At 27.3% G+C, this 230,686-nt stretch carries 194 protein-coding genes, 6 pseudogenes, 4 riboswitches and 3 other annotated features (2 of these 207 only partly in view); of the genes and pseudogenes, 116 read left to right on the top strand and 84 right to left on the bottom strand.

What is annotated here, in order from left to right; all coding sequences use genetic code 11:
- A protein-coding gene (locus GPX08_RS01315) for a hypothetical protein (RefSeq protein ID WP_156624620.1) crosses the window boundary here: on the bottom strand, positions 1-168 show its 5' portion. 12 nt of this gene lie to the left of the window's left edge; the window shows 168 of its 180 coding nt (coding positions 1-168); its start codon is at positions 166-168; the stop codon falls past the left edge of the window.
- 291 nt (positions 169-459) lie between these two features.
- Between GPX08_RS01315 and GPX08_RS01310 the strand changes: the two are divergent.
- The 10 genes and pseudogenes from GPX08_RS01310 to GPX08_RS01265 form a co-directional block, all read left to right on the top strand.
- Positions 460-948: pseudogene (locus GPX08_RS01310) on the top strand (hypothetical protein); the annotation flags it as partial.
- A 436-nt stretch (positions 949-1,384) separates the two neighbouring features.
- Entirely contained in the window at positions 1,385-2,164 is a 780-nt protein-coding gene (locus GPX08_RS01305; RefSeq protein ID WP_156624618.1) for a ZIP family metal transporter, read from the top strand.
- A gap of 325 nt (positions 2,165-2,489) precedes the next feature.
- Complete coding sequence (locus GPX08_RS01300; RefSeq protein ID WP_156624616.1) at positions 2,490-3,083, top strand: FtsX-like permease family protein; 594 nt, start codon at positions 2,490-2,492, stop codon at positions 3,081-3,083.
- 287 nt (positions 3,084-3,370) lie between these two features.
- Positions 3,371-3,850 (top strand): helix-turn-helix domain-containing protein, encoded by a 480-nt coding sequence (locus GPX08_RS01295; protein ID WP_156624614.1) that lies wholly within the window; start codon positions 3,371-3,373, stop codon positions 3,848-3,850.
- Entirely contained in the window at positions 3,851-4,225 is a 375-nt protein-coding gene (locus GPX08_RS01290; RefSeq protein ID WP_156624612.1) for a DUF4180 domain-containing protein, read from the top strand.
- Between the two features lie 285 nt (positions 4,226-4,510).
- Positions 4,511-5,257 carry a flavodoxin gene (locus tag GPX08_RS01285; RefSeq protein WP_156624610.1) on the top strand — a complete coding sequence of 249 codons (747 nt, stop codon included), beginning with the start codon at positions 4,511-4,513 and terminating at the stop codon, positions 5,255-5,257.
- A 100-nt stretch (positions 5,258-5,357) separates the two neighbouring features.
- Positions 5,358-6,101, top strand: coding sequence for a hypothetical protein (locus tag GPX08_RS01280; protein WP_156624608.1), 744 nt, complete (start codon positions 5,358-5,360; stop codon positions 6,099-6,101).
- Between the two features lie 128 nt (positions 6,102-6,229).
- Positions 6,230-7,681: a 6-phospho-beta-glucosidase gene (locus GPX08_RS01275; RefSeq protein WP_156624606.1), complete on the top strand. Its 1,452-nt coding sequence runs from the start codon at positions 6,230-6,232 to the stop codon at positions 7,679-7,681.
- 67 nt (positions 7,682-7,748) lie between these two features.
- Positions 7,749-8,321: a hypothetical protein gene (locus GPX08_RS01270; RefSeq protein WP_156624604.1), complete on the top strand. Its 573-nt coding sequence runs from the start codon at positions 7,749-7,751 to the stop codon at positions 8,319-8,321.
- 24 nt (positions 8,322-8,345) lie between these two features.
- Positions 8,346-9,191, top strand: a complete 846-nt coding sequence (locus tag GPX08_RS01265; RefSeq protein WP_156624602.1) for a Cof-type HAD-IIB family hydrolase — start codon at positions 8,346-8,348, stop codon at positions 9,189-9,191.
- 228 nt (positions 9,192-9,419) lie between these two features.
- Here the strand turns inward: GPX08_RS01265 and GPX08_RS01260 are convergent.
- Positions 9,420-10,271, bottom strand: a pseudogene (locus GPX08_RS01260) (Cof-type HAD-IIB family hydrolase).
- A 212-nt stretch (positions 10,272-10,483) separates the two neighbouring features.
- Between GPX08_RS01260 and GPX08_RS01255 the strand changes: the two are divergent.
- The 31 genes from GPX08_RS01255 to GPX08_RS01105 all read left to right on the top strand — a co-directional run bounded on the left by GPX08_RS01255 (position 10,484) and on the right by GPX08_RS01105 (position 40,960).
- On the top strand, positions 10,484-10,933 hold the full coding sequence (locus GPX08_RS01255) for an Hsp20 family protein (protein WP_156624600.1): 450 nt from the start codon (positions 10,484-10,486) through the stop codon (positions 10,931-10,933).
- Positions 10,934-11,150: 217 nt separating this feature from the next.
- The gene (locus tag GPX08_RS01250) at positions 11,151-11,969 is read left to right on the top strand and encodes an aldo/keto reductase (protein ID WP_156624598.1); all 819 of its coding nucleotides are present in this window, start codon (positions 11,151-11,153) and stop codon (positions 11,967-11,969) included.
- 126 nt (positions 11,970-12,095) lie between these two features.
- A riboswitch (purine riboswitch) is annotated at positions 12,096-12,195 on the top strand.
- A gap of 94 nt (positions 12,196-12,289) precedes the next feature.
- Complete coding sequence (locus GPX08_RS01245) at positions 12,290-13,285, top strand: adenosine deaminase (protein ID WP_156624596.1); 996 nt, start codon at positions 12,290-12,292, stop codon at positions 13,283-13,285.
- Positions 13,286-13,358: 73 nt separating this feature from the next.
- A complete protein-coding gene (locus GPX08_RS01240) occupies positions 13,359-13,916 on the top strand; it encodes a hypothetical protein (RefSeq protein ID WP_156624594.1) in 558 nt (185 codons plus the stop codon).
- 94 nt (positions 13,917-14,010) lie between these two features.
- A complete protein-coding gene (uvsE, locus tag GPX08_RS01235; RefSeq protein ID WP_156624592.1) occupies positions 14,011-14,985 on the top strand; it encodes a UV DNA damage repair endonuclease UvsE in 975 nt (324 codons plus the stop codon).
- Between the two features lie 132 nt (positions 14,986-15,117).
- The gene (locus GPX08_RS01230; protein WP_156624590.1) at positions 15,118-15,828 is read left to right on the top strand and encodes a UTRA domain-containing protein; all 711 of its coding nucleotides are present in this window, start codon (positions 15,118-15,120) and stop codon (positions 15,826-15,828) included.
- Positions 15,829-16,002: 174 nt separating this feature from the next.
- On the top strand, positions 16,003-17,325 hold the full coding sequence (gene celB, locus GPX08_RS01225) for a PTS cellobiose transporter subunit IIC (protein WP_156624588.1): 1,323 nt from the start codon (positions 16,003-16,005) through the stop codon (positions 17,323-17,325).
- Positions 17,326-17,341: 16 nt separating this feature from the next.
- Positions 17,342-18,730, top strand: coding sequence for a family 1 glycosylhydrolase (locus GPX08_RS01220; protein ID WP_156624586.1), 1,389 nt, complete (start codon positions 17,342-17,344; stop codon positions 18,728-18,730).
- Between the two features lie 47 nt (positions 18,731-18,777).
- Positions 18,778-19,458, top strand: a complete 681-nt coding sequence (locus GPX08_RS01215) for a lipolytic protein G-D-S-L family (RefSeq protein ID WP_156624584.1) — start codon at positions 18,778-18,780, stop codon at positions 19,456-19,458.
- Positions 19,459-19,460: 2 nt separating this feature from the next.
- Entirely contained in the window at positions 19,461-20,366 is a 906-nt protein-coding gene (locus GPX08_RS01210) for an ROK family protein (protein WP_156624583.1), read from the top strand.
- Positions 20,367-20,370: 4 nt separating this feature from the next.
- Positions 20,371-21,306, top strand: coding sequence for a mannose-6-phosphate isomerase (locus GPX08_RS01205; protein WP_156624581.1), 936 nt, complete (start codon positions 20,371-20,373; stop codon positions 21,304-21,306).
- Positions 21,307-21,319: 13 nt separating this feature from the next.
- Positions 21,320-22,216 carry an ROK family protein gene (locus GPX08_RS01200; RefSeq protein WP_156624579.1) on the top strand — a complete coding sequence of 299 codons (897 nt, stop codon included), beginning with the start codon at positions 21,320-21,322 and terminating at the stop codon, positions 22,214-22,216.
- 218 nt (positions 22,217-22,434) lie between these two features.
- Positions 22,435-23,973, top strand: coding sequence for a GHKL domain-containing protein (locus GPX08_RS01195; RefSeq protein WP_156624577.1), 1,539 nt, complete (start codon positions 22,435-22,437; stop codon positions 23,971-23,973).
- A gap of 2 nt (positions 23,974-23,975) precedes the next feature.
- On the top strand, positions 23,976-24,674 hold the full coding sequence (locus GPX08_RS01190) for a response regulator (protein ID WP_156624576.1): 699 nt from the start codon (positions 23,976-23,978) through the stop codon (positions 24,672-24,674).
- Positions 24,675-24,807: 133 nt separating this feature from the next.
- Positions 24,808-26,202: a flavocytochrome c gene (locus GPX08_RS01185; protein ID WP_156625003.1), complete on the top strand. Its 1,395-nt coding sequence runs from the start codon at positions 24,808-24,810 to the stop codon at positions 26,200-26,202.
- Between the two features lie 25 nt (positions 26,203-26,227).
- Positions 26,228-26,572, top strand: coding sequence for an FMN-binding protein (locus GPX08_RS01180; RefSeq protein ID WP_156624574.1), 345 nt, complete (start codon positions 26,228-26,230; stop codon positions 26,570-26,572).
- A 362-nt stretch (positions 26,573-26,934) separates the two neighbouring features.
- Entirely contained in the window at positions 26,935-28,482 is a 1,548-nt protein-coding gene (locus GPX08_RS01175; protein ID WP_156624572.1) for a chitinase, read from the top strand.
- A gap of 290 nt (positions 28,483-28,772) precedes the next feature.
- Positions 28,773-30,410 carry an STAS domain-containing protein gene (locus GPX08_RS01170; RefSeq protein ID WP_156624570.1) on the top strand — a complete coding sequence of 546 codons (1,638 nt, stop codon included), beginning with the start codon at positions 28,773-28,775 and terminating at the stop codon, positions 30,408-30,410.
- A 239-nt stretch (positions 30,411-30,649) separates the two neighbouring features.
- Positions 30,650-30,907 carry a hypothetical protein gene (locus tag GPX08_RS01165; RefSeq protein WP_156624568.1) on the top strand — a complete coding sequence of 86 codons (258 nt, stop codon included), beginning with the start codon at positions 30,650-30,652 and terminating at the stop codon, positions 30,905-30,907.
- 32 nt (positions 30,908-30,939) lie between these two features.
- Complete coding sequence (locus GPX08_RS01160) at positions 30,940-32,187, top strand: DNA polymerase IV (protein ID WP_156624566.1); 1,248 nt, start codon at positions 30,940-30,942, stop codon at positions 32,185-32,187.
- A gap of 359 nt (positions 32,188-32,546) precedes the next feature.
- Positions 32,547-32,903: a metalloregulator ArsR/SmtB family transcription factor gene (locus GPX08_RS01155; RefSeq protein ID WP_156624564.1), complete on the top strand. Its 357-nt coding sequence runs from the start codon at positions 32,547-32,549 to the stop codon at positions 32,901-32,903.
- Positions 32,904-32,916: 13 nt separating this feature from the next.
- Entirely contained in the window at positions 32,917-33,774 is an 858-nt protein-coding gene (locus GPX08_RS01150) for a cation diffusion facilitator family transporter (protein WP_156624562.1), read from the top strand.
- Positions 33,775-33,961: 187 nt separating this feature from the next.
- The gene (locus GPX08_RS01145; RefSeq protein WP_156624560.1) at positions 33,962-34,885 is read left to right on the top strand and encodes an EamA family transporter; all 924 of its coding nucleotides are present in this window, start codon (positions 33,962-33,964) and stop codon (positions 34,883-34,885) included.
- A 15-nt stretch (positions 34,886-34,900) separates the two neighbouring features.
- The gene (locus GPX08_RS01140) at positions 34,901-36,052 is read left to right on the top strand and encodes a sensor histidine kinase (RefSeq protein WP_156624558.1); all 1,152 of its coding nucleotides are present in this window, start codon (positions 34,901-34,903) and stop codon (positions 36,050-36,052) included.
- The gene (locus tag GPX08_RS01135; protein ID WP_156624556.1) at positions 36,053-36,697 is read left to right on the top strand and encodes a response regulator; all 645 of its coding nucleotides are present in this window, start codon (positions 36,053-36,055) and stop codon (positions 36,695-36,697) included.
- Between the two features lie 89 nt (positions 36,698-36,786).
- Complete coding sequence (locus tag GPX08_RS01130) at positions 36,787-37,722, top strand: ATP-binding cassette domain-containing protein (protein ID WP_156624554.1); 936 nt, start codon at positions 36,787-36,789, stop codon at positions 37,720-37,722.
- 11 nt (positions 37,723-37,733) lie between these two features.
- Positions 37,734-38,846, top strand: coding sequence for an ABC transporter permease (locus GPX08_RS01125; RefSeq protein ID WP_156624553.1), 1,113 nt, complete (start codon positions 37,734-37,736; stop codon positions 38,844-38,846).
- Positions 38,837-39,907, top strand: coding sequence for an ABC transporter permease (locus GPX08_RS01120; protein ID WP_156624551.1), 1,071 nt, complete (start codon positions 38,837-38,839; stop codon positions 39,905-39,907). Before GPX08_RS01125 ends, GPX08_RS01120 begins: the two co-directional genes overlap by 10 nt.
- A gap of 234 nt (positions 39,908-40,141) precedes the next feature.
- On the top strand, positions 40,142-40,336 hold the full coding sequence (locus GPX08_RS01115; protein WP_156624549.1) for a DUF4177 domain-containing protein: 195 nt from the start codon (positions 40,142-40,144) through the stop codon (positions 40,334-40,336).
- On the top strand, positions 40,336-40,647 hold the full coding sequence (locus GPX08_RS01110; protein WP_156624547.1) for a hypothetical protein: 312 nt from the start codon (positions 40,336-40,338) through the stop codon (positions 40,645-40,647). The genes GPX08_RS01115 and GPX08_RS01110 overlap by 1 nt, the downstream gene beginning before the upstream one ends.
- A gap of 118 nt (positions 40,648-40,765) precedes the next feature.
- On the top strand, positions 40,766-40,960 hold the full coding sequence (locus GPX08_RS01105) for a hypothetical protein (RefSeq protein ID WP_156624545.1): 195 nt from the start codon (positions 40,766-40,768) through the stop codon (positions 40,958-40,960).
- Positions 40,961-41,042: 82 nt separating this feature from the next.
- On the opposite strand, the gene GPX08_RS01100 is transcribed toward GPX08_RS01105, so the two are convergent.
- Together GPX08_RS01100 and GPX08_RS01095 are read right to left on the bottom strand one after the other, a co-directional pair.
- Positions 41,043-41,396, bottom strand: a complete 354-nt coding sequence (locus GPX08_RS01100; RefSeq protein ID WP_156624543.1) for a DUF2085 domain-containing protein — start codon at positions 41,394-41,396, stop codon at positions 41,043-41,045.
- Positions 41,389-41,634 (bottom strand): hypothetical protein, encoded by a 246-nt coding sequence (locus GPX08_RS01095; RefSeq protein ID WP_156624541.1) that lies wholly within the window; start codon positions 41,632-41,634, stop codon positions 41,389-41,391. The genes GPX08_RS01100 and GPX08_RS01095 overlap by 8 nt, the downstream gene beginning before the upstream one ends.
- Before the next feature lie 274 nt (positions 41,635-41,908).
- On the opposite strand from GPX08_RS01095, the gene GPX08_RS01090 reads away from it, so the two are divergent.
- The 10 genes from GPX08_RS01090 to GPX08_RS01045 all read left to right on the top strand — a co-directional run bounded on the left by GPX08_RS01090 (position 41,909) and on the right by GPX08_RS01045 (position 50,867).
- On the top strand, positions 41,909-42,502 hold the full coding sequence (locus tag GPX08_RS01090) for a hypothetical protein (RefSeq protein WP_156624539.1): 594 nt from the start codon (positions 41,909-41,911) through the stop codon (positions 42,500-42,502).
- 249 nt (positions 42,503-42,751) lie between these two features.
- Positions 42,752-43,246 (top strand): CarD family transcriptional regulator, encoded by a 495-nt coding sequence (locus tag GPX08_RS01085; protein WP_156624537.1) that lies wholly within the window; start codon positions 42,752-42,754, stop codon positions 43,244-43,246.
- 54 nt (positions 43,247-43,300) lie between these two features.
- On the top strand, positions 43,301-43,426 hold the full coding sequence (locus GPX08_RS01080; RefSeq protein WP_156625000.1) for a hypothetical protein: 126 nt from the start codon (positions 43,301-43,303) through the stop codon (positions 43,424-43,426).
- Positions 43,427-43,430: 4 nt separating this feature from the next.
- Complete coding sequence (locus GPX08_RS01075) at positions 43,431-43,646, top strand: hypothetical protein (RefSeq protein ID WP_156625002.1); 216 nt, start codon at positions 43,431-43,433, stop codon at positions 43,644-43,646.
- A 308-nt stretch (positions 43,647-43,954) separates the two neighbouring features.
- On the top strand, positions 43,955-44,626 hold the full coding sequence (locus tag GPX08_RS01070; RefSeq protein ID WP_156624535.1) for a hypothetical protein: 672 nt from the start codon (positions 43,955-43,957) through the stop codon (positions 44,624-44,626).
- Between the two features lie 448 nt (positions 44,627-45,074).
- The gene (locus GPX08_RS01065) at positions 45,075-46,712 is read left to right on the top strand and encodes a peptide ABC transporter substrate-binding protein (protein WP_156624533.1); all 1,638 of its coding nucleotides are present in this window, start codon (positions 45,075-45,077) and stop codon (positions 46,710-46,712) included.
- Positions 46,713-46,862: 150 nt separating this feature from the next.
- Positions 46,863-47,804, top strand: coding sequence for an ABC transporter permease subunit (locus tag GPX08_RS01060; RefSeq protein WP_156624532.1), 942 nt, complete (start codon positions 46,863-46,865; stop codon positions 47,802-47,804).
- On the top strand, positions 47,797-48,861 hold the full coding sequence (locus tag GPX08_RS01055; protein ID WP_156624530.1) for an ABC transporter permease subunit: 1,065 nt from the start codon (positions 47,797-47,799) through the stop codon (positions 48,859-48,861). Before GPX08_RS01060 ends, GPX08_RS01055 begins: the two co-directional genes overlap by 8 nt.
- A gap of 13 nt (positions 48,862-48,874) precedes the next feature.
- A complete protein-coding gene (locus GPX08_RS01050) occupies positions 48,875-49,954 on the top strand; it encodes an ATP-binding cassette domain-containing protein (RefSeq protein ID WP_156624528.1) in 1,080 nt (359 codons plus the stop codon).
- Positions 49,944-50,867, top strand: coding sequence for an ATP-binding cassette domain-containing protein (locus GPX08_RS01045; RefSeq protein WP_156624526.1), 924 nt, complete (start codon positions 49,944-49,946; stop codon positions 50,865-50,867). Before GPX08_RS01050 ends, GPX08_RS01045 begins: the two co-directional genes overlap by 11 nt.
- A gap of 242 nt (positions 50,868-51,109) precedes the next feature.
- Here the strand turns inward: GPX08_RS01045 and GPX08_RS01040 are convergent, their stop codons facing one another.
- Both GPX08_RS01040 and GPX08_RS01035 read right to left on the bottom strand, forming a co-directional pair.
- Complete coding sequence (locus GPX08_RS01040) at positions 51,110-51,691, bottom strand: 4Fe-4S binding protein (RefSeq protein ID WP_156624524.1); 582 nt, start codon at positions 51,689-51,691, stop codon at positions 51,110-51,112.
- Positions 51,691-51,903 carry a 4Fe-4S ferredoxin gene (locus tag GPX08_RS01035; protein ID WP_156624523.1) on the bottom strand — a complete coding sequence of 71 codons (213 nt, stop codon included), beginning with the start codon at positions 51,901-51,903 and terminating at the stop codon, positions 51,691-51,693. The genes GPX08_RS01040 and GPX08_RS01035 overlap by 1 nt, the downstream gene beginning before the upstream one ends.
- 190 nt (positions 51,904-52,093) lie before the next feature.
- Between GPX08_RS01035 and GPX08_RS01030 the strand changes: the two genes are divergently transcribed.
- From GPX08_RS01030 to GPX08_RS00960, 15 genes are all read left to right on the top strand, one after another.
- Positions 52,094-53,224 carry a DEAD/DEAH box helicase gene (locus tag GPX08_RS01030; RefSeq protein WP_156624998.1) on the top strand — a complete coding sequence of 377 codons (1,131 nt, stop codon included), beginning with the start codon at positions 52,094-52,096 and terminating at the stop codon, positions 53,222-53,224.
- 125 nt (positions 53,225-53,349) lie between these two features.
- A complete protein-coding gene (locus tag GPX08_RS01025) occupies positions 53,350-53,502 on the top strand; it encodes a hypothetical protein (protein ID WP_156624521.1) in 153 nt (50 codons plus the stop codon).
- 66 nt (positions 53,503-53,568) lie between these two features.
- Complete coding sequence (locus tag GPX08_RS01020; protein WP_156624519.1) at positions 53,569-53,826, top strand: hypothetical protein; 258 nt, start codon at positions 53,569-53,571, stop codon at positions 53,824-53,826.
- A gap of 185 nt (positions 53,827-54,011) precedes the next feature.
- Positions 54,012-54,362, top strand: a complete 351-nt coding sequence (locus GPX08_RS01015) for a hypothetical protein (protein ID WP_156624517.1) — start codon at positions 54,012-54,014, stop codon at positions 54,360-54,362.
- Between the two features lie 96 nt (positions 54,363-54,458).
- Positions 54,459-56,810 (top strand): AAA domain-containing protein, encoded by a 2,352-nt coding sequence (locus tag GPX08_RS01010; RefSeq protein ID WP_156624516.1) that lies wholly within the window; start codon positions 54,459-54,461, stop codon positions 56,808-56,810.
- Positions 56,810-58,189 carry a hypothetical protein gene (locus tag GPX08_RS01005; RefSeq protein ID WP_156624514.1) on the top strand — a complete coding sequence of 460 codons (1,380 nt, stop codon included), beginning with the start codon at positions 56,810-56,812 and terminating at the stop codon, positions 58,187-58,189. The genes GPX08_RS01010 and GPX08_RS01005 overlap by 1 nt, the downstream gene beginning before the upstream one ends.
- A 204-nt stretch (positions 58,190-58,393) precedes the next feature.
- On the top strand, positions 58,394-61,096 hold the full coding sequence (locus GPX08_RS01000) for an AAA family ATPase (protein ID WP_156624512.1): 2,703 nt from the start codon (positions 58,394-58,396) through the stop codon (positions 61,094-61,096).
- A 244-nt stretch (positions 61,097-61,340) separates the two neighbouring features.
- The gene (locus tag GPX08_RS00995; RefSeq protein ID WP_156624510.1) at positions 61,341-61,772 is read left to right on the top strand and encodes a hypothetical protein; all 432 of its coding nucleotides are present in this window, start codon (positions 61,341-61,343) and stop codon (positions 61,770-61,772) included.
- 215 nt (positions 61,773-61,987) lie between these two features.
- Positions 61,988-62,770 carry a branched-chain amino acid ABC transporter permease gene (locus tag GPX08_RS00990; protein ID WP_156624508.1) on the top strand — a complete coding sequence of 261 codons (783 nt, stop codon included), beginning with the start codon at positions 61,988-61,990 and terminating at the stop codon, positions 62,768-62,770.
- Complete coding sequence (locus GPX08_RS00985; protein ID WP_156624507.1) at positions 62,760-63,065, top strand: AzlD domain-containing protein; 306 nt, start codon at positions 62,760-62,762, stop codon at positions 63,063-63,065. The genes GPX08_RS00990 and GPX08_RS00985 overlap by 11 nt, the downstream gene beginning before the upstream one ends.
- A gap of 272 nt (positions 63,066-63,337) precedes the next feature.
- Positions 63,338-64,057: a DUF434 domain-containing protein gene (locus GPX08_RS00980; RefSeq protein WP_156624505.1), complete on the top strand. Its 720-nt coding sequence runs from the start codon at positions 63,338-63,340 to the stop codon at positions 64,055-64,057.
- 84 nt (positions 64,058-64,141) lie between these two features.
- Positions 64,142-64,651 carry a ferritin gene (locus tag GPX08_RS00975; protein WP_156624503.1) on the top strand — a complete coding sequence of 170 codons (510 nt, stop codon included), beginning with the start codon at positions 64,142-64,144 and terminating at the stop codon, positions 64,649-64,651.
- Positions 64,652-64,938: 287 nt separating this feature from the next.
- On the top strand, positions 64,939-66,096 hold the full coding sequence (locus GPX08_RS00970; protein WP_156624501.1) for a flagellar protein FliB: 1,158 nt from the start codon (positions 64,939-64,941) through the stop codon (positions 66,094-66,096).
- A gap of 622 nt (positions 66,097-66,718) precedes the next feature.
- The gene (nhaA, locus tag GPX08_RS00965; protein ID WP_156624499.1) at positions 66,719-67,915 is read left to right on the top strand and encodes a Na+/H+ antiporter NhaA; all 1,197 of its coding nucleotides are present in this window, start codon (positions 66,719-66,721) and stop codon (positions 67,913-67,915) included.
- A gap of 229 nt (positions 67,916-68,144) precedes the next feature.
- Positions 68,145-68,519 carry a hypothetical protein gene (locus GPX08_RS00960; protein ID WP_156624497.1) on the top strand — a complete coding sequence of 125 codons (375 nt, stop codon included), beginning with the start codon at positions 68,145-68,147 and terminating at the stop codon, positions 68,517-68,519.
- A gap of 152 nt (positions 68,520-68,671) precedes the next feature.
- On the opposite strand, the gene spoVAE is transcribed toward GPX08_RS00960, so the two are convergent.
- The 5 genes from spoVAE to GPX08_RS00935 are packed head-to-tail and all read right to left on the bottom strand — an operon-like array spanning position 68,672 to position 71,614.
- Complete coding sequence (spoVAE, locus tag GPX08_RS00955; RefSeq protein ID WP_156624495.1) at positions 68,672-69,136, bottom strand: stage V sporulation protein AE; 465 nt, start codon at positions 69,134-69,136, stop codon at positions 68,672-68,674.
- Entirely contained in the window at positions 69,040-70,041 is a 1,002-nt protein-coding gene (gene spoVAD / locus GPX08_RS00950; RefSeq protein ID WP_156624493.1) for a stage V sporulation protein AD, read from the bottom strand. The genes spoVAE and spoVAD overlap by 97 nt, the downstream gene beginning before the upstream one ends.
- A complete protein-coding gene (spoVAC, locus tag GPX08_RS00945; protein WP_156624491.1) occupies positions 70,042-70,521 on the bottom strand; it encodes a stage V sporulation protein AC in 480 nt (159 codons plus the stop codon). It abuts the gene before it with no gap.
- Between the two features lie 13 nt (positions 70,522-70,534).
- Positions 70,535-71,395, bottom strand: a complete 861-nt coding sequence (locus GPX08_RS00940; protein ID WP_156624490.1) for a DUF421 domain-containing protein — start codon at positions 71,393-71,395, stop codon at positions 70,535-70,537.
- A gap of 12 nt (positions 71,396-71,407) precedes the next feature.
- A complete protein-coding gene (locus GPX08_RS00935; protein ID WP_156624488.1) occupies positions 71,408-71,614 on the bottom strand; it encodes a DUF1657 domain-containing protein in 207 nt (68 codons plus the stop codon).
- Positions 71,615-71,849: 235 nt separating this feature from the next.
- Here GPX08_RS00935 and GPX08_RS00930 point away from each other — a divergent pair, with 235 nt between their 5' ends.
- Entirely contained in the window at positions 71,850-72,053 is a 204-nt protein-coding gene (locus GPX08_RS00930) for a DUF1657 domain-containing protein (protein WP_136005109.1), read from the top strand.
- Positions 72,054-72,139: 86 nt separating this feature from the next.
- On the opposite strand, the gene GPX08_RS00925 is transcribed toward GPX08_RS00930, so the two are convergent.
- Entirely contained in the window at positions 72,140-72,727 is a 588-nt protein-coding gene (locus tag GPX08_RS00925) for a hypothetical protein (RefSeq protein WP_156624486.1), read from the bottom strand.
- Positions 72,728-72,867: 140 nt separating this feature from the next.
- Positions 72,868-74,172 carry a histidine--tRNA ligase gene (locus tag GPX08_RS00920; protein WP_156624484.1) on the bottom strand — a complete coding sequence of 435 codons (1,305 nt, stop codon included), beginning with the start codon at positions 74,170-74,172 and terminating at the stop codon, positions 72,868-72,870.
- A 377-nt stretch (positions 74,173-74,549) separates the two neighbouring features.
- Between GPX08_RS00920 and GPX08_RS00915 the strand changes: the two genes are divergently transcribed.
- The 4 genes from GPX08_RS00915 to GPX08_RS00900 all read left to right on the top strand — a co-directional run bounded on the left by GPX08_RS00915 (position 74,550) and on the right by GPX08_RS00900 (position 78,042).
- Entirely contained in the window at positions 74,550-75,170 is a 621-nt protein-coding gene (locus tag GPX08_RS00915) for a hypothetical protein (protein WP_156624482.1), read from the top strand.
- A 159-nt stretch (positions 75,171-75,329) separates the two neighbouring features.
- Entirely contained in the window at positions 75,330-76,835 is a 1,506-nt protein-coding gene (locus GPX08_RS00910; RefSeq protein ID WP_156624480.1) for a carboxypeptidase M32, read from the top strand.
- A 62-nt stretch (positions 76,836-76,897) separates the two neighbouring features.
- On the top strand, positions 76,898-77,245 hold the full coding sequence (locus tag GPX08_RS00905) for a hypothetical protein (protein WP_156624478.1): 348 nt from the start codon (positions 76,898-76,900) through the stop codon (positions 77,243-77,245).
- A gap of 17 nt (positions 77,246-77,262) precedes the next feature.
- Entirely contained in the window at positions 77,263-78,042 is a 780-nt protein-coding gene (locus GPX08_RS00900; RefSeq protein ID WP_156624476.1) for a nitroreductase, read from the top strand.
- A gap of 89 nt (positions 78,043-78,131) precedes the next feature.
- Here the strand turns inward: GPX08_RS00900 and GPX08_RS00895 are convergent, their stop codons facing one another.
- The gene (locus GPX08_RS00895) at positions 78,132-78,515 is read right to left on the bottom strand and encodes a PTS beta-glucoside transporter subunit IIB (RefSeq protein ID WP_156624475.1); all 384 of its coding nucleotides are present in this window, start codon (positions 78,513-78,515) and stop codon (positions 78,132-78,134) included.
- Positions 78,516-78,732: 217 nt separating this feature from the next.
- On the opposite strand from GPX08_RS00895, the gene GPX08_RS00890 reads away from it, so the two are divergent.
- Complete coding sequence (locus GPX08_RS00890; protein WP_156624473.1) at positions 78,733-79,461, top strand: hypothetical protein; 729 nt, start codon at positions 78,733-78,735, stop codon at positions 79,459-79,461.
- Positions 79,462-79,644: 183 nt separating this feature from the next.
- Here GPX08_RS00890 and GPX08_RS00885 read toward each other — a convergent pair whose 3' ends face one another.
- Entirely contained in the window at positions 79,645-81,465 is a 1,821-nt protein-coding gene (locus GPX08_RS00885; RefSeq protein WP_156624471.1) for a sulfatase-like hydrolase/transferase, read from the bottom strand.
- Positions 81,466-81,715: 250 nt separating this feature from the next.
- Positions 81,716-81,822: riboswitch (SAM riboswitch) on the top strand.
- A gap of 86 nt (positions 81,823-81,908) precedes the next feature.
- Between GPX08_RS00885 and GPX08_RS00880 the strand changes: the two genes are divergently transcribed.
- The 19 genes and pseudogenes from GPX08_RS00880 (at position 81,909) to pyrE (ending at position 105,942) form a co-directional block, all read left to right on the top strand.
- Positions 81,909-83,060: an aminotransferase class I/II-fold pyridoxal phosphate-dependent enzyme gene (locus GPX08_RS00880; protein ID WP_156624469.1), complete on the top strand. Its 1,152-nt coding sequence runs from the start codon at positions 81,909-81,911 to the stop codon at positions 83,058-83,060.
- Position 83,061: 1 nt separating this feature from the next.
- Positions 83,062-84,210 (top strand): aminotransferase class I/II-fold pyridoxal phosphate-dependent enzyme, encoded by a 1,149-nt coding sequence (locus GPX08_RS00875; RefSeq protein WP_156624467.1) that lies wholly within the window; start codon positions 83,062-83,064, stop codon positions 84,208-84,210.
- A gap of 423 nt (positions 84,211-84,633) precedes the next feature.
- On the top strand, positions 84,634-85,065 hold the full coding sequence (locus GPX08_RS00870) for a MarR family transcriptional regulator (protein WP_156624465.1): 432 nt from the start codon (positions 84,634-84,636) through the stop codon (positions 85,063-85,065).
- A 182-nt stretch (positions 85,066-85,247) separates the two neighbouring features.
- On the top strand, positions 85,248-85,970 hold the full coding sequence (locus GPX08_RS00865) for a pseudouridine synthase (protein WP_156624463.1): 723 nt from the start codon (positions 85,248-85,250) through the stop codon (positions 85,968-85,970).
- Between the two features lie 17 nt (positions 85,971-85,987).
- Positions 85,988-86,530, top strand: a complete 543-nt coding sequence (locus GPX08_RS00860) for an rRNA methylase (protein WP_156624995.1) — start codon at positions 85,988-85,990, stop codon at positions 86,528-86,530.
- Between the two features lie 136 nt (positions 86,531-86,666).
- Complete coding sequence (locus tag GPX08_RS00855; protein ID WP_156624461.1) at positions 86,667-87,563, top strand: SIS domain-containing protein; 897 nt, start codon at positions 86,667-86,669, stop codon at positions 87,561-87,563.
- A 358-nt stretch (positions 87,564-87,921) separates the two neighbouring features.
- Positions 87,922-89,145: an aminoacetone oxidase family FAD-binding enzyme gene (locus GPX08_RS00850; RefSeq protein WP_156624459.1), complete on the top strand. Its 1,224-nt coding sequence runs from the start codon at positions 87,922-87,924 to the stop codon at positions 89,143-89,145.
- A gap of 77 nt (positions 89,146-89,222) precedes the next feature.
- The gene (locus GPX08_RS00845; protein ID WP_156624457.1) at positions 89,223-89,885 is read left to right on the top strand and encodes a (d)CMP kinase; all 663 of its coding nucleotides are present in this window, start codon (positions 89,223-89,225) and stop codon (positions 89,883-89,885) included.
- Between the two features lie 66 nt (positions 89,886-89,951).
- Positions 89,952-91,860: pseudogene (locus tag GPX08_RS00840) on the top strand (bifunctional 4-hydroxy-3-methylbut-2-enyl diphosphate reductase/30S ribosomal protein S1).
- A 118-nt stretch (positions 91,861-91,978) separates the two neighbouring features.
- Entirely contained in the window at positions 91,979-92,872 is an 894-nt protein-coding gene (locus tag GPX08_RS00835) for a GNAT family N-acetyltransferase (protein ID WP_156624455.1), read from the top strand.
- A gap of 103 nt (positions 92,873-92,975) precedes the next feature.
- Positions 92,976-94,310, top strand: coding sequence for a tRNA (N6-isopentenyl adenosine(37)-C2)-methylthiotransferase MiaB (miaB, locus tag GPX08_RS00830; RefSeq protein ID WP_156624454.1), 1,335 nt, complete (start codon positions 92,976-92,978; stop codon positions 94,308-94,310).
- A 246-nt stretch (positions 94,311-94,556) separates the two neighbouring features.
- Positions 94,557-94,804, top strand: a binding site (T-box leader).
- Positions 94,805-94,847: 43 nt separating this feature from the next.
- Positions 94,848-95,330: an Lrp/AsnC family transcriptional regulator gene (locus GPX08_RS00825; protein WP_156624452.1), complete on the top strand. Its 483-nt coding sequence runs from the start codon at positions 94,848-94,850 to the stop codon at positions 95,328-95,330.
- Positions 95,327-96,496: an aminotransferase class I/II-fold pyridoxal phosphate-dependent enzyme gene (locus GPX08_RS00820; protein ID WP_156624450.1), complete on the top strand. Its 1,170-nt coding sequence runs from the start codon at positions 95,327-95,329 to the stop codon at positions 96,494-96,496. The genes GPX08_RS00825 and GPX08_RS00820 overlap by 4 nt, the downstream gene beginning before the upstream one ends.
- A 158-nt stretch (positions 96,497-96,654) precedes the next feature.
- Entirely contained in the window at positions 96,655-97,986 is a 1,332-nt protein-coding gene (gene glnA / locus GPX08_RS00815) for a type I glutamate--ammonia ligase (protein ID WP_156624448.1), read from the top strand.
- A 24-nt stretch (positions 97,987-98,010) separates the two neighbouring features.
- Positions 98,011-98,568 carry an ANTAR domain-containing protein gene (locus GPX08_RS00810; RefSeq protein WP_156624446.1) on the top strand — a complete coding sequence of 186 codons (558 nt, stop codon included), beginning with the start codon at positions 98,011-98,013 and terminating at the stop codon, positions 98,566-98,568.
- On the top strand, positions 98,565-103,118 hold the full coding sequence (gene gltB, locus GPX08_RS00805; RefSeq protein WP_156624444.1) for a glutamate synthase large subunit: 4,554 nt from the start codon (positions 98,565-98,567) through the stop codon (positions 103,116-103,118). Before GPX08_RS00810 ends, gltB begins: the two co-directional genes overlap by 4 nt.
- A complete protein-coding gene (gene gltD, locus GPX08_RS00800; protein WP_156624442.1) occupies positions 103,118-104,590 on the top strand; it encodes a glutamate synthase small subunit in 1,473 nt (490 codons plus the stop codon). The genes gltB and gltD overlap by 1 nt, the downstream gene beginning before the upstream one ends.
- An 80-nt stretch (positions 104,591-104,670) precedes the next feature.
- Complete coding sequence (locus GPX08_RS00795) at positions 104,671-105,096, top strand: hypothetical protein (protein WP_156624441.1); 426 nt, start codon at positions 104,671-104,673, stop codon at positions 105,094-105,096.
- Positions 105,097-105,270: 174 nt separating this feature from the next.
- Complete coding sequence (gene pyrE / locus GPX08_RS00790) at positions 105,271-105,942, top strand: orotate phosphoribosyltransferase (protein WP_156624439.1); 672 nt, start codon at positions 105,271-105,273, stop codon at positions 105,940-105,942.
- Positions 105,943-106,131: 189 nt separating this feature from the next.
- Here the strand turns inward: pyrE and GPX08_RS00785 are convergent, their stop codons facing one another.
- Positions 106,132-107,112: a prolyl oligopeptidase family serine peptidase gene (locus GPX08_RS00785; RefSeq protein ID WP_156624437.1), complete on the bottom strand. Its 981-nt coding sequence runs from the start codon at positions 107,110-107,112 to the stop codon at positions 106,132-106,134.
- A gap of 149 nt (positions 107,113-107,261) precedes the next feature.
- Here GPX08_RS00785 and GPX08_RS00780 point away from each other — a divergent pair, with 149 nt between their 5' ends.
- The 9 genes from GPX08_RS00780 to GPX08_RS00740 all read left to right on the top strand — a co-directional run bounded on the left by GPX08_RS00780 (position 107,262) and on the right by GPX08_RS00740 (position 119,216).
- Positions 107,262-109,253 carry a hypothetical protein gene (locus GPX08_RS00780; RefSeq protein WP_156624435.1) on the top strand — a complete coding sequence of 664 codons (1,992 nt, stop codon included), beginning with the start codon at positions 107,262-107,264 and terminating at the stop codon, positions 109,251-109,253.
- 264 nt (positions 109,254-109,517) lie between these two features.
- Positions 109,518-110,018: a QueT transporter family protein gene (locus tag GPX08_RS00775; protein ID WP_156624433.1), complete on the top strand. Its 501-nt coding sequence runs from the start codon at positions 109,518-109,520 to the stop codon at positions 110,016-110,018.
- 105 nt (positions 110,019-110,123) lie between these two features.
- On the top strand, positions 110,124-112,043 hold the full coding sequence (locus tag GPX08_RS00770; protein ID WP_156624431.1) for an ATP-binding cassette domain-containing protein: 1,920 nt from the start codon (positions 110,124-110,126) through the stop codon (positions 112,041-112,043).
- 79 nt (positions 112,044-112,122) lie between these two features.
- Positions 112,123-112,596: a DUF4358 domain-containing protein gene (locus GPX08_RS00765; protein WP_156624429.1), complete on the top strand. Its 474-nt coding sequence runs from the start codon at positions 112,123-112,125 to the stop codon at positions 112,594-112,596.
- Positions 112,597-112,813: 217 nt separating this feature from the next.
- Positions 112,814-114,184, top strand: coding sequence for an MBOAT family protein (locus tag GPX08_RS00760; RefSeq protein WP_156624427.1), 1,371 nt, complete (start codon positions 112,814-112,816; stop codon positions 114,182-114,184).
- 14 nt (positions 114,185-114,198) lie between these two features.
- A complete protein-coding gene (locus GPX08_RS00755; protein ID WP_156624425.1) occupies positions 114,199-115,311 on the top strand; it encodes a hypothetical protein in 1,113 nt (370 codons plus the stop codon).
- Positions 115,312-115,392: 81 nt separating this feature from the next.
- Complete coding sequence (locus GPX08_RS00750; protein WP_156624423.1) at positions 115,393-116,010, top strand: hypothetical protein; 618 nt, start codon at positions 115,393-115,395, stop codon at positions 116,008-116,010.
- 357 nt (positions 116,011-116,367) lie between these two features.
- Entirely contained in the window at positions 116,368-117,660 is a 1,293-nt protein-coding gene (locus GPX08_RS00745; protein WP_156624421.1) for a DUF2828 family protein, read from the top strand.
- Between the two features lie 182 nt (positions 117,661-117,842).
- Entirely contained in the window at positions 117,843-119,216 is a 1,374-nt protein-coding gene (locus GPX08_RS00740) for a tyrosine-type recombinase/integrase (RefSeq protein ID WP_156624419.1), read from the top strand.
- A gap of 48 nt (positions 119,217-119,264) precedes the next feature.
- On the opposite strand, the gene GPX08_RS00735 is transcribed toward GPX08_RS00740, so the two are convergent.
- On the bottom strand, positions 119,265-119,642 hold the full coding sequence (locus tag GPX08_RS00735; protein ID WP_156624992.1) for a hypothetical protein: 378 nt from the start codon (positions 119,640-119,642) through the stop codon (positions 119,265-119,267).
- Between the two features lie 152 nt (positions 119,643-119,794).
- Between GPX08_RS00735 and lexA the strand changes: the two genes are divergently transcribed.
- On the top strand, positions 119,795-120,400 hold the full coding sequence (gene lexA, locus GPX08_RS00730; protein WP_156624417.1) for a transcriptional repressor LexA: 606 nt from the start codon (positions 119,795-119,797) through the stop codon (positions 120,398-120,400).
- 65 nt (positions 120,401-120,465) lie between these two features.
- Positions 120,466-121,062, top strand: a complete 597-nt coding sequence (locus GPX08_RS00725) for a hypothetical protein (RefSeq protein WP_156624416.1) — start codon at positions 120,466-120,468, stop codon at positions 121,060-121,062.
- A gap of 29 nt (positions 121,063-121,091) precedes the next feature.
- On the opposite strand, the gene GPX08_RS00720 is transcribed toward GPX08_RS00725, so the two are convergent.
- From GPX08_RS00720 to GPX08_RS00650, 15 genes are all read right to left on the bottom strand, one after another.
- Positions 121,092-122,375: a hypothetical protein gene (locus GPX08_RS00720; RefSeq protein ID WP_156624414.1), complete on the bottom strand. Its 1,284-nt coding sequence runs from the start codon at positions 122,373-122,375 to the stop codon at positions 121,092-121,094.
- 132 nt (positions 122,376-122,507) lie between these two features.
- The gene (gene hfq / locus GPX08_RS00715) at positions 122,508-122,741 is read right to left on the bottom strand and encodes an RNA chaperone Hfq (protein ID WP_156624412.1); all 234 of its coding nucleotides are present in this window, start codon (positions 122,739-122,741) and stop codon (positions 122,508-122,510) included.
- Positions 122,742-122,765: 24 nt separating this feature from the next.
- On the bottom strand, positions 122,766-123,692 hold the full coding sequence (gene miaA / locus GPX08_RS00710) for a tRNA (adenosine(37)-N6)-dimethylallyltransferase MiaA (RefSeq protein ID WP_156624410.1): 927 nt from the start codon (positions 123,690-123,692) through the stop codon (positions 122,766-122,768).
- A gap of 10 nt (positions 123,693-123,702) precedes the next feature.
- Positions 123,703-125,583: a DNA mismatch repair endonuclease MutL gene (gene mutL / locus GPX08_RS00705; protein WP_156624408.1), complete on the bottom strand. Its 1,881-nt coding sequence runs from the start codon at positions 125,581-125,583 to the stop codon at positions 123,703-123,705.
- Positions 125,584-125,599: 16 nt separating this feature from the next.
- Positions 125,600-128,284, bottom strand: a complete 2,685-nt coding sequence (gene mutS / locus GPX08_RS00700) for a DNA mismatch repair protein MutS (RefSeq protein WP_156624406.1) — start codon at positions 128,282-128,284, stop codon at positions 125,600-125,602.
- 134 nt (positions 128,285-128,418) lie between these two features.
- On the bottom strand, positions 128,419-131,691 hold the full coding sequence (locus GPX08_RS00695; protein ID WP_156624404.1) for an ATP-dependent helicase: 3,273 nt from the start codon (positions 131,689-131,691) through the stop codon (positions 128,419-128,421).
- Between the two features lie 83 nt (positions 131,692-131,774).
- Entirely contained in the window at positions 131,775-132,551 is a 777-nt protein-coding gene (locus GPX08_RS00690) for a methyltransferase domain-containing protein (RefSeq protein WP_156624402.1), read from the bottom strand.
- Positions 132,552-132,716: 165 nt separating this feature from the next.
- Positions 132,717-135,950, bottom strand: a complete 3,234-nt coding sequence (locus GPX08_RS00685; protein WP_156624401.1) for an FtsX-like permease family protein — start codon at positions 135,948-135,950, stop codon at positions 132,717-132,719.
- Positions 135,944-136,648, bottom strand: a complete 705-nt coding sequence (locus GPX08_RS00680) for an ATP-binding cassette domain-containing protein (RefSeq protein ID WP_156624399.1) — start codon at positions 136,646-136,648, stop codon at positions 135,944-135,946. The genes GPX08_RS00685 and GPX08_RS00680 overlap by 7 nt, the downstream gene beginning before the upstream one ends.
- Positions 136,649-136,667: 19 nt before the next feature.
- Complete coding sequence (locus GPX08_RS00675) at positions 136,668-137,591, bottom strand: YegS/Rv2252/BmrU family lipid kinase (RefSeq protein ID WP_156624397.1); 924 nt, start codon at positions 137,589-137,591, stop codon at positions 136,668-136,670.
- 144 nt (positions 137,592-137,735) lie between these two features.
- Positions 137,736-138,977 (bottom strand): 2-hydroxyglutaryl-CoA dehydratase, encoded by a 1,242-nt coding sequence (locus GPX08_RS00670; protein WP_156624395.1) that lies wholly within the window; start codon positions 138,975-138,977, stop codon positions 137,736-137,738.
- Between the two features lies 1 nt (position 138,978).
- Positions 138,979-141,894 carry a 2-hydroxyglutaryl-CoA dehydratase gene (locus GPX08_RS00665; protein ID WP_156624393.1) on the bottom strand — a complete coding sequence of 972 codons (2,916 nt, stop codon included), beginning with the start codon at positions 141,892-141,894 and terminating at the stop codon, positions 138,979-138,981.
- Positions 141,895-142,077: 183 nt separating this feature from the next.
- Positions 142,078-143,064: a UDP-glucose 4-epimerase GalE gene (gene galE / locus GPX08_RS00660; protein ID WP_156624391.1), complete on the bottom strand. Its 987-nt coding sequence runs from the start codon at positions 143,062-143,064 to the stop codon at positions 142,078-142,080.
- 161 nt (positions 143,065-143,225) lie between these two features.
- On the bottom strand, positions 143,226-145,082 hold the full coding sequence (locus GPX08_RS00655) for an ATP-binding cassette domain-containing protein (RefSeq protein ID WP_156624389.1): 1,857 nt from the start codon (positions 145,080-145,082) through the stop codon (positions 143,226-143,228).
- Entirely contained in the window at positions 145,079-147,331 is a 2,253-nt protein-coding gene (locus tag GPX08_RS00650) for an ATP-binding cassette domain-containing protein (protein ID WP_156624387.1), read from the bottom strand. The genes GPX08_RS00655 and GPX08_RS00650 overlap by 4 nt, the downstream gene beginning before the upstream one ends.
- A 148-nt stretch (positions 147,332-147,479) precedes the next feature.
- Between GPX08_RS00650 and GPX08_RS00645 the strand changes: the two genes are divergently transcribed.
- On the top strand, positions 147,480-147,923 hold the full coding sequence (locus GPX08_RS00645) for a MarR family transcriptional regulator (RefSeq protein WP_156624385.1): 444 nt from the start codon (positions 147,480-147,482) through the stop codon (positions 147,921-147,923).
- Positions 147,924-147,959: 36 nt separating this feature from the next.
- Here the strand turns inward: GPX08_RS00645 and GPX08_RS00640 are convergent, their stop codons facing one another.
- Together GPX08_RS00640 and GPX08_RS00635 are read right to left on the bottom strand one after the other, a co-directional pair.
- Positions 147,960-148,163, bottom strand: a complete 204-nt coding sequence (locus GPX08_RS00640; RefSeq protein ID WP_156624383.1) for a heavy metal transport/detoxification protein — start codon at positions 148,161-148,163, stop codon at positions 147,960-147,962.
- A gap of 16 nt (positions 148,164-148,179) precedes the next feature.
- Positions 148,180-148,446: a metal-sensing transcriptional repressor gene (locus tag GPX08_RS00635; protein ID WP_156624382.1), complete on the bottom strand. Its 267-nt coding sequence runs from the start codon at positions 148,444-148,446 to the stop codon at positions 148,180-148,182.
- A gap of 203 nt (positions 148,447-148,649) precedes the next feature.
- On the opposite strand from GPX08_RS00635, the gene GPX08_RS00630 reads away from it, so the two are divergent.
- A complete protein-coding gene (locus GPX08_RS00630) occupies positions 148,650-149,936 on the top strand; it encodes an NCS2 family permease (protein ID WP_156624380.1) in 1,287 nt (428 codons plus the stop codon).
- A 182-nt stretch (positions 149,937-150,118) separates the two neighbouring features.
- Here GPX08_RS00630 and GPX08_RS00625 read toward each other — a convergent pair whose 3' ends face one another.
- From GPX08_RS00625 to GPX08_RS00590, 8 genes are all read right to left on the bottom strand, one after another.
- Entirely contained in the window at positions 150,119-150,763 is a 645-nt protein-coding gene (locus tag GPX08_RS00625) for an NUDIX domain-containing protein (protein WP_156624378.1), read from the bottom strand.
- Between the two features lie 184 nt (positions 150,764-150,947).
- Positions 150,948-151,172 carry a TIGR04540 family protein gene (locus tag GPX08_RS00620; RefSeq protein WP_156624376.1) on the bottom strand — a complete coding sequence of 75 codons (225 nt, stop codon included), beginning with the start codon at positions 151,170-151,172 and terminating at the stop codon, positions 150,948-150,950.
- Between the two features lie 72 nt (positions 151,173-151,244).
- Entirely contained in the window at positions 151,245-153,020 is a 1,776-nt protein-coding gene (locus GPX08_RS00615; protein WP_156624374.1) for an ATP-binding cassette domain-containing protein, read from the bottom strand.
- A 2-nt stretch (positions 153,021-153,022) separates the two neighbouring features.
- Positions 153,023-154,750 carry an ATP-binding cassette domain-containing protein gene (locus GPX08_RS00610; RefSeq protein WP_156624372.1) on the bottom strand — a complete coding sequence of 576 codons (1,728 nt, stop codon included), beginning with the start codon at positions 154,748-154,750 and terminating at the stop codon, positions 153,023-153,025.
- A 161-nt stretch (positions 154,751-154,911) separates the two neighbouring features.
- On the bottom strand, positions 154,912-155,604 hold the full coding sequence (locus GPX08_RS00605; protein WP_156624370.1) for a DUF45 domain-containing protein: 693 nt from the start codon (positions 155,602-155,604) through the stop codon (positions 154,912-154,914).
- 3 nt (positions 155,605-155,607) lie between these two features.
- Complete coding sequence (locus tag GPX08_RS00600) at positions 155,608-156,759, bottom strand: MFS transporter (protein WP_156624368.1); 1,152 nt, start codon at positions 156,757-156,759, stop codon at positions 155,608-155,610.
- A 91-nt stretch (positions 156,760-156,850) separates the two neighbouring features.
- On the bottom strand, positions 156,851-157,231 hold the full coding sequence (locus GPX08_RS00595; protein WP_156624366.1) for a desulfoferrodoxin: 381 nt from the start codon (positions 157,229-157,231) through the stop codon (positions 156,851-156,853).
- 76 nt (positions 157,232-157,307) lie between these two features.
- Complete coding sequence (locus GPX08_RS00590; protein ID WP_156624364.1) at positions 157,308-157,715, bottom strand: hypothetical protein; 408 nt, start codon at positions 157,713-157,715, stop codon at positions 157,308-157,310.
- Between the two features lie 141 nt (positions 157,716-157,856).
- Here GPX08_RS00590 and GPX08_RS00585 point away from each other — a divergent pair, with 141 nt between their 5' ends.
- Positions 157,857-158,723: an LD-carboxypeptidase gene (locus GPX08_RS00585; RefSeq protein ID WP_156624362.1), complete on the top strand. Its 867-nt coding sequence runs from the start codon at positions 157,857-157,859 to the stop codon at positions 158,721-158,723.
- Positions 158,724-158,818: 95 nt separating this feature from the next.
- Positions 158,819-159,253: a hypothetical protein gene (locus GPX08_RS00580; protein ID WP_156624360.1), complete on the top strand. Its 435-nt coding sequence runs from the start codon at positions 158,819-158,821 to the stop codon at positions 159,251-159,253.
- Positions 159,254-159,260: 7 nt separating this feature from the next.
- Here GPX08_RS00580 and GPX08_RS00575 read toward each other — a convergent pair whose 3' ends face one another.
- The 6 genes from GPX08_RS00575 to metH form a co-directional block, all read right to left on the bottom strand.
- Positions 159,261-160,154 (bottom strand): EamA family transporter, encoded by an 894-nt coding sequence (locus GPX08_RS00575; RefSeq protein ID WP_156624358.1) that lies wholly within the window; start codon positions 160,152-160,154, stop codon positions 159,261-159,263.
- Positions 160,155-160,431: 277 nt separating this feature from the next.
- Positions 160,432-160,623, bottom strand: a complete 192-nt coding sequence (locus GPX08_RS00570) for a DUF1450 domain-containing protein (RefSeq protein ID WP_136005220.1) — start codon at positions 160,621-160,623, stop codon at positions 160,432-160,434.
- A 147-nt stretch (positions 160,624-160,770) separates the two neighbouring features.
- Positions 160,771-162,249 (bottom strand): PH domain-containing protein, encoded by a 1,479-nt coding sequence (locus GPX08_RS00565; RefSeq protein ID WP_156624356.1) that lies wholly within the window; start codon positions 162,247-162,249, stop codon positions 160,771-160,773.
- The gene (locus tag GPX08_RS00560; RefSeq protein WP_156624354.1) at positions 162,230-162,763 is read right to left on the bottom strand and encodes a PH domain-containing protein; all 534 of its coding nucleotides are present in this window, start codon (positions 162,761-162,763) and stop codon (positions 162,230-162,232) included. The genes GPX08_RS00565 and GPX08_RS00560 overlap by 20 nt, the downstream gene beginning before the upstream one ends.
- Before the next feature lie 217 nt (positions 162,764-162,980).
- The gene (locus tag GPX08_RS00555) at positions 162,981-164,180 is read right to left on the bottom strand and encodes an acetate/propionate family kinase (protein WP_156624352.1); all 1,200 of its coding nucleotides are present in this window, start codon (positions 164,178-164,180) and stop codon (positions 162,981-162,983) included.
- Between the two features lie 303 nt (positions 164,181-164,483).
- On the bottom strand, positions 164,484-168,134 hold the full coding sequence (metH, locus tag GPX08_RS00550; protein WP_156624350.1) for a methionine synthase: 3,651 nt from the start codon (positions 168,132-168,134) through the stop codon (positions 164,484-164,486).
- Positions 168,135-168,213: 79 nt separating this feature from the next.
- Positions 168,214-168,323, bottom strand: a riboswitch (SAM riboswitch).
- Between the two features lie 162 nt (positions 168,324-168,485).
- Here metH and GPX08_RS00545 point away from each other — a divergent pair.
- From GPX08_RS00545 to GPX08_RS00530, 4 genes are all read left to right on the top strand, one after another.
- Positions 168,486-169,376 (top strand): DNRLRE domain-containing protein, encoded by an 891-nt coding sequence (locus GPX08_RS00545; protein ID WP_156624349.1) that lies wholly within the window; start codon positions 168,486-168,488, stop codon positions 169,374-169,376.
- Between the two features lie 26 nt (positions 169,377-169,402).
- The gene (locus tag GPX08_RS00540) at positions 169,403-170,116 is read left to right on the top strand and encodes a hypothetical protein (protein WP_156624347.1); all 714 of its coding nucleotides are present in this window, start codon (positions 169,403-169,405) and stop codon (positions 170,114-170,116) included.
- Between the two features lie 88 nt (positions 170,117-170,204).
- Positions 170,205-172,019, top strand: coding sequence for a glycosyltransferase (locus GPX08_RS00535; RefSeq protein ID WP_156624345.1), 1,815 nt, complete (start codon positions 170,205-170,207; stop codon positions 172,017-172,019).
- 254 nt (positions 172,020-172,273) lie between these two features.
- Positions 172,274-173,881, top strand: a complete 1,608-nt coding sequence (locus tag GPX08_RS00530; RefSeq protein WP_156624343.1) for a DUF2207 domain-containing protein — start codon at positions 172,274-172,276, stop codon at positions 173,879-173,881.
- A 204-nt stretch (positions 173,882-174,085) separates the two neighbouring features.
- On the opposite strand, the gene ybaK is transcribed toward GPX08_RS00530, so the two are convergent.
- Positions 174,086-174,571, bottom strand: a complete 486-nt coding sequence (gene ybaK, locus GPX08_RS00525) for a Cys-tRNA(Pro) deacylase (RefSeq protein ID WP_156624341.1) — start codon at positions 174,569-174,571, stop codon at positions 174,086-174,088.
- A gap of 1,084 nt (positions 174,572-175,655) precedes the next feature.
- Between ybaK and GPX08_RS00520 the strand changes: the two genes are divergently transcribed.
- On the top strand, positions 175,656-176,174 hold the full coding sequence (locus GPX08_RS00520) for a hypothetical protein (RefSeq protein WP_156624339.1): 519 nt from the start codon (positions 175,656-175,658) through the stop codon (positions 176,172-176,174).
- A gap of 145 nt (positions 176,175-176,319) precedes the next feature.
- Here GPX08_RS00520 and GPX08_RS00515 read toward each other — a convergent pair whose 3' ends face one another.
- Positions 176,320-178,485 carry a YhgE/Pip domain-containing protein gene (locus tag GPX08_RS00515; protein ID WP_156624337.1) on the bottom strand — a complete coding sequence of 722 codons (2,166 nt, stop codon included), beginning with the start codon at positions 178,483-178,485 and terminating at the stop codon, positions 176,320-176,322.
- Positions 178,486-179,017: 532 nt separating this feature from the next.
- Positions 179,018-179,512, bottom strand: coding sequence for a hypothetical protein (locus GPX08_RS00510; protein ID WP_156624336.1), 495 nt, complete (start codon positions 179,510-179,512; stop codon positions 179,018-179,020).
- Between the two features lie 385 nt (positions 179,513-179,897).
- Between GPX08_RS00510 and GPX08_RS00505 the strand changes: the two genes are divergently transcribed.
- The gene (locus GPX08_RS00505) at positions 179,898-181,097 is read left to right on the top strand and encodes a threonine ammonia-lyase (protein ID WP_156624334.1); all 1,200 of its coding nucleotides are present in this window, start codon (positions 179,898-179,900) and stop codon (positions 181,095-181,097) included.
- Positions 181,098-181,368: 271 nt separating this feature from the next.
- Here the strand turns inward: GPX08_RS00505 and GPX08_RS00500 are convergent, their stop codons facing one another.
- The 7 genes from GPX08_RS00500 to GPX08_RS00470 form a co-directional block, all read right to left on the bottom strand.
- Positions 181,369-181,878: a hypothetical protein gene (locus tag GPX08_RS00500; protein WP_156624332.1), complete on the bottom strand. Its 510-nt coding sequence runs from the start codon at positions 181,876-181,878 to the stop codon at positions 181,369-181,371.
- 65 nt (positions 181,879-181,943) lie between these two features.
- Positions 181,944-182,672, bottom strand: coding sequence for an HAD-IB family hydrolase (locus GPX08_RS00495; protein ID WP_156624330.1), 729 nt, complete (start codon positions 182,670-182,672; stop codon positions 181,944-181,946).
- Between the two features lie 127 nt (positions 182,673-182,799).
- Positions 182,800-184,461 carry an RNase J family beta-CASP ribonuclease gene (locus GPX08_RS00490; protein ID WP_156624328.1) on the bottom strand — a complete coding sequence of 554 codons (1,662 nt, stop codon included), beginning with the start codon at positions 184,459-184,461 and terminating at the stop codon, positions 182,800-182,802.
- Positions 184,462-184,725: 264 nt separating this feature from the next.
- The gene (locus GPX08_RS00485) at positions 184,726-186,231 is read right to left on the bottom strand and encodes a DUF1846 family protein (protein WP_156624326.1); all 1,506 of its coding nucleotides are present in this window, start codon (positions 186,229-186,231) and stop codon (positions 184,726-184,728) included.
- Between the two features lie 115 nt (positions 186,232-186,346).
- Positions 186,347-187,279, bottom strand: a complete 933-nt coding sequence (locus tag GPX08_RS00480) for a hypothetical protein (protein ID WP_156624324.1) — start codon at positions 187,277-187,279, stop codon at positions 186,347-186,349.
- Between the two features lie 63 nt (positions 187,280-187,342).
- Positions 187,343-187,681 carry a hypothetical protein gene (locus tag GPX08_RS00475; RefSeq protein WP_156624322.1) on the bottom strand — a complete coding sequence of 113 codons (339 nt, stop codon included), beginning with the start codon at positions 187,679-187,681 and terminating at the stop codon, positions 187,343-187,345.
- A 250-nt stretch (positions 187,682-187,931) separates the two neighbouring features.
- Entirely contained in the window at positions 187,932-188,126 is a 195-nt protein-coding gene (locus tag GPX08_RS00470) for a hypothetical protein (RefSeq protein WP_156624320.1), read from the bottom strand.
- Between the two features lie 147 nt (positions 188,127-188,273).
- Between GPX08_RS00470 and GPX08_RS00465 the strand changes: the two genes are divergently transcribed.
- Positions 188,274-188,663 (top strand): PadR family transcriptional regulator, encoded by a 390-nt coding sequence (locus tag GPX08_RS00465; protein WP_156624318.1) that lies wholly within the window; start codon positions 188,274-188,276, stop codon positions 188,661-188,663.
- Between the two features lie 78 nt (positions 188,664-188,741).
- Positions 188,742-189,194, top strand: coding sequence for a hypothetical protein (locus GPX08_RS00460; RefSeq protein WP_156624316.1), 453 nt, complete (start codon positions 188,742-188,744; stop codon positions 189,192-189,194).
- Positions 189,195-189,225: 31 nt separating this feature from the next.
- Here GPX08_RS00460 and GPX08_RS00455 read toward each other — a convergent pair whose 3' ends face one another.
- From GPX08_RS00455 to GPX08_RS00390, 14 genes and pseudogenes are all read right to left on the bottom strand, one after another.
- Positions 189,226-189,738, bottom strand: a complete 513-nt coding sequence (locus GPX08_RS00455; RefSeq protein WP_156624314.1) for a hypothetical protein — start codon at positions 189,736-189,738, stop codon at positions 189,226-189,228.
- On the bottom strand, positions 189,735-190,310 hold the full coding sequence (locus GPX08_RS00450) for a hypothetical protein (RefSeq protein WP_156624312.1): 576 nt from the start codon (positions 190,308-190,310) through the stop codon (positions 189,735-189,737). The genes GPX08_RS00455 and GPX08_RS00450 overlap by 4 nt, the downstream gene beginning before the upstream one ends.
- 261 nt (positions 190,311-190,571) lie before the next feature.
- Complete coding sequence (locus GPX08_RS00445; protein WP_156624311.1) at positions 190,572-191,852, bottom strand: FAD-dependent oxidoreductase; 1,281 nt, start codon at positions 191,850-191,852, stop codon at positions 190,572-190,574.
- A pseudogene (locus GPX08_RS00440) lies at positions 191,849-191,953 on the bottom strand (sulfide/dihydroorotate dehydrogenase-like FAD/NAD-binding protein); the annotation flags it as partial. The pseudogene GPX08_RS00440 and the gene GPX08_RS00445, both read right to left, overlap by 4 nt.
- Before the next feature lie 263 nt (positions 191,954-192,216).
- On the bottom strand, positions 192,217-193,299 hold the full coding sequence (locus GPX08_RS00435) for a DUF2185 domain-containing protein (protein WP_156624309.1): 1,083 nt from the start codon (positions 193,297-193,299) through the stop codon (positions 192,217-192,219).
- 196 nt (positions 193,300-193,495) lie between these two features.
- Positions 193,496-194,851 carry an MATE family efflux transporter gene (locus GPX08_RS00430; RefSeq protein ID WP_156624307.1) on the bottom strand — a complete coding sequence of 452 codons (1,356 nt, stop codon included), beginning with the start codon at positions 194,849-194,851 and terminating at the stop codon, positions 193,496-193,498.
- A 218-nt stretch (positions 194,852-195,069) separates the two neighbouring features.
- Positions 195,070-197,274, bottom strand: a pseudogene (locus tag GPX08_RS00425) (ATP-binding cassette domain-containing protein).
- Between the two features lie 243 nt (positions 197,275-197,517).
- Entirely contained in the window at positions 197,518-198,417 is a 900-nt protein-coding gene (locus GPX08_RS00420) for an NUDIX domain-containing protein (protein WP_156624305.1), read from the bottom strand.
- Between the two features lie 40 nt (positions 198,418-198,457).
- The gene (gene nadE / locus GPX08_RS00415; protein ID WP_156624303.1) at positions 198,458-199,222 is read right to left on the bottom strand and encodes an NAD(+) synthase; all 765 of its coding nucleotides are present in this window, start codon (positions 199,220-199,222) and stop codon (positions 198,458-198,460) included.
- Positions 199,223-199,235: 13 nt separating this feature from the next.
- Positions 199,236-200,705, bottom strand: coding sequence for a nicotinate phosphoribosyltransferase (locus tag GPX08_RS00410; RefSeq protein WP_156624302.1), 1,470 nt, complete (start codon positions 200,703-200,705; stop codon positions 199,236-199,238).
- A 2-nt stretch (positions 200,706-200,707) separates the two neighbouring features.
- Positions 200,708-201,256 carry an isochorismatase family protein gene (locus GPX08_RS00405; RefSeq protein ID WP_156624300.1) on the bottom strand — a complete coding sequence of 183 codons (549 nt, stop codon included), beginning with the start codon at positions 201,254-201,256 and terminating at the stop codon, positions 200,708-200,710.
- A gap of 12 nt (positions 201,257-201,268) precedes the next feature.
- Positions 201,269-202,060, bottom strand: coding sequence for a ribose-phosphate pyrophosphokinase (locus GPX08_RS00400; RefSeq protein ID WP_156624298.1), 792 nt, complete (start codon positions 202,058-202,060; stop codon positions 201,269-201,271).
- A gap of 409 nt (positions 202,061-202,469) precedes the next feature.
- On the bottom strand, positions 202,470-203,879 hold the full coding sequence (locus GPX08_RS00395) for an amino acid permease (RefSeq protein WP_156624296.1): 1,410 nt from the start codon (positions 203,877-203,879) through the stop codon (positions 202,470-202,472).
- 342 nt (positions 203,880-204,221) lie between these two features.
- Positions 204,222-205,115 (bottom strand): annotated as a pseudogene (locus GPX08_RS00390) (LysR family transcriptional regulator).
- Between the two features lie 137 nt (positions 205,116-205,252).
- Between GPX08_RS00390 and GPX08_RS00385 the strand changes: the two are divergent.
- Entirely contained in the window at positions 205,253-205,840 is a 588-nt protein-coding gene (locus GPX08_RS00385) for a DJ-1 family protein (RefSeq protein ID WP_156624294.1), read from the top strand.
- Positions 205,841-206,261: 421 nt separating this feature from the next.
- On the opposite strand, the gene GPX08_RS00380 is transcribed toward GPX08_RS00385, so the two are convergent.
- The 9 genes from GPX08_RS00380 to GPX08_RS00340 all read right to left on the bottom strand — a co-directional run bounded on the left by GPX08_RS00380 (position 206,262) and on the right by GPX08_RS00340 (position 227,319).
- Entirely contained in the window at positions 206,262-214,265 is an 8,004-nt protein-coding gene (locus GPX08_RS00380) for a DUF5011 domain-containing protein (protein WP_156624292.1), read from the bottom strand.
- A 157-nt stretch (positions 214,266-214,422) separates the two neighbouring features.
- A riboswitch (cyclic di-GMP riboswitch) is annotated at positions 214,423-214,509 on the bottom strand.
- 147 nt (positions 214,510-214,656) lie between these two features.
- A complete protein-coding gene (locus GPX08_RS00375; RefSeq protein ID WP_156624290.1) occupies positions 214,657-216,624 on the bottom strand; it encodes a class I tRNA ligase family protein in 1,968 nt (655 codons plus the stop codon).
- Positions 216,625-216,681: 57 nt separating this feature from the next.
- Positions 216,682-216,953 (bottom strand) — a binding site (T-box leader).
- Positions 216,954-217,078: 125 nt separating this feature from the next.
- The gene (locus GPX08_RS00370; protein ID WP_156624288.1) at positions 217,079-218,215 is read right to left on the bottom strand and encodes a hypothetical protein; all 1,137 of its coding nucleotides are present in this window, start codon (positions 218,213-218,215) and stop codon (positions 217,079-217,081) included.
- Between the two features lie 531 nt (positions 218,216-218,746).
- Positions 218,747-219,583, bottom strand: a complete 837-nt coding sequence (locus GPX08_RS00365) for a peptide transporter (RefSeq protein WP_156624286.1) — start codon at positions 219,581-219,583, stop codon at positions 218,747-218,749.
- 372 nt (positions 219,584-219,955) lie between these two features.
- On the bottom strand, positions 219,956-220,291 hold the full coding sequence (locus GPX08_RS00360) for a rubredoxin (protein ID WP_136005287.1): 336 nt from the start codon (positions 220,289-220,291) through the stop codon (positions 219,956-219,958).
- 371 nt (positions 220,292-220,662) lie between these two features.
- Positions 220,663-222,570: a threonine--tRNA ligase gene (gene thrS / locus GPX08_RS00355; protein WP_156624284.1), complete on the bottom strand. Its 1,908-nt coding sequence runs from the start codon at positions 222,568-222,570 to the stop codon at positions 220,663-220,665.
- Positions 222,571-222,627: 57 nt separating this feature from the next.
- Positions 222,628-222,854: a binding site (T-box leader), on the bottom strand.
- 103 nt (positions 222,855-222,957) lie between these two features.
- Positions 222,958-223,386, bottom strand: a complete 429-nt coding sequence (locus GPX08_RS00350) for an N-acetyltransferase (RefSeq protein WP_156624282.1) — start codon at positions 223,384-223,386, stop codon at positions 222,958-222,960.
- Between the two features lie 364 nt (positions 223,387-223,750).
- Positions 223,751-225,586: an ATP-binding cassette domain-containing protein gene (locus GPX08_RS00345; RefSeq protein WP_156624281.1), complete on the bottom strand. Its 1,836-nt coding sequence runs from the start codon at positions 225,584-225,586 to the stop codon at positions 223,751-223,753.
- A 5-nt stretch (positions 225,587-225,591) separates the two neighbouring features.
- Entirely contained in the window at positions 225,592-227,319 is a 1,728-nt protein-coding gene (locus tag GPX08_RS00340) for an ATP-binding cassette domain-containing protein (RefSeq protein ID WP_156624279.1), read from the bottom strand.
- A gap of 110 nt (positions 227,320-227,429) precedes the next feature.
- Between GPX08_RS00340 and GPX08_RS00335 the strand changes: the two genes are divergently transcribed.
- A complete protein-coding gene (locus tag GPX08_RS00335) occupies positions 227,430-228,242 on the top strand; it encodes a MerR family transcriptional regulator (RefSeq protein ID WP_156624276.1) in 813 nt (270 codons plus the stop codon).
- A gap of 47 nt (positions 228,243-228,289) precedes the next feature.
- On the opposite strand, the gene GPX08_RS00330 is transcribed toward GPX08_RS00335, so the two are convergent.
- The 3 genes from GPX08_RS00330 to GPX08_RS00320 all read right to left on the bottom strand — a co-directional run.
- Positions 228,290-229,102: an alpha/beta fold hydrolase gene (locus tag GPX08_RS00330; RefSeq protein WP_156624275.1), complete on the bottom strand. Its 813-nt coding sequence runs from the start codon at positions 229,100-229,102 to the stop codon at positions 228,290-228,292.
- Between the two features lie 243 nt (positions 229,103-229,345).
- A complete protein-coding gene (locus tag GPX08_RS00325; RefSeq protein WP_156624273.1) occupies positions 229,346-229,720 on the bottom strand; it encodes a hypothetical protein in 375 nt (124 codons plus the stop codon).
- Between the two features lie 322 nt (positions 229,721-230,042).
- Positions 230,043-230,686: the 3' portion of an AraC family transcriptional regulator gene (locus GPX08_RS00320; protein WP_156624271.1), read on the bottom strand. It continues 214 nt past the right edge of the window; only the last 644 of its 858 coding nucleotides appear in the window; the start codon falls outside the window, past its right edge; its stop codon occupies positions 230,043-230,045.

Below are 230,686 nucleotides of genomic sequence, written 5' to 3'. Positions count from 1 at the left end.
CTTTTTATCTTTGCCTTGAAATTTCTTTAGATCTCTATAAGAAGAAAATAAACTTAATATACATTTTGGTCTATCTTTAAAGTACTTTATAAGCTTATATTGTAAGATACTTATTAAATTTAAAATTGCAGTTAATTGTAGTAATAATATAATTAAGTTAACTAACATATAATCACCTCATTAGATTAATGCCCAGTTTTTCCTATATTAAATATATTAATCCAAGAGAATATCTATTAGTTTTAATAATTTTTTTATATAGTAATCACTTCAACTTAATTTTAACATAGAGATGTAACTTCATATAAACCATTTATTTTTATCGTCAAAAATCCGTCAAAAATTAATAGCATATATTGAAAATTCATTAGTCAATGCAAGTGATAAAAATATCTTTGAAAGGGCCTATATAATTGTTTTTTCAAGATATATGAATAAAAATAAATTTATATAAGAGATATAAAAGATATAACAAAAGAAGAGGTATATTACTTAAATGGATCTGTAAATGATTATTATGATCCATACTTAAACAAAATAATATCAGTTACTGAAAATGAAAATAAAAAGCATATAATAGTTCCATTCCTTTTTACACAAAGTGGTATAAAACCTCTAACTTCTGTTAAGATGTCTAAAAGATATGTAGATATGTTTAATAAATTTAAAGAATCAGATATTATATGTGCATGCGGATTCGGATTTAATAGCGATGATGGACATATTAATGGATTATTTAGAGAATTAATTGAAGATTACGGTAAAACTATATGCATACTTCATTATGTAGATGGATGTAACTTTCATTTAAAGAGTGTATTAAATGAATATAAAGAAAAATTAAGATTAGACAGTACATCAAACTTAAGAATTATATTAGTAGACAGAAATAGAAATGAAGTTGAAAGTCAGAGAAAATGGTTTGAAGTATTGCTTAGTGAAAAGTGATTTTAGAATAATAAATTAGAAAACTATTTACCGTAATGTAAAAAGTTATATAAAAACTAAATAAAAGATTGAAGAATGGATCATGTAGGACTATCCTACATGACTTTTTATTGGAAATATTTTAATTTTAAATTCTATATTAGTATATCTGAAGATATATTAAAAAAATCTAAATTAACTGATGATGAACATGAGATAATAAAATATTATAATACAAATACAATTTGAATATGAGGGTAATCTAAGCAAAGTAGAAATTTGTAAATACTTGATAAATAAAGCAAATAGATGTAACATAATAATTAATAGGTGTAGTCCAATAATGGATTATAAACAACTTAAATATTATAGGTTAAAAGATGAAATAAAAATATAGAACTAACTATTAATTATACAAAGTATAGATAGTAGTTATTATATAAAAGGGGGAATGATAATGAATATTGCAATTGGAGTATTAATACCATTTTTGGGTACATCATTAGGCGCAGCTTGCGTTTATGCGATGAAAAAAGAAATGAATAAAAAAGTAAATAAAATGCTTCTTGGATTTGCATCTGGCGTCATGATAGCTGCATCGGTATGGTCTTTGATTATTCCATCTATAGAGATGTCTAATAATATGGGGAAATTTTCTTTTGTGCCAGCGGCAATTGGTATATTAGCAGGTGTTGCATTTTTATTTTCTCTAGATAAAATAGTGCCACATCTTCATATTGACAGCAATAAGCCAGAAGGACCAGAAAAATATAGCTTAAAGAAAACTACAAAGCTTGTGTTTTCAGTAGTTCTTCATAATATTCCAGAAGGAATGGCTGTAGGAATAGCTTTTGCAGCGGTTATGAACGATGGTAATGCAGTAACTTTTGCTTCAGCACTTGCTCTTTCTATAGGAATAGCGATTCAAAACTTTCCAGAAGGAGCAATAATATCAATGCCACTTAAAAGTGAAGGACTAAGCAAAAATAAAGCTTTTATTTATGGCATGTTATCCGGAATAGTAGAACCTATAGGAGCTGGAATTACAATAATTTTTTCTGGTTTTATTACTCCTATAATGCCGTATCTTCTATCTTTTGCTGCAGGAGCAATGATTTTTGTTGTAGTAGAGGAGTTAATTCCTGAAGCAGCAGGTGATAATAGTTCAGATATTAGTGCTATAGCATTTGCTATAGGATTTATAATTATGATGATTCTAGATGTGGCATTATCTTAGTTTAATTTATCTTAATGTAATAATTTGTAATTAACAATAAGAAGTTAATAAAGCATAAATCAAAATTAAGTTTACGACAAGCATATAGTATGGATTAAAAGTCTTAGGGATAAGTTATTTACCTAAGACTTTTTTTAGACAAAATTAAGAAAAAGTAATTTATACTATTGATTATAGCCTTCATGAAAGTGTGTTTTAAAGATATAGATAAGTGAACAAGTAATAAACCAGTGATATTACTTATCTTAATAAGAACTATACTTGATATGTAATTAACGGAATGTTAGAGTAGATTATAGAAGTTATTGTAAGGAGAAAAGTTATTATGAGGGTTAGTACATTAAAAGATTTTTTTATAGATTCAATAAAAAGCCTAAAGCGAAAATTTCCGATAACAATTTACTCTATAATTAGTATAGCTGCTACAATTTTTATTGTAGGTATGTTTTACTTGTATATTAGTTTGATTAATAATAATTCTAATATTATTTTTAAGAATAATATAGAAATGGTTAAGCCTTTTAAGTGGTTTGGGGGTATAGTTCTTATTATAATACAGCCTCTTTCATTATTTTTGATTTTAAATTCATTTAAGATAAGTATATTTACTAGAAGAAGTCAAATAAGGATAATGCAATTGATTGGAGCCTCAGATTGGTTTATTCGATGGCCATTAATTATTGAAGGTATAATTATAGGAATTGTGGGAGCAATTATAGGAAGTATAGCACTATTTTATGCATATAGTTTTATTTATAGAAAAGTACTAGCTTTCGAATCTCGAATAATTCTGGTACAACCTATATTGATAATAAAAATTATGTTATGGAGATTTGGAGTGATTGGAGCATTTATTGGTCCATTAGGAAATATTATTGTATTAAGAAAATTTCTTAATAGAGAGAATTTGGAATGCTAATGCTTGAAAATATCTATTTTAAATAGAAATATATATAATTAGAAGTTGTCGGAAGGCAACTTCTTTTTATAAAAAGTATATAATGAATTTAAATAAGTAGCCTTAACCAATAAAAAGATTTGGTTAAGGCTACTTTTATATAAATAAAAATTGTGATTAATAAATAAAACGAAAATACAATTTGCAACAAAAAGCAACAAAGAGCAATAAAGTTCATTAAAGTGATTGACATTTTAAATTTACTAATATAATATAAAGATGTTATTTAGAAAAAGGGGTTAGTTAGAATGAAAGAAAAGTTTTATACTATAGATCAAGTTGCTGAAATTTTAGATATACATCACAAAACAGTTAGAAAGTTTATAAAAGAAGGAAATCTTAATGCTAATAAGCTTGGTAAACAATGGAGAATATCTAAAAGTGATTTAGATATATTTACTAATAATAAAGATACAGCTGTAGATATAGAAACATCTAATAATGATGAAGAAATAGAGTTTGAAAATAACTATTACAAAAGTGAAGAAGATAATGTAATAAAAGTATCAAGTGTTGTTAATATAGAGCATATTAATGAAGAAGAGTATATAAGAACTTCAAATATGCTTTTATCAGTAATGAATTGTAATGATGAAAAGTTAATAGGAAATAGAATTAATATGAAATACAGCAAAAATGAAAAAAGGTTAAGAATTATGATATGGGGAAGTATTGATGTTGTAAAAGATTTATTAGATGTAATATCAGTATTTAATAAAGTAAAATAAATGGAGATGATGGTAATGAAGTATGATGTTATTAATAAAAATGATGAAAAATATATTATTTTAAATGACAGTGGAACTCAAATATCCTCAGAACAGGATATGCTAGATATAATAGGGTTTTGCTTTGAAAGTGGAGTAAATTCAGTAGCTATTGATGGAAATATTCTTTCAGAAGAATTTTATGATTTAAAAACAAAGTTATTAGGAATGTCTTTGCAAAAGTTTATAAATTATAATATTAGATTAGCTATCATTATTAATGAAGAAAAATTACTTAGTGATAGATTTAAAGAACTAAAATTAGAGCTTAATAAAGGTGGGAACCTTAGAATTTGCCATAGCATTGGAGAAGCTGAAAAGTGGTTGATTAAGTAATAAATTTTTATAAAAGGAGAAGAAACTGTAGCATACAGTTTCTTCTCCTTTATTTTTATTTTTCATCCTTATATAGGTGTATTGGTTATAGTAACATTTTAATGGTCTTGATTTTCTTTACCAATGAAATTTTATAAAAATCATATGATATAATAGTTTAGTATTTTAAACCATTGCATTAAGGAATTACAAATATAATTTATGATATTTCAGATTGTGAATATGATGAGTTTAATAAAGAATATTATTTTAAATACATATTATTAAAATATAGGGGGATATTGTATGATTTTATATTTTAGTGGAACAGGAAATAGCAGTTATACAGCAAAGACAATTCAATCAGTTATTGGAGATGAGATTGTATCTATAAATGAACTTATGAAAAAAGAAAGCAAGGAAATTCTCAAATCAAACAAACCATTTGTTTTTGTTTGTCCAACTTATGCATGGAGAATACCAAGAGTAGTAGAGGAATTTATAAAAGAAACTAAATTTCTAGGGGAGAAGAATGTTTATTTTATAATGACCTGTGGTGGGGATACTGGTAATGCTATTAATTATATAAAAGATCTCTGCATGAAAAAAGGATTTAATTTAAAAGGTTTTGCATCATTAAAAATGCCAGATAATTATATTACTATGTACAAAACTCCTAAAAGAGAAGAGGCAAATGAAATGATTGAAACTTCTACTAAGGTAGTAACTTCCTTATCAGAAGATATTAAGGGAGGAAAGAGATTTGAAGAAAAAGAAATAAGCTTGGGAGATAAATTTAAAAGTAGTATTGTAAATTCTTTATTTTACACTGCTTTTGTAAGTGCTAAAGGATTTTATTCTACTGAAGAGTGTATTAGCTGCGGCAAATGTGTTAAATTATGTCCGCTTAATAATATTGAATTAGTTGATGGTAAACCTAAGTGGGGAGAAAAATGTACTCATTGTATGGCATGTATTTGTAGATGCCCTAAAGAAGCAATAGAGTACAAAACTAAAACAAAGGGAAGAAATAGATATTATCTAGAAAGTTAAGTCTATAATTGCCTTAGATTACAAATAACCTTGGTTTTATGTTATAATTTTATAAGATAAAACTAAGAATTTATAGTATAAAATAGGAGAATTATAGAGAGTGTTACTTATAGATAAGTTAAATAATTATATAAATAATCATAATGTTGAAGACATAAATTATAATATAGCTTCTTTTATAGTAAATAATATATCAACTATTCCTAATTATAATATAACTGAACTTTCAAAGCAGTGTTTTGTATCTCAAGCAACTGTTAGTAGATTTATAAAGAAACTTGGGTATAGAGATTACAATAGCTTTAAAGAGGAATGTCTTCTTTATGTTGAAAGTGTAAGGAATAGTAAAGAGAATAATTACACTGATATAAATTTATTAAGTGAAGATCTAAAATTACTATATAAAAAAATTAATCAAAAAGATATTAAGAGAGTCGCTACACTTATTAATAGCTATAATACTGTTTATATTTCTGGACTTAATTATTGCTACTTAATGGCGCAATATTTTCAAATGGAATGTCATCCCTTTGGAAAGTTAATTAAAGCTATAGAGGATAATGAAGAAATTAAGAATATAGAAAATGATAGTTTATTATTAATATTAACTACATCAGGAACTTTCTTTAATGCAAATAGAATTATTAAAGAACATTTAAAAGAATGTAGTTGTAAAAAAATACTTATATCTATACAAGATTTAGATTTAAAAGTAAAAAAACTATTTGATAGTAGCCTTATTTTAGGCGCCAATATTGGAATTAAAAACAGTCGCTATGTTATGATGGCTTTATTAGATAAAATAATAGAAGAGATAAATGAAGAGATAAATAAAACAAGATAATTTAATTAAGTTATCTTGTTTTATTTTATATAAAAAGAATCTATTCATAATTTGAATAAAAAAATTTTTATAAGAATTTTTTTATATAATTAAGTCATAAATAAATTCTTTTTAGAGGAGGAACAATTATGAGTTTACCAAAGGATTTTTTATGGGGAGGAGCAACAGCTGCTAACCAATTTGAAGGTGGATATAGAGAAGGTGGAAAAGGTCTAAGTACTGCAGATGTTATGACTGGAGGAACATATACTACCCCAAGAAGAATAACTCCTAAGTTAGAACAGGGAACATATTATCCAAGCCATGAGGCTATTGATTTTTATCATAATTATAAAGAGGATATTAAGTTATTTGCAGAAATGGGTTTTAATGTTTTCAGGATGTCAATTAACTGGACTAGAATATTTCCAAATGGTGATGAATTAGTACCTAATGAAGAAGGATTAAAATTCTATGATAATGTCTTTGCAGAGTTAAAGAAGTATAATATTGAACCATTAGTTACAATTTCTCATTATGAAATGCCATTTGGATTAACTGAGAAATATAATGGATGGGCTAGTAGAGAAGTAATTGATTGTTATGTTAGATACTGTGATACTATATTTAATAGATATAAAAATGTAGTAAAGTATTGGCTAACATTTAACGAAATAAATTGTTTAACTAATAAATTTGGAGCCTTTATGGCTGGAGGAATATTATTAGAAGATGCTGGAGAACTTTCACTTAATGATAGTGATGAGAATGATTCAAGTAAACAAATTAGATTCCAAGCACTTCATCATCAATTTATAGCAAGTGCAAAGGCTGTTAAGCTAGGACATGAAATTAATAGTGATTTTAAAATAGGATGTATGATTGCATATATGTGTACTTATCCTTATACATGTAATCCAGAAGATGTTATCTTAGCACAGCAAAGGGATAATATAAATAATTTCTTATGCTCAGATGTACAAGTAAGAGGTGCTTATCCAGGATTTGCAAAGAGATATTTTAGTGATAATAATATAGAAATAAAGATGGAAGAAAATGATGAAGAAATTTTAAAAGAGGGTTGTGTTGATTTCTATACATTCAGCTACTATATGTCCAACTGTACAACTGCAGATAAAGAAGTAGAAAAGACAGCTGGAAATATAATGGGCGGAACAAAGAACCCTTATCTTAAAGCGAGTGATTGGGGATGGCAAATTGACCCTAAGGGATTAAGATGGACATTAAATAACATATATAATAGATATCAAATTCCAATGATGGTTGTAGAAAATGGACTAGGTGCCATAGATAAAGTTGAAGAAGATGGTTCAATTAAAGATGATTACAGAATCAGCTATTTAAGAGATCATATTATTGAAATGAAGGAAGCTGTTGAAGATGGAGTAGAATTAATAGGATATACTCCTTGGGGATGCATAGATTTAGTAAGTGCTTCAACTGGTGAAATGAAAAAGAGATATGGATTTATTTATGTAAATAAAGATAATGATGGTAATGGAGATTTAAGTAGAAGTAAAAAGGATAGTTTTTATTGGTATAAAAAAGTTATAGAAAGTAATGGGGAAAATTTAGAATAATTAATAATTTAAGATTAATTTAAGCTTCAAATTATATTATAAAAGAAATAGAATTTGGAGGTTAAATATGAGTACAATAAGCGTAAATAATAATTATAGTGGAGGCTCTACATATATTGTTAAGAAAAATAATGAAGCAAAGATAAATAGTTTGATGAAAGAAAGAGAATCATTGCAAGAAGAACTTCAAAGCTTGCAGAAGGAAATAGCTTCTACTAATAGCGATGAAAGTGAAACAGTAGAAGCGGAAATAGAGTCTTTACAATCACAAATCACTAATATCGATAGTCAAATAGCTAGATTACAAGCAGCAGAAGAAGAAGAAGAAGAGAAAAAGGTGATTAGTAATGCTTCAAATAATGATGGTAAAGTAGAGTATCCATCTCAAAAATTAGATAATCATGAAGCTTTAAATATAACTCTAAATAAATTAGGCGAGAATACTAAATTATTAGAAAATGAGATTATCTTAGATAAAGCTAGAGGATTCAATACTGAAGATAAGGATAGGATTCTATCGAATATAAAAAATAATATAGAAAATATTAACTCTAAGCTTCAAGATGTTAATGGAGATGAAAGTAAAAAAACAAGTGAAGACATTGAATTAGTAGGAAATTTTGTCGACTCTGAAGCTTAGACTTAATAAGTAATAGGAGTATATATGGATAAAAAGTTGATTTTTATGGATGTTGATGGAACATTATGTGATATGAGTGGACAAGTTCCAAAATCAGCTAAAGAAGCTATTAAGTTAGCTAGAAATAATGGACATCTAGTGTTTATTTGTACAGGTAGATCAAAGCCAGAAATTACTGAGGATATAGAATCAATAGGCTTTGATGGAATGATTTGTGCAGGTGGTGGTTATATTGAAATTAATAGTGAAATATTAATGCACAAGAAAATGCCTAAAGAATATGTTTTAAAATTAATAGAGTACTTTGAAAGTCATAACATTGCTTACTATATAGAATCAAACGATGGATTGTTTGGTAGCAAAAATTGTAAAGATACTATTTTAAGACAGGTTACTAAGGGGCTTGTAAGAAATAGCAAGGAATATGAAGAAGCAAAAGAAGAAATTAAATGGTTTAATGAAGTTATAGATGAGTATAAGGATAAAGAAATTAATTATAGTAATGTAAATAAGATTTCATTTATTTCTAATGGATATCCTTACGAAAAGGTTTATGAAAGATTTAGTAATGAACTAGAAATATACCATAATACAGTTCCTCAATTTGGACAAGATAGTGGTGAAGTTGGAATTAAGGGTATAAATAAATGTACAGCTATTGAATTTGTTATAAATCATTTAGCTAGAAATAAGGAAAATACACTAGCATATGGTGATGGTGAAAATGATTTAGAGATGTTTAGAGCGGTTAATTATGGAGTAGCAATGGAAAATGCAAAACCTGCATTAATTAAAATTGCAGATGAAGTTACTTATGATGCTAGCAATGATGGTATATACTTTAGTTTTAAAAAGAATAATTTAATATAATAAAAAAGTTACATCAGATTGATTTATAAGTAATTGATCTTGATGTAGCTTTTTTTACTTTTATATGGACTATAATATAAATTAGTCCTATATAGCCTTCTAACTTTTCAATAACGTTTATAATAACAGGAATATTATAATTCTAATGAACTTTCAATTAATAAAAAATGTTCATGAATATAACTTCATGAACATTTAAAATACTTTATTATATTTTAAGTTTATAATTTAAATATCTATACCTTTTATATATTTGCTTAGAGTATAAGCTATACCATCTTCTTCATTAGATAAAGTAACTTCATTAGCTATAGCCTTTAAGTCATCCACTGCATTCTCCATAGCAACTCCAATACCTGCATATTTGATCATAGAAGCATCATTATGACCATCCCCAAAAGCAATCATTTCTTCATTTTTATAGCCCATAGGAATTAATACGCTATCTAAAGCCTTAGCCTTATCTATTCCCTTAGCGGTAAATTCAAAGTAGAATGGAGCTGTAAACATACAGCTTAATTTATCTTTAAATGGTTCCATCATTTCTTTATAATGTTCTTCAAGATATTCTGGATCGCCAGCAGTTAAAATTTTATTTAATGGATAATTAGCAAAGGCAGCTAAATCTTATTGCTCACATAACTTAAACTTTCCACCACGAGATTCATATTTAATTATATTAAAAGGCTCACCATTGTACATTACTTCATTATCAAATACATCATTAACGTACATATAGTCGCCTTTGTCAATCATAGGCTTAACTTTAAAGTTTTTCATATGTTCAAGAACAGCTTGTCCTTCTTCCACAGACATAGTTTCATTAAATAAAACCTTATTAGTTTCACAGTCAATAACTTTAGATCCGTTAAAAGAAACTAATAATCCATTATGTTCATTCATTTTAAGTTCTTTAGCTAAATCAAGTAATCCAGATGTAGGTCTTCCAGATGCTAAAACTAGTATTGATCCAAGTTCTTGTGCCTTTATTAAAGCTTTTTTTGTTTTCTCTGTTACTACCTTTTTATTATTGGTTAATGTACCATCTACGTCCATAATTATTACTTTTATATCACTCATATTTATTCCTCCTATAGTTATTTTATTTAATTATACTAATATTAGGATACTAAGTTAAGAGACTATTCAAAATATGAATGATAAATATTCAAGGAATATAGAGATTAAATTTTTATTTTCTTACTTTTAAACCTTGACTTTCTTTGACCTTAGATTTATAATTAAATTGTAAAAGGAAATACCAAATAAAATAATTAAAGGAGGTTTTTAGTATGTTTGATATTATACCTTGGAGAAAAAATAATTCAGTACAAAGAAAGGGAGATGAATTTGATAACATGTTAAATAGTTTCTTTAATGATGATTTCTTTAGCTTATCTCCATTTGGACTAGTTAAAAGTAATTTTTCAGTGGATTTAAAAGAAACTGATAATAATTATATTGTAGAAGCAGATTTACCAGGTGTTGATAAAAAAGACATAGATATAAGTTATAGTAATGGATATTTAGATATTTCAGCAAAAAGAGATAATGTTATAGAAGAAAATAAAGACAATTACGTTAGAAAAGAAAGAAGCTATGGAGAATTTAAGAGAAGCTTCTATATTGATAATGTAGAGGAAGATAAGATTCAAGCTGATTTTGAGAATGGAGTACTTAAAATCAATTTACCTAAGTTAAACAAAGAAATTTCTCCAGTTAAAAAAATTGAAATAAAATAATTGGTATAAATAAATAGAAAGAGGTTGCTATATGGCAACCTCTTTCTATTTTGTAATAATTTGAATAAATTTTTCATTTTTAAATTATAGTATTTTAGAGTTAATTGTATTCAGTTATGAAATTAAAACAATAAGTATAATAATGCTTATCTAATTTTCAAAAATTAGAAAATTTAGGTTATAATATTTATATAATAAATTTTTAGGAGGTAGTAAAATGAATATAGATAGTAAAATCAAAATGAATACTGGTAATGAAATTTACCAATTTGGATTAGGGGTTTGGAGAAGTGGAGAAGCTACTAAGGATGCAGTTCTTACTGCATTAAAGATTGGTTATAGACATATAGATGCTGCAGCAATTTATGGGAATGAAGAAGCTGTTGGTGAAGCAATAAGAGAAAGTGGAATTCCTAGAGAAGAGCTATTTATAACTACAAAGTTATGGAATCAAGATATGAGAGACGAAAGAGTAATGGAGGCTTTTGAGACTAGCTTAAAAAAGCTTGGATTAGATTATGTTGATTTATACTTAATTCACTGGCCAGTTAAAGATAAATATATTAAGTCTTATAAGGTTATGGAAGAAATTTACAAGAGTGGTAGAGCGAAAGCTATTGGAGTGTCAAACTTTAAAATCCATCATTTAGAGGACTTGTTGGCTAATACAGAAATAGTTCCAGCTGTTAATCAAATGGAGTTTAATCCTCAAATTCAAGATAATGCTCTTTTAGAAATGTGTAAGGAAAAAGGTATAGTTTTTGAAGCTTGGTCACCTCTTGGATCAGGAGCTTGCTTAGAGAATGAGGATATAAAGAAAATAGGTGAAAAGTATAATAAATCTGTTGCACAAGTAATCATTAGATGGATATTACAAAGAGGAATAGTAGTGTTCCCTAAATCTGTTCATGAAGAAAGAATTAAAGAAAATGCTGATGTATTTGATTTTGAATTAACTAATGAAGAAATTGAGTTGATCAATGGAATGAATAAGAATATAAGAACTGGAGCAGACCCAGATACTTTTACTTTCTAAGAATCATTAATTATTTTAATAATTAATATATTGACTATTTTAATTATTGTGCTAGAATAATTATTAATTTAAATATAGAGAAATAAAAAAGGAAATATAATTATAAATTTTTATATATTATTGTAATTATCAATAATTACAAAGCTTCGTATAACCCTAATAATATGGTTTAGGGGTCTCTACCAAGGACCGATAATTCTTGATTACGAAGAAGTCACTTTGCGTGATTTCTTCGTAATCAAGTTTTTTTTATACAAAATTACAATTTTTCTGGTTCCCTAGGTATAAATTAATAATTATATTTAGTAAGGAGTAATGTTATGGATATAAAAAAATTACCAAAGATAGAATTACATTGTCATTTAGACGGTAGCCTAAGAATAGAAACAGCTGTAGAACTGGCAAAGAAAGAAAAAATAGAAATTGAGAGTTATAGATATGAGTATGTTAAAGATCTTTTATCCATTGGAGAAGAATGCACTTCATTAGATGATTATTTAACTAAATTCTATTTACCTAATTCTCTTATGCAAAGCTCTGAAAATTTAAAGAGAATTGCCTATGAATTACTAGAAGATGCATCAAAAGAAAATGTTAAATATATGGAGGTCAGATTTGCTCCAATATTACATACACAAAAGGGACTTACATTAAAGGAAGTAATAAAAGCTGTAGTAGATGGAATTAAGAAGGCTGAACTAGACTTTGATATTAAGGGTAATGCTATAATTTCATGTATGAGAAGTATGAGTTTGGATCACGTATATGACTCTATAGAAGCTGGCAAAGAATTTATAGGACAAGGTGTTAGTGCTATTGATTTAGCAGCTGTTGAAAATAAAGGCTTTGCAGTAGATTATGTTGATGCGATTAATTTAGCTAAAGGATATGGATATAAAGTTACTATTCATGCTGGTGAAACAGGATTTGCAGAAAATGTTATTGATGCTATAAATTTATTAGGAGCGGAAAGAATAGGACATGGATTTTATATTTATAAAAGTAAAGAAGCATATGATTTAGTAAAAGAAAAGGGCGTTACTTTAGAGGTTTGCCCTAAAAGTAATATTGATACTAAAGCTGTAGATTCATATAAGAATCATCCATTTTATAAATATTACAAAGATGGTATAAATATTTCTATAAGTACGGATAATAGAACAGTTTCTAATATAACATTATCTGAAGAATTAGAAAGTATATTTAATACTTTTGACTTAACTTTAGATGAGTATAATGATATTTATTACAGAAGTATAAAATCAGCTTTTTGTGATGAAGAAACTAAGAAGTGGTTATTATCATTTGTTAATTAGAATATTTATTTTGCATAGTTTGTAGTTAATCTAACATAAAATACAATGTAAATATTATATTGGAGGAATTAAATTGAACTGCAAAAAACTGTTGAAATACGAGATAGCTGGTATATTTATAATATTTTTCTTAGGAGTGCTTTGGCATCAATTATATGATATCTTAGGTCAAAATTTTATAGTTGGATTAATAGCACCTGTAAATGAAAGCATGTGGGAGCATTGGAAAATAGGATTTTTTCCAATAATAATTTATTCAATTATAGAGTACTTTTTTGTTAAAGATGAAACAAGAAACTTTTTATTTAGTAAGTTTATTTCAATTATTATATTTGAAATAGTTTATTTTTCATTAACTGCACTTTGGCATTATTTCTTCAAGGAAGCACCTGAAACTTTAAACTTAATAGTTGATATAGGTTCATATTTTATAGGCATAGTATTTGGACAAATAGCAGGGTATTATAAAGCTTGCAAAACTAATTATAAAAAAACACTTTTTTATGTTGCAATCCTTGGAATACTTATTCATATAATAGTATTTATTATATTCACTATTAATCCACCAAAATATGATTATTTTAAAGATAGTACTACAGGCAAATATGGAATTTTTAATACTACATCTTAATGGTGTATATTATATTTTAACGTTATAAATTATTGTTTATATTTGAAATAGTAGGATAAACTAATTTTAATGAATTTTAGAATGGAGAAGATTTATGAGAATTAGACTTGGGTATGTTGCTATTTCAAATGTACTGGGAAGGAAGGTTACTAGTTCTAGTACTGTAACTTTTTCAAATTATTTAAAAATTAATACTGAAGAAAAGAGATTAGAAAAGTTAAAAACTGTGGCCTTATCTAATCTTATAGCTCTTGAAGAATTATTAAAATATAATATAAAGAATAATATTCACTTTTATAGAATAACTTCAGCTTTAGTTCCTTTAGTAACGCATCCTGATGTTGGATACTGGGGACATAGAGAAATTTATAAAAAAGATTTTCAGTACATAGGAAAACTTATAAAGGATTCTAATATGAGGGTAGATACTCACCCGGATGAATTCAATGTAGTAAACAGTAATAATCCTAAAGTAGTTGAAAATACAATAATTAATTTAAGTAGACAAGTCGAATGGTTTGAAGATATGGACTATAAGGATGGGAAAATGGTTATTCATGTTGGTGGAGCTACAGGTGGAAAAGAGAAGGCGATAACAAGATTTATTGATAGTTTCTCAAAAATGCCAAGCTCAATAAAGGAAAGAATTATGATAGAGAATGATGATAAGACTTATACTGCTAATGAAACTTTAAATTTATGCAAAAGCATAAATATTCCTATGGTTTTAGATATTCATCATCATAATTGTAATAATAACGGTGATGAAATAACAAATATATTAGAAGACATATTTAATACTTGGAATAATGAGAACTTACCACCTAAGATGCATTTTTCATCTCCTAAAGATATAACCTTAGTAGATAAAGTAGATAAAAAACACTCCGACTTTATAAATCCTGTAGATTTTATAGAATTTATAGAAAAGCTAAGATCTTTTAATCGTGATGTTGATATAATGCTAGAGTGTAAAGAAAAAGATGTAGCTTTATTTAAGTTAGTTAGTGATCTTAAAGAAATAAATCCAAGTCTAAAATGGGAAGATGAAACAACAATAATATTATGAAGTATTAGAATTTGCTATAGATTATTATTTCTTTCTATAGCTTTTTATATTATAAATTTAAAAAGATATGACAAATTAGTATAAATTGATATAATATAAGTATAATTATAAAAAAAAGTGGGGTGCACTCATATGTTGAAATATGAAGAAATAGCGGAAGATATAAAAAGCAAAATAGAAGTAGGAGAGTATCTCCCAAATGATCAATTACCTTTAGAAAAGGAAATGTGTGAAAAATATGGTGTTAGTAGAATAACTATAAAAAAAGCAATGGATCAATTGGTAATGAAGGGTTTAGTAGTTAAGAGAAGGGGATCTGGAACTTTCGTTAAAGATATTGATAACAAAGAAGTTTATGATATTAGCACATCTAACCAATTTGAAGGCTTTACAAAAACATTTAGTGATAAAAAGATTATATCTAAAATTGTAGAGTTTAAAATAATTAATGCAAAGGATGAGATTGCAGACAAACTTAAAATTTCTGAGGATGAATTTGTATATTATATAGTAAGAGCTAGATACGCAGATGGCGTTCCATATGTTATGGAATATACATATATGCCAATAGACATAATACCTGGAATAAAGATAGATACTTTAAAAGGATCTATATACGAATATATTGAAGAAATACTAAATTTGAAAATTAAGAGTGCACATAGAACAATAAGAGCATCCTTACCAACTAAAATGGAGCAAGAGTATTTAGAAATAAGTGAGAACTTTCCTATTTTAGAAGTAGAGCAATCCGCATATTTAGATACTGGGCAAGCCTTTGAATATTCCAAATCTAGACATAGAAGTGATAAATTTGAGTTTAAAAGCATAAGTGTAAAGTAGAAAAAGAAGAGATTCAGAGATGAATCTCTTCTTTTTTATCGAACAAAGTAATTACTTTTAAAATAAAAAGATATATCTTTTGCTTGACTCATGATATGATTTATAGTATATTAATTGTAATGGATTCCATAAAGCGTGATATCACTAACTGAATATAATTAGGAGATGAGAATTATGAACAAGTTTAACTCTTTAATTGAAGAAAAATTTCTACCTATAGCAGGAAATCTAGCTTCTAGCAGGATATTATCTTGCTTACGTGATGCTTTTATGTTAAGTTTTCCGCTTACTATTGTTGGATCTCTTGCAGTTGTAATTATGAATTTACCTTATTTAGACAAGCTTATAGGACCTGATGGTGTTTCAGCAATTTATAATATTTTTAGTATATTACCTTCAGCTACTATGAGTATTGCTACATTATTTGTAGTAATAGGTATAGGATATTATTTTGCAAAGAGCTATGATGTTGATGCAATATTTTCAGCAGCTATAGCAGTTTCAGCATTTTTAGTACTAACTCCTCTTACTGCTACAGCTGAGAATGGTACAGTAATCAATGACGTAATTCCAATTGCTAGATTAGGAGCAAAAGGAATGTTTGTAGGTATTATAGGTTCCTTTGTATCAACAAGAATTTATGTTTGGGCAATTAAAAGAAATTGGACAATTAAAATGCCAGATGGTGTTCCACCAACTGTTGCAAAATCTTTCGCAGCATTAATTCCTGGATGTCTTGTAATAGGTATATTCCTTATTATAAGAATAGTTTTTAATTACACACCATGGGGAAATATACATGACTGCATCTATGAAATAATTCAGATGCCATTAATATCTTTAGGTAGTGGACTTTTAGCAACTTTAGTAGCTATCTTTGCTATTCAAATATTATGGTTCTTTGGATTACATGGACAAATAATCGTAAACTCAGTATTAGATCCGATTTGGAATACCTTATCATTAGAAAACTATGAGGCTTTTGTAGCAGGAAGTAACCTTCCTCATGTAATAACTAAGCAATTTATAGAAACATTTACTGTTGGAATGGGTGGGACAGGTATGACCTTAGCAGTAATAGCAGCAATATTTATTTTCTGTAAGAGTAAACAAATGAGAGAAGTAGCAAAATTAGCTGCTCCATCAGGAGTATTTAATGTTAATGAACCTATAATATTTGGGTTACCTATAGTAATGAATCCGACTATAATACTTCCTTGGATTATTGCTCCAATACTAGTAGTAACAGTATCTTATTTTGCAATGAGCACAGGTATAGTACCTAAGACAACTGGTGTTGCAGTACCTTGGACAGTGCCAATAGTCTTTAGTGGAGCTTTAGCTACAAATTCAATTAGAGGTGGATTATTACAACTTGTTAACTTTGGTATAGTATTTGTAACATGGATGCCATTTATAAAATCCTTAGATAAATTTACATTGAAAAATGAAAAGATACTTGAAGTACAAGAGGAAAATAACGTAACTAACGCATAAAGAAAGAGAGCTAGATATGAATAAAAAATATATATTTCCAGAAAAGTTTTGGTGGGGTTCAGCAACATCTGGGCCTCAATCAGAAGGTAGATTTAATAAAAAGCATAGAAGTGTATTTGATTATTGGTATGACATAGAGCCAGATGCATTTTTTGATAGGGTTGGACCTAATGTGGCATCTAACTTTTATAATAGTTATAAAGAAGATTTAGCTATGTTAAAAGAAATAGGTTTGAATTCTTTTAGAACCTCAATTCAATGGACAAGGCTTATAAAGGATTTTGAAACAGGAGAGCCAGAAGAAGATGGAATTAGATTCTATAATAATGTAATAGATGAGTGTATAAAAAATGGGATGATTCCAGTAATTAATTTACATCATTTTGATATACCTGTAGATTTATATAATAAATATGGTGGATGGGAATCAAAACATGTAGTAGATTTATTTGTGAAATTTGCAGAGACAGCTTTTAAGTTGTTTGGAGATAGAGTTAAATATTGGACAACATTTAATGAACCGATAGTTGTAGTTGAAGGAGAATATTTATATCAATTCCATTATCCGAAGTTAGTTGATGGGAAAAAGGCTATACAAGTATTGTTTAATCTAAATCTTGCATCTGCGAAAGTTATAGAAGCATATAAGAAACAATGGGATAATGGGAAGATTGGAATAATTCTTAATTTAACACCATCATATCCAAGAAGTAATGATATTAAGGACGTAGAAGCTGCAAAATTTGCTGATGATTTCTTTAATAATTCATTCTTAGATCCAGCTATTAAAGGGGATTTCCCTAAAGCATTAGTTTCAGTGTTAGAAAAAGATCATGTTTTATGGGAAGCCACTGAAGAAGAAATTAGTATTATAAAAAACAATACAATAGATTTCTTAGGAGTTAATTATTATCAACCAAGAAGAGTTAAATCTAAGGAAGTTGAGTTTGATAATAGTAATGGTTGGATGCCAGATAAATACTTTGATAATTATGAGATGCCAGGAAGAAGAATGAATCCATATAGAGGATGGGAGATATATCCTAAGTGTATGTATGATATTGCTATTAATATAAGAGATAATTATGGTAATATACCTTGGTTTATATCTGAAAACGGAATGGGAGTTGAAGGTGAAGAAAGATATATAAATGAAGATGGAACCATAGAAGATGATTATAGAATTGAATTTTTCGAAGAGCACCTTCAATACTTATATAAAGGTATAGAAGAAGGATCAAATTGTTTTGGATTCCACTCATGGACTCCAATTGATTGTTGGTCCTGGTCAAATGCATATAAAAATAGGTATGGATTTATTTCTGTAGACTTAGCAACTCAAATTAAGACTATTAAAAAGTCAGGTTATTGGATAAAAGATGTAGCAAAAAACAATGGATTTTAATAATTTGGGTGGCATATTTGCCACCCTATTATTGAAGGGAGAATGATATGAAAGAAGATATGGTTTTTAATGATGACCAGTACCAATTAAGAGAATATCAAATTGATATCATGAAAAGAATTATATCAAATAATAAGTATTCCATTAGTGATGGTATAGTTTTTTTGGGTGACTCTATTGTAGAGGCATATGATATTAATAAATATATACCTGAAATAAGTAATAAATACAACTGTGGAATACCTGGATTTACATCTGAGACTTTACTATGGATTTGTGATGAGGCTGTTATAAAGTATAAGCCATTATTAGTGTATATTTCTATAGGGACAAATGACTTAGGCAATACAAATATGAGAAGTCCTAGAAAAATAGCCTTAAATATTGATAAGCTCATAAGATTAATTAAAGGTAATATTGAAAATGTAAAAATATTAATAGTTTCAACTACACCTTGTGATGAAAATAGACAAGGACCTAAGGTTGGAAAAAATTTAAGAACTAATTTTAATATCAGTATAGTCAATAAGGAAATAAAAAAGATTAGTGATAGATACGAGAATGTAAATTTTATAGATATATTTAATGAGTTTATAGATAATGAAAGCGGGAATATTAAAGAAATATATACTACAGACGGGTTACACTTAACTTCAAAAGGATATGAAAAATTGACGGATATTATAAAACCTGTATTGATAAATTTATATAAGAATTTGGAGGAGTAAACATGAGTAATTATATTGTTTTTGATATTGGCGGTTCATCAGTTAAATGGTCAATAATGAATGAAGTTGGAGAAATAATAAAAAAAGATAAGATAAAAGTAGCTGATACAGTAGAGAGGTTTTTTAGTGGACTAATTAATACTGTAATAATCAATAAGAATAAATATGATTTAAAAGGAATAGCTATAAGTTCTCCAGGAGCAGTTGATAGAAAAACTGGAATTGTTGGAGGAGCTAGTGCAATACCATATATTCATGGTCCAAATTTTAAAGAAATTTTAAAAGAAAGTACACAGCTTGATGTTTCTATAGAAAATGATGCCAATTGTGCAGCATTAGGAGAGTGTTGGCTAGGGGCAGCAAAAGAGGTTAATGATTGTGCTTTCGTTGTTTGTGGCTCTGGAATTGGCGGAGCAATAGTAAAAGATAAAAGAATTCACGCAGGAGTACATAAGCATGGTGGTGAGTTTGGTTATTGTATTGTTGATTACAATGAAGATAATGATGAAAAATACTTAACTTGGAGTAGAGTAGGATCTACAACAGCCTTGGCAAGAAGTATTGCTATTAGGAAGGGAATCCAAGAAGATGAGATAGATGGTCTTAAAGCTTTTAAACTTTCTGATGAAGGTGATGAAGTAGCGAGAGAAGAAGTTGATAAGTACTTTAGATATATGGCAATCGGTATATATAACATTCAATATACATTTGATCCAGAAATTATAGTACTAGGCGGAGCGATTAGTGAAAGAGAAAATTATATAGAAAAAGTCAATGAGAAATTACATGACATTTTTAGTGGAAATACAGATGGAAAAGTAAAGCCCATAATAAAAAAGTGCGTGTATGGGAATGACGCCAATATGATAGGAGCATTATATAATTTTTTAAATGAAAGGAAGGCGTAGAATTATGTATCCAATAAAATTCGAAAATCTATATTATGATAAAGTATGGGGTGGTAGAGATTTAGAGGAGCTTAGAGGTAATCTTCCTTCAGGCAATATAGGAGAAAGTTGGGATGTAGCTTGTCATCCAAATGGAATGAGTATAGTAGCTAATGGAGAATTAAAAGGAAAGACCTTTAATGAGTTAATTATAGAATATGGAGCAGATATAGTAGGTGAAGAATTTAAAAATACAAATTTTCCCTTGTTGGTAAAGTTAATAAATTCAAAAGAAAAACTATCTGTGCAGGTTCATCCGAATGACGGATATGCTAAGAAGTATGAGAATTCTTTAGGCAAAACAGAAGCATGGTATGTTATTGATGCAAAACCAGGTGCATCTTTAATTGTTGGTACAAAGAATTGTGATAAAGATCTTTTTGAGAAGGCTATAAAAGAAGGAAGAACTGAGGAATATTTAAATAAAATAGAAGTTAAGAAAGGTGATTGTTTCCTTATAAAGAGTGGATTAGTACATGCTATATGTGAGGGAGTTATAATAGCTGAAATACAGCAAAGTAGTGATATAACTTATAGAATTTATGATTATGATAGACCAAGAGAATTACATGTAAAAAAATCATTAGATGTTATCGATTTTGATTTAAAAGCTATTAATTTAAGTAACAAAAGGTTAGAGAATTTTAAAGGATATGAAAGAGGAGTTCTATGTTCTAGTGAATATTTTACTATAGAAAAGTATGTTATTAGTGAGAGTTTAGTAGAAAGTAGTGACATAAATAGATTCTTTGTATTTACTTGTGTTGATGGATCAGGTGAGATTATTTGTAATGATGGAAAAGTAGTTGATATTTTAAAGGGAGATAGTGTATTAATACCAGCTATATTAGGAGAATACAGAATAAAAGGGCAAGTAACCTTATTAAAAAGCTATGTGTAGAGGTAATGATGATATGAAATATTATATTGGAATAGATATAGGTGGAACAAATCTAAGAGCAGCAATACTTAATGAGAATTATATAATAATAGATAAACTTATAATTGAAAATGAAGTTGAGAGTGGACCTAAATATAACTTAGGTAAACTAGTATCTATAATAAAAGAAAAATGGTTAGATAAAGAGATTATTGGAGTAGGAGTAGGATGCCCAGGACCTTTAGATATTAAGAATGGAAAAATTCTAGTAGCACCAAACTTGAAAACATGGGAGTACTTTAACGTAAAAGAGTTTTTAAGTAAAGAATTGAATTTGCAGGTTAAAGTTAATAATGATGCTAATGTAGCCGCACTTAGTGAGGCAATAATGGGATCAGGTAAAGGCTGTGAAAGTGTATATTATATAACATTATCAACTGGAATTGGTGGAGGATTTATTTATAAGGGAGAGATTGTTTCAGGGTTTAATAGTATAGCAGCCGAAGTTGGAAATATGATCATTAATGAAGATTGCTATAAACATAAAAATATGAATTATGGTGGATTTGAAGGGCAGTGTAGTGGAACTAATATTTCTAGGATTGCAAGCAAAGTAATGGGTAGAAAAATAACTACTAAGGAAGTCTTCGATAGTGCTAGAAGTGGGAATAATGATTTAGTTAATGTAATAAATAATTGGATTATTAACATTTCAAAGGCTATTGCTAATATTGTTATTACAGTTGATCCTGAAGTTATAGTCTTAGGAGGATCAGTTATTCTTAATAATAAAGAATATATTGAATTTATTAAAGAGGAAGTAGAAAAGAGGATTTTTGATGGCATAAAAGTGAATATTAAGCTAGCCAGTATGGGAGGTGATACAGGTTTAATTGGAGCAGGTATTTTATTAGCAAGTCCAAAATTTTAATATATATTAGTTCCCCCTAATATATATAGAGCTATAAAGGTTTATTAGAAAATAAGTCTTTATAGCTTATTTTATTTAAAAAATTTATGGATTATTACAAAAAACTTCTTTGTTTTCTAATACTTTTTAGTTTTATTGGTTTCTTATTTGTTACATTTCATATATTAATGTATAATTACTGTACTGAAAAAGAATACATACAGTGTAGAGGTGTAAATATGACTTTGGAAAAGAAAATCACAAGACTTACAATTGGTATTTTTATTACAATAATATTGATTATAAGTATTTTTTCTATAGCTATTATAAATAGCAAGGTATCTGAAGCAATAGGAAAAAGTCTTACAGATACAGCTTTTGTAGTGGCTGCAAATCCTATGATTCAAAAGGAATTAGCAGATAAAGGAGATCCAACACATTTAAAAGTCCAAAACTTTGCTGAAAGAGTAAGGTTAAAAACAGGATTATTATTTATAACAGTAATGGATCAAGAAGGAATAAGATACTCTCATCCAATGCCCGAAAACCTTGGGAGAAGATTTTTAGGTGGAGATGAAAAATTAGTTTTAACTGAGGGTGAGACATATGTATCAGAAGGTGAAGGGCATTTAGGAAGATCTGTAAGAGCCTTTGTTCCAGTACATAAAGATGGTGTACAAGTTGGGGCTGTAGCTGTAGGAATATTAAAAAGAGATTTAAGAGGTGAGGTTAAGGAATATATAATAGGATTAATACCAGTATTTATAGGAGTTTTAATAGTTATAATTTTTTTAGCAAAGAAATTAGCTACTAATATAAAAGGAGATATTTATGGACTAGAGCCAGAAGAAATAGCTGTTCAACTAAGAGAGAAAGAATCTATTATTAATAATATAGAAGAAGGATTAATAGCAATAAATAGCTCAGGATATATTACAGTGATAAATGATAAAGCTCTTGAAATACTTAACATCGATTCAAATGATAAAATAGATGGTAAAATAACTAATTTACTATTTGAAGTTATGTATAGAAGGAGCAGGATATTCAATAAAGAAATAAGATTAGATAACAATATAATAATTATGGGGAATTTCTATAGTATAATTGGTGAGTATGGTAAGGTAGTTGGGGCAATTGCTAGCTTTCAAGACTTTACAACGGTTCATAATATGGCTGAGGAATTAACAGGAGTGAAGGAATTAACTTGGAATTTAAGAGCTCAAAATCATGAGTTTATGAATAAATTACATACAATAGCAGGATTATTACAATTAAATGAAACAGAAGAAGCTTTAGAGTATATATTTCATACTACAGAAAGTAGAGGTATAATTACTGATAATTTAAGTAAAATAAAAGAACTTTCAATACAGGGACTAATATTTTCTAAATATAATAGAGCTGATGAGATGAAAATAAAATTTGAGATTGATGAAAATTCATATTTAAAATCTCTTCCTGATCATATAAGAGTACAAGATATATTAACTATTATAGGAAATCTACTAGAAAATTCAATTGAAGAACTTAGGATAAAAGAAAATGGATATATATATATTGGAATATTCCAAGAAGAAAATATAAAAATAATAGTTAAAAATAATGGGAGTATAATTGATGATATTACTAAAGAAGAAATGTTTAATAGAGGATTTAGTACAAAAGGAAATTTCAGAGGGCTTGGCTTATATAATGTAAAAAATATTATAGAATCATTAAATGGAAATTTAAAATTAACATCAGATAAAATTACGACATGGGAGGTAGAAATATAACAATGAATAATATTAAGGTTTTTATTGTTGAAGATGACCCGATGGTAAAGGAAATAAATACAAGATTTTTAGAAAAGATTGAGGGATTTAAGGTTGTAGGAGATGCAAGTAACATAGAAGAAGCAAAAGATAAAATTATTAAAGCTAAGGTTGATTTAATTTTATTAGATGTATTTTTGCCAGATGGAAAAGGGATAGATTTATTAAAATGGGTTAGAATCAATGAAGTTCAGATAGATACTATTTTAATTACTGCAGATAAATGTAAGTCTTCAGTTGATGAGGCTTTTAAATATGGTGCGATTGACTACTTAATAAAGCCATTTAAATTCGAGAGATTTAAAGAAGCTTTATATAATTATAGAAGCAGATTTATAGAATTAAGAAAAGTAGATAATATGAATCAAGATTATATAGATCAATACATATTAAAGATTAATACAAATTCTATAGAGGAAGAAGTAGAGGAAAAAGAACTATGCAAGGGCTTAAGTTTAAAAACATATAATAAAATAATAGATTATATGAAAGAAAAATATAGAGAATATTTGACGGCAGAGGAAATAGCAAAAGGTAGTGGACTTGCTAGAGTAACAGCACGAAGATATTTAGAAAAGATGGTTGAAGAAGGCAGAGTAGAAATAAATCAGGAATATGGGAAAATTGGTAGACCAACAAATTATTATATACTTAAAAAATAAAGACCAAAAAGACCAAAATAAACAATAAGACCACAATATTGCTTGTTTATTAATTAACAAATATACTAAGGCTGTAAATAACTTAAGATTAAGGGGAGATAGTTAAATGAAAAAGAGAGCTTTAGCATTAGTAATGTCAGCTTTAATTTTAATTCCAACAGCTTTAGTTGGTTGTAGTGGAAAGAAAGAAACTGCTGATATAGTTGTAATAGGAGCAGGTGGTGCAGGACTATCTGCAGCTGTACAAGCTAAACAAGATGGAATAGAAAATGTTGTTGTTTTAGAAAAAATGCCAATGGTTGGTGGAAACACAAACAGAGCTACTGGTGGTTTAAATGCAGCTGAAACAGAGCAACAAAAAGCAAAAGGAATAGAAGACTCTATTCAAACTATGTATGATGATACTATGAAGGGTGGATATGATAAAAACAACCCAGAATTAGTAGAAAAGCTATCTAACGAAGCAAAGGATTCAGTTGCATGGTTAACTGATTTAGGAGCAGATTTATCAGATGTTGGTAGAATGGCAGGAGCTACAAATTATAGAACTCACAGACCAACAGGGGGAGCAGCTGTAGGAGCTCATTTAGTTGATACGCTAAAGACAGCAGCTGAAAAAGAAGAAGTTGATTTAAGATTATGGAATGAAGCAAAGGAAATAGTTTTAGATAAAGATGGTAATGTTTCAGGGGTGAAAGTTACAGATAAAGAAGGAAAAGAATATACAATAAATACTAAAGCAGTAGTTATTGCTGCAGGTGGATTCTCAGCAAATCAAGAAATGGTAGTTAGTTATAAAGAAGACTTAAAAGGTTTTGCAACAACTAATCATAATGGAGCTACTGGTGATGGTATAGTTCTTGGAGAAAATGCTGGTGCTGATTTAGTAGATATGAAAGAAATCCAAACACATCCAACAGTTGTTCCAGAAAAAGCTGTAATGGTAACAGAAGCTGTAAGAGGAAATGGTGCAATTCTTATTAATAAAGATGGTAAGAGATTTACAAATGAATTATTTACTAGAGATGTAGTTTCTAAGGCTATATTAGAACAAAAAGATGGCGTAGCTTATCTTTTCTTTGATGAAGGATTAAGAAAAAGCTTAAAAGCAACTGAAGAGTACTTCAATATGGGATTAGTTACAGAAGCTGATTCAGTAGAAGAACTAGCAGAAAAATTATCAATAGATAAAGATACAATGGTTGAAACAATTAATAAATATAATGAAGCAGTAGTTGCAAAAACAGATGCAGAATTTAATAGAGAAGACCTTCCAAGACAATTAAATGAAGGAAAAGTATATGCAATACCTGTAACTCCAGCAGTTCACCATACAATGGGTGGATTAAAGATTAATACGAACGCTGAAGTTTTAAATAAAGATGGTAATGTAATTCCAGGATTATTTGCAGCAGGAGAAGTAACTGGAGGAGTTCATGGTGGAAATAGATTAGGTGGAAACGCATTAGCTGATATAGTTACTTTTGGTAGAACAGCAGGAAAGAATGCAGCGAGCTTTATTAAATAGGATTTAATTGTAGGAGGAATAAGAAATGAAGAAAATAACTGCGATATTAAGTACAATAGTATTATCTGCCACTGTTTTAGTTGGCTGTGGTGGTGGAAAATACACTGATGGAACATATACTGGTGAAGGACAAGGAGCTTCAGGTATAATAAAAGTAGAAGTTAAAGTTGAAAAAGGAAATATATCAGAAGTTAATTTAGTTGAACATAATGAAACTAAGACTTTAGTTGATGGAGTTAAGGATAATTTAGTACCAGAAATAATTGAAAAACAAAGTACTGAAGGTGTTGAAGCTATATCAGGAGCAACTAATTCATCAAATGGTGTAATAGAAGCGGTTAATAAAGCTTTAGAATCAGCATCTAAATAGAAGTTATCTCTCAAACTTTCAAAATATAATATATATTAAATTTTTTTGATAAACCCCCTATTTTTAATAGGGGGTTTTACATATTTAAAAATATATAATTTAAATTTGAAAATTTATATATTTGCAGATTAAGTTTTTGAGAAATAATTCTAAAATACCAAAAATATACATTATGTATATGTACAATATAATAAATATATGTCATTATGAAGTTAGAAAAGGATTACAAACAAATCGGTACAATTATATAAATTTAAGTGTAAAGGAGGTATGAGTTAGAAAAGTTATTTATAAAGCAAAGCATTAAAATTGTGATAAACATAAGAATAGAAATTTTATAAGTTTATAAAGGATGGGATAGTATGTATAAAAGGCTAAAAAAAGTTTTATCATTCTTTGCTGCAAGTATGATGCTTATTTCAGTTACACCTACTATAAAAGCTAAAGCTGATACTAATATCGCTGGTAATGGAAGATTACTAGTAGGTTATTGGCATAACTTCGATAATGGTGCAGGTATAGTTAAAATTAAAGATGTAGATCCAGCTTGGGATGTAATAAACGTTTCTTTTGGAGAAACCTACACTGATAGAGCTGTTGTTGAATTACATCCTGTATATAATGAAAAGGAATTTATAGATGATATCGCTTATGTTCAAGGTAAAGGGAAGAAAGTAGTTTTATCTTTAGGTGGTGCAGAAGGTACAATTCAAATTCCTACTGATGCGGCTAGAGAAAAGTTTATGACATCTCTTACAGGGTTGATAGACAAGTATGGATTTGACGGAATAGATATAGATCTAGAAGGAGGAAGTGGAATGATACTTCAACCTGGAGATACTGACCTTAAAAATCCTACCACTCCTCAAATAGTAAATTTCATTAAGGTAGTAAAAGATTTAGTTAAAAAGTATGGTGATGGCTTTATTATAAGTATGGCTCCTGAATTATCATATGTTCAAGGTGGAAATACTGGTTATGCAACTAATTGGGGTGCTTATCTTCCACTTATAGATGCAGTTAGAAATGAACTAGATTACTTACAAGTTCAGCATTATAATGCTGGTGGAAATATGGCTCTTGATGGAGTTACTTACAATCAAGGAACTGCAGATTTCCAAGTTGCTATGGTAGATATGCTATTACAAGGATTCCAAACTAGGGCATCTAAGAATTCTTTCTTTGCTCCATTAAAGCAAGAACAAGTCGTTATTGGTGTTCCAGCTTCACAAAAAGGAACATTAAATCCTAATTCAGGATATATTCCACCAACAGAAATGCTTAAAGCTTTAAATTACTTAGTAAAAGGACAATCCTATGGTGGAGCTTATAAGATGGTTGGAGAAAAATATCCTAACTTAAGAGGAATGATGGCTTGGTCAATTAACTGGGATAATGTAAATAATAAAGAATTCGTTAAGAGTTATAGACCTTTCTTTGATTCATTATCTCCAATAGTTCCTGAAAAACCAGTATTAAAAGCTGCATCAGTTAAGGCTTCAGCGGTTTCTAATAAGGGCTATTCCTTAACTATTGATGTACCAGCATATAATACTGCAACATCATATGAATTATTTGAAAATGGTAAATCTATAGCTACAGGAGTATTAACTTCAGGATTAACAATTTCTCAATCAATTAAGAAAGATTTTTCAAACAAGGATTACGGAACTTACACTTACTCAGTAGTACTTAAAGATGTAGCTGGAGTATCAGCTATATCAAGTAATACAACAGTAGAAGTTAAAGAAGTTGAAATACCTTCAGTACAAGAATGGCAATCTGGTGTTAGCTATAAATTAGGTGATAAAGTAACTTATCAAGGAAAAACTTATGAATGTATTTATGTTCATACATCTAATATAGCTTGGACACCAAATGTAGTACCTACACTATGGAAGCAAATCTAATTAATATATAAATAAACTAACTAAAAAATATAATAGCTTACAATAATGAAAATAATTCCATTTGGAATCACAAGGTTCAGTAGGGTTATGTTATTGTAAGCTTTATTTTATATATCTAATTAAATTTAAAAATTTCTAACTTTCTAATTTATTATAGATTTCTTATGAACTATATAGATTTTATAAATATTATCATTGGAAATTAAACATAATTTGCATTAATTTGTAACAGGCGTTAAAATATCTATGGGGAAATCTACGAAAGAATTATGAAAAGGGGAGTGCATATAGTGCTGAAAAGCTATATTAGGGACATAAAAAATGAATTTAAAGATTATAATTTGTTAAGTTTTAAACAAGACTTAATGGCAGGTATAACTGTTACAGCAGTAGCCCTACCACTTGCATTAGCTTTTGGAGTTAGTTCAGGAGCAACTGCAGCTGCAGGATTAATAACTGCAATATTAGCTGGATTAGTAATAGGAGCATTATCAGGAGGATCCTTTCAAATATCTGGACCAACAGGAGCTATGAGTGCTATTTTAGTAGCATTGTTTCAGAAGTATGGTTTAGATGGTGTATGGATAGCAGGAGCAGTGGCTGGCTTAATACTTATACTAGCAGGAGTATTTAAGCTTGGAAAAGTAGTTTCTTATATACCAACGCCAGTAATAACAGGATTTACATCAGGTATTGCTTTAATAATTGCAATAGGTCAATTAGATAATTTTTTTGGGGTATCAACTAAATCATCAGATTCAGCAGCTATAAAAGTGTTTAACTTTTTGAGTGGCCCATTAAATCCAAATTGGTATGCTCTTTTAATTGGAATTTTAGTTATTATTATTATGATATTATGGCCTAAAAAGTTTAATAAAGTAATACCATCATCTTTAATAGGATTAATAGTTGCTTTGATAATAAATATGATTTTCAAATTACCTTTAGATGTAATTGGTGATATACCACAAAAGTTAATTCTAGATGATAGACTTAGTATAACTTCAATAAACCTTGATATTATAAAAAATGTATTAGTACCAGCAATTAGTATAGCAGCATTAGCAATGATAGAAAGCTTGCTATGTGGAGAAGTGGGAAAGAAAATGAAAGGCGATCCTTTTGATACTAATAAAGAGCTAATTGCACAAGGTATAGGTAACTTCATAATACCTTTCTTTGGAGGAGTGCCAGCAACTGCAGCTATTGCTAGAACTAGTGTTGCTATTAAATCTGGAGGTAAAACTAGATTAGTAAGTATTCTTCATTCAGTATTCTTAATGTTATCTATGTTTTTACTTGCGCCTATAATGTCTAATATCCCATTATCAGCTCTTGCAGGTGTATTAATGGTTACAGCCTGGAGGATGAATGAATGGGAAAATATAAAATACATATTTTCTAAAAGATTTAAAGGGGCAATATCTAAGTTTTTAATAACAATGATTGCAACAGTTGTCTTTGATTTAACTCAAGCTATATTAATTGGTGTAATTTTTTCTAGTCTTTTATTTATAGTTAAGATTTCAAATATGGATATATCAATAAGTGAAGTAGATGAGAAAAGATTAGACAATGTTGAACTTAAAGGAAAGAATTTAAATAATATTAAAGTTATATACTTTACAGGCCCTTTATTCTTTGCAACAGCAGAAAAGTTTAAAAATGAAATACTTTCAATTAATGATGCAAAAATTATAATACTATCTATGAGGGGTGTTCCATTAATTGATACCTCAGCCCTTCAAGCTTTAGCAGATATAGTTGAAGAAGGAAGAAATAAAGATTGTACATTTATGTTATGTGGGCTACAACAGCAAGTTAAGGATATTATTGATAAAGCTGGATTTGAAGAAAAGCTTGGAAATAATATGATTTTCTGGAGTGCAGATGAAGCTATAAAAAAGGCAGAAGATTTAATAGCGTAGGTATATAAGCTATAGTAAATGTTAAAAATATAGTATAACTAATAATATATAAAGATTAATTAATAAGCTGTATCAACAATGCTGATACAGCTATTTTATTTTTTTATTTCACTATGATAATTCTTTAGTCATATTTTAGATACATAAGGAGTATTTTTTATATTAATAGGCAAACTATATTTACAAAAGAACATATGTTTGCTATACTTGAAATAAGAATTTCCATGGGAGGGATATCCTTGAAAGTTGTAGCTAAACCAATTAAAATGATAGCTTGGTTTAATGAAGATGGATCCATTAATCCAATTAAATTTAAAATAGAAGAAGATGAAGCTAAGGTAATAAAAATTAACAAAATACTAAAGAGAGAGAAGGAAAAGCTTGCAGGGAACATTATGGAGAAGTTTGTTTGTAGTTCCTCTATAAATGGAGTAGAGAGAATATTTGAAATTAAATATGATGCTAAAAGCTATAAATGGATACTATTTAAGATTTAGAAATATAGAGTAAAGGGATATATTTAAATAAGATGAGTGATAGAATAATTTTTCATATAGATGTAAATTCAGCTTATCTATCTTGGAGTGCTATAAGAATGCTTCAACTTGGAGAAACAGAGGAAGATATTAGAGAAATTCCATCAATAGTTGGAGGTAGTACTGATGACAGGCATGGAATAGTGCTTGCTAAGTCTATTCCAGCTAAGAAATTTAATATTAAAACTGGAGAGCCAATAGTAGATGCTTTAAGGAAATGTCCTAGTTTAAAGATTTTTAGACCTAATTACAGACTTTATATGGATTGCAGTAATGCAATGTATAACTTACTTTATGAGTATTCTCCTAAAATACAAAGATATTCTGTAGATGAAGTATTTATGGATATGAGTCATTTTAAAGAGAATTATATGGAAAAATCTGAAGAAATAAAGCTTAGAATAAAAAAAGAACTAGGTTTTAATGTTAATATTGGTATAAGTACAAATAAGCTATTAGCTAAAATGGCCAGTGATTTTGAACCAAAAAACTCTATACAAACATTATTTAAAGATGAAATAGAAGATAAGATGTGGCCTCTTCCAGTAGATAATCTTTTTATGGTAGGTAGGGCAACTAAAAAGAAATTAGATAAGCTCAATATAAATACTATAGGGGAACTGGCAAGGTTTGACTTGAAATTATTATGTAGCGTATTTAAAAGTCATGGTACTACTATATATAATTATGCTAATGGAAATGAAGAATCCTCTGTAAGAAAGTATAATTATATAGAAGTAAAGGGAATAGGTAATTCTACAACTATAGCCTGGGATGTAACAAGTAGAGAAGAAGCCTTAAAAATTATACTGTCTCTAACAGAATCAGTTTGTAATAGATTAAGGAATAATAATAGTTTATGTAAATTAGTTTCTATTTCTATAAAGGGTTTCAATTTTGAAAGATATACTCATCAAAGATCTTTAGAAAGTTATACAGATTTAACAGAAGAAATATTTAAAGAGCTGACTATAGCCTTTGATGAATCATGGAGAGAAGAACCTATAAGACAATTAGGTGTAAGAGTAAGTAAACTATGTAGCAATGAATTTTTTCAATGCTCTCTATTTGATAGTAAAAGGGTAGAAAAGCAAAGAGCTCTAGATAAAGCCATAGATTCCATAAGAGATAGATATGGAAACAACTCAATAATTAGATCTACCTTCCTTCATTCAGGAATAAAATCAATAAATGGAGGAAATGGTGAAGATGATTATCCTATGATGGGAAGTTTATTATAAGTTTAATTATAGATAATTTTTTAAAGATTATAAGAAATATATCATAGTAGTTATGTATTAAATATATGTATAAAACTATTATATAAATAATTAGAACAGAAAATAAGAGATGATTACTATCTCTTATTTTTTGTTCTTTTAATATAATACGATAGTTTATTTGAAATATAGGAAAAATATCAAATTAAAATCAATGTATATGTAATCTTAATATAAGAAATTATAATAAGAGAAATAATAAAAAGAGGTTGACAGTTGAGCGACTATTCAACTATAATACAATTAACAGTTGAGTGATCGTTCAACTATTTAATATATTTTTAATAGCTAAATACTGATAATATAAAATGGAGGATACTATGAAGCAAGATAATATATCTGATTGTATGCCAATTGAAAAAGATAAGGTGGAAAGAGTTAAAGCAAATGCAATAATAGATGATGAGATAAGAAAATTATCAGAATTATTTAAAGTATTGGGTGATAACACTAGGATTAGAATACTAACTTCACTAGCACAGGAAGAGTTGTGTGTTTGTGATTTATCAGTAGCTCTTAACATGACTAAATCAGCTGTTAGTCATCAATTAAAAAAATTAAAGGATGAAAGACAAGTTAAAAGTAGAAAAGTAGGAAGAAATATTTATTATTCATTAGACGATGAACACGTAGTAGATATTGTAAATAAAGCATTAGATCATATAAGACATAATTAAAGGAGAGGATAATATGAAACACAACCACAACCATAGTCATTTGCATAATCATAATGATAGTGTAAGTAATGTAACATTAGCATTTTTATTAAACCTTGGATTTTCTATTATAGAATTATTTGGAGGTATTATTACAGGTAGTACAGCGATATTATCTGATGCTGTACATGATTTTGGAGATAGCCTATCATTAGCCTTATCTTTTATATTTGAAAAGGTTGGTAATAAAGAATCTAACGAGAAGTACACATATGGATATAAGAGAATTTCACTTATTGGTGCATTAATAAATATTGTAGTGTTATCCGTAGGTACAGTATTTGTTTTTACAGAAGCAGTACGAGCTTTGTTAAACCCAACATATGTAAAAGCTGAAGGAATGTTATTATTAGCTATAATCGGTATTGTTATTAATGGAGTATCTGTATTTAGAATGAAAGGTTCTAAAAAAATATTAGACAAGACTGTAATGATGCATTTAATGGAAGATTTACTTGGATGGATAGCAGTATTAGTTGTTAGTATAGTTATATATTTTACAAGTTGGTATATTTTAGATCCAATTCTTTCACTTGCTATCTCCGTTATTATAGGAAGAAATATCTATAATAATTTAAGAGATGCTATTATGATAATAATGCAAAGAGTTCCAGATGAAGAGCTTTATAATAATATAAAAAATAATTTGATATCAATGGAAGAAATAGATAGTATTGAAAAGATTAATATGTGGACTATTGATGGTGAAGTTCATATATTAACAGCATCTATAAAGGCAGTGAATGATGCAAATAAAAGTAATTTATTAGAAAAAATTAAGGACATGCTTTTAAGCAAAGATATAAAAGAATCTACTATTGAGATATATTAAAGATTAATAAAAATACATTGATTATTTTAATATAATGGAAGTTTATTATAAAAGTGCTTTCTTAAAATTATAGTTGTAATTTTAAGATATAGCACTTTTTTTACTAAATTTCAGTGTATAATTAATTTTGTGAAAAAAATTAAAATAAGCTTTATATAAATAATATTAACTGAAAGGATGAAGAAATTTGGATAAAACAAAATTTTTTACTAATAGAATAAATATAATAGTAATTGCAATTATATGTACATTTTTATGGGGAAGTGCCTTCCCAGCAATTAAGGTTGGATATGAATTATTTGATATAGCAAGTAATGATGTTGGTACAAAGCTTATTTTTGCAGGATATAGGTTTTTCCTAGCTGGAGTTTTTATATTAATTATAAAATTAGCTATGAAGGAAAGTATTTTCAATTTAAATTTAAAAGATATAAAGGAAATAACAATATTAGGTATTGGACAAACTACCTTGCAATATATATTCTTTTATTTAGGAATGACTTACACTACTGGAGTAAGAGGATCTATTATAAATGGAACAGGAACATTTTTTAGTATTATTTTAGCTCACTTTATTTATAAAAATGATAGGCTTAATTTTAATAAGGTTATAGGGTGTATAGTAGGATTTTTAGGAGTTATAATTGTTAACCTTGGAACATCTTCAGTTTTAGAAGGTGGAATAAGCTTTAGAGGAGAAGGATTTATAATGCTTGCTGCCTTTATGCTTTCCATTTCATCAATTTACAGTAAGAAAATTAGTCAAAATAAAGATGCTTATCTTTTAACAGCATATCAACTATCAATTGGTGGACTAGTTCTAACAATAATAGGATATGCATTAGGAGGAAGCCTTAGAAATTTCACTTTTATATCTACTTCCTTATTAATTTATATGGCTTTATTATCATCAGTGGCCTTTGCTTTATGGTCACAATTACTTAAGTATAATAAGGTTGGAGTAATTTCAGTATTTAATTTTTTAATTCCTGTTTTTGGGACGATACTATCTGCAATAGTACTAAAGGAGAATATTTTCGATATAAAAATACTAATTGCTTTATTATTAGTTTGTCTTGGTATATATTTAGTATATAAAAAGAAGAATTAGAGTCTGGAGAAAATTATGAGAAAAAGTAATGAACTTTTATTAATAAGGTATTTATCAATTTTAATACTAATTGCTGATGTTTTAATTGAACGTAAAAGCACAAATATATTTAGCATTTTATTTCTATTAGCCTTCATAATAAATAATAACCTTAGGATATTTTTCTTTAAAAAAGAAAAGTCTATTGTTTTATCAATAGTAATAGAATTAGTTTCAATAGTCTTTGCTTATTTAAATTTTGGTGGAAATATTCTTTTCTATTTGATAGGCGTTACTATAGATGTATTTTCAATAAAGGATATAAAGATAAAGAGCATATTAGCTGCAGTTATACTAATTATTTCAACTTCATCATATTTAAATGGGAGTATAGAAAGTGGAATTATAAATTTAATAGTAATTATAATTTTTTCAATTCTTTTAAGTTATATTTCAAGACTTTATGATACTAAAAAAGAAGCTCAAAGATTATACGATAAGCTTAGAATATCAGAAGAAAACCTAAGAGAGGCTAATAATAATTTAGAGGAATGTTTATCTTCTATAGAAGAATTAACAGTTTTAAAAGAAAGAAATAGGATATCAAGGGAAATACATGATAGTGTTGGACATGCTTTATCTACAGCTATGATTCAGCTATCTGCAATGGAAGCTTTAGCAGATAAAGAAGGAAGTATTCTAAAGGATATGTTAAAGAATTTAAGAGATTTTATAAATGAAAGTTTCCAAGATGTTAAGCAGGCAGTAAAAGAGCTTAAATCAGAAGAATACAATACGTATAGAGGAGTTATTAGAATTCAAGAAGTATGTAAGAATTTTAAAAAAATGACTGGAATAGATGTAGATGTAATTATATCTAAGGGGACCTGGGCTTTATCTCCAAAGCAAGATACTCATCTACATAGAATAACTCAAGAAATTTTATCTAATTCATTAAAACACGGAAAAGCTACTAAGGTAAAAGTAATTATGAACTTTACAGAGGAAGATTTTGTGATATCTTTTAAGGATAATGGTATAGGAACTGATTCATTGCTAGAAAGTGGTTTTGGACTTAAGAATATTAAAGAAAGAGCCTATGAAATAGGTGGTACAGTTGATATAAAATCAGCTTTAGGGGAAGGCTTTTTTATTAAATTAGTAATTCCTAGAGAAAGGGAGATATAAGTGGAGAAAATTAAAATATTAATTGTAGATGATGAAAGCTTAATAAGAGAAGGGTTAAAACTTATGTTATCAACCTTTGATGATATTGAAGTTGTAGCAACTGCAGAAAATGGATATAAGGCCCTTGAGATATGTAAAAGTCAGGATATAGATATAGTTCTTATGGATATAAGAATGAAGGATTGCGATGGTGTAATGGGGACAAGGCTTATAAAAGAGCAATTCACTAAAATTAAGGTAATAATTCTAACTACATTTAATGATAAAGAATATATAAAGTCAGCCTTAAATTATGGGGCTTTTGGATATATGTTAAAAGACAGCTCTCATCATGTAATATACGAAGGAGTAAAAGCTGCTTATATGGGAAATATGGTAGTGCATCCAGAAGTTGCAGATAAGATGCTAAGTGGTGAAAAAGAAGGATTAAATACTAAGGAATTAGAAAAATATAATTTTTCAGAAAAGGAACTTAAAATTATTAAACTTATAGCTGAAGGCTTAACTAATAAAGAAATCTCTGAAAAAATATACTTATCAGAAGGAACTATAAAGAATAATATAACTAATATATTAGCAAAATCAAACTTACGAGATAGAACACAAATTGCAATTTTTGCTTTTAAAAATGGAATAGTGACTTAAGTCATTTATGAAGTGACTTCAAGTAGTGGTATCCCCCTAGGGCTTATCTTATTATAGAATTAAGATATATGCTTAGGGGGAATTTTATTATGAGTATAATAGAAATTAAAAATGTAACAAAAAGATTTAATGATAAGTTAGTACTAGACAATGTTAGTTACGAAGTTGAAAAAGGAGAAATATTTGGCTTTATAGGACCTAATGGTGCAGGGAAATCAACTTTAATAAATATAATGACAAGTTTATTAGAGCCAGATAGTGGGACAGTAAAAATCTGTGGCTATGATATTTTAAAAGAATCAATTAAAGCAAAAGAATGTATAGGATATGTTCCACAAGATATTTCATTATTAGAAGAGCTTACAGCTTATGATAACTTAGAATTCTTTGGAGCTTTTTATGGATTAAAAGGAAAAGAGTTAAAAGAAAGAATTAAGGAAGCATTAGAAGTTACAGGTCTTTTAGATAAGAAGAAGGAAAAAGTTAAAAAGTTTTCAGGTGGTATGAAAAGAAGATTAAATATAGCTGCAGCAATTATGCATCATCCAAAAGTATTAATAATGGATGAACCAACAGTTGGAGTAGATCCTCAATCAAGAAATCATATATTTAACTTCACTAAAAATATTTGCAAAGAATGGGGAACAACAGTTATTTATACATCTCACTATATGGAAGAGGTTGAAGAGCTATGTAAAAGAGTATTTATAATGGACCTTGGAAGAGAAATAGCTTATGGAAGCAAAGAAGAAATTAAGTCGTCTGTTTTCCCAAATAACAAGGTTATTATAGAAGCTAGTGGAATAACTGCTGAACTAATTTTAAATATAAGTAAAATTAAAGGAATACTAAATGTTAAGGAAAATCAAGATAGTATTATATTAACTATAGATTCCAATTTTAAGCTAAATAATGTTTTATTAACTTTAGAAGAAAATAAGATAAATATTAAAAAGATAAGCTATGAAGAAGCAAAGCTTGAGGATGTATTCTTGGCATTAACAGGAAAGACATTAAGGGATTAGGGGGGATTTTTATGAAGCTATTGTATTATACAAAGACTACTTTAAAAGGGATGGTTTCAACTGGAGTAGTAACAATATTATATTTTGTATTATTTCCAATATTATTAGCTGGATTTATGGGTTTTCTTCAAAATAGCCTACATGAGAATCCTTTAAAATTAAATGATGTAAAAGTAAAAATTATTGATAATGATAATAGTAATATGTCTAAAGCTTTAGTTGAGCTATTAAAAAGTGAAGATATGAAGGAATTAGTAGAGATAGATGATGAAAAGCCTGTATTAGAAATTAATATTCCTAAAGGCTATGAGGAAAGTTTAATATCTTTACAAAAAAACGAAATAAAAATCAATAAATTAGAAGATGGATTTAACAATTCAACAAATACTTTAAAGATAATATTAGATAAATATCATAAAAATCTTTATGTAAGTATAGCAGGAGGATCTAATGAATCTTTAGAAGAAATATCAAAGAATGCTATAGTTGAAACTACAAATATAAATACAAGTAAAACATCAAACAGTTATGAAGTAATGGCAGCATCAATGATTGGCTTTGTAATTAGTATGCTTATATTTTCTCAAATACAAGCTAGTTATACAGATATTAGTATGAAAGTAGATAGGAGAATTATTTCAACACCAATTAGTAAGCTTGAGTTTTTCTATTATGATACATTTGTATCTTTTATTTACTCATTTATAATTATAGGAGCGTATATATTCTTCTTTAGAATTGCAGGAATTAGTTTTACAGGACCTCTAATACCATTAATAGTATTATTACTAGCATCAGCACTAATGATAGTAGGTATTAGTAAGTCTGTTTTGACCTTCTTTGGAGCTAAATATGGAAAGTTAATAGGAGCATTAATATTCAGCTTACCTATAATAGGAATGGAAGCTTTCACAGGTGAAGGCAATGCATTAAAGGTACTAGCACCAACTCACTATATATCAAAGCTTCTTAATATATATAATTTAGAAGGAAGTATAAGTAGCAATATTAGTGATTTATCTTTAGTTATATTAATTCCAATAGTATTATTAGTACTTGCAACTATAAAAATAGTTATATCAAGAAAAATAGCTTTATCAAAGGGGGGTAAAAAATGCGCTTAATAACACTTACAATGATAAATATAAAAAGGACAATAAAAAATCCAGCAATGCTATTAATGACATTTCTTTTCCCTATGGTTGTGTTATTTGGAGTTGTTGGAACTGGATCAGGAGGCTCATCCTTAGGAAAAATAGGAATAATAGATAATACATCTGGCAAATATTCTAAAGAGCTAATACAAGAATTGGAAGAAAAGTATGATATAAAAAATCTAGAAGGAACTGTAGAAGATAGCTATAACGATTTAAGGGATAAAAAATTAGCTATGGTATATGTGTTAAATGAAGATTTTGATAAAAATATAGATTTAGGTAAAACACCTAAAATTGAGAACTATGTAGTAGAAACAGGAATGGGTTCAATAATAGCTGAAGATATAATAAATAATTATGTTAATAACCTATTAGAAGAAAGTATAAACTCAGGTTTAAGTACAAATTCTATAGACTCAGTAATAGTAGAAAATTATGAAAAAGATAGTAATGACTACTATATGGCAGTAATAATGATATGCTATTTTATGATGATAGGTGCTACTATAATAACAGAAGATATACTAAAGCTTAAAGCACAAAAAGTATTAAAAAGGGTAATATCAACAGGAAATAAAGATAGGCAAATACTAGGTTCATTATATATATCAAGCTTTATAATACAAGCTATAATAAGCTCAATAAGTTTAATTGTAGCTATTATGATATTTAAAATAGAGAGATTTAATTTAGGTTTGGGTATTCTTGCTATAACTTTATGTAGTTTAATAACTACGGCTATTATAATGACGGTAACAAGATGGGTTAAGAACCAAACTCTAGCAAGCTTAGCAGTTGTAATATTTGGTTTATTAGCCTTTGCAGTTGGAATTCTTGGAACTAATTTAGATGAGTTCTCTAATGTACCAAAGGCAATAGGATATTTAAGCGTAATATCACCATTTTCATGGCTTGGCAAAATAATAAATGGTGAATCTATAGTAGCTTCGATAATAGTAATTGTATTAATGTCCTTAGCCTTCTTTACCTTAGGAAGCTTTAAGTTAAGAGATTATGTAAAAGAATAAAGATAGGTTTATCTTAATACATCCCTTAATTAATAATAAAAAATTAGAAGTAAATAATTCCTTATAAATTATAAAAATTGAACTGATAATGCTAATTAAAAGGCCTTATCAGTTTTTTATTTTAGCATTATTATATTTTAGGAATATACTAATTTTTTATGAAAAAAGTCATAATTCCAAAATCAACTAATATAATTTATAGATTAATTATTCAAGTATAGATGGAGGGATAAAATGAAAAAGTATAAGGTTCTTAGTCAAAAAGATAAATGGTTTTCAGGAAAGTTTGATCCTCAAAAATTAGAAGACGCACTAAATGCATATGCAGATCAAGGATGGGAGTTAAAAGCTGCGGCTACTGCAGATATTGCTTCATTTGCTGGAAGTAGACAGGAGTTTATTGCAATTATGGAAAGGGAAGAAGATTAATGGCTTATACTACTGTATATAATGACATAGTATTTATTGAAGGAACTAATACTAATGCCAATATTGTTGGGGAAGTTAATTCAGATTTAAGCTTTAAAATAGGAGCACAATTAAAAAACTTAAACGACGTAAAAAGTGATATGGCAAATAAGGCAAAATTATTAGGTGCAAATTGTGTTTTAAATTTCAAATATGGACAAAAAAGCAGGTGGCTTGCTATAGACGATGTTGCGTTTTACGGGAATGGTAAAGCAGCAATATTACCACCTAGTATATACGAAGAATTAGTTAATAAAGTTAAGAGTAGATAGGCATTATGCCTATCTATTTTTAATTCTAAGAAATTATTTATAAAGGAAGAATGGATAAATAGACATAATCTAAAGTTTTTGCTAAAATATATTGAATAGACTTAAGGAGGAGAATTAGATGATTTCTAAGAAGCAACTTAAAGAAGATATAATAACTTATGATATAATAACGTATAAAGATGAAGATGGAAAGCAAATTGAGTATGTTGAAGTTACTCTTGTAGATAGGATTATAGATGTATATATGGATATAAGAGAAGTAAATATAGGACTGATTGCAAACAAAATAATTGAAGATAACTTATATAAATAAAAAGTGGTGAAATACTAAATTAAATACAGTATTTCACCACTTCTATGCTTAAGTCGTTTTATAAGATATAAAAATAATTAAACTAAAATAAGCTGAAGATTTTAGTAGTAACATTAGCTAAGATACTTATAATTCCAAAAGCACAGATAAATCCAGTTAAAAATCTCCTTGTATTAGTAGAAGAGTAGAAATTTATATACTGAGTAAACCAATCTAGAAACATAATAATCATAAAGAGTAAGCTTAAAACAATAGAAATTCTATAATTGAAAAATAAAGATATGATTCCTACAATATAACCTATTAAGAGGCCTGTACATCTAGCGCATATTGGAAATTGATAATTGTAAAAGAAAAAACTTCTATCAGATTTCTGATGACAGCTCTTAGAGAAGATTTTCATAGAATAAAGCCAAATCTTATCCCTATTACTCATTTATAAATCTCTTTCCACAATCATTACATATACAAGTAGTTTTTTCTTTTTCACCATCAGCACAACATAGTCCGCATAATAAGCCAACGGGGCCAAGACATATTGTACCAATAATACCACTAGGCAAATTAAATTCTTCCCTTTCTTTTTCAACAATAATTTTTATACTTTTGCTTCTGCAGAAAGGGCATATAGTATTTTCATATAAATCATTATACTTATTCTCTAAATCACTCATAACACACCTCTATTACCATATATAGTAAATTATATCATTGAAAGGTTCATTCTTGTATATTTATATATGAATTTCAATAAATAAAATTAACATGCTACGAATTTATATTTATGATTACTAATACCTAATAGATACTAATATAAGAATTTTTAGAGATTTTTAAATTATTCTAAAGTGTTTTCAATAAATAGAATTTGAGGAATTTATAATATTGAAGAATTTATAATAATGGTATATTATTGTAAATGTAATATTGAAATATGGGGGATTTTTTATGTGTGATATCAAAAGAGAAGAGTGTATTAATGAGATAAAGAAAAGTATTGAAGAGAAAATGGAAAAGCTTTTTGAAAAAGCCCATAAATATACAGAGAACTTAAGTCATGATGATATAGTAAGATTACATGAAAATCATATTAAAGATGTATTCTATCCTTATATCAATAATATTCCTTTCCTAGGTAAGATGATAGAAGACGAGGGGGAGGGAAAGGTATTAGAAGAGCTTAAGGTTAAGTTTATGGAGAATTTTCATTTTCATGAGAAGATGCTAAAGTGCGAAGAGTTTAGGGGAGATAGAAAAACTAAATATACAGAAGAAGAGATTTTAGAAAATGATAAGAAAATATCTAAATATATTCGTGAAGTTGTAACATCAATTATTCAAGAATGTAGGGATTTAAATAGTGATGAGATAAAAGAAATACATATGTTTATATTTAATCTTATATTCAATTCTGATATAAAACATATACCATGTTTTAAGAATGCAGCTGAAACTATGAATATGGATGTTATAAATAGAATACACGATAGAAAAGTAACAGATACCATAAGTAAATATATGTTAATGTATAAAGAAAATTAGAATAATAAAAATAGAATTCTTTAATATAGTTGATATAAGTAAAATAAATAAAGATTTACTTACATATATTAATTTTTTTGTGGTACAATAGAAGTATAGATAAAAAATATTGTTTATTTGCATGAGATTTTTTTATAAGTGCCTAAGTAAACGTTTACTTAGGCGATTTTATGTATAATAAAATGTATTAGATATTATCTAGGATAATTAATATAGAATATTATTAGGATTAAAAAGGAGGTAAATTAAATGTTTAAAAAAGGGGATTTAATTTTATATTCATCACATGGAATATGTAAAATAGATGATATATGTGAAAAGACTTTTTCATATAAAAAGAGAAACTACTATATATTGCATCCTATGGGTGATAAAAAACTAAGTATAAGTGTTCCAGTAGATAATGAAAATGCATCAATGCTTGAACTTTTAACACAAGAAGAAGCCAAGGAGATACTAGAATCATTTAAGTATGATGGATGTGATTGGATAGCTTTAGATAAAGAAAGAGGAGAAGTATATAGTGAGGTAGTAAAACGAGGAAATAGAAAAGAAATAGCTAAAATAGCTAATACTCTTATTAAAGAAAAAGATAAGCTAGAAGCAAATGGTAAAAAATTTCATGAAAAAGATAAAAAACTATTATCAAATATAGAAAACTCATTATTTTCTGAACTTGCTTTTTTATTAAATGTTTCTTTAGAAGATATTGAAGCTAAAATAAACACATACCTAAAAAATTAGAGGTGATAATTTTTGAATATTCACAAGGAGAAACTTATTACACTAGATTCAGTAATGAAACAGATAGAAAAGCAATATGGAAAAGGATCAGTTATGAAGCTTGAATCAAATATAATAATGGATATTGAAGCTATATCTACGAGATGTTTATCACTAGATATAGCTTTAGGTTTGGGCTGAGTTTCTGAGGCTTAATAGTAGAAATATATGTACCAAAAGCTCAAGTAATATAGCAATAGCCTTACATATAATAGCAGAAGCTTTAGAAAGCTTACAGCAACTATCAATAGATTTAAAAAGTGTTTTAACACTTGTAAATCAATTAAGAGAAAAAATAGGCAGAATGTTTGGTAAATTAGAGACAATAACAAGTGGACGAGCTCTAGGATTATATTCATAAATAAGATTAGATACAAGAAAAATTGATATTATAAAAGTAGATCATGGTTTTTATACAAATATATAAGACTAGGTCAAGGGAAAGAAAGTCTATGTAGAATTAGTTTATAAGAAGTCTATATGGGCTTTTTGTTTATAATAGACAGTGATTCTTTAGAAAAATATATAAATATTATTAAATTATAGGATGTATTATTTAATACATCCTTTTCTTATACAAAGGAAATGGAGTATTCTCGACATTATATGGTAAAATATAATAAATTTGGTATAATATATTTAGTTTTATATAGGAATAGGGGGAATATAATGTCGAAGAAAGATGACTACATTTACAGCTATATTGATAAAGAAATGATAGATACTAAAGAAGGGCCTAAATTTGATAGTGAAAGATACAAAAAGAAAAAAAGTGAAAAGTCTGTTATCATGGCAATTATAGTAGGATCTTTATTGGGGGTACTTCTTTTAGCGATTATGATCATGAAGGATATAGTGAAGGATAATTTAAGTTCAGATGTATTTAAAAATATAAGAAATACATTACCTTATACAAGAAACGAATTAATAGAAGAAGTGGATGAGCTTTTAAATACATCAAAAAATATAGTAGAAGATACTAATAAAATTATTAATGATATAGCAACTGCTTATTCAAATAAGGACTTTTCAGAAGCTACTAAAAATAAGATGGAAAACACATTAGCTGAAGTCAAAAAACATAATTTAGATAGCTATACAGATGGAGAATACCAAAATATAAAAACAAAGATTACAAGTCATATTAATCTTGCAGAAAATTGTTTTGACTATTATAAAGGATTAAATTCTCAAAGTAATGAAGCATCGAATTACTTAAATAATATAATAAATGAGAAAATGAAGTATATTAAGTCTTATGATGAAGATGTAAAGTCTACAATAACTAATGCTGGATTAGAATATGAGATCTTAGAAAATGGAAGTATAAAGTTTTATTAGTAACCAGAGAAATTATAAAATATACATTCAATAAACTTGATATGGGAGATTTGTAAATAACGATTATTTAATCAGTTTTACATATCTCCTATTATTTTTATAGAATTAACCTTATTTATTAAATCAAACTATATAAATCTGTTAACAATTTAGACATAATTCTACATGTGGATTTAAAAAATAAATATGTATTCAATTACAAATTTATTAATGTTAATAGATTTTTAATAAAAAATTATTAAATTAAATAAACGATAAAAAATATAAATTATCAATAAAACTATAATATTTATATCAAATTATAATATAAATATTTATTCTGTTAATATATTTATATATTGACAAGTATAAAATTGACAATATATAATGTATTAAGGGGATGAACGAAATTAACATTTTGTAAATAATAATTTTGTTTGTTTGATAAATAAATAAAAGGGGGATAAACATGAAAAATGTTAAGAAACTATTAACACTAGTGATGTCGCTTGCTTTATCCGTTAGCTTAGTAGCTTGTGGTGGATCAAAAGGTTCAGGTAATGCATCATCTGGTGGAGGACAAACTGTAAAAGTACAATTTGATGTTGAAGTTGCATCAATGGATCCTCAAATAGCAGTAGATGGTACTTCTTTTGAAGCTATAGCAGCTGTTACAGAAGGACTATATTCTATTGATGAGGCAGGATCACCAATATTAGCTGCAGCAGAATCTGCAGAAAAAAGTGAAGATGGATTAACTTATACTTTTAAAATAAGAGATAATAAGTGGTCTAATGGGGAAAAAGTTACAGCAAAAGATTTCGTATTTGCTTGGAGACGTCTAGCAGATCCTAAGACAGCAAGTGAATATGGATTCATGATGAGTATTGCTGGAGTTAAAAATGCTGATGACATATTAGCAGGTAAGAAGGGAATAGAAGAACTAGGAGTAACTGCAAAGGATGATCAAACTTTAGTAGTTGAGTTATCTCACCCAGTTACATTCTTTGAATCATTATTAGCATTCCCATCATTCTTCCCAGTAAATGAAGAATTCTATAAAGAAGCTGGAGATAGCTTTGCTACATCACCAGAAACTATATTAGCTAATGGACCATACAAGATGTCATCATATGAGCCAGCAGCTACAACTATAGACTTAGTTAAGAATGAAGATTATTGGGATGCTGAGTCAGTTAAAGTTGACGGAATACAATTCCAAGTAATTAAGGATGCTCAACAAACTATGCTTGCATATCAAAATGGTGATTTAGATGTAGCTACACTTGCAGGAGACCAAGTAGAGCAATTTAAAGAAGATCCTGAATTTACTAATGTTGCAGCAGGATACTTATGGTATGTTTCAGTTAACTTAAAGGTGCCAGGACTAGAAAATGAAAACTTACGTAAGGCTATTGCATTATCTTACGACAAAGAAGCAATAGTTAATAACATATTAAAAGATGGTTCTATAGTAGCAGATTTTGCAGTACCTGAATTACTAGCTACAGGACCAGATGGAAAAGACTTCCGTGAAACTACTGGAACTTATCTTGCAACAGATAAGGCTAAAGCTTTAGAATACTTTAATAAAGCAAAACAAGAATTAGGAAAAGAAACTTTCACATATAAGATGATGGTTGAAGATACTGAATCAGCTCAAAACGTAGCTCAATTCCTTCAATCAGAAATTCAAACAACTCTTCCAGGAGTTAAAGTTGAATTAGAAGTACTTCCTAAGAAAAACAGAGTTGAAAGAATGCAATCTGGAGACTTTGAAACAGTATTAACTCGTTGGGGTCCTGACTATGCAGATCCAATGACTTACTTAGACATGTGGACAACTGATAGTCCTAACAACTACGGTTTCTGGTCTAATGCAGAATACGATAAAACAATCCAATCTGCAAAGGATGGAGAACTTGCTTTAAATCCTGAAGAAAGATGGGAAGCATTAAAAGGCTTAGAAAAGACAGTAATGGATGAGGCTGTAATTCTTCCAGTATATCAAAAAGGTAATGCTGTAATGATTAAGTCTAACGTTACAGGAGTAGAACACCACTCAGTTGGAGTTCCAAGAATCTTTAAGAACTTAGCTAAGAATTAGTAGTTTTGAATAAGTAATTTATGGGCTGTCGAAAGACAGCCCTAATTAATAATTAAAAATGAAATTACCTTTTGCCAATTTCATTTTTAATTACTAAAAAACATTGCATATTGTGTAGTAACACATTTTTTAACAAGGAGGAATTGCAATATGAAAAAATATTTGCTTAAAAGAATAGCAATTTCCATAGTGACATTATTAGTGATATTATTAGTACTATTTTTAATGCTAGAATATATGCCAGGATCTCCATTTAATGATGAAAAATTAACTGCAGATCAACTTGCACTATTAAATCAAAAGTATGGATTAGATCAGCCATTATTAGTTAGATTTTTTAATTATGTAAAAAATATGCTTACTGGTGACTTTGGTGTTTCTTATACAATTTCAAAGAACACACCAATTTCTTCATTATTACAAACACGTTTACCAATATCATTAAGAGTTGGAGGACAAGCTGTCTTATTAGGAACAGTAATAGGATTAATTTTAGGTGTAATAGCTGCTATAAAGCACAATACAATTTGGGATACACTTACAACTATAATTTCCGTATTAGGAGTTAGTTTACCTTCATATGTATTTGCACTTGGACTATCATACTATTTAGGATTTAAGGTAACTTGGTTTCCACTTTTATATTCAGCAGAGCAGCCCTTTAAATCATCGGTACTACCAACAATAGCTCTATGTATGTTTACTATTGCTACAATAGCTCGTTTTACAAGAACAGAGATGTTAGAAGTCTTAGGTTCGGATTATATGCAACTTGCAGAAAGTAAAGGTATAAGTGGACTAACGCTTTTAACTAGACATGCTTTAAGAAATGCTCTAATTCCAATTATTACAGTTTTAGCACCATTAGTAGTTGGACTTATGACAGGAAGTTTAGTAGTAGAAAAAATATTCTCCATTCCTGGAATAGGAAGTCTTTTAGTTACTGCTATACAATCAAATGATTATAACGTAATAGTTGCGCTAGCATTTATTTATAGTGCTATGTTTATTGGATTAATGCTTATAGTTGATATTTTATATGGAATAATTGACCCAAGAATAAGATTAGCAAAGGGGGATAATCATGAGTAAAGAAATAAATTATGAAGAACTAGAATTTTTAGAAAATGACTTTGAATTAGTTGGAAAAGAAAATTTATCTCCTGACGATACACTTTATGCTAATCAATCTTATTGGAAAGATGTTTTAGGAAGACTTAAGAAAAACAAAGGAGCAATAGTTGGACTTGTTTGTATTGTTTTTATAACATTTATGGCTATAGCAGGAATTCACATGAATGGACATACATATGATTCACAAATTATTGAACATCAAAATTTAGCACCAAGAGTTCCAGGAATCGAAAAGCTTGGAATATTAGATGGTGGAGAAACTCTAAATACTTCACAAGGGTCTGTAGAAGTTAACAAGTATGTTTCAAATAATGGAAGTAAAACTGGACTTGAAGACACTTATTATTGGTTTGGTACAGATGTTTTAGGAAGAGATATGTTTACTAGAACATGGATGGGTACTAGAATTTCTCTATATATTGCACTTGTTGCCGTTATAATAGATATTATATTTGGTTTAAGCTATGGATTAATTTCAGGATATTTTGGAGGAGCAGTAGATAATGCTATGCAACGTTTTGCAGAAATACTAAATGGTATTCCAAGTCTTGTAATAGTAACCTTACTTATAATAGTACTAAAGCCAGGATTAATGACAATTACCTTCTCACTTATGATCACGGGGTGGATAGGTATGAATAGAATTGCAAGAGCCCAGGTACTTAAGCTTAAAGAGCAAGAATTTGTATTAGCTTCAAGAACCTTAGGAGCAAAAAGTTTCTTTATTATATTTAAAGAAATTCTTCCTAATATATTAGGGCCTATAATAACAAATACAATGTTCTCAATTCCAAATGCAATATTTACAGAGGCTTTCTTAGCATTTATAGGACTTGGAGTTCCAGCTCCAATGGCATCTTTAGGATCATTAATTAGTGATGCCTTTAAGCAATTTACAACTCATCCTTATATGATAGCTGCACCTGTAATAGTACTTGCAATACTAATGTTAAGCTTCAATATGCTCGCAGATGGTATTCGTGACGCGTTTGACCCTAAGATGAAAGAAATGTAGGAGGTAAGGATAAATGAATAGAGAAAAAGTATTAACAATAAGAGATTTATCCATATCTTTTAAAACATCAGCAGGTATGGTAAATGCAATTCGTGGAGTTAACATAGATTTGTATAGAGGAGAAACTCTTGCTATAGTAGGTGAAAGTGGTAGTGGTAAATCAGTTACTATGAAGGCTGCAATGGGAATATTAAGTAGTAATGGTGTAGTTAATTCAGGAAGTATAGATTTTACTTATTATAGAGAAAATGAAAAAGTTGATGTAGATATATTAAAATTATCAAAGAAGGAAATGAGAAAAAGAATAAATGGTAAGAGAATTGCTATGATATTCCAAGATCCAATGACTTCTTTAAATCCTACTATGACTATTGGTGCACAAATTATGGAAGGTATGATTTGGCATTATAAAACGCCTAAAAAGGAAGCTTATAAAAAAGCAGTTGATTTATTAGAACTTGTTGGAATAACTAATGCAGAAAAGCATATGAAAAGTTATCCTCACCAATTATCAGGAGGTATGAGACAAAGAGTAGTTATAGCTATAGCACTTGCTTGTGATCCAGATTTATTAATATGTGATGAGCCAACAACTGCACTTGATGTAACTATACAAGCAAAGATATTAGAACTTATAAAAGATATTCAAAAGAAGTTGAATATCTCTGTAATATACATCACTCATGATCTTGGAGTTGTAGCAAAGGTAGCTGATTATGTATCTGTTATGTATGCAGGAAAGATAGTTGAAAAAGGAAGGGTAGATGAAATATTCTACGATCCAAGACACCCATATACTTGGGGATTATTATCAGCTATGCCTGATATAGATACTAACGATGACAAACTTTATACAATACCAGGTACACCACCAAATCTATTAAAAGAAGTAGAAGGAGATGCTTTCTCACCAAGAAATATTTATGCCTTAAATATTGATAATCGTGTTGAACCTCCTATGTTTAAGATTACAGATACTCACTATGCATCAACTTGGTTATTACATGAAAAGGCACCTAAGATTGAAATGCCAGAAGAGTTGCGTAATAGAATAGACAGAATGTTAAAGGAGGCATACGTTAATGGAAAATAAGCAACCTTTATTAGAAGTAAAAGACTTAAAACAACATTTTAAAATAAGTAGAAAGTTTACAGTGAAAGCTGTAAATGGAGTTTCTTTTGAAATATATCCAGGAGAGACTTATGGACTAGTTGGGGAGTCTGGTAGCGGAAAATCTACAATTGGACGTTCAATAATTAGATTATATGATCCAACAGCAGGAGAAATAAAATTTGATGGAGAAGATATCTCAGGGAAATTATCAGAAAAGGAAAATAAACATTTAAGAACTAATATGCAAATGATTTTCCAAGATCCTATGGCATGTTTAAATCCACGTAAGAAGGTATTAGATATAATTGCTCAAGGGCTAGATATTCATCATTTATATAATAGTAAAGAAGAGCGTAATGAAAAAGTATATAAAATCTTAGAAAAGGTAGGTTTATCAAAGGAGCATGCTAATAGATATCCTCACCAATTTTCAGGTGGACAAAGACAACGTATCGGTATAGCAAGAGCTCTTATAATGAACCCTAAATTAATAATAGCAGATGAAGCTATAAGTGCTCTAGATGTTTCGATTCAAGCACAAGTAGTAAACTTAATGAAAGAAATTCAAAAGGAAACTAATACTGCACTTTTATTTATAGCTCATGACTTATCAATGGTAAAATATATTTCAAATAGAATAGGAGTATTACACTTAGGATATTTACTTGAAACAGGAACTACAGAAGAAATATTCTCAAATCCAATTCATCCATATACTAAGTCATTGATATCTGCAATTCCTCATCCAAATCCAAATGTAGAAAAAACAAGGATAGCGGAATCTTATGATTACAAGACTAGTGGGATAGATTACGCTAAGGGTGTAAATCACCACATAGATGGAACTCATTATGTACTTGCAACTGATGAAGAATTAAATAGTTGGACATAAAGATGCTCCGCATAATGTAAAATTAAGAATTAATAATGAAGAATTAATGAAAAAACTCCTAAGGAGTTTTAAATATCAATTATTGATGTATTTCTTGAAGAACTACATCAATAATTATTAATTCACAATTTGAACGTTTGTTGGATAGCTCTTTACATTGACAAGAATATTTATCATAAAGTTAAACCATTAAAGTACAGGATTTAAATTAATCTAACTTTAATGGTTTTAATTATCTATACCTAATTAAGCTTATTTTTTATAATACATATTCCTTGAGTCATAGTCCCCATAGGACAATAAACACACCAAGATTTAGGCTTATATAAGAACATAGTAATAAAACCTAATATAGTAGAAGTAAGCATCATACTATAAAAACCAAAGGCAAATTGAGCAACCCATGGAGCAACATTAGTTAAGTCAGCAAAGTGCCAAGGTAATTTAAAGGTCCACATAAGAGTTATAACTTCCTTTAAACCAGTAGTACCATTAAAAACTAAGGTAGTAACATATAACATATTAACAAACATAGCTAAGAAGAATATTAAAAATACATATCTAAACCAGTTTGTTTTTAAAAATTTAGGAATAGGTTTATTTCGTGAAAATTTAGCTCCGATAATTTCTAAAAGTTGTCCTCGTCCACAGTATATATTACAATAAGCTTTATCTTTTTTAGTTAGACTTATTATTAAAGGAATAGAAAAACATAATAAACCGAGCCAAGCAAATAATATATTAAATAATCCTAATGTAAAATATAAAATAGTTAAAATCCAAAGATAATCATACCAATTCTTTTTCTGCTTCTTTTTGTTCATTATTGAGATACCCCCTCTTTTATTTCAATAACTGATGCAGGACATGCTTTTACACATTTAGAGCAACCAACACATTTATCAAGTGTAACTTCTGCATAGATTCCCTTATATACAGTAATTGCTCCAAAAGGACAAGTTTTTTGACATACTCCACATGCAACACAATATTTTGTGTCAACGTATGCCTTTCTTCTAATTATTTGTTTAGCCATTATAATCCTCCTATATTATAGATTTCATGGACTATTCTATGATAATGGAAAGGATTTAACTGTGACAAAATCACTGGAATATAATAAAAGCTTATTAAAGGCTTTACTTTACGAGTGTTATAAATATTTTGACAAAGTTTAATACTACTGATAAAGTTTAATAATCACTAGTTGAATGAAAGAGGTAGATATAAGAATGAATTTTGAAAATCTTAAAATAAACGAAAAAATTATAAGTGGATTGAATACTATGGGGATTAAAGAACCTACTGAAATACAGAAGGAAATTATTCCTTTAGCTCTTAATGGAGATAATTTAATTGGACAATCTGAAACAGGTACTGGTAAAACATTAGCTTATCTTTTACCAATAATAGAAAAAATAGATATAAATAGAAAAGAAATGCAATGCATAATATTAGCTCCAACACACGAGTTAGCTATTCAAATAAATAATACAATCAATGAATTGAAAAAGGGAGCCACTTTAGATATTACATCTACATCTTTAATAGGTAGTGCTAATATCAAAAGGCAAATAGATAGCTTAAAGTCAAAACCTCATATTATAGTTGGTTCTGCTGGAAGAATATTAGAATTAATACGCAAAAAGAAGGTAACAGCACATACTATAAAAACTATTATAATTGACGAAGTAGATAAGCTTTTAGATAAAAACAATCTACCTGCTGTAAAGGACATAATTAAATGTACTCAAAAGCAAACTCAAGTTATGATGTTTTCAGCTACATTAACAGGGAAAACTTTAGATATTGCTAAGACATTAAAAGAAGATATAAATGTTATATCAGTTAAAAACAATAAAGTTAATGAAAATATAAGCCATAATTATATAAAAATTGATGGTAGAAAGAAAATAGAAACTTTAAGAAAGATTATAAATGCAACAAAGGCAGAAAAAATATTAGTATTTAATAATGATAGTTATACTACAAATACGGCAATTGAAAACTTATCAGCAAGTAAGATAAAGATAGCCACTATTGCTGGTAATAATAAAATGGAAGAGAGAAAAAAGGCTCTAGAAGACTTTAGAAAAGGTAAAATACAAGTATTAATTGCTTCAGATGTTGCTGCTAGAGGATTAGATATAAAGGGAGTAACTCATGTTATTAACCTAGATATACCTGAAGATCCTAAGGATTATTTACATAGAGCAGGAAGAGTAGGAAGAGCAGGGGAAAAGGGAGATGTATTTTCAATAGTTTCGGATAGAGAAGAAAGCATAATAAAGATGCATGAAAAGAACTTTAAGATTAATATTGAAGAAAAACATCTTTATAAAGGTAAGATAGAATAGTATAAAATAAAGCTTATGTCATTAATTTAGTAATGATGTAAGTTTTTTTCTTATACAGACAGAATCTATACATAATATGGTAAAAATGATATCATATATATTATAAATTATATTGGAGGTGTAGCATGTATAAAGAGAATGATAATATTAAAATTAGTTATACATTAAGCTCAAGGAAAAAGGAGTTTAAGTGGTACATCGATGATAGTAAACTAATTATAGAAAAGATATTTAAAAATGATAGTAAAACAAAGCAATTTGAATTTACTAAAAAATAGGTTATTGACATAATAAACTTTATTTCAAATAAAGGATAGATAACACTAAATAATAATGTTGAAAAGATGAATTCTATAGATAAAAAGAGTAGCGAGGAATTAGTAATAGATAATTACTTTTCAACTGGAGTAGGTCCTTTTATTTATATAAGTAATAAAGATCATAAGAACAAACTAATAAAGGCTCAGACTAGTAGTCAGCTAGTCTCAGTATTAGTTGAAAATAAAATTATAGATTATACAAAAAAACAACCAATGAAGTTTTATATCTATAAAGATATAAAAGACGCATTAAATCAGCTAGATGAATTATTTAATAGTTAAATTTGAAATGAATTATTTATAATATTTTATTAAGCAAGATTATGTATGCGAAAAATAGAAGTTTAGTTACGTTATAGAAAAGATATTCATTATTTCTATAATGTATTTGGTGATAATTATGAACATGAAAACTTAGATTTTAGAGATTTTGTTATTAAAACAAGTAATTTGAAAGGGTGAATATTATGAGTATTAAAGATGTTGTTAATGTTGAAAATGCTTGGGAAATAATTATAAATCGGTTATTTAATAAAAGGCAAGAGTTAAGTACATTACCTAAAACTAATAAAAAGCCAATATGGTTTTCAGCAATAAGTGATGGAAATATAATATCCATAAATAAAGCATCTATAAATGAACCATCAAGCAAAATTACAGCTGAAAGAAAATTAACTTATACTAATTTTAAAGAAGTTTATCCTTTATTTATTAAAAGAGAGAATGATGAAAAAGTAAGTAAAGAGGTATCAAATAAAACAAGAAATCAAGTTTACTATTTTTCATTAATAGGACATCTTGTTTATAACTATAAATAGAAAGTTTAATAAGATTTAAAAAATAAATATAGATATATTCTTTTAAATTAATATACTATGAAGAAATACTAATAACTATACATAAAGGAGATATAAATGAGTATTGAAGAAATAAAAGATAAAGTTTCAAATTTTCTTATGGGATTAGATTTAGTTATATCAAATAAAACATTGAGCTATACTGGATATAAAGTAAATTCAAAGCTATTTGCTCAAGCACATTTTAATAGAAGTAATATTAATATATATGTTAATAAGAAATATTTAGAAGAAAGTGATATAAAGGCTCTAAATATTGAAATAATGCCTGATAAATATAATTGGACATTAAACTCAAAAATAGACATAAATGAATTAAGTAATTTAGAGAAAGTGTTTGAGATATTGCTAAAATGTTATGAAGCAACTAAGAATGAATATGAAGAAAGATTAAAAGAAAAAATACATTTATCAATAAAAAATAATGAGGATTATATTCAAAAATATATGTATATGGAAGAGTATGCATTTGAAAAACTATTAACTAAATGGAATGAATATATATCCTTTAAAATTAGCAATAGTAATCTTGATGAATTAAAGTCAGATATGGAAACTTTAAACTCATTTAGCTCTGGAGACTTTATAAAAAAATATGAGAATAATGAGGAAAAGTATAATTTTCTTAAGTTAATTTATGAAGTAGTTGCCTATGCAGATAAAAATTCATATAACAAGTTAGTTTATAATAAATATGATGATAAACGTGTATTAGCATTAACATTTGTAAGACAAAATAGATGGATTGAGAGTTTAATTAGTTATAAAAAATATAATGATTTAAATAAAGTTCCTGAGGTAATTAGAAATGTAATAATGTATATACTTAGTCCAGAAGATAAATTAGCAGCCTTCAAAAATGATAAACTGAAGCAATTTATTAATCTTTTAGTTCCTGATAAAATAGTTGAAAAGAATTATGATACTCTATGTAGTATTATTTATGAGAAACTTAATAAATATAATATAGAAGTTAGAAATAACAAAAATAAAGGTATAGTATATGCTCATATTATGTTTAGTAAAGAGATAATTTCATTATGGGATAAAGAAATTAACTATTTTAAAATACAACCATATAAGGGAACAAACTTAGATAAAGAGAATATAAGTAATAAACTAAATGAGAATATATTAGTACTAAATACAAAAAAGATTAATTTAGTATCAAATATTAATAATATATTTTATGCAATTGATAATAATAATAGAATTCTATTTTTAGGTGCTTTTAATGGGAATGTTTCAGAAAAAGAGGGATTATATTATTATGAATTTACAAAGATAAAAGAAACAGATAAATATACAAATGAATTGGATAACACTAAAGATTGGGGGAATAAATTTAGTTCTAAGCAAGTAATATCAGTGAAAGAAGAGTATAAAAAAGCCTATGAGCTTGAAGTTATAAATAATGTATTTGAAATTGATATAGATACTATATTAGATAACTTAAAAGAGAATTCAAATAACTATCCAGCAAGTGCCAATATAGAAATAGAAGATGAAAATAATGGTGATTATAAGCCTTTTGAAAAAGAAATAACTACACCATTAAATATTATTCTATATGGGCCACCTGGAACAGGTAAAACTTATAATACAATTAATTATGCTGTGAGTATTGTAGAGAATAAGGAAATAGATGAAATTATAAACGAAGCAAAGAATAATAGGGAATCAGTTTTTAATAGATACAAAAAATATCTTAGCGAAAAAAGAATTGTATTTACGACCTTTCATCAAAATTATAGTTATGAAGACTTTATACAAGGAATAAAAGCAAATATTAATAATACTGATCAGCTTTCATTTATTAAAGAAGATGGTATATTTAAGGATTTAGTTGAAAGAGCTAAGAATGATTTAAATCATTTATATGTGATGATAATAGATGAAATAAACAGAGGAAATATATCAAGAGTTTTTGGAGAACTTATCACTTTAATAGAAGAGGATAAAAGATTAGGTCAAGCTAATGAAACTATATTAACATTACCATCTAAAGAAAGCTTTGGTGTACCACCAAATCTATATATTATAGGAACAATGAACACAGCTGATAAATCAATTGCCAATATTGATATTGCATTAAGAAGAAGATTTGATTTTGTACCAATGTATCCAGATTATGACCTTATACCAAGCTTTGAACATATATTAAGAAGTATAAATAATGAAATTTATACTAAGAAAAGAAGTGCAGATTTTTTAATAGGACATGCATTCTTTATTAATAAGAATCTAGAGGATATAGATAAAATAATAAATAATAAAATAATTCCATTATTAAATGAATATTTTTATATGGATTCAGAGGATGTTATTGAAATTTTAGATAAAGCTGGAATTAAAATAATACAAAATATAAATACCTTTCAATTAGAGTATGATGGGATTGAAGAATAATGATAAAGTTAAAAGAGTTTGGGGCTTATAAAAAACTTAACTCAATAAATAGCAATGAATTTAGAGCATATTTAAATCAATGCTGGAAGAAAAGATACTTTTTGTATGATGATAGTGATATTTATAATAATGAAGAAGGAGATAAAGAACAGAAGTTTTTAACCTTTGATGGAGATTATATAAAGGCTAGGAATTATGTTGGGTTTATTAATTTTAATGGGGAGAGTGTAACAGTTTATCCAAAGATATTTACTAATGAAATAAAAGAAGAGGATGTAGATAAGTTTCTTATAACTAATTTAATGTACTGGTTAAGAGGTAGTAGTAGAATAAAATTTCCTATCATAGATATAGATTTAGAGTTTAATAAAGAAGAAAGCTTTTTAGAAATTTTAATTTATATATTTAGTAAAATTACATTAGATGCAGTATATTCAAGTCCCTATTTTAGTTATGAAGAAGTGGAAGAAGAGTTAAGTTATCTAAAAGGAAGAATAAACATTAAGGAGTACTTTAAAAATAATATATCTACAGGTAGATGGAATAGTTTTAATGTAGTACATGAACCTTTTATTTATAACAACAAAGTAAATAAAATTATAAAATTCGTTGCTAGAAAATTATATTCTGTATCTAAAAATAAAAAAAGTATTATAAATTTAGAAAAAATACTATTCATATTAGAGGATATTGATGATATTATATTTGGAGAATCCGCTTGTAATAATATAAATATCAATAGGTTTAATAAAGAATACGAAAATGTTATTTCATTATGTGAATTGTTTTTAAAGAATTCTTCTATTACATTAGGTAAAAATAATGATAAGTTAAACTTTTGCTTTTTATTACCTATGGAGCTTATATTTGAAGATTTTATTTATAACTTTATTAAAGAGAACTATAACTGCAATTTTAAGGAAATAATAAGGCAAAAAAGTAATTTGTATTTAGCAGATTTATATTTAAATGAAAATCATTCAGGAAAATTATTCAACTTAAAAATGGATATATATCTTAAAGATAATTGTAGTAATGAATATATATTAGATACAAAATACAAAGTTATAAATAGTAATAAATTAGAGCATTACGGAATTAGTCAAAGCGATATGTATCAAATGTGTAGTTATGCTTTAAGAGGAGGATGTAATAAACTAGCATTAATATATCCTAAAACTTTTGAACTTGAGGAGGAAATAAAGTTAGTTATAAATAATAAATTAAATTTCACTGATATTGAAATAGATATATTGAATTTTAATTTTTTACTAGATTTTAGTGATTATATAAAAGGAGAAAATATAAAGAATTTATATTTGAAAAATGATAAATTATTAAGACTAGATATTGAAAAGTATTTTAGTTTAACAATTTAAAATAAAAGCCTATAGAATTTTAAGCAGTTATAAAAATTCTATAGGCTTTTATAAATTATTTAGTTTTAAAAGATGTATTTACTATACTTATCTCGAAAATAAGTTAAGAACTGATAATAAAACAATATATAAAAATTAAGAGTTTTAGTAAAATATGGTACAATGTATTTAGTTAAAGTAATTTAAGAAAAGGGAGTACTACTATTGAATATAGAGAAAAATCTTATTCTCGTTAAAGGAGAAGATCAGACTTCTAAAATAAAATATTGTAAATATGAAAATGGGAAATACATAATCAATTACTTAGGAGGGAAAAGTTATAAATATAATTATAATAATGTCATATGGTTACGAGATCATAATGAAGTTAATATAGAGAATAAAGTTATATATCTGAATGGAAAAGCATTAAATGGAGTAGAAAAACTTATTAAGTTTGAAAGTTATATTAAAGTAATTTATAAAAATAAATATACTCAGACTGTTCCTAAATATGAAATTCGTGTTGAAGAGTCATGTCTTAATGATAAAAAATCTAAGAATTGTTTTGAATATTTTAAAGAAATATCAAGAGAAATAGGATTAACTATTGATGGAAGTAAAAATTTTTTAGAAAAACAATATGATAAAATATCTTTTATAAGTCCTAATAGCGTTCTTTCATACTACTTAAATCCAAAAGATATAAAAAAGAATAATTATAACGATACTATGATCTTTCCTTTTAGATTTAATTTAAGTCAAAAAGAAGCTGCAGAAAAAGCTTTAAGCAATTCCATTAGTATTATTGAAGGGCCACCAGGTACAGGAAAGACACAAACTATATTAAATATAATAGCAAATATATTACTGCAAGACAAAACTGTTGCTGTTTTATCTAATAATAATGCAGCTATAGATAATATATTTGAAAAGTTGAAAAGTAATAATCTTGACTTTATTTGCTCCGTTTTAGGTAAGAAAGAAAATAAAGATAATTTCATAGAAAATCAAAGTTTACGTTATACAGATATGAGTAGTTGGGAAATTAATTATGAGAAATTACAGAAATTAAAGCAGGATATTTTGAATTCTCAAACTACTTTAGATAATATGCTTCAAAAAAAGAATGAGTTAGCTAGATTGAGACAACAATACAATGATCTTAATATAGAGTATAAACATTTTTTGCAAGAATATATCTATGATAAAACTGAAGTTAATAGATTTAAAAGTTTATTTAAATTAAATTCTGATAAACTAATGAATTTTGTAGTTAATATGAAATTAAGTAATACTGAAGAATATAAAGTTACATTAAAAGATAAGCTAATAAATTTATTTAAGTATGGAATTGTTAATTTCAAAATTTATAAGATTCCAATAAATGAATTAATAGATGATATATACATTAAATATTATGAAACAAAAAATACTGAACTTACTAATGAAATTCACTCTATAGAAAAAGAATTACATAACTATAATTTCGATAATGAGATGAAAACTTATAGTGAAAATTCATTAGCTATATTTAAAAATTATTTATATACTAAATATAGTAAAAATAATGAGAGACCACAATTTACACAGGAAGATTTATGGAATAATTTCGATGATATTATGAGAGAGTATCCTGTCTTATTAAGTACTACACATTCAATAAGGAATTGTATTAGCACTAACTATATGTTTGATTATGTAATAATAGATGAAGCATCTCAAGTTGATTTATTAACAGGAGTTTTATCTTTATCCTGCACTAAAAATATAGTAGTTGTAGGTGACTTAAAACAGTTAACTAATGTAATTGAAGAAAGAGATAAGATTATTTGTAATGATATTTTTAAAAGATATGAATTAGATGAGGTTTATAATTTTAGTAATAATAATTTATTATCATCAATAAGTAAATTAAATAAGTATATTCCTAGAACATTATTACGTGAGCATTATAGATGTCATCCACAAATAATAGATTATTGTAATAAAAAATTCTATAATAGTGAGCTAATTGTATTGACAGAATCAAATGAAAATGATAACCCATTAGTACTATATAAAACTAATGAAGGAAACCATGCAAGAGGAAAAGTAAATCAAAGGCAAATTGATGTAATTAGATATAATATTCTTCCTACTATAGAAGATATAAATTCTATAGGGATTATTGCTCCATATAGACTTCAAGTGCATAATATATCTGAATATGTAAGTGGAGGAATTCAAATTGATACTGTACATAAATTTCAAGGTAGAGAGAAAGATATAATAATATTAAGTACTGTATCTAATACTGTGAATGATTTTATAGATAATTCAAATATTATTAATGTAGCTGTATCGAGAGCTGTAAAAAAACTAATAGTAGTTACATCAGACTTTGAAAATACAAAGAGTAATATAGGAGATCTGATTAATTATATTCAATATAATAATCTTGAAATTATTGAAAGTGAAGTCTCTTCAATCTTTGATTTATTATATAAATCTTACTCAAATAAACTACTTGAAGTTCTTAAAAAATCAAAAAAAATATCTGATTTTAATTCAGAAAACTTAATGTATGAATTAATAACTAATATTCTTTCATATGAGAAATATAACTTTCTTGATGTTGCAGTTCATGTACCACTAAAAATGCTTATAAGGAATATAAATAAATTAAATTCAGATGAGAAAAAATTTGTATTAAATCCTTGGACACATAGTGATTTTATTATATTTAATAAGATTAATAAAATGCCTATTTTAGCAATTGAAGTTGATGGATATAAATATCATGTTGAAAGCGAAAAACAAATAAGACGCGATATGATAAAGGATAATATATTAGATAAATATAGAATTCCTAATATTAGATTTAGAACTGATGGTAGTAGAGAAAAAGAGAAATTAATAAATAAATTAAACGAAATATTGAAATAAATTGTTTAATAAATAGTAGTAGATATAAAATAAAATGAAAGGAAATTAATCATTTAAGATGAAAAAATGTAAATATTGTAATAAAGAACTAACCGAAAATTACTTTGAAAACAAAATAGGTATATTCTGCTCTGAAGATCACTTTAACAAGTATTTAGATAGGTTAAGTGATAAAGAATATGTAGAGATTCAAAATAAGTTCTGTGTTTGTAGTGATGATTAAATTATGCAAGGGGATAAATACATGGATTGGTTCAACACCTACGGATTAACAATTATAATAATCATCATGATTCCAAACATTATATTTGCAATAAGAGAAAAGAATATTGAAAGTAAATATCATAATAAGTTTATTGAAACTATAGAACAAATTGGACGATTTGGTTCTATGTTTTTAATGATTTTTAATATTTCATTTTTAGAGTATGGATACTGGTTTTCTAATGCTAAAAGTATTTATATGATTTTGATAGGTGTACTAGCTTTAGCTTATTGCTTAACTTGGATTTTATATTTTCAAAAAGCTACACTTTCAAAGGCTATGGCACTTGCAATTATTCCAACCTTAATATTTTTATTTAGTGGAATAATATTATTACATGTTTTATTAATTATTACAGCAATATTATTTGGAATTGGTCATTTAACTATAACTTATTATAATAATGTGTAATGCTTAGTCTAAATATGAAAATTATAAAACTATAAAGCTATACAGGATGAATTATCAATCTTGTATAGCTTCTTTTTATATTCGAGATTAGTATTTTATATTGGTAAGTAGAGAAGTTAAATTGTGAATCTATTAAAGATAGCTTCGCATACTGGAAAATTATATGAATTTATAGTAAAATTGGTAGTGATTTGGGGAAGGAAAGTGATGTTTACATGGAAAGAAAAAGGGGCTATTTAAATGATGGTCTTGAAGAGACGTTCTTAGAAGAAAATTTATATTCTGAGAGTAGAATTACTTACTTTAAGAATGGTTTTAAAGATGGAATTCCTATAGCACTTGGATACATAGCTGTATCTTTTACCTTTGGAATTGCAGCTAAAAAGGCAGGACTTACTGTATTTCAAGCAGTTTTAATGTCTATTACTAATCTGACTTCAGCTGGACAGTTTGCAGGAGTTGGGCTTATTGCAGCTTCAGCTAGTTATTTTGAAATGATAATAACTCAGTTAGTTATTAATATGAGATATTGTCTTATGTCTTGTACTTTATCTCAAAAGTTAGATAAAGATGTACCTTTAATACATAGGTTTTTAATTGCAACTGGTATAACAGATGAGATTTTTGGAGTTTCAGCTTGCACAGAGGGGAAGTTAAGCCCTTATTATGCATATGGACTTTTTAGTGTTGCAATGCCAGGTTGGGCACTAGGAACACTACTTGGTGGGATCTCGGGAAGTATTTTTCCTCCAAGAGTTTTAAGTGCTTTAGGTGTTGCTCTATATGGTATGTTTATAGCTATAATAGTTCCACCAGCAAAAGAAAATAGAAATATATTAATTGTAGTTTTTGCTTCTATGATTCTAAGCTTTGTATTTACAAAGCTACCAATTTTAAATGAAATATCATCAGGTTTTAGAATTATTATCTTAACTATATTAATTGCAGGAGCAGCAGCTATACTGTTTCCAATAAAGGAGGATAATAATGAAGAATAATGTTTATATTTATATTTTAGTAATGGCACTTGTAACTTATTTAATAAGATTACTACCAATTACATTAATACAAAAGGAAATTAAAAATAAAACTATTCTTTCATTTTTATATTATGTACCTTTTGTTACTTTGGCTGTAATGACTTTTCCAGGGATTCTAAGTTCAACTAGTAGTATGTGGTCAGGACTTGCAGCTCTCATTACAGCAATTATTGTTTCATATAAGGGTGGAAGTTTAATTAAGGTTTCTTTATCAGCTTGCTTAGTAGTTTTTATAATAGAGCTTTTTATTTAAGTAAATTTATAAATAGAAAATGCACAATCCTTAGTTTTACAATAAGGTGCTGTCTCACAAATAGCCTAAATTAACAATTAAAAATGAAGAATTATTGATGTAATTCCTACAAGAATTACTAAAATTAATTACTTATTAAAACTCTAAAGGAGTTTTTTTATCAATTTTTCATTCTTCATTATTAATTTTTCATTGCGAAACAGCACCTGTATTATTTATTATAGCTATTGAAATAATATTAATAAATAAAATTATAAATAAGGTAGAATATTATGAGTAAAGCAGTAAGACGAGGTTATATTCCAACAGATGAAAAAGATTTTAAAGGGGATAGCTTAAATAAATTATATAAGGCTTCAGAGGATCTAATATATCTTTTAAATAGAGGCTATAAGCTTAAAGGTTCATCAACTTTTATAGGTAACCATTATCTTTTATCTGAAAGGCAGAGGCTTTCTTTAGCAAGAGGGATTTCAAAAGATGATGATATAAGAATAAGAAAGTCAAAAGAGATTAGTGATCTTAACGATGTTAATATAGTCCATATAGATGGATTTAATACTATAATAACTTTAGAAGTAGCTTTATCTAATTCTTTAGTTATTAAATCCATGGATGGTACCATAAGAGATTTAGCAGGATTAAGAGGAACTTATTCAATTATTGATAAGACGGAAAATGCTATTAACTTAATAAAGGATTATTTAGTTATAAATGAAATTGACAAAGCTATATTTTATTTAGATAAGCCTGTTTCAAATTCTGGTAGATTAAAAATTAAGATTTTAGATATATTTAAAGGCTCAAACTTAGAAATAGAAGTAGAAGTTCTAGATAAGGTAGATAGTATTTTAAAATCTAAAGAGAATGTAGTATCAAGTGATGCAATAATTCTAGATAATTGTATTAGCTGGATTAATTTAAATAGATATATTATAGAAAATAGCATATCTAATAATAACTTGGTGAATTTTATCAAATTTAATGACTAATTTTGTTGAATAGTTATTGATTAAAAAATGGGAAATGGTATAGAATATAAAGAGATATAGTTTATACGAGGGGGTACATATTTTATGTTAAGTAAACAATTATTAAAGGGTTTAAATGATCAAATTAATTTTGAATTCTATTCTTCATACACATATCTTGCTATGGCTGGATATTGTGAATCTATAGATTTAAATGGATTTGCTAACTTCTTTAGAGTTCAAGCAAAGGAAGAATTAGATCATGCAATGAAATTATATGATTATGTATATCAAAAGAATGGTACAGTTATATTAGAGCAAGTAAACAAACCTAATGGAGATTATGATGGAATAATTGATGTTTTTGAAAAAGGTTATGAGCATGAACAATTAGTTACTAGAAAGATATATGAATTAACAGATATTGCTTATGAAGAAAGAGAACATTCTACTATAAGTCTATTAAAATGGTTTATAGATGAACAAGTTGAGGAAGAAAATAACTTTAATTCATTAGTAAAGAGAGTAAGAAGAATTCAAGATAATCCTGCAGGACTTTATTTAATGGATGATGAATTAGCCACAAGAGTTTATACACAAATTACGAATAATTAATCTTAAAAGCTTTATAAAATTGATATAATTCAATTTTATAAAGCTTTGATTAATTAGTACACTATTTTTATGGGACTTGTAGATTGTAATGCTATAAGCAATATAGCTTCTTAGCAGCACTACAAATAAAGCTATCTCTATAGGCTAAATTCTTATATATAATGTAAATTCAAATAACTCTTGAATCATTATAATTTCAGTATTAAAATTAATTTGTTATCTAAGTAGTGATAGAGTAAAATTATTTGAACATAGATATAATAGAATTTAAGTTTTGTGAGGATAAAATGAAAATAAGAAAACCAGATTATTTTGATAAGTTTAAATGTATAGCTGATAAATGTGAAGATACTTGCTGTGCTGGATGGGGAATAGTTATAGATGATAAATCTTATGAGAAGTATCAAGCGGTAGAAGGTGAGTTTGGAGATTATCTAAGAAGCAAGATAGTTATAGATGAAGGTGATAATGTTTTTGTTCTAAATGGAGATAGATGCTCATTTTTAAATGATAATAATTTATGTGAGATATATAGTAATATTGGTGGAGATGGGCTTTGTTATACTTGTAGACAATATCCACGTTACCTTGAGGAATTTGGTTCTTTAAGAGAAATAGGGCTTTCTTTGTCTTGTCCTGAAGCATGTAGAATAATTCTTGGCTCTTCTTCAAAGATGAATTTCATTTTAGAAGAAAGTGATGAAGAAGTAAGCTCTTATAATGATATAAACCCAAATTTATATATAAATCTTATGCAATGTAGAAAAGTAGTTTTTGATTTTTTAGAGGATACAAGTTTAGATCTAAATATTAGATGTAGCATTGTATTAAAATTTATTGATGATGTTCAAGAAAAAATTGATAGAAATGATATTAATTTAATAAAGTCAGTAAAAGACAAGTATACAGATAAGGAAGTTATTAATAGCATTATCAATGAATTAAAAGACTTTATGGGAAAGGAAAATAAAAAATATAATAATATTAGAGATTTCTTTGATGTTTTTATTAGTTTAAAGCATATTAAACCAAATGATATTTTAGGTCTTGAAAATGCAGTAAGATATTTTTGGCAAAGTGAAGGAGATAAAGATATTTACGTAGATATTCATAATAAATTTAATGAGTATTATAAAGAAAAGACTTACGAATTTGAGCAAATATTACTTTACTTTGTATATAGGTATTTTATGAAGGCAGTTTTTAATTATGATGTATTAGCTAAGATAAAATTAGCTATAGTAAGCTATTTAATGATTAAGGAATTAGCAGCAGTAAGATATCTAGAAAACAAGGAATTTACCTTTGAAGATATGGTAGATATTGCACATACATATTCTAAAGATATAGAGCATTTAGAAGAAAATGTTGAGTCATTAGAAGAACTTTTTGAAACTAATAAAGCCTTTAGTATTTCAAATCTAATAATTACTTTATTGAATTAGATTAACTCTATAATATAAAAGATGTATTAGATATTTATAGAAATAAGTTATAAATGAATTGTCAAAAATCATAATTTTGAAATAGAAATTATATAATATTAAGACAGTAGGTAGATTTTGTAAAAGGAATTTATCTACTGTCTGTTTGTTTTATAGAAATTAATACTTAAAATTATTGTTAATTAAAGTGCTTAATACAATTATAATTAACCTATTTAATAGGATTTAATTTTATTTATAATAATAAAAGCAACATACATAGTAGTTTAATATTATTGTATTTAAAGGTAAGTATACTAATGAAATAAATTTAACAATAGTAGAAATAAAAAGATTGAAATGTTATCGTATTCATTACTTAAAAATACAAAATTGAAACTAATAGTAATAATTTTATATATTTAAACTATATAATTTATGTATAATAACATAAATATTTTTAAATAAATTAAAAAATAGTTAAAAAAATAACTTTTATTGTAAAGTGAAATATAGTTGTTATAATAGAACTTGCGCAAGGATATACCTTTTGGAAGTATACATTTATGTATTTTTCCAAAAGGTATAATTATGTGTTTTTAAATATAGAAAATTTAAGAATTGTTGACAAATGGAGGACGGAATGGATTTTACAAATGAAGAAAGAAGTAATTTGATTAATTTCAAAAAAATTATTGAGTGGGAGGCACTACCAGGATTATTACTATTAATTGCAACTATATTTGCATTAATAATTGCAAATAGCCCTTTTAAAGTTCTTTATGAGAACATATTTCATCATATAGAGATATTACCAGGATTTAATTTGCATAAGTTTATAAATGATTTTTTAATGGCGATTTTCTTCTTAGTTGTTGGTTGCGAAATTAAAATGGAAGTTATAAGAGGACATTTATCAGATGTTAAAAGAGCTTCTTTCCCTGTTATAGCAGCTATTGGAGGAGTAACTATCCCTGCTATTATATTTTTTATTCTTAATAGAAATACACCATATGCTGGGGGAGTAGGTGTGCCAATATCAACTGATATAGCCTTTGCTATTGGAGCCTTTATGATATTTAAGAATAAGCTTAGCAAGTCATTAAAGATATTTTTATTAACGTTAGCTGTTGTAGATGATTTAATTTCTATTGCAGTTATAGGAATATTTTATTCATCAGGAGTAAAATTAATGCCTTTAGCTTTAGGAGCTATAACATTTATACTTTTACTATCATTAAGAAAGATTGATAAAAAAGAAAGAATTACACCTTATTTTATATTAGGATTTATCTTATGGCTTTGCATATATGCAAGTGGAATACATGCAACTATAAGTGGTGTTTTATTGGCTATTACATTACCAATTAGTAAGTGTGACAAGGATACACTTCAATGTACACTGATTAGAATTGAACATGTATTAGCACCTTATGCTAATTTAATTATTCTTCCTTTATTTGCATTTTCTAATACTGCAATAAATATGAATATTTCATCAATTCCAGAAGGAGCATTAAAGGTATCTTTAGGTATAATAATTGGACTAGTAGTAGGAAAACCTTTAGGTATATTATTATTTACATCTGTTTTATCTAAATTTAGGGTTATAGAAAAACCTAGGGATGTTAAATGGTATGATATAATGTGTGTTGGAATGCTTGCAGGAATAGGTTTCACTATGTCTATATTTGTATCTGAAATAGCATTTGCAGGTAATGATGATATACTAAATATAGTGAAAATGTCTATTTTACTAGCGGCTATAATTACTTGTTCAATTGCTGCTATAGCAATTAATTTAGGTAAAAAATCAAATATAAAAGAAGTTAAAGCATAGTAATAGCTTATAATCATTTTAAACCATCAATAATACAGAACTGTGTTATTGATGGTTTATTTATATATAACATATTTCTCAATTAAAAAATAACTAAAGAAGTTTAGCTTTATAAATAACAAACCTATGAAAATAAGATACTATAATAATGTTAGTAATATTACTAATGTTGAAAATAAATCTAATTACTATTAAAATTAAAGTAATGAGATATTATGTGGAGGGTGTATTGGATAGAAAATTAATTGAAAAAATAATAGGTAAGAAAAATTACGTTGATTTGAATGACGAAATATATATTTTAAGAGAAATGACTTCTATAATGAGGGAAAAAATAGTCTTTAAGATAGAGTTTATTAAGGATTTTCTTGATGGTATAAATCAGAAAACATTGAAATCTAAAGCTGTAGTAGATGGTATTATAGATGGATTAGAAAATGATAAATTTACTTTAGGATATACTAATAGTAAGATTTATCTTCTTAAGTATTTAAAGGATATTCAGTTTAATTTAGATGGTATAATAAAAACTTCTAATCCATTAAATTATGACGAATTGATTATGTATACTAATAGTTTAATAGATCTTATATTATTATTTTAAGATATTTGATTAAAAGGCTTTTGCTGTTTATTAATGATACAAAAGTTTTATGCTTGGAACTGCTTAAAATATTTTATAGTAAGAATTTTAACTATTTATATAGTTTATAAAAGGAATGTTAAGCTAATGAGCTATTTAACATTCCTTTTATTTTATCCTTTAGGTTTGAATATAATTGCAGCAAAGAAGCCAAATACTACAGCAGCAGAAACACCACCGCTTACTGTTTTTAAAATACCTGAAAAAATACCTATAAATCCAGTTTGCTCAGCTTCTGTAATTGCTGCAGTTACTAGTGTATTTCCAAAACTACTTATAGGAACAAAAGCACCAGCACCTGCTAGTTTTACTAGAGGATCATATAATCCAAATCCACCTAAAATTGCTCCAATTACAACTAAAGTACAAGTAGTATGAGCTGGAGTTACTTTTAAGATATCCATTATAAGTTGACCAATAACGCAAATAATACCACCTACAATAAAGGCAAATATAAACTTTTCCATAATATCACACCCTTTTACATTTCTATAGAGACAGCATGAGCTACACAAGGTATACTTTCTTTTTGCTGGAAGGAGATGGGGGACATTAGAGCTCCAGTTGCAACTACTAATATCTTTTTTAGCTCTCCTTTTCTCATTCGATTAAGTAAGTGTCCATATGTAACAGTAGCAGAGCAAGCACAACCACTTCCGCCACAAAAACTTGGTTGCTCCTTACTGTATATTAATAAGCCACAGTCTGTAAAAATATCTTCAGGCATATTAACTTTATGCTTTTTAAATAATGCGTTAGCAATTTCATGACCAACCTTTGCTAAATCTCCAGTAGCAATTAAATCATAGTGAGTAGCATCTATTTGTAGATCTCTAAAATGAGCTTCAATAGTATCTACAGCAGCTGGTGCCATTGCAGCACCGACATTATATGGATCAGATATTCCCATATCTACAACTTTACCTATAGTTGCAGATGTTACTTTTGGTCCATCACCACTTGCAGCAAGAACTGCAGCTCCTGCACCTGTAACTGTCCATTGAGCAGTTGGTGGTCTTTGGACTCCATAATCTGTAGGGTATCTAAATTGCTTTTCTGCTGCAGCATTATGGCTACTTGCAGAGGTTAAAACGTATTTTGCAGCCTTACTTTCTATAAGTTGTGCAGCTAGTGCTAAACCTTCCATAGAGCTTGAGCATGCACCAAATATTCCTAGATATGGAATGGCTAAAGTTCTTGCAGCAAAGCTACTAGTAATAATTTGATTCATTAAGTCTCCACTAAAGAAGAAGTTTATATCCTCTTTCTGTAAATTAGCTTTTTCTATAGCTCTATTACAAGCATGTTCTAACATAACTTTTTCAGCTTTCTCGTAGCTATCTTGCCCAAGCCATAAATCTTCAGTAATTATATCAAAGTCATTAGCTAAAGCACCATTTCCTTCGAAGGGACCGCCAAGAGCTGCAGAAGATAATATAGTAGGTTTTGATTCAAAAACCCATGATTGATGTCCTTTTAGCATTTACATACCCCCTAACCATATTATAGTCATTTTTATTGTAGCCACTACAAAAGCTGCAACTATACCATATACAACTATAGCGCCTGCTAAACCAAACATATTACCGGCTACGCCAAGAACAAAGCCTTCACTTTTATGTTCAATTGATTTTGAAGCTATTGAATTTGCAAAACCTGTAATTGGTACTGCAGTTCCACAGCCAGCCCATTGACTTAAGTGATCATAAACGCCAAGCCCTGTAAATAAGACTGAAAAGAATATTAGTGTAATTAAAGTAGGGGTCATAGCCGTTTTTTCATCAAAGTTTAAATAATGTATATAAAGCCAATTAAATATTTGACCAATAGTACAAATTCCTCCACCAACTAAGAATGCTCTTAAACAGTTTTTTAAAATTGGTCTTTTGGGCTCTATAGCCTTTACTAAATCATCATATTGTTGCTGAGTAGAAGTCATTTTTTTCTTTTTCATATTTGACATTTAAATTCACCTTCTAACGTAATAAATATGGTTCTAATTTATTTATTAATTCCTCTAATTTTTTAGCATTTTTAGAGTACATATTTTTAGCTTCTTCATTGTCAGTATCTAAGGAGTAGGACATTAAATCTGATTGACACTTTAAAAGGCTTGCATATAGCATTTCCTTAACTTGAGCTTTTGGAATTTGGATCATATCATCAAAAAGGTCTAAGTATAAATCCCCTGAAGAATCTACTTGCCCTAGGAAAACACTTTCTAAAGGAACTCCCTGTGCTTCCAGTTGTGTATTAAGCCAACCTATGTTTAATCCTGCATTAGTAAGACCTTCATTCAATATGTTTCCATCTAAAATCACAGCTTGAGGTTCAGATTTTTGAGGAACCTTCTTACCCAAATCATATGAAGTTACAGGTTTCTTATCAGCTTTTAAACTAACATTTATATCACCATTAGTTTCTAATAATGAAAATTCTACATCGGCTAAATTAAAAGCATTTTTCGAACGCATTATTTGTAAAAACTCTTGTCCTGTTATTCTTTCTTTAGATAAGTTATCTTCCATGATTTTACCATTTTTAATTAAAACTCTTTCTTTTCCATGTAGCAAATTATAAACAGTCTTACTTTTCATAGAAGCGAAATCTAGCAGAAGAGGCATTATAGCCCAAATTACTAATGTTATAATTCCAAAATAGAAATTAGTTATAATACCTAAAGAAATCAGTGGAATTAAAACTGCAACTACACTATAAGAAATAAAATCAAATGGTGTAGCTCTAGCTAATGTTTTTCTCTTCATATATCTTGTTATTATAATTGCTATAAAAAATAGAATTATTGATTTAAATAAAACTATTAACCAAGTATCCATATTTCACCTCATTTAATTGCCCTTATATTGTGGTTCTTCAAGCTCCATAAATCCAATTCTTTGCTCTAAATCTACTTTTATTTTATCTAGCTCCATAGAAGCTTCCTTATATATTTTTCTAGATTCTTTATTTTGTTCTTGGAGGTAATACATATCTAATGTAGCTTCGGCACCTTTTAATGTAGCTAGGGTTTGTTTTACCTTTGAAATAGCTGTCATATAAAAATCTCCTTTATATTAATAAAATTCCTTACTAAGTTACTTTAACCTGAATACATAATTTTAATTCATTACTGATTAGAAATAATTATTAATCAAGTATAAAGTGCTAGATATAATATCTTAGATGGAAATAAATTAATAAAGGGATATTTTTCATTTGATATTTAGGAATATTTAAAAATGGATTGTAAGACAATATATTTGCAAAATAAATTTTTAAGGAGGACATATTATGCCAACAGGAACTAAAATAGAAACAGCTTTAGCAAGTGCAAAAGGATTAGCAGCTGATATGAAGACATTTTCTTTAGATACAGATAATCAAGAAGCTAAACAAATGTTTAATCAACTTGCTAATACTATGTCAGGTGTAGAGCAATCATTACAATCAAGACTTGATTTTGTAAAGCAACAAGAACCTCAATATAATAAATAGGGTTCTTAAGAAAATAATAAATAAAAAAGCATTATATAGATTAAATTTTTAATCTATATAATGCCTTTATAAAAAGTTATATTAATTTATTGAGCACTCCCTATCTTTGAAGAATCTCCACTTTCAATAACTTCATTAGTGTTCTTATCAATAAAGTTAACTATAGTCTTTATGTTACATTCATCCACTGAATTCATAGCTTGATAAATATTACCTGATAGATAGAATGTAAGTGCTGAAAATGATTCAAAAGGATTAAACTTTGATGAATCAACATATATATTAAATTTTGTTAAGTCATCATTATATTCTATTTTATCAAAAGAAGAATAGGTATCTTTATCAGCTAAAGTATCTGAAATCATTTCATCTGTGTTTGTCTTTAATTCATCTAATAAAGCTCTATGAGTTTTTTTATTCATTGTATATGTTACTGAGCCATTCTCATTAACTAAAACATCATGTATTCCTTTAGCTTTACCTTCTGATTCTATAGTGCTTGTATCTGCTGTTTCAAAAAAGATTGAAGGTAATGTAACTTTAACATTGAATAAATTTTCTTCAGAAGATATAGAATCGTTATTAGTATCTGTGCTTTCTCCTTTAGAACTACATCCAATTAAACTAATCATAAGAATAATAACTAAAGATATTGATAATAGTATTTTACGCATTTTTACTCCCTCTTAATTTATGTAAATATTGTAATGTTATATCCATAAAAAGTAAATAAGGTAGAGAATTGAAAGAGTATAAAATGATTTAAGTTAATTTGTATCATATCAACTATTTGTATTAAATATTTAATTTAGGGTTACATATAATTTATATTTTCAAATTTAATAGAGCTTTGTAGTCCAGTAGTCATATCTTTTAAGTTTATACTTCTGTTTGCCTCTTCCTCTTCACCTATAATAATTACATTAGGTATAGAGAACTTATTTGCATAATTCATTTTCTTTTTTAACTTATCGTCTTCAAAATATATTTCTACTTTCTTATCTAAAGAGATAAGTTTATTATAAACTTCATAGCAATAATCAGTGACATCAGCAATTGGAATTATCAAGTATTCAATAGTAGGGGATAGGGCATAATTATCTACAAAGCCAATTTCTTTTAAAATAAAGAAAAGTCTTGTTAAACCAATAGAAATCCCAACACCAGGAAGAATATTATTTGTATAGTTTTCAGCTAGGTTATCATATCTTCCACCAGAGCAAATAGATCCATAACCTTCATTAGTAACTAATAAGGTTTCAAAGACTGTTCCAGTATAATAATCTAGGCCTCTAATAATTTTTAGATTAATTACATATTCATTTTCTTTAACTCCTAATAACTCAAGGGTGTTTGTAACATCATTTAATTCTTCAATACCTATCATAAATTTTTTATTATTTATATTTAATAATTCTAAAGCATTTAAAACTTCATTTTTATTACCACTTATATTAATAATTTTATTAATAATTTCAGCCTTTTCCTTAGTAAGAATTTTTGATAATTCTTCTTCAAATATTTCTTTTCCTATTTTATCGAATTTATCTATTAGAATCATTACTTCATTTGTAATTTCAATGTTTAAATACTCTAGTAATCCGGCAAGTATCTTTCTATTACTAATTTGAAATTTGTAATTAGTTAATCCTATAGATTTAAAAGCTTTTGAAGCTAAGCTTATTACGATAGCATCATTCTTAATACTTAACTTTTCTTTACCAATAATATCTACATCGAACTGATAAAACTCTCTATATCTTCCTTTTTGGTTTCTTTCACCTCTATATACTTTTCCTATTTGATATCTTTTGAATGGAAAGGTTAAATCATTAAAGTATTGAGCGGTATATCTAGCAAAAGGAACAGTTAAATCAAATCTTAAAGATAGATTTTTAGAGCCTTTATTAAAAGAATATACTTGCTTCTCAGTTTCTCCAGCAGTTTTAGCTAAAAGAACTTCTGATTTTTCGATTATAGGTGTATCAATTGGTAAGCATCCATTGTCTTCATATACCTTAGTTATTTTCTTTACAATATCATTGAAAATTCTTTGCTCCTGTGGTAATAACTCCATAAATCCTGGTAATATACTTGGTTTAATTATTATATTTTTCATATTTATCACTCCTTAAAAATTTTATATAACAAAAAGCCCTGTAGGCAGATTCTACAGGGCTAACAAATATGATTGCACTAATCATAGCCTAGAGAAGCAAGCCTACTTAAAATAGACTTGCATCTAAAATAGATGAAGTCTCTCTAGCTATGATGATGTATGGTATTTAAATATATTAGTGCTTTCATAATATTTCCTCCTAAATGTAATAAATAAATTATAAAGCATTTAATATATATATTCAATATTTTAATGAGATAAACCTTATTAATTAATATATAAGATAAATATAAAATTCTAGCTATATGGAAATGGTTTTGACAATATTTTACTTATATAGTAAAATATTATTGATTTAAACTATGGGGGTAATTACTATGAAATTATTTAAGAAAATTTCACTTTGCTTAACGCTTGTTTTATCTATTGGAGTATTATATGGATGTAATAGTACTTCACCATCTGATGTTGTAAAAAGCAAAATAGATGAGATTAAAGATGCTGATGATAAATTAGTATCTACAATGATAGAAGCTATGTCAGCTGGAGCAGGTGAAGGCCAAGTAGAATTTACTAATGAATTAATCAAGCAAGCACAAAAGTTAGAATATGAAATAGCTTCTGAAGATATAAATGGTGATGAGGCTGTTGTTTCTGTAGATGTTAATGGGTTTGATCTTGAAGCAACTTTAGTAACATCTATGACTGAGATAGCTCGTGTTGGAGTAGAACAAGTACTAGCAGGGGTTAATACTACAGACGAGGAAAATGAGGAACTTGTTATGAAGATAATGACAGATACTGTAAAAAATAGTACACTTAGTAATAGAACAATAAAAGTAAATCTTATTAAAGAAAAAAGTAGCTGGAAATTTGCTAATGAAAATGATCTATATCTAATACTATTTAATTTTGATCCTACTTCATTCGATTATAATAATGTAGATAAATATATTGATGAAGAAGCATTATATAATTCATTAAATGAAGGAAATTAGATAATGTAATACTAATATAGAATTTAAAATGTTTGATAAAGGAATATGGCTTAAGTCATATTCCTTTTTTGTAAAATAATAAGCAATTAAAATAAACTTAATTTTAATTCTATTTTGTAGTATATTTATATTAGAAAAACTTTTATTAGGAGGAAGGCTATGGAATTAAATAATAAATTAAATGAACTAAAATCATATTTAAATGATTATGAGAAATTAGTACAAGGGTTAAGCTTGATTTATTGGGATATGAGAACTAATATGCCAAGTAAAGCAGGAGAATCAAGATCTAAGGTAGTAGAATATCTATCAGGTGAATCTTTTAAAATGATAACTAATGATAAAGTAGGAGAGTTTATAAAAGATTTAAAACCTGCAATGAATGAAATGACTTTAGTTGATAGAAGAATGGTTGAGGAACTTGAGAGAAACTATAATGAAACTAAGAAAATACCACAAGATAAATACGTAGCGTACGTAGGACTTTGTAGTAACTCAGAATTAGCTTGGGAAAAAGCTAAAGACGCAAATGATTTTGAAATATTTAAACCTTACTTAGAAAAGGTAGTTGAATTCCAAAAGGAATTTATTAATTACTGGGGTTATAAAAATGATAAATATGATACTTTGTTAGATAAGTATGAACTAGGTATTACTACAGAGAAGTTAGATAAGATTTTCTCTGAATTAAGAGATGGAATAATAGAAGTATTAAATAAAGTTAAGGGAAGCAAAAAGCAATTAAACCGTGACTTCTTATATGGTCATTTTGATGCTAATAAACAAAAAGAATTATCTTTGAATATATTAGATAAAATAGGTTTTGATAAGGAAGCAGGAAGATTAGATGTAAGTGTACATCCATTTACAACTAACTTCGGAAATAAGGATGTTAGATTAACTACTAATTACCATGAAGATGAATTTACTTCAGCTTTATTCAGTACAATTCATGAAGGTGGTCATGGGATATATGAACAAAATATTAGTGATGACTTAGAAGGAACAGGATTACAACAAGGAGCTTCTATGGCAATTCACGAATCACAATCAAGATTTTATGAAAATATCTTAGGAAGAAGTAAAGAATTTTGTTCTTATCTTTTACCAGTAGCTAAGGAATATTTTGAAGATTTCAAAAATGTTACTTTAGATGAGTTCTATGAAGCTATGAACTATGTAGAAACATCATTAATAAGAACAGAATCAGATGAATTAACTTATGGACTTCATATTATAATTAGATATGAAATAGAAAAGGAATTAATTAATGGTAGGATATCTGTTAATGAACTTAAAGATTTATGGAATAAGAAGTACAAAGAATATCTAGGTGTAGAACCTAAAAATGATACGGAAGGAATTCTTCAAGATATGCACTGGTCAGATGGATCCTTTGGTTACTTCCCAAGCTATGCTTTAGGAAATCTATATGGAGCTCAAATGTATAATACTTTATTAAAAGAAAAACCTGATGTTATGGAAGAAGTTAAGAATGGAAATCTTACCGAAATAACTAAGTGGTTAAATGAAAAAGTACATGTTCATGGAGCTGTTTATACTCCAGGAGAGCTTATAAAGAATATTACAGGAGAAGAGCTTAATCCTAAATACTTTATAGATTATTTAAAGAATAAGTACTATAAAATTTACGATGTAGAATAATATTTATAGGGGCTGTCGTAATAGACAGCCCTAAATTAATAATTTATTTTATGGAGTTTTATATGGGAAGATATAAAGAAATATATATTAAATACTCAAATTTAGATAAAGAGAAGAAAGAGTTAATTAAGACTTATTCTAAAGAATTTATATATGATAAAAATAATAAAAAAATTCCTTTGGCTCAGTATATTTTAATGTCCAGTAATTATATATATGAAATTAAATCTATTGAAGGATCAGCACATCTATGGACATGGAGTGATTTTAGAAATGAAGCTAAAGGGAAGATATTAAGTTACAAAACAGAGGGGAATGTAATCTTAAGTCAGCTAATGGAATTTGAATATGACTTAGATTTAGAATTACTAAATAAGTATGCTTTGGAGATAGTTAAAAGTTTAAATTGAAAATTGGGGGAGTTTATATGAATGAAACAATAAGTACAATATTAAAAAGGCAATCACTTAGGAGATATGATGAAAGAGATATTTCAAAGGAAGATTTAGACTTGATTTTAAAATCTGCAATGAGAGCACCAACAGCAGGGAATATGATGTGCTATTCGATAATAATAGTAAAGAATAATGAAACAAAAGAAAAGCTTTCTGTAAGCTGTGATAATCAACCTTTTATTAAAACAGCTCCTGTTTTACTAGTGTTTTTAGCTGATTATAGTAAATGGTATAAGTACTATGAAAGTAATAACACCAAAGACTTTATGGCTGAAAAAGGTGAAAATTTTGAAGGCCCTACTGAAGCAAGTCTTATGCTTGCAACTCAAGATGCTTTAATAGCTGCTGAGAATGCTGTAATTGCTGCTGAAAGTTTAGGAATAGGGTCTTGTTATATAGGTGATATTATGGAGAATTACGAATATCATAAAGAACTATTAAATCTACCTAAATATGTGTATCCAGTTACTATGATTACGTTAGGGTATCACCCAGAAGGTTATAATATACCTCTAAAAGAGAGATTTGATGATGAATATGTCATTTTTGAAGAAAAGTATAAAGAACTAGATGAAGATGATATAAAAGAAATGTTCAAGGATAGAGATCAACTATTTGTTTCTAAAAATAAATATAATGCTAATAATTATGCTCAATATCACTATAATATGAAGGTTAAATCAGATTTTTCTAAGGAAATGACTAGATCTGTAAAATTATCCTTAGAAGAATGGAATGGCGGTAAAATTTAATACATAATATATAAATTAGAAAATTCCAATAATATAAGTTAATTGTGCTTCAAAAGTTAAAAGTCCATTAACTTATATTATTGGAATATTTATTTTGACGCATATTCTATAATGTCTTTTAAGGCTTTTTCACCATTCATAGTACCAAAAGTTTTCATATCTAAAGCATCACAAGCGATATTATATGATTCTGTAATTCTTTTAATAGAGGGTACTAAGTATCTTACTTGTGGGCATACTAAAATTAGGTCAATTATTTTGTCTAAATTATAGTCTTTTATAGATGATTCTTTAATGAAACCAGCAGGTCCATAGGCAAGTATGAATTTAAATTTATCCCCATACTCATCAAAGTTGGATATTATGGTCATAATATCATCGACTAAAACATTATCTTCGGTAGAGGATTTTTTTATTTTAGAGCAAAACAAACTAGAAGTTGCTCCTCCTGAACAGCATATATATACTAACAATCAAAATTCCCCCCTTAAAATATATATTATATTAATAATATATAATTTGAACATTATAGTAAATATATGTTTATTGGATAGATGAAAAACTTAAGGAATACTATAATTATTTTCTGGGAAATAATGGAATTATTTTACTTTAGTTATTGGAAATTTAACTATAAATGATTATATTTTAGATAAAATGGGAATACTCTTTATGTAAAGGGGTGACTAAATGAAAAACAGCAAAAAAGTTTTAATAGTAATTTTCGTTATAGCTATTATTTTAGTTAGTGATAAAATACGTGCCTCAGCAAGTACTTTTACAAATTTTTTAGAGAATAATTTAAGTATAGATAATTTAATTGAATATATTAACGATTTAGATATAAGTAAAGAAGAAATTGATGAGGTAGTAGATAAGGGTAGGGAAATTACTGATGATGTAAAAGGAAAAGAAAATATCAAAGACTATAAGATTAGTGAACTTTTAAGAATATATAAAAATGTTACTGCTATGGCTGAAGGTCTAAGATTAGATATAGACTTCAGCTTTAAAAATGGAGATTTTACCTTAAAAGAAAAATCTACTAAAAATCCTATATTTAAAGGAAATATTAGTGGAATAAAATCTTACTTTGAAGCAATTAAAAGCAATACAGATGTACTGACCCTTGAGGTATTCTCCAATATAAATAATACTGAAGTAATAAATAACTTTAAAAATTCAATAGAATCTAAGTTAGAAGATAATAATGCTGAAGAGGAAATAGCCCTTGAAGATGATAATAAGCAAGATTATGACATAGCAAATAATGAGAAGGTATTAACTACTAAAAAGAATAATACAAATGAAAGTTTATCGGCTAATAAGGATAATAGTGGTATAGGTATTTTACCAATTGCTATTTATTTAGGGTGTTTCTTAACTATTATAATTTCTTACATAAAATTTAAAAGATAATACATAATAATGGGGCTGTCTATAAGACAGCCCCATTAATAATCACTAATGAAGTGAATAAATATTGATATAATTTGTGCCAATTTACTAAACAAACTTAGTTTTTGAAAACTCACAAGTGAATTATTTCATTAATTATTCATTATCCATTCTGAATTTTACATGGCTGATAGCATAAATGTTTTATTTATTTATAACTTTAAAGTAGTCTCCCTCAATTATATAATCTGCAATTTTAAATGTATCTTTAAGATGTTGTTCTTCATTTATATCTTTTGGAGTTCCTTTTATTTCCCCATCATTTAATATAACTGCATCTCTATCAGTGTTTACTAAAACTCTTCCCATAGAAGTATTTTCAAAATCTTTTCTTTCAACTCCTAAAAGATATGAAATAGTAGGTAAGAAGTCAGTTTGACCACCAACTTTAGAAATAGTTTGTCCTTTTATATCTTTGTTATATATTATAAAAGGTATTTCCTTAGTATTTTCTTGCCACCAAGTCTCATTTAGTGGTGCATCCTTTATTTGATCTTCATAGAATTTGTGAACACCACCATGATCACCATAAATCATTACAACTGTATTATCTAATTGCCCATTCTTATCTAATTCCTCTAAGAATAACTTTATTGCTTCATCTGTATATCTTATACTTTGGAAGTAACCACCTAACATGTTTTCATCGAGTTCCTTAGGTAAGTCTAAAAGTTTCTTATCATCAGGCATTTCAAAAGGTCCATGACTAGTTAATGTTGCAATAAACGTATAATAAGGTTCTGATTCAGTCTTTAATTTTTCAGATATCTGTCTTAAATATGATTCATCTGATAATCCAGGTCCTATTATTTCATCTTTTTCAAATTCATATAAATCCCATAGTTTATCAGCTTCAAATGCTTTATGTGGTTCTGCCCAGTTCCAGCTACCTGGTAGTTCAGCATGAGTAGATATAGTGTTATATCCTTTATCATTAAGTAACATTTGTAAGCTGTTATAAGAAGTCCATGGATAAGTTGGGAAGGTGCTTACACTTCTTACAGGGAAAATAGATGTATTAACCATTAAGTCACAGTCTGAACTAGTTCCAGAATTATTTTGCTCATATATATTGTCAAAGTATAAACTGTTACTTAGTAATTTATTTAATGTTGGTGTAATTTCTTGACCATACACCTTTTGATTAATAACAAAGTTTTCTAAAGATTCAACTTGGATTGCTATTAAGTTTTTACCTTCTAACTGTCCAAAATAGTCATTGTCAGGCAATTTTTCTTTATTATTGTTAAGCCAAGTTTCTACTTCATTAATATTTTCTTCAGTTAAATCTACATTTTTATTTGCAAAGTAAAATAAATCATAAGCATGATATCCAAGAGGACTCATATCACTAAAGCTTTGGAATGGAGCCCAAGATAATCTTAAAAAGGATTGTCCAGGAATTAAGCCCTTAATATCGATTATATAGTGAGAAAATAAAATTATCCCTAAACTTAATCCAGCAATTACTATAGTTTTAATTATTCTTAAACTTAACTTAGATTCGTCTTTAAAATCTCTAATTCTATCAAACTTAAATAGTATAAAGAACACTACAAAATCAACAAAAAACAGTAAATCTACAGCTCTAAAATTAAATAAGCTTTTCCCTATTGGATTAAAAATCTCAGGGTGTAGTAAGTGTCTTAGAGATAAAAATGTTCCATTTACTCTGTAATACCATATATCTGCAATAAAAAGTAAAGTTATAATAACGTTTAAAATTATTGCAGCTTTTATCTTACCTTTATATTTAAATAAAAACATTATACTAAATATAAACGCTATAATTAGTAAATGTGCCCATATAGCAGGAACTCCAAAATACATAGTTGCCAAATTTATGCTAGAAGAGTTTTCTGTTCTAAGCATAGATAATAACAACATGGATTTCCCTTGTATTATTAAAACCATTACGACATATAGCCAGTTATTAAATAAAAACTTTTTTATAAAATCCTTCATAAAGAAACCTCCAAAAATTAATCCTAAGTTTTATTATATATATGTTTCAATAAATAATCTACATTTTTAAAATTACGTAATTTAAGTGAAAAATACATCTAAAGTAAAATTTAATCAATTGAAAGCATCTATATTAAATATTTAAATAATTCTGCATGAACAAGATTATGTAAAAAAGTAATAAATTAATTACTTGAAAAAACTTGAAATTTAATTGTTTATATAATATAATTGTTTTAAAATTGAATAGTTCTTATTAAGAGCGGTGGAGGGACTGGCCCCATGAAACCCGGCAACCTACATTTATGTATTTATTTGTGTGGTGCTAAATCCTACAGTTAATCTGAAAAATAAGAAAACTAGTGTACAATTAAATAAATTTGTATTTAAGAATTCTTTCTATTTGGAAGAGTTCTTTTTTATTTATAAAAGGGGGATTTAAAATGAATGAAAAGAAATTACAATTTGAAACTATCTCTGTAAGAGGGGCAAGCGGTGGAGATAGTGTTACTGGTGCAATAAGCTATCCTATTTATCAAAGTGCAACCTTTAAACATCCAGAATTAAATAAAAGTACTGGATATGATTATTCAAGAACTAATAACCCAACCAGAGAAGAAGTTGAAAAAACAATCTGCCTTTTAGAAGAAGGTAAAGAGGCTTTAGCATTCTCAACTGGAGTTGCAGCAATTACAGCCTGTTTCCACTTATTTAAACCTGGAGATCACATTATAGTTTCAGAGGATCTTTATGGTGGTACTTTTAGATTATTTAATGATATTTATAATGTATTTGGTATAAAATCTACCTTTGTAGATACGACTAGTATAGATAAAATTAAAGAAGCTGTTACTAGCGATACTAAGGCCATATTTATAGAGACTCCTTCTAATCCATTAATGAGAGTAAGTGATATTTCTGATATAAGCTATCTTTGTAAAAAGTATAAACTGACTTTAATAGTTGATAATACCTTTTTAACTCCATACTTTCAAAAACCTTTATTATTAGGAGCAGATATAGTAATTCATAGTGGCACAAAGTTTTTAGGGGGTCACAATGATGTCTTATCTGGTTTCTTAATAGCAAATAATAAGGATATTATAAGTAGATTAAGGGTAGTTCAAAATTCAACAGGTGCAACTTTATCAGCTTTTGATTCTTGGTTACTTTTAAGAGGATTAAAAACTTTATCTATAAGACTAGATAAATCACAAGAAAATGCTATTATTATTGCAAATTATTTAAAAAGAAATGAAAATATAGAAAAAGTATATTATGTTGGGCTTGAAGACCATGAAGGTTATGATGTAAATATAGTACAATCTACTGGTTATGGATTAATGATTTCATTTAAAGTGAAGAAGACTTCATTAGTTGCTAAGCTACTAAAAAAATTAGAAGTTATTTCTTTTGCAGAAAGTCTTGGTGGAGTTGAAACTCTAATTACTTATCCATATACTCAAACTCATATTGATATGCCTAATGAGCTTAAGGAAAGACTTGGAGTAGATGAAAAATTATTAAGATTATCAGTTGGAATAGAAAATATAAATGATTTATTAGATGATTTAAAGTCAGTATTGGGGGATTAATATGAGATTTGGAACAAAGTTATTACACAGTGAAAAAACTATAGATAAAAATACAGGATCAGTTACATTACCTATTTATCAAAGTTCTACCTTCCATCAATTTGATATAGACAACTTTGGTGAATATGACTATGCGAGATCTGGAAATCCAACTAGAAATTCATTAGAAGAAGAGTTTGCTAGTCTTGAAGGTGGTAAATTTGCTTATGCATTTTCATCTGGAATTGCAGCTATTTCTTCAGTAATAAGCACATTTTCTGCTGGAGATCATTTAGTGGTAGCTGAAGATGTATATGGTGGAACATATAGAGCAGTTACTAAGCTTTTTAATAGGTTTAATATTGAATTTACCTTTGTTGATGCAAGTAAAATTGAAAATATAGAAAAAGCTATTAAAGAGAATACAAAGGCAATTTATCTTGAAACTCCATCTAACCCTTTATTAAAGATAACTGATTTAAAGGAAGCAGTAGATTTAGCTAAGAAGTATGACTTAGTTACTATCGTAGATAATACTTTTATGTCTCCATATCTTCAAAGGCCTTTAGAATTAGGAATAGATATAGTTGTTCATAGTGCTACTAAATTTATTGGAGGACATAGTGATGTAATAGCAGGATTTGCAGTTACTAATAATAGGGTATTATCTGATGAAATATATAGAATCCAAAATGGTTTTGGTGCTATTTTATCACCTCAAGATTGCTACTTAGTATCTAGAGGTCTAAAAACATTAAAAGTAAGGATGAATCAATCTCAAAAAAATGCTTTAGAGCTTTCAAAGTGGCTTTTAGAACAAGATTTAGTAGAAGAAGTATATTATCCTGGTATTGAATCACATCAAGATTATGAAATTCATAAAAAGCAATCCTTTGGGCCAGGTGCTGTTTTATCCTTTAAATTTAAAAATATAGAGCAAACTAAGTATTTTTTAAATAATGTTGAAAATGTAGTAGTGGCTGTAAGTTTAGGAGCTGTAGAAACTATAGTATCATATCCAGTTAAAATGAGTCATGCAGCTATTCCTAGAGAAGAAAGACAAAGACTTGGTATTACTGACACATTAATTAGAGTTTCTTTAGGTATAGAAGATATTGAAGATATTATTGAAGGATTCAAAAAGGGATTTCTAAACAACTATAGTAATTAAATTAATAATATAAGGGCTGATTGATGTCAGTCCTTAATTTTTATTTATGAATTTTATTATATAATCAAATTCTCTTCTTTTTTCATTTGAGATTCTTTATTTCGATGGAAGAAAGCTAACAAGCAATATTAATTAAAAATGTCTGTATAAAGAATACTAATATCAACTAATAATTCAGTTGGAGCCTCTTCTTAATATTCCCCTATAGCACAGTTAAGTAACTAGAATTATATATTAGATATTTTGTTGTTCTTTCCATGGTTCTATAGCAATTGAGCTTTGTGGTGAGCTATCACTATTTAATATGAAAATTAATTTATTTATATATAAACATTGACAATAAAAGTTAAAAGATATAATATTAAGGTTAATAAATTAATTGTATAAAATTAAATTTAGTGAATACATTATGTAGGTGATAAAATGTCAGGGTATGATAATTTGAAGTTAGATAATCAAATTTGTTTTTCTCTTTATGCTGTATCTAGAGAAATAATTAAATTATATAAGCCAATATTAGATGAGTTAAATCTAACATATACTCAATATCTAGTAATGCTTGTATTATGGGAAGAAAATAAAGCTACAGTGAAGCATCTTGGTTCTAGATTACATTTAGATTCAGGAACATTAACACCTCTTCTTAAAAAACTTGAATCTATGGAGCTTATAGAAAAATATAGATCAAAGGAAGATGATAGGGTAGTTTTTGCTGAATTAACTGATAAAGGTAGAGGTCTACAAGAAAAATCAAAAGATGTTCCACAAAAAGTTCTATGTAATATGAAGTTTAAAGAAGAGAAGATAAAGAAAATTAAAGAAGGAATAGATGAATTGTTATTTAGTTTAACATAGTAATTGAATTTTGAGCTGTACCAGTATTTATTAATCAATATTGGTACAGCTACTTTTATTTTGAATTAGTATTTATATTCTTGAGAATACATAAATTATAATTAATATAGAAATTGATATTGCAGAAAAATACATACTAGAGTACTATATTAATTGTTTATTAAAGGTACGGAGTGAGATATATGGAAGAAAGATTACAAAAATATATGGCTAGATGTGGAGTTGCATCTAGAAGAAAATGTGAAGAAATAATACAAAGCGGAGAAGTAAAAGTAAATAATAATTTAGTTACTGAGCTTGGTGTTAAAATAAATCCAGAAAAAGACGTCGTAACATATAAAGGTAATATAATAAAGCCTGAAGAAAAGAAACTGTATATAATGCTTAATAAACCAGAAGGATATATAACTTCAGTTAAAGATGAAAAAGGAAGAAAAACTATATTAGATATAGTTAAAGTTGAAGAAAGAATTTATCCTATAGGTAGACTAGATTATGATAGTTCAGGATTGATATTACTTACAAATGATGGAGAGATATATAATAAAATAATTCATCCAAGAGTTAAGGTTGGGAAAAAATATATTGCCACTTGTAAAGGTGAATTTACTGAAGAGGAACTTAAGAGGTTTGAAAGTGGAATAGATATAGGTGGATATATTACTGCCGATGCTAAAATTACTTTATTAGATATAGAAAAGAAAAGTAAATCTACTAACTCGGTAGTAGAAATAATAATTCATGAAGGTAAGAATAGACAAATAAGAAGAATGTGTGAAGCATTAGGTCATGAAGTATTGTCTCTAAAAAGAGTTGAAGTAGGTAATATTAAGCTTGGATATCTAAAAAAGGGTGAATGGAGAAATCTAAGAGAAGAAGAAATCAATTATATAAATTCTTTATAGAAAATTTTGAGGTAATTATGTATAGATATGTTGGAAATATAAGTGATTTATCACATGACATAATAAAAAACTATGTATTAAATAAAGATGTAGCAATTGATGCTACTCTAGGTAATGGGTACGATGCGGATTTTTTATCTAAGAATTTTTCGAAAGTATACGCTTTTGATATTCAAGAGGAACCATGTATATGTTATAGAGAGAAAAATGTAGAGAATGTTGAGGTAATTAATGACTCACATCATTTATTTGATAAATATGTTAACTCAAATGTAGATTGTATAATGTATAACTTAGGATTTCTACCTGGTGGAGATAAAAATATAACTACTGAGCATACAACATCTCTTGAAAGTATAAGAATAGGACTTGAATTATTAAACAGTGGAGGAATAATGACTATTTGCATTTATAGAGGTCATAATGAAGGTAAAATAGAAGAAACTTGCATTTTAAAGTATTTAAAAAATCTCCCTAAAAACAAATATGGAGTTATGGTTCAATCCTATTTAAACAGGCAAGAAATCTCACCTATGCTAGTAATTGTAGAGAAAAAATAAAATTGACAACCTATAAATATGATACAAGTTTTTATTCATTTTTTATATAAAAATGAAATAATTATTGATGGTTTATTCAATAAATGATAGTATAATAGTATAAGTTGTTAAGTTTAAGTGAAAAGAAGGGATATGAATGGATAACAATCTTAATGATAACTCAAAAGATTTAATGCGAATAATACAATCAAAATTCCCAAGATTGAGCAAAGGACAAAAATTAATTGCTGAGTATATTTTAAAAAGCTATGATAAAGCAGCTTTTATGACTGCAGCTAAGCTTGGTGTATCAGTTGGAGTTTCAGAATCTACTGTAGTAAGATTTGCAAATGAACTTGGCTTTTCTGGATACCCAAAGCTTCAAAAAGCACTTCAAGAATTAATTAAAAATAAACTTACAACAGTTCAAAGATTAGAATTATCAAATGATTATGTAAGTGAAGGATATGCACTTAAAGGAGTTCTTAAAGCTGATATAGAGAATATAAGAGCTACCCTAGAAAAGATTAATTATAATACCTTTGAAGATGTTGTTAATAAGATATTTGAAGCAAAAAGAATATATATAATTGGACTTAGAAGCTCAACAGCATTGGCAGAATTTTTAGGATTTTATTTAAACATAATATTACAAAATGTTAAAACAGTTGGTTATGGAATTTCTGATATCTTCGAGCAAATGATAAATCTTGAAGAAGGAGATCTTGTTATAGGAATTGGATTTCCAAGATATGCTTCAAGAACTATTGATGCATTAGCTTTTGCGCAAGATAGAGGAGCTGATGTAGTAGCAATTACTGATAGTCTTTTATCACCACTTGCATCAAAGGCTGATTACTCATTAATTGCCCATAGTAATATGGCTTCCTTTGTTGATTCTTTAGTTGCACCTTTATCAGTTATTAATGCATTAATAATTGCAGTAGGAATGAGAGAAAAACAAAGCATAGCAAATACATTTAATAGTCTTGAATCAATTTGGAAAGAATACAATGTATATTCTTATAATAATAGAAATGTTGGAGAAGATTAGTAAGTGAATAATATTTCTTAGTTATAGCTTGTGTATAAGATAAAGAAATTTTAATTTTACATAAAAGTATTTAATAAATAGATGTATCAATATTTAATTAATAGTTTGATACATCTATTTTTATACGTAAATACATATTTATATGTTTTTAAAATTATACTATTTATAGTTTATATCGTAATACACAGGTATTATAATAAATTACTAGCTTTTAATTAATATAAGTTACTTCACTTTGTTTTTATAAAGGAGATTTTACTTATATTATTTAGAGCTTATTTTTGTATAATAAAAGTTGTAATTAGAGACTTTAAATGATATATTAATTTAAGAAAAAATAATGCATTGGAGGATTAATATGAAAAAAGTAATAGTAATAGGAGCAGGACCAGCAGGAATGATGGCAGCTATTACAGCAGCTAAAAGTGGAAATAAAGTTATTTTACTTGAAGGAAATGATAAAGTTGGTAAAAAGCTTTTTATTACTGGTAAAGGACGATGTAACGTAACTAATAGCAAAGATATTTCAGAATTCTTTGATTATATACCAGGTAATCCTCATTTTTTATATAGTGCATTATACTCTTATACTAATGAAGATACTATAAATTTTTTTGAATCACAAGGAATAAGGCTTAAATCTGAAAGAGGAGGTAGGGTTTTCCCAAACTCTGATAAATCTTCTGATATAATTAAGGGACTTTTAAAAGAATTAAATAATAATAACGTAGATATTAAATTAAACTCAAAAGTTACTGATATTATTTATAACAATCTAAATATAGAAGGTGTTAAAATAAATAATAAATATATTTTATCTGCAGATAATTATATAATTGCTACTGGGGGAGTATCATATCCTTTAACAGGTTCTACTGGAGATGGATTAAAGTTTTCTAAAAAAATTGGACATAATATTACTAATCTTAAAGGATCATTAGTTCCTATTGAATTAGAGAATAATTGGATTAAAGAAGTCATGGGACTAACTCTTAGAAATATAGGGATTTCATTATATGAAGAGGATAAGAAAAAGCCTTTATATAAAGATCAAGGAGAAATATTATTTACTAGCTATGGTATTTCTGGTCCTATAAGCCTAAAAGCATCTAGATTTGTTGATGATAATTCAAGATATCATATACTTCTAGATTTAAAACCAGCTTTAACTTTTGAAGAATTAGATTTAAGAGTTCAAAAGGATTTTAAGAAATATATTAATAAAGAATTTAAAAACTCTTTAGATGACTTATTTCCTAAAAAACTTATTCCGATAATAATAAATTTATCTAATATTAACGAAAATAAAAAAGTTAATGAAATCACTAAAGAAGAGAGAAAAGCATTAGTTAATTTAATTAAAGGTATTAAATTAAAACTAAGAAAATTAAGACCAATAGAGGAAGCAATAGTAACTTCAGGTGGAGTAGATACATTGGAAATAGATTCTTCTACAATGAAATCAAAGTTAATCAATAACCTTTCTTTTGCAGGAGAAGTTATTGATGTAGATGCCTATACAGGAGGGTATAATGTACAAATTGCGTTATCTACAGGTTATTTAGCAGGAAGTAATATTTAAAATTACTTGTTAATAATTAATAATAATATTATAATTTATATGAAATGTTTTTCATATATGAAAGGTGGAGTACTATTTTGAGATTATCAGTTGCTATAGATGGACCAGCGGGGGCAGGGAAAAGTACAATAGCTAAATTAGTTGCAAAGGAATTTGATTTAATGTATATCAATACTGGAGCAATGTATAGAGCTGTAGCTTTAAAAGCTGAAGAAAATAATATAGGGGACAAAGATATTGAAGCTTTATGCAATTTAATTAGTACTTTTGATATGAAATTTGAAAATGATGATTTAATTTTAAATGGGGAAAATATTCAAGATAAAATTACTATGCCTGAAATTAGTAAGATAGTATCTAAATATGCTTCTATTAAAGAAGTAAGAGCTATCTTAGTAAATTTACAAAGAGAAATGTCAAATAAATTTGATGTTATAATGGATGGCAGAGATATTGGAACAGTGGTATTAAAGGATTCTAAGTTTAAGTTTTTCTTAACAGCAACTCCAGAGGCTAGAGCTGAAAGAAGATATAAGGAATTAACAAATAGGGGATTAGAAGTAGATTATTCTACAATACTTGAAGATATTATTAAAAGAGACTATATAGATAGTAATAGAGAAGTAGATCCTCTAAAAAAAGCTGATGATGCAATAGAGATTGACACAACTAAGCTTTCTATCAATGAAGTAGTTAAAGAGATATCTTTAAATATTAAAAAGAATCTAAGTGTACTATAGTCTATAAATTAGATTTTATAATATACTTAAAGTATAATATGTAATTAAAAGCTTAGGAGAATTGATATGAGTAAAGTTTTATTAGCAGAAAATGCAGGTTTTTGCTTTGGTGTTCAAAGAGCAGTTGAAGAAGCATTAAAGGTAAAAAAGAAATATGATAAGAAAATATATACCTTAGGACCACTAATACATAATAATGATGTAGTTATGTATTTAGAGGAAAATGATATTTACGCTATAGATTATAGTGAAATAAATAAATTAAATGAAGGCGATGTTATTGTAATTAGATCTCATGGAGTATCTAAAGAAGTTTCAGAAAGCCTAGAAGAACAAGGACTTATTGTGGTTAATGCTACTTGTCCATATGTAACAAACATTCACAAAAAAGTTAATAAATACTCTGATTTAGGGTATAATATTGTTATACTTGGAGATGATAAACATCCAGAGGTAATAGGAATAAACGGATGGTGTAATGATAGTGCCATAATAACTAAAGATGGAAACTTTGATGAAAAACTACCTAAAAAGATATGTGTTGTATCTCAAACTACAGAGAAAGAAGAAACTTGGAAAAAAACAGTAAGTAATTTATCTTCTAAATCCAAAGAGTTATTAGCCTTTAACACTATTTGTTCTGCTACAGAAGTAAGACAAAAAAGTGCTAATGAGTTATCAAGAGTTGTTGATACGATGATAGTAATTGGAGGAAGAAATAGTTCTAATACAACTAAGTTGTATCAAATATCAAAGTCAAATTGTCCAAACACAATCCATATTGAAAATGCTAAGGAACTTAGCAATGAATTCATTGAAACTAATAAGGATAAGACTGTTGGGATTACTGCCGGTGCATCTACTCCTGACTGGATTATAAAAGAAGTAATTGATATTATGGAGGGGAAAAATTAACATGGAAGATCAATTAAAGCTAATGGAAGAAATGGATAGAAGATTTAGAATTGGTGATGAAATCAATGGAGAAGTACTATCTATAGGAAGAGATGAAGTTGTAGTATCATTATCAGGATATAAACTTGACGGAGTAATACCTTTTAAAGAACTAACTTCTGAAGAAAATTTATCTTCATATTTAGAAACAATTAAAGTTGGAGATGAAATTATAGCTAAGGTTATTAAACTTAGAAATGAAGATGGAAATGTAGTTCTTTCTAGACTTGAATATGAAAAGAAATCAACTTTAAAAGACTTAGAAGAAAAGTTTAATAACAAGGAAACCTTCACTATAAAGATTAAAGATACTATAGAAAAAGGTTTAATTGGATACTATAAAGGAGTAAGAATCTTCGTACCTTCTTCTCAAGTAGATATAAGATATGCTAAAGATAGAAGTAATTTAAAAGGTACTGAGCTTGAAGTAAGATTAATAGATTTTTCTATTGAAAATCCTTCTAAGATCGTTGCTTCTAAGAGAGTGATATTAGAAGAAGCTAAAAAAGCAATTGAAGATGCTGCATGGGAAAATATTAAGGTTGGCGAAGTAGTAAAGGCTGAAGTTAAGAGGTTTACTGACTTTGGTGCTTTTGCAGATATTAATGGAGTAGATGGATTAATTCATTTATCTCAAATATCTTGGAGTCATGTAAAAAATGCTGAAAGTGTATTAAATAAAGGCGATATTATTGATGTTAAGATCATTGAAGCTGATAGAGCTAATAACAGAATTTCTTTAAGTATTAAAGCATTAACTCCAGAACCATGGAGCAATATTGAAGAAAAATATCCAGAAGGTTCAGCTGTATTAGGTAAGGTTGTTAGAATAAGTGACTTTGGTGCCTTTGTAGAATTAGAACCAGGAGTTGATGGATTAGTTCATATTTCTAAAATATCAAATGAAAGAATTAATAATCCTGCTGATGTTCTAAATATAGGTGATGAAGTTAAAGCTATGATTCTTTCTGTAGATGCAGAAAATAAGAAAATTGCTTTAAGTATAAGAGACGCTAAGTAATATATTTTACAAGACACACATAAATTGTTATGTGTGTCTTATTTATTTAGGTCTTAATATTGACCTTTATAATATATAAGAATTATACTTATTATATATATAAGAAGGGGTTTTGAGAATGCTTGAGAAATTGACTTTACACAATATGGATAGTTTCAGGAAAATATATTATAAGAACTTTCAAGAAATTAATTATAATAAAGACTTCTTTAAATCCTATGAAAATCAAAACTTTTTAATTAAATTTTTATATAGAAAATTTATAAGGTTAATTAAAGTAAATGATAAGTATGTAGGATATATTTGGTATGAAGGTACTTCAAGTAAATATACAAAGGTTTGGGCTTTATTTGTGGATTTTAAGTATATGGGTTTACTTAAAAAAAGCATATTAAGCTATTTTGATAATTATATACTTTCATATGAGGCCTTAGATACACTTCAAAATTCTCTGATTTTAGAGGCACTTGGCTTTGAGAAGAAAAAATACACTTTATTATTAAAACTAAATATAAATACTTATGAAGATAAAAAAGAAGAATACCTAAAAGAAGCTATATTTAAGCTAAGGATAAAAGAACATATTAATTTTTATACTAGGAAAATGGTTAATGGTAAAGATGAAACATTGAGATGCGACATCCAGAATGATATTTTTGAGCAATGGAATAGGCTTCCTTTAACTACTGAAGATATTTATGCTGATATGGCACAAGATTATTACATCAATGATTTATGCATATTTGCTATACTAAATAATGAGTATATAGGCTATGGTCAAATTATATATAATAGATCAATGTTTACTATAGTTAATTTTGGGATAACAAGCAAATATAGAGGACTTGGTCTTGGAAAAGTATTTCTTAATGATATAATAAAGTATGCTAAGGATTATGGGATAGATGATTTATATATAAGAGTTGATTCTAGCAATGTAAAAGCTATAAATTTATACAGAAAAATAGGTTTTAGAGATGAGAATAAGATATTAATATGGGAAAGAGAATAGAAAGAATAATTATATAATAGTAATTTTATTTAAAGTATTTAAAATTACTATTATTTTTATTATAATGTTACTGGAGAAATAGTTCTATAGAAGGAGATTACTGATGAAGGAAGAAATGAATGATTTAAAATATTTTATTGAAACTTGGGGCTGTCAGATGAATGAAGAAGATTCAGAAAAGCTATCAGGTATGCTTAAAAGTATTGGATATAGTAAAACTGCTGATATAAAGGATGCAGATATTATAATCTTTAACACTTGTTGCGTAAGAGAAAATGCAGAAAATAAAGTTTTTGGAAACTTAGGAGAGCTTAAACATTTAAAAAAGAAAAAACCAGAATTAATTGTTGCTGTATGTGGATGTATGATGCAACAAGAAGGAATGGCTGATAAAATATTAAGTAAATTCCCTCACGTTAACATAATATTCGGAACTCATAATGCTTATAAGTTCCCTGAATACCTAAATAGAGTTAAAACTGAAGGAGTACAAGTTAAAGAAATCTTCAATAAAGAAACAGAAATTATTGAAGGTGTTCCAATAGATAGAGAAAGTGATGTTAAAGCATTCGTTACTATAATGTATGGATGTAATAATTTCTGTACTTATTGTGTAGTTCCTTATGTTAGAGGTAGAGAAAGAAGTAGAAAATCTGAAGATATTATAAAGGAAATAGAAGATTTAGTTTCTAAAGGATATAAAGAAATAACTTTACTTGGTCAAAATGTCAACTCATATGGTAAGGGATTAGAAGAAGATATAGATTTTGCTAAACTTTTAAGAAAGATAAATGAAGTTGAAGGTCTTGAGAGAGTTAGATTTATGACATCTCATCCAAAGGATTTAAATAAAGATGTTATTTATGCTATTAAAGAATGTGATAAGCTTTGTGAGCAAATACATCTACCAGTACAAAGTGGATCAAACAGAATCCTTAAGAAGATGAATAGACATTATACTAAAGAAGCATATCTTGAACTTGTAGAATTAATTAAAAAGGAAATACCAGGAGTATCATTAACTACTGATATTATAGTAGGGTTCCCAGGAGAAACTGAAGAAGACTTCTTAGACACATTGGATTTAGTCCAAAAAGTTCAATATGATTCAGCCTTTACATTTATTTATTCAAGAAGAAATAATACTCCTGCTGATATGATGCTAAACCAAGTACCAGATGCAGATAAGCATCATAGATTTGATAGATTAGTAAAGGCAGTTAACGAAAGTGTTATTATGAAAAATAAAGAGTTTGAAGGTAAAACTGTTGAAGTATTAGTAGAAGGTACTAGTAAAAATGATGATAGTAAATTTACTGGAAGAACTAGAAATGGTAAATTAGTTAACTTTACTGGTGAAAACATTAAAGCTGGTGACTTAGTTATGGTTAAGATAGTAAGAGCTCAACCATTCTCATTAATAGGAGAAGCCCTATAAGGATGCAGAATTAAAAATGAAGAATTAAGGGTGTAATTTGTTTTAAATTACTAGAATTAGTTTTTTAGAATCCCTCTATTTATATAGGGGGATTTTTGTTTGAATTTTGCTTTAAAGTTTTTATATTTATTAGTAAAATAGTTTATTTTGTTATAATAAATATATATTATTTAGAAAAATATGCATAATTTTATAAAAACTATTGAAGTTTAATGATTTTATTATTATAATTATAAAAAATGATACTTAAAGATAATGATAAGGAAGAGTAATTTAACTAAGCATTAAAGAGAGCTAAAGCATGGTGTAAATTTAGTATGATATGTTATATGAAGCAGCCTTTGAATCGCGTATTGAAAAATAAGAAATTATTTCTTAATTAGATATTGACGGTTATCTCCCGTTATAGAGATTGAATAGATTTATTCAGCTGAGTGAGCAATTGATAATTGCTTATTAGGGTGGTACCGCGGAAGTTATCCTTCGTCCCTTTTTTTAGGGATGGAGGATTTATTTTTTTATATGGAGGTAATAAAAATGGATGAGATTTTAGAAGTTTTGGAGAAGAATAGTAGGTATAGTGATGAACAAATAGCCTTAATGACTGGCAAAACTGTAGAAGAAGTTAGAGAAGCTATAACTGACTATGAAGAAAAAAATATTATAGCAGGTTATACTACTTTAATAAATTGGGAAAATACAGGAAAAGAGACAGTAACAGCTTTAATTGAAGTTAAGATTACTCCACAAAGAGGAGTAGGGTTTGATAAAGTTGCTGAAAGAATATATAAGTTTAAAGAAGTTAAAGCTTGTTATTTAATGTCTTCTGGAGGATTTGATTTAACAGTAATAGTAGAAGGAAAAACTATGAAGGAAGTAGCTCTATTCGTATCTGAAAAACTTGCTGTTCAAGAATGTGTAACAGGTACAGCTACTCACTTTGTTTTAAAGAAGTATAAAGATCATGGTACTATTTTCAAGGAAAGAAAAATTGAAAGCAGGGAGGCTATATTTATATGATAATGGAAGATATGCTACTAGAAAATGTTAGGAATATGCCACCATCAGGTATAAGAAAATATTTTGATTTAATTAATGAAATGGAGGATGTTATTTCATTGGGAGTAGGAGAGCCTGACTTTGTTACACCTTGGAATGTAGTAGAAGCTGGTATATATTCTTTGGAAAAAGGATATACTCACTACTCTTCTAATGCTGGATATATAGAATTAAGAGAAGAAATTTCTAAGTATTTAAATAGAAGGTTTAATTTAAGTTTCAATCCAAGTAATGAGATATTAGTTACTGTTGGCGGTAGTGAAGGTATTGATTTAGCTCTAAGAGCTCTTGTAGGACCTGGAGATGAGGTTATAATACCTGAACCTAGTTTCGTAGCTTATAAAGGTTGTACTACATTCTGTGGAGCTACACCTGTAACTATTAATTTAAGACAAGAAGATGAATTTAAGCTTACTCCTGAGTTACTTGAGGCAGCTATTACATCTAAAACTAAGGTTGTAATCATTCCTTTCCCTAATAATCCTACTGGAGCTATTATGACGAAGGAAGAATTAAAAGGAATTGTTGAAGTTTTAAAAGATAGAGATATAATAATAATTTCAGATGAAATTTATGCTGAGCTTTCTTATGATAAGGATCATTATTCAATAGCATCCTTTGAAGAAGTTAAAGATAAAACTTTAGTTATTAATGGATTTTCTAAAGCTTATGCAATGACTGGTTGGAGATTAGGATATGTTTGTGGACATCCTGTACTTATAGAGGCTTTAAAGAAAATACACCAATATGCTATTATGTGTTCCCCAACAACTGCACAATTTGCAGCTATTGAAGCTTTGAAAAATGGGGATGATAGTGTAAAAGAAATGGCTCGTGAATACAATAGAAGAAGAAGAATATTAGTTCAAGGATTTAGAGAAATGGGTCTAGAGTGCTTTGAACCTCTTGGAGCTCTATATGTATTCCCGTGTATTAAGTCTACAGGAATGAACTCTGATGAATTCTGTGAAAAGTTACTTATGGAAGAAAAGGTATTAGCTGTACCAGGAAATGCCTTTGGTGAATGTGGTGAAGGCTTTATAAGAGCATGTTATGCCTCTTCAACAGAGGATTTAATAGAAGCCGTTAAAAGAATAAATAGATTCGTAAAGAAGTATAGGAAATAATAATAAATTGGAAAAATATTTAGAATTTTTTTTAATTTCCTATTGCAAAATAGCTAAAAAGGTAATATAATGATAAAAAATAGTTAAGAACAAAGGCGTTCAATAGATTGGTTCTATTGTGCGCCCTTTTTTTATAAAAAATAAAGGGGGCAGGTATTATGTCAAAATATTCAAGAGAAGATGTTATAAAATTAGTACAAGAAAATGGAGTTAAGTTTATTAGGTTGCAATTTACTGATATATTTGGGGCTTTAAAAAATGTTGCAATAACAGATAAGCAACTCGAAAAAGCTTTAAATAACCAAATGATGTTTGATGGATCATCAATTTCAGGTTTTGTTAGGATTGAAGAATCAGATATGTATTTAAGACCAAACTTAGATAGCTTTGTAATTTTCCCATGGAGACCTCAACAAGGGAAAGTTGCAAGATTAATATGTGATATTTATACACCAGAAGGTACTCCTTTTGAAGGTGATCCAAGAAATATTTTAAGAAAGGTTTTAAAAGAAGCTAAGGATTTAGGATATACAATGAATGTAGGTCCTGAATGTGAATTTTTCTTATTAGAAACAAATGAATATGGAGAACCAATATTAAAAACTCAAGACAAGGCTGGTTATTTTGATTTAAGTCCACTTGATGCTGGTGAAAATGTAAGAAGAGATATATCATTAGTATTAGAAGATATGGGATTTGAAATAGAAGCATCACACCATGAAGTTGCAGATGGACAAAATGAAATTGACTTTAAATATGAAGATGCGCTTACAACAGCTGATAATGTAATGACATTTAAGCTAGTAGTTAAATCAATAGCTCAAAGACATGGCGTTTATGCAACGTTTATGCCGAAACCCTTCTTTGGAATAAATGGATCAGGAATGCATATAAATATGTCATTAAATAAAGATGGAAAAAATGCATTTGTTGATGATAATGATAAATTAGGATTAAGTAGTACAGCGTACAGCTTTATAGCAGGTTTAGTTAAACATGTCAAAGGAATTTCTGCTATTACTAACCCATTAGTAAACTCTTATAAGAGATTAGTACCTGGATATGAAGCACCAGTGTATATAGCATGGTCAGCTAAAAATAGAAGCCCATTAATAAGAGTACCTGCTACAAGAGGAAATGGGACAAGAGTTGAATTAAGATGTCCAGATCCAAGTGCAAACCCATATTTAGTTCTAGCTTGTCTTTTAGCTGCAGGCTTGGATGGTATTAAGAATAACTTACAACCACCTGCAAGTGTTGAAAAGAATATATTTAAGATGACATTAGAAGAAAGAGCAGAGGAAGGAATAGATAGCTTACCAGGAACATTAGAAGAAGCTATTAGATATATGGAAGAAAGTGAATTAGTAAGAAAAACTTTAGGAGAGCATACATTTAACAATTATATAAAAGCTAAAAAATCAGAATGGAACGATTATAGAACTAAAGTCCATCAATGGGAAATAGATAATTATTTAAATCAATATTAATTTACAAGTAGGGGAGCAAGGAAAATGACAATAGATGTTATAGTTGCACTTAGTAAAGCGGAAATAGGAGAAAAAATTAAATCAATATTAGTTACAAACGGCTATAACGTACTAGCAGTATGTACTTTTGGTAATGAACTAATTAGAGCTATAAAACAATTTTCACCATCTATAGTCATTAGTGGATACAAATTTAATGATATGAACTTAATTAGTATTTATGAAACTATAGGAGATGAATGTAGCTTCCTTGCAATTGTAAATGAACCTTATAAGTCCATTGTTCAAGAAGAAACAGATATTTTTTGTATAACTAGTCCTGTTAATAATACCTTACTTATAAATTCACTAGATATGATTTATCAAAGTGAAAAAAGGGTAAGAAAATTAAAAGATAAAGTTCATGATTTAGAATCCAAGATAAGTGATAGAAAAATTATTGAAAAGGCTAAAGGAATAGTAATGAGAGAACTTCATATGGATGAAGAGGAGGCCTTTAGGCATATACAAAAAAATAGTATGGACTTAGGAATGAAGATGGTAGATTACTCTAAAGAAATTTTAGATAATTACAGGCTATGAAAGGAGGAATAACATTGCATAAAGATATAGGATTATATAGAAGCTCTTTTGAACATGATGCATGTGGTATTGGAGCTGTTGTAAATATAGATGGTAAAAAAAATCATAAAGCTATACAAGATGCCCTAGAAATTTTAGTTAATTTAGAGCATAGAGGCGGGACAGATGCTGATGGACAAACTGGGGATGGATCAGGTTTATTAATACAAATTCCTCATAACTTTTTTAAGGAAGAAGCCAAAAATATAGGCATAGATCTTTCTAAGGAAGGAGATTATGCTATAGGAATGTTCTTCCTTCCTCCTTCTTCAAAAGATTCAGAGGAAGCTATAATTGAATTTACTTCATTATCCAAGGAAGAAGGACTTAAAATATTAGGATGGAGAGAAGTTCCCATTAATAAAGAAGTTATAGGTGAAAAAGCATTAAAATCTATGCCTATTATAAGACAAGTAATAATTGAAAAACCTAATAATATAAGTGACTATAAAGAATTTGAGAGAAAGTTATATATTTTAAGAAGAAGATTTGAAAAGAAAACTCAACATTTAGATGTTTATATTTCATCTCTATCTTCTAAGACTTTAGTATATAAGGGATTATTATTAGCTAGTCAATTAAGAGACTTTTATTTAGACTTATCTGATGTAAAAGTAGTTTCAGCTATTGCTATGGTACACTCTAGATATAGTACAAATACTGTTCCAAGCTGGAAGAGAGCTCATCCCAATAGATATATAATTCATAATGGCGAAATTAATACTCTAAGGGGGAATATTAATAGTTTATATGCAAGAGAAGGTAGTTTAAAATCAAAGGATTTAGGAAATGAACTAAGCAAAGTTTTACCTATAATTAATAGTGAAGGTTCAGACTCAGCTATATTAGATAATACTTTAGAATTCTTAATTATGAATGGTTTTAGTATAGAAGAAGCAATTATGATGCTAGTACCTGAACCATGGGAAAAGAATGATCTTATTAATGAAGATGAAAAGGCGTATTTCGAGTTTAATGCAACACGAATGGAACCATGGGATGGACCAATGGCTATTATATTTACTGATGGCGATGTTATGGGCGCAACTTTAGATAGAAATGGATTAAGACCAGCAAGATATTATCTTACTAAAGATAATAACCTTATTATATCATCTGAAGTTGGGGCTTTAAATATTAATATGGCCGAAGTCGTTGAAAAAGGGAGATTAACTCCAGGTAAGATTTTACTAGTAGATACTATAAATAAGAAATTTATAACTAACTCTGAGTTAAAGAAAAAATACTATAATAAGCATAATTATAAGCAATGGGTTGATGATAATATATATAAAATAGAAGATTTGAATTTAGATAATAAAGTTGATATAGAAAAGTATTCAGGTAGTAAGATAGATGAATTATTTAAGATATTTGATTATTCATTTGAGAACTTAAAAAACACTATATTACCTATGAGTGAAAATGGAGAAGAATCACTAAGTGCAATGGGTATAGATACGCCTCTTCCTGTATTATCTAATAAGTCTATATTACTATTTAATTACTTCAAACAATTATTTGCTCAAGTTACAAATCCACCTATAGATGCTATTAGAGAAGATATAGTTGTTTCAACTACTGTATATTTAGGTGGTTATGGAAATGTATTAGGTGAATTTAACGAGAACTTACCTCATTTAAAATTCTCTTCACCTATTATTAGTAATGAAGATTTAGCTAAGATTAAATGTTTAAAGGAAAGAAACCTTAAAACTAAAGTTGTAAGTATTCTTTATAGAAATGATGTGAATTTAGAAAAAGCCTTAAAGAATCTAATGACTGATGTAGAAAAATCTTATAATAAAGGTTTTAACATTATTGTATTAAGTGATAGAGGAACAGATAAATATAATTATGCTATTCCATCATTGCTAGCATTAGCAGCAGTTCATCACTATCTAATTAGAAAAGGAATTAGAAGTAATATAGATTTAGTAGTTGAAAGTGCAGAACCTAGAGAAATTCATCATTTTGCTACATTAATAGGTTATGGAGCTGTTTTAGTTAATCCATATCTAGCATATGAAGGAATAAATAGATTAAAGGAATATAAATTACTTAATAAGGACTATGATACAGCCGTTATAAAGTACAATAAAGCTATTGTAAAAGGTTTAGTTAAAATTATTTCTAAGATGGGTATTTCTACAATCCAATCTTATAGAGGAGCTCAAATTTTTGAAGCTGTTGGCCTTAGCAAAGATATAATTGATAAATACTTTACTAATACAGTAAGTAGAATAGAAGGTCTAAATATTTCTGAAATAGAAAAGGAATATATGTTAAGACATAATAAAGCCTTTGAAGAAAGTAAAGTAAACTTTGAATTTTCATTAGACTCAAGTGGATATGATAAATATAGACAAGGTAAAGAAGAACATCTTTATAATCCTTTAACTATTTATAAATTACAACAAGCAACAAAGTCAGGAGATTATAATTTATTTAAAGAATATTCTAAGCTTATAGATAGTGAAGATAATTATATAACTATTAGAAGCTTATTAGACTTTAATTATGAAAATAAACCAGTTCCTATTGAAGAGGTTGAAAGTACATTATCAATAGTTAAGAGATTTAAAACTGGAGCAATGTCTTATGGTTCTATATCAAAAGAAGCTCATGAAGCTTTGGCTATTGCAATGAATAGACTTGGTGGTAAATCTAACACTGGTGAAGGTGGAGAAGATAGTGAGAGATTTAAGGTTGATAAAAATGGTGATCTTAGAAGGTCTTCTATTAAACAAATTGCATCCGGAAGATTTGGTGTTACTTCAGAATATTTAGTTAATGCTGATGAACTTCAAATAAAGATGGCTCAAGGTGCAAAGCCTGGCGAAGGTGGTCAACTTCCTGGCAAGAAAGTATATCCATGGATAGCTAAAACTAGAGGGTCAACTACTGGAGTTGGATTAATTTCCCCACCTCCTCATCATGATATATATTCAATAGAAGATTTAGCTCAGTTAATATATGATTTAAAACAGTCAAATGAAAAAGCTAAAATATCCGTAAAGCTAGTTGCAGAAGCAGGTGTTGGAACTATCGCAAGTGGAGTTGCCAAGGCAGGAGCTAACACAATATTAATTTCTGGACATGATGGTGGAACAGGTGCATCACCTAAGACATCAATTCAAAGTGCAGGATTGCCATGGGAACTTGGTCTTGCAGAAACTCATCAAACATTAATATTAAATGGATTAAGAGATAGAGTTAAGATAGAGACTGATGGTAAGCTTATGACAGGTAAAGATGTTGCTATAGCTGCTTTATTAGGAGCTGAAGAATTTGGCTTTGCAACTGCACCACTAGTATCTTTAGGTTGTGTAATGATGAGAGTATGCAATTTAGATACCTGTCCAGTAGGAATTGCAACTCAAAATAAAGAGCTTAGAAAGAGATTTAGTGGTAAGCCTGAATATGTAGTAAACTTTATGTTATTTATAGCAGAAGAGTTAAGAGAATATATGGCTAAACTTGGATTTAGAACTATTGATGAAATGGTTGGTAGATTTGATTTATTAAAACAAAAGGAATCTGTTAAGGGATATAAGAGAAATAAAGTAGACTTATCATCTATATTAGTAAATGAACCTATATTCTTTAAAGAAGGTAATAAATTTAATTCTTCTTATAAAGAAAAATTGGATAAAACATTAGATAGAAATGTTCTAATTCCTTATATTAAAGAAAAGATGGAAACTAGTGAACAAATTAATCTTAGTTTAGTAATTAGTAATACTGATAGAACTTTTGGTACTTTATTAGGTTCATATATTACTTCTAATTATTCAGGAAGAGAATTTAAAGAAGATTTTATTAAAATAAAATGTACTGGTTTCGGAGGTCAAAGTTTAGGGGCCTTTATTCCAAAAGGTATCACTATAAAAGTGAATGGTGACTGTAACGATTATTTAGGTAAGGGATTATCTGGAGGTAAAATTGTAGTTAAGAATAATACTCCTAATCTACAAGAAGAAAAAGATAATGTAATAATAGGAAATGTTGCCTTATATGGAGCTACATCAGGAAAGGTATTTATTGCCGGAGGTGCTGGTGAAAGATTCTGCGTTAGAAATTCTGGAGCAACTGCTGTAGTGGAAGGGGTTGGAGACAATGCTCTTGAGTATATGACTGGAGGAACAGTTGCTATTCTAGGTGAATGTGGAATAAATATAGCAGCTGGAATGAGTGGAGGAATAGCTTACATTTATAATAAGGATAATAAACTAGATAAGAAAATCAATAAAGAATTAATAGATATTGAAGACTTAAAATCAGGAGATTTGAATGAATTGAAATCTCTTATTAAAGAACATGTTCATGAAACAGAATCAAAACTTGGAAATAATTTATTAGAAAACTGGGATAATGAATCAAATAATTTTATAAAAATAATTCCAAGAGATTATAAAGCTATCTTGGATTTAATAGAAGAAAAAAAGAATGAAGGATTAAATTATGAAGATGCTTTATTAAATGCCTTTTATGAAAGGAGTGCAATGTAATGGGAAAGCCAACAGGATTTTTAGAATTTGAAAGAAAAGTAGGCAAAAACGAATCAGTTAAAAAGAGAATTGAACATTATAATGAATTTCATTCATTGCTCTCAAAGGAAGAACAAAAAATCCAAGGATCAAGATGCATGGATTGTGGAATACCATTTTGTCAATCTGGCATACTTTTAAAAGGAATGGTTTCTGGATGTCCATTAAATAATTTAATACCGGAGTTTAATGATTTAGTATATAGAGATAACCTAGACTTAGCATTAGATAGACTATTAAAGACAAATCCTTTTCCAGAGTTTACAGGAAGGGTTTGTCCAGCTCCATGCGAATCATCTTGTACTTTAGCATTAAATGCACCTTCTGTAAGTATAAAAGAGAATGAAAGGTATATTATTGATAAGGCTATGGAGGATGGAAGAATAAAAGCAAATCCTCCAAAGTATAGAAATGATAAAAAGGTAGCTATTATTGGATCAGGTCCATCAGGATTATCTGCAGCATTCTATTTAAATAGATATGGATATACTGTAGATGTATATGAAAGAGAAGATACTGCTGGTGGATTATTAATGTATGGTATACCTAATATGAAATTAGGCAAGAATCTGGTACAAAACAGAGTGAATTTATTAAAAGAAGAAGGTATAACGTTCTACACTAATAGTGATGCAGCTAAAGATGAATCAATTAAAAATAAAGTGTTAAATGAGTATGATGCAGTAGTCTTAGCAACTGGTGCTACTAAACCTAGAGACTTAGTAGTTCCAGGAAGAAAATCTAAAGGTGTTTACTTTGCAGTAGATTATCTAAAGGGTAGTACTAAGCATGTATATAATAAAACAAATGAAAAAGATTTTGTAAATGCTAAAAATAAAAATGTTTTAGTAATTGGTGGTGGAGATACAGGAACAGACTGTATAGCTACAGCGATTAGACAAGGATGTAGTAATGTTATTCAACTTGAGATTACTGATTCTTTACCTATAGAAAGATTGTCTAATAATCCATGGCCTGAATGGAAAAGAACTTTAAAGATTGACTATGGACAAGAAGAGGCAATTGAAGTCTTTGGTGGAGATCCAAGAAGGTATTGCTCAAGTGTTAAAGAGTTTATTGCTGATACTGATGGAAATTTAAAAGAAGCAAAATTTGTAAAAGTTCAATGGATTAAAGATGAAACTGGAAGAGTTACTTTTAAAGAGGTTGAAGGTAGTGAAGAAATAATTAAAGTCGATATTGCTTTATTAGCAATGGGCTTCATAGGAACAGAAGAAACTATAAAAGATACTTTTAATGTTGCTATTAGTGATAGAGGAAATATTGTAGCTGAATATGGAGATTTTAAAACTAATATAAAAAATATCTTCTCTTGTGGAGATGCAAGAAGAGGTCAATCATTAGTAGTTTGGGCAATTAGAGAAGGATTAGAAGCTGCAAAGGCTGTTAATGAGTATTTAGTTGATAAGTAGATAAAGAAATTTTTCCCTCCTTTAAATTTATCATTATTTCACATACTAATACTGTGAATATCTAAAAAGGAGGGACAAGTATGGTTATTAATTTAGCTTCAATCATTTTAGCTACTACAATACTAACATCTAGTTTCAATTGTATAATTAATGATGAAGTGAAAAATAAAAGTAATGCCTTCAGAGTTTATAAGGAAGTAGAATATAGTATAGATAAGGAAGATAAATTTGATGACTTTTGGACTCCGAAAAATGAAGGATATCTAGATGCCTCACAAAAGGAAGAGTTAACTAACTTTAGGTCAAAAGTTGAAAATGGTGATTTATTAAGTGGTATAGAAAAAAATAAGTTAAAAGATATGAAGACTTATGTAATTAAATCTAAATTAGGAGAAGATAAGTTTAAAGAACTTGAAAAGCTTATAAATAAGCGTGAAGGATCTGTTGAACTAACTTTACCTGAGAGACAAAGGTTATACCAATTGAATAAAGAAGCAAGAGGCTAAAGTAAAAGTGATATTCATCAAAGGGGCTGTTTTGGCAGCCCCAATTAATAATTAGTAATGAATAATAACCAATTATTAAGAGAGTTTCTCTAGTTTTTTCCTTAATTTAATGATAAAATTATACAGACAAGAATATATGCTTGTTAAATACTTATACCGGAAGGAATGTTTAGTATGGAAAGATATAAAGAAGAATTTATTGAATTTATGGTGGAAAGTAATGTATTAAAGTTTGGCGATTTTGTAACTAAAAGCGGAAGAAACACACCATTTTTTATTAATACAGGAAATTATACAACAGGAAAACAGTTAAAAAAGCTAGGAGAATTTTATGCTCAAGCTATACATAAACATTTTGGAAAGGATATAGATGTTTTATTTGGACCTGCATATAAAGGTATTCCTCTAACTGTAACTACAGCAATATCTTTAAATGATTTATATGACTTAAATGTTGAATATTGTTCTAACAGAAAAGAAATTAAGGACCATGGCGAAGGTGGAATACTTTTAGGTGGTTCATTAAAAGATGATTCTAAAGTAGTAATAGTTGAAGATGTTATGACAGCTGGTACATCAATATACGAAACAGCTCCTATATTAAAGGCACAAGGAAATGTAGATATAAAAGGTCTTATAATATCAGTTGATAGAATGGAAAAAGGAAAGTCAGATAAGTCAGCTCAAGTAGAAATTAAAGAGCACTTTGGCATAACTACTTATGCTATTGTTACTATGGCTGAAGTAGTAGAGTACTTATATAATAGAGAATTAAATGGTAAGATCTACATAGATGATAATATGAAGAATGCTATAAACGCATATTATGAAAAATACGGCTGCTAAGAGATTAGTAATTATGAATTCCTAATTAAAGTGGTAATTTTCTTGGAATTACTTAGAATTAGATGAATAAAAGTCCTTCTGTAAATTAAACAGAAGGACTTTTATTATTAGAGAAAATTTCAAAAGAATTTTTAAAGTATTTTAGAATATTAATTTAAATTTATTATTAAAAGTGTATTAAAATTTAAATTATAATGACGTACTTGATGTTAAAAACTTTAAAACTTTTATAATAGCTATATATACTTCATTTAAATTAAAGTCTGTAAAGAAATGACTTCCTTGTTTCAAAGTTATTAAATTTGTATCTATATTATTAGAAAGAAGACTATTATATAAATCTTCACTATTTGAATATGGTACTATTTCATCTTCTATACTATGTACTATTAATGTTTTAGGAGATTCATCACTAATATAATTAATTGGACTATAATTATCTAACTCATCTTTGGAATTAATTAGATTCTTAATTTTTTTATTATTTAAACTTATATCTGAAAAATCCAAGGTGCTTAATTCAGTAGGTCCAAATATATCTATAACATAATTTACTTTAGATGAGTAATTAGAAAGGTCCTTATCACCAATAAATGATTCGTCATCTGTATAGGCAGCCATTAAAGATAGCTGTGCACCTGAAGATATTCCAAGCAGTCCTATATCATTAGTATTAAAATTGTATTTATCTTTATTTTTATATACCCACCTAATAGCATCTTTAACATCTATAATAGGATCCTTTAAATCTATATTTCTACTGTCTAATAGCTCATAAGATAGACTAATTATAGTAAAGCCTCTATTATTAAAAGCATTTATTATTGGTTCTAGACCAATAGGGATACTATTATCTCCATATATCCAGCTACCACCATGAACATATATAATTACTGGTGATGGTTTATTATAGTTATTAGAAAGATATAAGTCTAAAAATACTTCTTTTGAGGCTGTATTCTTGTATTTTAAATATTTTACCTCCATAGAGCTACTTGCTTTATAATTTATTAGATTACCTAATGTCTCTATGCTTTTATTAGAATCTTTTAGTTCTTTATATATATCAAAGACTAATAAAATAGATCCTTTATAATAAATAAGTGAAGAAATAATTATAAATAAAAATAAAGCTATAAAAGCTTTAATACCTTTAACTAGCTTCTTCAAATTAATACCTCCTTATTTAAAAGATATTAATATTATTGACAAAGAAATAAAAATCTAATTAGTAATTATATTTTTTTATCATATGAATATATTTGTATTAATAACTAAAATTAAAGGAGGAGTCTTAAGATTACTTAAGCAAATCACTTATGGAGAATAATATATTATATAAGGATTATTATATTAACTTAATTATGGATAGTTTTATTAAAGAAAAACATAATAATACTTTAAATTTGATATTTAATGATTTAGATGAAAAAAATTTTCTTTTGAATAACTTTGTATCTAGTTATTTATATAATAGGAAGAATATCCTTATTATATCTAGCGAAAGCATATCTGATTTATATAAAGTTGAAAGTATAGGAATTATAAAAGATAAAATTATAAATTTAAATGAAATGAATAAATCTAATGATATAATAGATAAATTAGAAAAAGAATTCAATGAACTAGGACAGTGTACAGGTAGTACATTAATAAGTAAGGTTAATTTAATCTCTAGAGAAATAAATAAAAAAATAGACCTATTAAAAGAATTTAACAAGATACTCTATAGCAATGATAAAAGTGGAATTAGCCTTATAGATAAATATAAAATAACCATAAAAAAAATTAATAAGACAGATAAATTATATGAGAATTATAGAATATTTAGAATTAAAAATCCACTTAATAAATTTAGTTATTATGAAGTAAAAGAAACATCTAGTAAGATAATAGAATCGGATTTTATTACTAAATATACTAAGTATAGAAGACTAAAAGATAATAAATATATAAAGCTTATTAGACCATCAATAGAATATGAGCAAATCTTAGAGGCGTTTAATAGTATAAACTTTTTAAAGGATAATAATAGCCTTTCATATAAGTTAGTTATATCTAAATACACTGAAGCTTTCATAGATGAATTTAATTCAAATATAGATATGACAATAGAAGATATTGATAATCTATCCAAAAAGGTTAATTATAAATATAACTCTTATATAATAAAAAAATCTGAAGAAAAAAGTTTTTTTAGCTTCTTTAAGAAATCAAAGAATTATGAAGAATTTAATTTATTACAAAATGAAATATGCAATGAATATATAAGTAACTATAATAAGCTTAATAACATATTAAATAAGACAGTAAAAATGAAAGATGTACTAGTAGAAGAGGAGTATTTAACCCTAATTAATAATATCCTTAGGGGAGAAGATATTGCTAATTCAATTCATTTATATAGCAAAATAATTGATTTACTTAGTTCGTTAAAGGAGTTAACGATAATTATTAGTTCATTATCAGATATAGAGAATAGTATCTTATTATATTGCTATAATAATTCATTGGATAAAAATAATATTCAAGAGTTATTAAATAACTTGGCTGTTATGAAGCTTTATTATGAAATAGAAGAGGCAGAGATTAAACATAGATCTATTTTAGATAAAGTTAATGACTATGATAATATTCTAAGTGAACTTAAAATAAAGATAGAAATGAAAAAAAATTTAACTTTAGACTCAATAAACCTTGTATGGGAGAATTACTTAAGAGAGAACTTTAATTTACTTACAAAGTCTTTTTCTATTGATTCGAAGGCGTTAAGTCTAATACCTCTATATTATTTAAAATACGAACCAGAATCCTTAAATTTATTAAGGGAATTTCCTATGAAGTATGATCTTGTCATAATAAGTGAACCTATTTATGGTGAGATAAAGAATCATATACATTCTCTTAAATCCATTTCAGATAATTTAATTGTACTATCAAAGCAAGATAACGAAGAAATTGATTCAATTAATATATTTAACATTTCCAGGAGTTTTAATGATATTAACATTAGTATAAATGAGGATGTTGTAGTTTCTACAAAATCATATCTTGAAAGCAAAGGTTATTCTGTGTTTAACTATACAATGACACCAATAAATACATTATTAGTTAAATCTAATGGAAAAGAATCATTAATTTTATTTAATTCAATTAATACAATTGATTCGATAGAGAATGAATCTAGGCTTTATGAATTTAATGATTACTTAATTAATAAAAACATAAGATTTTATAGAGTATGGCAAAAAAATATCTGGCTAAATAGAGAAGAGGAGCTAAGAAAAATAGTGAAATTTATAGAAGAATAAGTATTTAATTGACAAGTATCTGTAAATAAACTATAATGTATTAGTAAACTTAATAAGACAGTTCGGAAACCTCCTGTCTATAAATAAAACTACGGTAATTAATTGCAATTTATATTAAATTTGATTTTTATTGTAGAGGGTTATATCTATCCTCTACTTTATTTTTAAAAATTTATATATCTATTGCTTTTCATTGTGTTAGTAATTTTGAGGTGCCTATTATTTTAGGCACCTTTTTATATTTAATTATTTGGAGGAAGATTAATGAGAAATAATATTACAAAGAAACTTGTTAAAACAGCAGTAATAGCAGCTATTTATACTATCCTAACAATTATATTAATCCCTATAAGTTACGGTCCTATACAATTTAGGATATCAGAAATTTTAGTACTTCTAGCTTTTATTGATCCATTCTATATAATTGGATTAACATTAGGATGTTTACTTGCAAATATATTTGGTGGATACGGTCCAATGGATATGATATTTGGTACACTAGCTACCTTCTTAAGTGTAACTAGTATTTACTTAACTGGAAGGTACATAAAAAATAGAAAAATAAGTATAGTAATTGCTTCTTTATGGCCAACCATATTTAATGGATTAATTATAGGATGGATGCTTAATATAGTAGCTGGTCTACCAATGGTATTAAGTATGTTACAAGTTGCACTAGGAGAATTTGTAGTAGTTACTTTAGTAGGAATTCCAGTATATAAACTAATAGAGAATAAATATAAAGATAGATTATTATTACAGTAAACTTATATACTTTAAAGATAGCTAGTAAGCTTAGATATTTAATGTTGTCTAAGCTTACTTTTTTATTTACAATATATATGAGTAGATAAAAGTAAGGAGAAAAAAATGAATTTAATAACACTAGAAAAAATAAATAAGTCATATAGCGAAAAAATATTACTTAAAGATGTTAATTTAAATATAAATGATGGAGATAAGATAGGCCTTATAGGATTAAATGGTGCTGGTAAGTCAACACTTTTAAAAATATTGACCGGTAAAGATGAATTTTTTGATGGAAAAGTAATCAAAGGAAAAAATTTGAGAATAGAATACTTATCTCAAGATACTCAATATGAGGATTCTTCAACTGTATTAGAGCAAATATTTAAAGGAGATACTCCTGAAATGAAATTATTAATGGAGTATGAAGATCTTTTAGAGAAAGTTCAATATGATGATAGCTTAAATAGCAAGCTTATAGATTTACAAAGTAAAATTGATACTATGAATTTATGGGATTTAGAGAGTGATGCTAAGACTATTTTAACTAAGCTCGGCATTAATGATTTCAATAAAAAGATGGGTGAACTATCAGGTGGACAAAAAAAGAGAGTATTTTTAGCTTCTTCATTAATAACCCCTTGTGAATTATTAGTACTAGATGAGCCTACAAACCATTTGGATTCTGAATCTATAGAATGGCTTGAAGAGTATCTTAATTCAAGAAAGGGTGCCTTAATTATGATTACACATGATAGGTACTTCTTAGATAGAGTAACTAATAGAACACTTGAATTAGATAGAGGTACTTTATATGAATATGAAGGAAATTACAGTGATTTTCTTGAGAAGAAAGCTGAAAGAATGAAACTTGAATCTACTTTAGAAGATAAGAGACAGAAATTAATCTTAAAAGAATTAAAGTGGGTAAAAAGAGGTGCAAAAGCTAGAACTACAAAGCAAAAAGCAAGACTACAAAGGTTTGATGAACTAGTAAGTAAGGAGTACACTCCAGTTAATTCAGAAATTGAAATTCCTTTTATAGGTAAGAGACTTGGTAAAAAAATATTAGAAATTAATAATATATCTAAAAGTTTTGACGATAAAGTCTTAATTAAAGATTTTAATTATATTTTTAGTAAAAATGATAGAGTCGGAATAATAGGAAAGAATGGTGCTGGTAAAACTACCTTAATTAATATTATTACTGATAAAATGAAACCAGATGATGGATCTATAGAAATTGGAGAAACTGTTGTGTTAGGTAGCTTCTCTCAAGATAATAGTCATATGGATTTAAATCAAAGAGCAATTGATTATATAAAAGAAGGTGGAGAAAATATTCCTACTGAAGATGGATATACAATTACAGCTACTCAACTAGCTGAAAGATTTCTATTTGATGGAGCAACATTATATACTCCAATTGAAAAGTTATCTGGTGGAGAAAGAAGAAGACTTCATTTACTAAGAATATTGATGGAATCTCCAAATTTATTAATTTTAGATGAGCCTACTAATGACTTAGATATAGAAACTTTAAAAATACTTGAAGATTTCTTAGATGAATATTTAGGGGTAGTGATTATTGTTTCCCATGATAGATATTTCCTAGATAGGCTTTGTAATAAAATATTCTCTTATGAAGGCAATGGACTAATAAAAGAGTTTATAGGTAATTACAGTGATTATTTAATTTATAAAGAATATGAAAATATTAAAAAAGATAGTGAAGTAACTTATTCTAAGGAGAATACTAAAGTAAATAAAACATATAAAAATAAGGATACAAGACCTAAATTTACTTTTAAAGAACAGAAAGAATTTGAAGAAATATATGATAAGATTGAAGAACTTGAAACTAAAATATCTAATTTAGAATTAAAGATTGAAGAAAATGCAACTAACTATGGTGCTCTTAATGAAATATTAAGAGAAAAAGAAGAAGTGGAAGAAGAGCTTTTATTTAAATATGAAAGACTTGAGTATTTAGAAGATTTAGATGAAAAAATTAAGAATTACAAAAAGTATGAAAATGTTTAAATTAATTCTTTTATGATTATAATAAATATAGTATAATTTTAGTGAGAAAAAAGTATCATATCATAAAAGGAGATTAACTATGAAAAAACTTTTAAAATGTCTAAGTCTAGCCCTAGTTTGTGCCTCTTTTGTTGCTTGTGGAAATAAAGCATCAGATAGTGCCGAATTAAAGGATGGATTAACAGCTAAGGATGTAGTTCAAAAAGTTGAAGAGAAAGCACCTATGCAAATGCCTATGGAATTGGATGAACAATTAGTAAAGGACATAGCTAAGATTAACCTTGATAATGTGGATGATTATGCAATAACTAAAGCTGCAATTATTAATTCGGCAGATGTTGCTGCAATAGTAAAGGCTAAAGATGGTAAGGTAGAAGAAGTTAAAGCTAACTTACAAGAAATGTTAGATAATGAAAAGAATAATGCATACCTACCAGATCAAAAAGAAAAAGTTGAAAATGCAATTTTAAAAGAAAAAGGTAATTATGTAATTTTATTAATTAATGCAGATGTTAAGGCAGCAGAAGCAGCTGTAGATGAATGTTTCAAATAATTGATTAGTGGATTACATAGAATTAGAGCTTCCAATAATATAAGTCTACTTTCTTAAGCAAGATCCAAGTGGATTAACTATATTATTTGGAAGCTTTATATATTTATTGACTTGATATTTGATATTATATTATGAATATACTAGATTTTTGTTTTTGGAATAAAGGAATTTAATAGCTGTATTAAATTGATACAACTATTTTTAGAAAGGTTTATTTATGGTTTTTAGTAGTTTAATTTTTTTATTTAGATTTTTACCTATTTTTTTGATTGTGTACTTTCTTGTACCTATCAAATATAAAAACCTTACTTTGCTTATATTCAGTTTGATATTTTATACATTTGGAGAACCTAAATATTTTCCCTTAATGATAGCTTCTATAATAGTTGATTTTGTTATATCTATTATAATAGAAAATAACTTTGAGAATAGAGCTAAATGCAAGCTGTTATTAATATTATCAGTTTTTTTTAACATGGGAATGTTATTCTTTTTCAAATACTGCAATTTTTTTATTGATAATATAAATATGATTTTCAATACATCTATAAATACTATCAAAGTTTCACTACCATTAGGTATAAGCTTCTATACATTTCAAACACTTTCTTATACTATAGATGTTTATAGGGGGAAATTCAAGGCAGAAAGGAATATAATTGATTTTGGAGCATTTGTCTCCTCATTTCCTCAACTAATAGCAGGACCTATAGTGAAATACAGTGATATTAATAAGGAAATAAAGAATAGAAAAATAACATTAAGTAATTTAGAAGAAGGACTAGAAGAATTTATCGTAGGACTTTCAAAAAAAGTATTAATTGCTAATAATATCGGTATGTTATGGAATGAAATTTACAGTAAAGATATTCAGAATATTTCAATGCCATTAGCATGGATTGGCCTTTTAGCATTTTCTTTTCAAATTTACTTTGATTTTAGTGGTTATTCATCTATGGCAATAGGATTAGGAAAAATTATTGGATTTAACTTTCCAATAAACTTTAATTTTCCTTATATATCTAGAAGTATAAGTGAATTCTGGAGAAGATGGCATATTACTTTAGGATCCTGGTTAAAGGAATATATCTATATCCCTATTGGAGGAAATAGAGTAAGTAAGAAAAGGTTATTTGTAAACCTACTTTTATTGTGGTTTTTAACTGGATTCTGGCACGGTGCAGAGTATAATTTTATTCTATGGGGTATTTACTTTTTTATTTTAATTTATTTAGAAAAGTTGTTCTTATCAAAAATTTTAAATAAGAATGTATTGCTATCTCATTTTTATACTATAATTCTTTTATTAATAGGATGGTGTATATTTGCAATAACAGATTTAAGTACATTAAAATTGTATATAACTCGATTATTTAGTCTTGATCTAAATCTAGATTATTTATATTACTTAAGAAACTATTTAATTATAATAATAATTTGTGTACTATTTTCAACACCAGTAGTTATGAGATTCTATAATAATATTCGTAAGAGTATAAAAACAATCATTATATTTACATTATTTTTGCTATCAATTGCTTACTTAGTTGATAGTAGCTACAATCCATTTTTATATTTTAGATTCTGATTGGAGTTTCAAAGATGAATAATAAAAAAAGATATCCTTTAACGATTATAATATTATCCTTTATTTCTATAATTTTTATTATTGATATATTCAATAATGATTTATATTTTTCAGATTATGAAAATAGAACTTTAGCTCAAAAGCCAGAATTTTATTATAGTGACTTTTTAAATGGTAGATTTTCTAAGAACTATGATAGGTATATTAATGATCAATTTCTATTAAGGAATACATGGATTAACTTAAAATCAAGAACTGAATTACTATTAGGGAAAGTAGAAAATAATAATATTATTTATGGTAAAGAAGATTTTCTTTTTGATAAAGTTGAAAAGATAGATAATAAGTCCTTAGAAAAAAATCTAAATTCTATTAAAAGTTTCACTGATAAATATATAGATAGAAATATCTCTTTTATGATTATACCAAGCTCTTTTACTATATATGAAGATTTACTTCCGAATGGAATAAAATTAATAGATGAGGAAAGCTATATCGAAGAGATTTATTCAAATTTTGATAGTACTAACAATATTGAGTTAGTGGATTTATTTAGAGAAAAGAAAAATGATTATATATATTATAAAACTGATCATCATTGGACATCATACGGAGCTTATTTAGCATATAAAGAGTTCTCACAGCATAATAATATTGAAGCTATAGATATAAGCACTTTAAATCCAAACTATGTCTATGACTTCTATGGAACATATTTCTCAAAGAGTAAGAAATTCAATGCTAAGTCAGATATCATTACTTATTATGATATTAATAATATAGAAGTATCTATTGATGGCGAACAAGTAGAAAATATTAACGACACTGCTAAGTGGAGTAGTAGTGATAAATATTCAGGATTCTTAAGAGGGAATAATGGATTAACAGTTATAAATAATAATAATATTAAAGAAGATACTAAAATACTAGTGATTAAAGACTCATATGCTAATTCTTATATTCAATTTTTAATAAATAACTATAAAGAAGTCTATATTTTAGATTTAAGAAGTTTTCCTCATAGTTTTAATGAATTTTATGAAAATTATAACTTTAATAATGTATTAATAATGTACAATTTTATAAACCTAGTTAATGATGTTCATATTTCAAAATTAAGATATTGATATTAATTTCATATGTTGTTGACATGCAATTTAAATTTTGATAATCTTTTAAAGGCTATTTATTGTACATAGGAGGACATTATGAAAGAAACAAAAGAAGTAAAAATATTAGTTGCAGATCCTTCTGCATTAGGTTTATTTGGTTTAGCAGTAATTACATTAGTTGCTTCATCTCAAAAACTAGGAATTACATCAGGTGTATCATTAGTATTACCTTGGGCAATATTCCTTGGAGCTACTGCGCAATTAGTTGCTTGTTTAAATGATTTTAAGCATAACAATACTTTTGGTGCTACAGCTTTTGGTGCTTACGCATTTTTCTGGTATTCAATGGGTATGACTTGGCTTATCCAAAATGGAGTATTTGGTGAAAATTTAGCTGCAGCTGCTGATAGTAAGCAATTAGGATTCGCATTTTTAGCATATTTAATATTTACATTATTTATGACTATTGGTGCTATGGAAACACATAAAGTCCTATTTTCAATATTTGTATTAATAGACTTTTTATTTATAGGATTAGCTTTAAATTCTTTTAATATTATACCTGAGTTTGCTCACAACTTAGCTGCATATTCTGAATTAGGAATTGCTATATTATCATTCTATGGTTGTGGTGCATCAGTATTAAATAATCATTTCGGAAAGGTGTTTTTACCGGTAGGAAAGCCTTTTAACATATTTAAGAATAATAACTAAATGTCAGTCATAAGAGCTATTAGTTATAAGATATAGTTTTAGAAACCCCATTAGATTTACTAATGGGGTTTTTTATTGTGAATTATTTAAAATGTGATGATATCTTCCTATATACTTTTAATACTTCTAGCCTGATAAGAGATTATTATTTATAATATATTAATTGATTTCTTCAAATACAGTAAATTATTAATCTTATGTTCTAAAATATAAATGTTTACAATAGAATATTACTAAATAAAGATACTTACAGCTAAGTAATTATATAGTATCTTGTATGATATCTAAGGCACTTACATCCTGTTAATATAACTATTATTAATTGAAAGTGCCTTGTTTTTATATTTAGGAGGATTTATGAAGTTATTAAGTCAAATTAAAAAATATTTAATTCATATAACTAACATAGAAAATGACTATGGAATAGATGAAGTAGGAGAGATGGAAGCATTTATAAATAAAATTACCTACTACAGACACTCTAAAGAAGAAGAAATAATTCATGACTTTTTAGATATATTTTATTCAAACACTAATACAAGTATTAAACTTTTATTCTTTATTAGAGATAAGAGAGAAGGATTAGGAGAGAGAAGAGTATTTAAAGTTATTATTAAATACTTAGCAACAGAGCATCCATATATTATTGATAAAGTAATAAATTATATACATAAATACGGAAGATGGGATGATTACTTTGCATTATTTGATACACAGTTCGAAGATACTGTTATAAGTATTTTTAAAGAGCAAATACAAATTGATTTAGGATTAAATAATCCATCAACTTTAGGAAAATGGCTTAAGTCAGAAAATGCTTCTTCAAAAGAAACTATAATGCTAGCAAAGAAAACAAGAATTTTATTGGGTTATTCTTCAAAGGAATATCGAAAGATTCTAACAATATTAAGAAGAAAAATAAGAAATAACACCTTGGTATATAAAGGAATACATGAAGGTGCTAAAAGTAATAATATTTTATTAAATACATCTACACCTTTATATTTTGACAACAAAGCGAATATTATAGTTAAAGAAATCCTTAACTCTTATTATTATAAAGAAAATACATTAGTTATAAATGCAGTAAAAGAGGATGATCCTGAACGTAATAAAATATATACTAACATAATAGTATTTACATTGCTTTTATTTAAAAAAATAAATTTCAACTTTTTTAAAAACTATTATATGTCCTTTAAAAACAATCCTAAATTCAACAAAATATTACAAGAGGATTATACAAATATATATAATAATTTAAATAAGAATTTATCAGATTCTAATATAAGCTTAGATGAAGGTTTAGACTTACTTTTATTTACGTTAATAAAAAAGGATATAAAAAGATTAGAAGCACCAAAATCTATATTATTTATATATAACGATGATAAAAACTTAGAAGTAAGTAATTATGAAGATATAGAAGAAAAATGGATATTAGCCGGTTATGAAATACCTAAGATTAAGTTATGGAATTTAAATTCACTTAAGGATGAGTTTGAAATAGTTGAAGATAATAAAATAATATATATAAAAGGTTTTGAAAAAGATTTTTGGTATTATTTATTAGAAGGAAAAGAAATAAATAAAACTAGAATCTATTTAAATAAATTCAATAAATTAGATTACAATGAAATAAACATATAAAAAAAGGCAATGTTTGACATTGCCTAATAAATTACTTTACATAATATTTAATACGTATACTTAAAATTAGTTAAAAATAATTTCGCTAAATATACATTTAGCGCATTTCGTAATGTTGCAATACAAGAAAGGCTGTGATATAATAAAATCAAGGCTTTACATGGTTTTTGGAGGTATAAAAAATGTCTGAAATACGAAATATAACTAATAAATATAAAGATTTCTCTTATAATGATGATATTATTAAGTTACTTAACATAGAATTATCTAATAAAGATAAGAAAAAATTACATATTGCCTACTCAAATTATTATAATTTAGGAGTTTCTCGTGGATATGAATTTATTATTGAAGATATATTTAAACTATCAGAAATTCACAAGCTAACTACTTCTCAAATAGCTTTGATTTACGATACTGGTGTAAGGAATGTTCAAATTTGGCTTAAAGAGTTAGGTTTGAATAGATCTATTAAAAAAGCAAAGAAGATAAATAAAAAGAACTCTTATTCAGATATCGAATTCAATTCTGATAAAAAATCAAATTTGAAAAATGCTTCATCAATAAATAAGTTCGGAATAGAAATTCCTGAATCTAAAAATTTACCACAGAGTCTTTCTAATTTTTTAGATTATTTGGAAACTATCAAAGGTAAATCCCCTAATACTATAAGAGCATATGAAATTGATCTATCTTTATTCTTTAAATTCTTAAAAGTATATAAAGGCTTAGTTACAGATGACAATATTGAATTTGAAGAAATTGATATAAAAGATATAGATAATGATTTTATTAGAAATATAAAACTTACTGATATATATGGATTCTTAAGTTATTCAGAAAAGCAAAGAGGAAATGGAACATACGCCAGAGCTCGTAAGGTAGCAGCTTTAAAATCCTATTTTAAATATTTACAAGGCAAGGCTAAGATTATTGATGAGAATCCTACTTTTGATTTAGAGTCCCCTAAGATAAGTAAAAGGCATCCAGTTTATTTAACTTTAGACGAAAGTTTAAATTTGCTAACTTCATTAGATAAAAAAAATAAGAATTATTATAGAGATTACTGTATTCTAACTTTATTTTTAAATTGTGGTATGCGACTTTCTGAATTATGTGGTATTAGATTAGATAAAATCAAAGGTGATACTTTAACTATTATAGGTAAAGGTAATAAAGAAAGAACTGTATACTTAAATGAAGCTTGCTTAAAAGCAATAGATAACTATTTAAAGGTTCGAGATGATTCAAAGGCCTCACCAGAGGATAAAGAATATCTACTACTCTCCTCCCATTCAAAACCTATAAATAAAAGGACTGTTGAATTATTAGTTAAGAAACATATAAGTAACTCCGGATTAGAAAACGGAAAATACACTCCTCATAAACTTCGTCATACTGCTGCTACATTACTTTATAAACATGGTAATGTAGACATACGAAGCTTGCAAAGTATATTGGGACATGAAAATATATCTACAACTCAAATTTACACCCATGTTGATGAAGAGATATTAAGAGATGCAGCTAATTCTAATCCATTATCAAAAGTATAAAAAAGAGCTGTCTACGCTGACAGCTCTTTTTATTATAATATATTCGCTCTAATGCTTAATTTTTAGTTTTCTTACACCTGGGAATACTTCTTCAGTAGCTTCATTAAAGTTCTCATCATCAAACAACTCTAAATCATCTATATATTCTATATGATCAAAAGCGTCGACGTATTCCCCATTATCTTCCCCAGCTAACTCATCGTAAGAATCTTTATCTAAACTATCTAAAGATCCTTCTTCCTTAATCATTGCTAGCATCTTTTTATATTCTTCTTCTAAAAACGCATTTTCTTCAACATTCTTAGCTATATCTTCTATTTTAATAGCTCTTACATCTATTCCTTCTTCTTTTAAACAATCTCCACAGTTATCACAAATTCTATTTGGATATATGTCACATATATCATCTTCATTAAAATTTCTAATATTCACTAAAACACCACCTATTAGATATTATTCATAAAGCATATTATATCAAAATAAAATGAAATAAGCAAACATATTATCTATTTAAAGAACATAAGTTTGATATTTTATTTATATTATGTTATAATAAATTAAATAAAGTGAGGTGTTTGATGATGGAATTGAGAGATAAGCAACGAGAAATATATGAATTCTTAAAGGTGTACACAGAAAACAAAGGATACCCACCATCAGTAAGAGAAATTTGTGAGGCAGTTAATTTAAGATCTACATCTACTGTCCATGGTCATCTAAAAAGATTAGAGAAAAAAGGCCTAATTAAAAGAGATCCAACTAAACCAAGAGCTTTAGAAATAATGGAAATGTCAGGATCTAAAAAAGAAATGTTAAATATCCCTATAATAGGAAAAGTAACTGCTGGGGAACCAATATTAGCTACAGAAAATATTGAAGATACTTTCCCACTTCCAATAGATTATATAAGTCACAATGAAGAGCTTTTTATGTTAAAGGTAACTGGTAATAGTATGATAAATGCAGGTATAAACGATGGAGATTATGCAATTATCGAGAAAGCTCAAACTGCAAAAAATGGAGATATTGTTGTTGCTTTAATTGAAAATGAAGCCACCATTAAAACATTCTATAAAGAAAAGGATCATATAAGACTACAACCTGAAAATGATACCTTATCTCCTATCATTGTTGAAAATTGCCTAATACTTGGCAAATTAGTAGGTTTATTTAGAGCATATTAAATTTTAAGAGTCATACAATAATTATGTATGGCTCTTATTTTTTTATATGTAAGGAGGTTTATAAATTGAAGATTTCTATAATAAAAAAAGAAAATCAATTTAATAACGAATCTGATAAACCTGAAATTAATGATAATAAAGAGTTTGCTGTAATTAAGAAAGAAAAATCATCAAGAAATATACTAATCTTTAAAGTAGTTGTAGCCGTTCTTTATGCATTTGGATTAGGCTATAGTTTATTCTTTTTCGGAGATAACTTTATTAAGGTTGGAGTGAAATTCTTGATACTACTAATTCCATTATACTATATTATAGATCTGCCATACTCTATTATAAAATCATTTTTATTACCAAATGTATTTTCAAAGGATGAGATTGTGATTGCATTGAATATTTTAACATTTGACTCAACTATTATTACAAAAAGTTCAGTTCCTAAAATAAGATATTTGCTATCAATATTAATACCTTTTTTACTATTAATATTGGTTCCAACTATTTTAAGTTATTTTTTAGAGTTTAATTTTTATCTATACCTTATCGCTTCTGCTACTGCTATTATCTCAATAAAAGATTTAATTTACATTATTAATATTTTAAAACATAATTTTAAAGGCAATAGCATTAAGTTAGACTTAAATAATATTATTATAGAAAAATAATAGGCTGCCATAAGGCAGCTCTATTACTTTTATTGATTCAAAATATTATTTAAAGCTATTAGTATTCCTATCTTAGCATGATCAAAAGTAAGTCCACCTTGAAGATATGCTATATAAGGTTCTCTTATTGGCGCATCTGCTGATAGCTCAATTGATGACCCTTGAATAAATGCCCCAGCTGCCATTATAACTTCATCATTGTATCCAGGCATAGCCCAAGCTTCACATTCTACGAAGGAATCTATAGGTGATCCTTTTTGAATACCCTTACAGAATTTGATTAAGTTTTCTTTATTACCAAATTTAATAGCTTGTATTATGTCACTTCTTTTCTCATTATATTTAGGAAGAACTTCAAAGCCTGCTAGTTCCATTATTCTAGAACAGAATACAGCACCTTTTACAGCTTCCATAGCTATATGTGGAGCTAAGAATAATCCCTGATAGAATTGTCTCATAACACCAAAAGTAGATCCACACTCTCCTCCTATTCCTGGAGTAGTAAGCCTATATGATGCTTGTGTAACACACTCTTCAGTACCAGCTATATAACCACCTGTTGGAGCTATTCCTCCACCTATATTCTTTATTAATGAACCTGCAATTAAATCTGCTCCCACTTCTGTAGGCTCAATTGTATCTATGAATTCTCCGTAGCAATTGTCTACAAATACTACTACATCACTTCTAATTCCTTTAACAAAAGATATTACTTTTTCTAAATCAGAAACTAAAAATGAATTTCTCCATCCATATCCTGTACTTCTTTGGATATGTACAAGTTTTACTGTTTTGTCTTCTTTTAATACCTCTTCTATTTTATCAAAATCAAAAAATCCATCTTTTAAATCTATTTGTTTATAATTAACACCATATTCTCTAAGTGAGCCTATGTTTTCTTTACCACTAATACCTATGATATTATGCAATGTATCGTATGGTGCTCCAGAAATACATACCATTGTATCACCTGTTCTTAAGTTACCCATTAAGGCACAACCAATAGCATGAGTTCCATTAACAAAATGCGGTCTTACTAGTGCACTTTCTGTTTTGAAAATTCTTGCATATACCTTGTCTAGAGAGTCTCTTCCTATATCATCATATCCATAACCTGATGAGTTAGTAAAATGTGACTCGCTAATTCTTTCTTCTTGAAAAGCCTTTAATACTTTTAACTGATTATACTCTCTAATTTCATCATAAGTATTAAATACCTCTTCAACATCTTTTAAAGCCTTATTATATAGCTCAAAAGTCTTCTCTGTAAATTTAAATTCTTTAATCATCATTTCTTCAGTTAGCTTTAACATAATTTAAGTTGCATAGAAACTATGCTTCTCTCCCTTCTTATTTGCAATAGCATTTATAGAATCTATAATAACATATTTACTAATAATTTAAAATAAAAGCTTATTATTTTACAAAAAAAGTAGGCAAAATGCCTACTCTTCTTCATTAGAAAATAAAATTGGTTTAGCTGGAGTTATTGTAGTAATAGCATGCTTGTAAACTAACATTTGTTTACCATCACTATCTAATACCACTGTAAAACTATCAAAACCTTTTACATAACCTTTTAATTGAAATCCATTAGTTAGGTAAATAATTACTGATATCCTGCTTTTTCTAGCACCGTTTAAGAAAATGTCTTGCAAGTTGTTTGGTTGTTTATTCATAGTTACCTCCATAAATCATAATACCTATTTCTTATAATCCAATACTATTTTATTAAATATTTCCTCTTCATTTTTGTTATCTTTATTAATAAATATAGCTCTTGGATCTCTTCTGAACCAAGTCAATTGTCTTTTAGCATAGTTTCTAGATCCCTTTTTAATCATTTCAATAGCTTCATTTAAGCTTATTTTATTATCTAGATAATAAAGAATCTCTTTATATCCTATACCTTGCATTGACTGCATAGAAGAATTATACCCCATTTCTTTAAGTTTTATGCACTCTTCAAGTAACCCATTCTCCATCATAATATCTACCCTTAAGTTAATTCTATCATATAAAACTTCTCTATTCATATCTAAAACATAATAATTTGTTTCATATGGACCATTATAAATGTCATCTCCTAAGTTATAAGAGCTAAATGGTTTTTTAGTTAATTTGTAAACTTCTAAGGCTCTAATTACTCTTTTTCTATTATTGAAATGAATTTCATTATAACTAACTGGATCTATATCCTTTAGCATATTATGAATAAATTCATTCCCCTTTTCTTCAGCTAAATTCTCAAGTTCTTTTCTATACTCTATATCTTTATCAGCTTCAGTAAAATTCATATTACAGGTTAATGCATTTATATAAAGTCCTGTTCCCCCTACTAATATAGGTAGTTTATTTCTAGATAAAATATCATCTATAACTTTAGAAGCCTTCTCTTTATAATCAGCAACAGAAAATGATTCTTTAGGATCAACTACATCTATCATATGATGTACAATACCTTCCATTTCCTCTTTAGTTATTTTAGCAGAGCCTATATCCATATACTTATAAATTTGCATAGAATCTGTTGATACTATCTCTCCATTTAATGCTTTTGCAAGTTTAATAGATAAACTTGTTTTTCCTACAGCAGTTGGTCCTGCAATAATTAGTATTTTTTTCTTCATTACTTCTCCTTTAAACTATTCTTCTGAATTTTTTATCTAGCTCATAGTTCGTAAATTTAATTATTACAGGTCTACCATGAGGGCAATGGAATGGGTCTTCTATATATCTTAAATCACTTATCAATCTTTCCATCTCAACTTCATTTAAATAATCATTAGCCTTAACTGCAGCTTTACAAGCTAAAGTTGCTATTCTATTATATTTTACTTCTGTTGTTTTACCACTACCTAAGGATTTAATATTATCTAATATATTTATAAATAAATTTCTAGCATCCAATTTACCTAAAAAATATGGTACTTCCTTAATAGCTATAGTATTACCACCAAATTTTTCTGTAATAAATCCTGCCTTAATAAAAATATCTATATTTTCTTCAAAATAACAGTAATCATCAGTCGTTAAGTCGATTAAAGTAGGTACCAATAAAGGTTGAACTACAATATCACCATCTTCAATATTTCTTAAATACTTTTCAAATAATATTTTTTCATGAGCAGCATGCTGATCTATTATATATAGTACTTCTTCATATTCAGCTAATATATATGTTTTGTTAAATTGACCTATTATTTTTAATGCTGGGAATTTAGCATTTCTATTAGTATTATTATTTAATGGCTCTTTTTCTTCTTCTACTACTGAATGAACTTCTTTATTTAAATTATTATTGTTATTATAAATTACATTGTTATTCTTAAGAGCTTCATATATTTCCTCTTCCTTTTTTATATCTTCATAAGAAAGATTATCTAAATCCTTGTTTAAAATTGGTTCTCTATAAATTTCCTCTTCTCTTGTTACTACTTCCATATTAAAAGATATATTTTCAACTTCGTCAGTTTTATTAACTTCCTCTACATCTTCTCTTTCCTCTTCTGGTATATAAAAATCATTAAAGACTTCTAGTTTAAAAGCTTTATGGACTAAATCAAATATCTTTTTAAAAATTATCCTATCATCTTTGAATTTTATTTCAGCTTTTGTAGGATGAATATTAACATCTACAAATTCAGGATATACTTCTAAGAATAAAACGAAGAAAGGAAACTTATTAACTGTAGCAAAGGACTTAAATGCATTTTCCATAGCAGCTACTATAGTTTTATTTTTAATGTATCTACCATTAACAAAAATGCTTTGATTATTCCTAGATCCCCTTGAAATCTCTTCTTTTCCTATATATCCATATAAAGATATATCTTCTTCTTTACTTTCAAAATATATGATATTTTCACTAATAGTTTTACCATATATAGTTCTTATTACATCTTTAAGATTACCAGTACCGTAACTATGTAAAACCTTCTTACCATTATTATAGAACTTAATTGATATATCCGGATTAGATAATGCAATTCTATTAATAATATCACCTATTAAAGAACCCTCTCTTGAAATTGACTTTAAGAACTTCTTTCTTGCAGGTACATTATAAAATAGATCTCTAACTTCCATAATAGTACCTTTATTACACCCTATATCTTTTAAAGATAGTATTTCTCCACCCTCAATGTCTATTTCAGAACCAAATTCGTCTTCAGCTGTTTTACTTTTTAAATTCACCTTTGATATTGCGGCAATAGAAGCCAATGCTTCTCCTCTAAAACCTAATGTCATGATTGAATATATATCATCAACATCTTTTATCTTTGAAGTAGCATGAGGCATAAATGCTTTTTTAATATCATCTCTATGAATTCCATTTCCATCATCAATAATTCTAATTAATGAGCATCCACCTTCTTCTATTTCTATAGTGATGTTTTTAGCTTCTGCATCTATGGAATTTTCCATTAATTCCTTAACAACTGAAGAAGGTCTTTCAACTACTTCTCCAGCTGCAATCTTATTAGAAGTATGCTCATCTAATATATTAATTCTCTTCATATACTCACCCTTTTAGTTACTTTAGCTTCTTAGCTTCTATAGTTAGTTTATATAAGGTATTCATTGCATCCATTGGAGTTAATGCCATAACGTCTATATTAGCTATAGAATCAAGTAAATTTTCTTTTTCTATCATAGTAAAATCTAATTGGTAGTTATCTTCTTTAACCTTATTATTCTTCTCTTGACTCTTAGTTTCTAATTTATGGTTATTATCATTGATTTCGCTATTTATCTTTTCTTTATTAGTATTCTTTACTTCAATACTTTCTTTTATAGTCTCTTCTTTGTCTATGCTATTATTTGTATCCTCTAATGATAATAGAATTTCCTTAGCACGATTTATGACTTCATTAGGTAATCCTGCAAGCTTAGCAACCTCTATACCATAAGATTGATCAGCACCACCTTCTACTATCTTTCTTAAGAATATAATATTATCATCCATTTCGCTTACTGCAACAGAATAGTTCTTAACTCCTTCTAAAGTACCTTCTAGCTTTGTTAATTCATGATAATGTGTTGCAAATAAAGTCTTACATTTTAAATTGTTATTTGTTGAAATATATTCTATAACTGACCAAGCTATACTTAAACCATCATAAGTGGAAGTTCCTCTACCTACTTCGTCTAATAAGACTAAACTCTTATTAGTAGCATTCTTTAAAATATTAGAAACTTCCCACATTTCAACCATAAATGTAGACTTACCGCCTGCTAAATCGTCAGAAGCTCCTATTCTAGTAAAAATCTTATCGCAAATAGAAATATTAGCAGATGTAGCTGGTACGAAAGAACCAACTTGAGCCATTAATGTGATTAAAGCAACTTGCCTCATATACGTTGACTTACCAGCCATATTTGGCCCAGTAATTAATAATAATCTATTTTCATCTTGATTTACTAATGTATCATTAGATACAAACTCACCATTTCCAATAACCTTTTCTACTACTGGGTGTCTTCCATTTTTTATATCTATAACTCCACTTTCATTAATAACAGGTTTTACATAGTTATTTTCTAAGGCTACTATCGCAAGAGTAGATAATGCATCTAAGTCTCCGATTATTCTAGCACTTTTCTTAAGCCTTGGAATTTCTTTTTCTATTGCATCTCTAATTTCTATAAATAAATTATATTCTAGGGTAATTAGCTTCTCTTCAGCTCCTAAAATCTTATCTTCCATTTCTTTAAGTTCTTGAGTAATAAACCTTTCAGCATTTGCTAAAGTTTGCTTTCTTATATATCTACCTTCAGGAATAGAAGAATAGTTAGCCTTAGAAATTTCTATATAGTATCCAAATACTTTATTATAACCAACCTTTAATGATCGAATACCAGTAAAGTCTCTTTCTCTATTCTCTAAAGCTGCAATCCACTCTTTTCCATGTAATTTTGCAGTTCTTAAACTATCAACCTCTTCATTGTAGCCATCTCTTATAATGTTTCCCTCTTTAATTGATAAAGAAGGATCATCTAATATAGCCTTATCTAATAATTCTTTAATATCTTTTAGTTCATCTATTGAATTAAACCATTCCTTTAATAGTTCTGAATTAGCCTCTGATAAGTGATTTTTTATTCCAGGTATCTTAGAGATAGAGTGTCTTAATGATACTAAATCTTTAGCACTAGCATTTTTATTAGATATTTTCCCTACTATTCTTTCTATATCATATATCTCTTTTAGTAAAAGTCTTAAATCTTCATTAAAATAGTTTTTTTCAAATAACTCTTCAACACCATTCAAACGTTTCTCTATTTCTCTTTTAATTATAAGAGGTTCTTCTATCCATTTTCTTATGGCTCTTCCCCCCATAGATGTAGAAGTTTTATCTAATACCCAAATTAAGCTACCTCTTTTAGATTTTTCTTTTAAACTTTCAGTAAGTTCTAAGTTTCTTCTTGAATTACCATCAATAGTCATATAGTTTATTATGTCATAGTATTCTAGTAAGTTAATATTAGTTAAATTCATTTTTTGAGTATCAAATATATACTTTAATAAAGCCATAGATGCTTTTTTAGAAGAATCATCTAAGTTTGATACACATACATCAGAAAATTGCTCTATTAGTTCCTCTTCACTACATATTTCATTGTTGAAATTCCTCTTAGTTATTAAGGCTTGTGATATAGATTGTATTTCTTTTAAAAGTTCCTCGCTAATAGTTTCATCAATAATTATTTCTTTCGGTGAAACTTTTGTAATTTCATCAAATAAAGTTGCCATGCTATTGTTAAAAGATGTTGTCTTAAATTCACCTGTAGATATATCTGTAATAGAAACAGCATACTTATCTTCATCTTCAATTATGCACATTAAATATGTATTTTTGTATTCACTGTCTTCAGAAGCTTCTACAAAAGTACCAGGCGTAATAACCTTTATTACATCTCTTTTAACTATACCTTTAGCTACTGCAGGATCTTCTACTTGTTCACCTATAGCAACTTTATAACCTTTATTAACAAGTCTTGCTATATAAGAAGAGGCAGCATGAAATGGAATACCACACATAGGTGCTCTTTCTTCTAAGCCACAATCTCTACCTGTTAAAACTAGCTCAAGTTCTCTAGATGCAATTTTAGCATCTTCAAAGAACATTTCATAAAAGTCTCCTAGTCTAAAGAATAGGATACAGTCCTTATAATTTTCTTTTATTTCAAAATATTGTCTCATCATTGGAGTTAACATATAAATACCTCACAAAATTAAATTTTAAAAATCTATATAATCGTAAATATAATAAATCTAATAAAGGGCTGCCTTCATGACAGCCTCAATTTATTCAGTTTTATTATACTATAAAAAACTTTCACCTTTAAGTATTAATTATAATTTGAAAATAAGTTTATTATATCTTCATCAGTTAATGAATTAATATTACTTACTTCTCCTTCATTATCTAGTATATTGGCTATAAGCTTTCTCTTTTCTTCTTGTAATTCAACTATTTTTTCTTCTATAGTATCTTTAGATATAAGTTTAATTACTTCAACTACATTTTTTTGTCCAAATCTGTGAGCTCTATCTGTAGCTTGATCTTCTACAGCAGGATTCCACCAAGGATCAAAATGTATAACTATATCTGCTGAAGTTAAGTTTAAACCTGTTCCTCCAGCTTTAAGACTTATTAAGAATACCGGTTTATCACTATTATTAAAATCATCTATTAGTTCAATTCTATCTTGTGAAGGTACACTCCCATCTAAATAATTAAATGATATTTCAGCACCTTTCAGTTTTACACCTATATTCTTTAATACAGAAGTAAACTGAGAAAATACTAATATTTTATGCCCTTCATCTATTCCTTGTTTTAATATTTCAATAAGTGCTTCTATCTTTCCACTGTCACCTTTATAATCATTTATAACAACTGATGGATCTAATGATAATTGTCTAAGCTTTGTAATATAAGAAAGAATCTCTATCTTACTATTTTTTAAATCATCCTCCATTACTTTTTTCTCAATTAATTTCTTAACATAATCTGAATATATTCCATAAGCCTTTTCCTGATCTTTTGACATAGATACTACTAATTTCTTTTCTATTTTTAATGGAAGCTCTTTTATTACATCCTTTTTATATCTTCTTAGTATAAATGGTGAAATTAGTTTATTTAATTCTTCTAATACTTCTTTTGATTCTTTTAGTTTCTTATGATATCTAACACTAAAGTCTTTTTCCTCAAATAAGTATCCAGGCATAATAAAATCAAAAATAGACCATAGTTCCATTAATGAGTTTTCTATAGGTGTACCTGTTAAAGCAAATTTCCTATTAGCCTTAACTTCTTTTACAGAATGAGAGTTTTGAGAATTACTATTTTTTATATTTTGAGCTTCATCTATAAAGAAATAATCAAAATTTATCTCCTTATATATATCTAAATCTCTTTTTAGTAAGTTATAAGTTGTAATTATAACATCAAATTTATCAACTTCTTCTAATATCTTAATCCTATCTTCTTTTGAACCATTAATTACAGCATATTTTAATGTTGGGGCAAACTTCTTTATTTCATTACCCCAGTTATATATTAATGACGTTGGGGCTACAATTAAAGTTTTTGAAGGAAGAGAGGATAGTATAAATGTAATGGCTTGAATAGTTTTTCCAAGACCCATTTCATCACCAAGAATTCCACCAAACCCTAAATAATCAAGGGTCTTAAGCCAATTAAAGCCTTCTTTTTGGTAAGGTCTTAGTTCTGCTAATAAAGATAACGGTTCTTTAAAGGAAAGTTTTTTAATTTCCTTGAACTTTTTACTTATTTTAGATAACTCCTTTTTACCTTTTATATATCTAAGGTTATTATCCTTTATTAAACTTTCTATATATAGCGCTTTATTTTTATTTATTAATAAAATATCATTTTCTTCATCATTCCCAATAGATACAGCATCTAATAGCTTTAAGAAACTTTTAAGTTCTATTTCATCTAAATCTAGATACTCCCCATCTTTGAGTTTATAATATTTTAAATTATACTTAAATGCAGTTAGTATTTCAAAGATTTCAGCTTTAGGTATATTATCAATATTAAATTTAAATTCTAAATAATCGTATTTTCCAGCACTGATTTCACCTGTAATACTTTTAGTGCTTATATTTCTAATTCCTTTAAAGTTCTCAGAATAATAAACTTCCCCTAATTCTTGAAGTTTGATAATATCATTTTTAAAGAAATTAAATATATATTCGTCTCCTAGGATTAAATAGAATTTATCACCTGACGCTTCAAACCCATAACTCCTTAATAAGGATAAGATTTCTGACTCTTTATTTAAATCTCTATAAACGATTTTATTTTTATAATCATGGAAGATATTAAATTCATGACTTCCATACTTAACTTTTACGGTTAAAACAGTAGTACTGTTTACCTTATCAAAATAGAAACTGAATTCAACATCTTCTTTGACTATCTTCTCTTTTATAGAATTACTAACTTTAATATCTTGAGATAAAGTATATAATTTAGGTAGAAGACTAGATAGTATTTTCACTTCATCTTTTCTATCCAATGTTAGTTGCTCTTTGCCATTAAAAGCACTAATAAATTTTGAAATTTCATAACAGTACTTTGATTCAGGTAGGTATATACTACTACCATAAATGTATACAGTTTTTTCTTTATTTAAAGCAACTGGAAATCCCTCATCTATAGACAATAAATACTTATTGTTAAGTTCCTTAAGAGAAAAGGAGGTATTAGGTTTATCAAAAACAATCTCTGCCTCAACAGGTCTATAGAAAAATCCTTCATTTAAATATACTCTATTTTTAGAAATTGTTTCGAAAAACTCTCTAATTAGGAATTCTGGAATTATTAAATTCTTACCATCAATAAACGAATCCTGTCTTTTTATAAATCTAGAAGATAGATTCTCTATTTCTTTCACCTTCTGAATAAACTTAATTAGTTTATCTTCCTTAACTCCAAATCTTTGTGTACGTAAATTAAAAGTAAAATCTTTGCCATATCTTATAGGCAATCTATTGGTATAAGATATTAAAAGTTGATTTATATCCTTAATTACATACAATTTATTCGATGCTAATCCTTTAAGTCCAATCTTAAATTCAGCACATAAATAATTCTTATATCCTTTTTTGTTAATATGAACTTCTATTTTAATCTCTTCTTTATTTTCTTCTTCAAGTAATAAACTTAAAACACTATTGCTACTATCTGATCTAAATATTGATACTTCATTAAGATTATCATAATAAGAACCCTCTAGCTTATTATATATATCATCATAGTTTTCAATATTCATTAAGAAATTATAAAAAATTGCATATAAGTGCTTACAACAATAATTCTTTCTCTTAAGCTCATAATTTGAATAATCTGCACAAGTGCAATATGTTGAAGTAATACTTTTACTTGCAATATCTATTGTTAATTTAGTATTATATTCACTGAAATACTTTTCAGATATAACATTACTATTAATAACTATTTCATTATTATCTTCCTTAACATCAAAAGAGGTAATTAAACCTTCATTTATTATTCTTTTTCCTGCTACTTCTTTATTTCCAGAAGTACTTTTCTTAAATTTATTTATTAAATCATTTTTTAACATAGTATCCACCTTAAAAGTAATTATCCTTTAATTATAACAAAAAGAAGTGATTTTATCCACTTCTTAAACTTTTTGAATCTATACTATTTCTCTCCATAAAACACTAATTTTAAAATCATAATAGAAGAATACTTCAAATCAAAAAAGTCATTATAACTTTTCATCATACTATATAAGCTTTTATCCTTAACTTTTTCGATATCAAAATTATGCCTAAAATTATCTTTTCCTAATACATCGCTATGGTTTATTATAGCTTCAATATCTATATTTTTAAATTTAAGTAATTTAAGCATAGTTAAAATCACTCTACCTATTTCCCTATTGCCATTATTATTTGATTGAAAAGCTGATAATTGATTATTAAGATTGTTTATTAGCTTATTGTCTGGATATGTTAAGCCCCATAATCCACTATCAACGTCTATTATTATTACTTTTCCACCTGGTTTTAATACTCTATAAATCTCTTTTAATGCTTTTTCTGGATATGATAAATGCTGAAATACAAACCTTGCTATAACAACATCAAAATAATTATCAGGAAGTGAAGATCTCATTATATTATCATTAATAAAGCTAACTCTTTCTTTATAATTTTCATGTAAATTTTTATATGCATACTCTAACGCCTCTTGATTATTATCTAATGAAACAACCTCAGAATTCTTAAATTTATCTAATATAATTTGAGTATAGATACCTGGACCACTTCCTACTTCAAGAATTAATGAATTTTCTTGTACTCCTAAAGATTTTAGCACTTTTAATTCTTTATTTACTCCTAATAGTGCCTGTTTCTCAAGTCTTTCAACTTCTTTATCAAAGCTTAACCCTTTTAATATTTCATTATAGGACATCAGTTTCTCCCTTTTTTATTTCTTTCTATAGTATATACAGTAAAGGAATATATGTTAAAATAGTATCTACTGTAGCAATTAATCATTAACAATTAAAAGTTATCAGATAATTAAGATGTGAATAATGATAAAAAGAGGCTGAAATAATCAACCTCTTTTTCTATGTTAATCTACAGATTTTAATGATTCTACCATCTTTACTTTTTTTAGTTTATAGTACATTGAAATATTAACTAATATTGCAAATAGAATAGTTAATATTGCTGAGTATAGGAAACTTGTAAAGTCAATACTCCTGCCAAACATCATATTATCTATTTCAACAGTGAAAATTATAAATCTATGAAGTAAAACACCTAATAATGATCCAAATAATACTCCAAATATGGTTAATATAATATTTTCTCTATAAATGTAAGCTGATACTTCATTATCATAGAAACCTAAAACCTTTATAGTTGCAATTTCTCTTATTCTTTCACTTATATTCACGTTAGTTAAGTTATAAAGTACAACAAAAGCTAAGGCTCCTGCAGATACTATCATTACTAAAACAACATAGTTTAAACTCTTAATTATATTATCAAAGTTTTCTTTTATACTTGTATTAAATGAAACTCCTTTAACTATTTGATTTTCCATTATATCTTTAGAAAACTCTTCCTGATTATCCATATCATTAGCACTTACTATAAGCGAGTTATAATTCGGCTCAGAATTGAATATATCTTTATAATACTTTGGAGATATATAAGCATAGTTAAATGTGTAGTTTTCAGTTATACCTGAGATCTTAAAAGAATATTCCTTGTTATCTACTTTAATCTTTAATTCATCTCCAACTTTTACATTAGTTGAATCTGCTGCTTTTTCTGATAATATAATACCACTATCACTTAGTGTAAGCTCTTCCTTAGATTTTCTATTTTTGAAATTAATAAAGTCTGATACTGTTCTTAAGTTCTCTGGTACAATTATACTTAAGTCCTTATCTCCTTTGTCAGTGGATATTTTAGCATTTTCTGATAGTAACATTAAAGCATCCTTAACTTTATCATTTTCTTTCAATTCTTCACTAAACTCTAATTTTTCTGACTTACTATAGTCTTTATCAATATTAATTGATAAATTATACTTAAAGATATCTCCAAATTGTTTATCTACTATAGTTTCAATAGAGTCTTTAATTCCAAATCCAGTTACTAGTAATGCTGTACAACCTGCAATACCAAATACAGTCATAAAGAATCTCTTTTTATATCTAAATATATTTCTTACTGTAACCTTTCCTATAAAGCTTAATCTCTTCCAGATGAAAGTTATTCTTTCTATCAATATCCTCTTTCCTTCTTTAGGAGCCTTTGGCCTCATTAAATTAGCAGGTGATTCTTTAAGTTCAGCATAACATGCAAATAATGCTGAAAGTGTAGTAACTGCTATTGAAACAACTGTTATTAAAATAGATATAGGAATATTGAATTCTAACTGAACCTTTGGTAAATTATACATTATTCCATATGCATCAAAGATCACTATAGGGAATAATGTAAATCCTATCATAAGACCTACTATACTACCTAAAAATGATGCTGATAATGAATAAATTAAGTATTTAGAAGCAATTTTATTCTTTGAATATCCTAATGCTTTTAAAGTACCAATATTTATTCTTTGTTCATCTACCATTCTTGTCATTGTAGTTAGACATACAAGGGCTGCTACAAGGAAGAAGAACAATGGGAATACTTTTGCAATTTTATCTATACTATCAGCATTATTCTTATAGTCAACATAAGAATAATGACTATTTCTATCTAATACTATCCAGCTAGGCTCTTGTATATTTTTAATTTCTCCTTCTGCTTTGTTTAACTTAGCCTCGGCAGCAGCTATTTCTTTATCAAATTTTTCTTTTCCAGCTTCATATTCCTTTTTGCCTTTAGCTAATTCTTCTTTTCCCTTAGCTAACTCTTCTTTGGATGCCCTAAATTGAGCTTCTGCTACCTTTTTTCCCTCTTCAAGTTTAATTTTACTTTCTCTTAAGGTTCTTTCAGCATCTTTTAATTGTTGTTCTCTTTCTTTTAATTCCTTTTCAGCTTTTTGCAACTGATTCTCACCGGAAGTAATCTCATTATTTATATATGTTATACCATTATTTAATTCATCTCTTGTTTTAATTAAGACATTAAGCTCTTGAGTAATTACATTTTTTTCTGCTTCTGTTATATTAGGTTTTTTAAGTGCATCTTCTTTTTCTTTTATTCTAGCATTTAAATTAACCATAGTATCTTCTAGAGTTTTTAAAGTAATTTTAGCAGTATTTATTTGCTCTTCTGCCTTCACTTTCTCATCTTCAAAAGTCTTCTTACCACTTTCTAATGCTACTTTACCATCATTAATCTTATATTCACCTAAAGCAATTTCATTTTCAGCTTGAATAATACTAAGTTTATAATCAGTTTCTCTTTTTAAAATCTCAGCATCACCGTTTTTTAATGCTTCCTCTGAATCTTCTATCTGCTTTTTTGCATTATCAAGATCTTCCTGACCTTTTAACTTTTGTTTTTCAAATTCCTCTTTACTTTCATTAAGCTTTTTATTAGCTTCATTAAGTATTTCTTCATATCTTAAATCTGCTCTTTCATTACCTAACATTTCGATAGATGGTTTAATTTTTTCTATTTCTTTAAAATAATTTTTAGAATATGAGTTTAATTCTTTCACATTATCTATAGTTAAATATACTTCAGTGTAAACTGGTAATTTAAAGTTTTCATTTGGAATCACAATAAAGCTAGAAATTTTTCCACTTCCGATATTAGATGTACCTTTTTCATAAGATAAATAATTAGGTGTTTGTACTTTACCCACAATTTCATACTCAGTGACTTCTAAACTTTCACCTAAATCTTCATTAGTTCCTGATTCAAGCTTAATTTTACTTCCTATAGCAAGGTTTAAATCATCAACATTTCCTGCTTCAACTACACATTCGTTTTTATTTTCTGGGAACCTACCTTCAATTAATCTATATTGATTAACATAACCATCTTTATTCAACGGCATTCCCATAACTTTTAATACAATATCAGATGTATCTACCATAGTTATAGCATCTAAAGAATAGGTTGGATAAATATCCTGCACTCCATCGACCTTTTCTATTTCTTCTACATCTTCATCAGTAAAACCTAAGGTTGAATATAATGTTAAATCCATAAAATTATAATCATCATAATATTTATCTGCAGTATTTTTCATATCTATAGGAGCAACTTTAATTCCAGAAAAGAAAGCAACCCCTAAGGCAATAATTGCAAATATAGAAAGGAATCTTCCTTTTGATTTTTTTATGTCCTTAAGAACATCTTTCATAAATGCATTTTTCATATTTACCATTCAATCCTTTCTACTGGAAGAGGATTATCATTTAATGTTATGCTTTCTATCTTACCATTTTTAACCTTTATAACTTTATCTCCCATAGGTGTTAGGGCTAAGTTATGTGTTATTATTACTACAGTCATATTATATTTTTTACATGTATCTTGAAGAAGTTTAAGTATAGCCTTTCCTGTATTATAATCAAGTGCTCCTGTTGGTTCATCGCATAATAATAATTTAGGATTCTTAGCTAAAGCTCTAGCAATAGCTACACGTTGCTGTTCTCCTCCAGATAGCTGAGCAGGAAAATTATCTTTTCTTCCTTCTAAACCTACTGCTTTTAATATTTCTGCTGGATCTAATGGATCCTTGCAGATTTGAGTAGCTAATTCTACATTCTCTAAAGCAGTTAAGTTTTGAACTAGATTATAGAACTGAAAAACGAATCCAATATCAAATCTTCTATAAGAAATTAAATCCTTTTCTGAGTAATTACTTATTATATTATCATCTACAATAATTTCACCACTTGATAATGTATCCATTCCCCCTAAAATATTTAAAATAGTACTTTTCCCTGCACCACTAGCTCCAGCTACTATTACAAACTCACCTTTTTCTATCGAAAAAGAAACTCCTGCTAAAGCTGTGATATCAACTTCCCCCATTTTATAAACTTTTTTAACATCATTAAATTCAATAAAGCTACTCAAATTATATCCCTCTCTTTTTCTAATTTTTACTTGGTGCTAAAAATTCTATTGCATTTTCTATTACTGAAATATTAACATTATTTTTTTCAAATATTTCACCATCAATACAAGTAATAAATTTATCTTCTGATTTTATATTTATTGTTTTACATTTTTTATATATGAAGTAATCCTTAAGCTCTTCATTATGTAAATGTTCGCCAGTCTTGTAAACTCCAATTAAATTAATTAACTTTAGTCTTGATACCTTTTTAATAATACATAAATCTATTAAACCGTCATTTATTTCTGCTAAAGGAGCCCCTTTATAGCCTCCTCCATATGTAATACCATTAGCTACAACACATAATAAAAATTCACCTTTAATTATTTCACTATTGTCTATAGTTATTTCTAAGCTACTAGTCATTTTATGAAGTAATGAATAGAAAACTGATAAAGTATATGCACCTTGTCCACTAACTAGTGGTAACTTTTTGAACTTATTCATATTCTCCGCCACTTTTGCATCAAAACCAATATTACAGAGATTAATTGCATAAGTATCATTTATCTTTATTAAATCAATTTTATTAGATGAAAAAGTAAGCTGCTTATCTATATCATAAAATCCTATAGATTGTTCAAAATTATTTATAAAATCATTACCTGTTCCATATGGAATAACTGAAACACTTGCATTATTGTATCCTATTAGGCCGTTTATTACCTCATTTAATGTACCATCTCCACCACAGGCATAAATCCTTATATTTTCATTCTTTTCTTTATTACAAATAGATTTAGTATATTCTTCTGCATCATTTCTTCCCTTAGTAATATATATATTATATTCCTCTTCAGAATCTTTAAAAGCAGTTTTTATTTGATTTGTTACCTCTTTAGAAACATCAGATTTACCTGCCTTTGGATTTATTATAAAGTAATGTTTAAATTTTGCCATAAAAACTACCTTTCTTAATTTCTATTATTTAAAATAAGTATACTATATTAGTTGTATTTTAGCATTAATAATATTATTAAGAAATAATAGCCATATCTATAATAATAACTTATAGATATAGCTTATTTGTAAATAGTATTTTAATTATAAGTAAATATTTAGGTTTGCATTTGACAACATTAATTTAATTCTATTTTCTTGATTTATTTTAGATTGTGAAGGATCATAGTCTATTACAACAATATTAGCATTTGGATGTTTGTCCATAATTTTTCTAATTGCACCTCTTCCTACAATGTGGTTTGGTAAACATCCAAAAGGTTCTGCACAAATTATATTATTTGCTCCTTGTTTTATTAATTCGATCATATTACTAACAAGTAGCCAACCTTCACCCATTTTAACTCCATAACCAATATACTCATCTGCCATTTTTCTTACCTTTTCAAAGCTTTCAGGTGCATCAAATTTAGAATGACTTTGTATTATATTATTAATTTTACTTTGTTGTCTTAGAATAAATTTATATGCATATTTAGATATTATTGCTTTAAACTTACTTTTGTTATATAGCTTATTATCTACAATTGAATTTATTAAACAATAGTTTATAAAGTCCAATAAACCTGATTGAACAACTTCAGCATTTTCATTAATTAGAAATTCTTCAAGATGATTATTCCCCATTCTTGAATATTTCATATATATTTCACCAACAATACCTACTTTAATTTTTTCGGTTTTATTAATTGAAATTTCGTTGAATGAATTTACAATATGCTTTGCTATTTTGCTTACTTTAAAACAATTTGTAATAGTTAAGCTATCATTTAAATATCTTATTTCTTTATCTAAAACCATATCTGTTTCATTTTTATTTACTTCATACGGTTTAACCTTATTATATAAATACATAATTAAATCGCTGTATAATATCCCATAAAGAGCCTTAATTATTAATGTGGGACTTAATTTTAGACCTGGATGATTTTCAATTCCAGAAACACTTAGCCCAATGGCTGGAACATCCTTAAAACCACTATTCTCTAATGCCTTTCGTATTAGGTGGATATAATTAGAAGCTCTACAACCTCCACCTGTTTGTGTCATTAACACAGCAGTTTTATTTAAATCATATTTACCACTTTTTAATGCAGAAATAAATTGGCCTATAACTATCATAGCAGGATAACAAATATCATTATTTGCATATCTTAATCCCTCTTCAATTATATCATCTACATCATTTTCTAAAAATTCGATATTAAACCCATTATCTTTTAACATCTTATCTAAAACCTTAAAATGTATAGGTAACATATTAGGTACTAATATCTTATAATCTCTCTTCATTTCTTTAGTAAAGACTTTATAATCGTAACTCATTTTAGTTCCCCTTCTTAATAGCCTCAACCATACTTCTAATTCTGATTTTAGCTGCCCCTAAATTATTAGTTTCATCAATTTTTAGTTGTGTGTATATCTTACCTTTTTCTTCTAATATTCTCCTAACTTCATCAGCTGTTATTGCATCAGTTCCACAGCCAAATGAAACTAATTGAACTAATTGCATATCTGTATTAGTACTAACATACTCAGCTGCGTTAAATAATCTTGCTTGATACGTCCATTGATTTAACACCTTTATTTCTGATGGCTTATAGTTATAAGGAATACTGTCTTCAGTTATTATCACTAAATTTAAAGAATTCATCATTTTATTTATGCCATGATTAATTTCTTTATCTATATGATAAGGCCTACCAGCTAAAACTATTGTTAATAAATCATTTTGTTTAGCATATTCTATAGCTTCCTTACCTTTCAAAATTATATCTTCTTTAAAATTCTTATATTCATTAATTCCTTTTACAAGGGCATTTCTAACTTCCTTCTTAGTTATCCATGTAAAAGTTGATTTAAGGCTATTATATAAATTAGCACTGGTACTTTTAATTGAATTCAAATCTAAATAAGGATATAGAAAATTAACATTTTTTAATAAGGCTATATTATTTTTTAAAACCTCTGGATAATAAGCAACTACTGGACAGTTAAAATTATTATCTGAAATACCTTCATCAAAATTAAAGGTCATACATGGATAAAAAATATTCTTTACTCCTTTATCCAATAAATTTTCTATATGCCCATGAGAAATCTTTGCTGGATAACAAGCTGTATCTGAAGGTATAGTATGTTGCCCTTTTAAATATAAACCTTTAGTTGAATGATCTGATAAAACAACCTTAATACCTAACTCATTAAAGAATGTTACGAATACTGGTAAGTTCTCATACATATTTAGTACCATAGGAATACCTATTACACCTTTTTCGCCATGATTGTTCTCATACTCCATTATTTTATTATATTTATACTCATACAAATCAGGATTTGAATTTTTATTATTTCTTCCCAAAGGTCTAGAACATCTGTTACCTGAAATAAATTTCTTTTCTCCACTAAATTGATTAATAGTTAAATTGCAATTATTAGTGCATAAACCACATTTTGAAGCTCTAGATTTATGAGTAAAAGTTTTTAGATTATTAAGATCAATAATTTGAGATTCATTCTTTTTATTTTTCTTAGCATAAATTGCAGCTCCATAAGCACCCATTAAACCAGAAATATTAGATCTAATAACATTTTGATTTAACTCTTTTTCCAAACTTCTTAGTATAGCGTCATTGCACAAAGTGCCGCCTTGTACTATTATATTTTTGCCCAGGTTATTTTTTCTAATAACCTTATATAATGCATTTTTAACTACACTTATTGATAATCCAGCAGATACATCATTAATAGATGCACCATCTCTTTGCGCTTGCTTAACAGATGAATTCATAAATACAGTACATCTTGATCCTAAGTCTGCAGGATGCTTAGAATATAAACCAAGCTTAGAGAAGGTTTCTACATCATATCCCATAGCCTTAGCAAAAGTTTCTATAAAAGATCCGCATCCTGAAGAACAAGCTTCGTTCAGTATAATACTTTTTATTGAATCATTTTCTATTTCAAAGCATTTTATATCTTGTCCACCAATATCTAAAATAAAATCTACATTTGGATTAAATTTCTTTGCCGCAATAAAGTGAGCTAGTGTCTCAACAATCCCGTAATCTACACCAAAAGCTTTTTTTAATAGTTCCTCTCCATATCCAGTTACAGCGCTTGATTTTATCTTTATGTTTTCACCATATTTATTATATATATCTAGCAATTCTCTTTTTACCACTTCAACAGGATTACCTTCATTATGTCCATAATATTGATGTAAAATTTGTAATTCATCATCTATAAGAACTAGCTTAGTAGTTGTACTCCCTGCATCTATGCCTAAATACACGTTTCCTTTATAATCTTCAATATTTTTAATTGTCACTTTCGCTTTGTTATGCCTATCTAAAAAACTAATATATTCCTCCTCAGTGGTAAAAAGAGGTGGAATTTCTTTTTTAACTTCTCTGCTCTTACTATTACAATTAGTAATTTTATTAATTAATTCTTCATATGTATATGTAACTTTCTCATTATTAGAAAATATAGCAGCTCCTTTAGCTACAAAAACTTCTGCATCTTTTGCATCTATGTTTTGACTTAAATTAAGTTTTTTTGAAAACATTTCTCTTAAGCCCTTATAAAAATGCAAAGGTCCTCCTAAAAATAGAACTTTACCTTCTATCATTCTTCCTTGAGCAAGACCACCAATTGTTTGATTAATAACAGCTTCATATATGCTAGCAGCTATATCAGCTTTATTTGCACCTTGATTTAATAAAGGTTGTATATCTGATTTAGCAAAAACACCACATCTCGATGCTATAGGATATATATTTTTATGCTGGAAACTCAATCTATCTAATTCTTCAACTGAAATCCCCATTAGGCTAGCCATCTGGTCAATAAAAGCTCCAGTTCCTCCTGCACAACTAGAATTCATTCTTTCTTCCAAGCCATTAGTTAAATATATAATTTTAGCATCCTCTCCGCCTAATTCTATAACTACATCTATGTCATTAAAGAGTTTTTTTACACCAATAGTTGTTGCAAAAACTTCTTGAACAAAGGAAATACTAGAATCAATGGATACCCCATAGCCAGATGATCCAGTAATAGCTACTTTTACTTTATAACCTTCAAGTATATTTTTAACATTTTCTATTTCTTCTATTATTGTTTCTTTTACTTTTGTTAAATGTCTTCTATAACTTTTATAAATAACGTTATTACTATCATCTAATATTACTAATTTTACTGTTGTTGAACCTGCATCTATACCAAGTTTATATATCAATTAAATTACCTCCAAGCCCCTAAAAAATCAAAAATAATGTTTAATTTTACATTCTAAATTATATGTTGGTAGACTTTAATTATTTTAAATTTAAACATAAATACAATTAAGATGAGACAATATATATTATTGCCTCACCTTAACAATTACTTCATTTTTATTTATATATATTTAAAAATAAACTTAATCATTAAATCCTTTTGGATTATTCTTATGCCATTTCCATGCTGATGCAATAATATCCTCTACATTTGTAAATTCTGCTTCCCATCTTAAAATCTCTCTAGCTTTTTCTGCAGATGCAATTAATCTAGCTGGATCTCCAGCTCTTCTTTCACAAACTTTAGCAGGTATTTCATGACCAGTTACTTTTCTTGCTGCATCTATCATTTCTTTAACAGAGAAACCACTTCCATTACCTAAATTGAATATGTTGCTTTTATCTTCTTTTCTTAAATATTCAATTGCTTTAATATGGGCATTAGCTAAATCTACAACGTGAATATAATCTCTAATGCATGTACCATCTTCTGTATCATAGTCTTCACCAAAAATAGATATAAATTCCCTTTTTCCAAGTGGAACTTGAAGTATTAAAGGAATTAAATGAGTTTCAGGACTATGATCTTCTCCTATATTACCACTTTCATGTGCTCCAGCAACATTAAAGTATCTAAGAGAAACATACTTTACATTATGAGCTATATCAGCCCACTTCATCATTTTTTCCATAGCTAATTTAGTTTCTCCATAAGCATTAGTTGGTTCTGTTTTATCTGTTTCTACTATTGGCATTTTTGTAGCTTCTCCATAAGTTGCTGCTGTTGAAGAAAATACTATTCTTTTAACATCATTTTTCACCATAACTTTTAATAAAACTTCTGTACCATGTACGTTATTATTATAATATTTTAAAGGATTAGTCATACTTTCTCCTACTAATGAATTAGCAGCAAAATGTATAACTTCTTTAATTTTATTTTCTTTAAATACCTTGTCTAATTCTTCTTCATTCCTAATATCTACTTTATAAAATTTTGCCTTAGAGTGAACTGCTTCTATATGTCCTGTTTCTAGATTATCTACGACAACTACGTCTTCCCCCTTATCAATTAATTGATAAACTGCATGGCTGCCGATATATCCTGCACCACCACATACTAATATCATTACTTAATACCTCCAAAATCCATCTTACAATTAATACAAATTTAATTTTTATATAATGCTATCATAACATTTACTTATATTGTAACCTTATTTTTTAATAACATCAAAGATTTATTAAAATAAAGAAGCCATATTATATATAGCCTCTTTATAAAAGTTAATTAGGAATTACTTGCTTGTTCAAATTGGCTATTATAAAGACTAGCATAGAACCCATTCTTACTTAATAATTCATTATGGTTTCCTTGTTCTACTATATCTCCATCCTTCATAACTAATATTAAATCAGCATCTTTAATAGTAGATAATCTATGAGCTATTATAAAGCTAGTTCTTCCCTTCATTAAATTATCCATAGCCTTTTGAATTAATACTTCAGTTCTAGTATCAACTGAACTTGTTGCTTCATCTAAAATTAGAATCTTAGGATCTGCTAATATGGCACGAGCAATAGTTAATAATTGTTTTTGTCCTTGAGATACATTGCTTGCATCTTCATTTAGTTCCATATTATATCCATCAGGTAATGTCTTAACAAAATGATGTACATGTGCTGCTTTTGCTGCATTAATTACATCTTCATCGCTTGCATTTAAATTACCATAACGAATATTTTCCATTATAGATCCATTAAATAACCATGTATCTTGAAGAACCATTCCAAATGCTTTTCTTAAATCACTTCTCTTAAATTCATTGATATTATAATCATCTACTAAGATTTCTCCTGAATTTAATTCATAGAATCTCATTAATAATTTTACTATAGTTGTTTTACCTGCACCTGTAGGACCAACAATTGCTATTCTTTGTCCTGGCTTTATATTACTAGAAAAATCATTAATTATAATCTTATCTTCATTATATCCAAAGTGAACATTTTTAAATGTTACTTCACCCTTTAATTCTTCTATATCTATAGGACTTGAATTAATATCAGATTCTTCTTCCTCATCAAGGAATTCAAAAACTCTTTCTGCTGCTGCTGCAGTTGATTGTAATACATTCGCAATTTGTGCAGCTTGAGCTATAGGTTGGTTAAATGATCTAATATATTGAATGAAAGATTGAATATCTCCAACTTCTATTGACTTCTTAGCTGCTAGATATCCTCCTAATATAGTAACAATAACATAACCTATATTTCCTATAAAAGTCATTATAGGCATCATCATTCCTGATAAGAATTGTGATTTCCAAGCAGAATTATATAGAGTATCATTTAATTCATTAAACTCTTCAACAGATTTTTCTTCACCATTGAAAGCTTTAACTATAGTATGACCACTATATATTTCTTCAACATGTCCATTTACATGACCTAAATAAGATTGTTGTTCTTTAAAATACTTTTGAGATTTTTTAACTACAACTGATATTAATAGTCCTGATAATGGAACAACAATTATAGCTGCTAAGGTCATAGTTACACTTATAGATAACATCATTATAAGAACACCAATCAAAGTTGTAATAGATGTAAATATTTGAGATAAACTTTGATTTAATGTATTACTTACAGTATCAACATCATTAGTCACTCTTGATAAAACCTCACCATGTGTCATCTTATCAAAATATTTTAATGGCATTTTATTTATTTTTAATGAAATTTCTTTTCTAAGATTATAAGAAACCTTTTGTGCAACTCCTGACATTATAAAATTTTGTATAAATGAGAATGCTGCACTAATTACATATAATACTATAAGTATTACAATTAAATTTCCTATATAAGTAAAGTCTATTCCAGTTCCGCTTCCAGAAATCTTACTTACTAATCCTTCAAATAATTTAGTAGTTGCTTTACCTAAAACTTTTGGACCAATTATTGAAAAGGCAGCACTACCGACAGCAAATATTAAAACAATAACAATTGCTAATCTAAATGGCTTTAAATAATCTAGTAGTTTCTTTAAAGTTCCTTTGAAATCCTTAGCCTTTGCACCACCTAAATGCATTCCACCCATAGGTCCACCGAAACCACCATGTCTTTTATTATCTACTTTATTACTCATGACATTAGTTCCTCCTTTGAAAGTTGTGATAAGGCTATTTGATTATATACTTCACAGTTTTTTAATAGTTCTTTATGTGTTCCTATTCCAACAACATTGCCTTCATCTAAAACTATGATTTGATTAGCATCTTTAATAGTACTAATTCTTTGCGCTACTATTATCATAGTTGCATCCTTAATATTATCTTTGATTGCCTTTCTTAAAGCTGCATCTGTCTTAAAGTCTAGTGCTGAGAAACTATCATCAAATATATATACTTCTGGTTTTTTAACTAAAGCTCTTGCAATAGATAATCTTTGCTTTTGACCACCAGAAACATTTGTACCACCTTGAGATATTTCTGTATCATACTTTTCTGGCTTATTTTCAATAAATTCTAATGCTTGAGCTATCTTTGAAGCTTCTTCAACATCTTCAAGTGTAGCATTAGGAACTCCATATTTTAAATTACTTTCAATTGTTCCTGAGAAAAGAACTCCTTTTTGAGGAATATATCCAAGTTTATCCCTTAATTCCTTTTGATCTACATCCCTAATATCAACTCCATCAACTAATATCTCGCCCTTAGTTACATCATAGAATCTTGGAATTAAATTTATTAACGTAGATTTACCACTACCTGTACTACCTATAATAGCAGTAGTTTCTCCTGGTCTTGCAGTGAAGCTTATATCATTTAGAATATAATCTTCAGCACCTGGATACTTGAAACTTACATTTCTATATTCAACAACACCTTTTTCTTCTTTTCTAAATCTCTTCTTTTCCTTCTTATCTTTAATAGATAATTCTGTATCTAAAACTTCACTAATACGTTGTGCTGAAACAGAAGCACGTGGTAACATTATTGAAATCATTGAAATCATAAGGAATGACATTATAATTTGCATTGCATATTGCATAAACGCCATCATATCTCCAACTTGCATATTACCCATATCAACTTGATGAGAGCCTATCCATACTATAAGTAAAGTTAATCCATTCATTATTAACATCATAGCAGGCATCATTGAAGCCATTAATCTATTAACAAATAAATTAGTTTTAGTTAAATCATTATTAGCTTTATCAAATCTTTCTTCTTCATGCTTTTCAGTACTGAAAGCTCTGATTACAAGCATTCCTGTTAAACTTTCCCTTGTAACTAAATTTAATTTATCAATAAGCTTTTGTACTGATTTAAATTTAGGCATTGCAAAACTAAATAGAACAGCAACTAATATAGATATTAATATAACGCCAAGAGCTATTGTCCAAGTCATATTAGTATTAGTCTTTAGAACTTTAAGAATACCACCTATTCCCAATATCGGAGCATAGAATACTATTCTAAAAAGCATAACCAAAAGCATTTGTATTTGTTGTATATCATTAGTACTACGTGTAATTAATGAAGCAGTTGAAAACTTATCAAATTCAGTGTTTGAGAAGCTAGTTACCTTCTTAAACACATCTCCTCTTAATGATTTACTTACTCCAGCTGCTATTCTAGCTGATAACAATCCAACTATTACTGCTGCAGTCATACTAATTAATGCTATACTTAGCATCTTAATACCTGCTAAGATAATATACTTAGTTTGAAGTGAATCTACATTAATTCCTATTGTTGTATATTCATTCTTTACATATGAAACAGAGCCTTGTTGAATAATGCTATCTTGCATTCCATTAAATTTATCATTAATACCATCTACTATTTCATTTAGCTTATCTTTAGGTAAGCTTCTAAATAACATAAATGGGTCTTTAATTTCTTGCATACCTGGCATTTGAGGTATACTCTCATTCATAAAGCTTCCTTTTAATTCTTCATCAAAGGTTCCAGTATTAATTCCATAAACTATTACTTCAGGTTTTGCAAAAATATCTTTCATTTTCGCTATATCATCTTTATTTTTTGTATTAAGTTTATATAATTCCTCTTCCTCTAATAAAGGATACTTTGATAAATAATCTTCTTTTTCTTTAGTTTCTAGATTATTTATATTTAATAAAGTATAATTTTCTTTAACAAAGTTTGAATCTTCTTCTTTCATAAATAAAAACAGATTATCCATTTCTGTTTTTCTAATTACTTCAGGAACTGAATTTTCAATCCCACCTTGCTGAATACCAACATTAACAATGTTAGACATGTAATCTGGTAAAGATAGTTCACTAATTGCTTGAACAAACAGCAAAACAATAACAGCAAAGATAGAGACTAAAAAGGGTTTTAAGTATCTTGTTAACTTTATCATATAATCTTCGTCTCCTCTCATTTATGCTTTTAAATTAATATGACTATATTAATTATATTTTTATAACTATTATATGTCAATAACAATTATAGTTGTATAACTAAAAAAAATAGTTTATAATTAAAATATACTTAATAAGGAGGATAAAATGGATAAAACTAATATGGAAGACTTAACTAACAACTTACTAAATTTAATATTCCACGTTCATGATAAAGTATTCAGTCATAATGAAATGATTAAAAATAGTTTTATACCACCCTCTCATATGAAGCTACTTTTTCATCTTTCGATGAAAAAATCGACTTCTGTTTCAAGTGCTGCGAAATGCTTAGATATATCAAAACCAAATATGACACCTATTATAGATAAATTAATTAGTGAAGGACTAGTTCATAGATATACAGATCCAGAAGACAGAAGAAAATTAAAGATTGAACTTACTGATAAGGCTTATAAATTTTTAGAAGAAAAGAAGATTGAAATGAAAAGTAGCCTTTCAGCTAAAATAGCTTCATTAGAAGAGGATGACTTAATAAAACTTGATTATTATATTACTGAAATGAATAAAATAATATTAAAAATAAAATAGGTAAATGAGTATTTAATACTCATTTACCTATTTTATTTATTTTATTGATATAACATCATATCCTGCTTCATCAATAACTGAAGTTATTTCATTATCATTTGCATCTGTATCTACAATAGCATTTTTATTTTCTAAGCTAACTTCAATAACCTTAGTATCCTTTAGTTCTTCTAGCGCTTCCTTAACATGAGCAACACAATGCCCGCAACTCATACCTTCTATATTAATAGTCTTTTTCATAATATCACCTCCTAATTTATCTACTTATAACCTTATCTAATATTTTCATTATTTCTGTTATTTTTTCATCCCCATCGCCATTTATACAAGCGTCTTTAACACAGTGAGATAAGTGATTTTCTAAAATAATTAAATTTGATTTTTTTAATAAAGATTGAGCTGCAAATATTTGGTTAGAAATATCTATACAATATCTATCTTCCTCAATCATTTTTATTATCCCCTCTATTTGCCCCCTAGCTGTCTTTAAAGATTGCAATGCCTTTTTTCTTTCATCGTTCATTTTTACCTCCCCCACCCTCTAGGGGTGTCTATATATAATTATAATATCATTAATATTATTGTCAATATCTATAAACATATTATACTATTTTAAGATTCTTATATGAATAATATCTTTTCATCTGATAACAATATTAAAGAAATAAAGTATAGTAAAATCTTTTATAATAACTTAATATATATTATAAGAAAGAGGTGAAAAGAATGGATTACTTATTTAAATTAAAAGAACATAATACTAGCTTTAAAACTGAACTTATAGCTGCCTTAACATCTTTCTTTGCAGCAGTATATATAATTATAGTAAACGCAAGTATATTAAGCGATAGTGGAATAAGCGAAGAGCCACTTATAATCGCTACTGTATTAGCTTCTTTTATAGGATGTCTATTAACTGCTTTTATAAGTAATACTCCATTAATAGTTATGCCTGGAATGGGAATTAATGCCCTATTTACTTATACTATAATTTTAACAATGAATTTAACTTTTAATGAAGCTTTAGCAAGTGTAGTAGTTTCAGGAATACTTTTTTTAGTTGTATCTATAACATCTTTATCTAAAACTTTAGATAAAGCTATTCCTAGTTCACTTAAGGAATCTATTACCATTGGTATAGGTCTTTTTATTACTTTTTTAGGGCTTCAAAAAGGTGGCCTTATTATTTCAGATCAAACTACTATGGTAAAAATTGCGGATCTATCAAATCCAAGAATTCTATTCTTTTTATTCATGTTAATATTAACGATAATTCTATTTGCTAAAAATATAAAAGGTAGCTTCTTGATTAGTATTATAATCGGATCTTTAATAGGTATTATTTTTAATTTTGTTGATATAACGAACTTGAATTTCTCATTACCAAACTTTAATACTTATAAGGAAATTTTCTTTAATATAAACTTAGGTGCCTTATTTACTACCAAGTTTTGGATAGCTACATTTTCCTTAACTTTAGTTATAGTATTTGAGAATTTAGGGTTGCTACACGGACAGGTATCTGGCCTACTTAAATCACCTGAAAAGCAAAATAAAGCTTTAACTGCAATAGCTATATCTAATATTGCCTGTGGATTATTAGGTACTAGCCCATCAGTATCTACTGTAGAAGGAACTGCTGGAATAGCAGAAGGTGGAAAAACTGGGTTAACATCATTAATTTGCTCAATTCTTATATTAATATCTTTATTGTTCATTCCATTTATCAATATAATTCCAAATGAAGCAATAGCTCCTATACTAATTATTATTGGTAGTCTTATGATTAAAGGAATAACTAATATTAACTTTGAAGATATTTCGGAAGCAATACCATGTTTTTTAACTATTATCTTAGTGCCTTTTACTTTTAGTATCATAGATGGAATGGCCTTCGGATTTATTTCATATACTTTAATAAAACTATTTACTAATAAAAGAAAAGAACTTTCCTTTGTAATGTATATTATCTCTTTTGTGTTCTTATTATATTTAGTATTAAACTCAATATAAGGGTTCTATAGTCACACAAATATATTCTTTTAAACTAGAGGTAAAATTAATACAATTTAAAATATAAAAACCTCCTATTTAAAAATAGGAGGTTTCTTAACAAACTAAAAAAACTCTCAAAGTATTTTTTATCAACTTATTTTGGTGATTTTGAGCAAATTACTAAGATAAATAGCTCATTGTTAATTACTAACTTTAACTGTATTTGTCATCTCTTTATCTTTTAAATCACTTATAAAATCATATATCATTATGGCGGTTATACCCCAAATATTATATTCTTTATATTTATAAAATAATGATTTATATACACCATTTTTAAACTTATAATTCTTACCACCATTTATTCTTTCATAAGGAAAGTTTTTATTTCTTTTTACTACTATTTCACTATCTATTATTAGCGGTTCATTATTAAAAAAATATTCCAAAGGAACAAAAAATACGTGATCTACTTCATCTTTACTTATTCTTATATTATCAATATTTTTTATATAACCTAAAAATGGGTGTATTAATAAATTATAATGAGTAGTTAAAATATTAAGTGGTGATATTATTTTAAAATCACCTTCATTTAATCCAATTTCTTCACAAGTTTCTCTAATAGCAGTTTCATCTGGTGTTTCACCATCTTCTATTTTTCCACCAGGAAATGATATATCTCCTGGCTGACTCCTCATCTTTTTTGATCTCATCTCGAACAAAACATTTGTTTCACCATCAATATCTGCAAGTAAAATAACTACAGACGATCTCTTCATATGTTTCCAACCATTTATATAAGCTGAATTATTATTATATTTATTCACTATTTCACTTAGCATATCAAACCTCTTTTTTATAGTAAATGAAGCTGTCCTAAGACAGCCCCACTTTGAATCTAATAATTAAAATGTACAAATATTGACGTAATTTATACTAAACTAATAATAACATACTAGCTTAAAAATAATAGCATTAAATCACTTAGAGTACATACTTTATAGCTTAACTTTGATACATCCTAAATTATTTAACTATCTTATCAATAATTTCTACTCGTTCATCCCCTAAATAAGGATATAATTTTAAAGATATATTTCCATCTTTATAAACTCTTTCCCCATTAGCTTCAACAATTTTCTTCACCCTTGTTTCTAGTTCTTCGTAGCTAATTAAAAATTCTAAATAATTATCTACTAAGTCTTTTAAGCAAGTTGCTAGTTCCTTAGGATTTTTATATACTGATCTCATATTTTTCTCCTTATGTTCTAATATAATTACAACATTATTATAATAGGAAATCTGAGTTTTTACCAGTATATTTTATGCTCCTTTATTTAAAAAACTATATTGAGCTTTATATAATTTATAATAATAACCTTTTAGATTTAAAAGTTCTTCATGAGTACCTTCTTCAGTTATTTCTCCGTTATCAATTACTATTATTTTATCACAATCTCTTATAGTTGATAATCTATGGGCAATTACAAAGGATGTTCTATTAGATAATAGTTTTTCAATACCTTTTTGAACTATAATTTCAGTTTGAGTATCAATATTTGAAGTTGCTTCATCTAATATTAATATTCTTGGATTTGCAAGTAAAGCTCTTGCAAATGATAATAGCTGCCTTTGCCCTAAAGAAAGCCTAGTTCCTCTTTCATTTACCATAGTATCATATCCATTTTCTAAGGATATTATAAACTCATGCGCATTAACGGCTTTTGCTGCTTCAATTATCTCTTCATCAGTAGCATCAAGTTTTCCATATCTAATATTTTCTTTAATACTAGCTGAAAATAAGAAGGTATCTTGTAACATTATTCCCATTTGACTTCTTAAGGATGCCAAGTTATAATCAAGCACATTCTTATTATCTATTAATATTTCGCCACTATTCGGATTGTAAAATCTACTAATTAACGAAACTATAGTTGTTTTACCTGCGCCAGTTTCACCTACTAATGCTATTTTTTCTCCTTCTTTAACTTTAAAACTAACATCTTTAAGAACTAAATCTGTATTATTCTCACCATAAGAAAAAGATACATTTTTGAATTCAACCTCACCCTCTATTTCACCAATATCTTCTTTGTTAAAGTCATCTTTAATAAAGGGTTCTACATCTAAGATTTCAAATATTCTATCTGCTGCAGATAAATTTGTAATAAGCGTATTATAGAAATTAGATAAATTCATTATAGGTCTCCAGAACATACCAATGTACAATGAGAAAGCTAATAATGTACCTATTTCCAAAGTTCCACTTCTAATTAAGGTATATCCTACATAGAATACTACGATTGTCCCTATTCCCCAAGATAATTCAACTATCGGCCAGATAAAATCATTTACTCTTACAGCAGCTATAAAGCTTTTCAAATGATCCCATACCAAATCTTTGAATTTATTATTAGTATCATTTTCTTTTGCATAAGATTGAACTACTTTTATACCCGATATATCTTCATGAGTATAGCCATTTAAAATTGATCTTTTGCTTCTATATTCAGACCATTTTTTCCTTGAATTTACTTCTATTATAAACATACCAATGGCTAGTATTGGTAGTAATAATATACAAGCGATTGCTAGTTTAAAGTTTAATATTAGCATAAAAATAATTACTGATATTAAATTTACTACTTCTGGTATTAATGATTGAATACTTTGATCAAAGAGGTTTTTTAAAGAATTTACATCCCCAATAACCCTAGCTAATATTTTCCCTACTGGTCTACTATCAAAAAAACTAAAAGGTAGTTTTTGAACATGAGTATATAGTTCCATTCTTATATTAACTAATATATTATTAGTTATATAACTTACTACCTTCCACTTAATCTTTGAAAATACTAAAGTTAATATATTTATAATTACTAAAAATAATCCTATATATACTAAACCTTTTATATCGTTGTTCTTTATATTATTATCAATTGCTATTTTCATTAAATAAGGATTTAAATTATTAGAAATAGTTATTAGTCCCATAAGTATAATAGATATTATAGCTTCCTTTTTATAATCCTTTAAATAATGAAATAGCCTAAATACAATTTCTTTTTTGCTTCTAATCATTTCCTTCTCTTTAGGCATATTTATATAACCTCCAAATTACTAAAATCCTTAAATTGCTCCTTATATACATTGTAGTAATGATTCTTCATATTTAATAACTCGTCATGTGTACCCTTTTCAACTATTTCACCATTCTTCATAAATACTATTAAATCTGCATTTTTAACTGCCGAAATTCTATGAGCTACTAGAATAGTTGTTTTGCCCTTCTTAATTTTATTAAGATTCTTTAATAATTCATGTTCTGTTTCCATATCTAATGCTGAAGTTGAATCATCTAATATAAGTATTGGTGCATTTCTAATTATTGCTCTTGCAATAGATATTCTTTGTTTTTGTCCACCAGAAAGTCCAACACCTCTTTCACCAATTTCAGTATTAAATCCATTTTCAAATTCTTCAATAAAGTCTAAAGAGCAGGATTTTTCTGCACCTTCTTTTATCTCATCCATAGTAGCGTCAGCCTTTCCAAATTTAAGATTATTTTCTACTGTATCTGAAAATAGAAAAGTATCTTGTTGCACTACTGACATGTTACTTCTTAGAGATTTTAAATTTATTTTTTTAACATCAATTCCATTAATTTTCACATCCCCTGATGTAGAATCATAATATCTCCCGATTAATGATAATAGAGTAGTTTTTCCTGATCCTGTTTGTCCCATTATTGCAACTGTTGAACCTGCTTTAATATTTAAATTAATATTTTTCAAAACATATTCATCATCATATCTAAAACTCACATTTTTAAATTCAATATCTCCAAGTATAGAATTCAGTTCTTTTCCACTTGTAGAATTAACTTTAGTAAATCTTTCAAGAATGTTATTAATCTTCATAGTAGAAGCCTTATTCTTTGAAAGGATGTCCATAAGCCAACCAATTTGTCTCATAGGCCAAATTAGGTTCCATATATATCCTGAGAACGCTACAAGGGTTCCAAGGGTGATTTCACCAATTAATACGAAGTAACCTCCTACTATTATCATTGCTATAAGTGTTATGTTTGTTAAAAACTCAATTTCTGGAAAACTTTTAGAAATAGTCTTAGCTTGTTTAATATTTAACTTATAATAATCCTTATTTAATGAATGAAATCTTTTTATTTCATAATTTTCTCTACTAAAAGCTTTAACTAATCTAACCCCTGAAATATTTTCTTGAGCACGAGTATTAATCTCTGCAATTTTATCACTTATTTCTTCATATCCATCATTCAATTTACTTTCTAATTTATAAGCTAAAAATCCTATTGGTGATAATATAAGTAAGCAAATTAAAGTTAATTTCCAATTTAAATAGAATAATATAACTGTACTAAAAGTAAAATATAGTATATTTTCTACAAACATTCTAAGTCCGAAGGATATAGTTTGCCATATATTCTCGATATCCTCTCCAATTCTTGACATTAACTCTCCAGTATTTGTCTTATCAAAGTAATCAAACTCAAAGCTTTGTATATGAGAAAATAACTCTGTTCTTATATTAAAGTGAACTTTTGCACTTATAAAATCATATAAAAACTCTTTTACATATCCAAAAATAGCTTTTAGCAAAGTTACTACTAAAAAGCCTAGTAATATAGTTGGTATAATTGAATATTCTTTATTTATTATTCCTCTATCAATTATTATTTTTTGTAACATTGGTGTTACTTGGTCAATTAATATAATAAATATCATAGAAATTGTCCCTATTATAAGCAATAACTTTTCCTTTAATAAGTATTTTAAAATCCTCTTCACCGCTCTCCCACCTTCCTAATAATAAAATACCATTTATTGTATATACATTATTATACAATTATATCTGTATATATAAAAGAAACTTTTTAATAAAAAAATGAATTGTATATAATCTAAACTCTTTATATATTACAATATACAATTCATTAACTAATTTTATACTATTTTATTCTTAAAATAGCTAATCCATTTTCCTTAAGCCATCTCTTTGATGTTTTAAAATCAGGTTGTAATTCATTTACTAAATCCCAAAAATAGCTAGAATGGTTCATATGTTTTAAATGACATAATTCATGTACTATAATATAGTCCATTACTTCTTCTGGCATTAATATTAATCTCCAATTTAGTCTTACTTCTCTTTTGCTATTACAGCTTCCCCATCTAGATTTCTGGCTTTTTATTAAAATTCTAGACGGAATCAAATTATTTTTATATGAAAGCATTTTTGTTCTAGCTAAAATAATTTCATTTGCCATTTCTATATACCACTTATAAATCAAATCATTTATATAATTAGACTCTAAGCTTTTAGATCTAATCGTAATAGAATCTACATTTAAAACTATTTTATCAATATTTGCTTCTTCAACTTTTTTTAAAAATTTCTTTCCTCTATAAATAATATAACTTTCATCGTTAAAATTGTTTTTCTCTATCTTATTTAAATTGCTTATTATCCAATTTTCTTTTTTTCTGATTATCTTCTCAATATACTCATCACTTACTCCATAAGGTGAATAAACAATGATTTCTTTATCTCCATTTAGTTTTATGGAAAGATTCTTTTTATTTTTATAGATTATTTTATAATGAATAATTTCATTCCTTAATCTTAAACTTTTTCTTATCATAAATTACTTTAATACCTTTTTATTGCTTGGTAAAAATACTATAAAAATTATAAATGCTAGCAATATTGAGAAGAATACAAATATGTACATTCCAAAATACCCATAACTTCCTTGTATAAAACTATAAATAGTTGGATATACGAAATTAGCTCCTCCAGTACTTAATACAGATAAAATTGAGAAGGACGTTGCTACTAATTCACTACTTATTATTTCTCTTAAATACTTAAATAAGAAACTTAAGTATAATCCATACATAACTCCATGTAACTGATCTCCTAAAACTACTAAAGCTACATTACCAGTTGACAATAGTAACACTTTTATTGCTGCAACGATTAAAGCTAAACTTAAACAAGTTTTACTATTAGCATTAATCAAGTATTTAGATACTATCATAAAGGAAAAGAACTCTACTACAACTCTTAAACTTATTGAGAAACTATATATTTGATTAGCTTTTTCTACATCCTTTATTAAATCTACTAAATATGAAGAGTAAGCAAAATCTAAGCCCATATAGCTACCAATGCCAAGAAAGATAACTATAATTAATAAAATTATAGTTTTATTCTTAAATAACTCTGTAATTTGGGCATTATTTTTTTCTTCCTTTATTTCAATATTATCTTTAAATTTAGTCGTTATTATGAATATCATTGTACAAATAATAACTATAGCAATTATATGAAGCATCCTAAATCCAAATTTACTTAAAATAAAACCTCCTAAAAATACAACCACTGCATATCCAATTGATCCCCATTTTCTTATATCAGAAAATTCAAGTTTGTTTTTTATAGATAATTCCTCTACATATATTTCAAATATTCCAGCAACAGACGCTAACATAGCGCCATAAATTGGAGCATAAAAAATTGCTAAATCCTTGTTAATAAACATTAACCCAACTATTGATATAAGGACTCCTGTTAAGTACGTTATAATAAATTTATTTTTATTCTTTACCTTTGAAAATCTATTAGATAAAATTGGTTGAGCTATTATAGTAAATAAAGCCCCTACTGATACGACTCTTCCTACCTCACTTAAACTAAGACCAATTTCTTGATTTAAATACGGAAAATAAAATGTAGTTAATATACTAAAAACTCCAAAAATCAAGAAGGTAGTCATATTATAATATTTTTTCATTTACTGCCTCCACAAACTATATTTACTATATATTATAATAATTTTTAAAAATATAAAAGGCTATCTTTAAAAGATAGCCTAATTATTCTTATTATTTAGTGCTCCATAATCCATGTAGGTTACAGTATTCTCTAACTCTATCAACTTCTCCATCAACCTTGAATGTAGCAACTGGCTTTACACCTGAAGTTAAGTTTTTTCTTAAAACTTGTCCATCCTTTGTGATTACTTCAACCCATTGAATGAAGTGTTCATCTAACATTGGATGTTCTACTTCTCCAACTTTAACTACTAGCTCACCATCTTTTTCTTCAGCAACTGGAATATGTTTTTCAACAGCTGCATCAACAGTGTTCTCTTCTAATAATGTCATTGGTTGTCCACAACATACTAGTGTACCACCACCAACATTTAAAACCTCAACGATATTTCCACAAACGTCACATTTGTATACTTGTAAATTTTTTACCATAAAAAATCACTCCTTCATAATAATTATTTTCTATATTTATATTCTACTACTATTATCCTGACTTTACAAATAATTCTTATAGTCGTAAAGCTTCTTCTGCTAAATTTCTCACATAATTGTACTCATTTACTTCAAAATACTCAAAATATATATCTATTTTTAATATTTTTATCAAATTATTAAGGTTACTTAATAATATTTCAGTTCTACTATTCACTTCAATGTCCTTACCATTAAAGTAATTTACTATATTCATATTAGATACATAAATATCAATAGTATCAGCATCTTTGTTTTTTAATATCTCTGTTATTCCATGAACTAAACCATATATATGAGCTTCTACGCATGTTCCCTTACCTACATTCTTAGAAAAGGAAACCTCAATCCCCTCATTATTTAATATAACACCACCTATACCTATATTACTTTGAAAGTTTCTAGTATCATTACATTTGCCAGTAACATAAAGACTATACTTCATAAATCCTCCAAACTTATAGTTTTAATATAATGTTATTCCTTTACATGTAATATTATTCTAAAATCAATTAATTAGTATATTTCATTTTCTTAAATTTAAATATATACTTATGTAATAATAAGAAATTATGGGAGGTAACGTATGAATTTATTTAGAAAAAATGATTCCATATCATTAGTTTCATGTTCTAATGGACTCGATATAAGTATGAGGGATAAAATCAATGAATTAAAATATATATTAAAGCAATTGAATTTAAATGTTTTTGAATCAGAAGCTCTATATAAAGATGAAAATAATAAAACATTCAGCGGAGCTATAAGAGGAAAAGAACTAATGAAGTTTTATAATGATAATGAGATAAAGGCAATTTTTGATTTATCAGGTGGTGACCTATGTAATGAAGTTATAAGACATTTAGATTTTTCTCAAATAAAGAAAGCTAATAAACCATTTTTTGGCTATAGCGACTTAACAGTAATTTTAAATGCACTGTATTCTAAAACTAATAATGTAAATTATAACTATCAATTAAGAAACTTAGTTAGAGAAGATAGTATTAACCAAATAAAAAATTTTAATAATACGTTTTTATTAAATAAAGATAATAGCTTATTTGACTTTAATTATGAATGGATTCAAGGTAGTTATATGGATGGGACTGTAGTTGGCGGAAATATTCGTTGTATGCTAAAACTTGCTGGGACTGAATATATGCCTAGTTTTGATAACAAGATTCTCTTTTTAGAAGCTTTAAGTGGTGACGCAAATAAAATTTCAACCTTCATTGAGCAGTATATACAAATAGGAGCATTCAATAATTTAAATGGTCTTATATTAGGTCACTTTACAGAATATGAAAGCGCTAATTCCACTCCATCAATCGAGGATCTTATTTTAAGTAAATTAAGTAATGATAAAATTCCAATTATTAAAACTAATGAGTTAGGTCACTCTGCAAATTCTAAAGCAATAGCCTTGGGTAGTAATATACATTTATTTAGCTAAGATATGCCTTTATTGAAATAATTTTAGTTAACGTATATAATTTAAATTATAATAAACGCCTGTTTATTGTAAACTAATTTGTAGAGGTGACGATTATGTTAAAAGAAGAATTAAAAAAAAGTGAAATAGCTGCTATGAAAGCTAGAGATAAACAAACTGTAAGTGTTTTAAGATTAGTTAATGCTGAAATTAAATCTTATGAAGTTAATGAAAGAAAAGATATTACTGATGAAGGTGTAATAAAGATAATCGAAAAACAAATAAAGCAATTAAAAGAAGCACTTGAATATGCAATAAAGCTTAATGATGAAGCTAAAGTAGAAGAAGGTAACTTTGCAATAAACTTACTTACTCCTTACTTACCTAAGCAATTATCAGAAGAGGAAGTAACTGCTTTAATTAAAGAAATTATTGCTAATGGAAATTACACTGCAGCTGATATGGGTAAGATAATGAAAGAAATTATGCCTAAGGTAGCTGGTAAATTTGATAGATCAAAAATTAATCCAATGGTTAAAAACTTACTATAAAAAATAGCTACCTAAAGGTAGCTATTTTTGTTGTTTCTTTTTTATCTAATTTTTTATTATATAAGAACATATATAAAGAAGCCGAGAAGATTATTATATATCCTATGAAGCTTAGCTTATCAGGTAAAACTCCAAATATTGCAAAGCTAATTATTGCTGAAAAAATTATATTTGAATAGTCAAATATAGAAATTTCTTTAGCTGGTGCATATTTATAGGCTATTGTTATTCCAAATTGTCCTATACTTGCAAAGGCTCCAGCCATTAATAAGTAAAATAACTGTATTGGTTCCATAGGCTTATATACTGCTATCATAAATGGGAATATAGTTATTAGTGAAAATAATGAGAAATAAAATACTATTGTATAATGATTTTCTTTACCTCCAAGAGATCTTAAGCATGTATATGCACCTGCAGCAAAAACTGCTCCAAGTATCCCAATAATAAATGGTATCATTGATAAGTCGAAGCTAGGCTTTATAATAAATAATGCTCCAATGAAAGCAACTATTATTGAAATAAATTGCTTTAAATTAATTTTTTCACCTAAATATAAAGCAGAAAAAATTATAACAAAGAATGGACTAAGCTTATTTAACATATTAGCATCTGATAAAACTAACATATCAATTGCATAAAAGTTTAATACAATCCCTATCGTTCCTAATGTTGATCTTAAAATAAGTAGTTTCTGGTTTTCCTTTTTTCCAAAAAACCTTTCTTTATTTTTAATAATGAAAAATAATGCAATTATACAAGACACCAAATTTCTATAAAATGTTTTCTGAAAGGAAGGCAAATCACCTGATAGCTTAACAAAGGCCGACATAGCTGCAAACCCAAAAGCTGAAAATATTATAAATATAATTCCTTTTACTCTATCACTTAAATTATTCATATAATCACTCCTTACTATACTATATTATATTATTTACAAATGAAAAAGCATATAAAATAAATCTACTATCAACAATATTAATATCACCTCATATACTCTAATACAATTAGCCTATATTAATTGGAATCCTTAATATTTTTAATACTAAAAGAAAAAAACTCCATTAGGAGTTTTATAAATAAAATAATTCTTAATTAATTTGAAGAAATCGCATCATTAATTTAGCATTTTTATTCTTAATTTATATTGGGCTCTCCTAAGAGAGCCCAATATAATCCTATTCTTCAATTTGACTTATAAACTCTTCTTCTGTTTCAGTTTCAATATACTTACCATTAGCATAACCAATTACAAGTCCATCTCTACCTCCACATTCACCAATACATCCAACTTCAACGTTATCTGCACCAAACTTTAATTCTAATTTTTCTATATCTATTCCTGAACAAACTGGACAAACTGATATCATATCTAATCTCCTTTAAAATCTTTTTTCTGAGTTAATTATATAAATTACACTATCCAAATACAACTCTTAATAATTTGAATTATCTTTAATTATCTATGAATATCTTTAATTATCTACTTGTAATTATCGCTTTCATAATATTTAGTTTTATAAAATTAAATTTTCATCAATATGATTTATCAAAATCTTTTCCATATTGCTTAATATAACTATATTTCCTATCTTATTACTATAAATATCTAGCTTAAAATCACAAACAGATTTTCTTCTTTGAAATGGATTTTCCTTTATCTCTACTGATTGTAAATACTCTTGTTTTATCAATGTGGTGATTTTTTGAAGACTTCCGTTACTACATCTTAGTAAATCTTTATTGATACCTAAAGATGTGTTCCTATAATTTATATATCCTAATATAATATTAAATATAATCAAGAAAGTAAAAATAACTATCTTCAAGATTAAAAGAGTTTTTGGTATAATAAAATGTAAAGGTAATATTAGAAATAGTATTAATATTAATGACCTTTTTATGATAAATTTACTCAAAACATTTTTTGGCGAACAATTTATATTATCTTCGAAATTAAAATCAGGTAATATTTCCTTTAATGTTGTGTTAATAAATACTTTATTAGCAACTGGATAAAGTATAGCTTGCTCATTTTTTTCATCACCATACCCTATAGTTACTATCTCTATTTGAAATATTTTAAATATCTGTTGAAGTAAATTTTGCTTATATCTAACTGCATATATCTTATTTCGAGGTATTGAGTATTCTTTTATTGTTAATAATCCATATTTAATCTTAATATCATTTTCATCATCAATTAATGTAAAATTATATAACCTGATTAATTCAAATATTATAAATAGAAAACTTATAAAAATATATAAAATTATAAATATTATTATTCCAATGCCTACAATTTTAGCCATACCTAAAGCATATATTTCGTCTATATTAACACTTTCAATAATTGTATCAGTTATAGTTATATTTAGAGTATCTTCTATATTAAAAACAAGATCACTTATAATAAAGAATCCTCCAATGGCCCATAAAAGTTTAGATTTGCTTAATGAATATAAGAATATTTCTTTAAAGGTTATTGTTTCCTTAAATTTAGATTTATTGACATCTTCCTTTTTATCCTTATCTCTTAAGTCCTTCTTATCTATTAAATCGTTAATAACGCTCCTTATCTTATAGGCCTCTTCCTTCACTAATTTGATTTTTATTTCCTCTCCTAATTCTTTTACAGCTCCAGTATCTATTTTCAAGGTACATACATTAAAAATTCTATCTACTATGTTTAAATTTATATCTATAGTATTTATTTTATCAAATGGAATTTCTATTTGTTTTTTATTTATTATTCCAGTAAAGTATTTTAATTCACTATCATCATAATAATACTTAATATTAATATATTTTAAAATTGATTTAATAATTGAAAAAAGTGCTATTGCTATTAGTACATATACTCCACTAGTTTTTAAATTTAAGATAGCTAAGATTATAAAGAAGTATGCCGATTTAATTGACATAATTATTTCTTCAAATATGAAGCTTTTATGATTTCTTTTATTATTTGTCATCCTAATGATTCTCCAATTCATTTTCTAACACAATATTTTCTGTAGAATCTTCTTCGTTATCTATTTTTAACTTTACTGTATTTTTTAAATATTCACTAATTTCTTCAGCCCTTTCAGCTTGAATATTAGGTATTTTATGTTGACCACCTGCTGTAAAAATAGTAATATCATAAAGCTTTAAAAATTTATTTATAGGTCCTTGATTTAATTGAATATGTTGAATTCTTACTATTGGAATAATTACTCTTCTTACAAAATAAATTCCTTCAGTAAATTCAATTTTATCTTCAGTAATTTTGTATTTCCATTGTTTATATTCAAATATTGGATTTATAAAAGAAGTAAGTAAAGATATGAGTATTATAATAATCATAATTGTTGTTATAATTAAATTAATTTCAGCATAGTTATCTATTATCTTGAATAAAAAAATTCTAATTACTATTAAAATTATAGTTAAAATAACAGTGCCAAATATTCTAGATATTACCCAAGACTTAATTGCTTTTTCATTTAATTTTTCATATTCATTCATACTATTTCCCCCAAATATAATAAAATTTCTATTTTATTATAACATTAATGTTATTTACATTTAAAGAAAATTATGTAAATGATTTAATAAAAATAATTGTATTGTATGTCAAATTAAAAACAAAAAAGCTCTTAAGAGAGCTTTTTTAGTAATTTATCTTTGATTATTTATTATAAATTAAGGGATTGTCATAAACAACCCCTTAAAATATCTTATATTATATATTTTTTACTAACTTTACTGTATCTCTTGCTATCATTAATTCTTCGTTTGTAGGAATTTCGAAAACCTTAACTTTAGAACCTTCTGTTGATATTTCTTGTATCTTTCCTCTTACAGAGTTCTTTTCATCATCAATGTTAAATCCTAAGAACTCAAGTCCTCTTAAGGATTCTCTTCTCGTAACTATAGAATTTTCTCCTATTCCAGCTGTAAATACTATTACATCTACTCCCCCCATTATTCCAGCATAAGCTGCAATTTGAGCTCTTACTTTATAATGGAAAATATCTAAAGCTAGTTTAGCTCTTTCGTTTCCCTTTTCAGATTCAGATAAAACATCTCTAAAATCTGATGATACTCCTGATATTCCAAGAATTCCTGATTTTTTATTTAATAAGTTATCAATATCTGACATTGTATAACCTTGTTCTTCAACTAAAAAACTTATAACTGATGGGTCGATGCTTCCTGATCTTGTTCCCATCATTACTCCAGCAAGTGGAGTGAATCCCATGGAAGTATCAATTGATTTTCCGCCTTTAACAGCTGCTAGAGAACAACCATTCCCTAAGTGGCAAGTTACAATCTTTAAATCCTTTATATCTTTCCCTATAACTTCTGCAACTTTTTGTGATACATACATATGAGAAGTTCCATGGAAACCATACTTTCTTATACCGTACTTTTCATATAATTCATATGGTAGTGGACAAATATATGCTTCCTTAGGCATAGTTTGGTGGAAAGCTGTATCAAATACTGCTACCATTGGTGTATTTGGCATTAATTCTTTACATGCTTCAATCCCAATTATATTTGGTGGATTATGTAAAGGCGCTAAAGATATACAATCTCTAATTGATTCTATTACTTCATCATCAATTATTACTGAATGAGAGTATTTTTCTCCACCATGAACAACTCTATGTCCAACCGCACTTATTTCATCCATTGACTTAATTACACCATGCTCTTTATTAACTAAAGCTTCTAATACAAGCTTAATAGCAGTTTTATGATTAGGCATTTCTTCTTCAATTACGTATTTATCTTTTCCATCCACTTTTTGAATTAAAATAGATCCCTCTATTCCTATTCTCTCAACTAATCCTTGAACTAATGAATTCTCTGTATCCATATCAATTAATTGATACTTTAAGGAAGAGCTTCCACAGTTAATCACTAATGTTTTCATCTAAATTCTCCTTTTTACACTATATATCTATATATTATATAATACACTAAAAATCTATATATTCAAATTGATAGATTATTCGATATTTGAACAAATACCTTCTTTACTACTAAATTTTGCATTTTCCTATATCATTTCTTCATTTTTTGTAAAATTTTATTTTTTACTCTTTATTAGTTATGCATTTCTATTTTTCTTTATATATTATATAAAAAAGCAGAAATATACATTATTTTCAATTAATATAAGTCTAGGAAATTTGAATATTTTAAGATCCAGTAGACTTATATTATTGAAACTTTATTATAGTAATATATGAGGCATTCTATACTTTAAATCTTCAATTTTTGAGTTATTTCTTGAAGCATAGTCTTCTAATTGATTATTGTCAACCTTATAAACATCAAAATATTTAGCTTTATCGTTAGCAAAGTATAATCCACAGACTGATGAAGGGGGATCCATCATATAGCTTTCTGTAACTATAGCTCCAGTGGTATTTTCTCCATCTAATACCTTAAATATTTTTGTTATTTCTTTTTGATCTTTTATAGATGGATATCCCACTGCTGGTCTTATTCCTCTATATCTACCAATCAGAAGATCATCATATGATAAGTCTTCATCTTTTGCATAACCCCAATAATCTCTTCTAATATCTAAATGAAGTTTTTCTGCAAATCCTTCAGCTAATCTATCGCATACAAAGGTTAAAAGCATTGAATTGTAGTCATCACCAGCATCTTTAAACTCTTTTATATACTCTTTAGCATCCATTCCACTTGTTACTATGAAGGCACCTATATAATCTTCTTTTTCACTTTCAGCAGGAGCAATAAAATCACTTAATGATAAGTAAACATCATCTTTACTCTTCTTTTGCTGCCTAAAGAAGTTAAATGTTTCAATTTCATTATCATCATCGTCAAATATCTTAATATCATCCCCAAAAGAATTTGCTTTAAATAATCCAAAGACTCCTTTTAATTTAACTCTTTCATTAACTTCTAATTCATCTAGCATCTTATTTGCGTCAGCAAATAATCTCTTAGCTTCTTCGCCATACTTTTCATCTTCTAATACTTGAGGATATTTCATCTTCATTCCCCAAGCTGCAAAGAAGAAACTCCAATCTATATAAGGTCTAATTTCTTTAATAGTATAGTTATTTACATCTTTTACTCCTAAGAAGTTAGGTTTTTCAATAGTAGTGTTCTTCCAATTTATATTAAATTTATTTTTTCTTGCTTCATCAATGGAAACAAACTCTTGCTTAATCTTACTGTAGTTTTCTCTTTGTTTCTTATACTCTTCTTTAGTATTTTTCACAAACTCTTCCTTATTCTTCGACATAAGAGCTTTACAAATTTCAACTGTTCTTGAAGCATCAAAGCCATATATAACAGGACCATTATAGTTAGGATCTATCTTAAGTGCCGTATGAACTTTAGATGTAGTAGCTCCTCCAATTATTAATGGGACTTTAAAACCTTGCTTTTCCATTTCACTTGCAACATTTATCATTTCATTTAATGAAGGTGTAATTAATCCACTTAAACCAATAATGTCTACCTCTTCTTCTATAGCCTTACTTAGTATTTCTTCACAAGGCACCATAACACCTAAATCTATAACATCAAAATTATTACAAGATAGCACTACTCCAACTATATTCTTACCTATATCATGTACATCACCTTTTACAGTTGCAACTAATATCTTACCATCCTTCTTATAGGTACCTTGATTTTGTGAATCTATATATGGAGTTAAAAAAGCAACTCCTTTTTTCATAACTCTTGCAGACTTAACTACTTGTGGTAAGAACATCTTTCCATCACCAAAAAGTGCACCAACCTTCTTCATACCATCCATTAAAGGGCCTTCAATAATATCTAATGCTTTATCATATAACCCTAAAGCTTCGTTTAAATCTTCTTCTATATAATCACTTATTCCTTTAACTAATGAATACTTAAGTCTTTCATTGCAGTCAAGTTCTCTCCATTTATTTTTGTTTTCATCTTCTTTTTTTCCATCATATTTATATCTATCAGCTGCTTCTAATAACCTTTCTCCAGCATCAATACTTCTATTGAATATTACATCTTCAACAAGCTTCAATAAGTCATTAGGAATTTCATCATAAATTTGTATCATTCCTGGATTTACAATCCCCATATCCATGCCATTTTTTATAGCATAATATAAAAATGCTGAGTGCATAGCTTCTCTTATTTTATTACTACCTCTAAAGGAGAATGATAAATTACTTACTCCACCAGACACCTTAGCATATGGAAGGTTTTCCTTAATCCATTTAGTTGCATTTAAGAAATCAACAGCATAATTATTATGCTCCTCAATACCAGTTGCAATTGCTAAAATATTCGGGTCAAAAATTATATCTTCAGGTGGAAATTTAACCTTATCAACTAAAATATCATAAGCTCTTTTACATATTTTAATTTTTTTCTCATAATTATCAGCTTGACCGGTTTCATCAAATGCCATTACTACCACAGCTGCCCCAAAATCTTTAATTATATTTGCTTTTTCTATAAAGTCTTCTTCTCCATTTTTTAGAGATATAGAGTTAACTATATGTTTTCCTTGGATTACTTTTAATCCTCTTTCAATTACTTCAAATCTAGAAGAATCAATCATTATAGGTTTTGCTGAGATATCTGGATCAGAAGCTAGTAATTTTAAAAAATGTTCCATTTCAATTTCACTATCTAATAATCCATCATCAACATTTATATCAATAATTTGAGCTCCATTTTCAACTTGTTCCTTAGCAATAACTAAAGCTTCTTCATACTTTTTCTCTCTAATTAGTCTTGCAAACTTTGCTGAACCTGATACATTAGTTCTTTCACCTATATTAACAAAATTTGTTTCTTCATTTGCCCTAGTAACTTCTAAACCACAATAAACACTTTCTATTTTTCTATCTTTAATTACTCTAGGTGAATAATTTTTTACTAATTCAGCAATTTTATAAATATGTTCATAAGATGTACCACAACACCCACCAACTAAATTCAAATATCCTTCTTTAAGCATTACATCAACATATTTAGCTGTAATATCTGGAGATTCATCATACAATCCTAACTCATTAGGCAGTCCTGCATTTGGATATACTGATACAAATAAATCTTGAGTATCTGATAACTCCTTAATAAATGGAATTAAATCTTTTCCTCCAAACGAACAATTTAGTCCTATTGATATAACATTATCAGCTCTCATTGATGAAGCAAAAGCTTCTAAGGTTTGCCCGGATAATACTCTACCCGATTTATCTGTTATTGTTCCAGATATCATTATTGGTAGAAATTCATTTCTTTCTCTATATACTTCATTAGCTGCAATTATTGAAGCTCTGGCATTTAATGAATCAAATATAGTTTCAACTAAAACAATATCTATCCCACCATCCATTAAGGCACCAATCTGCTCTTTATATGCTTCTTTTAATTCATCAAAAGTAACACTTCTAAAGGCTGGATCTTCCACATCAGGAGAAAGTGAAGCCATCTTATTAGTTGGCCCTATTGAACCTGCTACGTATCTCTTCCTCCCATCTTTTTCATAATAGTCATTACAAGCTTTCTTTGCTAACAGTGCACTTTCGTAATTCATTCTATATACTAGATTTTCTAACCCAAAATCACTTTGAGATATTTTGTTAGAATTTAGTGTATTTGTTTCTATAATATCTGCCCCAGCTTCTAAAAAACCTCTATGAATTACATCAATAATTTCAGGTTTAGTTACACTTAATAAATCATTATTTCCTTTTTGATCTACATGAAAGTCCTTTAGTAATTCTCCTCTAAAATCTTCTTCTTTCAAAAGATAATTTTGAATATTAGTTCCCATAGCTCCATCAATTACTAATATCCTCTTTTTTAGTTCTTTTACTATTTCAAAGTCTGAATTCATTATTATGCCCCCTTTTATTAAAAAAATAAAATCCCTTCTAAATAAAGAAGAGATTTATAAATTCATTTATAACTATTGTCTCTTATCTTTCAGAATAACTGCCGGATTTAGCACCACATTTAATAATAATCATTATAAATAGGTTGCCGGGTTTCATAGGGCCAGTCCCTCCACCACTCTCAATAAGATATTTTAATTTATATAATTATATATTTTTTATTAGCTATTGTCAATTTAAGTAATTCATATAGTTATTTTTTCATCTGACAATTATTATATTTTACGTAATGAATTTAACCATTATAAATCAATAACATATAATGAAATATACTAATGTTTTAAGGGGGTCTTATGTTATACTCAAAGCTTTACCCTACATCATCTTATATTTCAAGCTATAGAAAAGATAATAGCTTTTACTATAAAAATACTTTGTTAGTTGGAAATTATTTATATGGTGATATTCACTATATTTCATTATTAAAATTTTCTGATTTGAAAGATATAAATAAAGATATTGAAGTTATTAATGCTTATCTAAATTTATATCTCACAGATGAATTCAACTCATCTATTGAAGAATTGCGAAGATTATTTGTGTTATTTAAAATTGATGAAAACTTTAATCTAGAGGATACAACTTGGAATAATACTCCTAGATTATCTTCTTTAAATTTAGATAAGAGAGATTTTAGTTATGATTCAAAAGAAAATATAGTTTCATTTAATATTACTCCCTTAATAAAAGAACTATCAGAAAATGGAAATTACACCTATGGCTTAGCACTAATGTCTAGACCAGGTATTAATGCATCATTATTTAAGTTTTATTCATCTAATAGTAATAAACAGCCTTATATATTGGTTAATTATGAAAAATGTAATAACCAAAATAGGCGAATCGCAGAAATAATTTTTAAAGAAAGAGAATTTGACGTTCAAAGCTTAGATAATATATTCAATTCACCCAATATAGATATTTCTAATTTTAATACAGGAACTTATTTTATTAAGAATAAAAGTACTAGCAATGTAATGGCTTATTTACAAGTAAGTCCAAATGGCATTGATTTTACAGATGATGTGGTTGAAGTAGAAGTTAAAGCCAATGATACAGCAGCTTTAGCGTTAGCAAAATTCTTAAAATTTTCAAGAATACGATTTGTTAATTCATCCCCTAATCCAAATTCAAACATTACTGTTTGGTTCCAAGGTCAAACTTTTGACTATTATATAAGATAAACTTTTGATGATAAGAGGTGCACAATATGAATAATTTGCTGTTTAACACTGTAGCTTCTGAATTAAAAACCAGTATTTACGCTCAGGCTCCAGATGGTAGTTTACAGATACTTCAAACTGACTCCACTGGGGCCCTTAAAACTTCAATTTCTAATTCTAGTTTAACTGTTAATGTTAACAATCCGATCACTGTAGCTAATGCAATTACAATTGCTAATACTAGCTTAACAGTGTCTGTAAGTAATCCTATTACTATAGCTAATGCTAGTCTTACAGTTTCAGTAAATAATCCTATTACAGTGGCAAATTCTATAACAATTGCTAATACTACATTAACTGTAGTAGTTAATAATCCAATCACTGTTAATAATGCAATTACTATAGCTAATTCTAGTTTAACTGTGACTATTGGTGCAAATGCTTTCACCTCAAGTTCTGCACTAAACTTAAGTGTAAGTGGTACAGGACGTGTATTGAATAATACAGACATATCTACTCTAAGGACTGCATCATTCTTTGTATATAATGCAGGAACTAATACCTTAACTATATCATTGCAAATGAGCCCAACAACAAATAATGCTGACTATATTACAGATCCTAGTTATAATAACTACACTATTCCTGGAGGAGATAGGAGAATTATTACAGTAAGTAGATTTGGTAATTACACTAGGCTTTTATATACCTTACGTGGTACTACTGCAACATTCTCAGTATACTTTAATGGACAAGGATAGCTAATAGCATTTTAACATTTTCCTTATGTAAGTAAATTGCTTATATAAGGATTCTACATAAACTCTAATTATTTCAAGGAGGATAATCATGAAAAAAACAACTTTAAGTTTATGTATGATAGTAAAAAACGAAGAAAAATATATCGCAAAATCAATAGATTCTATAAAAGATATTGTAGATGAAATAGTAATTGTAGATACTGGTTCTACAGACTCAACATTAGATATCATAAAAAATTACAATGTAAATTTATATAACTATAAGTGGGAAAATGACTTTGCTTCAGCACGAAATTATGCAGTAAATAAAGCTAAAAGTGATTGGATAATTTTCTTAGATGCTGATGAAATATTAGAGCAAAGTTCAAAGAATACATTAATAAACTTTATAAATAAAACAACCTTTGATGGATGTCATTTTATAGTCTATAATTATCGTTCAGAAAATCAAAATGATTTTACTATACATTATGCTTTTAGGTTATTTAGAAATAATAAAGGTTATTATTTCAAAGGAAAAATACATGAGCAAATTTTTAATGATAAATATATAAATATAACAAGTAAATTTTCAAATGAAGAAATAATTTTACATCACTATGGATATAGCATAGAAGTTCTACAAAAGAAGGATAAACGTTCAAGAAATATACCTATCTTATTAGAATCATTAAAAGATAATCCTGATGATTCATTTAATTTATTTAATTTAGGTAACGAGTATCTAGCACAAAATGATGCTAATAAGGCACTATATTATTATGAATCATCTTATGCCAATCTGGATTTAACTAAGCATTATTCAGTGCATCTTCTATATAGAATGTCAGTATGCTACCAATATGTAAAGAAATATGATAAAGCGATGAAATGTGTTGAAGAAGCATTAAAAAAATTTTCACCAAATGTTGATTTTGAATATTTAAAAGGTTGTATTTATCTTGATACTAAAAGATATACTTTAGCCATAGATTCCTTTAACACTTGTCTTAATTTAGGCGACTCAGGAAGCACTATAAAATTTGTAAATAATTGTGGTTCCGTCAATCCCTTAAATGCATTAGGAGATCTATACTATACCCTTTCAGATTACGATAAATCTCTAAGCTCCTATAACAAAATTTTAAATATAAGTAGTAATGATTTATCAGTGCTATATAAAATAGGCAAAGTACTAAATAATAAATATGAAAATAAGAGTGAAGTTACTACAAGCTTACTAAAATATTTTGCATCAAAAGATCATATACCAAATATAATATTGACCTCTCATATATTACTAAAAGAAAACTTGTTAGAGGAAGCTAAAAAACTTATAGAAACTAAAGATGACTTTTCTGAATATAAAGTAGACGAATATTATTTGAAAGGTATTATTTCTTTCAATGAAAACAAATATAATGATTCACTAGATTTCTTTAATAAAGCTTTTATTGAGATGGACCTTTCTAGTAATCCACTTATTATTATAGAAAGTTTAATGTCTGATATATCAAAATATATATTCACTCTATCTTTACTAATTAATAATGTCTCAATTGATAAATCTTTAAAGTTAATTGAAACAAATTGCACACCTTTTGATCATATAATTTTCTCAGAAATTAGAAATATATATTTAAATAATAAATGTAATATGGTTAATGAAAATACAGAAATTTTGCTTAAAATAATAGAGGAGTTTTTAAATAATATTTTAATAATAAAAGAATATGATTTATTCCAAAAATTGATTGAAATACTAAATTATATAGATGATAAAAGTGTTCTTATAACACTTTCTAAAGTGTATTATTCAAATGGGTTTAAAGACTTAGCTATTAAAGAAATCTATAATTCAATAAAAAAATTTGACTATATAGATTCATGCAGTATTGACATAATTAGCAAAGAAATCTTATAAAATAGAATGAATAATGCCATATGTAATTGGTTCAATATAAAACCTTGTTTAACTAGTAGAAGTACATTTTACAGTGTAATATCAAGTTGAATATTATACTTTTTTCTTTATAAAATTTATATTAATCTATTATGGTATGAAGTTTTAAATCAATAATTATATATAAACGAAGATGTATCACATGTGATACATCTTCTTTTTTCATTGTGTTAATTTAATAACTATTTTATAATTATATATAATAAAGGGGTGATATATTGAAGAAATTTTTAACTATTTTATTTACTCTACTATTAATATTTCCTAAAGCAGTTTTTGCTGATAGTAAATCCTATAGTATAAATGATTTATTCATCGATGCAGAAATACAAGAAAATGGAGATGTTCTAGTAGATGAAACTTTCACTTATGATTTCAACGGTAGCTTTAATGGAATTTATATTGATTTAAATATGAATAAAATTGACGACTATGAAGTAATGGAAGTAACTACTGAAGATAATAATGCAGTAATAGAAATTCCTAAAAGTGATAGTAATAATAACAATACTTATGAAACAATTTTAGATGATGACAAATTACAAATTAAGATTTACTCAAAAAGTTCAAACGAAACTAAAAAATTCAGAGTGAAATATAAGGTTATTGGTGCTGCTAAAAAATACACAGACTCAAGTCTTTTATATTGGAGCTTCTATACAGCTTCATCAGATAGTCCAGTTAATAACATTAATTTAAATATTAGTTTAAAAGACTATCCTTTTGACTTAAATATTTTAAAATATACTGTGTTTGGTGATGGCACTTTTAAAACAAATACTTCTGAAGAGCTAATTAGCATTTCTGGAAATGACCTAACATCTGATATTGGTATCCAATTAAACTTCCAAAAAGATTTCTTAAATACTGAAGAAATAGACAGAAATTCTACAGAAGCTATAGAAGAGGATGATTTTAAAATACAATATCTTCTTATACCAATATCAATTCTAATATTAGCAGGTATAGTAATATTTATTTTTGTAAAGATAAATAATAAAAAATTTAAAATTGAACTAGAAAAATATAGGGCTATGGCTACCTTCCCTGAAGATAAGTATCTCCCTTATATTCCTTCAAACTTAAGTCCTGCTTTAGTAGCATATATGGTAAACAAGAAAGATTTACAGTGGTCTTTAGTTCCTTCTACTCTACTATATCTAGTCAAACTTGGCGTATATGAAGTAGATACAAAGGTTACTAATGAGAAGGAATTTAATAGTATCACATTTAAAAGAATTGGAGATATTGAAGACAAAGACTTTTCACATTTAGAAACATTAGTTAATTGGTTTAAAAAATATGAAAATCATAGTAATGAGTTTACCTTCAATGAAATAAAGAAAAAACTAGAAAATAATTTAAAGGAATCTCAAAAATTCAAAAATTCTTATTATGATTTTATTAATGAAGTTAGATTAAATGGAAGAGCATTAAATTACTATATCACTATTAAAGGCCGTGAAGTATTAAATAATGATATATATAGGCAATACTGTGAATGGCAAGCCTATAAAAACTATCTTTTATATGATACAAATAAAGAAAATGTAGATATAAGAGATTTATTAATTTATTCTTTTGCTCTTGGTATAAAAGATTCCCAAATTAAGGAGTTAATAAGTGAAGATAGTCTAAATAGAAGTTATGATCCTTTTTTCAACTACTATTTTGTCTATAATATGATATTTTTTAATGATATAAAGAATTCTGCTGAAAGTCTTATTGATAAGAATAATGCTAGTAACAATGATAGCTTTAGTAGCTTTTCCTCTGGTGGTGGATTTAGTGGAGGCGGTGGCGGTGGATCAGGAGCATTTTAAATTCTCTGACTACTGGTAGCTCTATGTAATTAACTATTATGGATTCAATTTATTTTAAATCAGAGAAATTTTAAAAAACTTCTTCTGGAGTTTTTAGTTTTAATAAATATATTAGTCTAAATACTTATATTTTAAAGGATAGTAATAATATTACTATCCTTTATTTATATACCTATTTTTCCATATAAATTATACACTCTTAAGCTATTTAATTACATCTACATATGTAAATTCTAAAACTTTTTCTAATTCTAAAAGTTCTATATTAATTTGATACCCAATTTTTCCTGCACTAAAGACTATTTCTTTTAAATCTTTAGCAGATTCATTAATAATTGTTTTGTATTCCTTCTTCATGCCAATTGGTGAACATCCTCCATGGACATAACCTGTTGACGGCAACAAATCCTTTGACTTAAGCATTTCAACAGACTTCTCTCCCACTGCCTTAGCTGCCTTCTTTAAATCTAGCTCCTCAGCTACTGGAATTAAAAAAACATAAAGATTTCTGGAAGTTGAGGTAGTGACTAAGGTTTTAAATACCTCCTCCTTATTTCTATTAACTTTTTCGGCTACTGAAACACCATCTATATTACCATCACTAATATCATAATTAGATACTGAATAGCTTATCTTATTCTTATCTAATATTCTCATTGCATTTGTTTTTATTAGTTTTTCTTTTGACATAATCCACCTCTACTTAAATTACTATATAAAAATTATAAACTATATCTAATAAACAGTAAAATTTAAAATCTATATTCTTTATAAGTAGGTATATAATCCTTTCAGATTTGACGTTTCCTTTCCTAATACAGCCTAGTCCACTTTTATAATAATGGTACAAAGGTGTAATATTAAATACGCTTACGTATATTTAACATAGAAAATATTTCTATCTTTTTCTCTACATTTTTCAGGGATTCTTATATGTAATAGTTTATTTCCTCTAATAATCTTATAATTTTAATCTCTGCATCAGTCATATCATCTACTCCTTATATTTACAATTTTAAATTCTTTTGTAAATTAAGTAAAGCACTTTACATTTATTATTTTAAATATGCTTATTTATATGGTTAAAATTTATATATACTATAGGATACTTAAATTTCTAATAATTCCCTATATAAAAGAAAGATAGCACCTAGCTAATTCTAGATCCTATCTTACCGGTTGTTATAAGGGTAAATTAGTAATTATAAATACATATTAACTATAATAGCTGATAATCTATTTCTGTAGACTTTTAGTGTATTGGAGAATTACACATTTATCTCATCAATAAGTATTTATGTATTTATAATAAATAGCCTTATACAAATATTCAATATTATTTAGATAACTTTCACTGTGACACTTTTTTAATATAAAGTAAAAGTACTCTAATTTTACTATACATACTATATATTGCTTGCATTCCTCTGTTTCACATACTGTCATATAAACTGTATTTTCATTTTTAAACGGAAATAACACCTAATAGATTATATCCATTAGGTGTTATTTTTGGGGAATTTTCATATAAGTAATACTTATTAATGCTACTACTCATGTATAAATATTAATAATTTTAATATATTAATTAATAAGTATTATTTTTAATTTTACTTATTTCAATATAAATATTCAATATTATTTAAATTGATTTCACTGTGACATTTCTTTATACAAAGTAATAGTATTTTGAAGCATTATAAAGATATAAAAAGAAACTTATGATATAATCTTTAAGAAAGTTACTAAAGTAAAAGAAAAGGAGAATCTATTAATGAAATGCATAACAATTTCTGGTCCTGCCGGGCATGGTAAGGATACTCTTGCAAACAAATTAAAAGCAATAATTGAATCTAAGGGAAAAAGAGTATTTATTATTCACTATGCTGATTATTTAAAAATGGTAGCAACTCAAGTTTATAATTGGGATGGACGTAAAAATGAAGTTGGAAGAGATATTCTTCAAAAATTAGGAGACAGGATGAGAGCTCAAGATGAAATGTATTTAATAAATGAGCTAATTAACATAATTAATCTAGTCAGAGATGATTTTGATATTGTACTTATTCCTGATGCAAGATTTCCTAGAGAAATAGAATGTTTAAGAAATATAGGAAGAACAATTTCTATACATATTACTCGTGTTGATTATAAAAGTAATCTAACTACTGAACAAAATAATCATAAAACTGAGAGAGCTCTTGATAATTACTCTTATGATTATGATATATTAACTTCTACAGATAAAGAAATTTCAGAAATAGATACTATTATAGAAGATATATTAAAATAACTGTATGTAGTACAACATAAATCTATTATTTACTTCCTATAGAAATATAAAGCTACTATTAGTAGCTTAGAAAAATCACTTGATAAATTACTAATTATAAATTATTAATTAATAAGGGACTGTTATACAACAGCCCCTTATACTTTTAGTGTCCTATAAGACCACTTTCATTTAACTTATCTATAAACTTTTTACTTATTTTATTAATAGGTCCCTTTAAGAATAATCCTATTATTATAAATATTATCCCATAACTTAAAAGCATAATTAAATCTCTATATAAATTAGCTTTAACTATCCCAGCTACTGATTCTCTCATAGCCGATATTGAATAAGTAAATGGTAAGAATGGATTTACTCTTTTAAAGAAACTTGGCATTACTTCTACAGGGAATGTTCCTCCTGCACCTGCTACTTGTAATACTAATAATACTACGGCTATAGCCTTACCTACATTACCAAATATAGAAACTAAAGTATAAACTATTAATATAAATATTATGCTACTAAAAAGACTTATACTTATAAATAATCCTTTATTCAATACATAACATTTTAATAAATATATATCTCCTAAGGTTAATATAAATGACTGACATACTCCAATAAAACCAAAGGTTAAAAACTTACCAAAATACTTTTCATATGATTTAAAATTTATATCTTCTTTAAATCCATGTGGTTCAGTAGTTAATAAGGAAACTAAAATCAATGCACCTACCCATAAAGCAAGGGTTGAATAGAATGGTGACATAGCTGATCCATAGTTTGGTATAGGGAATAGAACCTCCTCTTTGATTTCCACAGGACTTCCTAAGAATTTACTTATAGCTTCCCAGTCATTCTTAAGTAAAGATAAAAACTTATCTAATTCCTCTTCATTATTCAATGATGATAACTTTGAAGCTATATCATTTAATCTAGCTTTAATTGTTGGCATTTGTGTATTTAGCTTTTCAATATCACCTTTTCCCAATTTTAAGGCATTATTTAAAGTATCTAATAAAGCATCTATATTAGGTATTGCTGATTTTGCTTCGTCCAATAATTTAATTGAATTATTAGAGATTTTAGTTAATTCATCTATAGCATTATTTATAGCTGGTATATATTTCGAATCATAGTTGTTTAAAATATTTAAAATTATACTTCTATTGCTTGCTATCAAAGCTTTAATTTCTTGCAGTTTACTTTTATCTATAGGTTTTGCATTATTCACTGCCTTACTTACTTGATTTATTATCTCTACAGATGAATTTATCTTCGAACTTGTTAATGATAGTTCATTGACTATTTCCTTTAAATTTTCATTAAACTTAGCTAGAGGTTCTAAAGATTTTATAATTCCATTAATTTTACTATTTATCTCGCCAAGTTTTATATTAATACTGTCTAATCCATTTATAATTGAATTCTTATCTAAATTTATATTAATAACTGTATTTATTAGTCCTTCTAAATTGTTAAGTTCCCTATTTATTAATTCTAGATCTGACTTGATTACTGGTGCTACCTCCCCTAATGCTCCCTTTGACTTCTCTAATGCACTTTTAGTATCAACTAGTAGCTTATCACTTGAAGTTAATGTGTCTTGTAATAATGGCAAATTTTCTTTAGCCTTAGATACTAAATCCTCAACCATAGAACTTCCATTATATAATTCGCTTATTATATTTTCTATTTCAGGAACTTTATTATTTATTTCAACAACTCCATTTATTAATTTTAATATTTTATCTTTTGAGCCTTCAATACTTACACCAGCCTCATTTAATACCATAAATATTAGACCATCTACAGTTTCAATAATATTAGTATCAACTTGAGATTTTATTGTTGTAACACCTTTCTCAGTTATTTTAGGCGCAATTGCATTGCTTTTTACATTTACTTTATATATTAATGTAGGTCTCTTAATTGTCTTTTCCATAATAGATAGTGTTTCATTTGTAAATTCATTAGGAATTATTATTGTTGCATAATACTTCCCTCTTTCAACTCCAGAATTCCCCTCTTCTTCAGAAACAAACTCCCAACCTAAATTAGTATTACTTCTAAGTTTTTTTACTAGTTCATCTCCAACATTGATAGATTTATCTTTAAGATTTCCACCAATATCCTTATTAACTATAGCAACCTTTATACCGCCTGTATTTCCATAAGGATCCCAACTTGCTCTTATATTAAACCAAGCATATAATGATGGTAAAATCATAAGCCCTACAATAATAATTAAAGCAACCCAATTTTTTAATACGTTTTTTAAATCTCTTACAAATATCTTAAGTATATTCTTCATATTATCCTCCATATAAGGCTTATCCTTATTAATAATTCTATCTTTTGCTTAAAACAAGAAAATTATTAATGCTTTTTTAATTTACCTTTATGAAGCTTTTTTATTTTAATAAAAAGCACTATATTAATTAAAATAAAACCTATATAATATACACTCTACAAAAGAGAATCTATTCATATAGGTTTTTTTTGTGCAATTATATTATGAGGTGACAAAGATGAATAAAAGACAATTTACTAAAGAAGAAATTAAATTAAAGAAAAATTAGAGCTGCATGAAAAACAGCTGAGAAAAGGTAAATAAGTAGCAACGAAACTTTAAAAGATCATTATATAACTTATATTTGTATTACTTAATTAATATGATATAAAAATTGTAAAAATGCCTTTCTATAATTTTCACTTATGCTAACTATTATAAAAAAAATCGCATAACCATTTCGAGGTAATGCGATATATTAATGATAATACGATATCAATGTTAGTATATTGGAAATAAATAATTATTATTCTATTTTTTCTGTATAAAAGTCCTATAAATAAAATTAAATAAATTTCTTTTCTATTGTATATATAGTCTTAATAATATCATTATTAGGATATTTCTCATATAACTTTGAAATCATATTAATAATAATATTTGTAGGAAAAAGATGCTGATTAAATAATATTACTATAGTCAATAATGATTGTACTAACCCTATTATAAAGAAAATAACATGTAGGCTTACAACAGTTCTAAGCATTATACATTGAACTATTATCCATATTACTAAGGCAAAACTAAAAGCACCGCTTATATAGCCTTGATATTTTGACTTTAAAAACATCATTACAGCACTAAATAAATTCCCAAGCCCTATTACTGCAAATAATATAATTCCCGGTATAAGAAAATCACTAAAAGGTGAATATTTTAAAGCATCTACTGGCATCCCCATTGGTCCTTTAGGAGATAGGATAGCCGCACTTCCTCCAGCCATTGCGCCTAAACAAACAAATAAATGCAAAACTAATGATATTTTATATACTTTTCCCATATAATTCCCCCAAAACTTAATATTAATATACTTCCATATATTCATTAAAACTATCAGTTCTATCTAGTAACGGTCCCTTAATTCTCATAACAAACTTTCCTCAGTTTGTTATCTGTAGCATAACATCACCTTTTTGATATTCGAATACAACATTCCATTTTATTTAAATTATAACATTTATACCCTCGACATTGCTAATTAAATCAAAACAGATTTACTAAAATACATTAATTATAGGAAATTAATTTTTACTAAAAATAATATTATTTTTAAGCTATAGATAATTTTTTCACAAAATTCAATATTTTTTTATATTAAGAATCTTCATATATTTATTAAGCAATGATATAATAAATCTTATAAATATTACTAGAGGTGGAAACATATGCATTTAAAAGAAATAAAAAAAACAAGAGAAAATATAAAAGATATAATTAATAAGACTCCTTTGCTTTATAGCAATATTTTTTCTTCATTAAATAATTGTTCAGTTTATATGAAGTGTGAGAATTTACAAGTTACTGGAGCTTATAAAATTAGAGGTGCTTTAAATAAAATCAGATCTTTAACTGAAGATGAAAAAAGTAAGGGAGTAGTTTGCTCTTCAGCAGGTAACCATGCTCAGGGTGTAGCTTATGCTTCTAATCTTTTAGGAGTAGAAGCAACAATAGTAATGCCTAAAAACACACCATATTTAAAGGTACACTCTACTCAAGAATTTGGTGGAAATGTAGTTTTACATGGAAATTGCTATGATGATGCTTTCTTAAAGGCAAAATCTTTAGAAAGAGATAATAACTCTGTATTTATACATCCTTTTAATGATATGGAAGTAATTTATGGGCAAGGTACTATAGCTTTAGAAATATTTGAAGATTTAGAAAATGTTGATGTTATTATTTGTCCTATTGGTGGTGGCGGACTAATAAGTGGAATATCTTTAGCTGCTAAAGAAATAAATCCAAACATAAAAATAATAGGTGTACAAGCTGAAGGTGCTAATGCAATGGAAAAAAGTTTTAACGAAGGTAAACTTCAATCCCTTGATTCAGTTAATACTATTGCTGATGGTATTGCTGTTAAATCACCTGGCGAATTAACTTATAATATAATTAGAGAATATGTAGATGAAGTTGTTACTGTTTCTGATAAGGAGATTGCTGAAGCCTTCTTAATTTTATGTGAAAAACATAAATTATTAGCTGAAGCTTCTGGTGCTGCTTCTCTTGCCGCATTAAAGAAATTAGATTTAGAAAATAAAAAAGTTGTCTCAATAATTAGTGGAGGAAACATAGATATGCTCACTATTTCTTCATTAATTAGTGATGGATTAGTTGAAAGAGGTAGATTGTTCTGTTTTTCAGTAGAGCTTCCTGATGTTCCAGGCCAACTTCAAGAAATATCTAGAATACTATCAGAGCTTAATGCCAATGTAGTTCAACTTGAACATAATCAATTTAAAGCAGTAAATAGACTTAAAAATGTTTTACTTGAAGTTACCGTTGAAACTAATGGACTTCAGCATATTAATACTATTAAAGAGACCCTAACTAAACAAGGATTTAAGATAAAACAAATGTATTAAGACTATTAATATAAAAAAGGATGTATTAAACTTACTAAAAGTTTAATACATCCTCTTACTATTTATTATTTTCTTTTACTCATTTTTTTATATATTTTAGCATTTTGTATTATGTCCATAAAATCATCAGCAATTTCGAATAATACTTTACTTTTAGCTTTAGATTTCTTAAAGGTTCTTTTCATTTTTCTCATTAGTTTATTTTTCATAATTGCACCTCCTCAAGGCTATCTTCTATTCTATTTTCCCCTGAGAAGCAAAATTTATTATTTTATATTAAATTACTTATAATAGAATTTATGAAGTCTTCTTTTTTTGAAATTAGATATTCTCCATAATATGTATTTACGATATCTTCATTAATTTCTATTTCTGATAAAATAAAATCATTTATATCCTTTAAATATCGCTCTTCTATTTCTTGCTTTATAGCTCTATATTCTTCAATACCACCATTTTTCTTATACTTTCTTATTAAAGAGTCTAGGTAGGTATTATATTTATTTATTTTATATGTTATCTTTTGAAGAAAAACCTTTTTAGTCTTAATATAGTTTTTCTCGTAATTAATTTTAATTTTTAAAAGATTGTTTAGAGCATAATTTTTACCTTGAATCTCTAAACCTTCACTTGAATCTGAAAGGGCATTATTAATTATAAAAGCTGCTAACTCTTCATCACTTTCTAAATTACTTAGAAAAGAGTTTCCTCCTACTATTTCAATGGCCTTTCTTAACTGTTTTAATTTCTCTTCTAAAGCTTTATCTCTTATAGTTAACATAATAATCTCCTTAATCATATAATACTTTAATATTATATAATCTTAATATATCAATGTCTATCATATTATACAGTTTCTATACAATTTACATTTAAACTATAAGTAACGTCTTTTCTTTCAACTATAACTTTTATCTTTTCTCTTATTTCCTTATTAGCCATAACCTTATCTAAAAGCTCTTTCGTAGGGTTTATTGCGTATGGAATTCCAACAGATTGAAACATTGAGATATCTCCAGATGTGTCTCCATAAGCATAACTCTTACTTAAATCTATATTATATTTATCTTTAAATTCATTTATAGACTTAAGTTTACTTTCATGATCCCACATAGGTATAACTTCACCGCTATATTTATCATTTTCATCTAACTTATATATAGTTCCTTTAAAATCATCCATATTATATTTCTTAGACATTTCTCTTACTAGTTCGTATGGTGATCCTGATATTGCAATTACTATATGCCCTTGATCTTGATGCCATTTAATTCTTTCTCTGCTAAATGTATATACCCTATCTCCCTTTTGTTCAATTACTTTCTTAGCAATATAATCTATATGGTATTTATCTATTCCTTTAATTGCATCTACATAAATATCTACCATTTTTAAAAGGTACGTATCATAATCTCCTTGTCTTTTATCCCATTTTTGATATGAAGGTCTTACATCGTTGTACCATTTATTTTCACTTACTAATTCATACTTTATAATCTTCTTGAAAACTTCCGTAATTAAACCTTCTCTATATATTGTTCCATCTATATCAAAAAATGCTGCTATATTTTTCATAGAATCCCTCCATTTATTTTTTATATCTATTATATATATGTTTTCATTAATAGTCCACCCATAATTACATCTATATTTGCTTAAATATTTACTTAAAGTCTATAACTCAATGGAAAAGAAACATAAATTAAATTTCCATAATTATTGGTATTATAGTCGGTCTTCTTTTTGTTTTATCATAAATAAATCTTTCAACTGACTTTTTAATATTAGTCTTTATTAAATACCATTCTATTATTTTATTATCTAAACAATTTATTAACTCATCAGTTGCTATATCCTTAAGTTCCCTTATAAGTTCCTCTGATTCCTTAACATATACAAAGCCTCTTGTTATAATATCAGGACCTGCAATAATACTAAAGCTTTCTCTTTCAATAGTTACTACTATATTAACCAATCCATCTTGTGCTAAATGTTTTCTATCTCTTAGTACTAAGGTACCAACATCTCCAACTCCAAGACCATCAACTAATACAGTACCAGTTTTAACTTTTCCATCCTTCTTAGCCTCATTTTCATTTATTAATAGAATATCTCCTCTCTCTAGTATAAAAGTATCCTTTTGATCCATTCCTAAGCTAATAGCTAAATCTTTGTGATGCTTCAAATGTCTATATTCACCATGAACAGGCATAAAATATTTTGGCTTAATTAATCTATGCATAAGCTTTAACTCTTCTCTATATGCATGCCCTGATACATGTACCTCTTCTAAATCTTCATAAATTACATCTGCACCTTTTTTAAATAATTCGTTTATTACTTTAGAAATTAATTTATCATTACCTGGAATAGGTGCCGCTGAAATTATAAATAAATCATCATTTTCAATCTTAATTTTTTTATGATTACCGTAAGCTATTCTTGCTAAGGCAGCCATTGGCTCTCCTTGGCTTCCTGTAGTAATAATAGTTATATTTTCATTGTTATAATTTTTTATATCATCTATTTCAATTAACATACCATCTGGCATATGTAGATATCCAAGGTCAATTGCCACTCTTGAAATACTCTCCATACTTCTACCTGCAAACGCTACTTTTCTATTATTATCTAATGAAGCATTAACTATTTGTTGCATCCTATGTATATTAGATGCAAAAGTTGCGATTATTACCCTTCCTTTTGCCGTAGCAAATATTCTATTTAAGGTATTACTTATAGATCTTTCTGACATAGTATAGCCAGACCTTTCAACATTAGTACTATCAGCCATTAGAAGTAATACTCCTTCTTTTCCTATAGTTGAAATCCTATCTATGTCAATAACTTTATCATCTATTGGAGTTAAATCTATTTTAAAATCTCCAGTGTGAAATATAGTTCCTAGCTTTGTTTTAATAGCGAAACAACAAGACTCTGCAATACTATGAGTACTTTGTATAAATTCTACAGATAATTCTTTAAACTCTACCTTCTCACCTGGATTAACTAAAATTAAATTACTAGTTTCTACTAAGTTATGCTCCCTTAATTTATTTTCAATAATAGCTAAAGTAAGCTTTGTTCCGTAAACATCCATATTAAACTGCTTAAGAATATATGGTATAGCTCCAATATGGTCTTCATGTCCATGTGTTATAAATAATCCCTTAACCTTATCTTTATTATCCATCAAATAAGATATATCAGGAATAATTAAATCAACTCCATACATTTCTTCATCAGGAAATGCTATTCCACAATCTATAACTATTATTTCATCATTAACTTCTAAGGCGGTAATATTCTTCCCTATCTCTCCAACTCCACCAAGTGGAATAACCTTTATAAAATTTTGACTCATTAAAAAACCTCCTTTAATATACTAATAGTATTTCCCAAATATAGAATATTTAAATTATTTATTTAAAATATAATACCTTTCATAAAATAATTTAATGACTTACCATTTCCAACATTAAGTAATTACTTTTTAACTTTATCCTAATAAAAAAAACTCCCTAAGGAGTTTTCTTATTAATTAAAAATAAAATAACTTCCTATAATAGAAGCTATTAGACTTAGACCTGTTAGCCCAAGTTAACTTCTATTATGGAAGCTTAAATTATTAATTATTATAATATAGGTTGTCACTTTGATATTCAGGATCACAAGTTATATCAATTCCTAATCTTCTAAAGGTTTGTTCATCACCATTTGCAACCATAGTTGTTGAATGTGCTTGACATCCTTTTAATTCTGTTAACTTATTTAATGCAACTTGAGCAGTTGGGTTTGTTGCTGCACAAATACTTAAAGCAATTAATATTTCTTCACAATTTAAAACAGTGTTTTTAATACCTAGAGTTTTAAATTTTAAGTTTTGAATTGGCTCTAAAATAACTGGAGATATTAAATGTATATCATCAGAAATATTAGCTAAATGTTTTATAGAGTTTAAAATTACTGCTGCTGTTGCATCCATTATTTCTGAACCTCTTCCAGTAATCATTGTTCCATCCTCTAATTCTAGTGCTACTACTGGGAATGATTCCTTACCTTTAAGCTTCTTTAGCTTTTCTGAGTATTCTCTAGCTGGATTAACAACTTTTCTGTCAGTCTCCTTTAAGTTTAGCTCCTCCATAATAAGCTTAGCACTATCTGCAACATCCTTATCTACATATCCCTTTTTGAATTCGCAAATAGTCTTGTAATATCTTCTTATTATTTCTTGCTTAGATGCTTCTTTAACAACGTCATCATTTACAATTCCAAAACCTACTCTATTTACACCCATATCTGTTGGTGATTTATATACTGATTCTTTACCAGTAATTTTTTCTATTATTCTTTTAAGAACTGGGAAGCTTTCAATATCTCTATTGTAATTAACTGCAACTTGATTATATGCATCAAAATGGAACGAATCTATCATGTTTACGTCTTTTAAGTCAACTGTAGCTGCTTCATAAGCTATATTTAGTGGATGCTTAAGTGGAACATTCCACACTGGGAAAGTCTCAAACTTTGAATATCCAGCTACATTTCCTCTTTTATTTTCATGATATAATTGGCTTAAACAAGTAGCAAGTTTTCCACTTCCTGGACCAGGAGCAGTAACAACTACTATTGGTTTAGTTGTTTCAATATATGGATTTTTTCCATATCCTTCATCACTAACAATAGTATCTACATCCGTTGGATATCCAAGAGTAGCTCTATGTTTATAAACTTTAATTCCTCTTCTTTCAAGCTTGTTTATAAAAACAGTTGTAGCTGGCTGACCATCAAATCTAGTAATAACTACACTGTTTACATCTAAACCATATCCTCTTAAATCGTCTATAAGTCTTAAAACTTCAAGGTCATATGTAATACCAAAGTCTCCTCTGATCTTATTTCTTTCTATGTCTCCTGCATAAACACATATTACTACTTCAACTTTTTCTTTAAGCTTTTGAAGCAATTTAATTTTAGCATTTTCATCAAATCCAGGTAAAACCCTTTTAGCATGTAAATCATACATTAGCTTTCCGCCAAATTCTAAATATAATTTATCATAATTATTAACTCTTTCTAAAATATATTTAGACTGTTCATCTAGATATTTTTTATGATCAAATCCTATTTCCATCTTTTTGCCTCTTTCCTCTTATCACTTATTAATTAATACTTATCTTCATAAGTACTTATTATACATCAATTTTATATTACTTTCTATAACAACTTAAAAATGCATATAAATTAATTTATATGCATATGCTCATTGGTAATATCATTATCATCTTACCTTTAATGTTACACTCTGGCTTATTAGGTAAAATTATATTATTTTTTCTTAAAATATCTAAATAAGGTTCAATACTATCTAATATTTTTTGATAATATGTTTCTTGTGAAGATTTTCTTAATAAACTTACACATTTATCTTTATCTTCCTTAATCATCATTACTTTACCGAATATTTTACATGAACATTGAACAAAGTCAAACATGTTATATCCATTATTAACAAAATTGTTTTGATTTATTGTAAGTAAAATTGAAATATCTTCATTTTTAACTATTAAATCTCTACTACCATTTTGTGTTATACTATTTTTTATTCCATTAAGCAAATTGTATATAATATTAAAATTCAAAGATTTATTTTGAGTTTTATCTAAAATAGAATTAAAAAAATCTATTCCATAACAGTTGATACTATTTAAAACAGTATCAATATAATCAGGTAGTGATGTTTCTTGAATGCAACCCGTAACCTCTACATAATCACCAACCTTTACATTGCCGTTTTTTATAGATTTATAGCTAATTTTTTTCATATTTTTACTAGAATACATTCTATTTACTAAGTCATTATGAAGAGTAAAAACTGTACTTATCTTTTTTATTTCTTGCTCAACTCTATCAAAATCCCTACCTTCAAAACCTAAACTATTTTCTCTTCCATCTTGTAGGTTTTCAGCATAAGAATTATGCTTACTTTTATATCCTTCTATTTTATCTCTCTGATCTTTAAAATCTAAGCCTTTGGAATTTCTCTCACTTATTCTTGCACTTCCACCAAATGTTCTATCTTTAACCCTCTTAACTGTTCTTATATCTATATATCCATTTAAAACTACTGAGTTTAAATTTTTAATTAATAATTCATCTAGATATACAAGAAGATCTAACATAGCATCCTCCTTATGAATTTATCAACTTATAAATATATATTAATATTCTAATTTAGAAATAACTTACTGTTTATCTTTATTTTTATTAGTAATGGATTCTTTAATATAATCAAGTATTTTTGTGTTTTTAATATTAAGTTCGTCCTTATCTACTTTGATAGAATCGATTATCTTCATTAATGCAATTTCTTCTTCTAATTCTTTTATCTTATTAATAATTTCTATATTATTTCTTTTATTTAAATCTATTGAATATACTTCTTCACCGCATATTTCACAAGTGCCATATAATTTATTATATTCTATCTTTCCTATATTTAAATCCTTAGTTGCTTTTTTGCTATTAACTATCATTTTTTGTATCTTTCTGCACTTTTCACAGTAACATTTATTATAAAGCATAAATTCACCTCTCATTTATTTTATCATTATTTTTTTTCTAAAAAAAGTGGTATATATCAAAATAAAGCCTTCAGTAATATAATTCTAGGTTAATACCCCATTAACTTATATTATTGAAAGCTAATATATTTTTATGATCAGCTATTTATTAATTAATCTAAGTAGTTTTGATAAATCACTTAAGGAATTATTACATAATAATAGTTAATTGATAATAGGGACTGCTATAGGCAGCCCCTTTACTATAATCCTACCAACAACCGCCTAATAACAATAACCATATAAGTGGGAATCCACAACCAAATCCACCGCCGCCAAATCCAAAGCCGCCGCCACCGAATCCACCGCAGCCACCGCCAAAGTTATTACAACAATTTCCACAGTTATTAAATCTACAACAACAGTTATTTCTACAGCAGTTGTTATTACAACATCTTCTTGACATGTTCACCAACTCCTATTCATTTGTATGCTATATATTATTCAAAGAACTACCAATTTGTTCTGTTAATTTAATATCATTTACGAGTATTTTATTTAAGTGTACAATAGTGTTTTAATATGCTAAAATATAAAAAAAGGAGTGATTTTCATGGAAAAAAGAAATCGTTTAGTAGCACCTAGAAATGTCGTTAATACTAAAATGTTATATAGTTTCTATATATTGAAAGAATTATCTAAGGGGAATACTATCTTTGGTAATAAGGTCTTAGATGAATTTAAGAATAGATTCGAAGCTACTGCTCTACCTTTCCCAGTATCCTCAAGTACAATATATGAAACTTTATACAATCTTGAGACAAAAGGATATGTAACTAGCACTTGGGCTGGAGATGAATTTCTAAATAAAAGAAGTAAAAAAATATATTCTATTACTGATTCAGGTATAGAGTATTATAAAAATCATATTTCTGATTATATAAGTAATTTAAACAAAACTAAGGCAACAATAGATATTATGATTGATATGCTAAAAAAATAAAATAATCTAAGAAAATTGACATTTTTTTATAACTTTTTAAATACTATATATTTATAGCACATCATAAGGAGGAAGGTTATGGAAAAATATAGTGAACTAAATACGTTAAATATCCCCTATTTAACTGCATGCGAAAAAGAAATTTGTAATTTTTTCTTAAAAGATGACTCATTAGTATTATATTTTAAGAAATTAAATTTCAAAATATTTAAAAATGTATCTGTTTATTTAAAAAATATAAAAACAAGAGAATTATTATTTGCTCCATCTAAAGCCCATAATAATTCTCTCGTTATTGATTTACAAGATTTAAATAAAATATGTACCAACTATGAATATAGTATAGTAATTTCATCAGAAGATGAATTTAATAAGATACTATACTACCCTATTTACAAACCAATTGATTCTAATGATGAATTATTGACTTATTCTAGTTCTACAAATATAAAATGGTATCTAAGATTAACAAACAATGGTAAGATAAGATTATCAACAATTGTTTTATTTCCAAATACAAATAAAAGCTGAGCAAAACTTATTATAAGATAAATTTATAATCTTATAGCAAGCCATGTTGCTCTGCTATTTTTTTATATTTCTCTTCACTCTCTTTATTATCATAAAATAATGGAAATGCATAATTGTAATTTCCCCATAGAGTAGATTTTATCTTATCAAAATAAAATGAAATAAAGAATATCTCCTTTAAGTTTAACATGGTTAATAAATTAATATAAGAATCATCTCTTATTTCAAAAAATATACTATCCTTATTCCCACAATTAATTAAACTATTAAATAATTTCTTATCTTCATTACTTACTCTATTCTCTATGAACTTAATTCCATTTTCATCCAGCTTATTTTTATAAAAATCAATTATTACTTTATTATTATTTAAATAAAATAACTCTTCTATAAATCCTAAATAACTTTTCTCTACTTCCTCATAAGAAGTACCCTTAGGAGATAATTGAATATAATCGTAGTTATTAAATCCATCTAAAATATTATTAAAATAAATAACATTCTTATTATAAAATTCGTCTTTACTTATTGCTTTAATATTCAATTTAACCTCCATTCATCCATATAAGATGCAGATAATATATTATTTCTATTCCCCTTAATTTTAACTACAAAGCTTTTACTAATTCCACTTTCATTAAGTAAATAACAATGATGATAGTTCACTCCACTTAGTATATCCCTTATGACATAAACTAATAATAAATCATTTTTAATACTATTTGGTGAAGATAATATTATATTATTTAAATAATCAATTCTGTTATCTGAAAAAGTTTCTAAAATGCAAATTATAGCGTTATTATTAAATCTTAATTCTGATGATAATTTTTGAACAGCAAAAAGATCATTTGCCATATCAGTTTCTCTTATAAAATCAATATCTTTATTATATTTACACTCTTTATAATCGTATTTAAAATTAATTATTACCCTTTTATCTTCAGTTTCTCCTCTTTTATAATTTATATTATATCCTAAGAATTTACATAATGTTATAAAAAATTTATTCTCTTTAGTTGTTATTTCTTCATATTGAGAGCTTCTATTTAAAGATAAATTTTCATAATTCTTTACAAATCCATTATATAAATCTATTAAATTCAAATTTAACATTTGCTCTCCTCCTAACTAGTTTATTCTATTTTACCATTTAAACTTACATCTTCCAATGGTAATTTATTCTCATTTACGAGGATATTAAATTAGAGTAATATTTATTAAAATAAATAATATATTTTATCTGGTAAAGAAAGAATTGATAATAAACTTGCAAATAAAATTACTTATATCAAAAAATTAAAAGCAATCATTATTAATTAAAATACTAATTACAAATCAATGTAAAAAAGAGCTACCATAAGGTAGCCCAATTCACTATATTAGCTTATTTGCAAAGACATTATCTAAGTTTAATTTTTTTATCTTATTCCTAATTTCATCTTTATCTAAAGTATATAGTCCCTCTTCCTTCATTCTTGCAAAGTATTCTGAACCTGCAAAGGTGAATCTAGCTCTTCTCCCCTCTCTAGTCTTAGACTTTTCATTAGCAAAAGAAATTATATCTCCTATTGCTATAGATGAAGGAAGAATTAATAGAGGAATCCCCATAGCAAATCTTACTGAATTGTGTCCTGCTAAGCTTCCAGTAGCTATGGCTTCTGTATGACCTACAAACAACCCAGACTTTTCGCCTGCGCAGAATAAATTGTCTACTCCGTTTACCTTTAAATCATTGGTTCTTGGTGCAACCGACATATATCTTATGGAGTTCCCCTTACTACCTGCATATGGATCTACATATTTTGCATTTTCAAGCCCTTTTATTTTTCTTAATTTTTTTAGAGGATAATACGTAGTCATTAATTTTGCGTGGCCTGTATCTAACAAAATTATATTCTCAGCAAATTCTTTTAAGGCATACTGCTGACAAACTTTTGTACTAAGTTTATCATAATTAACATCTTCTTTTGGAAGTTCTAAGATAACACATCCCTTTTCATCTAGTTCCTCCCTTAATTCACTTGATAATGTATCTTTTGATAATTTACATGAACCTGAAAAAGCTCCCAATATATCTTCTCCTCTTTCGCCTTGAATATCAGATACACCACATCTTTCGCTTATACTTATTCTAGGTCCAAAAGCTGGACATCTTAAAATACACATTGAGCATCCATTACCATATCTTAAACAATTTCCCATAGGTCCTGTAGTACCAGTTGTTTCAATAAAAACATCCCCTTCTTCATAGGTTCCATCACTTAAATATATTCCTTTAATTCTACTACCTTCAATCTTTATATCATTTACCCTGCTTTCCATATGAATTGTAATACCTAATTCTTCTAAAAACTTACTAACTCTACCTTCAATTAGATTTACATCATATAGCGTGGCATGTTTATGCCCTGGAAATTCTATATCTTTATGCCTTGCTGTATTGTCTACTATATTAATTAGATCTCCAGCTCCAAGCTCTACAAGTTCTTCAGAAGCTGTCCACCTTCCGTTATTCCTCATTATTCCACCAACATTACCAAGGCCTAATAATAAATCAGTTTTTTCATATACATGAACTTCTGCTCCTGCTTTTTTAGCAGTTATACTTGCTGCTACACCAGCCCATCCACCACCAATAATAATAACTTTTGTCATATAAATCTTCTCCCCTCAAAAACCTTTCTTGGATCTAATTGTGTCTTACAGAATCTTTTAACTCTATGCCCTGAAAATCTTACTGTACAACTTCCACATACTAGTTGTACAAGGATGCCATAATATCGTCTATTTTATAGTTGATCAAAGTTTATCATCTTTGCAAAATACAGTTTCATCATTACAACAAGCTCTTGGTGATGCAGAAAAATCAGATAATAAAGCTAAAATACAATCAGCTATAAATTCTATTAATTCTGCTTCACAAGAATTATCAAAATTTAAAGATTAATAATAAAAAAATCTGAATGAATTACTTATAAAATCAATTCATTCAGATTTTCTAACCTTATCTTATAATTTTCTAATTTTCCTCGCAAAACCTTCCCTTAATATCTCTATAAAATCCAGTATCTACTTCTGAATTTAAAAATGGTATTATCTCTGGATCATAGTTAGCAATTGTATTAAGAGAGTAAATTCCCATATTATTTGCGTCACTTAGATATTCATCCGACTCAGTCCCCTCGTAAAATATCCATCCACTATCTCCTTCTCTTGAAGGCTCATCTTTATACATATAGCCTATCTTGTAGCCTTCAACCATAATCTTATCTGTTGCTAATGCCCATTCATTGCTTTTAATTAAAGGTTTTATATCTTCTGCTTCTAAATAATATTTTTTCTTATCTTTAATATTGCTAGGCATTTCTACATCAAAAGCCCTAGGATCGATAAATCTTATAATTAAGCAAACGATATCATCATTGCTATCAAATCCCCAATATGCAGAATAAAATCCATCACCAAATCCACTACAAAACATAATTATATTATTCTCTGTATTTTCTACATTGTAATCAAGATAATCTCCATCTTCTCTTTGATACTTTGGATACTTAATTGCACTTTCCCTAAAAGATCTTGAAAAATAATCATCATAGTGGTTTTTATTTGGATTTTCACTATGCCATTTATATAAAAAATTATCATATAGCTTTGAGGTTTCTCTATCAACAAAACAAGCGAGACCAGTATCAACACCAAACCCTGCAATAACTCCTGGCTTATTATAGTCTTCTATTTCATATCCATCTGGCATTGCTATTTCATATCTGACTGGCACTTCACCCGTTATATCTAATTTTGATGATAAATACCTTGTCCCAAAAATTTCATTATTCATAATTGATATGTATACTGGGTATTTACCAGGTTTAATTTCTTTATCTAAAATACTAGACCACTTACTATTTAGGTAACATAGTGGATCTCCAATTTCAATCTTTCCTGTTGGAAAATACGCATCACCTATTTTTTCTACTATATATTCAGAGTCATCGCTAAATTGCTTATTCATATCCTCAACATTAAATGATTCTGTTAATAGATTCATATTTCGAATAAATATATCTCTCATTATATCTTCTACTGACTTATTATTCATACCCAATCCCTCTTTCTATTAGTAAATCCAATTAAACTCATAATATATTATACTATACAATTATATTCTCTAAAAAATAATACAATACTCTAAATAAAAAAAGAAAAGGACTTAGTCCTTTTCAAATAAAATTCAGTCTATACAATTTATATTTTTAATCTATATTCATATAAATATTTTCCTAAAAAATTCACTCTTACATAGCTTTCTTTACTTTATTTATCTTTATATATGGATTTCTGTAGAAAGAGTATGTAAGTTGAAGACACATTAGACACCAAATAACTGGTTCACAAATAATTACTCCAAAGTAATCGAGGCTAGGTATAAGTAATATAACAAATACTATCTTACCTATTAATTCAATTATACTTGAAACAAGTGGTAATAACTTTTCCCCCATTCCTTGTAAGGAGTTTCTTAAATTTAACAAAATCCCTAGCACAGCATAAAATGGTGAATTCAATAATAAGTATCTTACACCATTATCTATTACAGTCGCTTCACTTGATCCAGATAATGCTTTCATTAAAACTGGAGCAAAGAATAGTAAGATAACAGTGACTATAGCTCCCCATACAATAGATATAATATTTGAATAACGAACAGCTTCTCTTATTCTCCCACCTTGATCTGCACCTTTATTTTGAGAAACAAATGTTGCAAGACTCATGGATAGAGCTGAAACAGGTATAATTGCAAAACTATTAAGTTTACGTGCTGCTGTATGTCCTGCAATAATTAAATACCCTAAATTATTAATTGCAGTTTGTAGTATCACTGTTCCTGCAGATACTATCATAAGCATAACTCCCATAGATAATCCTTGTCCTAATAACTCTTTATATAAATCCTTATCAAATTTGAAATGCTCCTTCTTTGGAATAAGTATTGGACACTTTTTATAAATATATATAATACATAATACACCAGAAATTCCTTGTGATATAACTGTTGCAACTGCTGCTCCTCTAATTCCCATACCAAATTCAGTAATAAAAACTATATCTAAAACTATATTAATTACTGAAGAAACTATTAGAAATATTAAAGGCATCATACTGTTCCCAATTGCTCTTAACACTCCTGCACAAAGGTTATATAAAAACATTACTCCAACAAACATTGTAACTGTAGAAATATAAGAATATGATTCCTCTATAATATTTGCTGGTGTATTCAGTAATTGTAATAGTGGAAGTAGAAATACCTTTGAAATAAGCATTATTATTAATGTTATACCTATTCCTATAACTAGTGATCCAGCTACTGATTTTTTTACTAAGTTCTCATCCTTAGCACCATAACTTCTTGCTGTAACAATGCTAAGTCCATTCCCTGTACCAAGAGAAAATCCTATAAGTAATTCATATACAGCTGCACATGCACCTATTGCAGCTAAGGATGTATCACCTAAATAATTACCTACAATCATAATGTCAACTGTATTGTATAATTGCTGAAATAGATTTGATATAAAAAGAGGAATTGCAAATATAATTAGTGACTTTAAGATTTTTCCCCGTAGTAAATCAACATTCGTATTAACCATCTTTTTCCCTCCTGGAATTCTTATCTTTAATATAATTTCATAACTATTCTCCAAATAATTTACCAAATAATTATAACACAAGTCAATGATACTATTAATATTATTGGCTTATTTAACTTTTTATTCATCTTAATTAATTTATTACTATACAGTACTTTTGCCTACTATTATATTCTATCTTTTGCAGATACTTATAATATTTTTAAATTTTAATATAATTATAGATACTTAGCAGTTAGTGATTTACAGCAACCTTGTAGCTCCTTAGGAGTTCCTTCAAAAATCACTTCTCCACCTTTATTTCCACCTTCTGGTCCAAGATCAATGATCCAATCTGCCCTTTTAATTACATCAATATTGTGTTCGATAATAATTACTGTATTTCCGTTATCTACTATATTCTCTACAATATTTATAAACTTTTCAATATCTGCCATATGAAGACCTGTTGTAGGCTCATCCATAATGTATATTGAACTTTCCTTGTGTAATTCACTAGCTAATTTTAATCTTTGGCATTCACCACCTGATAATGTATCTAATGTTTGCCCTAGTGTTAAATATCCTATTCCCATATCATAAATAGATTGTAATTTAGTTTTAATTGGTTTTAATTTAAAGAAATCTATTGCTTCTACTACTGTCATATCCAATACTTCAATTATATTTTTACCATGGAACTTATAAGCTAAAACTTCAATTTTAAACTTTTTACCATCACAAACATCAAAAGTACTTTTTATATTATCCATAAAAGCAAGGTTAGTTTCTACAATTCCGCTACCCTTACAATTTTCACAAGCACCTTCTGAGTTAGAGCTAAACATTGATGGAGTAACATCATTTTCTTTAGCAAAAGCTTTTCTTATATTATCCATAATTCCACTATAGGTTGCTAAGCTTGATCTTGAATTTCCCCCGACAGGACTTTGGTCAATTAATACAGCTTCTTTATTTTGTTTTAAAAATTCTTCCTTAATTAATGTACTTTTTCCTGAACCTGCTACTCCTGTTACTACTGTTAAGACACCTTTTGGTATATTAACAGAAATATTTTTCAAGTTGTTTTTCTTACAATTAACAGCTGATAAATATGCCTTATGATCTCTTATATTTTCTTTTAGTGTAAGAGAGTTATTTAAAGCATCTCCTGTTAAAGTTCCTGACTTAAGTAAATCTTCATAACTACCTTTATAAACTATTTCTCCACCATTTCTTCCAGCTAGAGGTCCAACATCAATAATATGATCAGCAATTCTAATGACATCTGGATCATGTTCAACGACAATTACAGTATTACCTTTGTCACGTAGCTTCTTTAATAGATTATTTAATTTATGAACATCTCTTGAATGAAGTCCTATACTTGGCTCATCAAATATATACATTAAATCAACTAAGTTGCTATTTAGATGTTTAACCATCTTTATACGTTGAGACTCTCCTCCTGATAATGTTGAAGTTTCCCTATCTAATGTTAAATATCCAAGGCCAATATCAATAATGTTATTTAGTTTTTCAATGATACCCTTAATTAATGGTTGAGCTCCTGGCTCTTTAATTTCTTCAATTACTTTAACTAATTCATCAATTTGCATACTTGTTAAATCTGCAATATTATGTCCATTAATTAAACACTTATAAACTCTTTCATGTAGTCTTCTTCCTCTACAAACTGGACATTCACCTTCAATTAATAATTTACTAAGTTTCTTTTTAGCTGCTTCAGAAAGTTCTCCTTCTTTCTTTAAATAAAGTCTATTAAACTTAACTATTAATCATTCATAAGTTAAATTCATAGTTCCTACTTCATCTATCTTAATTTTTTCTGGCTCACCGTATAAAAACTTCTCTAACTCTTCTTCTGAATAATCACTTATCTTTTTATCATTATCAAAGAATCCTGACTCTGCAAATAGCTTCCAATGCCAAGTCCCTACTCCAAAGCCTGAAAGTAAAATTGCACCTTCATTTAAAGACTTATTCATATCAACTATTTCTTCCATATTAGGAACTAGTTTTTTACCAAGGCCCTCACACTCTGGGAACATACCATTTATATCATTAAAAGAAAACATATTAGCTTTCCCTATGTATATACTTCCAAATCTTGAATATAAAGCTCTTAAGAATGAGTTTATATCTATAATAGTACCTAAAGTTGATCTTGAATTACCACCAATTCTGCTTTGATCAATAATAATAGGTGTAGATAAATTATCAATATGGTCAGCCTTAACCTCACCATACTTAGGTAAAAAATTTCTAATAAAAGCACTAAATGTTTCATTTAATTGACGTTGTGCTTCCTTTGCTACTGTCTCAAAGACAATTGAAGATTTACCTTAGCCTGATACTCCTGTAAATATAGTTATTTTTCTTTTAGGTATTTCTAATGATTTGTTCTTTAAATTATTCTCCATAATCTTTAATTTACATACTATATCATCAATTTATATACTTTTAAACTTCTAAATAATCTTTTATATACTTCACATTATTTTCTGGGAAATATTGTAAAGTATTAATATTTAGCAAGAATAAAAATAAGTCTAGATAAAAAATTATATATATATCCATAAAATAAAAATAATCTTAGATATTTGGTGAATTTCTAAGACTATTTTTATTATTTATAATAATTATCTAAGCATTTTTTCAATATTTTATCTGTTTCTTTTCCAACTTGTATTATATTTAAATAATTTTGAAGGCCTATGGCCTACATCTTTAGTAAACTTATCTGTTTCAATTACCATATTAGAAATTTTTCTTCTAAAAGCTGCTGCTAGAAGCTCTTTTCCTTGAATTATTTCATAAACCTTTTGTAGTTCAGTTAGTGTAAATAACTCTGGCATAAGGTTAAAAGCTAGACTTGTATATTCAATCTTATTTCTTAACCTACTAATTGCGTACTCTATAATCTTACCATGATCAAAAGCAAGTCCTGTTGACTCAATTATTTCTCTTCTTACTCTTCCATCTAAGTTTTCTACGATTCTCACCTTAGCATATAGTTCTTCTATATTATTCCAAAGTTTAATTTCCACTATTTCTTCGAAACTATCTCCATTTTCTAAAGCTAAGTCATTTTCCTCTAATAATTTATAATCAACATCAAACCAACACGCATCTTCCTCATTATGCCCTGCCTTAATACTTAAAGAACTACTATCTACTAATGCCATATAGGATGAACTTATTACTCTAGTTCTAGGATCTCTATTAACTTCTCCAAAAGTATATAACTGTTCCATATAAATATTCTCGATATTCGTTTCATTTCTTAAAACTCTTAATGCTGCCTCATCTAAACCTTCGTCAATTGATACAAAGCCTCCAGGCAATGCCCAATCTCCAATATACGGATGGCTACCTCTCTTTACTAATAGAATTTTTAGAGATTTTTCAGCAAGCTTTCTATAATTATTATTTTCCTCTTCCATAACAGTAAATATTAATATATCTACTGTTAAAGATGGTTTTTTATAAATATCTGAGCTATATTGTTTTAAAAATTCTTCTTCTGTTAAACCTTCTTTATTCTTTAAAAGTCTTCCCTTCATAATTATCACCTTCTACTAACCAGCTTTTGTATTCATATTCTTATTGTTTTTCTCCATTATAATCACTGCCTTCTTTTAGCTCATATTTTGGTGGCAGACTTCTCTTATGATCATTGTATTCATATTTTATTCTAATTTTATCATCCATTTCTTTATTATAACAAGTGCCCTTTTCTATATATTTATTTATTTGCTTATAAGATATACCTAGCTTTTCTTCGTCTGATTGACCTGATATCCCATCACTAGGAGTTTTGTGAACTAATTCATAAGGTAATCCTAAATAATCTCCTAATGCTATAACTTCATCTGTTGTCAAATTACCTATTGGATTAAAATCATAAGCATTATCTCCCCACTTTGTAGTATAGCCTACAAAAGCTTCCGATTTATTTCCTGTACCACAAACCCTATAATTCATACTAGCACCAATTGCATATAAAATTGTCATTCTTAGTCTTGGAGAAATGTTAATTTTAGCATCAATAGATAATGTATCGTCCTTAATTCCATTTATTAAGCCATTATATGCTTCTTCAATATTTACTATTTTATAATTAATTCCAAGAATATCTACAACTCTTAAGCTATCAGAAATATCTTTTTGCTCTCCATTTGGCATTAAAATTCCAAATACCCTTTCCTTTCCTAAAGCCTCAACTAATAATTTTGATGTAATGGTGCTATCTTTCCCACCACTTATACCAATTATAGCTCCCTTAGCATTAGGTTGTTTTTCAAAATACTTTCTTATCCAATTTATTATATTTTCACTTACTCTTTTTACATTAAAGTCTTTTCTCATTATTCCACCCCAATTAAAAGTTTTTGTGCAATCTATTCCTTATCTCAGATAATGAATAGTCTTTCATAAGTTTACCATCCTTAAATACAACTTCTAATAAATTATCTTTATATTCTTCTTGCTCTTTTATAGTTAATTCATCTTTATATAAAATATTTTTTCCTTCTTTATAAACATAACACATTCCCTTTTGTGATTTTTTAAAATTTCCTGTGTCCGTTTTAGGATCTTTAAATATAAATTTTTCTTCATTATTAATTACTGCATGTGTAGCTTTTAGCGCAAATCCAAAAGTATCTCTTGTGTTATATTGGTATGTGTAAGAACCAATCCCAAATACACAATTGTTAACTGCAAACCCCTTTTTCTCTAATCCCTTACAGATTTCTTCACACCTTTCAACTGTTATACTATCTCCATAAATTGTACCTATTTTATTATTTAAAACTTTATATCCTTTTGTATTAATTTCACCACCAAAAATGTCCCATAAAAGTTCAACAGTTCCTTTATATTCATCACTACCATTTGTTGCATTTTTATCTCCACATATTATCTTTACTGGATCTCCACTATCTCCTCTAATAACTATTTTTCCATCTCTATTTAAAATATCTTCTTTTAATCTCGGAAGTATATCTGTTATAACATTCCAGTAATCATAAGTGTCAGATACTATACTTAAAGTTCCATTTGGAAAGACTTCAGTAATTAATCTTTTATATGCTAAATACTCATCTTGTCCATAACTACACATTACACTATGCTCAGTAGATGGTGTTCCAAGTCCTACTATTTCATTATCTATATTAGAATTATAATATTTTTCTAAAAAGTCTATTGCTGGAATTGTGGCTGTTCCAACAAAAGAGAGTAGATGTGCTGCCCCACTAAATTCGGCACTTTCTAATGAACTAAAGCCTCTCATACTAAAATCTCCACAAGCTCTTTTTACATCACCATTGTCAACAGTAAGGTTAAAATATTTTCCTACTATTTCTCTATACCTATATCCAATACTTGCAGATGTCATAGGTTGCCATATATTACAACTCATAAAAGTTTCTAGATAATTTACAAGCCAAGCAAAATCTTTATGAGTATTTGTAATTTCAATCATTGGAGTTTTAATATTTACTCTTATCCCCTCTTCTACAGCTTTAATTTGTATTGGTAAATATCCTAAATCATATAAATCTTCAATGTGCTTTGTATCTGCTGCTACAGTTCCCATAGTTTTAGTAATAACTCTTTTATATTCAGAAATAACCTCTTCTTTATCTCTATTAAAGAAATTTTCATTAAAATATTTAATTAAATACTTTTTTAAGAATGGTTGTAGTCCAAACATAACAACTTTATCTATATCTTCTTTTCTTGACATTCTTGGAGTCCAATAGCTTACTAGCTTAGTTAACCCTTCTGCATAGCACATATGATGAATTGTTTTATAAAAATCTGTTAATAGTAATGGATTTGACATAATTATTCCTCCCTATTTATCACCTTTGCTTGTAAACCTTCTGCTACGTCTAAAGTCTTTTCATGCAAGCTCTCATCAAAGCTAGCACAAAGTTTGGCATCTATTATAATTTCTGAATTTCTATATTGGGATTGGAATAATACTAAATTACTAATTACACATATATTTGTAACTACTCCAATTATCTCAATTTCATTAATATCATCACCAATATCCTCTGATATTTTAATCATATCCTTTGGAGATATTCCAAATCCTTCCTTTTCATAATAGAAGGTATTTTTTGCATTTATAAAGTTATTCAATCTTCCATATAAGTTGTGTCCATTGGTGCCTTTAATACAGTGAGTTACAGGTAAGTTCTTTCCTTCTCTAGTATTAAGGTAATCTTTTTGATGAGTATCATATGTGAATAGTACTTTTTCTCCATTTTCAATATACTTATTAATTTTCTCATAAATTAAAGGTTCCAAAGTTTTAGCTTTTTCAAATCCCAAAGCTCCATCTACAAAATCATTTTGATAATCAATAACTACTAATAATTTTTTCATAATTAATCCTCCCTAAATTTCATAAATCTTAATTTTTTTATGGCTTCTATTTAAAATACTATTTGTTGTATATATTCCCGTTATTAAATCACTATTTAATAAATTACCTTCAAAGATTGTATTTTCACAATGAGTTACTACTAAATATATTTCACTTGCACCCATTTCTTTTAATTTTGATGCTGTAAGCTCAAAAGTTCCTCCTTTAGAACAAAGGTCATCTACTATAATTGCCTTAAAGCTTTTTTTATCTATTTCTCCATTAATCTCTAATTTTTTAATATATCCAGTGTTGAAATCACGTTCTTTACTGGCAGTTAGTATCTTATCATAATTGATTTCCTTACCATATCTTTTAGCTGCGCCAGCATCTGGATAAACTAAATATACATCATCTTTACTATTCTTCACCTTTAGCAATTTTTCTGTTAAAATCTTAGACATATTTACTACCCTTACTCTATCTAATAATGCAGTAGAGACATCTGAATGTGGTTCATAAATAGTTACACTTTCAAAATCTAAACTATTTATAAACTTACATAGATACTTTAAGGTGAATACTCTTATTCCCTCTGTTCTATCCATTCTGCTATATGGTAAATAAGGTATTAATAAATTACATCTTACTTTTAATTCATCTAAATGTCCTTTTAAAAACATTAAATGTGTTATATCCTCATCATTTTCAAAGTTAATCTTTATTTCATTAATATCTTTTATCATTAAATTATTGCTATTAATCAATACCTCTCCATTTGGAAATTTTTTAATCTCTAATTTCTCATCATTAAAATAAATCATTTTATACCCTCCTAATTCTTAAAATCATTCAAACATACTACTTTAAAACTTATTATTATCTTGTTATTATCAATTTGTTAATATGTTATAATCATATTCTTAATACCACTAAATGTCAATGTAAATTATTAATATTTTTTATATTTAGTTGTTTTTTAGAAGAAAAAAGTATGTATCAACTTTTCTATTAATACATACTTACAAAATAAATTTTTTATTTTAATATGACTTTATTTCTTTTAAAGAATACTTTCTCCTCTAAGGCGAGAGTCAAGATTTTCTTAATTCATCATCTGAAAATATAGGGTAATGTACTTCCTAAATAGAATCTATAATGCAATAAAATTATCTAATATCAAATTTTAATATAAAAAAGACAGTCTCATATAAATTGAGACTGTCTTTTCTGCTATTTAGATGTATTTGTTCTCTTAGCTATGTAAGGTAAAATTAATCCTAAAGCAATTAAAACAAATGGAGTTATAATATTTAATAAAAGTTGGAAGATATCTTTTGAGTACATTCCACCTATACAAGCAAATGCTGTAAAGGCAAAGCACCAAGCTCCAAATATTATTCCAAGAGTTTTGTTTTTTACAAAGTAATATTCTCTTTGGAATTTCTCTCCAACCTTCTTTAAAGCTATATAAGCAACGAATACCCATAAATATCTTAGTGGCATACATACTGCATTTAGCTTTATTAGCCATCTAACTAAGTCATCAACACTACCTATTCCTATTGCTGGAACTATAATCAATATTGAAACTATAACAAAAATTAATTTGAATCCATTAATATATGCACCATTTTTATTTTTTACAAATAACTTTTCTGGTATAAATCTTCTATCACCACTATCAAGTAACATACGTAATGGAGCATCAATAGAAATTATCAGTACAGCAAATTGCCCAATCATATTTGTTATTGCATAAGCTATAACAAATAAATTACCTACGTTATAGTATTCTCCAAGCTTTTGGAATGCATAATATGCTCCATTTGTCATAAGATCCTTTGGAATATTATTTGAATCAAACATCATTCCTAATGAAATTGTTCCTAGTATAGCTGTAACTGCAACCATAACAGCTAAAGCAATCATTCCTTTAGAAAAACCTTTAGCTGGATCCTTCATTTGATTTACATAAGGAGATATTTTTTCACATCCACCAACCGCAAAGACCAATATTGATATACTTGTGAAAAAAGCCATATCAAACTTTGGTATAAACGTACTTAATGACCAATCAATTTGATTTAATTGTACATTTGTAATTGCTGGAGCTGCCATCATTAATAAAATAAATAGCATAGACATTATAAACATAGATGTTCCAGCTAAAGATGATAATTTCTTTAACGGATTTAAACCCTTAGATGCAATATACATAGCAACTATAAAAACAATTAAACAACTTATTTGTAATAGTACTGTATTCATATTACTAATTCTACTATCTTGAAAAATTGCCCAGCTTGATGCAATCATAAAGCTATTAGGCTTTTGTGAAAGATATGGCATATGTACAACCCAATATGTCCAACCAGCATAGTATGCAAGCTTAGGTCCTATAGTTTCTCCAACCCAAGAACTAACACCACCACCATGACTTTTAAATGCTGATCCTAATTCTCCTACCATTAATGCATATGGTATAAAATAAATTACAAAAATAATTAACCAAGCTACAATTGCTTGTAATCCATTATATTCAGAAAATCCGTTGATTACATTACCGAATCCCCAAACTCCTGAAAAGGCCATTAACGCAAGACTATACCACATAATCTTTTTACTATTGTTTTCCGGCATAATTTTTCCCTCATTTCTATTAAAATAATAAAAACTATAATTATATTAATGTCATATTTTGTTGTTTTTTATCATTTTAACATCTTTTTCATATGAAATTTTAATAATAAAATTAGTTTTCTATTTTAAAGGGAAAAATATTAAATTTATTTTAATTATATTAGTTTATTTTTTATATTTTATAGTTTTTTAAAAAGAAAATTTTTTAAAATATAAAAATTAAAATTTTAAATAAGGTTAATTTAACCTAAAATCAACCAAAATAATTATAAAGGTAGTAACAGTTTCATTTCCCTTCCCTTATTTCAAATTCAATTCATTAACTATTTTTTAATACTAATCTTATTCTAACTCATTACTATACTTCATTATAATTTCAATAAACTTACTCATTGCTAATGAAATACTTTTATTCTTATGATAAGAGAGTTGTGTTTTAAACTTATCAAATAAACCTTCTACTTCTATCATCTTAAACTTACCTTCTTCTATTTAATCTTTAACTGCATAGTAAGGTAAATAAGAGATCCCCAGTCCATTCATAACACAATTTTTAATAGCTTCCACACTTGATAATTCAATAGGGTTTCTAAATCTTATTTTTTTCTCTTTCAAATAATTTTCAAAGGTTAATCTAACTAAACAACCTTTTTCAAAGAATATAATTCCTTCTCTAGCGAATTCTCCTTCAGAACTTTCCATTAGAAATCTCAAGTCAGCATCAGGTGCTCCAACTATCACCATAGTTTCATCTTTTAATTTCTTAACTATTAATTCTTTATCTACAATTTCTGGTGAAATAGTCAATAAAAGATCTAACTCTCCACTACATAACCTACTTCTTAATTCACTACAATTTGCATCTTTTAAAATAATATTAACATTAGGATAGCTCTTATTATATTCCTTTACAACCTTACCTAGCCTATATATAGTTAAGGATTCTGAAACTCCAATTACTAAATCACCTGCTACTCCCTTTTCATCTGAAGTTAAATTCTTTATTTCTTTATATAGATCTAACATTTGTCTAGCATAGGGAACTAATTCCCTACCAATATTGGTTAGTACAATCTTTTTACCTAGTCGATTAAATAATACTTCACCAAGTTCATTTTCTAATATTTGAATATGTGATGTTATTGTTGATTGAGCATATCCTAAATAATCTGCTGCTTTTGTAAAGCCTTCAAGTTCAACTATAGTTATAAATGTTTGTAAATGCCTTATTTCCATAAATCTCATTCCTTTATTCCAATTCTATAATAATACGTTATCATAAATTTCGATTGTTTACTTCATTTATTTCAATTTTCTTTATGATAATAAGAAGCATATAATATAAACATAGAAAATAAAGGGAGATGGTCAATGTGAAAAAAGTATTATTACTTCTTGCAGATGGTTTTGAATCTGTAGAAGCTAGCGTTTTTACAGATGTAATAGGCTGGAACAAATTAGAGGGTGATGGAGAAACAGATTTAGTAACTGTTGGATTAAGAGATAAATTAAGATGTACCTTTAATTTTATAGTTACACCTGAATTGTTAATTAATGAAATTAATGTTGATGATTTTGATGCACTAGCTATACCTGGTGGCTTTGAAAATGCCGGATTTTACAAAGATGCTTATAGCGAAGAATTCCTAGACTTGATTAGAGAGTTTGATAAAAAAGATAAAATAATTGCAGCAATTTGTGTTGCTGCTTTACCAGTTGCAAAAAGTGGTGTTTTAAATAATAGAAATGCAACTACTTATAATTTAGGGAATGGACTTAGACAAAAACAATTATCTCAATTTGGAGCAAATGTTATTGGAGAGAAGCCAATTGTTATAGATAAAAATATTATTACTTCCTATAATCCTTCTACAGCCTTCTCTGTTGCTTTTAAGCTTTTAGAAATGCTTACATCAGAAGAAAACTGTAAAAAAGTTAAGACATTAATGGGATTTAATTAAAATATAATAATAAGTATTTCATAATACTATGAAATACTTTAGATAGAGAAAAAAGAATATTAAATTTATATTACTATTTAATCATATTTAACCCAAATTGCGAGTCTGTGATTTTATAATTATTTATGTTATAATTAAAGTGTAAAGAAAATATATTAAAACTTCCTAGTTTAAAAATAAAAGTGAGCACCTCTATATTATATGGAGTTCTCACTTTTACTTTTATATTCTACATTACTAATTATCACTTTTAATAACAATTTAACTATCTATATAAATTCTCTACTCAATACTTATCTTCTTCATATTTGCTTTAAGATGCTTTTATTCCTCTGTTCTAATTAATTTAACTTTACTATATAGAGATAAATTAACGCTAACCCCCTAGTATACTATAACTAAGGGGGGTTAAATATTATTATTATTTTACATCAAACATAAATAATGCTTGACTTAAGTAATTACTTTCATCATCTTGATACGCTATATACATGCTATGTATATACTTATCAAAGTTTGATGTATCAAAAGAAATAACTCCATTTTCATCCATTATTTCTTCTAAAGATAAATTAACAGCTTCATCACTTCTATTACTCTTTATACTTATTGCTTTTGGTATTAATCTATCACCATTTTTATTTAAAACTTCATAATCTAAAGTTACCTTATTATCTTTTACTTCAAGCATACCTGCACTTATCATTTGAAGATGTGCATTTATGTTAGTTAATTTTTTTAGATTTTTAAGCGGTGATAAATCTTTTATTTCATTATATGATAAATCTATTGATTCTAAGTTTTTAGCATATTGTAATCCTTCTATGTTTTCAATGCCACTACCAGCAAATGAGGCATTTTTTAATTTATGCATATCACCTATAGTTATATCATCACCTGATAAATTAAGTTCATTTTTTATAGCTGATTTAAGATATTTATCTGATATATTTACTACTTCATTTAAATCTACAGCTTCTTCTAAGTTAGATATTGCCTCTTTTATTTCTGAAACCATAGAGTTTATTTCTTCTTGCGTACTTATTTTATCTGTTAATATAACATTTGCTTTATTTAAAGCATCTTCTAGCACTTTGAATGATTCTTCAGTGTATTCATTTTTATCATAGTTCTTAGCTTCTTCAACCACTGATTGCAATTCTTCATAATTACCTTGTACATCATTTGCAAAATGAAGTTTAGTATCTCCCCATGTAGCATGGTCTGATCCTATTCCATTTCCACCATCAGTTACTACAAGTTTTAATTCCTTAGCTCCATTAATATCAATTTCTAAATACTTCATAGAATCTCTTGAATTCATTAATCCACTATCAAATTTCTTCTCTCCATCTACATAAACTTGGAATATAACTGATCCTACTGAACCAAACATTTGTCTATCTACCCCAACATATGAGCTGAAATATGAATAGTCTTTATCTGTTAAGTCATATATTATTGTAGAAGTTGCATGAGTTCCTATTCCTCTATCAAAATAAACAACTTCTCCATCTTTATTTGTTAAAGCAAGTTTATTATCACTTACAGATTTATCCTTATTTACAGTTTTCCAACCTGAATTTGCAGATTTCCAATCATAATCTGTTAAATAGTTGTAATCATTCATATCAACTACTGCTATAGTTCTAGTTTTAACTACTTCATTTCCATCACTATCAGTAACTTTATAAACTAAATCATATTTTCCTGTTTTATTAAAGTTTACTTTACCTGTTACTTCAACCTTATCAGTTAAGTTTCCATCTTCAGCATCAGTTGCAATATATTCTTCATTTAAGTCTATTTCTTGACCAAGTTTAGTTGATATTGATTCTGGTATTTTTAATTCTGGTTTTGCATTAGTAGTGTATACTTTAGTATCTCCCCATGAAGCAAAGTCTCCAAGACCATTGCCATCTGCATCATTAGCTACTAATTTAAGTTCTTTAACTCCAGTAACATCTAGATTTACAAGCTCTGCTTCAGTATCTCTTCTTATTACATCTGAAGTATAAACTTCCTCTCCATCTGCATATATTTTAAATATTATAGTAGTTCTATTATCATCATAGTTTTTATCAGTACCTACATATGTTGATAAATTAGTATAGTTTCCATCTAATTTATAAACTATTTCAGCATTTGTTGCAACTCCTATACCTTTATCAAATTCTTTAACTTCACCATTAACATTAAGCTTTATTTTGTTACTTGTATTAACAGCTGAATCCTTATTTACATTCTTCCATCCTGAAACTGCAGACTCCCATTCTAAATCTGATAAATAAGTACTTTCACTATATACTACAAACTTTCTATCTTTGCTTGCTTTATTTCCATCTGCATCTGTTATTGTATATGTCACAGTGTATTCCCCAGATTTATTTATATTAAAATCATTTTTATTAACTGTAACATTACCAGTTATATCACCATCTTCTTGGTCATTTGCAGAAACACCTGACATTAAATCATAATCACTATTTAATTTTACATAAGTTAAATCTTCAACCTTTAATGTTGGAAATTTAGCAATTATTATCTCTTCAGCTTTCTTTAAATCTTCTTCAAAGAAATTAGCACCTGGATGATTTTTAACTTCTTCTCTTAAAGCTTGTACCTTTTCTAAAGTATTATAACTATCAGTAACTTCTGTTTTAGTGCTATCAGTAAATATATTTTCAATCTTATCAGCTAAATCATCTACTTTATAGAATGACATTTCTCCAATACTAGCCCAATCCTCATGCGCTTCAATAAACTTAAATTTAACCCTTCTTGCACTTGTTTTTGCTATTTTAAATTCAACAACATCATTTATATTTCCGTTATATTCACCTTTTCCTACTAGTATGAAATCATCACCTTCAGCTTCAGTAGAAACATAAATTTCAAACGTCTTAGCAAATCCTTTCCCACCATTTCTAGCAGCATAAGCTATTCTATTTATTTCAGTAGTTTCTCCTAAATCAAACACAACTTCATTTGTAAATGTACTAGTATTTCTATTTCCAGTTTCCCAATGAGTGTTACGATTATTATCTATAGCCTTTTCTAAAGGACTATTTGGATAGTTTCCACCATTATTTGTTGCTGAAATAACAGGCACTTTAAATTCTTCATTATATTTATTTAACTTATCAAATTTCCCATATTTTGATTTTACTACTGTGTAGTCTTCGTACACTGTAATATAAGATTTCTTTTCTGCAGTATTATTATTACTATCTTTTACTTTATAAACAACTTCAAATCTTCCTATTTTACCTTCTTCATATGAATTTGATACTATTTCTATATTTGATGTTAAATCTCCATCTTCCGCATCCTTTGCAGTAATACCTTCATCAAAGTTTACATTTTCACCTATTTTATAAATCTTATCATTAGCAATTATTTTAGGTTTACCATTATTGGTAGTTAATTTAGGATTAGCTATTACTGAATGATCTGAAGTATTTCCATTTCCTGCATCAGTAACTTTTATCACCAATTCTTTTACACCCTTAACAGGTACATTTATATATGCCATATTATCTGCATGCTTTAACACTTCAGTAGTAGCTAGAACTTTATCATCACCTATTATTTCAAATTTTATACTTGAGTTATTTTGTGCTTCTATACTTGCATCAACTCCAAGTAAAGCTTCAAAATTATCATAGTCTTTACCTGATAAATCATAAGTTATTGTACCATTAGCATGTATCCCAAAGCCTTTTTCAAAGTCTTTTACATCACCATTTACTCTACCTTTTATATTAGAGTTTCGTCTTGGAGTTCCCCAAACTGTTTCAGCTGACGTCCACTCTTCATCTGATAAATAATCATAATCACTTACCACTTCAACTTTCACAGTCTTTTCTACCTCTATTTCATTATCAGTTACTGTATATTTAACGTAATAATTTCCTTTTTTACTAGTATCCACATTTTGTTCTACAGAAACCTTAGAAGTTATATCATTTCCTTCATAGTTTAATACTTTTACATAATTTAAAGGATTAAACTCTTCTCTTAATTTTAAAGTTATATTGTTTTGTTGAAGATTAACACTTGGCCCAAATGAATTTACTTCAACAGTTTCACCTGTTCCTAAATTAATATCATACGGTATTACTTCATATTTAGAATTCTTAGTTTTATCTGAATTAGTATCTACAAAAACATTTGTTGAAGTGAATCCTATTACCTCACCATCTTTTAACACTTCATATCCTAATAAATCTGATTTTACATTATTATCTACATTAAAGGTTAATTTAATTCCATTATCTACGCCATTTAGTGATACTTCTAAATTAGTATCTTGAGTAAATCCATTTCCCTTATAATTAGCCTTGCTATTATTTAAATACCATATCTTTTTATCTGGTTTTGGATATTTGCTAGTTTCTTGTCTAGTTTCTTCATTAACTTCAAATCCATGTCTAGCAAAGTATTCGCTTAAATCTTCACCTACTACTTCTGAAGAGAATTTAACTAAATATTGCATTTTAACATTATTAGGATTTTCATTTTCTAAACTAACTTCTCTTTCTCTATATAATTTATTTAAATCTCCCCAATATCCTGGTTTATACATTTCTAATTGCCAATATACTGCTAAATTTTCTGCTAGTTCACCTTCTGAGTATTTATTAGAATTTTCACTTATAACATTCTTATAAGTTTTATTTTCAAATGGTATTCTATTATCTACCTTATCGTAGTACACAGACATATACATAGGTAACATATTATTTGTAACTTCACCATATAATCTTGCATTTACATCCATCCTATGTCCTATTTCATGATCTAATCCCCAACCTGGCTCTCTAATTAATAAACTTGCCATTACATCACTTTGTACACCTATATGATTGGTATATGCATACATATATCCAAATGGCTGTGCTAATCTAACATTTTCTCTTATATATTTAGGATCATTTTGCTCATTGCTACCATCTAGTCCATAATACCTAAAAAGTTCTTCCATATGATTATTATATCTGTGGATTGTATCTAGTGGATTTGCACCTTGTTCTATATATGCTTCATATGCACCTGTAGCAGTGCCTGTCCATACTAAATGATCACTTACAAATTCAAAAACATCTAATACTTCTCTATCTAATACATTTGGATTTTTAGCTATATCCTCATCTATTGCTTTCTTATACTCTATTAAAAACTTCTTAAATTCATCTTCACTAGTATCTTCTGTAAGAAATGGATATTTATCTCCTGAAGCAAATCTAATTACTGGAACTTTTGGCTGCTGCTCACTAGTGTATGGATTTATAATATATATGGATCCTCCTCTAGTTACATCATGTTTATACCAGTTATCAATTGCAATATCAGGAACTGTTATTACATTTTTACCTGGTTTTAAATCCACTGTTCTCATCCAGTTAGCAAAGCTTCCTTCTTGTTGAGCAAATGCTAACTTTGGCATTGGTTGACTTGGATCAGCATCTACATAAACTGTTATTTTCTCACCTGGTTTTGCCGATATTCCTGTAGGTTGATTATTATTACCAAATCCAAACTTTAAATTCTTATTGGCATGTGCTACCATGTCTCCATGTTGCTCTGCAGTAATAACTTTAACAGTTTCTAACTCACCATTAAGTATTTTATGTGCTAACTTAAATGATTCTTCAAATGAACTTTCTAAAGGATGTCCTTTAGCTTCATTTTCTAAAGCTTGTAATTTATCAATGCTATTAAATTCTTCTGATAATTCATTCATTAATGCATTTGTAAATAAACTATCAACTTTATCACTTACTTTATCTTGCTTATAAAATGCTAACTCTGATAATGTAGCCCAATTTTGATCTGAATTCTTAAACTTAAATTTTATTCTTTTAAATTTAGTTGGATTAAACTTTGCTTCAACCAATCCAGATACTTTATTATGATTACCAGTTGCGACAAGCTGATATGTATCTCCTTTAGATGTTGTAGATCCATATATTTCAAATTCTTTAGCAAATCCTTTATTATCAGATTTTCTTGCTCCGTATACTACTCTATTTAATTCTACAGTTTCTTTAAATTCTACTTCTACCTCATTTGTAAAATCACTTGTATTTGACCTATTAGTTTCCCAATATGTATCTATGTTATCATCTATTGCATTTGTTATTACTTGAGATAAATATTGACTTGCATTATTCCTAATACTACTTATATTGTTGTTATCCATTTTAAATAAGTTGGAATATTCTTCATTAGTATAATGCTCAAATTGCTTTGTAGTCGCTGCTGTAGCTTCTATTTTTTGCTCGTTTAATAACTCTCTAGCATTATTTAAATCTTCTTTATAGTCTTCATAAAAAGGATGATTTTTAGCTTCTTCTTCTAAAGCATTTATCTTATCAACTGTATTAAACTCTTCACTAACCATACTCATAGTACTATCTGTGAATAATCTTTCAAATTTCCCTGCTGTTACATCTTCTTTATAAAATCTAAATTCAGCAACAAATGGTCTATTTATATTAGCCTTTACAAATTTAAATTTTATTCTTTTAAATTTAGTTGGTTCAAATTTAAATTGTAAGAAGTCATTTGTACTTTTAGCACTTCCGCTAGCTACTAATTGGAATGTATCCCCATTTGTTGTTTCTGAAGCATATATTTCAAATTCTTCTGGGAAGCCTTTTCTATTATCTCTTGCTAAAAATGCAATTCTATTTAACACTTCTGGTTTATCTAATGTAAATATTACTTCATTAGTAAAGTTTTCAGTATTATTAGTTTTTGTTTCCCAATGAGTCTCAGGCTTATCATCTAACATATATTCTAGTTTAGTACTTGGATAAACTCCTCCATTTGCACTTACATTAATAATGTTAGAATTAGGCATTCTGTAAAGATCACTATATTCAGCATCTTTTCCATTATGATAAGCTTCTAATCTTGAAACTTTTGCAGTTGTAGCTTCAATTTTATTTTCTTGTAAAAGTATTTTGGCATCTTCTAAAGACGCTTTATAATCTTCATAAAATGGATGAGTCTTCATTTCTTCTTCTAAAGCATTTATTTTATCAACAGTGTTAAACTCCTCGCTAACAATGCTCATTGTGCTATCAGTAAATAATCTTTCAATTTTCTCTGCTAATTCATCTTGAGTATATAGTCCAAATTCCGCTGCACAAGCCCAATTTTCATATCCCTTTTTGAATACAAATTTAACTCTTTTAAATTCAGTAGGATTAAATCTAATTTCTATAGAGTCTTGGGTTGCTTTAGCTGTTCCACTAGATACTAATTCAAAAGTATCTCCTTTTGATGTTCTAGATGCATATATATCAAATGCTTCTGCAAAACCTCTGATTGTCCCACGTGGAGAAGTGTACACTATTCTATTTAATGTTGTTAATTCATTTAACTCTATTACCACTTCATTAGTAAAATCTCCACTATTTTGCCTTCCTGAATGCCATTTTGTATTTATATCTCCATCCATAGCTTTATCTATACCTTCGCTTGCATAATGTCCACCATTTGTAGTTATCGATTTCATATTACTTAGTGGTACTTTATAAATAGCATCATATGCTGGAAGCAATTCATTATTCATATCTTTAAACTTAGATACCTTTGCATCAATGTAATTAACTTCTTTATTTTCAACTATTAATTTTGCATTTTCTATATCTTCTTTAAAATCACTATACAGTGGGTGGTTTTTAACTTCTTTATCTAAAGTATTAATTTTTTCAATACTATTAAATTCTTCTGAAACTTGGCTCATAGTATCATCAGTAAATAAGTTTTTCATTTTATCTCTTACTGTATCTTCTTTATAGAATATAAACTCTGATGCCGAAGCCCAATCTTCATTAGCTTTTTTAAACTTAAACTTTATTCTTTTAAATTTCGTTGGATTAAACTTAATTTCTACTATATCCCCAGTAGAACCTTTATATTCACCGGAACTCACTAAAGTAAAATCATCTTCTTCATCTGTAAGAGATCCATAAATTTCAAGTTCTTGAGCAAAACCTTTTCCTTTAGCTGATGATTGCCTAGCAGCATATACTATTCTATTTAAAGTAGTTTCTTCTTTTAATTTAAATACAACTTCATTTGTGAACTCAGAATTATTTGGTCTTCCTGTTTCCCAATGTGTATTGAAATTATTATCCATGGATTTATCAATAGTTGAATCAGAATAGTTACCTCCATTATTAGTTATAGATTCAATGTTTGAGTTATCCATTTTGAAAACTTTATCATAAGCACCTATATTACTGCTATTTAACAAATCAAATTTACCTATAGTTGCTTTAGTAGATTTAACTTCCACTGTTGATGTTATATTTGTTGATATTTCATCAGCTAAAACCTTTAGTGATGGTGATGAAAAATTAGTAATTACCAATGCTAAAATTAATCCAGCAATTTTTCTTTTATTCATTTGTTCCCCTCCTGATTATTATCCCCCTCAGAAGCACATTAAAAAAAGCTACTCCAAAAAGAGTAGCTTAAAGTATTCATATTAATTAAGAACTTTTGCACAATAAATAAGTGCACCAATACTAATTAATTTAAAAAGCAAAAAGTATAATGTACTCTTTGGCAACTGGCTGACATAATTATTAATAACCTTAGTCCCTATAGCTTTGCGTCTCTACGTTTCCATAGATTTGCCTATTAAATTTTATTTACATTTGAATTCTAACATTTATTTACTTATATTTCAACTAATTTTTAATAAAATTATTATATTTTTAATACATTATATAATATCCTTAATCTCTATTATTAATCCTGTATGATTTTCATGTAGCATATTATTTCTACTCTCTTTAATATTGATATTCCATTTTCTTAAAGAAATCCACCTTTGGTTCTAATATTTTAAAATTGTGTTTCTCTGAATCTTCAAAATATGAAGTTATAGGATCCAATATTTTATCCCAATTCCATAATTCCTCATCAATATTTAGATAATCCCTAAACATCTCACATCCTTCTGGTGCTATAGGATGAATAAGTATTGCTATAACCTTACATGCATAGAAACAATCTGCAAGTACTTCTTTTTTAAACCCTTCCTTTTTAATATTATTAGACCAATGCTTATTTATTTCTCTAATATACTCATCTAGAACATAAGCTATCCTATGAAAATCTTGATTATACATATGCCTTTCATACTCAAACACAGCTTTTTCTGTCATTATTTTTATTTTTTCACTAACACTCTCTTTTGGAATATTCTCATTCAAGCTTTGTAATGTGTAAAAGCATGAACGTATTAGTCTATTAAATACATTAGTTAAAAGATTTCCTTCCTTTAATACAGGGTCTGCACCGACTTTTTCCTCTTCCTTCATGTAAACTTGCGGCTTAAACCCAACACTTTTTGATGATAATCCTAAGCTCATAAAATGCATACGTAATTGATCGCTATTATAATAACTTAACAATTCATCTGCCATTGGAGGCTTAATATCTGAACTACTACTTGCTTTTTTATCCATAAATAAAATATGCTTATTAGGTACAATATGTGGTAGATTAATATTATTAATATTTAACTCTTCACCTTTAGGTTTCTTTAAAGCAATTAATATTGCCATTTCAGCAATTGAATAAAAATAAATATTATCCTCTCCTATAAATTGATACACCATAGAATCTTCATCTTTCCAAAAGCTTTTCCATTCTTCAGTTTTTTCTCCTATTGACTCTAAATATGCCTTTGTAAAAGAAATCGGTGCCCATAAAGACTCTGGCCATACCCAGAATGTTAGATTTTTCATATCTTCCTTATCTGGTACCTTTACTCCCCAAGAAATATTTCCTGATAATCTAAATGGAACTAATGTCTTACCACTAGTATAGTGAATATTTAAATTATCTAATATTTCTTTTGCTTTATCTCTATCTTCTAATTTATCAAAAATAAATGTAACAGAAGATTTTTTCTCTTCATCTATTGTCTCATGCTTTGGAAGGATAGTTTCTAAAGCTTCTAGGTCATCAATATATTTTCTTGCCACATACATTAATGGCTTTTTTAGAAACTCATCTATTGCTTTAATTTCAAACTTTCTTCTATTAGTGTTTTTCTTTAAAAACTCATTAAGTTCCTTCATAATATCCATTGAATCATCTAAAGTAAAATACCAGTTTTCTATACTTTTAAGCACAGGTTTCTTACCTGATAAAGTACTAATAGGATTAATTAATTCTGATGCCATATATTGATGTCCTAATGCACATTCTTCTCCATAAGCCTTATCTGAGTTACAACCTGCAATTGGACACCTTCCGACTACTTGCCTTCCATTTAGGAATGTCTTCTTATCCTCATCATAAAATTGCATTGCTGACATCTTTTTTATATACCCATTTTCATATAATTCAATGAATATTTCTTTTGAAACTTCACTATGCACTTCTCCTGTTCTACCAAAAGCTGAAGCACCAAAAATATCTAAACTTATTTTGTAATCATCTAAAGTTTTCTTTTGTGATAAATGATTGTTCTTAACATATTCTTCTATAGTTTTATCATAACCTTCATTTTTAAGCTTCCTATAACTTTCAAGTATAGGTGAACCATAGCAATCTGTTCCTGATACAAAGATAACATTTTCTTTTCCTATCCTATCCCTTAAAAACCTTGCAAAAATATCTGCATGAATAAACATTCCTCCAATATGGCCAAAGTGAAGATTTTTATTCCCATAAGGCATTCCAGCTGTAATTACAGCTTTCTTTGGAAATATCGGTCTTTCATTTTTTTCTAGTCTCTTACTTATCATACTTTCAACTCCTTTTTAATAATTTTTACGACAAAAAGCCCCTGTAGAACTTTGCTCTACAGGGGCGAAAATTACATTTCACGATACCACCCTTTTTCCCTAAAATGTCACCATTTTAAGCTCTTCAAGTACACCATTTCCCTATAATAGGTTAAATCATACTCTAGTTCTGTAACGTGAACCTACGTCATATCATCACTTATAATTATTTTTATAAGATCCGTATGCAGCTCCGAGGCTTGTTTCATTATGCTTTCATAATTTCCTTCCACCAACCGGAAACTCTCTGTGTATTCATTCATAACTACTCTTCTCTTCATAGCTTTTAATTTGCTTAATTATATATCTTACGACTCTATCTGTCAATTAGTTTATTTAATAAAATTGATTTTTATATTCTTTTCTAAAATAATAAACTTCATCTTATTTTATATATATTATAAGTAGGTTCCTTCTATTTCTCACCATATTTTTTGCCATAATTAACCTGTATCTTTATATTAGGATGCATATTACAAAATTGACTAATTACATAATAACAGCTTGGACACGGTTCCCATTTACTATATAAAATAATATTTCCTTCATCTTTCAAAGCTTTTTCTTCTATTAACTTATGAATTTCTTCAAATATCTTTTTTTCACTATCATTAACTCTATTATATCCTCCCCCCAACCTACCTAATTTATTGACTTTAATACTCTTAAACACTGTTTTTTCTGGAGGTGGTGCTACACAATATTTTTTTATATCAATACTTCCACTTATTGCTTTAAACTCCTTATTATCAAATATTGCTACTGCTATATTTATAGAATCTTGTAATGCATTACTTTGATTTATTTTAAATGTTCCATCTTCATTTCCAAAAGATTTCATATATTTATCTACATTCTTTATTAAACGCTGTATTCTTGGTATGTTATTAGTTAAATATTCATGGTACTCTACAGAACCTTTCTTGTGTTTTATATATTTGCAATCAATTTTTTCTGGTATTTTAAAAGATATTGATTTTACTTTTGTTTTTTCATTATATTTTTCAATCAGTCCTTCTTTTTTATAAAGAAGGATCTTTTTTAATAATTCAATATCCTTGCCATAAATATAGTCCTTATCTATTTCTTTTTCTAAATTCTCTATTATTTCTTTCTGACCTTTATAAATATTTCTAGATATATGCTTCTTTACTTCTTCGATATCCTTTAATATATCTTCAACATTATCTTGTATTCTTGTCTCTCTTTCATATTCAATTCTATCTATATTTAATCTCTTAATATTACTTAGTATTCTACAGAGTTTTTTATGCTCATTATCAAATATTAAAATCTTTTCTATATAATCAATAAGATTCTCTATATTATTTACTTTATAACTAACTTCATTATCTTTAATTGAAGAATATAATCTTTCAGCTACAGTATTATTTAGTTTAAAAATTCTTTTTAACTCTACCTTGAAGTCTTCTTCAATAAGATCATTTATTATGTACCCCTCACATAGCAAAGCATCCTTAAAATCATCTAAATTGCTGATTTTTATTCTATCTCTTTTTTTAATTTTTAATGTACTATCTATTTGCGTCATATTCACCTCTTTTTATTCGAAGAAACTACTTATTATAAAAGTTATAAATGTCGTTCCTATACAATTAATAAATGCAATAGAAATAAGATTATCATTATTCTCTTTCATATTTTGTATTTTTTCTTTACCTCTTTTTATTTCAATTAATTCCAAATTATCATATTTTAAAAATACTTCTCCAAATTTAGTTATAGTAACTCTAGATCTTTTAAGATTTAAAGATAAGGAAACGAAAAAGAATAAATCATGAAAATAATTGTGCCTAGAAAATCAGCTAATAATAATTAGACATAATTATCTCCTTAAAATAACCCCAAATTACAAATAATTAATATTGGGTAATTTTTGTTTTAAAAATGAATCTTTGAAATTTCTCTAGGATATGAAATTAAATTACTTCTATTTCAACTATTTTAAAATTTAATATAGAATTTTGTGAATATACTGTTCTTATGAAAATTTCATGATTTAATATCTACTTAATTTATATATTTTCTTCTATAAAATGATTCGAATACTTATTCCAATACTTCATACATAATCTAACATACTATAAATAATTATTGCTTGTTGTATCTCAAGTAAATATTTCTTAAATTTATAACCAACAAAATATTTGCTTTCTACTATTTCACTGGAAACTTCCTCACCTCGATAAAATGGTGGACAAGGATTTAAAATTGCATTATCATTTGCATTATTCATTATTTCTAATGTAACTTGATGATTATGAAAATCCTTTAACATCCCTGGACCTAGTGGATCTGTACAAATAATGTCCTTACCAACAATAGCACTTTTCAAATCAACTATATGATTTACACCAGGCATTTTATATTTAACTGGACTACATTGAGTTAAAGAAAAGCCCATTAATTCAGCAGCCTCTTTCCATGCCAATCCAATATTCCCAATACCTCCTACAAAGAGAAACTTATCTATAGTAAAATCCTCTCTTATTTTAGATAAAGCGTACATATCTGCTAGCATTTCACAAGGGTGATTAACATCTGTCATTGCATTTATTATAGGGAAAGTAGAATATCTATTCATCTCATCCAATTTTTCAATATCTTTATATCGTACAATAACTCCATCAACCCAATTATTTAAATATCCAATTACATCTTGAGCTTTTTCTTTCTTATCTAATGTTTCAGGTGGAAAGACTATACTTTGTCCACCTAACAAATATATTCCTTTTTCAAAAGTAACTCTTGTTCTAATACTTGATTCTGGGAAAAACATTACTATAGTCTTTCCTTTCAAAAAGTCATTATACTTCCCCTCTTGTAATTCATCTGCTATATCAAATATCTTTTCAACATCTTCTTTATTGTAATTACTTAATCTAATTAAACTTCTCATAACCCTCTCCCATATCAATCTTTTTCATCTTAACATTTTACCAATTCCTCACCAATAATTATATCATGATTAATTCAATTAGCAGAATCTCATTAACTTAAATAAAAGTAAAAGGTACTTAATTATTTATTTCACTTCGTAAATAATTAAGATAATAATAAAAAGGAGACTAAACTTTTTGCAGTTCATATATATAATGGTAATTGATATAAAAAATCTAATTAATATTTTAAATGTCATATTTCTAAACTATAACTCTAAAAATATTCTTCTAATCTATGTTACTCTTATTAATTTATATTAATATCAATTACTTTCTATACAAAAAAGGCTATATATTGTCATACCACAATATATAGCCTTATATTTATCTTACCACTTACCGTTAGCAATGTGTCCAGCTAATTCAGCTTTGCATCTTTGTTTGATAACCCAAGCTTCGTTCTTAGCCTTTTCAAATCCATTTACGCACTTAGGATCTAGGTTGATTTCAATACCTTCTTTTGCAAGCTTAGCAATCTTATCTGCTAATATAATCATTTCAGCATGAATGCTATTAGTTCTATCAGAAGCATAAATCTTTTCTGCATCTTCACTACTTAATTCAACAAATTTTTCTTTTCCTAAGTTACACTTAGGACAAACTTCTGGAGCTTCAACTCCTTCATGTACATATCCACATATTGTGCATTTAAATAATTTTTTCATAATTAATCTCTCCTACATCTTATATATATATTTATATTTCTTTTAAGTTTCCTTGTTATGTTTATATATTAACTTAAATAATATCCTTTGTCAACTAATAATTTTTATTATTTAATAATTACTCTCTTATTATTTTTCTTTCTTTTGAAATTAAATAAAAGTTAGTTTAAAGCCATTTACTAATATATCTCATCTTAACTCATTTATATTTATATTTATATTTATATTTATATTTATATTTATATTTATCTTCTATATTGATATTAAAAGAAAGGGTCGTAAAATCTCTACTCCCCTTCTCTTCATTATAAAAAATATTATTCTATTAATAGTTAAAACTATATAGTTAACTTACTAATTATATAATTAATCTATATAGTTTTATTTTTTATCTCTTCATTTATTTTATTAATAAAGCTCTCTAAAGAAACATTTCCTTCATCACCATTTACTCTACTTCTTAAAGAAATGATTTGATCCTTTTCTTCCTTTTCACCTATAACAATTATATAAGGAACTCTTTCATTTCTAGCTTCCCTTATTTTATATCCTATTTTTTCACCTCTTAAATCCATTTCAATCCTTATTCCATTAGATAATAACTTCTTCTTAACTTCATTTGAGTAGTCTATAAACTTATCAGAAATAGGTAATACTTTAACTTGTACTGGAGCAAGCCATGTTGGGAACTTCCCTGCAAAGTGTTCAATTAATATACCAATAAATCTTTCAATACTTCCAAAAATAACTCTATGAATAACTATTGGTCTATGCTTTTCCCCGTCACTGCCAATATAGTCTAATTCAAACCTTTGTGGTAATTGGAAATCCAATTGAATAGTTCCACACTGCCATGTTCTACCTAGACTATCTTCAAGGTGAAAATCGATCTTAGGTCCATAAAACGCTCCATCCCCTTCATTTATTTTATAAGGTAGGTTCATTTCATTTAGTGCATCTTTTAAAGACTCCTCTGCCATATTCCAATCTTCATCACTTCCCATTGAGTCTTCAGGCCTTGTAGATAATTCAACTCCATATTTAAATCCAAACTTTGAATATACTTCATCAATTAAAGATACAACACCTTTTATCTCTGATTTAATTTGTTCTGGTAACATAAATATATGTGCATCATCTTGAGTAAAGGCTCTTACCCTCATAAGACCATGTAAAGCCCCTGATAATTCATGTCTATGAACTCTTCCAAGTTCCCCAACTCTCATTGGAAAATCTCTATAGGAATGAGACTCAGATTTATATACAAGCATTCCTCCTGGACAATTCATTGGCTTTAATGCAAATTCTTCATCATCTATCATTGAAGTGTACATATTTTCTTTATAATGATACCAATGACCTGAAGTTTCCCATAACTTTTTATTTAACATTATAGGTGTTTCTACTTCAACATATCCAGCCTTGTCATGAAGTTCTCTCCAATAATTTATTAGGTTATTTTTAAGAACTACACCCTTAGGTAAAAAGAACGGGAAACCTGGCCCTTCTTCTGCAAAAGTAAATAGCTTCAATTCTTTTCCTAACTTTCTATGATCCCTTTTCTTCGATTCTTCTATATTGTTTAAATAAGTTTTTAAAAGCTCTTTATTAGAAAATGCTACGCCATAAATTCTTTGTAACATCTTATTTTTTTCATTACCCTTCCAATAAGCACCTGCAACACTTGTCAATTTAAAAGCCTTAATTGATTTAGTTGAATATAAATGAGGTCCTCTACAAAGATCAATAAATTCACCTTGTTTATAAAGAGATATTGTTACTCCCTCTGGAAGTTCTTTTATTATCTGAACTTTATATGGTTCATCTCTATCTTCCATTAGCTTTATAGCTTCTTCTCTAGATAACTCTATCCTTTCTATATTTAAATCTTCTTTAATTATATTGTTCATTTCTTCTTCAATTTTAGCTAAATCTTCATTATTTAATGGATTTTCTATATCAAAGTCATAGTAAAATCCATTTTCTATTGATGGCCCAATAGTTACTTTTGCATCTTTATAAATTCTTTTAACTGCTTGTGCCATCACATGTGAGGTAGTATGTCTCATAACCTCAATTCCTACTTCATCGTCGCAAGTTAGTATATTTACCTCATCTTCATCTTTAAGCTTATAGCTTAAATCAACTAAGGTTCCATTTACTTCACCTGCTACAGCAACTTTTGCTAACTTCTTGCTTATTAAACTAGCTAATTCTAAAATATTTGATTCTTCTTTGACTTCTCTTATTGATCCATCTTTTAATTTTACGTTAATCATTACATTCTACCTCCTTTTATAGATTTAATTGAAAATAAAAAAACACCCATCCCATAATCTTGGGACGAATGTTATATACGTGGTTCCACCCAAATTGAATTAATAATTCAATTCATCTCTGTAAGTATTATCGATCTTCACCGATGGCATTTCTCATTTTATTGATACTAAACCATAACTCCAGGTTAGTTTTCTTATAGTCATATTTAAAAGTGCTTACAGCCGATGACACTTTCTCTCTTAAAACTGTATTCTATAATACTCGTCCCTATCAATGTTTAATAATATTATACTATCAATATTATGTTCATTTACTATAATATTGAAATTTATTTGTATTAATCTTATCACTTTTAGATTTATTTGTAAATAATTAATATTATAAGGTTACTTTTCCATTATGTATTCATATAATCCTGAGTCTTCATTCTTTTGTTCTTCAATTATTTTAAAACTTTTCTTCTTATAAAACTTAACAGCACTTTCATTCTCTTTATACACTACTAATTCTAGTTTGTTATATTTATTATCTACATAATCAATTAATTTACTTCCGATTCCTAATCCTTGGTAGTCAATATCTATAAATAGAGCCCCTATAAATTCTTTATTTATAATACTTATAAATCCTCTTATTTCTTCTCCATCATCATATACAAAGGTTTCTGACATAGGTATATAAATATTTTTTACAACCTCATAATTATTTTCCCAATATTCCTTTTCAATAAAGCTATGTGCTTTAATTGTACTTGCCTTCCATAACTCCATTACTTTTTCTATTTCTTCACTTTTTATTTTTCTAATCGTATACATAAAAACTCCCCATCTTACGTTTTTTATTTTATCTACTCTTAAGTGTAATTAGTGTTAACATATTTTTCAATACATTTGAGCTTAATATTTTATAGAATAATTTATATCCTATTTTTCAATTTATATATTCATAAATATTGCAGTGTAAATAATCTATTGCTATAGAGTTTAATTAATAATAATATACTTCCCCTTCTTCCTGTTAATAATATGAATAAAAACAAGTAAGAGTTACTTAATATTATAGATTCTAAACATATTGAATAAAAAAAGAAGCTGTATCAGAGTTGATCTATAAAATCAGTCTTATACAGCCCCCTCTATAATATAGGAAAAATTTTCTTAATCAGTATATAGTTATTATTTAATTAGCAACTTCAAACTGGCTATAATAAAGTGATGCATAGAAGCCATTTTGTTCTAAAAGACTTTCATGATTTCCTCTCTCTACTATATCTCCATCTTTTACAACTAATATCATATCTGCATTTTTAATAGTTGAAAGTCTGTGAGCTATGACGAAGCTAGTCTTGTCCTTCATAAGCCTTGATAAAGCTTTTTGAATTTCTACTTCTGTTCTAGTATCTACGCTTGATGTAGCTTCATCTAGTATCATAATACTTGGATTAGTTAGCATAGCACGAGCTATAGTTAATAACTGCATTTGACCTTGTGATACATTTGCTGTTTCACTTGATATTACAGTATCATAACCATGCTCAAGTGTACGAATAAAATGATCACAGCAGGCAGCTTTTGCAGCATCTATAATTTCTTCGCGAGTAGCATCCATCTTACCATAGGCAATATTTTCAGCTATTGTACCTTCAAATAACCATGTATCTTGAAGTACCATACCTATTTGCCTACGTAATGTATTTCTTGGTATTTCAGTTATATTAACACCATCAATTGATATAGAACCTCCATTTAATTCATAGAAGCGCATAATTAAATTAATTAAAGTTGTTTTTCCTCCACCTGTTGGTCCAACAATTGCTACCATTTCATTTGGTTTAACTTCAAGATTCAAGTCTTTTATTAAAGTCTTCTCTTTAGTATAACCAAACTTTACATTTTCAAAATTAACTCTACCTTCAGTTATAGGGTTTTCTTTAAAAGAAATCTCATTAAATTTACTATCTGCAATTTCTTCCTCTTCATCTAATAATTCAAAAACTCTTTCTGCACCAGCAATTGCAGATTGCAGAGCCATTATAACATAAGAAGCTTGAGTAATAGGTTCAGAAACTTGATTTACATATTGTAAAAACGCTTGAATAGCACCTAGAGAAATTTGTCCACCAATTGCCATCATCCCACCTACAATAGCAATAGCTATAAATCCTAATTGATTTAAAAGCCTTATAGTTGGATATATTGCAAAGTCAACAAACTGTGCTCTTCTATTTGCTTCAAACTGCTTTTTATTAAGCTCTGAAACTTCCTCAATTGTTTTCTCTTGTTGATTAAAGACCTTAATAATTCTGTTACCTGAATATACTTCTTCAATTTTTCCACTTAATTCTCCCATAGCAGCAAAATTTTCACCATAGTAACGTTGACTTAAACTTGATACATAGTTGGTTGCTACAGCACTAATTCCAATAAATACAAAGATTAATAATGATAACTTTGGATTTAATATAAGCATCGCAATAATTGTAAGTACAATTGTAAAGGAAGAAGATATAAACTGCATAAAGCCAACTTGCATTACTTGTGATACTTTTTCAAGATCAGTTGTTACCCTACTCATTACATCACCTGTTTTATGTGAGTCAAAGTATTTAAGTGGTAATCTATTAATTTTCTCACTTATTTCTGTACGTAGTGATAGAGTCAAGTTTTCACCAATGCTAGCTATTATATATTGCTGAATGTAAGATACTAAACTGCTAATAATAGAAACTCCTATTAACATTAAAACTGGTATAAAAAGTGCATCTGTTACTACCTTAATAACACTTAAAGATCCATTAAAACTACGAATTGCAGTTACTAAATTATCTATAGCACTACCAACTAATAATGGCATAACTGCATAGGATGCACTTCCAAGCAAAGTAGATAAGCCTACTATTATTAACTTTTTCTTTTGATCTGATAATCTTATCATTAACCTTTTAATAGTCTTTTTTGTATTTCTAGGAATATCCTCATGAAATTCCATTATATCTATTTCTTTATCTTTTTCCATTAAAATCAAGCCTCCTTAATATTCATCTGACTTTTAGCAATTGCTTGATATACTGAACAATTTTTCATTAGTTCTTCATGTTTTCCAACACCAACTAGTTTTCCCTCATCTAGCACAAGGATTTGATCTGCATCCATTATAGTACTTACTCTCTGATCAATTATTATCTTAGCAGTATCTTTCATGTTTTCTTTAAGAGATTTACGTAATGCTGAATCTGTTTTTACATCTAAAGCAGAAAAACTATCATCAAAAATATAAACTGGAACCTTCCTTACAAGAGCTCTAGCAATGGAAAGACGTTGCTTCTGTCCACCTGAAAAATTAGATCCTCCTTGAGAAACTTCTGATTTTATTCCCTTTGGTAATTTATCTACGAAAGCTTCTGCTTGAGCAATAGTTAGTGCTTTTTTCATTTCTTCATTTGTCGCATCTTCATATCCCATTCTTAAGTTGTCTTCAATTGTTCCACTAAATAATAAAGCTTTCTGAGGAACATACCCTACCTTATTTCTAAGTTCTTTTTGAGAAAAGCTTCTTATATCAGCTCCATTTATACGAATTTCTCCTCTATTAATATCATGTAATCTTAATATAAGATTAGCAATAGTACTCTTACCAGAACCAGTACTCCCTATAATCGCTGTTGTCTCGCCTACCTTACATGAAAATGATAAATCCTTTATAACTTCTTCTTCTGCACCATGATATATAAAAGATACATTATCAAATTCAACAACTGTATTATTAGCTTGTACCTCTTTCTTTTCTAGCTTCAAATCCTTAATCTCTGGATTAATTTCTAGAACTTCCTCTATACGATCAAGACATGATTTCATTTTAGGAAGAGTAACACTTGTTGTTGTAGCGAGAATTAAATAACTAAGTGTAATTATTGAGTATTCAGTAACCGCTGTTATTTCTCCTATTTCCATTGAAGCATTCATAGATAGTACTCCACCAAGCCATACAATAATAGCCATAGACAATCCAATTATAAGCCATACTATAGGATTTAATATGGCAAATAACTTGTTTAGCTTTACCATATCTTTTGCATAACCTTCAAAAGCACTTCTTGCTCTACCTTCTTCGTATTTCTCATTTCCAAAAGCACGAATAACACGTATTCCAGTTATAGCTTCTCTTATCACCTGATTAATGTGATCTAATTTACTCTGAACCCTTTTAGAAATAACTGTTGACTTTTTAAGTATTATCCATGCAAAAATAATAAATATTATTATAGATGCAATTAGTATTAAGGCTAGTGCTTCATTGGTATAAGCAGTCATAATAATAGACGATCCAATAACAAGTGGTGCTGGAACTATTAACTGCAGTGCTAAACCAAAAGTCTGTTGCATATTAGAGATATCAGAGGTGGTACGTGTAATCATTGATGATACTCCAATATTATCAAATTCATGAATAGATAACTCCTGACTCTTTCTAAATATCTTATCTCTCATATAGAATCCTAGAGCTGCAGCAATATCAGCAGAAAAATAACTACCTAGTACTGCCGTAACTGTTGCTACTAAAAGAACTAGCAGCATTTGTATTCCTATTCTTGTAATTTCATTTATATCACCTTTTAAAATTCCATTGTCTACAATACCTGCTATTAAAAATGGAATCAGCAATGTTCCAATTGATTGTCCTAAAAGCATAATTAATGTCATTAAAACTTTGCCTTTTCTTTCTCTTAGAAACAATTTTAAATACTTCATAGTCTACCTCCATTATGTAAAAAATTTTTGCAAATAATTATTTCAAGTGGTATTATAAAGCTTAAAGTAACTTTAATGTCAACACTTTATTTAAAATTTTGGAGGGTTTTATGAAAAATAAATCTCAAATGACAATCAAAGAATTTTCATTTTTAACTGGAATAAAACGTGAAAACTTAAGGTATTATGACCAAATTGGACTTCTATCTCCAGAATTTCGTGGTAAAAATGGTTATCGATATTATTCACAAAATCAATTAACTACTGCATATTTAATTATTTCTTTAAGGGAAATCGGAATTGGAATTAATGAAATTAAAAGATATATCGATATTCGTACTCCCGAAGAAATGTTTGCATTATTTAGCTCTCAAAAAGAACATATATTAACCGAAATAAAAAAGCTTAAACGTATATTAGAGGTTATGCAGCTTTATGTTGATATGGCTGAAGAAGCTATTAAATATGAAGAAAATACTATAAGTATTGAATATAAAAAGAATGAACCTATTTTCTTAGGTCCATTAATTCCTACAACACCTTCTGATGATACTCTAGAAGATTTCGTTATATCATTTTATAATTATGCCTATGAAAATGGAATTGAAATAGGTTATCCCCTGGGTGCTATTATTAGTAAAGATGATATTGAATCTGAAAATCCATTATATGCAAAGCAATACTATTTTAAAATATTAAACGGCCATAATACTTATAAACCTGAAGGTAAGTATGTAGTTTTCTATGGTAGATGTGCTTATGGAGAATCAGATGATCTTTATATTAAGTTATATGAATATATAAAAGAAAATAATTTAAAAGTTTGTAGTGATGCCTATGAAGAATATCCTTTAAATGAGCTTTCCACTAAAGATGAAACCCAATATTGTGTGAAGATAGAAATAATGGTAGAAAATAAATAGTAGCTAACTATTAATTAGAAAGCTACTATTTTTATATCTTTAATTTTCTACTCTTCTATAAATTTCATTAATTCATCATTAAATTTATCTTTTTGATCATAAAATGATGCATGTCCACTATATTTAAAAGGTAAAAGTTTGGAATTTTTAATTTTTTGATTTTGGATTTGCCCTAATTCAAATGGCACAACTTTATCATGGATACCGTGGATGATTAAAGTTTTAACATCTATAGTTTCTAAATCAGAAAATAAAACTTCATTAATCCATGTATTTGCTATTGCTGCAGTTGCCCATCCTGCTGCCTTTAAGCCTAATTGAAAGAACCAATCTGAAAAGGCTTGTGTTGTATGCTGAAAGAAAAATATACCTCCAAATTCTCTTAGCATTTTAGGCCGATCTGTATATGTTCCTTGAATAATATTAGTTACTACTTCCTTGTCTACTCCATATGGAAAGTTATCACGTTTTATAAGGCTAGGTGCTGCAGCTGCAAAAAGAGCTAGTTTAGATACTCCATGACCATTATGGCGGCTCATATATCTAATTGCTATTGCACCTCCAGTTGAATGTCCTACAAGGGTAAAATCCTTTAATTTTAATGCATCCACTACAGCTTTCACATCATCTGCTAAACGATCATAATCATATCCTTCAAAAGGCTTACTTGAGTCACCAAAGCCTCTTATATCGATTCCAATGCATCTATACCCCTTTTTAGGAAGCTGATCAAATTGATATTCAAATAAATCATGGCTACCAGGCCATCCATGTATAAATAAAATTGTTTTATCTGCATGTGGATTAAGATCTTCTACAAAAATTGTTACATTAGTTTCCACTCTAACATAGTATCCCACCAGATACCTCCATTAACGAAAATTCTTCATTAATAGATTATTCTTATACATATAAATATGTGAATTACTAATTCTTGCTTTTATAGTATAAGATTTAATACTAATAGAGTTTTAATTTCTACAAACATTATTTATAATAGAGTCTTTATCAAAATAATTATACTAAAGTAATCATATTGTCCAGTTATAAAATAAATTTATATAATAATAAATTTATTTTATAATTCCTATTTATACTCCACTTTAATTACTAAATACAGTTATCCAAAAACATATTGCAGTAATAAATGATAGAGGCGTCATAATATTACTCTCTTTTTTACTCCTAGACATTAAGTTCATAATAGTATTTAACAATAGATACCCAGCAAAGAAGGCACAGATATATTTAGTTACCTTAAGAGAAAACCATAATGGAATGAATCCATCTGTCTGTAACACTATAATAATAGCAAAAATTTGAATAAATACTGAAATTCCAGCCATTACTCTATATCTATTAGGTAATATTTTATGTTGTCCTCCCATGGTAAACTCACCTAATGGTAAACCTATTGCTACTAGAATAGTCAAAATAGCTACTATTGAAAATAAAATTGCTCCTATTATCGAAAACATAAGAATTTCCTTTCTATTTATTTTTAATACATATATTTCCATAACCCTTTGTAAATTACAACTTCCTATATATTCTATTCATACTACAAGTTTGTATTATTATACTCAGTATATGTACTTTAATTCCATTTAAAATAAAAATTGACTACTATATTTTAAAAATGAGGATGCTGAAATCTCATTTTCAGCATCCTCATAATTTCATATACTACTTTTAGGTAATTTCAATTTCTAGGTTAAATAAATTATATTAAAATATTAAACCCTTATGGATTAATTTTATCTAAAAATAGATTCTATATATTAATATCTTAGTTAAACACTATTTTTTCTTTACTGGAATCCAAACTTCACTATAGTAATTCTTATCTAAAACTCCATTTTCATACTTACTTGGATCATTATACATTTCTATATTATAACCTGCAGCAATTTCATAATCTCTACAGTTTGGTAACCACTCTGAAAATATTTTCTTATTAGTTTCTTGAATTGATTCTGGGCCAGGTCCATAACAAGGGAAAACAGCCCAAGTGAACTTAGGAATTGTTTTAACTATATATCCTTCCATATCTTCCTTCTCTTTTGAATAATCCTCTGCAATAAGATACTCGAACTCATTACCACCCATTTCTTCATCAATGTTAATACCATACATTCCACATATATCATTTAGCTTTCCTTGTGAAATATGCTCATTCCAAAATGACGGCACCTCTACAAATGCTGAATCATATTTAAATTTCTTATATGCTCCTATAACTTTGAATTCATCCTTCTCAATTATCTTATAGTCCATTATATATCCACCTTCCAATGAAAATTTTATTTTAAGGGCAACAAAGGACTTTATCATTGCACCCTCTTTTCGAACTGCTGATGGTGTAACTCCATGAAATCTTGTAAAAGCTTTAGTAAAGCTATCTGGAGAATCATATCCATACTTTATTGCAATATCTATAATCT

It is taken from the genome of Clostridium tertium (assembly GCF_902652255.1).
GTDB lineage: Bacteria > Bacillota > Clostridia > Clostridiales > Clostridiaceae > Clostridium > Clostridium tertium_A.
This window is presented reverse-complemented; position numbering and strand designations above follow the sequence as displayed.

Bases quoted from the DNA above. Each gene is read 5' to 3' on its own strand.
- GPX08_RS01305 (WP_156624618.1), top strand. From the start codon at position 1,385: ATGAATATTGCAATTGGAGTATTAATACCATTTTTGGGTACATCATTA.
- GPX08_RS01300 (WP_156624616.1), top strand. From the start codon at position 2,490: ATGAGGGTTAGTACATTAAAAGATTTTTTTATAGATTCAATAAAAAGC.
- GPX08_RS01295 (WP_156624614.1), top strand. From the start codon at position 3,371: ATGAAAGAAAAGTTTTATACTATAGATCAAGTTGCTGAAATTTTAGAT.
- GPX08_RS01290 (WP_156624612.1), top strand. From the start codon at position 3,851: ATGGAGATGATGGTAATGAAGTATGATGTTATTAATAAAAATGATGAA.
- GPX08_RS01285 (WP_156624610.1), top strand. From the start codon at position 4,511: ATGATTTTATATTTTAGTGGAACAGGAAATAGCAGTTATACAGCAAAG.
- GPX08_RS01275 (WP_156624606.1), top strand. From the start codon at position 6,230: ATGAGTTTACCAAAGGATTTTTTATGGGGAGGAGCAACAGCTGCTAAC.
- GPX08_RS01270 (WP_156624604.1), top strand. From the start codon at position 7,749: ATGAGTACAATAAGCGTAAATAATAATTATAGTGGAGGCTCTACATAT.
- GPX08_RS01265 (WP_156624602.1), top strand. From the start codon at position 8,346: ATGGATAAAAAGTTGATTTTTATGGATGTTGATGGAACATTATGTGAT.
- GPX08_RS01255 (WP_156624600.1), top strand. From the start codon at position 10,484: ATGTTTGATATTATACCTTGGAGAAAAAATAATTCAGTACAAAGAAAG.
- GPX08_RS01250 (WP_156624598.1), top strand. From the start codon at position 11,151: ATGAATATAGATAGTAAAATCAAAATGAATACTGGTAATGAAATTTAC.
- GPX08_RS01245 (WP_156624596.1), top strand. From the start codon at position 12,290: ATGGATATAAAAAAATTACCAAAGATAGAATTACATTGTCATTTAGAC.
- uvsE (WP_156624592.1), top strand. From the start codon at position 14,011: ATGAGAATTAGACTTGGGTATGTTGCTATTTCAAATGTACTGGGAAGG.
- GPX08_RS01230 (WP_156624590.1), top strand. From the start codon at position 15,118: ATGTTGAAATATGAAGAAATAGCGGAAGATATAAAAAGCAAAATAGAA.
- celB (WP_156624588.1), top strand. From the start codon at position 16,003: ATGAACAAGTTTAACTCTTTAATTGAAGAAAAATTTCTACCTATAGCA.
- GPX08_RS01220 (WP_156624586.1), top strand. From the start codon at position 17,342: ATGAATAAAAAATATATATTTCCAGAAAAGTTTTGGTGGGGTTCAGCA.
- GPX08_RS01215 (WP_156624584.1), top strand. From the start codon at position 18,778: ATGAAAGAAGATATGGTTTTTAATGATGACCAGTACCAATTAAGAGAA.
- GPX08_RS01210 (WP_156624583.1), top strand. From the start codon at position 19,461: ATGAGTAATTATATTGTTTTTGATATTGGCGGTTCATCAGTTAAATGG.
- GPX08_RS01205 (WP_156624581.1), top strand. From the start codon at position 20,371: ATGTATCCAATAAAATTCGAAAATCTATATTATGATAAAGTATGGGGT.
- GPX08_RS01200 (WP_156624579.1), top strand. From the start codon at position 21,320: ATGAAATATTATATTGGAATAGATATAGGTGGAACAAATCTAAGAGCA.
- GPX08_RS01195 (WP_156624577.1), top strand. From the start codon at position 22,435: ATGACTTTGGAAAAGAAAATCACAAGACTTACAATTGGTATTTTTATT.
- GPX08_RS01190 (WP_156624576.1), top strand. From the start codon at position 23,976: ATGAATAATATTAAGGTTTTTATTGTTGAAGATGACCCGATGGTAAAG.
- GPX08_RS01185 (WP_156625003.1), top strand. From the start codon at position 24,808: ATGTCAGCTTTAATTTTAATTCCAACAGCTTTAGTTGGTTGTAGTGGA.
- GPX08_RS01180 (WP_156624574.1), top strand. From the start codon at position 26,228: ATGAAGAAAATAACTGCGATATTAAGTACAATAGTATTATCTGCCACT.
- GPX08_RS01175 (WP_156624572.1), top strand. From the start codon at position 26,935: ATGTATAAAAGGCTAAAAAAAGTTTTATCATTCTTTGCTGCAAGTATG.
- GPX08_RS01160 (WP_156624566.1), top strand. From the start codon at position 30,940: ATGAGTGATAGAATAATTTTTCATATAGATGTAAATTCAGCTTATCTA.
- GPX08_RS01155 (WP_156624564.1), top strand. From the start codon at position 32,547: ATGAAGCAAGATAATATATCTGATTGTATGCCAATTGAAAAAGATAAG.
- GPX08_RS01150 (WP_156624562.1), top strand. From the start codon at position 32,917: ATGAAACACAACCACAACCATAGTCATTTGCATAATCATAATGATAGT.
- GPX08_RS01140 (WP_156624558.1), top strand. From the start codon at position 34,901: ATGAGAAAAAGTAATGAACTTTTATTAATAAGGTATTTATCAATTTTA.
- GPX08_RS01130 (WP_156624554.1), top strand. From the start codon at position 36,787: ATGAGTATAATAGAAATTAAAAATGTAACAAAAAGATTTAATGATAAG.
- GPX08_RS01125 (WP_156624553.1), top strand. From the start codon at position 37,734: ATGAAGCTATTGTATTATACAAAGACTACTTTAAAAGGGATGGTTTCA.
- GPX08_RS01120 (WP_156624551.1), top strand. From the start codon at position 38,837: ATGCGCTTAATAACACTTACAATGATAAATATAAAAAGGACAATAAAA.
- GPX08_RS01115 (WP_156624549.1), top strand. From the start codon at position 40,142: ATGAAAAAGTATAAGGTTCTTAGTCAAAAAGATAAATGGTTTTCAGGA.
- GPX08_RS01110 (WP_156624547.1), top strand. From the start codon at position 40,336: ATGGCTTATACTACTGTATATAATGACATAGTATTTATTGAAGGAACT.
- GPX08_RS01105 (WP_156624545.1), top strand. From the start codon at position 40,766: ATGATTTCTAAGAAGCAACTTAAAGAAGATATAATAACTTATGATATA.
- GPX08_RS01100 (WP_156624543.1), bottom strand. From the start codon at position 41,396: ATGAGTAATAGGGATAAGATTTGGCTTTATTCTATGAAAATCTTCTCT.
- GPX08_RS01095 (WP_156624541.1), bottom strand. From the start codon at position 41,634: ATGAGTGATTTAGAGAATAAGTATAATGATTTATATGAAAATACTATA.
- GPX08_RS01090 (WP_156624539.1), top strand. From the start codon at position 41,909: ATGTGTGATATCAAAAGAGAAGAGTGTATTAATGAGATAAAGAAAAGT.
- GPX08_RS01085 (WP_156624537.1), top strand. From the start codon at position 42,752: ATGTTTAAAAAAGGGGATTTAATTTTATATTCATCACATGGAATATGT.
- GPX08_RS01080 (WP_156625000.1), top strand. From the start codon at position 43,301: ATGAAACAGATAGAAAAGCAATATGGAAAAGGATCAGTTATGAAGCTT.
- GPX08_RS01070 (WP_156624535.1), top strand. From the start codon at position 43,955: ATGTCGAAGAAAGATGACTACATTTACAGCTATATTGATAAAGAAATG.
- GPX08_RS01065 (WP_156624533.1), top strand. From the start codon at position 45,075: ATGAAAAATGTTAAGAAACTATTAACACTAGTGATGTCGCTTGCTTTA.
- GPX08_RS01060 (WP_156624532.1), top strand. From the start codon at position 46,863: ATGAAAAAATATTTGCTTAAAAGAATAGCAATTTCCATAGTGACATTA.
- GPX08_RS01055 (WP_156624530.1), top strand. From the start codon at position 47,797: ATGAGTAAAGAAATAAATTATGAAGAACTAGAATTTTTAGAAAATGAC.
- GPX08_RS01050 (WP_156624528.1), top strand. From the start codon at position 48,875: ATGAATAGAGAAAAAGTATTAACAATAAGAGATTTATCCATATCTTTT.
- GPX08_RS01045 (WP_156624526.1), top strand. From the start codon at position 49,944: ATGGAAAATAAGCAACCTTTATTAGAAGTAAAAGACTTAAAACAACAT.
- GPX08_RS01040 (WP_156624524.1), bottom strand. From the start codon at position 51,691: ATGAACAAAAAGAAGCAGAAAAAGAATTGGTATGATTATCTTTGGATT.
- GPX08_RS01035 (WP_156624523.1), bottom strand. From the start codon at position 51,903: ATGGCTAAACAAATAATTAGAAGAAAGGCATACGTTGACACAAAATAT.
- GPX08_RS01025 (WP_156624521.1), top strand. From the start codon at position 53,350: ATGTATAAAGAGAATGATAATATTAAAATTAGTTATACATTAAGCTCA.
- GPX08_RS01020 (WP_156624519.1), top strand. From the start codon at position 53,569: ATGAATTCTATAGATAAAAAGAGTAGCGAGGAATTAGTAATAGATAAT.
- GPX08_RS01015 (WP_156624517.1), top strand. From the start codon at position 54,012: ATGAGTATTAAAGATGTTGTTAATGTTGAAAATGCTTGGGAAATAATT.
- GPX08_RS01010 (WP_156624516.1), top strand. From the start codon at position 54,459: ATGAGTATTGAAGAAATAAAAGATAAAGTTTCAAATTTTCTTATGGGA.
- GPX08_RS01005 (WP_156624514.1), top strand. From the start codon at position 56,810: ATGATAAAGTTAAAAGAGTTTGGGGCTTATAAAAAACTTAACTCAATA.
- GPX08_RS00995 (WP_156624510.1), top strand. From the start codon at position 61,341: ATGGATTGGTTCAACACCTACGGATTAACAATTATAATAATCATCATG.
- GPX08_RS00990 (WP_156624508.1), top strand. From the start codon at position 61,988: ATGGAAAGAAAAAGGGGCTATTTAAATGATGGTCTTGAAGAGACGTTC.
- GPX08_RS00985 (WP_156624507.1), top strand. From the start codon at position 62,760: ATGAAGAATAATGTTTATATTTATATTTTAGTAATGGCACTTGTAACT.
- GPX08_RS00980 (WP_156624505.1), top strand. From the start codon at position 63,338: ATGAGTAAAGCAGTAAGACGAGGTTATATTCCAACAGATGAAAAAGAT.
- GPX08_RS00975 (WP_156624503.1), top strand. From the start codon at position 64,142: ATGTTAAGTAAACAATTATTAAAGGGTTTAAATGATCAAATTAATTTT.
- GPX08_RS00970 (WP_156624501.1), top strand. From the start codon at position 64,939: ATGAAAATAAGAAAACCAGATTATTTTGATAAGTTTAAATGTATAGCT.
- nhaA (WP_156624499.1), top strand. From the start codon at position 66,719: ATGGATTTTACAAATGAAGAAAGAAGTAATTTGATTAATTTCAAAAAA.
- spoVAD (WP_156624493.1), bottom strand. From the start codon at position 70,041: ATGCTAAAAGGACATCAATCATGGGTTTTTGAATCAAAACCTACTATA.
- spoVAC (WP_156624491.1), bottom strand. From the start codon at position 70,521: ATGTCAAATATGAAAAAGAAAAAAATGACTTCTACTCAGCAACAATAT.
- GPX08_RS00940 (WP_156624490.1), bottom strand. From the start codon at position 71,395: ATGGATACTTGGTTAATAGTTTTATTTAAATCAATAATTCTATTTTTT.
- GPX08_RS00935 (WP_156624488.1), bottom strand. From the start codon at position 71,614: ATGACAGCTATTTCAAAGGTAAAACAAACCCTAGCTACATTAAAAGGT.
- GPX08_RS00930 (WP_136005109.1), top strand. From the start codon at position 71,850: ATGCCAACAGGAACTAAAATAGAAACAGCTTTAGCAAGTGCAAAAGGA.
- GPX08_RS00925 (WP_156624486.1), bottom strand. From the start codon at position 72,727: ATGCGTAAAATACTATTATCAATATCTTTAGTTATTATTCTTATGATT.
- GPX08_RS00920 (WP_156624484.1), bottom strand. From the start codon at position 74,172: ATGAAAAATATAATAATTAAACCAAGTATATTACCAGGATTTATGGAG.
- GPX08_RS00915 (WP_156624482.1), top strand. From the start codon at position 74,550: ATGAAATTATTTAAGAAAATTTCACTTTGCTTAACGCTTGTTTTATCT.
- GPX08_RS00910 (WP_156624480.1), top strand. From the start codon at position 75,330: ATGGAATTAAATAATAAATTAAATGAACTAAAATCATATTTAAATGAT.
- GPX08_RS00905 (WP_156624478.1), top strand. From the start codon at position 76,898: ATGGGAAGATATAAAGAAATATATATTAAATACTCAAATTTAGATAAA.
- GPX08_RS00900 (WP_156624476.1), top strand. From the start codon at position 77,263: ATGAATGAAACAATAAGTACAATATTAAAAAGGCAATCACTTAGGAGA.
- GPX08_RS00890 (WP_156624473.1), top strand. From the start codon at position 78,733: ATGAAAAACAGCAAAAAAGTTTTAATAGTAATTTTCGTTATAGCTATT.
- GPX08_RS00885 (WP_156624471.1), bottom strand. From the start codon at position 81,465: ATGAAGGATTTTATAAAAAAGTTTTTATTTAATAACTGGCTATATGTC.
- GPX08_RS00880 (WP_156624469.1), top strand. From the start codon at position 81,909: ATGAATGAAAAGAAATTACAATTTGAAACTATCTCTGTAAGAGGGGCA.
- GPX08_RS00875 (WP_156624467.1), top strand. From the start codon at position 83,062: ATGAGATTTGGAACAAAGTTATTACACAGTGAAAAAACTATAGATAAA.
- GPX08_RS00870 (WP_156624465.1), top strand. From the start codon at position 84,634: ATGTCAGGGTATGATAATTTGAAGTTAGATAATCAAATTTGTTTTTCT.
- GPX08_RS00865 (WP_156624463.1), top strand. From the start codon at position 85,248: ATGGAAGAAAGATTACAAAAATATATGGCTAGATGTGGAGTTGCATCT.
- GPX08_RS00860 (WP_156624995.1), top strand. From the start codon at position 85,988: ATGTATAGATATGTTGGAAATATAAGTGATTTATCACATGACATAATA.
- GPX08_RS00855 (WP_156624461.1), top strand. From the start codon at position 86,667: ATGGATAACAATCTTAATGATAACTCAAAAGATTTAATGCGAATAATA.
- GPX08_RS00850 (WP_156624459.1), top strand. From the start codon at position 87,922: ATGAAAAAAGTAATAGTAATAGGAGCAGGACCAGCAGGAATGATGGCA.
- GPX08_RS00835 (WP_156624455.1), top strand. From the start codon at position 91,979: ATGCTTGAGAAATTGACTTTACACAATATGGATAGTTTCAGGAAAATA.
- miaB (WP_156624454.1), top strand. From the start codon at position 92,976: ATGAAGGAAGAAATGAATGATTTAAAATATTTTATTGAAACTTGGGGC.
- GPX08_RS00825 (WP_156624452.1), top strand. From the start codon at position 94,848: ATGGATGAGATTTTAGAAGTTTTGGAGAAGAATAGTAGGTATAGTGAT.
- GPX08_RS00820 (WP_156624450.1), top strand. From the start codon at position 95,327: ATGATAATGGAAGATATGCTACTAGAAAATGTTAGGAATATGCCACCA.
- glnA (WP_156624448.1), top strand. From the start codon at position 96,655: ATGTCAAAATATTCAAGAGAAGATGTTATAAAATTAGTACAAGAAAAT.
- GPX08_RS00810 (WP_156624446.1), top strand. From the start codon at position 98,011: ATGACAATAGATGTTATAGTTGCACTTAGTAAAGCGGAAATAGGAGAA.
- gltB (WP_156624444.1), top strand. From the start codon at position 98,565: ATGAAAGGAGGAATAACATTGCATAAAGATATAGGATTATATAGAAGC.
- gltD (WP_156624442.1), top strand. From the start codon at position 103,118: ATGGGAAAGCCAACAGGATTTTTAGAATTTGAAAGAAAAGTAGGCAAA.
- GPX08_RS00795 (WP_156624441.1), top strand. From the start codon at position 104,671: ATGGTTATTAATTTAGCTTCAATCATTTTAGCTACTACAATACTAACA.
- pyrE (WP_156624439.1), top strand. From the start codon at position 105,271: ATGGAAAGATATAAAGAAGAATTTATTGAATTTATGGTGGAAAGTAAT.
- GPX08_RS00780 (WP_156624435.1), top strand. From the start codon at position 107,262: ATGGAGAATAATATATTATATAAGGATTATTATATTAACTTAATTATG.
- GPX08_RS00775 (WP_156624433.1), top strand. From the start codon at position 109,518: ATGAGAAATAATATTACAAAGAAACTTGTTAAAACAGCAGTAATAGCA.
- GPX08_RS00770 (WP_156624431.1), top strand. From the start codon at position 110,124: ATGAATTTAATAACACTAGAAAAAATAAATAAGTCATATAGCGAAAAA.
- GPX08_RS00765 (WP_156624429.1), top strand. From the start codon at position 112,123: ATGAAAAAACTTTTAAAATGTCTAAGTCTAGCCCTAGTTTGTGCCTCT.
- GPX08_RS00760 (WP_156624427.1), top strand. From the start codon at position 112,814: ATGGTTTTTAGTAGTTTAATTTTTTTATTTAGATTTTTACCTATTTTT.
- GPX08_RS00755 (WP_156624425.1), top strand. From the start codon at position 114,199: ATGAATAATAAAAAAAGATATCCTTTAACGATTATAATATTATCCTTT.
- GPX08_RS00750 (WP_156624423.1), top strand. From the start codon at position 115,393: ATGAAAGAAACAAAAGAAGTAAAAATATTAGTTGCAGATCCTTCTGCA.
- GPX08_RS00745 (WP_156624421.1), top strand. From the start codon at position 116,368: ATGAAGTTATTAAGTCAAATTAAAAAATATTTAATTCATATAACTAAC.
- GPX08_RS00740 (WP_156624419.1), top strand. From the start codon at position 117,843: ATGTCTGAAATACGAAATATAACTAATAAATATAAAGATTTCTCTTAT.
- lexA (WP_156624417.1), top strand. From the start codon at position 119,795: ATGATGGAATTGAGAGATAAGCAACGAGAAATATATGAATTCTTAAAG.
- GPX08_RS00720 (WP_156624414.1), bottom strand. From the start codon at position 122,375: ATGTTAAAGCTAACTGAAGAAATGATGATTAAAGAATTTAAATTTACA.
- hfq (WP_156624412.1), bottom strand. From the start codon at position 122,741: ATGAATAAACAACCAAACAACTTGCAAGACATTTTCTTAAACGGTGCT.
- miaA (WP_156624410.1), bottom strand. From the start codon at position 123,692: ATGAAGAAAAAAATACTAATTATTGCAGGACCAACTGCTGTAGGAAAA.
- mutL (WP_156624408.1), bottom strand. From the start codon at position 125,583: ATGAAGAGAATTAATATATTAGATGAGCATACTTCTAATAAGATTGCA.
- mutS (WP_156624406.1), bottom strand. From the start codon at position 128,284: ATGTTAACTCCAATGATGAGACAATATTTTGAAATAAAAGAAAATTAT.
- GPX08_RS00695 (WP_156624404.1), bottom strand. From the start codon at position 131,691: ATGTTAAAAAATGATTTAATAAATAAATTTAAGAAAAGTACTTCTGGA.
- GPX08_RS00690 (WP_156624402.1), bottom strand. From the start codon at position 132,551: ATGTCCTATAATGAAATATTAAAAGGGTTAAGCTTTGATAAAGAAGTT.
- GPX08_RS00685 (WP_156624401.1), bottom strand. From the start codon at position 135,950: ATGGTAAATATGAAAAATGCATTTATGAAAGATGTTCTTAAGGACATA.
- GPX08_RS00675 (WP_156624397.1), bottom strand. From the start codon at position 137,591: ATGGCAAAATTTAAACATTACTTTATAATAAATCCAAAGGCAGGTAAA.
- GPX08_RS00670 (WP_156624395.1), bottom strand. From the start codon at position 138,977: ATGAGTTACGATTATAAAGTCTTTACTAAAGAAATGAAGAGAGATTAT.
- galE (WP_156624391.1), bottom strand. From the start codon at position 143,064: ATGATATTAGTATGTGGTGGTGCAGGATATATCGGCAGCCATGCAGTT.
- GPX08_RS00655 (WP_156624389.1), bottom strand. From the start codon at position 145,082: ATGAGTAATAAAGTAGATAATAAAAGACATGGTGGTTTCGGTGGACCT.
- GPX08_RS00650 (WP_156624387.1), bottom strand. From the start codon at position 147,331: ATGATAAAGTTAACAAGATACTTAAAACCCTTTTTAGTCTCTATCTTT.
- GPX08_RS00645 (WP_156624385.1), top strand. From the start codon at position 147,480: ATGGATAAAACTAATATGGAAGACTTAACTAACAACTTACTAAATTTA.
- GPX08_RS00640 (WP_156624383.1), bottom strand. From the start codon at position 148,163: ATGAAAAAGACTATTAATATAGAAGGTATGAGTTGCGGGCATTGTGTT.
- GPX08_RS00635 (WP_156624382.1), bottom strand. From the start codon at position 148,446: ATGAACGATGAAAGAAAAAAGGCATTGCAATCTTTAAAGACAGCTAGG.
- GPX08_RS00630 (WP_156624380.1), top strand. From the start codon at position 148,650: ATGGATTACTTATTTAAATTAAAAGAACATAATACTAGCTTTAAAACT.
- GPX08_RS00625 (WP_156624378.1), bottom strand. From the start codon at position 150,763: ATGCTAAGTGAAATAGTGAATAAATATAATAATAATTCAGCTTATATA.
- GPX08_RS00620 (WP_156624376.1), bottom strand. From the start codon at position 151,172: ATGAGATCAGTATATAAAAATCCTAAGGAACTAGCAACTTGCTTAAAA.
- GPX08_RS00615 (WP_156624374.1), bottom strand. From the start codon at position 153,020: ATGCCTAAAGAGAAGGAAATGATTAGAAGCAAAAAAGAAATTGTATTT.
- GPX08_RS00605 (WP_156624370.1), bottom strand. From the start codon at position 155,604: ATGATAAGAAAAAGTTTAAGATTAAGGAATGAAATTATTCATTATAAA.
- GPX08_RS00600 (WP_156624368.1), bottom strand. From the start codon at position 156,759: ATGAAAAAATATTATAATATGACTACCTTCTTGATTTTTGGAGTTTTT.
- GPX08_RS00595 (WP_156624366.1), bottom strand. From the start codon at position 157,231: ATGGTAAAAAATTTACAAGTATACAAATGTGACGTTTGTGGAAATATC.
- GPX08_RS00590 (WP_156624364.1), bottom strand. From the start codon at position 157,715: ATGAAGTATAGTCTTTATGTTACTGGCAAATGTAATGATACTAGAAAC.
- GPX08_RS00585 (WP_156624362.1), top strand. From the start codon at position 157,857: ATGAATTTATTTAGAAAAAATGATTCCATATCATTAGTTTCATGTTCT.
- GPX08_RS00580 (WP_156624360.1), top strand. From the start codon at position 158,819: ATGTTAAAAGAAGAATTAAAAAAAAGTGAAATAGCTGCTATGAAAGCT.
- GPX08_RS00575 (WP_156624358.1), bottom strand. From the start codon at position 160,154: ATGAATAATTTAAGTGATAGAGTAAAAGGAATTATATTTATAATATTT.
- GPX08_RS00570 (WP_136005220.1), bottom strand. From the start codon at position 160,623: ATGATATCAGTTTGTCCAGTTTGTTCAGGAATAGATATAGAAAAATTA.
- GPX08_RS00565 (WP_156624356.1), bottom strand. From the start codon at position 162,249: ATGAATTGGAGAATCATTAGGATGACAAATAATAAAAGAAATCATAAA.
- GPX08_RS00560 (WP_156624354.1), bottom strand. From the start codon at position 162,763: ATGAATGAATATGAAAAATTAAATGAAAAAGCAATTAAGTCTTGGGTA.
- GPX08_RS00555 (WP_156624352.1), bottom strand. From the start codon at position 164,180: ATGAAAACATTAGTGATTAACTGTGGAAGCTCTTCCTTAAAGTATCAA.
- metH (WP_156624350.1), bottom strand. From the start codon at position 168,134: ATGAATTCAGACTTTGAAATAGTAAAAGAACTAAAAAAGAGGATATTA.
- GPX08_RS00545 (WP_156624349.1), top strand. From the start codon at position 168,486: ATGTTATACTCAAAGCTTTACCCTACATCATCTTATATTTCAAGCTAT.
- GPX08_RS00540 (WP_156624347.1), top strand. From the start codon at position 169,403: ATGAATAATTTGCTGTTTAACACTGTAGCTTCTGAATTAAAAACCAGT.
- GPX08_RS00535 (WP_156624345.1), top strand. From the start codon at position 170,205: ATGAAAAAAACAACTTTAAGTTTATGTATGATAGTAAAAAACGAAGAA.
- ybaK (WP_156624341.1), bottom strand. From the start codon at position 174,571: ATGTCAAAAGAAAAACTAATAAAAACAAATGCAATGAGAATATTAGAT.
- GPX08_RS00520 (WP_156624339.1), top strand. From the start codon at position 175,656: ATGAAATGCATAACAATTTCTGGTCCTGCCGGGCATGGTAAGGATACT.
- GPX08_RS00515 (WP_156624337.1), bottom strand. From the start codon at position 178,485: ATGGAGGATAATATGAAGAATATACTTAAGATATTTGTAAGAGATTTA.
- GPX08_RS00510 (WP_156624336.1), bottom strand. From the start codon at position 179,512: ATGGGAAAAGTATATAAAATATCATTAGTTTTGCATTTATTTGTTTGT.
- GPX08_RS00505 (WP_156624334.1), top strand. From the start codon at position 179,898: ATGCATTTAAAAGAAATAAAAAAAACAAGAGAAAATATAAAAGATATA.
- GPX08_RS00500 (WP_156624332.1), bottom strand. From the start codon at position 181,878: ATGTTAACTATAAGAGATAAAGCTTTAGAAGAGAAATTAAAACAGTTA.
- GPX08_RS00495 (WP_156624330.1), bottom strand. From the start codon at position 182,672: ATGAAAAATATAGCAGCATTTTTTGATATAGATGGAACAATATATAGA.
- GPX08_RS00490 (WP_156624328.1), bottom strand. From the start codon at position 184,461: ATGAGTCAAAATTTTATAAAGGTTATTCCACTTGGTGGAGTTGGAGAG.
- GPX08_RS00485 (WP_156624326.1), bottom strand. From the start codon at position 186,231: ATGGAAATAGGATTTGATCATAAAAAATATCTAGATGAACAGTCTAAA.
- GPX08_RS00480 (WP_156624324.1), bottom strand. From the start codon at position 187,279: ATGTTAGATCTTCTTGTATATCTAGATGAATTATTAATTAAAAATTTA.
- GPX08_RS00475 (WP_156624322.1), bottom strand. From the start codon at position 187,681: ATGCTTTATAATAAATGTTACTGTGAAAAGTGCAGAAAGATACAAAAA.
- GPX08_RS00470 (WP_156624320.1), bottom strand. From the start codon at position 188,126: ATGTCAAGAAGATGTTGTAATAACAACTGCTGTAGAAATAACTGTTGT.
- GPX08_RS00465 (WP_156624318.1), top strand. From the start codon at position 188,274: ATGGAAAAAAGAAATCGTTTAGTAGCACCTAGAAATGTCGTTAATACT.
- GPX08_RS00460 (WP_156624316.1), top strand. From the start codon at position 188,742: ATGGAAAAATATAGTGAACTAAATACGTTAAATATCCCCTATTTAACT.
- GPX08_RS00450 (WP_156624312.1), bottom strand. From the start codon at position 190,310: ATGTTAAATTTGAATTTAATAGATTTATATAATGGATTTGTAAAGAAT.
- GPX08_RS00445 (WP_156624311.1), bottom strand. From the start codon at position 191,852: ATGACAAAAGTTATTATTATTGGTGGTGGATGGGCTGGTGTAGCAGCA.
- GPX08_RS00435 (WP_156624309.1), bottom strand. From the start codon at position 193,299: ATGAATAATAAGTCAGTAGAAGATATAATGAGAGATATATTTATTCGA.
- GPX08_RS00430 (WP_156624307.1), bottom strand. From the start codon at position 194,851: ATGGTTAATACGAATGTTGATTTACTACGGGGAAAAATCTTAAAGTCA.
- GPX08_RS00420 (WP_156624305.1), bottom strand. From the start codon at position 198,417: ATGAAGGGAAGACTTTTAAAGAATAAAGAAGGTTTAACAGAAGAAGAA.
- nadE (WP_156624303.1), bottom strand. From the start codon at position 199,222: ATGAGAAAAGACTTTAATGTAAAAAGAGTAAGTGAAAATATAATAAAT.
- GPX08_RS00410 (WP_156624302.1), bottom strand. From the start codon at position 200,705: ATGTCAAATCCATTACTATTAACAGATTTTTATAAAACAATTCATCAT.
- GPX08_RS00405 (WP_156624300.1), bottom strand. From the start codon at position 201,256: ATGAAAAAATTATTAGTAGTTATTGATTATCAAAATGATTTTGTAGAT.
- GPX08_RS00400 (WP_156624298.1), bottom strand. From the start codon at position 202,060: ATGATTTATTTTAATGATGAGAAATTAGAGATTAAAAAATTTCCAAAT.
- GPX08_RS00395 (WP_156624296.1), bottom strand. From the start codon at position 203,879: ATGCCGGAAAACAATAGTAAAAAGATTATGTGGTATAGTCTTGCGTTA.
- GPX08_RS00380 (WP_156624292.1), bottom strand. From the start codon at position 214,265: ATGAATAAAAGAAAAATTGCTGGATTAATTTTAGCATTGGTAATTACT.
- GPX08_RS00375 (WP_156624290.1), bottom strand. From the start codon at position 216,624: ATGATAAGTAAGAGACTAGAAAAAAATGAAAGACCGATATTTCCAAAG.
- GPX08_RS00370 (WP_156624288.1), bottom strand. From the start codon at position 218,215: ATGACGCAAATAGATAGTACATTAAAAATTAAAAAAAGAGATAGAATA.
- GPX08_RS00365 (WP_156624286.1), bottom strand. From the start codon at position 219,583: ATGAGAAGTTTAATTAGATTAAGTAATTACAATAAAGAAGATGTTGAA.
- GPX08_RS00360 (WP_136005287.1), bottom strand. From the start codon at position 220,291: ATGAAAAAATTATTTAAATGCACAATATGTGGATATGTACATGAAGGA.
- thrS (WP_156624284.1), bottom strand. From the start codon at position 222,570: ATGATTAACGTAAAATTAAAAGATGGATCAATAAGAGAAGTCAAAGAA.
- GPX08_RS00350 (WP_156624282.1), bottom strand. From the start codon at position 223,386: ATGTATACGATTAGAAAAATAAAAAGTGAAGAAATAGAAAAAGTAATG.
- GPX08_RS00345 (WP_156624281.1), bottom strand. From the start codon at position 225,586: ATGGAAAAAGATAAAGAAATAGATATAATGGAATTTCATGAGGATATT.
- GPX08_RS00340 (WP_156624279.1), bottom strand. From the start codon at position 227,319: ATGAAGTATTTAAAATTGTTTCTAAGAGAAAGAAAAGGCAAAGTTTTA.
- GPX08_RS00335 (WP_156624276.1), top strand. From the start codon at position 227,430: ATGAAAAATAAATCTCAAATGACAATCAAAGAATTTTCATTTTTAACT.
- GPX08_RS00325 (WP_156624273.1), bottom strand. From the start codon at position 229,720: ATGTTTTCGATAATAGGAGCAATTTTATTTTCAATAGTAGCTATTTTG.